The organism is Streptomyces sp. M41(2017) (assembly GCF_002078175.1).
In the GTDB taxonomy this organism is placed as follows: domain Bacteria; phylum Actinomycetota; class Actinomycetes; order Streptomycetales; family Streptomycetaceae; genus Streptomyces.
Window position 1 is genome coordinate 1,658,785 of record NZ_MWFK01000001.1, and the last position, 229,519, is coordinate 1,888,303.

201 protein-coding genes, 1 tRNA gene, 3 rRNA genes, 3 pseudogenes and 1 riboswitch (1 of these 209 cut by a window edge) are annotated in these 229,519 nt (G+C 71.6%); of the genes and pseudogenes, 103 read left to right on the plus strand and 105 right to left on the minus strand.

The genetic code is table 11. The features are described from left to right. Positions 1–19: 19 nt before the first annotated feature. Both B0675_RS07210 and B0675_RS07215 read right to left on the minus strand, forming a co-directional pair. Complete coding sequence (locus B0675_RS07210; protein WP_081217909.1) at positions 20–640, minus strand: haloacid dehalogenase-like hydrolase; 621 nt, start codon at positions 638–640, stop codon at positions 20–22. 80 nt (positions 641–720) lie between these two features. After that, positions 721–1,827 carry a hypothetical protein gene (locus B0675_RS07215; protein WP_081217910.1) on the minus strand — a complete coding sequence of 369 codons (1,107 nt, stop codon included), beginning with the start codon at positions 1,825–1,827 and terminating at the stop codon, positions 721–723. A gap of 163 nt (positions 1,828–1,990) precedes the next feature. Here B0675_RS07215 and B0675_RS07220 point away from each other — a divergent pair, with 163 nt between their 5' ends. Both B0675_RS07220 and B0675_RS07225 read left to right on the plus strand, forming a co-directional pair. Continuing rightward, a complete protein-coding gene (locus tag B0675_RS07220; protein WP_081217911.1) occupies positions 1,991–4,543 on the plus strand; it encodes a helicase C-terminal domain-containing protein in 2,553 nt (850 codons plus the stop codon). A 129-nt stretch (positions 4,544–4,672) separates the two neighbouring features. Further along, complete coding sequence (locus B0675_RS07225) at positions 4,673–6,322, plus strand: DNA repair helicase XPB (protein ID WP_081217912.1); 1,650 nt, start codon at positions 4,673–4,675, stop codon at positions 6,320–6,322. Between the two features lie 84 nt (positions 6,323–6,406). On the opposite strand, the gene B0675_RS07230 is transcribed toward B0675_RS07225, so the two are convergent. Then, on the minus strand, positions 6,407–6,601 hold the full coding sequence (locus tag B0675_RS07230; RefSeq protein WP_081217913.1) for a hypothetical protein: 195 nt from the start codon (positions 6,599–6,601) through the stop codon (positions 6,407–6,409). A 401-nt stretch (positions 6,602–7,002) separates the two neighbouring features. Between B0675_RS07230 and B0675_RS07235 the strand changes: the two genes are divergently transcribed. After that, the gene (locus tag B0675_RS07235; RefSeq protein WP_081217914.1) at positions 7,003–9,090 is read left to right on the plus strand and encodes an AAA family ATPase; all 2,088 of its coding nucleotides are present in this window, start codon (positions 7,003–7,005) and stop codon (positions 9,088–9,090) included. Between the two features lie 78 nt (positions 9,091–9,168). Here B0675_RS07235 and B0675_RS07240 read toward each other — a convergent pair whose 3' ends face one another. Together B0675_RS07240 and B0675_RS07245 are read right to left on the minus strand one after the other, a co-directional pair. After that, on the minus strand, positions 9,169–9,891 hold the full coding sequence (locus tag B0675_RS07240; RefSeq protein WP_081217915.1) for a copper homeostasis protein CutC: 723 nt from the start codon (positions 9,889–9,891) through the stop codon (positions 9,169–9,171). A 158-nt stretch (positions 9,892–10,049) separates the two neighbouring features. Next, positions 10,050–10,727, minus strand: a complete 678-nt coding sequence (locus tag B0675_RS07245) for a maleylpyruvate isomerase family mycothiol-dependent enzyme (protein ID WP_081217916.1) — start codon at positions 10,725–10,727, stop codon at positions 10,050–10,052. Positions 10,728–10,775: 48 nt separating this feature from the next. On the opposite strand from B0675_RS07245, the gene B0675_RS07250 reads away from it, so the two are divergent. The 3 genes from B0675_RS07250 to B0675_RS07260 all read left to right on the plus strand — a co-directional run bounded on the left by B0675_RS07250 (position 10,776) and on the right by B0675_RS07260 (position 13,960). Further along, positions 10,776–11,486 carry a hypothetical protein gene (locus tag B0675_RS07250; protein WP_081217917.1) on the plus strand — a complete coding sequence of 237 codons (711 nt, stop codon included), beginning with the start codon at positions 10,776–10,778 and terminating at the stop codon, positions 11,484–11,486. Positions 11,487–11,627: 141 nt separating this feature from the next. Next, positions 11,628–12,836: a Cmx/CmrA family chloramphenicol efflux MFS transporter gene (locus B0675_RS07255; protein ID WP_081221645.1), complete on the plus strand. Its 1,209-nt coding sequence runs from the start codon at positions 11,628–11,630 to the stop codon at positions 12,834–12,836. Between the two features lie 20 nt (positions 12,837–12,856). Beyond that, on the plus strand, positions 12,857–13,960 hold the full coding sequence (locus B0675_RS07260; protein WP_107482575.1) for a GNAT family N-acetyltransferase: 1,104 nt from the start codon (positions 12,857–12,859) through the stop codon (positions 13,958–13,960). A gap of 69 nt (positions 13,961–14,029) precedes the next feature. On the opposite strand, the gene B0675_RS07265 is transcribed toward B0675_RS07260, so the two are convergent. Further along, positions 14,030–14,296 (minus strand): DUF4031 domain-containing protein, encoded by a 267-nt coding sequence (locus B0675_RS07265; protein ID WP_081217919.1) that lies wholly within the window; start codon positions 14,294–14,296, stop codon positions 14,030–14,032. Continuing rightward, complete coding sequence (locus B0675_RS07270) at positions 14,293–14,688, minus strand: hypothetical protein (RefSeq protein WP_081221646.1); 396 nt, start codon at positions 14,686–14,688, stop codon at positions 14,293–14,295. Before B0675_RS07270 ends, B0675_RS07265 begins: the two co-directional genes overlap by 4 nt. A gap of 57 nt (positions 14,689–14,745) precedes the next feature. Here B0675_RS07270 and B0675_RS07275 point away from each other — a divergent pair, with 57 nt between their 5' ends. The 4 genes from B0675_RS07275 to B0675_RS07290 all read left to right on the plus strand — a co-directional run bounded on the left by B0675_RS07275 (position 14,746) and on the right by B0675_RS07290 (position 18,799). Further along, the gene (locus tag B0675_RS07275) at positions 14,746–15,666 is read left to right on the plus strand and encodes a MurR/RpiR family transcriptional regulator (protein WP_081217920.1); all 921 of its coding nucleotides are present in this window, start codon (positions 14,746–14,748) and stop codon (positions 15,664–15,666) included. A 158-nt stretch (positions 15,667–15,824) separates the two neighbouring features. Next, on the plus strand, positions 15,825–16,760 hold the full coding sequence (gene murQ / locus B0675_RS07280) for an N-acetylmuramic acid 6-phosphate etherase (RefSeq protein ID WP_081217921.1): 936 nt from the start codon (positions 15,825–15,827) through the stop codon (positions 16,758–16,760). Positions 16,761–16,776: 16 nt separating this feature from the next. Then, entirely contained in the window at positions 16,777–18,177 is a 1,401-nt protein-coding gene (locus B0675_RS07285) for a PTS transporter subunit EIIC (protein ID WP_081217922.1), read from the plus strand. 34 nt (positions 18,178–18,211) lie between these two features. Continuing rightward, entirely contained in the window at positions 18,212–18,799 is a 588-nt protein-coding gene (locus B0675_RS07290; RefSeq protein WP_081217923.1) for a hypothetical protein, read from the plus strand. Between the two features lie 53 nt (positions 18,800–18,852). Here B0675_RS07290 and B0675_RS07295 read toward each other — a convergent pair whose 3' ends face one another. Together B0675_RS07295 and B0675_RS07300 are read right to left on the minus strand one after the other, a co-directional pair. Beyond that, the gene (locus B0675_RS07295) at positions 18,853–19,053 is read right to left on the minus strand and encodes a hypothetical protein (RefSeq protein ID WP_081217924.1); all 201 of its coding nucleotides are present in this window, start codon (positions 19,051–19,053) and stop codon (positions 18,853–18,855) included. Beyond that, a complete protein-coding gene (locus B0675_RS07300) occupies positions 19,050–19,289 on the minus strand; it encodes a hypothetical protein (protein WP_179165261.1) in 240 nt (79 codons plus the stop codon). The genes B0675_RS07295 and B0675_RS07300 overlap by 4 nt, the downstream gene beginning before the upstream one ends. A 115-nt stretch (positions 19,290–19,404) precedes the next feature. Between B0675_RS07300 and B0675_RS07305 the strand changes: the two genes are divergently transcribed. Then, the gene (locus B0675_RS07305) at positions 19,405–20,244 is read left to right on the plus strand and encodes a helix-turn-helix transcriptional regulator (protein ID WP_081217925.1); all 840 of its coding nucleotides are present in this window, start codon (positions 19,405–19,407) and stop codon (positions 20,242–20,244) included. After that, the gene (locus B0675_RS07310) at positions 20,228–20,434 is read left to right on the plus strand and encodes a DUF397 domain-containing protein (protein WP_081217926.1); all 207 of its coding nucleotides are present in this window, start codon (positions 20,228–20,230) and stop codon (positions 20,432–20,434) included. Before B0675_RS07305 ends, B0675_RS07310 begins: the two co-directional genes overlap by 17 nt. Before the next feature lie 68 nt (positions 20,435–20,502). Here B0675_RS07310 and B0675_RS07315 read toward each other — a convergent pair whose 3' ends face one another. Continuing rightward, positions 20,503–21,621: an NADH:flavin oxidoreductase gene (locus tag B0675_RS07315; RefSeq protein WP_081217927.1), complete on the minus strand. Its 1,119-nt coding sequence runs from the start codon at positions 21,619–21,621 to the stop codon at positions 20,503–20,505. Positions 21,622–21,919: 298 nt separating this feature from the next. On the opposite strand from B0675_RS07315, the gene B0675_RS07320 reads away from it, so the two are divergent. Beyond that, positions 21,920–24,418 carry a phospholipase D-like domain-containing protein gene (locus B0675_RS07320; RefSeq protein WP_081217928.1) on the plus strand — a complete coding sequence of 833 codons (2,499 nt, stop codon included), beginning with the start codon at positions 21,920–21,922 and terminating at the stop codon, positions 24,416–24,418. Between the two features lie 123 nt (positions 24,419–24,541). On the opposite strand, the gene groL is transcribed toward B0675_RS07320, so the two are convergent. From groL to thrC, 4 genes are all read right to left on the minus strand, one after another. Continuing rightward, a complete protein-coding gene (groL, locus tag B0675_RS07325; RefSeq protein WP_081217929.1) occupies positions 24,542–26,167 on the minus strand; it encodes a chaperonin GroEL in 1,626 nt (541 codons plus the stop codon). Between the two features lie 431 nt (positions 26,168–26,598). Next, a complete protein-coding gene (locus tag B0675_RS07330) occupies positions 26,599–26,802 on the minus strand; it encodes a cold-shock protein (RefSeq protein ID WP_005315736.1) in 204 nt (67 codons plus the stop codon). 443 nt (positions 26,803–27,245) lie between these two features. After that, complete coding sequence (locus B0675_RS07335) at positions 27,246–27,521, minus strand: MoaD/ThiS family protein (protein WP_081217930.1); 276 nt, start codon at positions 27,519–27,521, stop codon at positions 27,246–27,248. Continuing rightward, the gene (thrC, locus tag B0675_RS07340; protein ID WP_081217931.1) at positions 27,518–28,816 is read right to left on the minus strand and encodes a threonine synthase; all 1,299 of its coding nucleotides are present in this window, start codon (positions 28,814–28,816) and stop codon (positions 27,518–27,520) included. Before thrC ends, B0675_RS07335 begins: the two co-directional genes overlap by 4 nt. Positions 28,817–28,833: 17 nt before the next feature. Further along, a riboswitch (SAM riboswitch) is annotated at positions 28,834–28,991 on the minus strand. Between the two features lie 205 nt (positions 28,992–29,196). Between thrC and B0675_RS07345 the strand changes: the two genes are divergently transcribed. Together B0675_RS07345 and B0675_RS07350 are read left to right on the plus strand one after the other, a co-directional pair. Next, positions 29,197–30,141 carry a glucosyl-3-phosphoglycerate synthase gene (locus tag B0675_RS07345; RefSeq protein WP_081217932.1) on the plus strand — a complete coding sequence of 315 codons (945 nt, stop codon included), beginning with the start codon at positions 29,197–29,199 and terminating at the stop codon, positions 30,139–30,141. Positions 30,142–30,217: 76 nt separating this feature from the next. Continuing rightward, positions 30,218–31,669 carry a trehalose-6-phosphate synthase gene (locus B0675_RS07350; RefSeq protein ID WP_081217933.1) on the plus strand — a complete coding sequence of 484 codons (1,452 nt, stop codon included), beginning with the start codon at positions 30,218–30,220 and terminating at the stop codon, positions 31,667–31,669. 82 nt (positions 31,670–31,751) lie between these two features. On the opposite strand, the gene otsB is transcribed toward B0675_RS07350, so the two are convergent. The 3 genes from otsB to B0675_RS07365 form a co-directional block, all read right to left on the minus strand. Beyond that, complete coding sequence (gene otsB / locus B0675_RS07355) at positions 31,752–32,606, minus strand: trehalose-phosphatase (protein ID WP_081217934.1); 855 nt, start codon at positions 32,604–32,606, stop codon at positions 31,752–31,754. Positions 32,607–32,697: 91 nt separating this feature from the next. Beyond that, positions 32,698–32,925 (minus strand): DUF3263 domain-containing protein, encoded by a 228-nt coding sequence (locus B0675_RS07360; RefSeq protein WP_081217935.1) that lies wholly within the window; start codon positions 32,923–32,925, stop codon positions 32,698–32,700. A 91-nt stretch (positions 32,926–33,016) separates the two neighbouring features. Next, on the minus strand, positions 33,017–34,267 hold the full coding sequence (locus tag B0675_RS07365; protein ID WP_081217936.1) for an extracellular solute-binding protein: 1,251 nt from the start codon (positions 34,265–34,267) through the stop codon (positions 33,017–33,019). Between the two features lie 165 nt (positions 34,268–34,432). Here B0675_RS07365 and B0675_RS07370 point away from each other — a divergent pair, with 165 nt between their 5' ends. The 3 genes from B0675_RS07370 (at position 34,433) to B0675_RS07380 (ending at position 37,655) form a co-directional block, all read left to right on the plus strand. Continuing rightward, entirely contained in the window at positions 34,433–35,428 is a 996-nt protein-coding gene (locus tag B0675_RS07370) for an ROK family protein (protein WP_081217937.1), read from the plus strand. 7 nt (positions 35,429–35,435) lie between these two features. Further along, positions 35,436–36,581, plus strand: coding sequence for an N-acetylglucosamine-6-phosphate deacetylase (gene nagA, locus B0675_RS07375; RefSeq protein ID WP_081217938.1), 1,146 nt, complete (start codon positions 35,436–35,438; stop codon positions 36,579–36,581). A gap of 144 nt (positions 36,582–36,725) precedes the next feature. After that, positions 36,726–37,655: a 1-phosphofructokinase family hexose kinase gene (locus B0675_RS07380; protein ID WP_081217939.1), complete on the plus strand. Its 930-nt coding sequence runs from the start codon at positions 36,726–36,728 to the stop codon at positions 37,653–37,655. 63 nt (positions 37,656–37,718) lie between these two features. On the opposite strand, the gene B0675_RS07385 is transcribed toward B0675_RS07380, so the two are convergent. Both B0675_RS07385 and cdgB read right to left on the minus strand, forming a co-directional pair. Then, positions 37,719–38,702, minus strand: coding sequence for a carbohydrate-binding protein (locus tag B0675_RS07385; RefSeq protein ID WP_081217940.1), 984 nt, complete (start codon positions 38,700–38,702; stop codon positions 37,719–37,721). A 116-nt stretch (positions 38,703–38,818) separates the two neighbouring features. Beyond that, the gene (gene cdgB / locus B0675_RS07390; protein WP_081217941.1) at positions 38,819–40,516 is read right to left on the minus strand and encodes a diguanylate cyclase CdgB; all 1,698 of its coding nucleotides are present in this window, start codon (positions 40,514–40,516) and stop codon (positions 38,819–38,821) included. A gap of 550 nt (positions 40,517–41,066) precedes the next feature. On the opposite strand from cdgB, the gene B0675_RS07395 reads away from it, so the two are divergent. Beyond that, positions 41,067–41,549 carry a flavin reductase family protein gene (locus B0675_RS07395; RefSeq protein WP_164372129.1) on the plus strand — a complete coding sequence of 161 codons (483 nt, stop codon included), beginning with the start codon at positions 41,067–41,069 and terminating at the stop codon, positions 41,547–41,549. Between the two features lie 70 nt (positions 41,550–41,619). Here the strand turns inward: B0675_RS07395 and arfB are convergent, their stop codons facing one another. Then, on the minus strand, positions 41,620–42,048 hold the full coding sequence (arfB, locus tag B0675_RS07400; RefSeq protein ID WP_081217943.1) for an alternative ribosome rescue aminoacyl-tRNA hydrolase ArfB: 429 nt from the start codon (positions 42,046–42,048) through the stop codon (positions 41,620–41,622). Between the two features lie 192 nt (positions 42,049–42,240). Between arfB and B0675_RS07405 the strand changes: the two genes are divergently transcribed. Then, positions 42,241–42,816 (plus strand): TerD family protein, encoded by a 576-nt coding sequence (locus B0675_RS07405; protein ID WP_081217944.1) that lies wholly within the window; start codon positions 42,241–42,243, stop codon positions 42,814–42,816. 64 nt (positions 42,817–42,880) lie between these two features. Here B0675_RS07405 and B0675_RS07410 read toward each other — a convergent pair whose 3' ends face one another. Then, positions 42,881–44,284, minus strand: a complete 1,404-nt coding sequence (locus tag B0675_RS07410) for a M1 family metallopeptidase (RefSeq protein WP_241539909.1) — start codon at positions 44,282–44,284, stop codon at positions 42,881–42,883. Between the two features lie 584 nt (positions 44,285–44,868). Between B0675_RS07410 and B0675_RS07415 the strand changes: the two genes are divergently transcribed. Beyond that, positions 44,869–45,369, plus strand: coding sequence for a hypothetical protein (locus B0675_RS07415; protein WP_081217946.1), 501 nt, complete (start codon positions 44,869–44,871; stop codon positions 45,367–45,369). On the opposite strand, the gene B0675_RS07420 is transcribed toward B0675_RS07415, so the two are convergent. Then, the gene (locus tag B0675_RS07420) at positions 45,366–46,067 is read right to left on the minus strand and encodes a pentapeptide repeat-containing protein (RefSeq protein ID WP_107482576.1); all 702 of its coding nucleotides are present in this window, start codon (positions 46,065–46,067) and stop codon (positions 45,366–45,368) included. The two genes, B0675_RS07415 and B0675_RS07420, sit on opposite strands and share 4 nt — an antisense overlap. 149 nt (positions 46,068–46,216) lie before the next feature. On the opposite strand from B0675_RS07420, the gene B0675_RS07425 reads away from it, so the two are divergent. The 3 genes from B0675_RS07425 (at position 46,217) to B0675_RS07435 (ending at position 50,103) form a co-directional block, all read left to right on the plus strand. Further along, the gene (locus B0675_RS07425; RefSeq protein WP_081217948.1) at positions 46,217–47,383 is read left to right on the plus strand and encodes an NAD(P)-binding protein; all 1,167 of its coding nucleotides are present in this window, start codon (positions 46,217–46,219) and stop codon (positions 47,381–47,383) included. A gap of 156 nt (positions 47,384–47,539) precedes the next feature. Next, on the plus strand, positions 47,540–48,523 hold the full coding sequence (locus tag B0675_RS07430) for a zinc-binding dehydrogenase (RefSeq protein WP_081217949.1): 984 nt from the start codon (positions 47,540–47,542) through the stop codon (positions 48,521–48,523). 80 nt (positions 48,524–48,603) lie between these two features. Continuing rightward, positions 48,604–50,103 (plus strand): MFS transporter, encoded by a 1,500-nt coding sequence (locus tag B0675_RS07435; protein ID WP_081217950.1) that lies wholly within the window; start codon positions 48,604–48,606, stop codon positions 50,101–50,103. A gap of 28 nt (positions 50,104–50,131) precedes the next feature. On the opposite strand, the gene B0675_RS07440 is transcribed toward B0675_RS07435, so the two are convergent. Together B0675_RS07440 and B0675_RS07445 are read right to left on the minus strand one after the other, a co-directional pair. Then, positions 50,132–51,538, minus strand: a complete 1,407-nt coding sequence (locus tag B0675_RS07440; protein ID WP_179165262.1) for an FAD-dependent oxidoreductase — start codon at positions 51,536–51,538, stop codon at positions 50,132–50,134. A 10-nt stretch (positions 51,539–51,548) separates the two neighbouring features. Next, on the minus strand, positions 51,549–52,202 hold the full coding sequence (locus B0675_RS07445; RefSeq protein WP_107482577.1) for a rhomboid-like protein: 654 nt from the start codon (positions 52,200–52,202) through the stop codon (positions 51,549–51,551). 255 nt (positions 52,203–52,457) lie between these two features. Here B0675_RS07445 and B0675_RS07450 point away from each other — a divergent pair, with 255 nt between their 5' ends. Beyond that, a complete protein-coding gene (locus B0675_RS07450; RefSeq protein ID WP_241539718.1) occupies positions 52,458–55,352 on the plus strand; it encodes a BTAD domain-containing putative transcriptional regulator in 2,895 nt (964 codons plus the stop codon). A 153-nt stretch (positions 55,353–55,505) separates the two neighbouring features. On the opposite strand, the pseudogene B0675_RS07455 reads toward B0675_RS07450, so the two are convergent. The 3 genes and pseudogenes from B0675_RS07455 to B0675_RS07465 all read right to left on the minus strand — a co-directional run. Further along, a pseudogene (locus B0675_RS07455) lies at positions 55,506–56,045 on the minus strand (sigma-70 family RNA polymerase sigma factor); the annotation flags it as partial. Between the two features lie 183 nt (positions 56,046–56,228). Next, the gene (locus B0675_RS07460; protein WP_081217957.1) at positions 56,229–57,335 is read right to left on the minus strand and encodes a hypothetical protein; all 1,107 of its coding nucleotides are present in this window, start codon (positions 57,333–57,335) and stop codon (positions 56,229–56,231) included. Between the two features lie 11 nt (positions 57,336–57,346). Further along, the gene (locus B0675_RS07465) at positions 57,347–58,165 is read right to left on the minus strand and encodes a transglycosylase SLT domain-containing protein (protein ID WP_081217960.1); all 819 of its coding nucleotides are present in this window, start codon (positions 58,163–58,165) and stop codon (positions 57,347–57,349) included. 593 nt (positions 58,166–58,758) lie between these two features. On the opposite strand from B0675_RS07465, the gene B0675_RS42420 reads away from it, so the two are divergent. The 8 genes from B0675_RS42420 to B0675_RS07505 all read left to right on the plus strand — a co-directional run bounded on the left by B0675_RS42420 (position 58,759) and on the right by B0675_RS07505 (position 67,565). Further along, a complete protein-coding gene (locus B0675_RS42420) occupies positions 58,759–59,625 on the plus strand; it encodes a hypothetical protein (RefSeq protein WP_277624565.1) in 867 nt (288 codons plus the stop codon). Beyond that, positions 59,622–59,903, plus strand: coding sequence for a hypothetical protein (locus B0675_RS07475; RefSeq protein ID WP_081217966.1), 282 nt, complete (start codon positions 59,622–59,624; stop codon positions 59,901–59,903). Before B0675_RS42420 ends, B0675_RS07475 begins: the two co-directional genes overlap by 4 nt. Positions 59,904–59,979: 76 nt before the next feature. Then, entirely contained in the window at positions 59,980–60,267 is a 288-nt protein-coding gene (locus tag B0675_RS07480; RefSeq protein ID WP_081217968.1) for a hypothetical protein, read from the plus strand. Positions 60,268–60,280: 13 nt separating this feature from the next. Beyond that, complete coding sequence (locus tag B0675_RS07485; RefSeq protein WP_081217971.1) at positions 60,281–61,036, plus strand: hypothetical protein; 756 nt, start codon at positions 60,281–60,283, stop codon at positions 61,034–61,036. 1 nt (position 61,037) lies between these two features. Next, complete coding sequence (locus tag B0675_RS07490) at positions 61,038–62,276, plus strand: hypothetical protein (RefSeq protein WP_081217974.1); 1,239 nt, start codon at positions 61,038–61,040, stop codon at positions 62,274–62,276. A gap of 179 nt (positions 62,277–62,455) precedes the next feature. Further along, positions 62,456–63,949, plus strand: coding sequence for an SCO6880 family protein (locus tag B0675_RS07495; RefSeq protein WP_081217976.1), 1,494 nt, complete (start codon positions 62,456–62,458; stop codon positions 63,947–63,949). 341 nt (positions 63,950–64,290) lie between these two features. Continuing rightward, the gene (locus B0675_RS07500; RefSeq protein ID WP_241539910.1) at positions 64,291–65,766 is read left to right on the plus strand and encodes an ATP/GTP-binding protein; all 1,476 of its coding nucleotides are present in this window, start codon (positions 64,291–64,293) and stop codon (positions 65,764–65,766) included. Further along, positions 65,763–67,565 carry a type IV secretory system conjugative DNA transfer family protein gene (locus B0675_RS07505; protein WP_241539720.1) on the plus strand — a complete coding sequence of 601 codons (1,803 nt, stop codon included), beginning with the start codon at positions 65,763–65,765 and terminating at the stop codon, positions 67,563–67,565. Before B0675_RS07500 ends, B0675_RS07505 begins: the two co-directional genes overlap by 4 nt. On the opposite strand, the gene B0675_RS07510 is transcribed toward B0675_RS07505, so the two are convergent. Together B0675_RS07510 and B0675_RS07515 are read right to left on the minus strand one after the other, a co-directional pair. Then, entirely contained in the window at positions 67,483–68,715 is a 1,233-nt protein-coding gene (locus tag B0675_RS07510; protein ID WP_241539721.1) for a DUF418 domain-containing protein, read from the minus strand. The genes B0675_RS07505 and B0675_RS07510 overlap by 83 nt on opposite strands. Further along, complete coding sequence (locus tag B0675_RS07515) at positions 68,712–69,122, minus strand: hypothetical protein (protein ID WP_241539722.1); 411 nt, start codon at positions 69,120–69,122, stop codon at positions 68,712–68,714. The genes B0675_RS07510 and B0675_RS07515 overlap by 4 nt, the downstream gene beginning before the upstream one ends. 140 nt (positions 69,123–69,262) lie before the next feature. Between B0675_RS07515 and B0675_RS07520 the strand changes: the two genes are divergently transcribed. From B0675_RS07520 to B0675_RS07545, 6 genes are all read left to right on the plus strand, one after another. Then, positions 69,263–70,315 (plus strand): C40 family peptidase, encoded by a 1,053-nt coding sequence (locus tag B0675_RS07520; protein ID WP_081217987.1) that lies wholly within the window; start codon positions 69,263–69,265, stop codon positions 70,313–70,315. A 181-nt stretch (positions 70,316–70,496) separates the two neighbouring features. Further along, entirely contained in the window at positions 70,497–70,892 is a 396-nt protein-coding gene (locus B0675_RS07525) for a DUF4913 domain-containing protein (RefSeq protein WP_241539911.1), read from the plus strand. A gap of 197 nt (positions 70,893–71,089) precedes the next feature. Next, positions 71,090–71,950: a hypothetical protein gene (locus tag B0675_RS07530; protein ID WP_143661055.1), complete on the plus strand. Its 861-nt coding sequence runs from the start codon at positions 71,090–71,092 to the stop codon at positions 71,948–71,950. Positions 71,951–72,113: 163 nt separating this feature from the next. Continuing rightward, the gene (locus B0675_RS07535) at positions 72,114–72,326 is read left to right on the plus strand and encodes a hypothetical protein (RefSeq protein WP_081217994.1); all 213 of its coding nucleotides are present in this window, start codon (positions 72,114–72,116) and stop codon (positions 72,324–72,326) included. 87 nt (positions 72,327–72,413) lie between these two features. Further along, positions 72,414–73,757 carry a hypothetical protein gene (locus B0675_RS07540; RefSeq protein ID WP_081217997.1) on the plus strand — a complete coding sequence of 448 codons (1,344 nt, stop codon included), beginning with the start codon at positions 72,414–72,416 and terminating at the stop codon, positions 73,755–73,757. Between the two features lie 103 nt (positions 73,758–73,860). Next, positions 73,861–75,435, plus strand: coding sequence for a glycosyl hydrolase (locus B0675_RS07545; protein ID WP_081217999.1), 1,575 nt, complete (start codon positions 73,861–73,863; stop codon positions 75,433–75,435). A gap of 108 nt (positions 75,436–75,543) precedes the next feature. On the opposite strand, the gene B0675_RS07550 is transcribed toward B0675_RS07545, so the two are convergent. Beyond that, positions 75,544–78,480 carry a BTAD domain-containing putative transcriptional regulator gene (locus tag B0675_RS07550; protein ID WP_081218002.1) on the minus strand — a complete coding sequence of 979 codons (2,937 nt, stop codon included), beginning with the start codon at positions 78,478–78,480 and terminating at the stop codon, positions 75,544–75,546. 269 nt (positions 78,481–78,749) lie between these two features. Here B0675_RS07550 and B0675_RS07555 point away from each other — a divergent pair, with 269 nt between their 5' ends. Then, on the plus strand, positions 78,750–80,582 hold the full coding sequence (locus B0675_RS07555; RefSeq protein WP_081218005.1) for a hypothetical protein: 1,833 nt from the start codon (positions 78,750–78,752) through the stop codon (positions 80,580–80,582). Between the two features lie 287 nt (positions 80,583–80,869). On the opposite strand, the gene B0675_RS07560 is transcribed toward B0675_RS07555, so the two are convergent. Beyond that, a tRNA-Thr gene (locus tag B0675_RS07560) sits at positions 80,870–80,943 on the minus strand. Between the two features lie 242 nt (positions 80,944–81,185). Here B0675_RS07560 and ugpC point away from each other — a divergent pair. The 3 genes from ugpC (at position 81,186) to B0675_RS07575 (ending at position 83,914) form a co-directional block, all read left to right on the plus strand. After that, positions 81,186–82,322: a sn-glycerol-3-phosphate ABC transporter ATP-binding protein UgpC gene (gene ugpC / locus B0675_RS07565; RefSeq protein ID WP_081218008.1), complete on the plus strand. Its 1,137-nt coding sequence runs from the start codon at positions 81,186–81,188 to the stop codon at positions 82,320–82,322. Positions 82,323–82,555: 233 nt separating this feature from the next. After that, positions 82,556–83,005 (plus strand): hypothetical protein, encoded by a 450-nt coding sequence (locus B0675_RS07570; RefSeq protein ID WP_081218011.1) that lies wholly within the window; start codon positions 82,556–82,558, stop codon positions 83,003–83,005. 177 nt (positions 83,006–83,182) lie between these two features. Then, positions 83,183–83,914, plus strand: coding sequence for a nucleotidyltransferase family protein (locus tag B0675_RS07575; protein ID WP_081218014.1), 732 nt, complete (start codon positions 83,183–83,185; stop codon positions 83,912–83,914). A gap of 302 nt (positions 83,915–84,216) precedes the next feature. On the opposite strand, the gene B0675_RS07580 is transcribed toward B0675_RS07575, so the two are convergent. The 6 genes from B0675_RS07580 to B0675_RS07605 form a co-directional block, all read right to left on the minus strand. Beyond that, a complete protein-coding gene (locus B0675_RS07580) occupies positions 84,217–85,863 on the minus strand; it encodes a DoxX family protein (RefSeq protein WP_081218017.1) in 1,647 nt (548 codons plus the stop codon). A gap of 117 nt (positions 85,864–85,980) precedes the next feature. Then, positions 85,981–86,925: a 23S rRNA (guanosine(2251)-2'-O)-methyltransferase RlmB gene (gene rlmB, locus B0675_RS07585; protein ID WP_081218019.1), complete on the minus strand. Its 945-nt coding sequence runs from the start codon at positions 86,923–86,925 to the stop codon at positions 85,981–85,983. A 118-nt stretch (positions 86,926–87,043) separates the two neighbouring features. Continuing rightward, positions 87,044–88,444 (minus strand): cysteine--tRNA ligase, encoded by a 1,401-nt coding sequence (cysS, locus tag B0675_RS07590; RefSeq protein ID WP_081218020.1) that lies wholly within the window; start codon positions 88,442–88,444, stop codon positions 87,044–87,046. Between the two features lie 321 nt (positions 88,445–88,765). Next, positions 88,766–89,290, minus strand: a complete 525-nt coding sequence (ispF, locus tag B0675_RS07595) for a 2-C-methyl-D-erythritol 2,4-cyclodiphosphate synthase (RefSeq protein WP_081218021.1) — start codon at positions 89,288–89,290, stop codon at positions 88,766–88,768. Next, positions 89,280–90,032 carry a 2-C-methyl-D-erythritol 4-phosphate cytidylyltransferase gene (gene ispD, locus B0675_RS07600; RefSeq protein WP_081218022.1) on the minus strand — a complete coding sequence of 251 codons (753 nt, stop codon included), beginning with the start codon at positions 90,030–90,032 and terminating at the stop codon, positions 89,280–89,282. Before ispD ends, ispF begins: the two co-directional genes overlap by 11 nt. 376 nt (positions 90,033–90,408) lie before the next feature. Then, positions 90,409–90,891, minus strand: coding sequence for a CarD family transcriptional regulator (locus B0675_RS07605; protein WP_003953493.1), 483 nt, complete (start codon positions 90,889–90,891; stop codon positions 90,409–90,411). A 724-nt stretch (positions 90,892–91,615) separates the two neighbouring features. Between B0675_RS07605 and B0675_RS07615 the strand changes: the two genes are divergently transcribed. Continuing rightward, positions 91,616–92,287, plus strand: coding sequence for a DUF461 domain-containing protein (locus B0675_RS07615; protein ID WP_081218024.1), 672 nt, complete (start codon positions 91,616–91,618; stop codon positions 92,285–92,287). Positions 92,288–92,409: 122 nt separating this feature from the next. Here the strand turns inward: B0675_RS07615 and B0675_RS07620 are convergent, their stop codons facing one another. After that, the gene (locus B0675_RS07620) at positions 92,410–93,090 is read right to left on the minus strand and encodes a response regulator transcription factor (protein ID WP_009340348.1); all 681 of its coding nucleotides are present in this window, start codon (positions 93,088–93,090) and stop codon (positions 92,410–92,412) included. Further along, entirely contained in the window at positions 93,087–94,364 is a 1,278-nt protein-coding gene (locus tag B0675_RS07625) for an ATP-binding protein (RefSeq protein ID WP_081218027.1), read from the minus strand. Before B0675_RS07625 ends, B0675_RS07620 begins: the two co-directional genes overlap by 4 nt. A 246-nt stretch (positions 94,365–94,610) precedes the next feature. On the opposite strand from B0675_RS07625, the gene phoU reads away from it, so the two are divergent. Together phoU and B0675_RS41315 are read left to right on the plus strand one after the other, a co-directional pair. Next, the gene (gene phoU, locus B0675_RS07630; protein WP_081218029.1) at positions 94,611–95,312 is read left to right on the plus strand and encodes a phosphate signaling complex protein PhoU; all 702 of its coding nucleotides are present in this window, start codon (positions 94,611–94,613) and stop codon (positions 95,310–95,312) included. Between the two features lie 151 nt (positions 95,313–95,463). Continuing rightward, complete coding sequence (locus B0675_RS41315) at positions 95,464–95,616, plus strand: hypothetical protein (RefSeq protein ID WP_179165263.1); 153 nt, start codon at positions 95,464–95,466, stop codon at positions 95,614–95,616. A 142-nt stretch (positions 95,617–95,758) separates the two neighbouring features. Here the strand turns inward: B0675_RS41315 and B0675_RS07635 are convergent, their stop codons facing one another. From B0675_RS07635 to B0675_RS07645, 3 genes are all read right to left on the minus strand, one after another. Then, positions 95,759–96,526, minus strand: coding sequence for a hypothetical protein (locus B0675_RS07635; RefSeq protein WP_081218032.1), 768 nt, complete (start codon positions 96,524–96,526; stop codon positions 95,759–95,761). A gap of 169 nt (positions 96,527–96,695) precedes the next feature. Beyond that, on the minus strand, positions 96,696–97,163 hold the full coding sequence (locus B0675_RS07640) for a VOC family protein (RefSeq protein WP_081218035.1): 468 nt from the start codon (positions 97,161–97,163) through the stop codon (positions 96,696–96,698). 111 nt (positions 97,164–97,274) lie between these two features. Then, entirely contained in the window at positions 97,275–97,682 is a 408-nt protein-coding gene (locus tag B0675_RS07645; protein WP_241539912.1) for an ATP-binding protein, read from the minus strand. 242 nt (positions 97,683–97,924) lie between these two features. Here B0675_RS07645 and B0675_RS07650 point away from each other — a divergent pair, with 242 nt between their 5' ends. The 11 genes and pseudogenes from B0675_RS07650 (at position 97,925) to B0675_RS07700 (ending at position 109,139) form a co-directional block, all read left to right on the plus strand. Continuing rightward, entirely contained in the window at positions 97,925–98,839 is a 915-nt protein-coding gene (locus B0675_RS07650; RefSeq protein ID WP_081221651.1) for a helix-turn-helix transcriptional regulator, read from the plus strand. Continuing rightward, entirely contained in the window at positions 98,802–98,933 is a 132-nt protein-coding gene (locus B0675_RS41320) for a DUF397 domain-containing protein (protein WP_241539723.1), read from the plus strand. Before B0675_RS07650 ends, B0675_RS41320 begins: the two co-directional genes overlap by 38 nt. A gap of 270 nt (positions 98,934–99,203) precedes the next feature. After that, positions 99,204–100,124 (plus strand): hypothetical protein, encoded by a 921-nt coding sequence (locus tag B0675_RS07660; protein ID WP_179165264.1) that lies wholly within the window; start codon positions 99,204–99,206, stop codon positions 100,122–100,124. Positions 100,125–100,534: 410 nt separating this feature from the next. Then, a complete protein-coding gene (locus tag B0675_RS07665) occupies positions 100,535–101,953 on the plus strand; it encodes an FG-GAP-like repeat-containing protein (protein ID WP_081221653.1) in 1,419 nt (472 codons plus the stop codon). A gap of 371 nt (positions 101,954–102,324) precedes the next feature. Next, entirely contained in the window at positions 102,325–102,597 is a 273-nt protein-coding gene (locus tag B0675_RS07670) for a hypothetical protein (RefSeq protein WP_241539724.1), read from the plus strand. Positions 102,598–102,821: 224 nt separating this feature from the next. Continuing rightward, positions 102,822–104,783 (plus strand): hypothetical protein, encoded by a 1,962-nt coding sequence (locus B0675_RS07675; RefSeq protein ID WP_081218041.1) that lies wholly within the window; start codon positions 102,822–102,824, stop codon positions 104,781–104,783. A 115-nt stretch (positions 104,784–104,898) separates the two neighbouring features. Continuing rightward, positions 104,899–105,435 carry a chloramphenicol phosphotransferase CPT gene (gene cpt / locus B0675_RS07680; RefSeq protein ID WP_081218043.1) on the plus strand — a complete coding sequence of 179 codons (537 nt, stop codon included), beginning with the start codon at positions 104,899–104,901 and terminating at the stop codon, positions 105,433–105,435. A 338-nt stretch (positions 105,436–105,773) separates the two neighbouring features. Further along, a complete protein-coding gene (locus B0675_RS07685) occupies positions 105,774–106,412 on the plus strand; it encodes a hypothetical protein (RefSeq protein ID WP_143661056.1) in 639 nt (212 codons plus the stop codon). An 863-nt stretch (positions 106,413–107,275) separates the two neighbouring features. After that, the gene (locus tag B0675_RS07690) at positions 107,276–107,746 is read left to right on the plus strand and encodes a hypothetical protein (protein WP_081218048.1); all 471 of its coding nucleotides are present in this window, start codon (positions 107,276–107,278) and stop codon (positions 107,744–107,746) included. Between the two features lie 517 nt (positions 107,747–108,263). After that, positions 108,264–108,588: pseudogene (locus B0675_RS07695) on the plus strand (tyrosine-type recombinase/integrase); the annotation flags it as partial. Between the two features lie 56 nt (positions 108,589–108,644). Beyond that, the gene (locus tag B0675_RS07700; RefSeq protein ID WP_081218051.1) at positions 108,645–109,139 is read left to right on the plus strand and encodes a DUF5959 family protein; all 495 of its coding nucleotides are present in this window, start codon (positions 108,645–108,647) and stop codon (positions 109,137–109,139) included. 100 nt (positions 109,140–109,239) lie between these two features. Here B0675_RS07700 and B0675_RS07705 read toward each other — a convergent pair whose 3' ends face one another. Beyond that, positions 109,240–110,001 (minus strand): phosphoglyceromutase, encoded by a 762-nt coding sequence (locus B0675_RS07705; RefSeq protein WP_081218054.1) that lies wholly within the window; start codon positions 109,999–110,001, stop codon positions 109,240–109,242. Between the two features lie 198 nt (positions 110,002–110,199). On the opposite strand from B0675_RS07705, the gene B0675_RS07710 reads away from it, so the two are divergent. Continuing rightward, complete coding sequence (locus B0675_RS07710; RefSeq protein ID WP_081218055.1) at positions 110,200–111,633, plus strand: MFS transporter; 1,434 nt, start codon at positions 110,200–110,202, stop codon at positions 111,631–111,633. Between the two features lie 61 nt (positions 111,634–111,694). Here the strand turns inward: B0675_RS07710 and B0675_RS07715 are convergent, their stop codons facing one another. Next, complete coding sequence (locus B0675_RS07715) at positions 111,695–112,246, minus strand: DUF2000 domain-containing protein (protein WP_241539725.1); 552 nt, start codon at positions 112,244–112,246, stop codon at positions 111,695–111,697. Positions 112,247–112,295: 49 nt separating this feature from the next. Here B0675_RS07715 and B0675_RS07720 point away from each other — a divergent pair, with 49 nt between their 5' ends. Next, positions 112,296–113,087: an AraC family transcriptional regulator gene (locus B0675_RS07720; protein WP_081218056.1), complete on the plus strand. Its 792-nt coding sequence runs from the start codon at positions 112,296–112,298 to the stop codon at positions 113,085–113,087. A 37-nt stretch (positions 113,088–113,124) separates the two neighbouring features. Here B0675_RS07720 and B0675_RS07725 read toward each other — a convergent pair whose 3' ends face one another. The 3 genes from B0675_RS07725 to mshA all read right to left on the minus strand — a co-directional run bounded on the left by B0675_RS07725 (position 113,125) and on the right by mshA (position 116,964). Beyond that, complete coding sequence (locus tag B0675_RS07725; RefSeq protein WP_081218057.1) at positions 113,125–114,822, minus strand: glycosyl hydrolase family 28-related protein; 1,698 nt, start codon at positions 114,820–114,822, stop codon at positions 113,125–113,127. A 199-nt stretch (positions 114,823–115,021) separates the two neighbouring features. Then, positions 115,022–115,513 carry a YbjN domain-containing protein gene (locus B0675_RS07730; RefSeq protein ID WP_081218058.1) on the minus strand — a complete coding sequence of 164 codons (492 nt, stop codon included), beginning with the start codon at positions 115,511–115,513 and terminating at the stop codon, positions 115,022–115,024. 113 nt (positions 115,514–115,626) lie between these two features. Beyond that, positions 115,627–116,964, minus strand: coding sequence for a D-inositol-3-phosphate glycosyltransferase (gene mshA, locus B0675_RS07735; protein WP_081218059.1), 1,338 nt, complete (start codon positions 116,962–116,964; stop codon positions 115,627–115,629). Between the two features lie 345 nt (positions 116,965–117,309). Here mshA and B0675_RS07740 point away from each other — a divergent pair, with 345 nt between their 5' ends. The 3 genes from B0675_RS07740 (at position 117,310) to B0675_RS07750 (ending at position 121,307) form a co-directional block, all read left to right on the plus strand. Continuing rightward, complete coding sequence (locus B0675_RS07740; protein ID WP_179165387.1) at positions 117,310–118,095, plus strand: class I SAM-dependent methyltransferase; 786 nt, start codon at positions 117,310–117,312, stop codon at positions 118,093–118,095. A gap of 207 nt (positions 118,096–118,302) precedes the next feature. Beyond that, a complete protein-coding gene (locus B0675_RS07745; RefSeq protein WP_081218060.1) occupies positions 118,303–119,412 on the plus strand; it encodes an NlpC/P60 family protein in 1,110 nt (369 codons plus the stop codon). A gap of 563 nt (positions 119,413–119,975) precedes the next feature. After that, positions 119,976–121,307, plus strand: coding sequence for a response regulator (locus tag B0675_RS07750; RefSeq protein ID WP_081218063.1), 1,332 nt, complete (start codon positions 119,976–119,978; stop codon positions 121,305–121,307). Positions 121,308–121,456: 149 nt separating this feature from the next. On the opposite strand, the gene B0675_RS07755 is transcribed toward B0675_RS07750, so the two are convergent. From B0675_RS07755 to B0675_RS07790, 8 genes are all read right to left on the minus strand, one after another. Beyond that, positions 121,457–121,795 (minus strand): DUF2516 family protein, encoded by a 339-nt coding sequence (locus B0675_RS07755; protein ID WP_081218065.1) that lies wholly within the window; start codon positions 121,793–121,795, stop codon positions 121,457–121,459. A gap of 115 nt (positions 121,796–121,910) precedes the next feature. Then, positions 121,911–122,501, minus strand: a complete 591-nt coding sequence (locus B0675_RS07760) for a hypothetical protein (RefSeq protein WP_081218068.1) — start codon at positions 122,499–122,501, stop codon at positions 121,911–121,913. Between the two features lie 61 nt (positions 122,502–122,562). Beyond that, positions 122,563–123,093 carry a helix-turn-helix transcriptional regulator gene (locus tag B0675_RS07765; RefSeq protein WP_081218070.1) on the minus strand — a complete coding sequence of 177 codons (531 nt, stop codon included), beginning with the start codon at positions 123,091–123,093 and terminating at the stop codon, positions 122,563–122,565. A 115-nt stretch (positions 123,094–123,208) separates the two neighbouring features. Then, the gene (locus B0675_RS07770; RefSeq protein ID WP_081218071.1) at positions 123,209–123,517 is read right to left on the minus strand and encodes a winged helix-turn-helix transcriptional regulator; all 309 of its coding nucleotides are present in this window, start codon (positions 123,515–123,517) and stop codon (positions 123,209–123,211) included. A 47-nt stretch (positions 123,518–123,564) separates the two neighbouring features. Continuing rightward, a complete protein-coding gene (locus B0675_RS07775; protein ID WP_081221657.1) occupies positions 123,565–124,503 on the minus strand; it encodes an RNA polymerase sigma-70 factor in 939 nt (312 codons plus the stop codon). A gap of 5 nt (positions 124,504–124,508) precedes the next feature. After that, entirely contained in the window at positions 124,509–125,447 is a 939-nt protein-coding gene (locus tag B0675_RS07780; RefSeq protein ID WP_206602730.1) for an NAD(P)-dependent oxidoreductase, read from the minus strand. A gap of 268 nt (positions 125,448–125,715) precedes the next feature. After that, entirely contained in the window at positions 125,716–126,264 is a 549-nt protein-coding gene (locus B0675_RS07785; protein WP_081218074.1) for a GNAT family protein, read from the minus strand. Between the two features lie 107 nt (positions 126,265–126,371). Then, positions 126,372–127,142, minus strand: a complete 771-nt coding sequence (locus tag B0675_RS07790) for an NAD(P)H-binding protein (RefSeq protein WP_241539913.1) — start codon at positions 127,140–127,142, stop codon at positions 126,372–126,374. A gap of 179 nt (positions 127,143–127,321) precedes the next feature. Here B0675_RS07790 and B0675_RS07795 point away from each other — a divergent pair, with 179 nt between their 5' ends. The 3 genes and pseudogenes from B0675_RS07795 (at position 127,322) to B0675_RS07805 (ending at position 130,216) form a co-directional block, all read left to right on the plus strand. Beyond that, positions 127,322–128,209 carry a sigma-70 family RNA polymerase sigma factor gene (locus B0675_RS07795; protein WP_081218080.1) on the plus strand — a complete coding sequence of 296 codons (888 nt, stop codon included), beginning with the start codon at positions 127,322–127,324 and terminating at the stop codon, positions 128,207–128,209. A gap of 485 nt (positions 128,210–128,694) precedes the next feature. Next, positions 128,695–129,548: pseudogene (locus tag B0675_RS07800) on the plus strand (nitroreductase/quinone reductase family protein). After that, positions 129,545–130,216 (plus strand): SDR family NAD(P)-dependent oxidoreductase, encoded by a 672-nt coding sequence (locus tag B0675_RS07805; RefSeq protein ID WP_081218082.1) that lies wholly within the window; start codon positions 129,545–129,547, stop codon positions 130,214–130,216. Before B0675_RS07800 ends, B0675_RS07805 begins: the two are co-directional and overlap by 4 nt. A 130-nt stretch (positions 130,217–130,346) precedes the next feature. Here the strand turns inward: B0675_RS07805 and B0675_RS07810 are convergent, their stop codons facing one another. Next, positions 130,347–132,443 (minus strand): AAA family ATPase, encoded by a 2,097-nt coding sequence (locus B0675_RS07810; RefSeq protein WP_081218085.1) that lies wholly within the window; start codon positions 132,441–132,443, stop codon positions 130,347–130,349. 77 nt (positions 132,444–132,520) lie between these two features. Beyond that, positions 132,521–133,150: a TetR/AcrR family transcriptional regulator gene (locus B0675_RS07815; protein WP_081221659.1), complete on the minus strand. Its 630-nt coding sequence runs from the start codon at positions 133,148–133,150 to the stop codon at positions 132,521–132,523. 143 nt (positions 133,151–133,293) lie between these two features. On the opposite strand from B0675_RS07815, the gene B0675_RS07820 reads away from it, so the two are divergent. Then, the gene (locus B0675_RS07820) at positions 133,294–134,277 is read left to right on the plus strand and encodes a zinc-binding dehydrogenase (RefSeq protein WP_081218088.1); all 984 of its coding nucleotides are present in this window, start codon (positions 133,294–133,296) and stop codon (positions 134,275–134,277) included. Between the two features lie 43 nt (positions 134,278–134,320). Here the strand turns inward: B0675_RS07820 and B0675_RS07825 are convergent, their stop codons facing one another. Together B0675_RS07825 and B0675_RS07830 are read right to left on the minus strand one after the other, a co-directional pair. Further along, complete coding sequence (locus B0675_RS07825; RefSeq protein WP_081221660.1) at positions 134,321–136,453, minus strand: aminoglycoside phosphotransferase family protein; 2,133 nt, start codon at positions 136,451–136,453, stop codon at positions 134,321–134,323. A 234-nt stretch (positions 136,454–136,687) separates the two neighbouring features. Further along, on the minus strand, positions 136,688–137,569 hold the full coding sequence (locus B0675_RS07830) for a GntR family transcriptional regulator (protein WP_241539726.1): 882 nt from the start codon (positions 137,567–137,569) through the stop codon (positions 136,688–136,690). A 170-nt stretch (positions 137,570–137,739) separates the two neighbouring features. Between B0675_RS07830 and B0675_RS07835 the strand changes: the two genes are divergently transcribed. Then, positions 137,740–137,928 (plus strand): hypothetical protein, encoded by a 189-nt coding sequence (locus B0675_RS07835; protein ID WP_081221662.1) that lies wholly within the window; start codon positions 137,740–137,742, stop codon positions 137,926–137,928. Here B0675_RS07835 and B0675_RS07840 read toward each other — a convergent pair. Both B0675_RS07840 and B0675_RS07845 read right to left on the minus strand, forming a co-directional pair. Further along, positions 137,919–138,656, minus strand: a complete 738-nt coding sequence (locus tag B0675_RS07840; protein ID WP_241539727.1) for an HAD-IA family hydrolase — start codon at positions 138,654–138,656, stop codon at positions 137,919–137,921. The genes B0675_RS07835 and B0675_RS07840 overlap by 10 nt on opposite strands. Further along, a complete protein-coding gene (locus B0675_RS07845) occupies positions 138,656–139,537 on the minus strand; it encodes a winged helix-turn-helix domain-containing protein (protein WP_081221663.1) in 882 nt (293 codons plus the stop codon). Before B0675_RS07845 ends, B0675_RS07840 begins: the two co-directional genes overlap by 1 nt. A gap of 176 nt (positions 139,538–139,713) precedes the next feature. Between B0675_RS07845 and B0675_RS07850 the strand changes: the two genes are divergently transcribed. After that, positions 139,714–139,902, plus strand: coding sequence for a hypothetical protein (locus tag B0675_RS07850; RefSeq protein WP_081218093.1), 189 nt, complete (start codon positions 139,714–139,716; stop codon positions 139,900–139,902). A gap of 27 nt (positions 139,903–139,929) precedes the next feature. Here B0675_RS07850 and B0675_RS07855 read toward each other — a convergent pair whose 3' ends face one another. Next, positions 139,930–140,838 (minus strand): GntR family transcriptional regulator, encoded by a 909-nt coding sequence (locus B0675_RS07855; RefSeq protein ID WP_081218096.1) that lies wholly within the window; start codon positions 140,836–140,838, stop codon positions 139,930–139,932. Positions 140,839–141,051: 213 nt separating this feature from the next. On the opposite strand from B0675_RS07855, the gene B0675_RS07860 reads away from it, so the two are divergent. Then, the gene (locus B0675_RS07860) at positions 141,052–141,237 is read left to right on the plus strand and encodes a hypothetical protein (RefSeq protein ID WP_081218099.1); all 186 of its coding nucleotides are present in this window, start codon (positions 141,052–141,054) and stop codon (positions 141,235–141,237) included. Between the two features lie 223 nt (positions 141,238–141,460). On the opposite strand, the gene B0675_RS07865 is transcribed toward B0675_RS07860, so the two are convergent. From B0675_RS07865 to B0675_RS07875, 3 genes are all read right to left on the minus strand, one after another. Then, positions 141,461–142,735, minus strand: a complete 1,275-nt coding sequence (locus B0675_RS07865) for a GNAT family N-acetyltransferase (protein ID WP_081218102.1) — start codon at positions 142,733–142,735, stop codon at positions 141,461–141,463. A gap of 347 nt (positions 142,736–143,082) precedes the next feature. After that, a complete protein-coding gene (locus B0675_RS07870) occupies positions 143,083–144,063 on the minus strand; it encodes an asparaginase (protein ID WP_081221664.1) in 981 nt (326 codons plus the stop codon). A gap of 218 nt (positions 144,064–144,281) precedes the next feature. Next, positions 144,282–144,938 (minus strand): hypothetical protein, encoded by a 657-nt coding sequence (locus B0675_RS07875; RefSeq protein ID WP_081218105.1) that lies wholly within the window; start codon positions 144,936–144,938, stop codon positions 144,282–144,284. Positions 144,939–145,133: 195 nt separating this feature from the next. On the opposite strand from B0675_RS07875, the gene dtd reads away from it, so the two are divergent. Next, the gene (gene dtd, locus B0675_RS07880; RefSeq protein ID WP_081218107.1) at positions 145,134–145,559 is read left to right on the plus strand and encodes a D-aminoacyl-tRNA deacylase; all 426 of its coding nucleotides are present in this window, start codon (positions 145,134–145,136) and stop codon (positions 145,557–145,559) included. Positions 145,560–145,688: 129 nt separating this feature from the next. Here dtd and B0675_RS07885 read toward each other — a convergent pair whose 3' ends face one another. From B0675_RS07885 to B0675_RS07910, 6 genes are all read right to left on the minus strand, one after another. Beyond that, on the minus strand, positions 145,689–146,654 hold the full coding sequence (locus B0675_RS07885; protein WP_081221665.1) for a folate-binding protein YgfZ: 966 nt from the start codon (positions 146,652–146,654) through the stop codon (positions 145,689–145,691). A 90-nt stretch (positions 146,655–146,744) separates the two neighbouring features. Next, entirely contained in the window at positions 146,745–147,170 is a 426-nt protein-coding gene (locus B0675_RS07890) for a Fur family transcriptional regulator (protein WP_081218109.1), read from the minus strand. 77 nt (positions 147,171–147,247) lie between these two features. Beyond that, positions 147,248–147,823 (minus strand): FABP family protein, encoded by a 576-nt coding sequence (locus tag B0675_RS07895; protein ID WP_081218111.1) that lies wholly within the window; start codon positions 147,821–147,823, stop codon positions 147,248–147,250. A gap of 262 nt (positions 147,824–148,085) precedes the next feature. Next, positions 148,086–149,087, minus strand: coding sequence for a hypothetical protein (locus B0675_RS07900; protein WP_241539728.1), 1,002 nt, complete (start codon positions 149,085–149,087; stop codon positions 148,086–148,088). Further along, positions 149,084–150,088 carry a hypothetical protein gene (locus B0675_RS07905; protein ID WP_241539729.1) on the minus strand — a complete coding sequence of 335 codons (1,005 nt, stop codon included), beginning with the start codon at positions 150,086–150,088 and terminating at the stop codon, positions 149,084–149,086. Before B0675_RS07905 ends, B0675_RS07900 begins: the two co-directional genes overlap by 4 nt. Then, on the minus strand, positions 150,085–150,870 hold the full coding sequence (locus tag B0675_RS07910; RefSeq protein ID WP_241539730.1) for a hypothetical protein: 786 nt from the start codon (positions 150,868–150,870) through the stop codon (positions 150,085–150,087). Before B0675_RS07910 ends, B0675_RS07905 begins: the two co-directional genes overlap by 4 nt. Positions 150,871–151,027: 157 nt before the next feature. Here B0675_RS07910 and B0675_RS07915 point away from each other — a divergent pair, with 157 nt between their 5' ends. Then, entirely contained in the window at positions 151,028–151,390 is a 363-nt protein-coding gene (locus B0675_RS07915) for a DsrE family protein (RefSeq protein ID WP_081218116.1), read from the plus strand. Between the two features lie 73 nt (positions 151,391–151,463). Here B0675_RS07915 and B0675_RS07920 read toward each other — a convergent pair whose 3' ends face one another. The 8 genes from B0675_RS07920 to B0675_RS07960 form a co-directional block, all read right to left on the minus strand. Continuing rightward, entirely contained in the window at positions 151,464–151,853 is a 390-nt protein-coding gene (locus B0675_RS07920; protein WP_081218119.1) for a VOC family protein, read from the minus strand. A gap of 100 nt (positions 151,854–151,953) precedes the next feature. Next, positions 151,954–152,205 (minus strand): DUF3099 domain-containing protein, encoded by a 252-nt coding sequence (locus B0675_RS07925; RefSeq protein ID WP_081218122.1) that lies wholly within the window; start codon positions 152,203–152,205, stop codon positions 151,954–151,956. 171 nt (positions 152,206–152,376) lie between these two features. Then, the gene (locus tag B0675_RS07930; RefSeq protein ID WP_081218125.1) at positions 152,377–152,664 is read right to left on the minus strand and encodes a DUF1416 domain-containing protein; all 288 of its coding nucleotides are present in this window, start codon (positions 152,662–152,664) and stop codon (positions 152,377–152,379) included. Positions 152,665–152,694: 30 nt separating this feature from the next. Continuing rightward, positions 152,695–153,540, minus strand: a complete 846-nt coding sequence (locus B0675_RS07935) for a sulfurtransferase (protein ID WP_081218126.1) — start codon at positions 153,538–153,540, stop codon at positions 152,695–152,697. A 493-nt stretch (positions 153,541–154,033) separates the two neighbouring features. Further along, on the minus strand, positions 154,034–154,768 hold the full coding sequence (locus B0675_RS07945; protein ID WP_081218127.1) for a DUF2993 domain-containing protein: 735 nt from the start codon (positions 154,766–154,768) through the stop codon (positions 154,034–154,036). Positions 154,769–154,937: 169 nt separating this feature from the next. Continuing rightward, the gene (locus tag B0675_RS07950; RefSeq protein ID WP_081221667.1) at positions 154,938–156,206 is read right to left on the minus strand and encodes a hypothetical protein; all 1,269 of its coding nucleotides are present in this window, start codon (positions 156,204–156,206) and stop codon (positions 154,938–154,940) included. 8 nt (positions 156,207–156,214) lie between these two features. Further along, a complete protein-coding gene (locus tag B0675_RS07955) occupies positions 156,215–156,469 on the minus strand; it encodes a MoaD/ThiS family protein (protein ID WP_081218128.1) in 255 nt (84 codons plus the stop codon). 62 nt (positions 156,470–156,531) lie between these two features. Continuing rightward, on the minus strand, positions 156,532–157,419 hold the full coding sequence (locus tag B0675_RS07960) for an alpha/beta fold hydrolase (RefSeq protein ID WP_081218129.1): 888 nt from the start codon (positions 157,417–157,419) through the stop codon (positions 156,532–156,534). A gap of 251 nt (positions 157,420–157,670) precedes the next feature. Between B0675_RS07960 and B0675_RS07965 the strand changes: the two genes are divergently transcribed. Next, complete coding sequence (locus B0675_RS07965) at positions 157,671–158,489, plus strand: response regulator transcription factor (RefSeq protein ID WP_081218130.1); 819 nt, start codon at positions 157,671–157,673, stop codon at positions 158,487–158,489. A 23-nt stretch (positions 158,490–158,512) separates the two neighbouring features. Further along, positions 158,513–159,535, plus strand: coding sequence for a LacI family DNA-binding transcriptional regulator (locus tag B0675_RS07970; RefSeq protein ID WP_081218131.1), 1,023 nt, complete (start codon positions 158,513–158,515; stop codon positions 159,533–159,535). A gap of 79 nt (positions 159,536–159,614) precedes the next feature. On the opposite strand, the gene B0675_RS07975 is transcribed toward B0675_RS07970, so the two are convergent. After that, positions 159,615–161,375, minus strand: coding sequence for a trypsin-like serine protease (locus tag B0675_RS07975; protein ID WP_081218132.1), 1,761 nt, complete (start codon positions 161,373–161,375; stop codon positions 159,615–159,617). Positions 161,376–161,868: 493 nt separating this feature from the next. On the opposite strand from B0675_RS07975, the gene B0675_RS07980 reads away from it, so the two are divergent. From B0675_RS07980 to B0675_RS07995, 4 genes are all read left to right on the plus strand, one after another. Then, positions 161,869–163,095: a trypsin-like peptidase domain-containing protein gene (locus tag B0675_RS07980; RefSeq protein WP_107482581.1), complete on the plus strand. Its 1,227-nt coding sequence runs from the start codon at positions 161,869–161,871 to the stop codon at positions 163,093–163,095. Between the two features lie 13 nt (positions 163,096–163,108). Continuing rightward, positions 163,109–163,288 (plus strand): hypothetical protein, encoded by a 180-nt coding sequence (locus B0675_RS07985; RefSeq protein WP_081218133.1) that lies wholly within the window; start codon positions 163,109–163,111, stop codon positions 163,286–163,288. An 80-nt stretch (positions 163,289–163,368) separates the two neighbouring features. Further along, positions 163,369–164,100, plus strand: coding sequence for a response regulator transcription factor (locus B0675_RS07990; RefSeq protein ID WP_081218134.1), 732 nt, complete (start codon positions 163,369–163,371; stop codon positions 164,098–164,100). Continuing rightward, a complete protein-coding gene (locus B0675_RS07995; RefSeq protein ID WP_081218135.1) occupies positions 164,097–165,572 on the plus strand; it encodes a HAMP domain-containing sensor histidine kinase in 1,476 nt (491 codons plus the stop codon). The genes B0675_RS07990 and B0675_RS07995 overlap by 4 nt, the downstream gene beginning before the upstream one ends. A 13-nt stretch (positions 165,573–165,585) precedes the next feature. On the opposite strand, the gene B0675_RS08000 is transcribed toward B0675_RS07995, so the two are convergent. Beyond that, a complete protein-coding gene (locus B0675_RS08000) occupies positions 165,586–166,797 on the minus strand; it encodes a DUF2993 domain-containing protein (RefSeq protein WP_081218136.1) in 1,212 nt (403 codons plus the stop codon). An 89-nt stretch (positions 166,798–166,886) separates the two neighbouring features. Then, positions 166,887–168,686 (minus strand): bifunctional metallophosphatase/5'-nucleotidase, encoded by a 1,800-nt coding sequence (locus B0675_RS08005; RefSeq protein ID WP_081218137.1) that lies wholly within the window; start codon positions 168,684–168,686, stop codon positions 166,887–166,889. A 492-nt stretch (positions 168,687–169,178) separates the two neighbouring features. On the opposite strand from B0675_RS08005, the gene mshD reads away from it, so the two are divergent. Next, positions 169,179–170,105, plus strand: coding sequence for a mycothiol synthase (mshD, locus tag B0675_RS08010; RefSeq protein WP_081218138.1), 927 nt, complete (start codon positions 169,179–169,181; stop codon positions 170,103–170,105). A gap of 244 nt (positions 170,106–170,349) precedes the next feature. Here mshD and B0675_RS08015 read toward each other — a convergent pair whose 3' ends face one another. The 5 genes from B0675_RS08015 to B0675_RS08035 form a co-directional block, all read right to left on the minus strand. Further along, a complete protein-coding gene (locus B0675_RS08015) occupies positions 170,350–171,117 on the minus strand; it encodes an ABC transporter (RefSeq protein ID WP_347108306.1) in 768 nt (255 codons plus the stop codon). After that, positions 171,105–172,676: an ABC transporter permease gene (locus B0675_RS08020; RefSeq protein WP_081218140.1), complete on the minus strand. Its 1,572-nt coding sequence runs from the start codon at positions 172,674–172,676 to the stop codon at positions 171,105–171,107. Before B0675_RS08020 ends, B0675_RS08015 begins: the two co-directional genes overlap by 13 nt. Then, positions 172,673–173,533, minus strand: a complete 861-nt coding sequence (locus B0675_RS08025) for an ABC transporter ATP-binding protein (RefSeq protein WP_081218141.1) — start codon at positions 173,531–173,533, stop codon at positions 172,673–172,675. The genes B0675_RS08020 and B0675_RS08025 overlap by 4 nt, the downstream gene beginning before the upstream one ends. Next, complete coding sequence (locus tag B0675_RS08030; RefSeq protein ID WP_081221669.1) at positions 173,530–174,411, minus strand: hypothetical protein; 882 nt, start codon at positions 174,409–174,411, stop codon at positions 173,530–173,532. The genes B0675_RS08025 and B0675_RS08030 overlap by 4 nt, the downstream gene beginning before the upstream one ends. A gap of 86 nt (positions 174,412–174,497) precedes the next feature. Further along, the gene (locus tag B0675_RS08035; protein ID WP_081218142.1) at positions 174,498–175,040 is read right to left on the minus strand and encodes an RNA polymerase sigma factor; all 543 of its coding nucleotides are present in this window, start codon (positions 175,038–175,040) and stop codon (positions 174,498–174,500) included. A 188-nt stretch (positions 175,041–175,228) separates the two neighbouring features. On the opposite strand from B0675_RS08035, the gene B0675_RS08040 reads away from it, so the two are divergent. The 11 genes from B0675_RS08040 (at position 175,229) to pstB (ending at position 187,071) form a co-directional block, all read left to right on the plus strand. After that, positions 175,229–175,615, plus strand: coding sequence for a GntR family transcriptional regulator (locus tag B0675_RS08040; protein WP_081218143.1), 387 nt, complete (start codon positions 175,229–175,231; stop codon positions 175,613–175,615). Continuing rightward, the gene (locus tag B0675_RS08045; protein WP_081218144.1) at positions 175,612–176,535 is read left to right on the plus strand and encodes an ABC transporter ATP-binding protein; all 924 of its coding nucleotides are present in this window, start codon (positions 175,612–175,614) and stop codon (positions 176,533–176,535) included. The genes B0675_RS08040 and B0675_RS08045 overlap by 4 nt, the downstream gene beginning before the upstream one ends. Then, on the plus strand, positions 176,532–177,485 hold the full coding sequence (locus B0675_RS08050; RefSeq protein ID WP_081218145.1) for a hypothetical protein: 954 nt from the start codon (positions 176,532–176,534) through the stop codon (positions 177,483–177,485). The genes B0675_RS08045 and B0675_RS08050 overlap by 4 nt, the downstream gene beginning before the upstream one ends. Next, on the plus strand, positions 177,482–178,504 hold the full coding sequence (locus tag B0675_RS08055) for a hypothetical protein (protein WP_241539731.1): 1,023 nt from the start codon (positions 177,482–177,484) through the stop codon (positions 178,502–178,504). Before B0675_RS08050 ends, B0675_RS08055 begins: the two co-directional genes overlap by 4 nt. Positions 178,505–178,819: 315 nt before the next feature. Then, positions 178,820–181,051: an RNA degradosome polyphosphate kinase gene (locus tag B0675_RS08060; protein WP_081218146.1), complete on the plus strand. Its 2,232-nt coding sequence runs from the start codon at positions 178,820–178,822 to the stop codon at positions 181,049–181,051. Then, positions 181,032–182,102, plus strand: a complete 1,071-nt coding sequence (locus B0675_RS08065; RefSeq protein ID WP_081218147.1) for a CHAD domain-containing protein — start codon at positions 181,032–181,034, stop codon at positions 182,100–182,102. Before B0675_RS08060 ends, B0675_RS08065 begins: the two co-directional genes overlap by 20 nt. A 10-nt stretch (positions 182,103–182,112) precedes the next feature. Next, on the plus strand, positions 182,113–182,526 hold the full coding sequence (locus tag B0675_RS08070) for an NUDIX hydrolase (RefSeq protein WP_081218148.1): 414 nt from the start codon (positions 182,113–182,115) through the stop codon (positions 182,524–182,526). A gap of 420 nt (positions 182,527–182,946) precedes the next feature. Continuing rightward, positions 182,947–184,077 carry a phosphate ABC transporter substrate-binding protein PstS gene (gene pstS / locus B0675_RS08075; protein WP_241539732.1) on the plus strand — a complete coding sequence of 377 codons (1,131 nt, stop codon included), beginning with the start codon at positions 182,947–182,949 and terminating at the stop codon, positions 184,075–184,077. 100 nt (positions 184,078–184,177) lie between these two features. Beyond that, positions 184,178–185,185, plus strand: coding sequence for a phosphate ABC transporter permease subunit PstC (pstC, locus tag B0675_RS08080; protein WP_081218150.1), 1,008 nt, complete (start codon positions 184,178–184,180; stop codon positions 185,183–185,185). Then, positions 185,182–186,246, plus strand: coding sequence for a phosphate ABC transporter permease PstA (gene pstA / locus B0675_RS08085; protein ID WP_081218151.1), 1,065 nt, complete (start codon positions 185,182–185,184; stop codon positions 186,244–186,246). Before pstC ends, pstA begins: the two co-directional genes overlap by 4 nt. Positions 186,247–186,294: 48 nt before the next feature. Continuing rightward, a complete protein-coding gene (gene pstB, locus B0675_RS08090; protein WP_081218152.1) occupies positions 186,295–187,071 on the plus strand; it encodes a phosphate ABC transporter ATP-binding protein PstB in 777 nt (258 codons plus the stop codon). Positions 187,072–187,575: 504 nt separating this feature from the next. On the opposite strand, the gene B0675_RS08100 is transcribed toward pstB, so the two are convergent. Together B0675_RS08100 and B0675_RS08105 are read right to left on the minus strand one after the other, a co-directional pair. Continuing rightward, positions 187,576–188,574, minus strand: coding sequence for an inorganic phosphate transporter (locus B0675_RS08100; RefSeq protein WP_081218154.1), 999 nt, complete (start codon positions 188,572–188,574; stop codon positions 187,576–187,578). Positions 188,575–188,581: 7 nt separating this feature from the next. Then, the gene (locus tag B0675_RS08105) at positions 188,582–189,202 is read right to left on the minus strand and encodes a DUF47 family protein (protein ID WP_081218155.1); all 621 of its coding nucleotides are present in this window, start codon (positions 189,200–189,202) and stop codon (positions 188,582–188,584) included. A gap of 305 nt (positions 189,203–189,507) precedes the next feature. Between B0675_RS08105 and B0675_RS08110 the strand changes: the two genes are divergently transcribed. Further along, positions 189,508–189,864, plus strand: coding sequence for a metal-sensitive transcriptional regulator (locus B0675_RS08110; protein ID WP_081218156.1), 357 nt, complete (start codon positions 189,508–189,510; stop codon positions 189,862–189,864). A gap of 283 nt (positions 189,865–190,147) precedes the next feature. Here the strand turns inward: B0675_RS08110 and B0675_RS08115 are convergent, their stop codons facing one another. Both B0675_RS08115 and B0675_RS08120 read right to left on the minus strand, forming a co-directional pair. After that, positions 190,148–190,333, minus strand: coding sequence for a hypothetical protein (locus tag B0675_RS08115; RefSeq protein WP_081218157.1), 186 nt, complete (start codon positions 190,331–190,333; stop codon positions 190,148–190,150). Between the two features lie 133 nt (positions 190,334–190,466). After that, positions 190,467–191,297, minus strand: a complete 831-nt coding sequence (locus B0675_RS08120) for a hypothetical protein (protein ID WP_081218158.1) — start codon at positions 191,295–191,297, stop codon at positions 190,467–190,469. 119 nt (positions 191,298–191,416) lie between these two features. Here B0675_RS08120 and B0675_RS41325 point away from each other — a divergent pair, with 119 nt between their 5' ends. Further along, complete coding sequence (locus B0675_RS41325) at positions 191,417–191,587, plus strand: hypothetical protein (protein WP_179165265.1); 171 nt, start codon at positions 191,417–191,419, stop codon at positions 191,585–191,587. A gap of 277 nt (positions 191,588–191,864) precedes the next feature. Then, on the plus strand, positions 191,865–193,439 hold the full coding sequence (locus tag B0675_RS08125) for an FAD-binding oxidoreductase (protein ID WP_081218159.1): 1,575 nt from the start codon (positions 191,865–191,867) through the stop codon (positions 193,437–193,439). A gap of 70 nt (positions 193,440–193,509) precedes the next feature. On the opposite strand, the gene B0675_RS08130 is transcribed toward B0675_RS08125, so the two are convergent. From B0675_RS08130 to B0675_RS08140, 3 genes are all read right to left on the minus strand, one after another. Then, entirely contained in the window at positions 193,510–194,211 is a 702-nt protein-coding gene (locus B0675_RS08130; RefSeq protein WP_081218160.1) for a phosphatase PAP2 family protein, read from the minus strand. A gap of 196 nt (positions 194,212–194,407) precedes the next feature. Then, positions 194,408–195,415 (minus strand): bifunctional lytic transglycosylase/C40 family peptidase, encoded by a 1,008-nt coding sequence (locus B0675_RS08135; RefSeq protein WP_241539733.1) that lies wholly within the window; start codon positions 195,413–195,415, stop codon positions 194,408–194,410. A 104-nt stretch (positions 195,416–195,519) separates the two neighbouring features. Continuing rightward, a complete protein-coding gene (locus B0675_RS08140; protein ID WP_081218161.1) occupies positions 195,520–196,311 on the minus strand; it encodes a trypsin-like peptidase domain-containing protein in 792 nt (263 codons plus the stop codon). Between the two features lie 294 nt (positions 196,312–196,605). On the opposite strand from B0675_RS08140, the gene B0675_RS08145 reads away from it, so the two are divergent. From B0675_RS08145 to B0675_RS08175, 7 genes are all read left to right on the plus strand, one after another. Then, on the plus strand, positions 196,606–196,866 hold the full coding sequence (locus B0675_RS08145; protein WP_081218162.1) for a DUF397 domain-containing protein: 261 nt from the start codon (positions 196,606–196,608) through the stop codon (positions 196,864–196,866). A gap of 419 nt (positions 196,867–197,285) precedes the next feature. Further along, positions 197,286–197,594: a hypothetical protein gene (locus B0675_RS08150; protein ID WP_037622434.1), complete on the plus strand. Its 309-nt coding sequence runs from the start codon at positions 197,286–197,288 to the stop codon at positions 197,592–197,594. A 209-nt stretch (positions 197,595–197,803) separates the two neighbouring features. Next, positions 197,804–198,655 carry a hypothetical protein gene (locus B0675_RS08155; RefSeq protein ID WP_081218163.1) on the plus strand — a complete coding sequence of 284 codons (852 nt, stop codon included), beginning with the start codon at positions 197,804–197,806 and terminating at the stop codon, positions 198,653–198,655. Then, positions 198,645–199,967: a hypothetical protein gene (locus B0675_RS08160; protein ID WP_081218164.1), complete on the plus strand. Its 1,323-nt coding sequence runs from the start codon at positions 198,645–198,647 to the stop codon at positions 199,965–199,967. Before B0675_RS08155 ends, B0675_RS08160 begins: the two co-directional genes overlap by 11 nt. Further along, a complete protein-coding gene (locus tag B0675_RS08165; protein ID WP_081218165.1) occupies positions 199,964–201,523 on the plus strand; it encodes an SCO6880 family protein in 1,560 nt (519 codons plus the stop codon). The genes B0675_RS08160 and B0675_RS08165 overlap by 4 nt, the downstream gene beginning before the upstream one ends. Before the next feature lie 14 nt (positions 201,524–201,537). Then, entirely contained in the window at positions 201,538–202,965 is a 1,428-nt protein-coding gene (locus tag B0675_RS08170; RefSeq protein ID WP_081218166.1) for an ATP-binding protein, read from the plus strand. An 11-nt stretch (positions 202,966–202,976) separates the two neighbouring features. Next, positions 202,977–204,680, plus strand: a complete 1,704-nt coding sequence (locus tag B0675_RS08175; RefSeq protein WP_081218167.1) for a type IV secretory system conjugative DNA transfer family protein — start codon at positions 202,977–202,979, stop codon at positions 204,678–204,680. A 79-nt stretch (positions 204,681–204,759) separates the two neighbouring features. Here the strand turns inward: B0675_RS08175 and B0675_RS08180 are convergent, their stop codons facing one another. After that, entirely contained in the window at positions 204,760–207,318 is a 2,559-nt protein-coding gene (locus B0675_RS08180; RefSeq protein ID WP_241539734.1) for an NACHT domain-containing protein, read from the minus strand. Positions 207,319–207,447: 129 nt separating this feature from the next. Next, entirely contained in the window at positions 207,448–208,002 is a 555-nt protein-coding gene (locus B0675_RS08185; RefSeq protein WP_081221672.1) for a GNAT family N-acetyltransferase, read from the minus strand. Between the two features lie 151 nt (positions 208,003–208,153). Here B0675_RS08185 and B0675_RS08190 point away from each other — a divergent pair, with 151 nt between their 5' ends. Then, positions 208,154–208,915: a CDP-alcohol phosphatidyltransferase family protein gene (locus tag B0675_RS08190; RefSeq protein WP_081218169.1), complete on the plus strand. Its 762-nt coding sequence runs from the start codon at positions 208,154–208,156 to the stop codon at positions 208,913–208,915. Positions 208,916–209,068: 153 nt separating this feature from the next. Here the strand turns inward: B0675_RS08190 and rrf are convergent. The 4 genes from rrf to B0675_RS08215 all read right to left on the minus strand — a co-directional run bounded on the left by rrf (position 209,069) and on the right by B0675_RS08215 (position 215,435). Continuing rightward, a 5S ribosomal RNA gene (gene rrf, locus B0675_RS08195) occupies positions 209,069–209,185 on the minus strand. 86 nt (positions 209,186–209,271) lie between these two features. Continuing rightward, positions 209,272–212,395: ribosomal RNA gene (locus B0675_RS08200) — 23S ribosomal RNA — on the minus strand. A gap of 315 nt (positions 212,396–212,710) precedes the next feature. Continuing rightward, positions 212,711–214,236, minus strand: a 16S ribosomal RNA gene (locus B0675_RS08205). The 16S, 23S and 5S rRNA genes sit together here, the layout of an rRNA operon. 650 nt (positions 214,237–214,886) lie before the next feature. Next, positions 214,887–215,435 carry a MarR family transcriptional regulator gene (locus B0675_RS08215; RefSeq protein ID WP_081218170.1) on the minus strand — a complete coding sequence of 183 codons (549 nt, stop codon included), beginning with the start codon at positions 215,433–215,435 and terminating at the stop codon, positions 214,887–214,889. A gap of 183 nt (positions 215,436–215,618) precedes the next feature. On the opposite strand from B0675_RS08215, the gene B0675_RS08220 reads away from it, so the two are divergent. Then, complete coding sequence (locus B0675_RS08220) at positions 215,619–216,893, plus strand: MFS transporter (RefSeq protein WP_081218171.1); 1,275 nt, start codon at positions 215,619–215,621, stop codon at positions 216,891–216,893. Between the two features lie 88 nt (positions 216,894–216,981). On the opposite strand, the gene B0675_RS08225 is transcribed toward B0675_RS08220, so the two are convergent. From B0675_RS08225 to B0675_RS08235, 3 genes are all read right to left on the minus strand, one after another. Next, entirely contained in the window at positions 216,982–217,797 is an 816-nt protein-coding gene (locus B0675_RS08225) for a methyltransferase domain-containing protein (protein WP_081218172.1), read from the minus strand. Between the two features lie 151 nt (positions 217,798–217,948). Then, a complete protein-coding gene (locus tag B0675_RS08230) occupies positions 217,949–219,604 on the minus strand; it encodes a SpoIIE family protein phosphatase (protein WP_081218173.1) in 1,656 nt (551 codons plus the stop codon). A 130-nt stretch (positions 219,605–219,734) separates the two neighbouring features. Next, the gene (locus B0675_RS08235; RefSeq protein ID WP_081218174.1) at positions 219,735–221,099 is read right to left on the minus strand and encodes an NAD(P)/FAD-dependent oxidoreductase; all 1,365 of its coding nucleotides are present in this window, start codon (positions 221,097–221,099) and stop codon (positions 219,735–219,737) included. A 372-nt stretch (positions 221,100–221,471) separates the two neighbouring features. On the opposite strand from B0675_RS08235, the gene B0675_RS08240 reads away from it, so the two are divergent. Continuing rightward, positions 221,472–222,245: a TetR/AcrR family transcriptional regulator gene (locus tag B0675_RS08240; RefSeq protein ID WP_081218175.1), complete on the plus strand. Its 774-nt coding sequence runs from the start codon at positions 221,472–221,474 to the stop codon at positions 222,243–222,245. Between the two features lie 316 nt (positions 222,246–222,561). Continuing rightward, positions 222,562–224,712 (plus strand): sigma-70 family RNA polymerase sigma factor, encoded by a 2,151-nt coding sequence (locus tag B0675_RS08245; protein ID WP_081218176.1) that lies wholly within the window; start codon positions 222,562–222,564, stop codon positions 224,710–224,712. 159 nt (positions 224,713–224,871) lie between these two features. Here the strand turns inward: B0675_RS08245 and B0675_RS08250 are convergent, their stop codons facing one another. Next, a complete protein-coding gene (locus tag B0675_RS08250; RefSeq protein WP_081218177.1) occupies positions 224,872–228,363 on the minus strand; it encodes a BTAD domain-containing putative transcriptional regulator in 3,492 nt (1,163 codons plus the stop codon). A gap of 419 nt (positions 228,364–228,782) precedes the next feature. Continuing rightward, positions 228,783–229,519, minus strand: the 3' portion of a protein-coding gene (locus B0675_RS08255; protein WP_081218178.1) for an asparagine synthase-related protein. Its footprint extends 1,369 nt past the window's final position; 737 of the gene's 2,106 nt are visible here — the last part of the coding sequence; its start codon lies off the right edge, out of view; it ends in the stop codon at positions 228,783–228,785.

Genomic DNA, 229,519 nt, shown 5'->3' on the forward strand with positions numbered 1-229,519 from the left:
GGGCTCCGCCCGGCTCCTGCTAGCGGTGGTTCTTCAGCCAGGCCGGGAACTCGGTGAGGTCGGCGAGGACGACGTCGGCGCCGGCGGCACGCAGTTCGTCCGCGTCGCACGGGCCGGTCGCCACGCCCACCGCGTACGCCTGCGCCGTGTGCGCGCCGCGTACGTCGCCGGTGTGGTCGCCGACGTACACGCTCGCGCCGTGCTCGCGCAGGGCCACCGCCTTCTGCTCGGCCCACAGGTTGCCGACCAGTTCGTCGGCCGCGATGCCGAGGTGGTCCAGGTGCAGCCGGGCGTTGGGCTCCCACTTCGCGGTGACGACGACCGTGCGCCCGCCCGCCGCCCTGACCGCCTCGACGGCCTCGCGGGCGCCGGGCATCGCGAGCGTCCCGGTGATGGCGTGCGCCGGGTACATCTCGCGGTAGAGGTCGGCGATCGTCGCGACGTCCGCGGCCGGGAACCAGTTGGCCAGTTCGTCCTCCAGCGGCGGACCGAGCCGGGTCACCACGAGATCGGCGTCGATGTACGTCCCCGTCCGGGCCGCGATCGCGGTGTAGCAGGCGTGGATCCCGGGGCGGGAGTCGATCAGGGTCATGTCGAGGTCGAACCCGACGGTCAGCGCTGGGGCAGTCATATGCGCCATTGTGCCCAGGCCGTCACGGGCCGGTCGGGGCGCCCCCGGCCGGGGCGGCGGCCGGAGGACGCGGGGGCGGGCCGTCGGGCTCAACGGCGGCGCCGGGAGCGCCAGACCAGGTACAGGGCGGAGGCCACCGCCGCGGCGCGGACGACCCAGGGCCACGTCTCGGCCATCGCGTCGCTCATGTGACCGTCCGCGACGGGGTCGCCCCAGCGGCCGTTCTGCCGGCCCCAGAGCCAGACGAGGCCGCCCGTGACCGCGAGGCCGGGCAGCACGAGGACCGCCCACTTCGACTCGGCGGGGGTCAGCCGGCGTGATCCGTAGGCGATCAGCCAGCCGAGGCCGAGCGCGAACCAGTTGCCGAGCGCGGCGCCGGCGACCAGGAGGGCGGCGGCGAGCAGCAGGAGCGGGTTGGCGGAGGCGGCGAGGAGCGAACGGCGGCGGACGACGACGGGGGCGACGACCGTCGCGTCCGCGGCGCCGGGTGCCGGCCTCTTCCCCCGGTTCTTCCTCGCGAACCGGGTCCAGCGCCCGCCCCCGCCCTTGCCCGTGCCCTTGTCCGTCGGGTCGGTCCGCGCGGCCTTCTGCGCCGCCTCGGCCGCCTCCTGCGCCGTGCGGTCCTGCTGTACGGGCGGCGGCCTGAGCAGCTCGGGGATCTCCACGCCGCCGGTGAACCCGGGCACGCTGTCGCCGAGTCCGAAAGGGCTGCCGGTGACCCGCCACCAGTCGGGCCGGGTCGCGCTGTCACCGAGTTCGTACGCGCCGGCCAGATGGGGCGGTGAGGGGACGTCGGCCCCGCTGTCCACGGCGGGCGGGGGCTCGGCGGGGCGCGGGCGCGGGACGACGCGGCGCAGTCCCTTGGGCCGGTCCTGCGCGGTGCCGGAGCCCCGGCCCGGTACGGCGGTCCGGGTGTCGGTGGCCGCTTCGGGAGTGGTGGCCGAGGGGGTGCCGGAGCCCGGTGCGCGGCCCGCTCCGGCCGCGGAGACGACGGCGTCGGGGGTGCCGAGCCGTTCGAGGAGGCGGCGGACGGCGGCGGGGCTGTCCGCGGTCTCCTCGGCCCTGCTGCGGTCGATCGCGCCGCGCAGTTCCGTGACCAGGCGCATCCGGGTCGCCGACGGCAACTGCCGCTGCTGGGCCAGGTCTCCGACCCGGCTCAGGTAGTCGAAGACCAGCTGGTCGCTCTCGATCCCCACGAAGTCCCCTCCGGGGCGGGTGCGTTGGATTCCCCGTGGTGACGAAGGTACCGGTTTTTCCCCACCGGGGCGGCGGCCGTCCCGTCCGGGGAACGCGGCCGCCGGGTGCGCGTCCAGCCCTGCGGCGGCCCTCGGGGACATGTCACCCGCTACCGTTGACAGGATGAGCCCCGAGACGACCGCCCCGCGGTCCCTGGCGGAAGCACTCCGGGCGCGGGACGACGCCTCGCTGACCGCTTTGCTGCGTTCCCGTCCCGACCTGATCACGCCCGTCCCCACGGATCTCACCCAGCTCGCCACCCGGGCGGGCACCCGGGCGTCGGTGGTGCGCGCCCTGGAGCGGCTCGACCGGTTCGCGCTCCAGACGGCCGAGGCCCTGGCCGTGGCACCGGAACCGGCCGCGTACGGCGAGCTGCTCGGGCTGCTGGCGGGGGACGACGCGGACCCCGCGGTGACGGCCGCCTTCCCGCACGCCCTCGGGACGCTCCGCGAGCAGGCCCTGGTCTGGGGGCCCGACGACCGGCTGCGGCTGGTACGGACGGCCCGCGAGCTGCTCGCGCCGTCACCGCAGCACCCCTCCCCCACCGGGCTCGGGCCGACGGTCGCCGAGGCCACCACGGGCATGTCGCCGGGACGTATCCAGGAGATCGTGACGGCGGCGGGGCTCGCGACCACGCACGACTCGGTGTCGGCGGTGGCGTCGCTCGGCGGCCTGTTCGCCGACCGGCGCCGGATGTCCGCCCTGCTCGACGAGGCGCCCGTCGAAGCGGTGGAGGTGCTGTCGCGGCTGGTGTGGGGGCCGCCGTACGGGCAGGTGACGGCGGAACCGGCGGCGCATCTGCGGTGGCTGATCGCCCGGGGGCTGCTGCTGCCGACGGCGCCCGGCACGGTCGTCCTGCCCCGTGAGGTGGCCCTGCATCTGCGGGCGGGCCGAGCACACCGGGTGACGGAACCGGTGGCGCCCGCGGTCGAGGCCGCGACGACGCACCGTCCACAGGTTGTGGACGCCGCCGCGGCCGGCCAGGCCTACACGACGCTGGCGACGGTCGAGGAACTCCTGAAGGACTGGCACGAGGGCGGTCCCCCCGTGCTGCGCGCGGGCGGGCTGAGCGTGCGGGACCTGAAGCGGACGGCGGTGGCGCTCGACGTCTCCGAGCCCGTCGCCGCGTTCTGGGTGGAACTCGCCCACGCGGCGGGCCTGGTGGCGTCCGACGGCGAGGCCGACGAGCGGTACGCGGCGACCCCGGCCTACGACGAGTGGCTGGAGCTGCCCGCCGCCGAGCGCTGGGCGCGGCTCGCCTCGGCGTGGCTGGCGGCGACCCGTACGGCGGGGCTGGTCGGCGGCCGGGACGCGAAGGACCGGACCCTGTCCGCGCTCGGCCCGAACCTCGACCGTTCGGCGGCGCCCGAGGTCCGCCACCGTGTCCTCGCGCTCCTCGGCACCCTGCCCGAGGGCTCCTCGCCCGCCCCGGACTCCCTCCTCGCCCGGCTGTACTGGGAGCGCCCGCCGCGCGGTGCCCGGACCCCCACCGACGATCTGAGGACCCGGCTGGCCCGGTGGACGCTGTCCGAGGCGGAACTGCTCGGGGTGACCGGCCGGGGCGCGCTGTCCGCGCAGGGGCGGGCGCTGCTGGGCCTGCCGCCGTCGGCCGCCGTACCGGAGGCGGAGGCGTCGGGTCCCGGCGCCAAGCTGCCCGCGCACAGGCGGCACCACCCGGCGGACGGTGCCGCGGCCGGTGCCGTGCCCCGCTCCCCCGCCGAGCAGGCCGCGGCGGCGGAGCGCGCGGCCCGGCTGGTCGCGCCGCTGCTGCCCGAGCCGCTCGACCACGTGCTGCTCCAGGCGGACCTGACGGCGGTCGCGCCCGGCCCGCTGCAGCGTCCGCTGGCCGACACCCTCGGGGTGCTCGCGGACGTCGAGTCCAAGGGCGGCGCGACCGTGTACCGCTTCACCCCCGGCTCCGTACGCCGGGCCCTGGACGCCGGGCGTTCCGCCTCCGACCTGCACGCCTTCCTCGCCGCCCACTCCCGTACGCCGGTCCCGCAGCCGCTCGCCTACCTGATCGACGACGTGGCGCGCCGGCACGGGCACCTGCGGATCGGGGCCGCGTCGGCGTACGTGCGCTGCGACGACGACGCCATGCTCAGCGAGATCCTCGCCGACAAGCGGTCGCAGGGGTTCCGGCTGCGCCGGCTCGCGCCGACCGTGCTGGCCGCGCAGGCGGATCCGGCGGCTCTCCTGGAGGGTCTGCGGTCGATGGGCTTCGCGCCGGCCGCGGAGTCGGCCGAGGGCGACGTCCTGATCACCCGGGCGCACGCCCACCGCACGCCGCCGCGCACCGCCCCCGAGCCCGTGCCGGACGGGCCGCCGGTGCCCGACGCGACGCTCCTGGGCGCGGCGGTCCGTGCCATCCGGGCCGGGGACCTCGCCTCGACGGCCCCGCGCAAGGACGACCCGGCCGGCGACGGCCCGGCCACCGGGGAGCTGCCCCGCACCAGCTCCGCCGAGACCCTCGCCACCATGCAGGCCGCCGTCCTCACCGGCGAGGCCCTCTGGATCGGCTACGTCAACGCCGAGGGCTCCGCCAGCCAGCGCGTCATCGCCCCCATCCGCGTCGAGGGCGGTTTCGTCACCGCGTACGACCACACGGCCGACGAGGTCCGCACGTACCCGCTGCACCGGGTCACGGGGGTGGCGGAACTCGACGACCAGCCGTGAGGGCGCCGGTCGTGGCCCGGGCCGGTACCGGGGCGGGCCGACGACCAGCCGTGATCACCCGCCGGTAAGGCACACTGGACGTTTGGCCGAGCATCCGCGCCGGGTGCCGCCACGCAGAAAGGGACGGGTGTGAACGGACCCCTCATCGTCCAGTCCGACAAGACGCTCCTGCTCGAAGTCGATCACGAGCTGGCCGACGCCTGCCGCCGTGTGATCGCCCCCTTCGCCGAGCTGGAGCGGGCTCCCGAGCACATCCACACCTACCGCGTCACCCCCCTCGGCCTGTGGAACGCGCGGGCCGCCGGGCACGACGCGGAGCAGGTCGTGGACGCGCTCGTCGAGTTCAGCCGGTATCCGGTCCCGCACGCCCTGCTCGTGGACATCGCCGAGACGATGGACCGCTACGGCCGGCTCACCCTCAGCAAGCACCCCGCGCACGGTCTCGTCCTGACCACCACCGACCGGCCCGTGCTCGAAGAGGTGCTGCGCTCCAAGCGCGTCGCCCCGCTCGTCGGCAGGCGGATCGACGCCGACACGGTCGCCGTGCACCCCTCCGAGCGCGGGCAGATCAAGCAGACGCTGCTGAAGCTCGGATGGCCGGCCGAGGACCTCGCGGGGTACGTCGACGGCGAGGCCCACGCCATCGACCTCGCGGAGGACGGCTGGGCGCTGCGGCCCTACCAGAAGCAGGCCGTGGAGAACTTCTGGCACGGCGGCTCCGGTGTCGTCGTCCTGCCCTGCGGCGCGGGCAAGACGCTGGTCGGGGCGGGTGCCATGGCGCAGGCCAAGGCCACCACGCTGATCCTCGTCACGAACACCGTCTCCGCCCGGCAGTGGAAGCACGAGCTGGTGAAGCGGACGTCGCTGACCGAGGAGGAGATCGGCGAGTACAGCGGTACGCGCAAGGAGATCCGTCCGGTCACCATCGCCACCTACCAGGTGCTGACGACCCGGCGGAAGGGCGTCTACCCGCACCTCGAACTCTTCGACTCCCGCGACTGGGGGCTCATCGTCTACGACGAGGTGCACCTGCTGCCCGCCCCGGTCTTCAAGTTCACCGCCGACCTCCAGGCCCGGCGCCGGCTGGGACTGACCGCGACCCTCGTCCGGGAGGACGGCCGCGAGTCGGACGTGTTCTCCCTCATCGGCCCCAAGCGGTTCGACGCCCCGTGGAAGGAGATCGAGGCGCAGGGCTACATCGCGCCCGCCGACTGCGTCGAGGTGCGGGTGAACCTCACGGACGCGGAGCGCATCGCGTACGCGACGGCCGAGACGGAGGAGAAGTACCGCTTCTGCGCCACCACGGCGACCAAGCGGAAGGTGACGGAGGCACTGGTCCGGAAGTTCGCGGGCCAGCAGATCCTGGTGATCGGCCAGTACATCGACCAGCTCGACGAGCTGGGTGAGCACCTGGACGCGCCCGTCATCAAGGGCGAGACCAGCAATGCGCAGCGGGAGAAGCTGTTCGACGCGTTCCGTCAGGGCGAGATCAGCGTGCTCGTGGTGTCCAAGGTCGCGAACTTCTCCATCGACCTGCCGGAGGCCACGGTCGCCATCCAGGTCTCGGGCACCTTCGGGTCCCGCCAGGAGGAGGCGCAGCGCCTCGGCCGGGTCCTGCGGCCGAAGGCCGACGGCCACCAGGCCCACTTCTACTCCGTGGTCGCCCGGGACACCATCGACCAGGACTTCGCGGCGCACCGCCAGCGCTTCCTGGCGGAGCAGGGGTACGCGTACCGGATCATGGACGCCGACGATCTGCTGACCGACAGCGGAAGCTGACGGCGGCCCGCCGGTCGGCGCCCGCGACCGGCGGTCACGGGGTCGGGCACGGCCGGGCGGGAGGCGGCGGGGTCAGCGGCAGGGTCAGCGGCGGCGGACGCCGGCTTCCTCGCCGTACTCGCCGAGCAGGACGACGTCGAACGCGGCACCCGCGAAGACCTTCACGGCCCGCAGGGCGTCGCCGAAGCGGTGGCGGTGGTGGGCGGAGGTGACGGCCGTCGCCCCGCGGGCGGCGGCGCCGGGACGGGCAGGGCCTGGGGTGAAAGTGGCTGCACTCATATCTCCATGGTGCGATCCCCGGCCCCGAACGGCGTCGGTCTTCCGACCGAACCTGGGCGCCCCCCGGGTCCACCCCCGGTGCCGCCCGCCGTACACCTCACGACGGACACCGACCCCTAGGGGCGGTGGTCCCCGACCCTGACGAGGGGCGGGCCGCCCGCCGTCCGTCGTCGCGGCGGGAGACCGGGAGCCGGAAAACCCGTTGGCACGGGCATCCGTCCCTCGTCTAGAATCTCCGCTCTTGCCCGCCTCCCTTCGCGGAGTGCCGCCGTCCGGCCGGAAACCGGACGGCATCCGGAATCGCGCACGGATTCCGCAGAGATCCAGGCCCGAACCGCCCGGATCGTCTGGTCCGAGTCAGCCGCATCACTCCCGCAGCAGGTCCCCGGAGGCAATTCCCCGTGTCCACCCTGTCCGACGGTCCGTCCGGCGCACCGTCCGAAGCCGGCGATCCCCTCTCCCGCGAACGTTCCCACCTCGGCCTGTCCCGTTCCGCGCTCCGCGCGATGCGCGAGGACGCGGAGAACCTCGACATCCGCGACGTCACCGCGAACTGGGTGAACGCCGAGGTCCTGCACCGGCAGATCGGCGAGCGCATCAAGGCCCTCGCCGACCTCAGCCACACCCCGCTCTTCTTCGGGCGCCTCGACTACCTGCACGCGCCGGGCGCCGACCGGGCCGAGGGCGCGGAGGGCGAACGGTTCTACATCGGGCGCCGGCACGTGCACGACGCCGAGGGCGACCCGATGGTCATCGACTGGCGCGCGCCGGTCTCGCAGCCGTTCTACCGGGCCTCCAAGAAGGACCCGATGGACGTCGGGCTGCGCCGCCGCTTCGGCTACACCGGCGGCGACCTCACCGCCTACGAGGACGAGCACCTCTCCGACCCGGCCGAGGCGGCGGCCACCAGCAAGCTGCTCCAGCAGGAGATCGAGCGCCCGCGCGTCGGCCCGATGCGCGACATCGTGGCGACCATCCAGCCCGAGCAGGACGAGATCGTACGGTCCGGGCTGTCCGGCTCGGTCTGTGTGCAGGGCGGTCCCGGCACCGGGAAGACCGCCGTCGGCCTGCACCGGGTCGCGTACCTGCTGTACGCGCACCGGGACCGGCTGGCCCGCACCGGCACGCTGGTGATCGGCCCGAACAAGTCCTTCCTGCACTACATCGAGCAGGTGCTGCCCGCGCTCGGCGAGCTGGAGGTGCGGCAGGCGACCGTCGACGACCTCGTGGCCCATGTCGAGGTGCGCGGCAGCGACGACGCGCCGGCCGCGGTGATCAAGGGCGACGCGCGGATGGCGGAGGTGCTGCGCCGGGCCGTCCGCTCGCACGTGACGCTGCCGACCGAGCCGGTGATGGTCGTCCGGGGCTCCCGGCGCTGGCGGGTCGCGGCATACGAACTGGAGGAGATCGTCCGGGAGTTGCTCGCCCGGGACATCCGGTACGGGGCCGCGCACGAGGCCCTTCCGCAGCGCATCGCGCACGCCGTGCTGGTCCAGATGGAGCGCTCCGGGGAGGCGCCGGACGACCGGGTGCAGGACGCCGTCGCCCGGAACAGCGCGGTGAAGGCGGCGGTCAAGGCGATCTGGCCGCAGGTCGACCCGGCCAAGCTGGTGCTGCGGCTGCTGAGCGACGCGGACTTCCTCGCCGCGCACGCGGAGGGACTGCTCGACGAGGCCGAGCAGAAGGAGATCCTCTGGGCGAAGCCGGTGCGCAGCGTGAAGTCCGCGAAGTGGTCGGCGGCCGACGCGGTGCTGATCGACGAGGCCACCGACCTGGTGCGGCGCACGCACTCGCTCGGCCATGTGGTGCTCGACGAGGCGCAGGACCTCTCCCCGATGCAGTACCGGGCGGTGGGCCGGCGCTGCACGACGGGCTCGGCGACCGTGCTCGGCGACCTGGCGCAGGGGACCACTCCCTGGGCGACCCGCAGCTGGGCGGAGGCGCTCGGGCATCTGGGCAAGGGGGACGCCGTGGTGGAGGAGCTGACGGCGGGTTTCCGTGTCCCCACGGACGTCATCACGTACGCGTCCCGGCTGCTGCCGCACATCGCGCCCGGCCTCGCGCCGGTCGCCTCCGTGCGGGAGAACCCCGGTTTCTTCGAGGTCCGGGCGGCCACCGGGGACGGTGAAGTGATGGACGCGGTCGAGGAGTTGCTGCGCCGCGAGGGCTCCACGGGGCTGATCGCCGCGGACGCCCGGATCCCGGTGCTAGCGCAGGCGCTGACAGCGGCCGGGCGGACGTATCTCGGTCCCGGCGAGGAGACCACGGCCGAGACCCGGCTGACCCTCGTGCCCGCCTCGCTCGCCAAGGGTCTGGAGTACGACTACGTGGTGCTCGACGAGCCGCGGGCCGTCGTCGACGGCGAACCCGACGAACGCACCGGCCTGCGCCGCCTGTACGTCTCCCTCACCCGAGCGGTCTCGGGCCTGATCGTGACGCACGCGACCCCGCTGCCGGCAGAACTGGAATCCAGCCCCTCCGGCGTCTGAGGAACGGGGCGCGGGGCGGAACCCCGAGTACGGCAAGGGCAGGGGCGGAGGGGGCGACGAACTCCCCCCGCCCCGGGGCTACGCGTGCAGCGCGGCCCGCGCGTCGACGGCGGCCCGCCACTCCCGGACGGCGACGGCGGAGACGGGCCCGGTCCAGCCCAACGGCCGCGCGGCGCCGCCGATGTGGAACGCGTCGACCCCGGCGGCGAGCAACTGGGGAACATGGTCGAGACGGAGCCCGCCCCCGACCATGATCCGCTGCTCGTAGCCCGGTTCACCGCATCGTGCCGCCTCGGCGACGAGAACGGAGAGCCCGTCGTCGACCCCGGTCGCGGAGCCGGCGGTCAGATACCCGTCGAGGCCCGGAAGGCCGGCCAGCCGCTTGCGCAGGGCGTCCCGGTCGCCCGCCCGGTCGATCGCGCGGTGGAACGTCCAACGGCAGCCGTCGAGTTCGGCGACGATCCGCTCGACGGCGTCCAGGTCGGGACCCCCGCGCTGGTCCAGGAAGCCGAGCACGAACTCGTCGGCGCCCGCCGCCCGCAGCTCGCCCGCGGCCCGCACCAGTGCCTCGACGCCCCGCTCGCCCCCCGAGGCGAAGCCGTCCGACAGGCGCAGCATCACGCGCAGCGAGATGTCGACGGAGGCACGGATCCCGGCGAAGGTCTCCACCGGGGGCGTCAGCCCGTCGGCGGCCATGTCCGTGACCAGCTCCAGCCGGTCGGCTCCGCCGTCCTGAGCGGCGACCGCGTCCTCCACGCCGAGGGCGATCACCTCCAGGAGTGCGCTCTTCCGCTCGCTCATCGGACCTCTTCCTTGGGCGGCTACAGGTCTAGTCCAATCCCAAGAGTACGCGCGCGGGCGCGGGGGCGCGAGAAGCCCTGCCCGGGCCGAGGGTTTTCCCCCTCCGCCCGGCCCGTGCCCGCCCACGCACCGCCCGCCGCCCGTCACTCACCCGCCGCTCACCCGAACAGGTTCAGCTCCGTCTCCTCGGCCCCGACCAGCTCGTACGCGTCCGCCCGTGGAACCGGACGGCCCGCGTACAGCCGTACGAGCGTCGCGGCGTCGCCGATGTAGCGGGCCGGGGGCCGGTCGCCGGGGACACCGCCCAGGCGCAGCGGGTCGTCGAGTTGGTCGAGGTCGGCGTGCAGCGGCAGCCGGTCCCGGTCCCGGCTGACCCGGGCGAGGAGGGCGAGGGCGTGCGGAAGTCCCGCGCCCTCGTAGGCGCCCGGTTCACCGAGAGCCTCCCGTACGTCCCCGGCGTGCACCCACTCTCCGAGCGCGACCGCGTCGAGGGTGCCGTCGGACCGGGCGATCGCCGCGCCCGCCTCGGTCATCCCGCGCTCCAGCTCGTCGAGGATCCGGCCGGTCGGCCAGTCGCCGCGCTCGGCGATGTCACGGTCGTTGGCCTCCGGGCTGAACACCCCCCGTTCGAAACGGCTCTCGACGACCCGGGTCAGCGCGGCCGAGCAGTGCGCCAGCACGTCCCGCACCGTCCAGGCCGGGCACCCCGCGGTCGGCAGCGCGAAGTCCCCTTCGGGCCTGGCCCGCAGCAGCGGGATCAGCGCGTCGCGCTCGGTGCGCAGGAGCAGGCCGGGCAGGTCCGGGTCCCGTACGTCGTGTGCGTCTCCAGGAATCATGGGTCCACCGTAGGAAGGGACGGGGCGCGGGGCGAGGAGAATGGCGGGATGACGGCAGAGAGCAACCGCGGAGCGGGACACGAGAGCCACCGGCATCCGGCCCGTGCGGACCTTTCGCGGCGCTGGGCGGAGACCGTGCGCGCCGCCCGCGACGGCGCGGATGGTCCGGGGCCTTCCCCGGAGCCCTACGCGGAGAACCTCCTGGACCGGTGGGCCGAGCCGCAGCGCAGGTACCACACCACGGACCACCTCCTCGCGGTCCTCGACCGCGTCGACGTGCTGGAGGCGCACGGGGAGCGGCCGGCGGACCCGGCCGCGGTGCGCCTCGCGGCGTGGTTCCACGACGCCGTGTACCTGCCGGACCGCTCCGAGAACGAGGAGCGGTCGGCGCGGCTGGCCGAGCGGGCCCTGGCCGAGCTGGGCGTCGGCGCCGAGCGCACCGCCGAGGTGGTCCGGCTGGTCCGGCTGACCGTCTCGCACGACCCCGCCGACGGTGACGGCGACGGCGCCGTACTGTGCGACGCCGACCTGGCGATCCTGGCCTCGCCGCCGGCCGCGTACGCCGCCTACGCCGCGGCCGTCCGCGAGGAGTACGGCTTCGTCCCCGACGACGCCTTCCGGGCGGGCCGGGCGGCCGTACTGCGTCAACTCCTCCATCTGCCCCGGCTGTTCAGGACGTCGTACGGCGAGCGGATGTGGGCCGGGCCCGCCCGGCAAAATCTCACGGACGAGCTGGCGACGCTGACGAAGGCGCCCTGACGACCGTTCCGCCATCCGGACCGTGCGGGAAACGGGTTCGACGGCGGGCACCGGAGGCCGTACGAAGGAGGCATGCCTCCGAGCCGCGGTTCCCTGAAGCCGGACATACCAGCCACCGGTCCCGCCGGTGCCCGCCCCCGTATGCCGCTGTCCGTCTACATCCTCGCCCTGTCCGTCTTCGCCCTCGGCACCAGCGAGTTCATGCTCTCCGGGCTGCTGCCGCCCGTCGCGGAGGACCTGGGCGTGACCATCCCGCAGGCCGGTCTGCTGATCTCGGCGTTCGCGATCGGCATGGTCGTCGGGGCGCCGCTGCTCGCCGTCGCGACCCTGCGGCTGCCGCGGCGGGCCACCCTGGTCGCGCTGATCGCGGTCTTCGGGCTCGGGCAGGTCGCCGGTGCCCTCGCGCCCACGTACGCCGTGCTGTTCGCCTCCCGGGTGGTCAGCGCGCTGGCCTGCGCCGGTTTCTGGGCGGTCGGAGCGGCCGTCGCCGTCGCGATGGTGCCGGCGACCTCACGGGCCCGGGCGCTCGCCGTGATGATCGGCGGCCTGTCGGTCGCGAACGTCCTCGGCGTGCCCGCCGGGGCGTTCCTCGGCGAGGGGCTGGGCTGGCGGGCCGCGTTCTGGGCCGTCGGCGCCGCGTCCGCGATCGCGCTCGCCGGCATCGTGACCCTGGTGCCGGCCCTTCCTCGCCCGGCTGAACGGCCGCGCCTGGCACGGGAGATGAGCATCTATCGCGACGGGCAGGTCTGGCTGTCCATCGGCACGATCGCGCTCGCCGCGGCCGGTGTCTTCTGCGCGTTCAGCTACCTCGCCCCGCTGCTCACCGATGTCGCCGGCCTCGACGACGGCTGGGTGCCGACCGTGCTGGCGCTGTTCGGGGTGGGCGCGCTCCTCGGGACGGCGGTCGGCGGGCGGTTCGCCGACGCCCACCTGTTCCGGGTGCTGATCCTCGGGATGGCGGCCGACACGGTCGTGCTCGTCGCGTTCGCCCTCCTCGGGCGGTACGCCGTCGCGGCGGTCCTGCTCTCCTTCCTCCTCGGCGTCGCCTGCTTCTGCACCGCCCCGGCGCTGAACGCGCGGATGTTCAACGTGGCCGCCGCCGCTCCGACCCTGGCCGCGGCCACCACCACCGCCGCCTTCAACCTGGGCAACACCGCCGGGCCCTGGCTCGGCGGGGCGGTCATCGACGCGGGTCTCGGCTACGGGGCGACCGCCTGGGCGGGGGCGGCCCTGACCACGGCGGCCATCGCCCTGGCCGTCGTCTCGCTGCGCCTGCACCGCCGGACACCGGGATCACGGATCGTCGGAACCGGGGGCGCGACGGCCGATCCCGTGTGTTCCGAAGCGTGATCCGTCCTATCCTCGGCGGCATGGGAGACACGGGTGGGGACCAGGTGGAGGCAGCCGTCCGGGACTGTGCCGCGCTGCTGCGGCCGGCGGCCGGACTGGACTGGGAGGTCGCGGCGGGAGGTCTGGAGTGGAGCTGCCGGCGGACCGCCGAGCACATCGCGAGTGATCTCGTGGCGTACGCGGGCCAGTTGGCGGGCCGGGCCACGACGGCGTACGTGCCGTTCGAGATCACGCTGGACGACGGCACCGACAACGCGGGGGCCGTCGACGTGATCGAGGCGACCGGCGGGCTGCTCGCCGCCGCCGTGCGCACGACCCCGCGCGAGGTGCGGGCCTTCCACCCGTTCCCGTTCCGCAGCGCGAACCGCGAGGGCTTCGCCGCGATGGGCGTCGCGGAGATCCTGCTGCACACCCACGACATCGCCGAGGGCCTCGGGCTCGCGTACCGGCCGCCGGCCGAGCTGTGCGCCTGGGTCCTGCCCCGGATCTTCCCGCACGTCCGGCCCGAACCCGGTGCTCCCTGGAACACGCTCCTGTGGGCGACCGGACGGGCCGACCTGCCCGGCCGCGCCCCGGTCGCCGAGTGGCGCTGGCGCAACAACCTGGTCATCGACGCCGAGCGGCTCACGCTCCAGGGCGTCACCCCGGCGGCAGCCGCCGACCTCCGCGCGGGCCGCACCGGCGGCTTCGCGTGGATCGAGGGCGGCCCGTTCGAGGGCACGCGGGACGCCGCGGGCATGGTCGTGAAGGCGTACGAGGCGGGGACGCACCGGCCCGAGTGGGGCATGTTCGTGCTCGTGCGGCGCGAGGACGGGCTGGCGGTCGGGGGGATCGGCTTCCACGGCGTGCCCGACGAGGAGGGGCGCGCCGAGGTGGGCTACGACCTCGCGGAGACCGCGCGCGGCCGGGGTTACGCGACCGAGGCGCTGTGCGCCCTCGCGGAGCACGCCCTGGCCCGCGACGACGTGAAGCTCCTGTTCGCGGCCATCGAGCAGGACAACGCCCCCTCCCAGCGGGTGATCGCACGGGCCGGATTCACCCGGGTGAGCGAGGACGAGGAACGGGCGGCGTACGAACTGCACGACCTGGAGGCGTCGTTGCGGCTGTACGTCCGCGAGAGCTGACCGGGCCGCTCCCTTCCCGGCGGTGGGACGCGGCGGGCGGCACTCCCGGCCGGAGCGGGCCGGGACCGGTCAGCCGGCCGGGTGCTTGCGCCGCCGCAGCCCCGCCCCGTGCAGCAGCCGCACCACCTCGCGGCTGCTGACCTCGACGGCGCCCGCGTCCACGGCGGCGGCGTAGCGGTGCGAGGGGATGTCGTAGTGGTCGCGCTCGAAGGCGCGGCGGGGTGCGCCCAGCGTCGCGGCGAAGGCGTGGAGTTCGTCGTAGGAGACGTCGCTGATCAGGTGGGACCACACCCGGCCGTGGCCCGGCCAGGTGGGCGGGTCGATGTAGACGGTCACGCGGGCGGGGCCGTGCCGGTCGCCGAACCGAGCGATCCCACCGGGGAGACCTTCACGCCTGCCTGATGGCACACCCAGTGCGGGTCGGGTCCCAGCTCTGGCTCGACCTCCAGGGCGTGCGGGTCGCCGCTGCCGCAGACCGGGCAGAGCGGCCAGCGCCCGTGCCGCTCCAGGAGCGCGTCCTGCACGTCTTGGGCGACGAGCCCGGCGACGAATCCGGCGCCCTCCGGCCACTGCTCGACCCACCAGCGGCGCTGTACGACCGAGTCCTCGACGAGGGAGACGACGTCCGCCTGGGCGACCTGGCCCGCGATCAGGTCGGCGAGCACCCGGGCACGGGCGGCGTGGAGCGCCTGTTCCAGAGGGCTGAGGGGGCTGTCGCTGGGGTCCATGCCCCCCATTGTGCGCACCCTTGACCGTATGCCCCAAAGGAAAATATCTTTCATCATGTGACCCAGAACGTGAAGGAAATTTTCGCGGGCGAGGCTCCGCCCGCCCCTGCCGCCCTCGCGGCCAAGGTGCGGACCCTCGCCCCCTCGATGACGCGCTCCATGCAGCGGGTCGCCGAGGCCGTCGCCGGTGATCCGGCCGGCTGTGCGGCCCTCACGGTCACCGGGCTCGCCGAACTCACCGGCACCAGCGAGGCGACGGTCGTGCGCACGGCCCGCCTGCTCGGCTATCCGGGGTACCGGGACCTGCGCCTCGCGCTCGCCGGGCTCGCCGCCCAGCAGCAGTCGGGCCGGGCCCCGGCCGTCACCGCCGACATCGCGGTCGACGACCCCATCGCCGACGTCGTCGCGAAGCTCGCCTACGACGAGCAGCAGACCCTCGCCGACACCGCCGCCTCGCTGGACACGGTGCAGCTCGGCGCGGCCGTCGCCGCCATCGCGGCCGCCCGCCGCGTCGACATCTACGGCGTCGGCGCCTCCGGCCTGGTCGCGCAGGACCTCTTCCAGAAGCTCATGCGGATCGGGCTGATAGCCAACGCGCACAGCGACCCGCACCTCGCGGTGACCAACGCGGTGCAGCTGCGCGCGAAGGACGTGGCGATCGCCATCACCCACTCCGGCTCGACCGGCGACGTCATCGAACCGCTCCGGGTCGCCTTCGAGCACGGGGCGACGACGATCGCGATCACCGGGCGTCCCGGCGGACCGGTCACGCAGTACGCCGACCACATCCTCACCACCTCCACCGCCCGCGAGAGCGAGCTGCGGCCGGCGGCCATGTCGTCGCGCACCAGCCAGCTCCTCGTGGTGGACTGCCTGTTCGTGGGGGTCGCCCAGCGCACCTACGAGACGGCGGCACCCGCGCTGTCCGCCTCCTACGAGGCCCTGGCGCACCGCCATACTCCGCGCGGCGGCCGATAGCCGCCTCGCGGGACACAAAACCGGGGGACTTGATTCAGCAGGGAGACTGCGGTCCGTGGGCGGCCTGACGCCACCCGCGTGACGGTGCCGTACGTCGTCCCGGCCGCGCCCCTCTCCGGGCGCGGTACGACACCTCACCGGAAAGAGCCGCTCCCGTCATGACCTCCCTGCCCAACTACGGCGATCTTCGAGCAGAGTTGGAGACGCTGACCACCGAGGCGTTCCGCCCCGAACTGTCCGGGATCGACCGGCTGCCCACGCTGGAGATCGCCCGGCTGATGAACGGGGAGGACGCGACGGTGCCGACCGCCGTCGCCGCGCAGCTCCCCCTCATCGCCGCCGCGATCGACGGCATCGCGGAGCGCATGGCCCGCGGCGGGCGCCTGGTCTACGCCGGCGCCGGTACCGCGGGCCGCCTCGGTGTGCTCGACGCCTCCGAGTGCCCGCCCACCTTCAACACCGATCCCACCCGGGTCGTCGGCCTGATCGCGGGCGGCCCCGCCGCCCTGTCCACCTCGATCGAGGGCGCCGAGGACTCCAAGGAGCTGGCCGCCGCCGACCTCGACGCGCTCGCGCTGACCGCCGACGACACGGTGGTCGGCGTCTCCGCCTCCGGCCGCACCCCCTACGCGGTGGGCGCGGTCGAGCACGCCCGCTCGCACGGGGCGCTGACGGTCGGCCTGTCGTGCAACGCGCACAGCCCGCTCGCGGCCGCCGCCGACCACGGCATCGAGGTCGTGGTGGGCCCCGAACTGCTCACCGGTTCCACCCGGCTGAAGTCCGGCACCGCCCAGAAGCTCGTGCTGAACATGCTGTCGACGATCACGATGATCCGGCTCGGCAAGACGTACGGGAATCTGATGGTCGACGTGCGGGCCTCGAACGAGAAGCTGCGGGCCCGCTCCCGGCGGATCGTCGCGCTCGCGACCGGTGCCTCGGACGAGGAGATCGAGCAGGCGCTCGCCGCCACCGACGGCGAGGTGAAGAACGCGATCCTGACGATCCTCGGCGCGGTGGACGGGCCGACCGCCGCCCGCCTTCTGGAGGAGAGCCAGGGCCATCTGCGTGCCGCGCTGGCGAAGGCGTCCGGCTGACGAGCACGCTCGGGGAGTGCGTACACCGGACTCCACCACAGCCGCGGCGATCCTCCCCCTGGTGGGCGGCCCCGCGAACGTCCTCACCGTCGCCCACTGCATGACCCGGCTCCGGCTGGGTCTGCGGGACCGGGACCTCGTCGACGAGGACGCCCTGCGGGCGCTGCCCGCCGTCCTCGGCGTCGTCGCGGACGACGACAGCTACCAGATCGTGCTGGGCCCCGGCACGGTCGCCCGGGTGACCCCGGAGTTCGAGGCACTGCTGACCCCCACGGCCGAGCGTCTCGCGCTGCGCGGCGCCGAACTGAAGGCCGAACGGACCCGGCGCAACGCGACGCCCCTCAAGCTGCTGCTGCGCCGGGTCGCGGACATCTTCGTGCCGCTGATCCCGGCGCTGATCGGCTGCGGGGTGATCGCGGGCCTGAACGGCCTGCTCGTCAACCTCGGTGTGCTGACCGGCGTCACGCCCGCCCTCGCCGCGATCGCCGGCGGCTTCATGGCGCTGATCGCCGTCTTCGTGGGCTACAACACCGCCAAGGAGTTCGGCGGGACCCCGATCCTGGGCGGCGCGGTGGCGGCGGTCGTCGTCTACGCGGGCGTCGCCAAAGTGACCGTGTTCGGCATGACCCTCGCCCCCGGCCAGGGAGGCGTCCTCGGGGCACTGGCCGCCGCGCTCCTCGGCACGTACGTCGAGAAGTGGTGCCGCCGCTGGGTCCCGACCGCCCTGGACGTCCTCGTCACCCCGACCCTGACCGTGCTGCTGACCGGCCTGGTGACGCTGTACGCCCTGATGTACGCGGCCGGTGAACTGTCCTCCGCCATCGGGACCGCCGCGAACTGGCTGCTCACCACCACGGGCGCGTTCGCCGGCCTCGTCCTCGGCGCCCTGTTCCTGCCGCTGGTGATGCTCGGCCTGCACCAGGCCCTCATCCCCATCCACACCACGCTCATCGAGCAGCAGGGGTACACCGTCCTGCTGCCCGTCCTCGCCATGGCGGGCGCGGGCCAGGTCGGCGCCGCCCTCGCCGTGTACGTCCGGCTGCGCCACGACACCTCGCTGCGCACGACGATCCGCTCCGCGCTGCCCGCCGGTCTCCTCGGCGTCGGCGAACCCCTCATCTACGGCGTCTCGCTCCCCCTCGGCCGCCCCTTCCTCACCGCCTGCGCCGGCGGCGCGGCGGGCGGCGCCTTCATCGGCTTCTTCTCGATGCTGGGCGACCGGGTCGGCTCGACCGCCATCGGCCCCTCCGGCTGGGCCCTGTTCCCGCTGCTGTCCGGCAACCGCGGGCTCGGCCCGACCGCGGCGATCTACGCGGGCGGCCTGCTGACCGGGTACGCCGTCGGTTTCGCGGCCACCTACTTCTTCGGCCTGGACCGCCGGACACACGTCCCGGGCCCTGAACCGGCCGCCGCGTAGCCGTCCTGTCGGCGGCGCGTGCGACGCTGGGACCATGAACCACGCACAGCTGACCGCCCTCGGGCGCGCCCTGCGGGTGCTCGGCGAGCACGGCGACGCCCTGAACGCCGACACCCCCGACGCCAAGCTGCACGAGGTCAAGGCGGACCTGAAGCGGGCCCTGGACCTGCTGGAGGAGACGGTGACGACGGCGGCGCCGACCACCCGCTGCTCGGAGCATCCGAACGGGCCGGTGGACGAGAGCGCCCCCGACCGCTGCCTGCTCTGCGAGACCCGCCGCCGCGCCGCCCGCCGCACCGAGGTCAACGACGCGTACACACACGGCCGGACGCCCGCCCCGGACGAGATGCCCGAGCGTGCCATGTCCCGGTACGGAGTGCGGGGCGACCGCCCGCAGCCCCAGCAGCGCTGGCTCCCCGAGGTGTGGACCGGCCAGGAGTGGCACCTGTGCGGCACCCCGCGCCGCGACCGGCACGAGGCCGAGCGCTATCTCGCCGCCGAGCGCCGCACCCCCCGGCCCGGGATGGCCTACCGCCTCGTCCACGAGTTCACCGACTACGAGGTGCTCCGCATCTGGGGCACCCCGGTGAAGGTCGACATCGAACCCATGGGCAATCTGTAGCGTCCGGCGCCGGCCCGGGGGTCCCCTCACCGGTGACCGCCCGGGCCGGTCCCTCACGGCAGCCGCGTCTCCGCGTTGAGCCGCCGCACCCGGGCGCGCAGGACGTCCCCGGGCGACGCCTCCCCGAGGCACTCCGGCGGACAGTCCCACGCGCGTCCGCCACCCGGCGGCCGCAGCTGGACCAGCCCGCCCTCGCGCCCCATCACCTGCCCGAGCCGGCCGTCCCGCTCGTCGACGGCGTACTCCTCGCTCACGCGCCGCCGCCCTCGCCCGCACCGCCGCCGCACGCGCGCAGGACCGCGGTCAGCCTCTGCGCGGTGCCGACGTTGCAGCGGCCGAGCGCGACCAGGGCGAACGGCTCGTCGCTCGCCCCGGTCACCGGATCGACCCGCAGCGACGGCAGCACCACGCCGACGCCGGTCAGCGCCGCCTTCAGCTCCGCCACGATCTCCTCCGTCGGCCGTACCCGTGTACCCGGAGTCATCTCCATCGGACCGTTCCCTCCACGCTGAGTGTTCGCTTTCACCACCCAGCGTGGCCATCACCCCTCTAACCTGGCCAGAGTCTGCGTCTCAACAACCCCACCTGTGTGACAGGGAGTTGCCATGCCCGGACCGAAGGACCTCGACCCCTCCTCCTCACCCCGCGCGATGATCGGCGCGGAGTTGCGGTACGCCCGCGAGAACGCGGGGCTCTCCCAGGCGGAGCTGGGCGAACCCCTCTTCGTGAGCGGCTCGTTCATCGGCCAGCTGGAGGCCGGAACCCGCAGGCTGCATCTCGAATACGCGGTCCAGATAGACGAGATCCTCGCCACGAAGGGCTTCTTCGAACGCAACTGCCGGGCGCTGGCCCGGTCCAAGTACCCGGACCACTTCGCGGAGGCGGCGGAGGCGGAGGCGGTCGCTTCGGCGATCAGGGAGTTCGCGCCGACGCTGATTCCCGGCTTGTTGCAAACCAGGGCATATGCGCAGGCGATGTTCCGCCGCGGGCGACCGACGGCAAAGGAAGAGGTGATCGAAGAGTTGGTCGCCGCTCGACTGGAGCGCGCACACCTCCTCGACGATCCAACAAGCCCGTTGTTGTGGACGGTCCTTGACGAGGCTGTACTTCGCCGGACGGTGGGAGCGGGGCCGATCATGGCTGAGGCCCTGCGTCACATTGCCACGCTCGCCAGGGAGCACCGGGTCATCGTGCAAGTGCTGCCGTTCACGGCTGGAGCGCACATGGCCATGGAGGGCTCCCTCAAGCTGATGACCTTCGACGCGGCACCGCCCCTCGCCTACCTCCAGGGACTGGGCACAGGCCGGCTGGAGGACGACTCGGCCACGGTGGCTCACCACGATCTGACCTTCCACCTGCTCGCGGCCGACGCCCTCTCGCCGCAGGAATCGCTGGCCCTGATCGACTCGGTGGCGGAGGATTACGCGCATGAGGAACAGCCCTGAATACGACCTGAGCCACGCCACTTGGCAGAAGTCCACGTACAGCGGAGCGAGCGGCGGGGACTGCCTGGAGGTCGCCGAAGGTCACCCCACCCTCGTCCCCGTGCGGGATTCCAAGAACCTCGGCCCCGTGATCGCCTTCGGCGCCTCCGCGTGGGTCGTGTTCGTCGGGCACGTCGGCGCCGACGGCTGACGGGAGCGGGACCACGACAAAGGGCGGCGCCCGCGTACAGCGGGCGCCGCCCTCCGGGCAGACTCGGACTAGCTGAGAGTGCGCAGCGCAGCGGCGTCGTACGGCTTCAGCTCGTCGAAGCGGCCGGCCAGGACCTTGGCGGCCCACTCCGGGTCCTGGAGCAGCGCGCGCCCGATGGCGACGAGATCGAACTCGTCGCGCTCCAGGCGGTCGAGGAGGTCGTCGATGCCGCGCACCGACGAACCCTCGCCCTGGAAGGCCTTGAGGAACTCGCCGTCCAGGCCGACGGAGCCGACGCTGATGGCGGGCTTGCCGGTGATCTTCTTCGTCCAGCCGGCGAGGTTGAGGTCCGAGCCGTCGAACTCGGGCACCCAGTAGCGGCGGGTGGAGGCGTGGAAGGCGTCCACTCCGGCCGCGGCGAGCGGGGCGAGGATCGCCTCCAGCTCCTCCGGGGTCTCCGCGAGGCGGGCGTCGTACGCCTGCTGCTTCCACTGCGAGTAGCGGAAGAGGACGGGGAACTCGGGCGAGACGGCGGCGCGGACGGCGGCGACGATCTCGGCGGAGAACTTGGTGCGCGCGACCGGGTCGCCGCCGTAGGCGTCGGTGCGGCGGTTGGTGCCGGCCCAGAAGAACTGGTCGAGCAGGTAGCCGTGGGCGCCGTGCAGCTCGACTCCGTCGAAGCCGATGCGCTCGGCCTCGGCGGCGGCCTTGGCGAACGCCTCGATGACGTCGTCGAGGTCCTGCTGGGTCATGGCCTTGCCGGTGACCTCGGCACCCTCGGAGGTGATGCCGGAGGGACCGACGGCGGGTGCGTCGGCGAAGGGCGGCTCACCGGCCTTGCGGACCATGCCGATGTGCCAGAGCTGCGGGACGATCGTGCCGCCGGCCGCGTGCACGGCGTCGGCGACGTTCTTCCAGCCGGCGAGCTGGTCCTCGCCGTGGAAGCGCGGCACGCTGTCGCTCTGGCCTGCCGAGTCGTGGCCGACGTAGGTGCCCTCGGTGACGATGAGGCCGACCCCCGCCGCGGCACGCCGCGCGTAGTAGCCGACGACGTCCTCCCCCGGTACGCCGCCCGGCGAGAACATCCGGGTCATCGGGGCCATCGCGATCCGGTTCGGGACGGTCAGACCGTTCAGGGACACGGGGCGGGCAAGGATGTCGGCGGCGCGGGACGCGGCGTCTGTCATGTGGGGGCTCCTCGGAGAGCTCGTCGGTGGCACGTCGGGCGTTCTGCGGGGCGGAGGATCCCACGCGGTATGTGCGCGTGCATCGACTGCCCGTCAGCGTCAACCACGACATCCGGCACCACATTCCGGCGGCCCCGCACGGGCCCGTGTGATCCGGGCCACGCCCGCACCGTCGCGGGGCCGCCCGGCCACGGGCGGGGGCGGGAGGATCACGTGCCTCCGACGGCGGGCGAAGAGGGGCCCACACCTGTCCATAGGATGTGATCGATTCGAACAGGCCCCGAACAAAAGGAAACTGATGGGCAGACACATACGACGGGCGGCCGCGCTCGTCGCGCCGCTGGCTCTCGGCGCGACCCTGTTGGTTCCGGCCGGCGCCCAGGCGGAGACCGTGGTCTCCGGGAACTACACGTCGGTCTTCAACTATCCCAAGCCCACGACCTACGACTCCTCGATCAACGTCTCGGTCGGCGACCTGATCGACCTCGCGGCCCCCGGTTCGACCCTGTACATGGGCATGTACTGGTTCAACAGCGCGGACCTGCGGGCGAAGCTCACCGCCGCCCAGAGCCGCGGCGTCACGCTGCGCATCATCTCGGAGTCGGCCAACCGGCCCAGCAGCGACCTGGACAGCCTCACGCTCGCCGGCGGCTCCACCCTCACCTGGTGCTCCCGCGGGTGTCTGGGCAACGGCTCGGGCGACGCGAACGCGATCGACCATGACAAGTACCTCGTGCTCGACTCGCTGACCGACGGACGCAAGAACGTCGTCTGGCAGGCCTCGCAGAACCTCGCGGGCGGCCAGGACGGCGAGATCAACAACGCGGTCGTCGTGTCCGGCAACGCGACCCTGGCCTCCCGCTACCGCGCGCACTTCAACGACCAGGTCAAGCACGCCGGCGACAGCCTGCACACGACGTACGACTACACCACCGGCGACCCCGCCTCCCCGGTCGAGGCGTACTTCTCGCCGCGCAACACCGCCTCGGACGCCGCCCACTACGGCAACGCCGACATCCTGGCCTCGTTCATCGACCAGGTCGACTGCTCGATGGACGGGAGGATCCGGATCTCCGCCGCCGAACTCGACCAGCGGACCACCCGCCCTGCCGTCTACGACGCCCTGGCGACGAAGCGGTCCGAGGGATGCAGCGTCGACGCGAACGCCCGCGACCTCAGTGACGGCGGCGGCAACAAGGGCATCGACGACCTGACCGCCCTCGACATCGCGGCCTACGGCAACCGCCCCGGGGGCTGCCGCTACAAGACCTCGGCGGGCGCCTCCTGCAACCACGGCACCACCCACTCCAAGTACCTGTTGACGGAGTGGAAGAAGAGCGACGGAACCCAGGTCCAACATGTGTACACGGGCTCCCACAACTGGACCGCGGGCTCGCTGAAGACGAACGACGAGACGATTCTGCGCATCGACGACGCGGGCACCTACCAGGCGTACGTCGCCAACTTCAACAAGGTGCGTGCGAGCGCGGTCGACCTCGACGCCGCGAAGTACGGCTCGACGTCCCAGCACTACTCCCGGGTCAACGTGGGTACGAACGGCGACCAGCACTACAGCGCCGTCGCCTCCGGCGGCACCTCGTCCGTCTACACCGCAGTGGCCTACGAGCAGGGCGACCGGCACGACGCCTCGGACAGCGAGCTGGGCACCGACGTGTACCTGCGCCTGTACAAGGACGGGGTGCCGCTGTGGGACGAGAAGCTGCTGAGCAACGGCAACACCGGCACCGGCACGACCTGGTCGCACCAGAAGCCCGACGTGGGCGTGGACGACCAGGGCAACGCGATCGTCGTGTGGGCCAAGGACGACGACGGCAACAAGTACGCCGACATCGCGGTCCGCAAGGTGACCCCGGGCGGCACCGTCAGCACGCTGCCGCGCCCGCACGCCTCCGGTGACGGCGACCAACTGCGGCCGACGGTCGCGGTGGCCGGCGACGGCTCGTACAGCGTCGCCTGGGAGAGCACGGCCGACGGCTCGACCCTCAACCAGGTCTACGCGAGCAGCTGGTCCCCGACCGGCGCGCTGCGCTACCAGGACGTGCAGGTCAGCACCATCAACTCCGGTGTCGCCGGCTCGAACCGCCGGCCCGACGCAGCGATCGACGACGCCGGGAACACCGTGATCGCCTGGGAGGAGGACGCGGACGGCAACGGCGGCCTCAACATCGGTGTCGCCAAGCTGAACACCTCCGGCGGCTTCTCCGTGGCCCGCAAGGTGGGCAACTCCCTCGCCGACGGGCAGCAGACCAAGCCCGCGGTGGCCTCCACCGGTGACGGCCGGTTCGTCGTCGCCTGGACCGACGAGTACACCACCGGCACCGGCACGCTGGTGCGGCCGCAGCGGATCAACCAGCGCTTCTTCTCGGCGACCGGCACTCCCGCGGCGGCGGACCGGCGGACCGTCGAGGACGGCACCGACACCGGCCCCTACGTCGACGGCAAGCGGCCGGTCTCCGACCAGGCGGACGCCGATGTAGCGGTCGCCGACGACGGCACCTTCGTCGTCGCGTGGAAGGAGGCCTTCGACGTGATCGTCGGCAACCCGGCCACCCGGTACGCGGGCCAGGACGACGTGTGGGCCCGCGGCTTCAACGCGGACGGCACGACGACCGGCAGGTTCCCGGCCACCCGCATGAACGTGGTGACCGGCGGCGGGCAGGGCGGCCCGGCCGTGGCCACAGCCTCGAACGGCCGGCTCGCGCTGACGTACTCGGACGACTACGACGCCAACGGCTTCAACGAGATGCGGCTGCGCGACGCGTTCTCCAACTCCTGATCACCCTTCTCCCGCCGCCGTGACGGCTGCGGCGGGAGAGCGGGAACGCCCGAGGGCGGCACCCCCCTTCAGGGGTGCCGCCCTCGGTGTCGTACTGCGACGAACCGCTGATCCGCGAGGGGATCAGAAGTCCATGTCACCGCCCGGCATGCCGCCGCCGGCCGGGGCAGCGCCCGCCTTCTCCGGCTTGTCGGCGATGACGGCCTCGGTGGTGAGGAAGAGCGCGGCGATGGAGGCGGCGTTCTGCAGGGCAGAGCGCGTGACCTTCGCCGGGTCGATGATGCCTTCGGCGATCATGTCGACGTACTCACCGGTCGCGGCGTTCAGGCCGTGGCCGACGGGGAGGTTGCGCACCTTCTCGACGATGACGCCACCCTCGAGACCACCGTTGACGGCGATCTGCTTGAGCGGGGCCTCCAGCGCGAGCTTCACGGCGTTGGCGCCGGTCGCCTCGTCACCGGTGAGCTCGAGCTTCTCGAAGACCGAGGAAGCCTGGAGCAGAGCCACGCCACCACCGGCGACGATGCCCTCCTCGACGGCCGCCTTCGCGTTGCGAACGGCGTCCTCGATGCGGTGCTTGCGCTCCTTGAGCTCGACCTCGGTGGCGGCACCGGCCTTGATGACGGCCACGCCGCCGGCCAGCTTCGCCAGACGCTCCTGGAGCTTCTCGCGGTCGTAGTCCGAGTCCGAGTTCTCGATCTCGGCACGGATCTGGTTGACCCGGCCGGCGACCTGGTCGGCAGAGCCGGAGCCGTCGACGATCGTGGTCTCGTCCTTGGTGATGACGACCTTGCGGGCACGGCCCAGCAGGTCCAGACCCGCGTTCTCCAGCTTGAGGCCGACCTCCTCGGAGATGACCTCGCCGCCGGTGAGGATGGCGATGTCGCCGAGCATGGCCTTGCGGCGGTCACCGAAGCCCGGAGCCTTGACGGCGACGGACTTGAAGGTGCCACGGATCTTGTTGACGACCAGGGTCGACAGGGCCTCGCCCTCGACGTCCTCGGCGATGATCAGCAGCGGCTTGCCGCCCTGCATGACCTTCTCGAGGAGCGGGAGCAGGTCCTTGACGTTCGCGATCTTGGAGTTCGCGATCAGGATGTACGGGTCGTCGAGGACGGCCTCCATACGCTCCATGTCGGTGGCGAAGTACGCCGAGATGTAGCCCTTGTCGAAGCGCATACCCTCGGTGAGCTCCAGCTCCAGACCGAAGGTCTGGGACTCCTCGACGGTGATGACGCCTTCCTTGCCGACCTTGTCCATCGCCTCGGCGATGAGCTCGCCGATCTGGGTGTCGGCGGCGGAGATGGAGGCCGTGGAAGCGATCTGCTCCTTGGTCTCGACATCCTTGGCCTGCTCGAGCAGGGCACCGGAGACGGCCTCGACGGCCTTCTCGATACCGCGCTTGAGAGCCATCGGGTTGGCGCCGGCGGCGACATTGCGCAGGCCCTCGCGGACGAGCGCCTGGGCCAGGACGGTCGCGGTGGTCGTACCGTCACCGGCGACGTCGTCCGTCTTCTTGGCGACTTCCTTGACCAGCTCGGCGCCGATCTTCTCGTACGGGTCCTCGAGCTCGATCTCCTTGGCGATGGAAACACCATCGTTGGTGATCGTGGGCGCGCCCCACTTCTTCTCGAGGACGACGTTACGGCCCTTGGGGCCGAGGGTGACCTTGACGGCGTCGGCGAGCTGGTTCATCCCGCGCTCGAGACCGCGCCGTGCCTCCTCGTCGAACGCGATGATCTTGGCCATGTGAAGTGGTCCTCCCGGACGGGGTGGATTGCTCCGGATCGCGCCGGCGCCCGCGACGGACGGCCTGCATGCCCTGTGGTTCCTTGCCCCACCGGCCTGCGGACCTCGCTGGCCCGATCCAAGTTCTGTCACTCTCACTGGGAGAGTGCTAACGCCAATGATTAGCACTCGACCCCGTCGAGTGCAAGGTGCGCTCGCGAAGCGAGCTCGTTGAGGGGGGGCGGTCGGGCGCCGGGCGGGCGCAAGCGCCTCCCACAGAACCGGCCCCCGCACGAAGCCTCCGACAGGCGCGCGCCCGCGCGCGCGAAGGGGAGCAGAGGGAAGCAGAGGGAAGCAGAGGGAAGCAGAGGGAAGACGCACGAGGGGCTCGCATCCCTGGTGGGATACGAGCCCCTCGTGCGTGAGATGCGTCGGTGGTCGTTCGCGCCCGATCAGACGGCGAGTTTGACCATGTCCGCCTGCGGACCCTTCTGGCCCTGCGAGATCTCGAACTCCACTCGCTGACCCTCTTCAAGGGTGCGGTAGCCGTCCATCTGAATCGCGCTGTAGTGCACGAAGACGTCCGCACCACCGTCGACCGCGATGAAGCCGTACCCCTTCTCCGCGTTGAACCACTTGACGGTGCCCTGAGCCATGCCTAACTCCCCTATTACTGGCCCTTGCACAGATCCGCACTTCGCGGATCCGGGTCAGACCTCCACCCCCCAACGGGTTGGGGGTGTGCGCCGGAACGCGTCGACCGCGGCTGAATGTATCTGTCCAACTGCCGTCTGCAACAGGTCAATCGGACGAGAATTCTGGGCACGACCGATCGCCGGTATGGGGAGAATTCGCGGAGATCCAGGGCAAGTCGGGCCCCGTAAATGCCATAAACGGCTCAAAAAGGCCGGGCACTTTGGCTACTTCTTGTCGGCTGCCGGGAGAGAACTCATATGCGTCCGGCATGAAACCAACATCCAGAACGGGGCGACTTCCCCAACCCTACCCCGGTCAACCCTATGGAATTGCCCCCTCCGCTTCTCTCACGGAGGGGGCAATTCGATGAACTCTTCGTGTTCGGTATTACCGAGGGTAACGATCAGCCTCCGGCGACGGCCGGAATGATCGAGACGCCCACGCCGTCCGGGGTCGCCGTCTCCAGGCCCTGCTCGAAGCGCACGTCGTCGTCGTTCACGTACACGTTGACGAAGCGGCGCAGCTTGCCCTGGTCGTCCAGGACGCGCGCGCTGATGCCCGTGTGGTTCTTCTCCAGGTCGGCGATGACCTCGGCGAGGGTCGTGCCCTCGGCCGTCACCTCGGCGGCGCCCCCCGTGTAGGTGCGCAGGATGGTGGGGATGCGGACGTTGACGCTCATGATGCGAGGCCAGCCTCTCGGAAGGAGTCGAGGTTCGGGCGGATGGTCGCGGTCAGCCCGGTGTCCGAGGCCACCGCGTCCAGAGTCTTCAGGCCGTCGCCGGTGTTGAGGACGACGGTGGTCAGGGACGGGTCGAGCAGACCGCTCTCGATCAGCTTGCGGGTGACGCCGACGGTCACCCCGCCCGCGGTCTCCGCGAAGATGCCCTCGGTGCGCGCCAGCAGCTTGATCGCGTCGACGATCTGCGCGTCGTTCACGTCCTCCACGGCACCGCCGGTGCGCCGCGCGATGTCGAGCACGTAGGGCCCGTCGGCGGGGTTGCCGATGGCGAGCGACTTGGCGATGGTGTCCGGCTTCTGCGGCCGGACCACGTCGTGGCCGGCCTTGTAGGCGACGGAGACCGGCGAGCAGCCCTCGGCCTGGGCGCCGAAGATCTTGTAGGGCCTGTCCTCGACGAGCCCGAGCTTGATCAGCTCCTGGAGGCCCTTGTCGATCTTCGTGAGCTGGGAGCCGGAGGCGATCGGCACGACGAGCTGGTCCGGCAGCTTCCAGCCGAGCTGCTCGCAGATCTCGTACGCCAGCGTCTTGGAGCCCTCGGCGTAGTACGGGCGGAGGTTGACGTTGACGAAGCCCCAGCCCTCGCCGGCCGGGTCGCCGATCAGCTCGGAGCAGAAGCGGTTCACGTCGTCGTAGTTGCCCTGGATGCCGACCAGCTCGCCGCCGTAGACCGCGGCCATGACGACCTTGCCCTGCTCCAGGTCGTGCGGGATGAACACGCAGGAGCGGAAGCCGGCGCGGGCCGCGGCGGCGCCCACCGCGCCGGCGAGGTTGCCGGTGGAGGAGCAGGAGAGGGTGGTGAAGCCGAAGACGCGGGCCGCTTCGATGGCCTGGGCGACGACGCGGTCCTTGAAGGAGTGCGTCGGGTTGCCGGAGTCGTCCTTGACGAACAGCTTGCCGGTCTCGACGCCGAGCTCGCGGGCCAGGTTGTCGGCCTGCACGAGCTTGGTCCAGCCCGGGTTGATGTTCGGCTTGTCCGCCACGTCCGCGGGGACGGGCAGCAGCGGCGCGTAGCGCCAGATGTTCGCGGGTCCCGCTTCGATGCGCTTGCGGAGTTCTTCGGTTTCGTAGGCCGAGAAGTCGTACGCGATCTCCAGCGGGCCGAAACACTCCTCGCAGGCGAAGACCGGACCGAGGGGGACGCGGTGTCCGCACTCGCGGCAGGAAAGCGCCGCGGCCGGGCCGAGATCGACCGCTTCTGCGGAGTTCGTGGTGCTTGCAACTGTCTGCGCAGCCATGGAGGCGAGGCCCTTTCTCCTCATCTTCCTCACGACGCACTTCGCCGTGAGACGGATTTGGCACCTTCCCTAGCCGGGAGCCTCGCGACGCGATCGCCTGGCGATCGGTACGAGACCGGCTGGAGGGTTGCCGGGGCTTCAACGGGCCGTATCCCTCTGCCCCTCTGGATGAGCGGTATTCGATTGTTGAACTGTTGAGCATATTGCGCGCCGATGATCCAGGACATGCGATGGTCATCAGCGTTGTTCAAGACTGTAACCGAAGGCCAGGACAGTTGAAGCAGTCGTCCGAACCGCGAGACGACGGCAAGCGATCAGCCGCTGGCCGCAGCGGGCACGCTGATGAGAGCGTGTGATCAGACAGTGAGGAGCCGCAGACCGTGCTGAATGAAGTCGACCGCTGGCTGAGCACACGCTCCTGGTCCCTGACCGACCGCCCGCTCCACAAGATCATGGCCGCGAAACGCACCTCCGGGTCGACGGTCAGCGTGGTGCTGCCCGCGCTCAACGAGGAGGAGACCGTCGGTGAGATCGTCTCGATCATCCGCCACGACCTGATGCAGCAGGTGCCCCTCGTCGACGAGATCGTCGTCGTCGACTCGGGCTCCACGGACCGCACGTCCGCGGTCGCCGCCGCCGCGGGCGCGAGAGTCGTGCACCGCGACGACATCCTGCCCAGCGTGCCGGCCGTGCCCGGCAAGGGCGAGGTGCTGTGGCGGTCGCTGCTCGTGACGAGCGGCGACATCGTCTGTTTCATCGACGCGGACCTCAAGGAGTTCTCGTCCGACTTCGTCCTCGGGATCGTGGGCCCCCTGCTCACGGACCCGGGCGTCGATCTCGTCAAGGCGATGTACGACCGTCCGCTGGGCGGTGCCGCCGGGCAGGGCGGCCGGGTCACCGAGCTGATGGCCCGCCCCCTGCTGAACATGCACTGGCCGCAGCTCGCGGGCTTCGTGCAGCCGCTCGGCGGGGAGTACGCGGCCCGGCGCTCGCTGCTCGAACAGCTGCCGTTCCCCGTCGGGTACGGCGTGGAGCTGGGCATGCTCGTCGACGCGCTGCACCTGGTGGGCCTGGACGCCCTCGCCCAGGTCGACGTGGGGGTGCGCAAGCACCGCCACCAGGACGGCCAGGCCCTGGGCCGCATGGCCGCCGCGATCTACCGCACCGCCCAGTTGCGGCTGGCCCGCGGCCACCTGATCCGCCCCGCGATCACCCAGTTCGAGCGCACCCGGGACGGTTTCGAGCCGCGCACGTACTCGGTGGACACGGAGGAAAGGCCCCCTATGTCCGACATCGCCGAGTACCAGCAGCGCAAAGCGGCCTGAGCGGACCCGTCGGCCGGGATCGCATACGGCCGACGGGAACGTTTGAGCGTTTCCGGACGGGGCTAGGTTTCGAGGCATGGCTTCCACGCACGGTGCCCACGGCATCCTCGTCGCGTCCAACCGCGGCCCGATCACCTACCAGACCCAGGACGACGGCTCGCTGCAGGCCAAGCGCGGCGGCGGGGGGCTCGTCTCCGGGCTGTCGGCGATCGGGCCGGACGCGGACGCCCTGTGGGTGTGCGCGGCCCTCGGCGACGGCGACCGGGAGGCCGTGCGCCGCGGGGTCGGCGAGGACGGCGTGCGGATGCTGGACATCGACGCCGAGGTGCACGCCGACGCGTACAACGGCATCGCCAACTCCGTGCTGTGGTTCGTCCACCACATGCTGTACCAGACCCCGCTGGAGCCGGTCTTCGACGCGGAGTTCCGGCGCCAGTGGGACGCGTACCGCGCCTACAACCGGGCCTTCGCCGAGGCGCTGGCCGAGGAGGCCGCCGAGGGCGCCTCGGTGCTGGTCCAGGACTACCACCTGTGTCTGGTGCCGGGACTGCTCCGCGCGCTCCGGCCCGATCTGCGCATCGGCCACTTCTCCCACACGCCGTGGGCGCCCGTGGACTACTTCCGGATGCTGCCCGACGACATCCGCGCGGAGCTGCTGGACGGCATGCTCGGCGCGGACCGGCTGGCGTTCCTGACCTGGCGCTGGGCGACGGCCTTCCTGGACTGCGCGGCGGAGATCGACCCGGAGCGCTACCGCGTGACGCCCGCCTCGGAGGCGTCGCGGTCGGTCGAGCACCTCGACGGCGCCGCACCCGCCCGGACCCTCGTCGGCGTGCACGGGCTCGGCGCGGACGCCGAGTTCCTGCGCGCCCGCTCGCACGAGGCCGACGTCGAGGAGCGGATCGTCGCGCTGCGCGAGGAGATCGGCGAGGGGCGCCGGACGATCGTGCGCGTCGACCGGACCGAGCTGTCGAAGAACATCGTGCGCGGGATGCTGGCCTACCGGCAGCTCCTCGACGACCGCCCGGAGTGGCGCGAGCGCGTCGTCCACGTGGCGTTCGCGTACCCCTCGCGGCAGGACCTCGCGATCTACCGGGACTACACGGCCGAGGTGCAGCGCGTCGCCGACGAGATCAACTCCACGTACGGGACGCCCGGTTGGACCCCGGTCGTGCTGCACGTCAAGGACGACTTCGCGCGCTCGCTCGCCGCGTACCGGCTGGCGGACGTCGCCCTCGTCAACCCCATCCGGGACGGCATGAACCTGGTCGCCAAGGAGGTCCCGGTCGTCTCCGACGAGGGCTGTGTCCTGGTCCTGTCGCGGGAGGCGGGGGCGTACGAGGAGCTGGGCGAGGACGCCGTCTCCGTGAACCCGTACGACATCGTCGGCACCGCGCGGGCGCTGCACGAGGCGCTGGCCATGCAGCCGGGCGAACGCGCCGAGCGGACCAAGCGGCTGGCCGCCGCGGCCACCGCGCTGCCGCCGGCCCAGTGGTTCCTGGACCAGTTGCACGCGCTGGAGGCCTGACCCGGCGGCCGGGCGTCCCCGTCCCGACAAGGCCGTTGCCGCAGCCGGGTCGTCGTGACCCGGCGGGCAACGGCCTTCGTTCTCAGGCCAGTCGCCCGGCGAGCGCGGCGAGCAGTCGGACGACTCCGGCCGGCCCGTCGACCACCAGGTCGGCGCGCTCGGCGAGTTCACCGACCTCGGGGGTGCCGCTGCACACCAGGAGCCCGGGGACGCCGTCGGAGCGGAGCTTGTCCACGGCGGCGAACGCGGGCAGATCGCCCAGGTCGTCACCGGCGTACAGGACGGCCTCGGCACCGGTCTCGCGGATGTAGTCGAGGAGGGCGACCCCCTTGTCCATGCCCGGCGGGCGCAGCTCCAGGACCATCCGGCCGGGTTCGACGATCAGTCCGTGCCGGGTGGCGAGGTCGGCGAGCGGTTCGCGGAGCGCCTCGAACGCGGCCTGCGGGTCCTCGGCGCGGCGCGTGTGCACGGCGAGCGCGCGGCCCTTCTCCTCGATCCAGGTGCCCTGCCAGGCGCCGATCTTGTCCAGGAAGCCCGGCAGTTCGGCGCGGACGGCGGCGACGCCGGGGTGCGGGGCGGGGGCGGTGACGTCGCCGCTGACGGCGTCCCAGCGTTCGGCGCCGTAGTGGCCGAGGACGACGAGGTGCTCCAGTCCCGGGACGCCCGCGAAGCCGCCGTGCCGGACGGCGACACCGGGCGGACGACCGGTGATCACGGCGACGGAGGCGACCTTCGGGGCCAGCGCCGCGAGGGCGGGGACCGCGTCCGGGTGCGCGCGGGCCCGGTCGGGGTCGGCGACGATGGGGGCGAGGGTCCCGTCGAAGTCGAGTGCGACGACCGTCCGGGTGGGGCGGGAGAGGATCGCTTCCAGACCGTCGCGCCCGGCGGAGGTCACCGGGGCCGGCAAGGGGTCCTTGGATTCGGGGTGGCTGCCCATGGGGCGACCCTATCCGGGTACGGGCGGGCGCACCCCCGGCCCGTGGCCGCGCGGGGGACGGTGCGGCCGGAACGCGCCGGGGTCCGGCCGGTCAGCGCTCCGAGCGGCGGGCCTCCCGCACCCGGCGCAGCCGGTTCACCGTCACCGGGTCGTGCGCGAGGGCCCTCGGGTCGTCCAGCAGGGCGTTGAGCAGCTGGTAGTAGCGGACCGGGGCCAGACCCAGCTGTTCCCGTATCGCGCGCTCCTTGGCGCCGGGGCCCGCGAAGCCACGGCGCTCCAGGGCGAGGACGCGCTGTTCCCGCGCCGGCAGCTCTTCCATGGACAGCACGGTAACCCCCGCCGCCGACAGCGGCCCGTGCCCCTGGTCCTGCCCCTCGCCCCCGTCCCCGTCCCTCGTCCCGCCCGGAGGCCTAGCCGGCCCTGCTGTCCGCCATGGTCGCGCTGGTCTGGAGCGAGCCGAGCACCTCGGCCGGGTCGCCGCCCGGGCTGACGGCCTTGGCGATGCCGCTCTTCACGTCGGCGCTGACCCCGGCCCAGGAGGTCTTGCCGACCGGGTAGAGCTGGGAGGAGGGCAGCTGGGCGAGGAAGGGCTCCAGGTCCTTGTCGTTCTTGTCCACGGCCATGGCCTCGGACGCGGACGCGGTGACGGGCAGCAGGTCGTACTTGTGGGAGAAGGCCAGGACGTTCTTGTCCTGGTAGACGAAGTCGAGGAAGTCGCCGATCTGCTCGGCGTTGCCGTTCTTCTTGAAGGCCATCATCCAGTCGGCGACGCCCATGGTCGCCTTCGCCCTGCCGTCGATGCCGGGCATCGGCACCATGCCGAACTTCACGCCCTTGCTCGCGGCCTGCTTCATCAGGGTGGGGTGTCCGACGAGCATGCCGACGTCACCGCGGGTGAACGCCGAGAAGGCGGCCGCACGGTTCAGCTTGGCAGGTGCGACGGGTCCGGTGAGGCCCTTGGCGACCAGTTCGTTCTTGATCCAGGAGAACGTGTGGACGTTCTGCACGGAATCTATGGAGTACGTGCCGACGTCGTCCGTGTAGCCGGTGCCGCCGCCACTCAGCAGCCACTGCATCGTCTCCGCCTGGGCCTCCTCGGGACCGAGCGGCAGCGCGTAGGGGAACTTCACGCCCTTCGCCTTGAGCGCCCGCGCGTCGGCCGCGAGCTCGCTCCAGGTCGTGGGCGGGGTGATGCCGGCCTCGGAGAACAGCGTCTTGTTGAAGAAGAGGAGCCGCGTGGACGAGGCGAACGGCAGCCCGTACTGCGTCTGGTCGATCTGCCCGGCATCGGCGAGCTGGGAGACGAAGTTGGCCTGCACGGGTATGGAGACCAGGTCGTCGGCCCGGTAGAGCTGGCCTTTCGCCGCGTAGTCGGCGTACGCGCCGATCTGCGCCATGTCGGGCGCGTGGCCCGCAGCGACCATCTCCTTGACCTTGCGGTCGACGTCGGTCCAGGGGTAGACGCTGACCTCGACCTTGGTCCCCGGGTGCGCGGACTCGTAGGCCTTCGCGAGACCGTCCCAGTACGTGCGCGAGGTGTTGGCCTTCGCGTCGCCGTAGTCCGCGGCCACGAGTCTGAGCGTCACGTCCGAGGATTCCTCCGAGCCGCCGCACCCCGCGAGGGTCGCCGCCATGCCCAGGACCGAGACCGCCGCCGTCATTCCCGTCATACGCCGCTGCACCGCTTGCTCTCCCCAACCCCTGAGCCGTATCGGCTGCTTCATTTGCTTGTGCGTCCGTTGCATCCGTCTCGGAATGCGGATCCAAGGTCTACACCACGTGAGTGGACTAGACCTCTCCTGGGGTAAGGGGCGACACTGTCCCCCGTGAGACATGTCATCGCCCTCGATGTGGGCGGCACCGGGATGAAGGCGGCCCTCGTCGGGGTCGACCCCGAACCCGCCGCCGGCCGCCCCGACGCGCCGCCGCCGCAGGCCCCCGAGCACCCCGTGCTGCTGCACCAGGCCCGCCGGGCCACCGGCCGCGAGCGCGGGCCCGAGGCCGTCGTCGACGACATCCTCGACTTCGCCGCCGAGCTGCGCGCCCACGGCGAGAAGCACTTCGGCCAGAGCGCCCTGGCGGCCGGCGTCGCCGTGCCCGGCATCGTCGACGCCGAGAACGGCATCGCCGTCTACGCCGCCAACCTCGGCTGGCGCGACGTCCCGCTGCGCCGGCTGCTCGGCGAGCGCCTCGGCGGCGTCCCCGTGGCCCTCGGGCACGACGTGCGCACCGGCGGTCTCGCGGAGGGCCGGATCGGCGCCGGGCAGGGGGCGGACCGCTTCCTGTTCGTGCCGCTGGGCACCGGCATAGCGGGGGCCATCGGCATCAACGGCAGCGTCGAGGAGGGCGCGCACGGCTTCGCCGGGGAGATCGGCCACATCGTCGTACGGCCCGGCGGGACCGCGTGCCCCTGCGGGCAGTACGGCTGTCTGGAACGGTTCGCCTCGGCGGCGGCCGTCAGCCAGGCCTGGGCCGAGGTGTCCGGCGACCCGGACGCGGACGCGGCGGACTGCGCCAAGGCCGTCGAGTCGGGCGACCCGCGGGCGCGGGCCGTGTGGCAGGACGCCGTCGACGCGCTCGCCGACGGGCTGGTCACCGCGCTCACCCTCCTGGACCCGCGCACGCTGATCATCGGTGGCGGGCTCGCGGAGGCCGGGGAAACCTTGTTCACACCGCTGCGGGCCGCGGTCGAGCGCCGCGTCACCTTCCAGAAACTGCCGTCCATCGTCCCCGCCGCCCTCGGGGACACGGCCGGCTGCCTCGGTGCCGGGCTCCTCGCCCGGGACCTCCTGAACACCACGTCAACGACTCCCCGGAGGTAACCACCTGATGGCTCCTAGCAAGGTTCTCGCCGGTGCCCGGGTGGTCCTGCCCACCGGGACCGTGCCCGAAGGCCGCGTCATCGTCGACGGTGCGCGCATCGGCGGGAGCGCTCCCGCGGACGCCGACGTCCTCGACCTGTCCGGCCACTGGCTGGTCCCCGGCTTCGTCGACATCCACAACCACGGCGGTGGCGGCGCGTCCTTCACCTCGGGCACGGTCGAGGACGTCCTGAAGGGCATCCACACCCACCGCCTGCACGGCACCACCACCGTCGTCGCCTCCACCGTCACCGGAGACATGGACGGCCTCGCCCAGCGCGCCGGACTGCTCTCCGAGCTGGCCGAGCAGGGCGACCTCGCGGGCATCCACTTCGAGGGGCCGTTCATCTCGCCGTGCCGCAAGGGCGCGCACTCCGAGGAACTGCTGCGCGACCCGGACCCCGCCGACGTCCGCAAGCTGATCGACGCGGCCCGCGGCCACGCCAGGATGGTCACCCTCGCCACCGAACTGCCGGGCGGCCTCGACTCCGTACGGCTGCTCGCCGAGCACGGCGTGATCGCGGCGATCGGCCACACCGACGCGACGTACGAGCAGACGCAGGCGGCCATCGACGCGGGCGCGACCGTGGCGACCCACCTGTTCAACGCGATGCCGCCGCTCGGGCACCGCGCGCCGGGCCCGATCGCCGCCCTCCTGGAGGACGAGCGGGTCACCGTCGAGCTGATCAACGACGGCACGCACCTGCACCCCGCCTCGCTGGAGCTGGCGTTCCACCACGCGGGCGCCGGACGGGTCGCGTTGATCACCGACGCGATGGACGCGGCCGGCTTCGGCGACGGGCGCTACATGCTCGGCCCGCTGGAGGTCGAGGTCGCGGACGGCGTCGCCCGCCTGGTGGAGGGCGGTTCGATCGCGGGCTCCACGCTCACCCTCGACCGCGCCTTCCAGCGCGCGGTCACCGTCGACCGGCTGCCGGTGGACGACGTCGTGGAGGCCATCTCGGCCAACCCGGCCCGCCTGCTGGGCCTGTACGACCGCAAGGGGTCCCTGGAGCCCGGCAAGGACGCGGACCTCGTGGTGCTCGACGCGGACTTCGCGCTCAAGGGCGTGATGCGCGGCGGCGAGTGGGTGGTCGATCCCCAACTGGGGTGATTCGCCCCTTTGTTGTGGCACGGCGGTCGGCCCGGGGACTGGGCCGACCGCCGTTGTCTTTGGCATGATCGTGTCTCCGGAACCACCGGCGGGCGCCCAGCCGGCGCGCCCACGTCACACCGCTCTCGGGGGAGGTCGTCGCAGGTGATCCTCACGGTCACGCTGAACACCGCTCTCGACATCACCTACCGGGTGCGGTCCCTGCGCCCGCACGCCTCGCACCGGGTGAACGAGGTGACCGAACGCCCGGGCGGCAAGGGCCTGAACGTCGGCCGCGTGCTCGCCGCGCTCGGCCACGAGGTGACGGTCACGGGCTTCACGGGCGGCGCGACCGGCCGCACGGTGCGCGAACGGCTCGCCGGCACCCCGCGTGTCGAGGACGCGCTCGTCCCGGTCGCCGGAGCGACGCGCCGCACCATAGCCGTGGTCGACACGACGACCGGCGACACGACTCAACTCAACGAACCGGGACCGGAGATCACCCCCGCCGAGTGGGCGGCCCTCCAGGAGACGTACGAGCGACTGCTGCGCTCGGCCTCCGCGGTGGCCCTGTGCGGCAGCCTGCCGCCCGGGGTCCCGGTCGGCGCCTACGCCCAACTCGTCCGCACCGCACGCGCCCTGGCCGTCCCGGTGCTCCTCGACACGAGCGGCGAGCCGCTGCGCCGGGGCGTCGCGGCCCGCCCCGACATCGTCAAGCCGAACGCCGACGAGCTGGCCGAACTCACCGGCTCCCACGAGCCGTTGCAGGCCGCTCGCAACGCCCGCAGGCGCGGCGCGTACGCGGTGGTGGCCTCCCTCGGCCCGGAGGGCCTGCTGGCGCACACCCCGGACGGCCACTGGCGGGCCAGGCCGCCGGTTCGCGCCCACGGGAACCCGACGGGCGCGGGCGACTCTGCGGTCGCGGGCCTGCTGTCGGGTCTGGTCGAGAAGTTGCCCTGGCCGGACCGGCTGGCCCGCGCGGTCGCCCTGTCGGCGGCGACGGTCGCGGCCCCCACGGCGGGCGAGTTCGACCGCCCGCTGTACGAGAGCCTGCTGGACAGGGTCACGGTCACGACGGAGGCCGCGGCGGCGTAGCCGCGCGGCCTCTCCTGCGGCCCCGGGGGCCGGTGATCGCAGCCCGGACGCCCGGGCCGGAACCTACTTCTTCACCTTGCCCTGCTTCAGCGAGAGCTGGTCGAGCAGCACGTTGCAGCTGTCGCCGTCCCCGCAGGAGACGGTGATCGTGTTGGTGCCCTTGTTGAGGCTCGGGTAGGCGTAGGTCGTCGTCCAGCCCTTGGCGAAGTCACCGGCGGCGGCCGTGGCGTAGTTCTTCATGCTCAGCTTGGTGCCGAACGGCTTGCCGTTCACGGTGAGCGTCATCGACTGGTCGGCGCCGGGCACGCTGTAGCGCGCGAAGAGGGTGTAGACGCCGTCGCTGGGGACGCCGTCGACCGTCCAGGTCACCGAGGCACCCGGGCTGTTCAGGCCGGACACGTAGACCCCGCCGTCGGACTGGGCGCCCTTGACGTCGGAGGCCGTGCTCACGCCGGTGCCGAGGTTCAGCGCCTTGGCGTCGATCTCCTTCGGATTCATGGCGTCGTCGCCCGGCGCCTTGGACGCCGACTGGCTCGGAGAGGCGCTCTGCGAGGCCGTGGGGGTGGGGTCCGCCGCCGCGTCGTTCTTGTCGTCGTCCCCGCCGCCGAGCATGGCGACGCCGATGCCGATCACGACGGCGGCGACCACGGCGATCGCGCCGATGAGGAGGCCCTTGGTGTTCGGGCCGCCGGCGCGCCCGCCGCCGTCACCGTGACCGGGCATGGGCGAGCGCGTCGTGACGGGTCCGCCCGGAACGGTCTCGGGGGCCGCGTAGTGCGCGTTCGGCTGGTTGTAGCCCTGCTGCTGCGGCACCTGGCCGTACGGGGCGGTCGGGGCGGTCGGCTGGCCGTAGGGGCCCTGGGCGGTCTGCTGCTGGCCGTACTGGCGCTCGCCGACGGCCCGCACCCGGTTGACCGAACCGGGGTAGCCGTAGCCACCACCTCCTCCGGACGGCGGGGTGGCTCCGTTGGCCTGACCGTCGGCGTACAGGTAGCCGAACGGGTCGTCGTCCTCGGGCGTGCTCGCGCCGTTGTTGCCGGGCGTCATCCCTTGGTCTCCTCAGCGGGTGCGGTTCAGATGCGGTACGTGAATGAATGGCGAGCCTACCCGCTCCCGCTGGGCCAAACGGGGGGCCTTCACCACACCGACTCACTGACCTGCGGCTATCCCGCGCGCCTGTGTTGTTTCGGACGTGATCGTTTCTCGACGTACATCCGCTCGTCAGCGGATTTCAACACTTCGTCCGCCGTCATGCCGCAGTGTGCCCACCCGATGCCGAAGCTGGCGCCGACCCGCACGGCCCGTCCGTCGACCCTGATGGGCGGGATGATCGCGTTCCGCAGCCGGACCGCGAGGTCCTGGGCGTCCGCCCGGCCGAGACCGTCGGCGAGGACCACGAACTCGTCGCCGCCGAGCCGGGCCACCGTGTCGCCGTCGCGGACGCCGTGGGTCAGCCGGCGGGCGACCTCGATGAGCACCTCGTCCCCCGCGTTGTGCCCGAACCGGTCGTTGATCGACTTGAAGCCGTCGAGGTCGCAGAAGAGCACCGCGAGGCCCTTGGTGCCGTCGTCCGTCTCCCCCTCGGGGGCGATGGTGTGCACGTGGTGGTCGAAGGCGTCGAAGGCCTCGGAGGCGGACCGGAAGTCGAAACCGTGCCCGTTCCCGTCGAAGGCGGGGTGGCCGTCGTGGGCGGCGCCCGGCAGCTCCGCGAAGTCCCCGTGCCCGTAGGCCGCGTCCAGCGAGGCGACCGCGCCGGGCGGCAGGGACTGCGGGCGGGCGCAGAGACGGGAGCTGAGCCGGGAGCGCAGTTCGGCGGAGTTGGGCAGACCCGTCAGCGCGTCGTGCGAGGCGCGGTGCGCGAGCTGGAGCTCCCGGCGCTTGCGCTCCTCTATGTCCTCGACGTGGGTGAGCAGGAAGCGCGGGCCGTCGGCGGCGTCCGCGACGACGGAGTTGCGCAGGTGGACCCAGACATAGGTGCCGTCGCGGCGCCCGAGCCGCAGTTCGGCCCGGCCGCCCTCGGCGGAGGTGCGCAGCAGGGTGCCGATGTCCTCGGGGTGTACGAGGTCGGAGAAGGAGTAGCGGCGCATCGCGGAGGCGGGCCGCCCGAGCAGCCGGCACAGGGCGTCGTTGGTGCGCAGGATGCGCCCGTGCTGGTCACCGCCCATCTCGGCGATCGCCATGCCGGAGGGCGCGTACTCGAAGGCCTGCCGGAAGGACTCCTCGCTGGCGCGCAGGGCCTGCTGCTCGCGCTCCAGGCGGACCAGGGCGCGCTGCATGTTGGCGCGCAGCCGTGCGTTGCTGATCGCGATGGCGGCCTGGAAGGCGTACATCTGGAGGGCCTCGCGGCCCCAGGCGCCGGGCCGCCGGCCGTTGCGCGGCCGGTCCACGGACAGGACGCCGATCAGCTCGCCGTGGCCGCCGGAGACGCTCGGGGTGTACATCGGCGCGAAGAGGCGGTCGGAGGGGTGCCACTCGTCCTCGAAGCGCGGCGCGGGACCGTCCGTGTACCACTGGGGCACGTCGTCCTCGTCCAGGACCCAGCCCTCGGTGTGCGGTATGAACCGCAGGTCGCCCCAGCCCTCGCCCATGGTGAGCCGGCGCTCCCAGGAGGTGCGGGAGCCGACGCGGCCGGTGATGAGGGCCTCGGCCGCGGAGTTTCCCGCCAGGGCGGCGACGACGAGGTCGCCGTCGGGGCGTACGAGGTTGACGCAGGCCAGCTCGTAGCCGAGCCCGGTGACCACGCCGTCGGCGACGGTCTGCAGCGTGTCGGCCAGGCTGCGGGCGGTGTTCATGTCCGCCATCACCTGGTGCAGCTGCCGCAGGGTCGCAAGACGGACGTAGGGCTCCGACTCGGTCTCCATTCGCCCTCCCCTCGAGACCTCGCAGCAACTCCAGGGTTCTCTCCGCGTACCCAGGTGCTCTTCGGTGCTCTGCTGACTACGGCCTTGGCGACCGGGCGGTGCTCGCCGTGAGGACCCTCACGGCGTACTGCTTGGTAGCTTCCTGCATGGCGTCTCCGCCACTGAATCACAGCGCGCACCCCACTCGGTACACAGGGTCAACAAAATATGGCTCCTGTGACTCAAGTCACAGCGGAAGATGAGCAATTGAGTGGAGTTTCTGCATTTCAGCGCCCGTTTATCGACCGCATTGTCGGTCTGGTGTGCAGACCCTGTGCTCGCTTGTGCCCGCTGGATGAACAGGCCTGAGCGTACGGCCTCCAGGCCCCGTTTTCCCTCGCACGTCCCCTCCCCTCCGCCCCCGGACCTAGGTCCCGGTTCGGGCCGAGGTCCGATGTGCGGTCCCAGGTGCGGAGACTAGCGTTTCGGCGTGCTCACGACTCCCCCTGCCGCTCCGCCCACCTCGCCCGTGCATGCTGAGGGGGTGAGCAACGACGAGTTCCGCGCCGCCATGTCCCGGCTGGCCGCGGGTGTGGTCCTGGTGACCGCGTACGAGCCCGCGCTGGCCGCCGACGGGCCGCGCGGCGAGGACGTCGGCATGACCGCGACGGCCTTCATGTCCGTGTCCCTGGACCCGCCGCTCGTCATGGTCAGCCTGCGCGAGGGCTCCCGGATGGACGATCTGCTCGACGAACAGCCTCTGTGGGGGGTGTCCGTGCTCTCGGAGAGCCAGCGTCACATCGCGGGCCGCTTCGCGATGAAGGGCCGCATCAGCGACCGGCTCCTGTTCGAGGACATCCCGTACGTGCGCGGCGAGGCGTCCGGTGCTCTGCTGGTGGGCGGCTCGCTGGCCACGCTGGAGTGCCGCACCGAGCAGCGGGTGACCGCGGGCGACCACGTCCTCGTCATCGGCCGCGTCCTGACCGCCCGGGTGCCGAGCGAGGACGGCGGCCCGCTGACCTACTTCAAGGGCCGCTACCGGCACCTGGGCTGACGGACCCGGCGGCCCCGCGCGGCCCCGGCTCTATCCCCAGTCGTCCTCAGTCGTCCTCAGTCGTCCTCAGTCATCCCCAGTCGCGTCCGGTGCGGCCGCGCTTGGTGTCGGAGCGCTGCTTCTTCTCGCGCAGCCGCCGTTCGTTGATGCCCCGCGGGATGCGGGTGGCGCGGCGCGGCTTGGGCGGCGGGGCGGTCGCCTCGGCGAGCAGCGAGGCGAGGCGCACGGCGGCCGTCTCGCGGTTGCGCCACTGGGAACGGTGCTCGGAGGACCGGACGCTGACGACCCCGTCCACGAGGCGCCCCTCCAGCCTGGCGAGCGCGCGGTCCTTCCACACGGGCGGCAGTGCCTCGGTGTTCGCGAGGTCGAAGCGCAGCTCGACCTGCGAGTCGCTGGTGTTGACGTGCTGCCCGCCCGGACCGCCGGAGCGCGAGAAACGCCACATCAGCTCGGCCTCGGGCAGGGAGACGGAGCCGCGGATGACATAGGGACCGGACATGGGTCCATGGTCCCGTGCCCGGCCGGTCCGCGTCACCCCGTTTTCAGCGGCCGTTCGAGTGCCCCGGGACACTTTGGCAAAGAAAGTAAAGACAGGCGGAACCTATGGGACCCCCCTTGGCGTTCATAGAGGTGACGGTAGCTTCGTCCTCAGTACGAAGCCCGTACGCAACGAGGGAAGGGACTCCCAACAATGGCTGTAAGCCTGTCCAAGGGTGGCAACGTCTCGCTCACCAAGGAGGCTCCGGGCCTGACCGCCGTCACCGTGGGCCTCGGCTGGGATGTCCGCACCACCACGGGCACCGACTTCGACCTCGACGCCTCGGCCATCGCGGTCAACCCCGAGGGCAAGGTCTACTCGGAGGCCCACTTCATCTTCTTCAACAACAAGCAGACCCCGGACCAGACCATCGTCCACACCGGTGACAACCGGACGGGCGAGGGCGCGGGCGACGACGAGGCGATCAACGTCAACCTGGCGGGCCTGCCCGCCGACGTCGAGAAGATCGTCTTCCCGGTCTCGATCTACGACGCGGAGACCCGCTCGCAGAACTTCGGCCAGGTCCGCAACGCGTACATCCGCATCGTGAACCAGGCCGGCGGTGCCGAGATCGCCCGCTACGACCTCTCCGAGGACGCGGCGACCGAGACCGCCATGGTCTTCGGCGAGCTCTACCGCAACGGCGCGGAGTGGAAGTTCCGCGCCGTCGGCCAGGGCTACGCCTCGGGCCTCGTCGGCATCGCGCAGGACTTCGGCGTCAACGTCTGATCCCGACGCACGACGTGAGGAGCCCCCGGCCGCCGGCCGGGGGCTCCTCGCGTGTCCGCCGCGCTCACGGGTGGTCCGGCCGGCCCTCTCCGTGCAGCCAGTGGTCCCAGATCCCGCTGAAGTCCTTGTCCGGCGCCGACTTCTCGACGTAGGCGGTGAAGTCGGCGGTGTCGGCGTTCCGGTGGCGGTACGTGGCGGCCCAGCCCTGGACGATGTCGTAGAAGGCGTCGTCGCCGACCAGTCGGCGGATCTTGTGCAGGACCATCGCGCCCCGGTAGTAGACGGGCGGGTCGGAGATGTGCGCGGCGTCCGGCGGGTCGGCGGGCGGGAAGGCCCAGATCTGGCTGTTGTCGGCCGGTTCGTAGTAGTCGCCCTTGTAGAGCGCGTGGAAGATCTCGTCGGCGCTCTCGCCGTCGTGGTCCTCCTGCCACAGCCACTCGGCGTAGGTGGCGAATCCCTCGTTGAGCCACATGTCGCGCCAGGACTTCGGAGTGACCGAGTCGCCGAACCACTGGTGGGCCAGTTCGTGGACGAGGGTCGCGGTGTCGGGGGCGCCGGGGAAGACGGGGCGGTTCTGGGTCTCCAGGGCGTAGCCGGCGTCGTCGGCGCGGTCCACGATCGCGCCGGTGGACGAGAAGGGGTACGGACCGAAGTTGTACGCCTCCCAGTCGATGATCCCGGGGATGCCCGCGAGCACCTTTCTGCTCGCCTTGGCCTGGGTGGGGTCGACCGCCACGTAGACGGGCAGCCCCTTCTTCGTCGTCGAGCGGGTGATGTCGTAGTGGCCGATCGCGAGGGTGGCGACATAGCTCGCCATCGGTTCGGCCGTGTGCCAGGCGTAGGTGGTACGGCCCCCGCTGGTCGTCTCACTCCTCAACTCCCCGTTGGATACGGCCTGGAGGCCCTCGGGGACGCTCACGCGTACGTCGTAGGACGCCTTGTCGGAGGGGTGGTGGTCGCCGGGGAACCAGGCCATCGAACCCGTCGGCTCGCCGAGGCCGAGGGCGCCGTCGGCGGTGCGCAGCCAGCCTTCCTCGGAGCCGTCCGGATCGGTGATCGTCCGGGGGCTGCCGGAGTAGCGGACGGTCGCGTGGAAGGTGCGCCCCTTGTCGAGGTCGTCGGCGGGGCGGACGGTCAGTTCCTGCCCGGCGCGGCTCCAACGGGCCTTCCGCCCCTCGACGGTGACGTCGGAGACGTTCATGCCCAGCAGGTCGAGGTGGAAGGCGCTGAGGTTCTGGAGGCTCCGCGCGGTGATGTCGGCCGTCCCCGAGAGGCGCTTGCCGCGGGGGTCGTAGGACAGGGTCAGGCCGTAGTGCGTGACGTCGTAGCCGCCGTTGCCCGACTTCGGGAAGTACGGGTCGTGGACACCGGCCGCGCCGGGCTTGCCGTGCACGCCTTCTCCGCCGCAGGCGGTGAGGCCGAGGACGAGGGTGAGGCAGAGGGAGCGGGCCAGGGTGAGGGGGGTGATGCCGAGGGGTCGGGGCACGTTCGTGATCCTAGGGGGCCGGGGGGTCGGGGGCCGCGCGGCGACCGACGTCCCCGGGGCTGCGCCCCCACCCCTGCGCACCGTCGTCGATTCGCCCGGCCGCCGGTGGGGGCTTGTCGCGCAGTTCCCCGCGCCCCTTTACAACCCCCCGCGTTCCCGGGGCTGCGCCCCCACCCCTGCGCACCGTCGTCGAATCGCCCGCCCGCCGGTGGGGGCCCGGCGCGCAGTTCCCCGCGCCCCTTTACAACCCCCCGCGTTCCCGGGGCTGCGCCCCCGCCCCTGCGCACCGTCGTCGATTCACCCGCCCGCCGGTGGGGGCCCGGCGCGCAGTTCCCCGCGCCCCTTTACAACCCCCCGCGTTCCCGGGGCTGCGCCCCCACCCCTGCGCACTGTCGTCGATTCGCCCGGCCGCCGGTGGGGGCCCGGTGCGCCGTTCCCCGCGCCCCTGGACAGCCCCCCGCGTTCCCGGGGCTGCGCCCCCGCCGGTGGGGGCCGGGGGCGCCGTTCCCCGTGGCCCTGAAACATCGCCGGCGTTCGGGGGCTGGGGGGCGTGGCACCATCTCTACGTGCTCGACATTGGTTATGCCCTGTCCAACCGTTTCCCCGATCCGCCGCAGACCGACTACCGCCGCGCGGACGTCCGTGCGCTGCGGCACGACCTCTTCTGCGGGGACGTCTACCTCGCCGACACCAAGGCGGACCGCGAGGTGTCCACGGCGTGGGGATGGGTGCCGGTGCTCGACTTCGCCTGGGCGTTGTGCGACATCGTCGAGCAGCTCGACCGTGACCCGCTCGGCAGCCGGGCCTCCCGGCCCCAGCAGGCGGAGCTGGACTTCACCGAGTCGACCGACCGCATGCTCTTCGAGCGCCGCTTCGGGTGGGTGGACATCGAGGCCGACTGGATGCGGCGCGAGGAGGAGCCGCTGACCTTCTCGTTCACCGCGCTGCGCCGCGAGGCCCGTGACTTCCTGCACGACCTGCTGGCCGATCTGACCGACCTGCACGACGACCTCGCCGAGAACCCGGCGATCTGGACCCTCCAGGCCCGCTTCCCCCGCGTCTCCTAGGGACCTTCCACCCGGACGCCCAGTGCGGCGGCCAGTACCGGTGCCAGGTCGAGCAGCTGGGCCGTGCCGATGACCGCGCCCGCCAGCCGGTCCACGCCCCGTGCGATGTCCAGCTCCGCCGCGGACCGCAGATCCACGTCCGTCAGCGTCGCCCCGGTGAGGTCCGCGCCCTTCAGGACGCAGTCCACGAACTCCACCCGCTCCAGGCGCGCGCCCCCGAAGTCCGGCTCGACCAGGACGCAGCCCTCGAAGACGACGTCCTTCAGCCGCGCCGTGCGCAGGTTCAGATAGTCGATCTTCCCGCCGCGCACCACCACCCGCTCCAGCACGGAGCCGTGCAGCTGCACGCCCCCGAGGCGGGCGTCGACCACCTCGACGTCCCGCAGCATCGCCTCGGCGAGGTCGGTGCCTACACCCCTTATCCCCGTCAGGACCGAGTCCAGCACGCGCGCGTGGTGCAGCCGTGTCTCGTCCAGCGCGCACCCCGTCAGCGCGCAGTCCATGAAGCGGGCTCCCCCGCCGTCCTGCCCGGCGAAGTCCGTGTCCTTGAACTCCAGCCCGTCATAGTCGCCGTCCGGCTCCAACTCCCCGCCCTCGAACGGCTCCAGCGCGGGCAGCCGCAGCTCGGGCCGCCTGGCCGCCTTGACTCCCCCGCCGGACGCCTTCGCACCGGACCCGCCCGCAACTCTCCTCGCCATGCCCCCATCCTGCCCTCCCCCACTGACAAAAGCCCTGGCCTGCGCGAACCCGGCCCATGTCACATTCCGGGGCCCCCGATCGGTCCTCTTCACAGGAAGGCCCGCTGTCAGAGCCCTCTCGGACCCCGAGCACGAGGAGACCTCCAGCCATGGACCGCATCACCGTCATCGGCGGCGGCTTCGCCGGACTGACCGCCGCGATCACCGCCGCAGAGGCCGGCGCGAGCGTCACCGTCCACGAAGCGCACCACACCCTCGGCGGGCGGGCCGGGACCGCCGAGGGCCCCTACCGGACCAACGAGGGCCCGCACGCCCTGTACAGCGCGGGACCGCACTGGACGTGGCTGAAGCAGCGGGACCTGATCGGACCGCTCGCGCCGGTACCGGCCCGCGAGGCCGCCCGGCTGCGGCTGCACCACAAGGGCGCGCTGCGCCGCACCCCGCCCTTCGCGATGCTCAAGCTGCTCCGGCGCTCCTGCCAACAGGCCCCCGAGGACGTGGACTTCATGGCCTGGGCGACCGGGCAGGCCGGAGCGGAGGGTGCGCGGGCCGCCGCCAACTACGCGGCCGTCGCCCTCTTCCACCACGACCCCGGATCGCTGTCCGCCGCGTTCGTGCAGGAGCGGCTGCGCCGGGCCATGCGACTGCCCCCGGAGGCGAACTGCCCGCGGGGCGGCTGGGCCAACATCATCGACCGGATGGCGGGCCGGGCCTGGAACCTCGGCGTGCGGATGGAGACGCTGGCCCGGGTGGACCGGCTGCCCGTGGGCAGGGGACCGGTCGTCGTCGCGACCTCGCTCGCCTCGGCCCGGCGTCTGCTCGGGGACGCCTCGCTGACCTGGCCGAGCGGCCGTACCGCGCTGATCGACCTGGCGCTGACGAGCCGGCGCGGTGACGCGTTCGCCGTCTCCGACCTGGACGCGCCGGGCTGGATCGAACGGTTCACGGCGCGGGACCGCACGCTCGCCCCGGCCGGCGAGCAGCTCCTCCAGGGGCAGATCCCGATCGCTCCGGAGGAGTCGGGGGCCGACGGGGTGGCGCGCGCCGAGCACCTGCTCGACCTCGCCTTCGAGGGCTGGCGCGAACGGGTCACCTGGCGGCGCGAGTCGGTGGCGAGCGGGCGTACGGGCGCGGTCGATCCGCCCGGCACGAGCTGGCGGGACCGGCCCTCCATCGACCGCGGGGACGGCGTCTATCTCGTCGGCGACCAGGTGGCCGCTCCCGGTGTGCTCTCCGAGGTGTCCTTCAACAGCGCGCTGGAGGCGGTGGCGCTGGCCCTGCGCATCCGCGAGCGCCTTGACCTCAAGCGAGCTTGAGGTCGGAGAGTGGTGAACCCGACGACAGACGGCTCCCGCCTTCCGGGTTGCCGGCCTCCGGGCTTCCGGGCTGCCGAGCCCCCGTCGACGGCACGGCACGGCACGAACGCGCCGTGCCCGCCCTCGTCCGCCCTGCGACCTTCTTGAGGAGTTCCGATGCACGCCATCCGACTGCACACCTTCGGGCCCGCCGATCACCTTGTCCACGAGCGCGTCGACGACCCCGTGCCGGGGCCGGGGCAGGTGCGGATCGCCGTGGCCGCCGCCGGGGTCCACCTCCTGGACGCGGCCCTGCGCGAGGGCATGCGGGGCGGTCCGGCACCCGGTCCGACCGTCCTGCCGACGATCCCCGGACGGGAGGTGGCCGGGACCGTGGAGTCCCTCGGCGAGGGCGTCGCGGCGCTCTGGCTCGGCCGCCGGGTCGTCGCCCACCTCGGCTTCGCGCCCGGCGGCTACGCCGAACTGGCCGTCACCGACGTCGACCGCGTCCACGACATCCCGGAGAACCTGGACTTCGCACAGGCCGTCGCCATGATCGGAACCGGCCGCACCGCGATGGGGATCGTGCAGTTCGCCGAGCCGGGGCCCGCCGACGTGGTCGTGGTGCCCGCGGCGGCCGGCGGCATCGGCACCCTGCTCGTGCAGTACGCGCACCACCGGGGCGCGACCGTGATCGGTCTCGCGGGCGGCCCCGCGAAGGTGGCCCGGGTCCGCGAAAACGGCGCGGACCACGCCGTCGACTACACCGAGCCGAGCTGGTCGGAGAAGGTCCGCGCACAGCTCGGCGGCCGGCCGGCGACGGTCGTGTTCGACGGCGTCGGCGGCGGGGTCGCCCGGGAGGCCGTCGCGCTGCTCGGACCGGGTGGCCGGCACGTGGTCTTCGGGTGGTCGGGCGAGGGCATCCGGGACGGCTCCCCCTACCTGGTCGAGGGGGTGTCCGAGCAGGTGCTCGGGCCCGTGATGCTGCGGCGGGCGGGCGGCCCCGATCCCGTACGGACCCTGGAGCTTCGGGCTCTCGCGCAGGCCGCGTCCGGGCGGCTCAGCCCGGCCGTGACCCGCTTCCCGCTGGCGGAGGCGGCGGCCGCGCACCGTGCCCTGGAAAGCAGGGCGACGATCGGGAAGGTGGTGCTGGAGCCGTGACGACGAGCCCGGGAAAGGCGTCCCACGAGGCCCTCCCGTCCGGAGATGCGACCCGTACCGATCCATGGTCTTCTGAGCGGGTGAGTGCCACCCGGACAGGCGAACCCAGTGTCCCCGCAGGGCAGGACACCCACCGTTGGTGGGCGTTGGTGATCATCGCTCTCGCGCAGCTGATGGTCGTGCTGGACGCGACGATCGTGAACATCGCGCTTCCCTCGGCGCAGAGCGCCCTGCACATGTCCGACGGCAACCGGCAGTGGGTCATCACGGCCTACACGCTGGCGTTCGGCGGCCTGTTGCTGCTCGGCGGACGGGTCGCGGACCTCGTCGGACGCAAACGGACCTTCATCATCGGCCTGATCGGCTTCGCCGGTGCCTCGGCGCTCGGCGGCGCGGCGACGACGTCCGCCATGCTCTTCGGTGCCCGCGCGCTCCAGGGCGCGTTCGCGGCGCTGCTGGCGCCCTCCGCCCTCTCGCTGCTGACGACGACGTTCACCGACCCGAAGGAGCGCGGCAAGGCCTTCGGCATCTACGGTGCGCTGGCCGGCTCGGGCTCGGCGATCGGCTTCATCGCGGGCGGCCTGCTGACGGAGTACCTGAACTGGCGCTGGTGCCTCTACGTCAACATCCCCATCGCGATCATCGCGGTGTTCGGCGCCTTCGGGCTGCTGCACGACCGGCCCGGCCACAAGAACGTCCGGCTGGACGTGCCCGGTGCGATCCTCGGCTGCGGCGGACTGGTCGCGATCGTCTACGGGTTCAGCGAGGCGGAGCCGCGCGGCTGGTCGGACCCGGTGGTGCTGACCCTGCTCATCGGCGGTGTCGCGATGCTGGCCGCGTTCGTGTGGTGGCAGAAGAGGGCCCCGAGCCCGCTGTTGCCGCTGCACATCATCAAGGACCGCAACCGCGCGGGCTGCTTCCTGACGATGGGCCTGGCGGTCATCGGCATGTTCGGCGTGTTCCTCTTCATGACCTACTACCTCCAGGTCATCCTCGGGTACTCGCCGGTGAAGACCGGTCTCGCGTTCCTCCCGCTGACCGTCGCCATCATCATCGGCTCGACGCAGATCTCGGCGCGGCTGCTGCCGCATCTGGCGCCGCGGATGCTGATGGTGCCGGGCATGATCCTCGCGGCGGGCGGCATGCTGTTCTTCACCCAGCTCACCGTGGAGTCCGACTACACCGGAGAAGTGCTGCCGGGCCTGCTCCTGCTGGGTCTCGGGATGGGCCTGACCTTCATGCCGGTCTTCGCCACGGCCACCGCCGGGGTCGCCCCGCAGGACTCGGGCGTGACCTCCGCGACGGTCAACACCTCGCAGCAGGTCGGCGGTTCCATCGGTACGGCCCTGCTGAACACGATCGCCACCACCAGCACCACGGCCTACGTCGCCGCCCATCTCCGCAACCCCGCCCAGAAGGACCTGATCGTGCGCGAGGGCGTCGTGCACGGCTACACGGTGGCCATCTGGTGGGCCGTCGGCATCATGCTGGCGGCGGGCCTGATCGCGGGCCTCATGGTGACGGCCAAGCCGCCGAAGCACACCACCGCGGACTCACCGGTCCCGGAGCCCGTGGTCTGACCGCCGGCGGGGTCGGCGCGGCCGGGTCTCAGTGCCGGCCGGCCACCCGGTCCGCCAGTTGCGCGAGCCGGGACGACTCCGCGCTGTGGGTGGTCAGTTCGCGCCGGTCGGCGGTGCGGTAGGTGGCGTACATGCCGTGCACGCCGATCCAGCGGAACGGTTCCGGTTCCCACTTGCGGACCGCGTGGTTGACCCAGGGCAGGCCGGTCAGCTCGGTGGCACCCGCCTGGCCGGAGTCCTGCTGCACGAGGTCGCGCAGGGTGCGGGCGGCCAGGTTGGTGGTGGCGACGCCGGAGCCGACGTATCCGCCGGCCCAGCCGAGGCCCGTCGAGCGGTCCAGGGTGACCGTCGCGCACCAGTCGCGCGGGACACCGAGGACGCCGGACCAGGCATGGGCCACGCGCACGCCGGTCAGCGGCGGGAAGAGCCGCACGAGGATCTCGTACAGGGCGTCGATGGTGGCCTGCTGCGTGCGGCCGTCGTTGTCGGTGCGCGAGCCGAAGCGGTACGGGACGCCGCGTCCGCCGAGCGCGATACGGCCGTCGGCGGTGCGCTGGGCGTACATGTAGGCGTGCGCCATGTCGCCGAGGGTCTCCCGGCCCTCCCAGCCGATGGCCGCCCACTGCTCGTCGCTCAGCGGCTCCGTCGCGATCATCGAGGAGTTCATCGGCAGCCAGGTGCGCTTCTGGCCCTTGAGGTTCGCGGTGAATCCCTCGGTGCACCGCAGGATGTAGGGGGCGCGGACGGTGCCGTAGGGCGTGACCGCGTGCTTGGGGCGGATCTCCGTCACGGGGGTCTGCTCGTGGATGGTCACGCCGAGGGCCTCGGCCGCGGCGGCGAGGCCCTTGACCAGTTTGACCGGGTGGAGCCGGGCGCCGTGCGGTGTCCAGGTCGAGCCGACCGCGTCGGCGACCCGGATCCGCTCGGCCGTCTCCTTCGCGCCGTACAGCTCACGGTCCTTCTCGCCGTACGACAGCTCGTGCGCGTGGAAGGCCTTGAGCCGGGCCAACTGGGCCGGTGTGTAGGCCACTTCGAGGACACCGCCCTGGTGGACGTCCGCCTCGACGCCCTCCTCGGCGGCCACCCGGACGACCTCGTCCACGGTGTCGTTCATGGCCTGCTGGAGACGGGTGGCCGCCTCCTTGCCGTGCAGCTTCGCGTACCGGTCACGGCCCGCGATGCCGTTGTAGAGCCAGCCGCCGTTGCGCCCGGAGGCGCCGTAGCCGCAGAACTTCTGCTCCAGGACGGTCACCCGCAGGAAGGGCGCGGCCTTCTTCAGGTAGTACGCGGTCCACAGTCCGGTGTAGCCGCCGCCGACCACGACGACGTCGGCGGTCGCGTCGCCGGGCAGCGGTTCCCGGGGGGCGGGGAAGCCGTCGTCCGCGTACCAGAAGGAGATGCCGCCGTTCACGGCGCTGCCTGCCGAGCTGCTCATGAGCGGGACGTTAACCCCTGAACGCGCTCACTGTCTCCTTCGGATTCCATGCTTTTCCCCGCCCTCTGACCAGCGGATAACAGGCGAGACCGATGAGTACGGAGGTGAAATGCCCGAGATCGGTGAAGGTGCGCCCGGTGGCGAACGGGATCCCGTAGACGGCCAGGACGATCACCAGGTACGCGTACCGCCAGGGTGCCGCGATCCGGTAGGTGAGCACGCCGACGACGCCCGCGAGGGCGTAGCTCACCCCGATGTCGAGGGTGTCGGCCTCGGAGTGCGGCGCCACGCCGTGCCGGATCGCCCAGAGCAGCGCACCCTCGCTGATCAGCGTGGACAGTACGTGCGCGGCGGCGTTCACGGCGAGCCAGCGCGCGGTGCCGAGCCAGCGTTCGGCGGGTGCCTGGAAGACGGTGTAGAGCACGGCGTACGGCAGCCAGCGTCCGCCGTCGATCCACATCGCGCTGGCGATCAGCACGCGCACCGGGTTGCTCGACAGCTCGTGCAGGTTCGTCGAGCGCTGCCGCAGGAAGTCCGCTTCGAAATCCGGAGACATGTGATGCATCGCGACGGTGGTGATGAACAGGATCGCCAGCCAGATGTACGTGCCGGGGGCGACGCGCACATATGTCCACACCCTGTGGACAACTCGCTCACCGCGCATGGTCAGCTTCAGCCATGCCAGTAGTGTCCCTTATGTGACCGGCGTTCCGGCGTCATCGGGAACCAGCCGCTCCGGATCGCGCGACCCCGGCGTCGCGCCCCGTATACGCCTCGAACACACGAATCTCACGTTCGTAAGAGTGTTCGTAACAGTGGCTCGCTACTCTCCGGTGGTGTGAGTGTTACGGGTGGTGCGGAAGATCTGCGTTTTTCCTTACTGGGCCCGCTGCGGGCCTGGCGGGGCGGGACGGAGCTGGTGCTCGGTCCGCCGCAGCAGCGGGCGGTGCTGGCGGTGCTGCTGCTGCGCGGTGGACGCGCGGCCGGCGTCGGTGAACTCGTCGACGGCGTCTGGGGCCGCACCCCGCCGTCGGGCGCCGTCCCGATGCTGCGCACCTACGCGTCCCGGCTGCGCAAGGTGCTGGAGCCCGCCCGGCCGGCGGGCGCTCCACCCCGGCTCGTGGTGTCCGTCGGCGACGGATACGCCCTGCGCACCGAGGGGATCACCAGCGACCTCGGCGTGTTCGAGGAGAGCCTCGCGCAGGCCGAACGGCGCCGCGCCGCGGGCGACAGCCGTGCGGCGGCCCGGCTGCTCGGCGGCGCGCTCGCCGCGTGGCAGGGCCCGGCGCTGGGCGGTGTCCCCGGCCCCTTCGCCCGTGCCGAACGGACACGGCTGGCCGAACGGCGGCTGGGCACCCAGGAGTACCGGCTGCGGGTGGAACTCGAACTCGGCCGCCACGAGGCGGTGTTGCCGGAGCTGAAGGCGCTGCGGGACGCGCAGCCGCTGCGCGAGGCGGTGTGCGAACTGCTGCTGGTCGCCCTGTACCGGTGCGGTCGGCGGGCCGAGGCCCTGGAGATCTACGCACGCACCCGCCGCACCCTGGTGGACGAACTCGGCATCGAACCCGGCCCGTCCCTGCGCGCCGCCCACGCACGGCTGCTCACCGGCGAGCCGGACCTGTCGCCGCCGCCCGTGCCGGCCCCGGCCCCCGTCACCTCCGTCACCGCGGCCTCCGCGACCTCCGCCGACGTGGCAGACGCGGACGCGGGACCCGCGGACGACCGCGAAGGGGCCGAGCCCGTACGGGCCAGGGGAGCCGTCCATCCGTCCCAACTCCCGGCCGATCTCGCACTGTTCACCGGACGGGAGGCCGAACTCGGGCTCGTGGAGGCGCTGCTGCCCCCCGCCGACCACCCCGACAAGGCCGTGATCGGCCTCATCAACGGCATGGCGGGGGCCGGCAAGACCACGCTGGCCGTCCACTGGGCGCACCGGGCCGCCCACCGCTTCCCCGACGGAAGCCTCTACGTCAACCTGCGCGGATACACCCAGGGCGGCTCCGTGATGCACCCCTCCGAGGCGCTGGAGACCTTCCTCGTGGCGCTCGGCGTGGCCCCGCAGGCCGTCCCCGAAGGGCTCGACGCGCAGGCCGCCCTGTACCGCAGCGTCCTCGCCCGCCGCCGCGTGCTGATCGTGCTCGACAACGCCCGCGACACCGAGCAGATACGGCCGCTGCTGCCCGGCACCCCGGGCTGCCTGGTCATCGTCACCAGCCGCAGCCGGCTGACCGGCCTGGTGGCGGGACACGGCGCCCATCCGCTGACCCTCGGTCCGCTCACCGGTGACGAGGCACGCGCCATGCTGGCCCGCCGCCTCGGCCCCTCCCGGGTGGCGGCGGAACCGCGGGCCGCCGACGCCATCGTCGAGCTGTGCGCCCGGCTGCCGCTGGCCCTCGCCATCGTGGCCGCGCGGGCCGCCCACCACCCCGGGTTCCGGCTCGCGGACATCGCCGCGGAACTCCGCGAGAACCACGGCAGCCTGGACGCCTTCACCGGCGGCGACGCCCGCACGGACGTACGCGCCGTCTTCTCCTGGTCGTACCACGCGCTGTCGCAGCCGGCGGCGGAGCTCTTCCGCCGGCTCTCCCTGCACCCGGGGCCCGACATCGGCACCGCCGCGGCCGCGGCCCTGGCCGCCGAGCCGGCCCGCACGGTCCGCGCCCGGCTGGGCGAGCTCACCGGGGCCAGCCTGCTCGGCGAACACGCGCCCGGCCGCTACGCCTTCCACGACCTGCTGCGCGCCTACGCGGGGGAACTGGCCGACGCCGAGGACGGCGCGGAGCGGCGCGCGGCGGCGCTGCTGCGCCTGCACGACCACTATCTGCACACCACCCACAACGCCTCCGCGACCATCGGTCCGCTGCGCGAGACCCTCCCCCTGCCGTCCAGCACAACGGACAGCGGGCCCTTGCGGTTCACCGGCCGCAAGCAGGCCATGAACTGGCTGCGCGCCGAGCGGCACGTGCTGCGCGCGGTCGTCGAGCAGGCCGCCGCGCACGGCCACGAGGACCACGCCTGGCGCACCGCGGTGGGCCTCGACCTCTACTTCGACCGGCTCGGCTTCTGGCACGACCTGATGGAGATCAACAGTGCCGCGCTGCGCGCCGCCCGTGCCGTCGGCGACCGGACCGGCGAGGCGCACGCACTGCGGGGACTGGGCTTCTTCCACACACGGTTCGCGCACTCCGCGGAGGCCCGCCGCGACCTCGGCCGCGCGCTGGAGCTGTTCCGGGCGGAGGGCGACGCGTTCGGCGAGGCCCGCACCCGGCGCTGCCTCGCCTACCAGGCCAACGGCGAGGGCCGGTTCGCCGTCTCGCTCGACCATTACGCGCACGCCCGCGAGCTGTACCGGAGGAAGGGCAGCACGAGCAGTGAGGCGATCGTCCTGAACGAGGTCGGCTGGACGTACATCCTGCTCGGCGAGCACGACAAGGCGCTGGAACACTGCGAGAAGGCCGTCGCCCTGCATCAGGAGATCGGCGACCCGGTCGGCGAGGCCGCCGCGCAGGACAGTGTCGGATACGCGCATCACCAGCTGGGCCAGTACGGCGCGGCGGTCGAACGCTTCGAGCGGGCGGTGACGCTCTACCGGGAGATCGGCGACCACTACCTGGAGGCCGACACCCTGCGGCACGCGGGGGACGCGCACCTCGCCGCGGGCGACCGGGACACGGCGGTCGCCGCGTTCCGGAGGGCGCTCGCCCTCCTGGAGGAGACCGGCCACCCGGAGGCACCGGACCTGCGGGAGACCCTGCGCGGTCTGGACGACTCGGGCCGGAATGACGGGGGCACGAGCGGGAGCGGAGGCGCGTGATCAGGCGGCGGCGCGCTCCGGTCGTCCGGACGGCGCCTGCCGGTCCTGTTCCTGGCGGTCCTGTGTCCGCCGGTCCTCGGCCGCCGGGTCCTGTGCCTGCCGGGTGCTCCGCCGTTCCGTCCGCGCCGGCTCCCGGTCCGCGTCCTCCACGACGACGCCGTGGTCGCGCAGGGCCAGCCGCAGACTGCGCAGGGCGTAGTACACCCGGGACTTGACCGTGCCCTGGGGGATGCCGAGGGCGTCCGCGGCCTCCTGGGTGGTGCGGTCCGCGAAGAACGTCGCCCGGATGACGTCACGGTGGGCTGGCGTGAGCTTCTCCAGCGCCTCCTGCACCACGATCGACGACAGCATCTGCTCGATGTCGTCGACCTCGGCGCCCAGTTCGCTCAGCCAGGTGGCACCGCCGATCTCCAACGGCCGCGCCATCCGCGTCCGGTGCCCGTCGATGACGAGGTTGCGCGCCACCCGGAACATCCAGGGGCGCACCGCCATCCCCTCGTCGTCGACCAGGTTCCGCTTGTTCCAGCAGCGCAGCAGTGTCTCCTGGATGACGTCCTCGGTACGGTGCGTGTCCCCGCCGAGCATGCGCAGCACGTACGTGTAGAGCGCCGGACCGTGTTCCAGATACAGGTCGCGCAGCGCCCGCTCCTCGGCGGAGACCGCGCTCGCCGATCCGATGACCGTCACGTTCATGGTGTGCTCCTGTTCCTTGGGAATGGCCGGCCCCGTGGGGGGTACGAGGAGCCGGGTCCTTCCGGGGAACGGAGTGTTCCGAGGGGTGTTCCACGTTCGTTTGACGTCGGTTGTACGGATCGATGGACGAGCTGGTCGGGACGGGTGTGACCAGAGGTACGGATGAGGTTTGCGCTCCGTGACTCAGACGTAGGCCGCCAGTGCCTCCACCTGCTTGCGGACCTGGCCGACGAGCGCCGCGTATCCCGGGGGCAGCAGACCGTTGCGTTCCAACGTGGCCCACATGTGCAGCAGTTCACGGCCGTGCGCGACCACCGCCCGGTCGTCGTCGAGCTGCTGCCACGCGGCCGCCGCCCGCGCCACCTCCGCCGGGGCCCGGCCGTCCCGGGCGCGGCACCGGATCCGGGCCACCGCGAGGGCCAGCACGATGGCCTCCCGGTGGTCGCCACGCAGGTGGGCGAGGTAGGCCTCGACGGCCCGCGCCTCCACGGCGTGCGGATGCTCGGCGCCCAGCGACTCGGTGAGGCCCTCGCGCAGCTCGGTCGCGTCGTCGAAGGCCTCGTCGAGCATGCCCGCGGCGGCGAGCCCGTTGATCCGGCCGATCCGCTCGGTGAGCCAGTCCGGGAAGTCGGTGCGTACGGCGGGCGCGGTCACGGCCGCCGGGTCCGGCACCTCCGCCCGCGCGGCGGCGGTGGCCCGTGCCCGGGCCACCGCGGTCGCGACGGCGGAGGCGGTGGCCGCGGCGGACGGCGGCACGACGACGGCCGCGGGGGCGGATGCCCGCTCGGGGACGGCGGCCGGAAGCGGCGCGGGCGCCACCAGGTCGACGGGGGCGGCGACCGGCGCGGGCGCCGGGGATGCGAACACGGCCGGGGCGGCGACCGGCGCGGGCGTCGGGGCCGGAATCGCGGGGGCGGACTCCGCCGGCGCCGGTGCCGGGGTCTGTGCCACGGGCGCGGGCTCGGCCCGGGCGGGTGCCTGGGCCGGAACCGCCGTCGCGGGCGGGGTGTCGTGCCGGGAGGGGCCGGGGTCGGCGGCCGGGGGCGGTGCGGGGGCCTCGTCCGGGTCGAGGACGAGGCTGGAGCCGTCCGGGAGGACCCGGAGGACGAACCGGGCCGCGTCCGGACCGTCGAACACCGTCGCCTCGACGGCGCCGCCGCGCTCCTCCGCGTGGGCCTGCAGCCGGTCGAGCACCGCCTCGTGCACGGACTGGCCCGGCGCGGGGACCAGGGTGTGTCCGTCGATCTCGGCGATCCCCTCACCGGAGATGTACACGTCGAAGTGGGCCATCGCTGTCCTCCTCATGCGGCGGGGCCGGTCGTGGTGGCGTCCGGGTCGGGGGTGACGCCGGGGGTGGCGCCCGAGGGCGGCGCGCCGATGCCCTGGTACTTCGCGAACTGGGCGCGGATCGCGAGGACATAACCCTGGGCCTCGTTGGTCTGCGGAACGCCCTTGGCCGCCTTGACCGCGTCCATCCCGACGTCGTACGCGGCGAGCGCGAGGTCGAGCGAGGTGTTGCTCGTCCCGTCCTCGCCGGTCTCCTGGATCACGCCGTCGTCGATCAACTGCTGGCCCTGTTTGGCCAGCTCGCACAGGTAGCGGCCCTGCGCCATGATCGAGTCCTCCGCGTCCAGGGCGGAGGTCTTGCCGTTGTCGTCGTCGTCCTTGCCGTACTGCTTGAAGATCTCGGGCGGCAGCTGGGAGATGCCCTCCTCGCCGTTCGGGCCGACGAGGGTCTTGTTGAAGCCGGACTCCTTCTCGATCTGCGAGGCGATGACGATCGGGCCGATCGCGCCGCACAGTTCACCGGCGTTCTGGATGGGGTCCACCAGGTCCTCGGGCACCGTCGAGGTGTCCAGCTGTCCCTTGCCGTCGCCCTGGAAGATGCTCAGGGTCTGGTCCGCGGTGTCCTCGCTGGGGGGATCGCCGCCACCGCCGTGGAACAGCAGGTAGAGCGCGATGAGCGGGGCGAGCAGGACGCCGAACCCGCCCAGGATCACGACGACGACCAGCGTGCCGGCCAGGGCGAGCGGCGACAGCAGGCAGCCGCAACCGGTGCCCGCGATGATGCCGTTCCGGACGGCGGTCGACGCACCGCCTTCTCCGCCTTCTCCACTCATGGCGCCCGCCTTCTTCCCCACACCTTGAACCGCTGCGGCCACATGACCCGTTGTGCTGTCCGACGGGCTCGACAGATCCAAACGGCGCCCGGAGCAAAGAAGTTCAAACCAGTGGAAACCAGATGAGCCAAAGCAGCGGATTCACGAGCGAAGAGGGGGGCGGGGCACACATGGGCACTCCTTCGGCACTGCCGTCGGGCCCGGGGTCATGGGTACGGGGACCGAAGAACCCACAGCCGACGCCTCCGGAAGCGCGGCCCGCTCCCGAGGCCGACGGGACCGCCGCGGAGCCCGCCGGCTCCCCGGCTGCCCCGCAGGCACCGGCCGGAAACCCGGCCGCCCCGGTCCTCCCGGCACACCCGACATCCCCGGCCCCGCAGCAGATACCCGGCGCCGGGCAGCAGGCGGCTCCGGCCGGTCCGCACGGGGCACCTCGGGTTCCCGCGGCGCAGGCCCCTGTCGGGCCCGCCGCCCCGCAGGCCCAGGCGGCTCCGGTGCAGGCTCCCCCGGCGCAGGCGACTCCGGTCCAGGCGCCCCCCGTCCAGGCGGCGCCCGTTCACGCGCAGCCCGTCCAGGCGCCCCCCGTTCACCACGTGGCACCGCAGGCACAGCCGGCGCCCGTACAGCAGGCTCCTGTGCAGGCGGCCCCCGCCCCGGCGGCTCCGGTCCGGCCCGGCGGACCGCAGGCCCCGGCAACCCCGGTCGCATCAGCTCCTGTTCAGCACGGGCATCCTCACCAGAGCGCGCCTCAGGCCACGTTCCAGCAGGCCGCCGACGCGCAGTACGTCGCCCCCGCCCCGCAGCCGGCACCCGCGCCACAGGCCGTGGCGCAGGCCCGGTCCGCCGCCCCCGTGGCCCCGCAGCCGACCGCCCCCGCCGCACCCGCACCCCGGAAGGCCGCCGCGCGCCCCAAGGCCGCGGCCGCCCCGGCGCGGGCGGCCGGCGGGCGGCGGCCTGCTCCGGCCGCCGACGCCGAGCCCGGCTGGGGCCGGCCCAAGAAGCCCCGGCCCGCCCGCGGGAAATCGCGCGACGACGTCGGCTGGGTGAAGGCCCACGGCGGATCCGGCGCGACCTCGATGGTCGAGGCCTTCGGCGGCGTCGACGTGGGAGCCCGCTGGCCCGACCCGGCCCGCGGCGAACCGCGCCGGGTCGTGCTCGTCGGCCGCACCAGCGCGCGCGGGCTCCAGTCCGTCTCCCAGGCACTCGGCGCGCTGAAGGACGGCAACGCCCCGCAGGGTCTCGAACTGCTCGGCGTGGTCCTCGTCGCCGACGCCCCCGGACGGCTGCCGCTCAGCCTGCTCCGCCGTATCCGCGTGCTCCGCTCGGTCGCCCGCGTGCACCGCGTGCCGTGGATCCCGGCCTGGCGCACCGGCGGCCGGCCGAGGTCCGTCCCCAGGCAACTCGCCACGCTCTCCAAGCTGGTGGGCGGCGAGCTCTACGGCGAGGGAGCCGTGTCATGACCCCACCCCTCCTCGACGCGCGGTTCCTCGCCGCGTACACCCCGCCCGTGGGTGCCGACACGATCCTCGGCCTGCTCGCCTGGTGCGCCTCGGCGTGCGGGGTCGGGGGACTGATCATCGTCGGCATCCAGATGGCGCTCCAGCTGCGCCGCGGCGACCCCGGCGAGGGCGGCGAGCACTTCCGCGGCGTCTTCTTCGTCACCCTCAGCTGCCTGGTCGCGACCTGCGCCGGGCCGCTCGTCGCGGCCCTCGGCAGCCTCCAGCTCCTCGGTCCCTGACCGCACCACCCCCGCGCAACACCAGTCACCCAGTCGCCCACCGCTCGTGCCGGGCGCCGATTCCTCGGAGATCCCCATGTCCTCTCTGCTCTACGAAGCCTCCAACATCCTCGCCGCCGGTGTCCCCCAGCCGGCCCGCAACGCCCCCGGTGAGCTGACCAGCAAGGTCAACACGGTCCTCGGCATAGCCGCCTGGGCCGGCACCGCCGCCGGTGTCGCCGGAGTGCTCATCACCGGCGCGATGATGGCCGTCTCGGTGAAGCGCGGCGAGAGCTCGGAGCACATGAGCCGGCTCGGCATGGTCCTCGGCGGCTGTGTCCTCGTCGCCACCGCGGGCCCGCTGATCAGCTTCGTCTTCGCGTAAGCGGGCGCCGGTCGTGAAGTTCACACGCAGGGAGCGCCGGCTCGCGGAGACCGGGCCGTACTACAAGCAGCGCAGCTGGCAGCTGTCGGCGGGGTTCATCGGCATCGTGGTCGTGGTGGGCGGCATCGTCAGCCTGTTGTCCGGCCCGGGCGCGAAGGCGGACGGTACGAACACCGCGGCCTCCGAAGGGCCCCTGTCCCAGGTCTCCGCCACGAAGGACGGCCGGCCCAAGGGCTGCAGCACCGACGACAGCGCCGGTTCCGCACTGCCCAAGGCCGCGCCCAAGGACGTGACCTGGCGCACCCTCGGGGTCGCGCGGGTGCCGATCTCCGCCTCGGCGGGCCCCACCCTGATTCAGGGGCCGCTGTGGTGGTGCTACGCGCACACGCCCGCCGGGGCCGCGCTGGCCGCGCACATCATCCCGTCGCAGATGAGCGGATCGCACTGGCGCACCGTCACCGAACAGCAGGTGGTGGCCGGGCAGGGACGCGAGATGTTCGAGTTCCAGCGGGCCACCGTCGCGAACACGGACGGGCAGGGCGACGGCACGGCCGTCGCCTCGTACGTCGGCTTCTCGGTGACCGCCTACACGGAGTCGGCGGCGACGGTGCGGCTGCTCCTGAAGAGCGCCCAGGGATATGCGGCGACCACCATCTCCCTGCGCTGGAGCGGCGGCGACTGGAAGGTGCGGCCCGACGACAACGGGTCCCTGCACTCCCCGGTGTCCTCGGTCCAGACCACCAACGGCTTCACCCTCTGGGGGGTCTGACGTGAACTGCACGTCCGGAAATCCGGTCATCGACCTGGTGAAGGGTTTCTTCAGCTTTCTCGGCGACCCCATCGGCACGATCGTCGACCTGATCGCGAAGACCATTCTCGCGGGCGCGGTCGCCGTGTTCGCGGCGCTGACCACCAACGTCCCGACGCTGGAACAGACCGACACGTCGAAGGGCATCAGCGCCGACACGCAGTGGATCGTCGTCTACCTGGCCGTCGGCTCGCTGCTCTTCGCCGCCTGCCGCATGGCCATCGAACGCAAGGGGGACGCGGGCCGCACGGCGCTCAAGGGCATCATGCGGGTGGTGCTCGTCTCGGGCGCCGCCACCACCGTCGTGGTGGCCGCCGCGTCCGTGGGCGACAGCTACTCCAACTACCTGTTCAACAACGCCGTACGCGATTCGCTGAACAACGTCGGGGCCTGTTCGGACGGCAGCGGCATCCAGTCGTTCCTGCTGCTGGTCCTCGCGTTCCTGCTGCTGATCTCCGGGATCATCCACACGATCCTGATGTACATCCGGCTCGGCGTCATGATGCTGCTGCTGGGCACCCTTCCGCTGGCCGCCGCGGCCTCGATGACGGACTGGGGCGCCGGCTGGTGGCGCAAGCACGTCGGCTGGATGATCGCCTGGCTGCTCTACAAACCGGCGGTCGCCCTCGTCCTCAACGCGGGCATGGCGATGATCAATTCGGGCCAGAACAGCGGCTCGGGCGACGCGGCCACCATCAACACCCGTATCGCCGGTATCGGCGTGATGCTGCTCTCCGCCATCGCGCTGCCCGCCCTGCTGAAGCTGATCGTGCCCGCCACCGCCGCCATGGGCACCGGCAACCCGATGTCCAGCATGGGTCAGGCGGGTTCCAACCTGGCCAGTGGCGCGGTGCAGCTCGGCGGCCGGGGCGGCAGCTCCGGCGGCGGCGCGCAGGTGGGCCCGAGCGGTGCGTCCGGCACGGGCGGCGCGAACGGGTCCGGCGGTTCGTCCGGCTCGGGCGGTTCCTCCGGTGCGGGCGGCGAGGCCGGCGCGACCGGATCGGGCGGCGCGAACGGCGCGGCGGCCGCGGGCCGGGCCGGCGGTGCCTCGGGTGCCGGAGCCGCGGGCAGCGGTGCCGCGGCGGCGGCGGGACCCGCGGGGGTCGCGGTGCTCGCGGCGGTGGCCGCGGCACAGGTGGCCGGCTCGGCGGTCTCCGGCGCCGTGGAAGGCGCCGACGGCGAGCTGGGCAACAACAAGTGACGCACGGGGAGCCGACGGCGGCCGGACCACGCCTCTGACGCGTCCGCCCCGCGTCTCCCCCACGACCGGCCGCCGGGCTCCCTTCCCCCCTGGGAGTCCGGCGGTCTCCTCCTCGCCACCCGCCCGACCGCCCCACCGCCTGCCGTACTCCCCATCACTTCACGAAGGGAACCGGACTCATGTCCACGGAAGCCGCCACCCATCCGACCTACGGAAACTGGCGCAGGCCACGGCGACCGGGGCTCGGACCGCTCGGACTCGTCGGCACCTTCGGGGTGTTCGGCGGTCTCATCGTCACCCTGCTCGCGTCGCTGATCTCGCTGTACGCGGCGCTGGTCGTGCTCGTCCCGATCGTCGTCTTCCTGGTGCCGCTGTCCATCCGCACCCAGGACGGCCGCAACGTCTACCAGCTGATCACGCTGCGCGTGGGCTGGTGGCGCCGCAAGGCGAAGGGCGCGCACCTGTACGTCTCCGGTCCGCTGTCCGCCCGTCCCGGCGGCCGGTTCCGCCCGCCGGGCCTGCTCAACAAGGTCACCGCGACCGAGGGCAGGGACGCCTACGACCGCCCCTTCGGTGTCCTGCACCACCCGGTCCGCAACCTGTACACGATCGTCCTCGGCTGCGACCCCGACGGCGGTTCGCTCATCGACCCGGACCAGGTCGACGTCTGGGTCGCGCTGTGGGGCGAGTGGCTGGCCCGGCTGTCCCACGAACCCGGCCTGCGCGGCGCCTCCGTGATCGTGGAGACCGCCCCCGACCCGGGCACCCGCCTCGCCCACGAGGTGCTCCCGCGCATCCACCCCGACGCCCCGCCGGCCGCCCGTGCCGTGATGGAGGAGGTCGTGGAGCGGTACCCGAGCGCGTCCTCGGAGATGCACACGTACATCACCCTGACCTACGGCGTCCCGCCGGGTCAGCGGCGCAAGAAGGACGACGTGATCACCGATCTCGCCATCCGCATCCCGGGTCTGCTCAGCGGACTCGTCGCGGCCGGCGGCGGTGCCGCGTACCCGCTGTCCGCGGAGCGGATCGCCGAGGTCGTCCGGGTCGCGTACGACCCCGCGGTCGCCGCCGACGTCCTCAACGCCCGTGCCCAGCAGGGCGGCACGGGCCTGGAGTGGGACGACGCGGGTCCGGCCGCCGCCGTCGAGACCGTGAACAGCTACCAGCACGACTCCGGCGTCTCCCGGACCTGGCTGCTGACCCTCGCGCCGCGCGGCACGATCCGCTCCTCGGTGCTGCGCGGCATGCTGGAGGCCGCCCCCGGCACCCGGCGCAAGCGGGTCGCCCTGGTCTACCGCCCCATCGACCCGGCCACCTCGGCCCGCATCGTGGAGGCGGACCGCCGCAGCGCCCAGTTCATGGCGACGTCCGGCAAGGGCATGGTCCAGGCCCGCGCGGCCTCCGAGGTGCGGGCGGCGGAGCAGACCGCGGCCGAGGAGGCGTCGGGCGCCGGGCTCGTGGAGTTCTCGCTGATGCTGACGGTCACCGTGGACACCATGGAGGAGCTGGCGGACGCGAGCGTGACCGTACGCAACCTGACCGCGGCGTCCCGCGTGCTGATGCGGCCCGCGGACCGGATGCAGGCGGCGGCGTTCAGCTGCACCCTGCCCGCCGGCATCCTCCCCTGGGAGCAGACCCTCATCCCGCACGAGCTGCAGGAGGCGCTGTGAGCCGCCGCCGCGAGGAGAAGCTGGCCGAGCGGGCCGACCGGCTCGCCGAGGAGCAGGCGTTCAGAGCCGCGGCCCCGGGCGGGCCCGGCGTGGAGAAGCCCGGACGGAAGAGGAAGGCCAAGGCGGTCGAGGACGTCGGGGCGCACCTCGCTCCCGACGCCGTCCCCACCGGCGCTCCGGCCCCCGACGGGAACGGCCGGGCGGCCGGAGCGGGGAAGTCCGGCAGGGCCGCGAAGTCCGGGAAGGAGAAGGCTCCCGGGAGGACCAAGGAGCTGTTCGTCCCGCACCGCGGCTGGTACGGCGTGGGCGGCGGCCGGGTCGGCTACATGGACCCGCCCACCATGTGGCGCGCGACGACCGTGCAGGCCTGCGGCATGTGGCCCTTCGCCGCCGGTTCCGGCTCACCGATGACCGGAGTGCCGCTCGGACAGCACCTGTTCACCGGCGCCACCGTGTGCGGCGACCCGCTGAACTGGTTCACCCGGGCCCGCTACATCTCCAACCCCTCCCTGTTCATGCTCGGCATGCCGGGTCTGGGCAAGTCCACGCTGGTCAACCGGATGCTGATCGGGCTCGCCGCCACCGGTGTCGTCCCGCTGGTCCTCGGCGACCTCAAGCCGGACTACGCCGACACCGTGCGCGCCCTCGGCGGCCAGGTCATCTCCATCGGCCGCGGCCGGGGCGGCATCAACGTCCTGGACCCGGGGGCGATGGGCGCGGCCGCCGCGAGGATCGGCGGCGAGGCCGGCGAGGTGCTGAAGGCCGAGGCGCACGGCCGTGTCCTGAACATGGTCGCCGCGCTCGTCACCATCGTCCGCGGCCGGCCGATGGACGACCACGAGCAGTCCGTGCTCTCCGCCGTCCTGCACCACCTGCGCGAACGCACCCCGGAGGGCCGCACCGTGCTGCTGCCCGACGTGCTGCGGGTCCTCACCGAGGGTCCGCCCCGGGTCCGTGCCGTCACGCTCGACCGGGGCGACGACGCCCGCTACCGGGACGCCGTCGACCCGCTGCACCGCTCGCTGCTCGGCATCCTCGACGGCCCGCTCGGCGACACCTTCGCCTCCGAGACGTCCACCCGGATCGACCCGAACGCGCCCGCCGTGTGCATCGACATCTCCGGCATCGGCGAGGCCGACACCCAGCTGACCGCCGCCGCGATGCTCGCCGCCTGGTCCGACGGGCTCGGCACGGTCGCCGCCTCGCACGCCCTCGCGGACGCCGGACTGGCGCCCAGGCGCTGGTTCTTCACCGTCCTCGACGAACTGTGGCGCCCGCTGCGCGCGGCCTCCGGCATCGTCGACCGCATCGACGCGCTGACCCGCCTCAACCGCTCGCTCGGCCTCGGCGACGCGAAGATCACGCACACCCTCAAGGACGCCGAGGCCCTCGGCACCGACGCGGACCGCGCCAAGGCGCGCGGCTTCGTCGAACGGGCCGGGATGGTCGTGTGCGCGGGGCTGCCGCGGACCGAGATGGAGGACCTGGGCAAGGTCGTCGGCCTGTCCCGGCGCGAGATCGAACTCGTGTCGTCCTGGTCGTCGCCGCCCGGCTGGGGCGTGAACGGCGACAACGAGGAGCCGCCCGGCCGCGGCCGCTTCCTCATCAAGGTCGGCGGACGGCCCGGCATCCCCATCAAGGTCGCCATCACCGACGCGGAGCGCCACCTGCACAACACCAACACCCGCTGGACGCCGAACGAGGACGCCGTCGAGCAGGCGGCGGCACGTGCCGCGCAGCAGGTCGCCCGGGCCGCCCAGGAGGGCGTGCTGCCCGGCGGGCCCGGCACCGAGACGGCGGGGAGGTGGACCGCGTGAGCGCTCCCCGCGGCGGAGGCGGCGGCGACCTGCACGACCTGCTTCCGTGGGCGATCGTCGCGGTCGCCGGCACCGGCCTGGTGATGTTCACCGTCGCCTGGTCCGGCGGGACCCTCGGCGCCGGCCTGTCCGGCAACGGCTGGGACGCCCCGCCGTTCGCGCTGTCCACCATCGCCCACCTGGTCTCCGACGGGCCCGGTGCCCTGTGGCCGGCCGCGCCGCCCGCCGCCGTCTACGCGGGCATGCTGGGCCTGCTGGTCCTCATCGCGGTCCCCCTCGCCCTGGTCGTCCGGCTCCTCATGGACCGGTCGGCACGCCCCAAGGGTCTGGCCGGGCGGCGTGAGCTCGCCGCCATGTGCCCCAAGGGCATCGAGTCCCGCGCGCGCGAGCTGCGCCCCGGGCTCAAGGGCCGCGACCAGGTGCACCCGGACGAGACGGGCAACCTCCTCGGCGACCTGGAGCCCAAGGGCCCCGAACTGCGCAGCAGTTACGAGGACGTCGAGCTGGACCTCATGGCGCCCCGCGCCGGCAAGTCCACCGGGATCGCGGTGCCCCGGGTGCTGCGCGCCCAGGGCGCGGTGCTGCTCACCTCCAACAAGGCCGACGTGTACGCCGTGACCCGTGCCGAGCGCGCGAAGGCGGGCACGGTCTGGACGTTCGACCCGCAGGGCATCGCGCACACCCCGCGCGCCCTGTGGTGGAACATCCTCGGCGAGTGCCACACCATCGAGGGCGCCCGCCGGATGGCCGGGCACTTCGTCGCCTCCGTCAACGACGACACGGCGAAGAAGGACTTCTGGATCTCGGCCGCCCAGAACACCCTGACCGCGCTGTTCCTCGCCGCCGCGCGCGGCCGGGCCCCGCTGACCGAGCTCCTCGCCTGGCTCGCCGACCCCGCCGACCGCACCCCGATCGACCTGCTGCGCGAGGTCGGACTCGTCGCGATGGCCGAGCAGTTGCAGGGAACGGTGCGGGGTGCGGTGGAGACCCGGGACGGCATCTACGAGACGGCGCGGCAGACCGTGTCCTGCCTCCTCGACCCGGAGATCCTCGCCTGGGTCACCCCGGACCCCGACCTCCCGGAGTTCCGGCCCGACCGGCACGTCCTCGGCCACGACACGCTCTACCTGCTGTCGAAGGACGGCGGCGGCTCGGCCGCCGGCGTCATCGCGGGGCTCGCGGACGCGACGATGCGGGCGGGCGTCGTGGCCGCCGAGCGCATGGGGGGCCGCCTCGACCCGCCCCTGACCGCCGTCCTCGACGAGGCGGCGAACGTGTGCCGCATCTCCGATCTGCCCGACCTGTACTCGCACTTCGGCTCCCGGGGCATCAACGTCGTGACGCTGCTGCAGAGTTACCGGCAGGGCGCCCGCGTGTGGGGGGAGGTCGGCATGGACGCCCTGTGGAGCGCGGCGACCATCAAACTCCTCGGCGCCGGCCTCGACGACGCCGACTTCGTCCAGAAGATCTCCACCCTGGTCGGCCAGCACGACGTCAAGACACCGAGCATCTCGCGGAGCAAGGACGGCACGTCACGGTCGTACTCCTACCGCCAGGAGGCCGTCCTGCCGCCGGACCGGATCCGCGCCCTGCCGAAGGGCACGGCGCTGCTCCTCGCCACCGGGGTCAGGCCGGCGCTGATCCGGCTCCGTCCCTGGTACAAGGAGCCCGGCGCCGGTGCCATCTCCGCCGCGGCGAAGGCGGAGACGGCGGCGATCACTGAACGCGCGGCGAGCCGTCTGCTGCCCGGCGTGACCCTGCACAAGCCGGAGCCCGGCCGGGACGCCGCGCCAGCGTGACCGTCCTGAGCACCAGCTCGGCGGGCCCGTACCGGTACCGGCCCATCAGCCGGTACCCGTAGGCGAGTTGGAGGCCGTAGAGCAGCACGCAGCCCGCGAGGACGGCGGCGGTGCCGACGCGGTCGTACAGGCCGAGGCCGTAGCCGGTGAACACGCAGGCGAGGACGAGCGACTGGGTGAGGTAGTGGCTGAGCGCCATGCGCCCGGCGGCGGCGAGCACGTCCGCCGCCGGGCTTACGGCGTCGGCCAGCAGCAGCACCCCGCACGCGTACGACGCCGTGAGGGCGGGCGCGGTCAGCAGGGACACCGCGTGCCCGACCAGGAACCAGCGGCTGTCGAGCGGGCCGTCCGCGCAGACGGCGGTGACCGCGCCGCCCGCCAGGCCGACGGGCAGCCACCGGAGAGCGGTCCGCCGCAGCCACGCCCGGTCCCGGCCACGTCGCTCCACGAGTCCGGTCTTGGCCGCCGCGAGACCCGCGAGGAACGCGGCCAGCATGTCGGGCGTGTACATCAGGTTGGCGCCGAGCGCCGACGGCAGCTCCCGCAGATGGGCCCCGATCACCGACCCGAACCCGCCGCGGTAGGCGGCCACGGTGTCCGCGACCCGCGGCGCGTACTGGGCGGCCGTGACCGGTCCGGTCAGCGCGACGGTCAGCAGCCCGTAGGCGAGGAGCAGCACGGCCAGGCCCGCCACGAGACAGACCGCGACCCGTACGGCGGCCCGGGGGGTGAGGTCGCGCAGCCCGTACAGGACGAGGCCGAGAGCGGCGTACGTCATCAGGATGTCGCCGGGGTAGAGCAGCACGGCGTGCGCGAGTCCGAGCCCGAACAGCCCTGCTGTGCGGCGCAGATGACGTGGCGCGGAGCCGGTGTCCGAGGGGCCGGCCGCGCGGCGGTCGAGGACGAAGCTGTAGCCGAGGAGGAAGGAGAAGAGCTGGTAGGCGGTGGTGGTCGCGGTCACGCCCCAGGCGGCCGCCCGGTCCAGGGCCGAGGCGCCGGGCCCGCCGCCGAACGCCGTGTACGGGTCCGCCATCAGCTGGGCGTTGACGAGCAGGATGCCGAACAGGGCGAACCCGCGGAGCACATCGACCTCGACGACCCGGCCGCCTCGCGCTCCGGCACCGGCCGCCCCGGCCGCGTCCCCGCTCACGACGAGACCATGACCCCGGTGCCGAAGGCCAGGGTCGAGGACAGGAACCAGCCGAACGAGGGCGCCAGCAGGTAGCGCAGCGTCCACAGCCGGGCCGTGCCGGGCCGGTTCTGCGCGTAGACCACGGGCACGCTGCCGCCGACCGGCGGCAGCCCGCACAACGGCCCGCGCCACCCCGGGTCGAAGACGAGGCCGCGCCCCAGGTGGTCGGAGAACACCACGAGCCCGCCCGGCCTCCGGTCGGCGACCTTGCGGGGCGTGACCTGGCCCATCACCCGCAGACCGCGCAGCCACAGCCGTAGCGCTCCCAGCACCGACCGCGCCGCCAGCGCCAGGAATCCGAGGCCGAACCCCGTGCACAGCGCCAGCGGCACCAACTCCGCGACCATTCCGCTCCCTTCGCCCACCACCGCCTCCGAGGCACAACGTCCGGTGGTGTCCGACCGGTTCACACCGTCGCGTTGAACCACCGCCCGCCGTGGCCCCGTTGTGGGGACGACCCCCGGCTCTCTCCCATACGGCGGCTACGAAAGGAGCTTCGGCCCAGATGAGACGGACCCCGCGCGCACCCGGCCACCGGACGGCCGCGACCCTGGCTCTGGCCCTCGCGCTGACGGCGACGGCGACGGCCCAGCAGCCGGCCCGGGCCGAGCCCGCGCCTGTGCCCGGCACCCTCACCGAGGTGCGCGCCGAACTCGAACGGTTCTACCACGACGCGGAGGTGGCCACCGACAAGTACAACGCCGCCGACGAGAAGGTGACCGAGCAGGAGAAACGCGTCCACACGCTCCAGGGCCAGATCGAGACGGCCGAGACGAAGCTGGGCCGGCTCACCCGGCTGGCGGGCGCGGCGGCCCGCGCCCAGTACCGGGGCGACAGCCTCCCCGCCGAAATGCAGTTCGCCCTCGCGGAGAATCCCGAACACGCCCTGGACAACGCGTCGTTGGCGCGGCAGGCGCAACAGGCGACGCAGGGGGTGCTGACCGCGCTGACCGCCACCCGCAAGGACCTGGGAACCCGGACCGACAAGGCCACCGCCACCCTGAAGAGCCTGCGGGCGAACCGCCGCGCCAAGGACAGCGAGCGCCGGTCGGTCGAGAAGCACATCGACGACGCGAAGAAGATCGAGTCGACGCTGGAGAAGAAGGAGATCGAGCGGCTCGCCGCGCTGGACAAGAAGGACGCGGACGAAGCCCAGGCGAAGTGGGTGGGGACGGGCGTCCTCGACAAGGTCGGCACCGACGCGACCCCCGCCGGCCGGAAGGCCATCGCGTTCGCCACCCGCCAGCTCGGCAAGCCCTACGTGTGGGGCGCCGAGGGCCCCGACTCCTTCGACTGCTCCGGCCTCACCTCGCAGGCCTGGCTCGCGGCCGGCCACGTCATCCCCCGCACCTCGGAGGAACAGTGGCGCCGCCTGAAGCACGTCCCCGTCGAGGACATGCGCCCCGGCGACCTCATCATCTACTTCGCCGACGCCAGCCACGTCGCCCTCTACATAGGCGACGGCAAGATCATCCAAGCCCCTCGCCCCGGCCGCTGGGTGTACGTCTCCCCGGCGGCGTCGATGGAGATCCTCGGAGTGGTCCGGCCGGACGCGTGAACCCGGCGGGGGCGGTGCCCGTTGTGCTGCACGACCGGATGCCGAACCGCTCCGGGCCACATCCGAGCCGCCGAGAGCCACCAGGAGGGCCATGTCGACCTTGCCAACGGAGAAGCACGCTGAGCCGGAGGCGCCCGCCGCCGAGGAGAAAGCGGCGTCGGCACCGCTGTTCATCCTCTACATGGAGGGCCCCGCCTACGCGAGCACCCTGCGCCAGCTCACCCTGTGGGTCCACCACGTGCTGTTGCCGGTCTACGGCCGGGAGGTCACGTCCGGGTCCCCCTGGTGCCCGACCTGGTGGGAGCACCCCGAGGCGGTCGCCCAGCTCCACGGCCTGTGGCTCGCCTGGGGCGACCTGACCGGCCCGGGCTCCACGATGACCGGACCGGCCAGTTGGCACCGTGACTACCTGTCCTCGGTCATGGACACCCTGCGCGATCCGCAGGGTCCCTTCGCCGGCTGCAAGCCCGGGATGCACCGCCCGAAGGAGACACCCACGGTGGCCGCCATGGACCCGTTCGCCCCGCCGCCGGGATCCGCGCCTCCGCCGCCGGGCCCTCCGCCGGCCCTGGCCTGACCGGGGGCGCGCGGTCCGGCGGCGCGTGTCCCGCGCCAGGGCCCACCGAGGCGGCACTTGGCACGGAACGCGGTGAACCGGGTTCGTCGGCCCGCACGTTGTGGTGGTCGAGCTGAGCACGCGCCCGCCGCCGATGCCCACCCGGACGTCGCCGCGGGCCCGGTGCCGAGCAACTGTCCACCCCAGGAAGGGTGAAAATGCCAGATTCAACCCATTCGAGCGACAGCGAACACTCCAACGCGAGCTCCTACCACTCCGTGAGGGTCCGGAGCAGCGGGGCCGTCGAGCCGTCGAGGAGCGCGGTCCCGGACAACGCCCCGGAGCTCTTCGCGGGCGCGACCGGTATGTACGACCAGGGCGCGAGGACGTTCTACGCGGTCGACACACAGCAGCAGGCTGCGGCCCGGTGGAGCAGCAGCAACAAGGCGTGGGAGTGGATGAAGTCGAACAAGGCGAAGCTCGCCAAGGCCCTGGTCGACGTGGCTCCCACTCTCATCCAGGGCACTTCGACGTTCATCCCCGGCAGGGCCGGCACGATCGTCAACGGCGTGGGCATCGCCGCTCAGGGCGCGGTGGCCGGCCAGGAGCTCTACGGCCAGTTCCAGCAGTACCGCGCGGGCGGTGTCGTCGACGGCGTCCAGGTGGGCGCGAGCATCGGCCGGCTGGTGTCCACGGGACTCAACACGTACGGCGCCGTCGGCGACCAGGAGTCCTCGACCACCAAGATGATCGGCGGCGCGGGATCGTGGGTGGCGGGCGCGGCGACCGCGACCGACCTCACGCACCACGCCCACACGAACCAGGGTGACCTGAAGCCGGGCGACGCCGAGAACCAGATGTACGGGCTGCACAACAACCCCCAGCTCGGCAGCCAGCCGGGGCAGTTCCCGCCGGGTTACAGCGCTCCCGTGCAGCCGTCGTCGGTCTCCTCGCTCAGCCCGACGGTGAGCAGTTCGGCCTCCCGGAGGACGAACACGGGTGAGCGGTCCACGCCCGTGGTCCAGCCGAAGGACAAGGGCAAGAAGGTCGTCCGCAAGAAGGGAGGCGGGACCGGCTGAGCCGTCCCCGCCCCGTCGTACCGCACGGCCGCTCCTTCCGAGGCGCGGCCGTGCGCCGTCGTTCCGGTTCTGAACCGCCTGGCGGGTCGGCCCCGTTGTGTCTCTCGGACCCGAACCGGCGCCAGGGCGTGGGTCCCGCCCGACAGACGGGGGAGGTCCGCCCATGTCCACCGCGCACCTACGACGTTTCGCGCCGCAAGGCGTGCTCGAGCGCCGCCGGTCCGCGGCCGCCGAGAACGGGGGCTACGACCGCGCGGTCACGCCCCGTCCGGTCGGCGGCGCCCGCTGGTGCCCTGTGGTGCCACTGCCGCCGGGGCTGCTGCCCCTCCCCGCCGGATTCGAGTTGGCGGTCGCGCCGATCACGGCCGCCTCCTGACACGCCGGCCGCCGGGATCTGAACCGTTCGTCCCGGAGGCCCGTTGTGGCCCCCCGACAGCACCTCCGACCTGATTGAGGGGCAACCGTGGCGAACGACAGCGCGGCTTCCTCGGCCAGGAAGCGGCTGACCCGGAAGTCACCGGCCAAGCAGCCGGACCCGCCCGAGATGGCGCTGGCGCGCAGCCTGCTCACCACGGAATACGCCGTGCGCGGCCTGCGTCCCGGAAACGGGACGCGCTCGGGGAGAGGCGAGAGCGCCTGGGACCGGCTCGCGGACGACCTCGCCCGCTTCATCGACCGTCTCCGGGGCCGCTCACCGTCCGGCGGCTCGGCCATGGGGGCCGGCGGCGGCTCGCAGGAACCGGTGGGAGCCGGGCAGTCCGAGCCGTACCCGGCACAGGCGATGCGGGCGGCGGCACCGCAGACCCCCTCCGACCGGTCGATGCTCTCGTCGAGGGCCGCGTTCGAAGGGACGATCGCCCAGCTTCCGCCGGCCGCCCGGGAAGCCTTCGAGGACGCGGTCCTGCATCTGGTCAGAACCGAGAAGAAGTGGAAGAAGGCGTACGACAAGTCGCCCGCCGACATGCCGAGTGTCGCGATGTACGCCAACAACGCGTACCTGCGGGAGCTGCGGCGCAACGCTCCCCCGAGCACCGAGCCGGCGGCGCGCGAGCGGAGCACCTCGCAGGCCGTCCCCCCTCCGACGGTCACGGCCGAGGAGGCCATGGCCAACGCCCGGGACGCCATCATGGCCCGCGACCAGGCGCAGTTCGCGCAGCTCCGCGCCCGCTGGGAACGCCCAGCCGCCGCAGGGGAGAACTCCGTCACCCCGTCGCCCCGGAACAGCTTCGGCTCCCCCCTCGCCGACGACATGACCGACGGCCACGGCTTCCGGGAGGCCGAGCGCATCGACCTGGCGGAACGGACCAACAGCACCACCGTGATCCCGCGGGCGGGCGACACGTTCGGCGCCCACGACTTCCTCGCCGCCGAAAGCGCCTACCAGTCGAGCCTGTTGGGAGACGACGCCTACAGCACGGTGTCGGGACTGGAGCCACCGGCGCCGCCGGTGCAGCCCACGTCGGCCCCCGTACCCCCACACCTCCAGAACGAGTCGGCCCCGCGCTCCCCGCTGCCGGCCGCCGCCGACCTGGTCTCGCCCTTCCCGGCCCACGCGACCCCAGTGTCCCCGTTCTCGGGCGAGGCGGCCCCCGTGTCGCCCCTGGCGAGCCCGGCGACCCCGGTCTCCACGCCGTCGAGTCCCACCACCGCCCACTCCCTGCTCAGCAGCGAAGGGCAGCAGGTGCTACGCGACACACGCCACGCCTTCCCCACGGCGTCGGGCTCCCGGGGCGCCGACTCGTCGACGCGGGCGGCCACTCCGGTACCCGTCAGGAAGGCGTCGAACGCCTCGACGGCCCGGCGGTGACATCCCCCGCCGGATGAACCATCCACCCCTGCCCATCCGTCGTGCCTGCGGCGACGCCACCCGATCGCCGTACCAGCGCATCCCCCACGGAGAGGCACGCCCTATGCGCAGACGCACCCCCTTACTCCTCGCCCTGCTCCTCGTCGTCGTCGGTGTGACCGGCACCGCCTTCGCGGTGCAGTCCCACCGTTCCGGCGACCGGAGCATCCAGGGCACACCGGCCGCCGACGTCGCCGAGCACACCGTCACCCTGCAGAACAGGACGAGCAGCCGCATCTGGGTCGGCAGCACGGTCAACGCCGACGGCTCGACCGCACTCACCGGCCTGCCGGTGCTCGACCCCGGCCAGTCCGCCACGGTCACCGTCCCCGAGCGCGCGGGCGCCGGGCACTGGCGCGGCACCTTCTTCGCGCGCCAGGGCTGCGGCGGCGAGGACGGCAGTACGTTCCACTGTGCCGTCGGCGACTGCGGACCGCACGCCGACCGCTGCTCGACCGGTGAACAGCCCACGGGGCTGGCCGAGTTCAACTTCGACCCGGCCGACTCACTCGCCCCCTGGTACGACGTGAGCTACGTCAACGCCGTCGCCGCACCGGTCACCATCACCCCGAACGACGTGGCACCCCCCGCGAGCGGCGAGTGCGCGGTGGCGGGCTGCGCGGAGGACCTGCTGTCCGCGTGCCCGGCCGACAACCTCGTCAAGGACCAGGGCACGGGCGCGCCGCTGGTGTGCGTCAACCCGAACCGGGACGCGAAGACCGGCTACAGCGACATGGTCAACCAGAAGTGCCCGACCGCGTACGCCTGGTCGAAGCAGGACGCCGAGCCGGGCAACAAGGTCATGTACCAGTGCACCAAGTGCACCGGCCTGACCGTCGCGTTCGGCACCGGCAGCGCGGCCCCGGCCGAGCCCGCCGCCACGCAGCCGGCCCCGGAGAACAAGACCCCGGCCGCCGGACGCAAGGGCGTCAGCCTCAACCCCGTCGACGGCGCCTCCCAGGCGCTCGCCGACTCCGGCGCCTCCTGGTACTTCAACTGGGCCTCCTCGACCGGCGCGGTGACCAGGCCGAACGGCGTCGACTACGTCCCGATGATCTGGGGTCCCGGCTCGGTCACCGACACCGAACTCGGCCAGGCCGCCAAGGAGGGCAAGGAACTCCTCGGCTTCAACGAGCCGGACTCGCCGACCCAGGCGAACATGACGCCCGAGCAGGCGCTCGACCAGTGGCCCCGGCTGGAGGCGACCGGTCTGCGGCTCGGCGCTCCCGCGGTCGCCACCGGCGCCGACGTGGCGGGCGGCTGGCTGGACCGGTTCATGCAGGGGGCCGCCCAGCGGGGGCTGCGCGTCGACTTCATCCCGGTGCACTGGTACGGCGCCGACTTCGGACCCGACGCCGCCAATCAGCTCCGCGGCTACCTCCAGGCGGTGCACGACCGCTATCACAAGCCGGTCTGGCTGACGGAGTACGGCCTGATCGACTTCTCCAAGGGCACGCCCCGCTACCCGAGCCAGCAGGAGCAGACGGACTTCATCCGCTCCTCGACGAAGATGCTGGACGGCCTGGACTTCATGGAGCGGTACGCGTGGTTCACGCTCTCCACGGTGACCAGCCCGACGGGCCTGTACGACGGGGCGACCGCCAACGCGAGCGGCCGGGTCTACCACGACGCGGGCTGACCTGCCCCGGCGGTTGAACCGTCCGCCCCCGCGCCCCGTTGTGCGGGGGGAACCCGGTCGCGGCCCTCCCCCGGGCCGCGGCCGGCCCCTCGTCGAAGGAGACACATGTCAGGCGGTTCGTCCCGGCTCGGCCCTCGGGGCACGGGCGTCGGACGGCCCGTCCTCGAGGCGGCCGAGCCGTGCGCGGACCTTCTCGGCGTCCGGATGGTCGAACTCCACGAAGATCGCCAGGGCCTGGCGCCAGCTGTCGCGCGCCGCCTCCGGCTCCTGGGCGTCCAGGTGGACGTCCCCGAGGTTGCCGAGCGTGTGGCCCTCGCCCCACCGGTTGCCGATGTCCCGGTGGGTCTTGAGGGCCTGGAGGTGGTACTCGACGGCGGCGTCGTGGCGCCGGAGACGGCGGTGGACGGTGCCGAGGATGTCGAGGGTCACGCCCTCGACCCAGCGGTTGCCGCCCGCGCGCAGGACCGTCAGCGCCTGGTCCAGGCAGGCGACGGCCTCGTCGAAGCGGCCGAGTTTCTGGTAGGCGTCGCCCAGGTTGCTGAGGGCGATGCCCTCGCCCCAGGCACCGCCGATGACCCGTTCGATGGCCAGGCCGCGCCGGGTGTACTCGATGGCCTTGTCGAGCTGCCCCGACTGGAGGTAGGCGTCGCCGAGGTTGGCGACCGCCGAGGCGCGGCCGTCGTGGTCGCCGAGGTCGCGGTAGGCGGTCATCGCCTGGTGCAGGTGGTCGATCGTCTCGTCGAGCCGCCCCGAACTGCGCAGCGCGGCGGCCACGTCCGCGAGTCCCTGCGCCACGCCGTCGCGGTCGTGGGCGCCGCGCGCGGCGGCCAGGCCGGCCTTCGCGGTGTCGAGCCAGTCGTGGATGTGGCTGCGCAGGTAGAAGAAGCCCCACAGCACGGCGGGCAGCCGCCACGCGATCCCGGGGTGCCCGGACGCGGCGGCCTGGTGGACGGCGCTGACAAGGTTGCCGCGCTCCTTCTCGCACCAGCGCACCGCCTCGTCCTGCGTGCCGAAGTCCAGCGGCCGGCACAGCGGTGGCAGCGGGTCGAGCGGGATGCGGCGCCGGTGCGGGGTGATGTGCGGATAGGCGGCCTCGGCGGTGTGCAGGTACCAGGAGAGCAGCCGTTCCACCGCCAGGTCCCGCTCCTCGGGCGTCTCCTCGGCGCGGACCCGCTCGGCGGCGTACACCCGCAGCAGGTCGTGCAGGGTGTAGCGGCCGGGGAAGTGCTCGGTGAGCAGATGAGCCCGGGTCAGTTCGACGAGCAGCCCGCGGGCCTCCCGGGACGGCAGGCCGGTGAGCGCCGCGGCGGCGGGCGCGGAGATGTCGGGCCCGGAGTGCAGGCTCAGCAGATGGAAGAGGCGCGCGGCCGGCGCCGACAGCACCTTGTACGACCAGGAGAAGACCGCCCGTACGTCGGTGGTGATGTCGTCGCCGCCGGCGAAGGCGTCGAGACTGCCGTGGGTCTCCCGCAGTTCGTCGACGATCGCGCTGAGCGGGAAGCCGGGGTACGCGGCGGCGTGCGCGGCGACGATGGACAGGGCGAGCGGCAGCCGGGCGCACCGGGTGATGATCTCGTCCGTCGCCTGCGGTTCCGCCGCGAGCCGTTCGGTGCCGAGGCGGCGCGCCAGCAGGTCGTGCGCCTCGGCGGGCGACAGCTGGTCCAGCGTCAGCGGGTGCGCGCCCTCACCGGCGACCAGTCCGGTGAGCTGGTTGCGGCTGGTCACGATGACCAGGCAGCCCGGAGAGCCGGGCAGCAGCGGCCGGACCTGTTCGGTGTCCCGTGCGTTGTCGAGCAGGACGAGCACCCGCCGCCGGGCGAGGAGGCTGCGGTACAACGCCGCCTGGGCGTCGAGGCCTGCGGGGATCCGCATCGGGGGGACACCGAGCGCGTCGAGGAACGTACGGATGGCCTCCTCCGGCGTCACGACGACACCGGTCGGGTCGAAGCCGCGCAGATTGACGTAGAGCTGCCCGTCGGAGAAACGGTCGGCGATCTCGTGGGCCCAGTGCACGGCGAGGGTCGTCTTGCCGATGCCGGCCATGCCGCCGATCGCGCTGATGACCACCGAGGCCGGGGTGCTGCCGCCCTCGGGCAACAGGGCGCGGGCGCGCTCCAGTTCGGCGGAGCGTCCGGCGAACGTCGGCAGGTCGGCGGGGAGTTGTGCCGGTCGCGCCGGGTGCGCGACGACCGTCGGCACCGGTTCGGCCGGCACCTCGGGCGGCTCCGCCTCCCCGGTCTGCTCGGGCGTCGCGGGCGGCCCGGCGCCGAGGGACACGTCGGCGGCGAGGATGCGGTCGTGCAGGTCCTGCAGTGCGGCGCCGGGTTCGATACCCAGCTCGGCCACCAGTGTGGCCCGCGTCCTGCGATAGGCGGCGAGTGCCTCGGCCTGCCGGCCGGACCGGTACAGCGCCAGCATGAGCAGCCGGCACAGCTGCTCGCGCAGCGGGAACCTGCCGGTCAGCGCGAGGAGTTCGGCGATCACCTCGCCGTCCCGCCCCAGCTCGACGTCCACGTCGAGCCGGGTCTCCAGAGCGGCGAGCCGCTCTTCGTTCAGCCGGGACGCCTCGGACTCGGCGAGCGGGCCGGGGACTCCGGCCAGCGCCGCGCCCTGCCAGCCCGCGAGGGCCGCGCGCAGCAGATCGGCCGCGGCGGCCGGTTCGCCGGCGGCGCGGAGCCGACGGGCCTCGACGGTCCGTCGCTCGAACACGTCGAGGTCCAGGGCGCCTTCGGGGAACCGGAGAAGGTAGCCGTCGCCGACCGACACGACCACCCGGGGTGCGTCGGCACTGTCCCGTTCCGGTTCCAGCGCCTTGCGCAGCCGGGACACATAGGTCCGCAGGACGGACACGGCAGCCGCCGGCGGCTGTTCGCCCCAGACCGCGTCGAGGAGTTCACCGAGCATGACGGGGCGTCCACGGCGCAGCAGGAGGGCCGCCAGCACCGCCCGCTGCTGCGGGGAACCGACGTCCACCTCCTGTTCGCCGTGCCATGCCCGGACCGGCCCCAGCACGGCGAAACGCACGGATTCCTCGTAGGCCTTCACTCTTCGGACTGTACTGAACACCTGTTTCACACAAGGGGCCTTGACGGTTCCGGACCGCTGCCGGCGCCGGGGCGCGCTGCCCTCGCGGTCCGCCCGCCCCCGCCCTCGGGGGCAGCGGGCGGCGGACGGGAACGCACGGACGCACAGGGTCCGTTCCGTACCCCCGTGGGATTGAACCGTTTCCGGCCGGCACCCGTTGCGCTACGCGGGGACCGACGCGACGGACCCTGCCGGAGCCGTGCGGCGGGGAACGTCAGGAAGGAAACGCGATGAGCCGGGGCGAAGAGACCGACGAGCCGAACACGGGAGGCGACCCTGCCGTGCCCGGGAAGCCGATGGATCTCGGCATGCCGGGCACGGCGGGCGAGGCGTCCGAGCCGGCACCCCGCTTCGCGGTGGTCATCTCGGGCGACGGCTCGGCCGCCATCGACGGCGAGTCCGTGCCCGCGGCGGCGGGAACGACGGTCGACGCCGCGATCCTCGACGTCCTGCACGGGTACGCCCGCGACCTGAACACGACCGTGACCGCCACCATCTCCGACCCGTCGGCGGGGTACGTGGCGTTCGTCGAGGTGGCGCCCGACGGTTCGAGCAGCCTGCTGGACCAGCAGGAGCAGCAGGAACCGCAGCAGGAACCGACCCCGCCGCCGGCTCTCGTACCGCTGCCGGTACCGGCAGCCGAGCACACGGGGCCGCCGCCGGCCGAGGCCGAACCCGCCGACGGGACCGAGGACTTCGCCGGGGAGCGGGCGGCCGGAGGGGACGACCGCGACGCCCACACCGAGGGCGCCGACGACGACTACGACTACGACTACGACTACGACTACGACTACGACTACGACTACGACGAGCCGTACGACGGTGACGCCGCGGTTTACGAGGACGACGACGAAGAAGATCACGACCCCGAAGTCGCCGTAGTGGCCGAGGCCGACGATGCCGACGATGCCGATGATGCCGATGACGATGACGACGGTTACGACGTCGAGGCGTACGCGCTGGAGCAGCAGGGGCTGCGGGAGGCGGCCCCGCTGCCTCCCCCGCCACCGGCCCCCAACGCGCCGTCGTCCGCGTACGCGTCGTCCTCCTCGTACGCGGACGACGATGACGACGACGAAGACGACGAGGTCGCGGACTTCGGGGCCGACTCGGGCCGGGAGGAGGGGTTCCCGGTCGCCGGGGCCGCCGCCGCACGACCCGCGCCGCAGCTCGTCCGCAGGCCGGGGTCGCGCCAGTCGGACGACGAGTACCGGGGTCCGGGCCTGCTGCACCGGCCGATGGTTGTCGGGCCGGTGGGCCTCGTCGTGGCCGCCCTCGTGATCGTTCCGCTGGTGATCCTGGGCAGCGGTGGCTCGGACGACGGCGGGCACCGCAAGGAGGCCGCCCGGTCGAGCGAGGAGACGAGCAAGAGCCCGCAGGCCGGGAGGCCGGGGCCGATATCGACCTCGTCGCCGAGCCTCCCGCCGCCGCCCAGCGTCTCGGCGTCCCCGTCTCCGAAGCCGAAGAAGTCGAAGGACGCGAAGAAGGAGACGAAGAAGCCGGGAGGCGGCGGAGGGGTCGTCGTCACCATCACGGCGAGGCCGCCGCAGGCCACGGTGACGGCGAAGCCCGCGCAGGACACGGCGGCGAGCGCGGTGAAGCGCCTCGCCAGGAACGACCCGTCGGGTCGGCACATCTGCTACCGCGCCTACGTCTCCGGACAGGGCTGGCAGAAGCCGGTGTGCGACGGGACGATGGCCGGCACGACGAACCAGAACCGCCCGATCAAGGCCCTCAACATCGCGGTGTCGGGCAGCGGGGGATCCTCCGCCAACGCCTTCGTCCACAACTCCGCCTCCAAGGACGGGCGGGGCAAGTGGATGCCGCAGTGGACGCCGGTCAGGGCGGACGGCGCGAACAACTACATCGGCAGCACGAAGAAGGGCGCGCCGAACATGTCCGGTTTCGCCATCAATGTCGGCACCGGACGCGTCTGCCAGCTGGCCAAGGTCCACTCGTTCGACTGGGGCGGCCAGGGCTGCGCGGACGCCCGGCCCGGCTACATCTTCGGCGGCGCCCTGGAGAACGACCGCTACCTCGAAGCGGTCAAGTTCACGGTCTGACGGTCCCGCGGCGGCGAACGTCACGGAGCCGAGGGTTGTGGGGCCGAGGGGCGAAACACTGTGCCCCGACGGCCCCCTCCGGCTGCCCTGCCGACTGCCCCTTCGGACACCAGAAGCGTCCCGAGAACGCGGGGTACCGCCGTGCCGACCGGCTCCAGGGGACACGGCCGTCCGCCCCGAGGGAATCACCACCTCGCGCGAGCCCCGGCCCTCTGGCCGCCCCATCTACCCACCCCACGCAAAAGCCCAGCTCGGACACCATCCGAGCTGGGCTTGACCTCACAAAGAGCCCCCTGTCGGATTCGAACCGACGACCTACGCATTACAAGTGCGTTGCTCTGGCCATCTGAGCTAAGGAGGCCTGCACGCGCGCGTGCGCTGTGTACGTGCCCGTGCAGTGTACCCACGTCACCAGGGGCCCCTGTCGAAAATTTCCGCGAACTTCACCGGTCCCGGAGTACTGACAGAACACGTGAACGGCAGGTAGCGTCCTGAACCAGTTCACCCATGTGGACTACACCACTACGGACCCGTTCGTAGTGGATCACCACCTTTACAACGGATCGTCCGGCACGTTCCTGCCGGTGAAGGGGGCCCCTCACCATGGCCACTGTCTCGTTCAACAAGGCGACCCGCATCTACCCGGGTGGCGACAAGCCCGCCGTCGACCAGCTCGAGCTCGACGTCGCGGACGGCGAGTTCCTCGTCCTCGTCGGTCCCTCCGGCTGCGGAAAGTCCACCTCCCTGCGCATGCTCGCGGGTCTCGAGGACGTCAACGGCGGTTCGATCCACATCGGTGACCGTGACGTCACGCACCTGCCGCCCAAGGACCGGGACATCGCCATGGTGTTCCAGAACTACGCGCTGTACCCGCACATGACCGTCGCCGACAACATGGGCTTCGCGCTCAAGATCGCCGGCGTGAACAAGGCCGAGATCCGCCAGAAGGTCGAGGACGCGGCGAAGATCCTCGACCTCACCGAGTACCTCGGCCGCAAGCCGAAGGCTCTCTCCGGCGGTCAGCGCCAGCGTGTCGCGATGGGCCGCGCGATCGTGCGTGAGCCGCAGGTCTTCCTCATGGACGAGCCGCTGTCGAACCTCGACGCCAAGCTCCGTGTCTCCACCCGTACGCAGATCGCCTCGCTGCAGCGCCGCCTCGGCATCACCACGGTGTACGTCACCCACGACCAGGTCGAGGCCATGACCATGGGCGACCGCGTGGCCGTGCTCAAGGACGGTCTGCTCCAGCAGGTCGACTCGCCGCGCAACATGTACGACCGCCCGGCCAACCTCTTCGTCGCCGGCTTCATCGGCTCGCCGGCCATGAACCTGGTCGAGGTCCCGATCACCGACGGTGGCGTGAAGTTCGGCAACAGCGTCGTCCCGGTCAGCCGCGAGGCCCTCTCGGCCGCCGCCGACAAGGGCGACCGCACGGTCACCGTCGGCGTCCGCCCGGAGCACTTCGACGTCGTCGAGCACAACGGCGAGGCCGCCAAGTCGCTCTCCAAGGACACCGAGGACGCCCCGGCCGGCCTCGCCGTCTCGGTGAACGTCGTCGAGGAGCTCGGCGCCGACGGTTACGTCTACGGCTCCGCCAAGGTCGACGGCGAGCTCAAGGACCTCGTGGTCCGCGTCAGCGGCCGCGCCGTCCCGGACAAGGGCGCCACGCTGCACGTCGTGCCGCGTCCGGGCGAGATCCACGTCTTCTCCACCTCGACGGGCGAGCGCCTGTCCGACTGACGTCCGCGTCGTCCGGGCCGAACGCACACCCCGTAGAGGGTGAATTCACCCAAGTTGACGAAGAAGGCCCCGCAGCCTGCTGCGGGGCCTTCTTCGTTGTCGACAAATACCCCGGCAGACCGGGCATTTCGATAACTGTGCGTCAACCCACTACCTCGAAAACGTCGATTGCCCATCCCCCGAACCGGTGACTAAATGTCGCCAAATCATCACCCCGCGCTACCCTCACTCGCGTGAAGCACTCCACCTCTAACCAATCGACCCGGCGTGGCCGTGGCCCCGCCCGCCGGATCGGCCGCACCCTCGCCCTCGTTCTGCCTGTCGTCCTGGTGCTCTCCGGGACTCTCGCGGTCACCCGAGTCAACTGGTCGGGGAATCCCTCGAACTCGGTGCTCACCGCGTCCTCCGAAGACGTCTCCTCGCGAGCCGTCTCCCGCGCCCCGCAGGACGTCCTGCGCGACAAACTTCTCCTGGAGCTCCAGGAGAAGAACCCGGGCGTCGCCCTCACCCACCTCCAGCAGGCGGTGAACGGGCGTCCGTCGCTCGCGAAGCACTGCGTGTCCATCGCCCGCGCCCTGGGCCGCGCCGCGGTCCGTGCCTACGGACCCACGCGCGCCCAGTCGTTCGCGCGGCCCGTCTGCGACACGGCGTTCGCCTCGGGGGTGGCGAACACCCATTTCTGAGGTCCCCCGTCCCCGCTCCGGGGACGGCATCGCCCCTCGGAGGCCACCGAGCGCTCTCCGAGGGGCACAGCACCGCCGGTCTCCCCCTTTCCCGTCGTCCCCAGCGGGCCGCGGCCCCCGCGCCCCCTGCGACCGGGCTCCCGAAAGCCCTCGGACACCGCCACGTACAGTTCGGTCATGACCGATCCGAACGCCGAGGCGCGCCCCGTTCAAGCCGTCGTCCTGGCCGGCGGCCAGGGCTCCCGGCTGCGGCCCTACACCGACGACCGGCCGAAGCCCATGGTCGAGATCCCCGGCACCGGGACACCGATCATCGGGCACCAGCTGACCTGGCTCGCCGAGGAGGGCGTCACCGACGTCGTCATCTCCTGCGGCCACCTCGCCGGGGTCCTGCAGACGTGGCTGGACTCGGCCGATCTCCCGGTCACGGTGACGACGGTCGTCGAGCCGGAACCCCTCGGCCGCGGCGGCGGCCTCCGGTACGCGGCGGCCAGCCTCCCGCACCCGGACCGCCCCTGGTACGCGACGAACGGTGACATCTGGACCCGTTTCTCGCTGCGCGACATGGCCGACTTCCACGCGGAGCGCGACGCGGTCGCCACCCTCGCGCTGGCCCGCCCCCGTATCCCCTGGGGCGCCGTGCAGACGGACGGCTTCGGACACGTCACGGACTTCATCGAGGCGCCGCCCTCCACGTTCGAGATCAACGCGGGCGTGTACGTCTTCTCCCCCGAGTTCACCGGACTGCTCCCCGAGCGCGGCGACCACGAGCGGACCACCTTCCCGCGGCTGGCCCGCGAGAACCGGCTGGCGGGCTTCCCGATCCCGCAGGGGGCCTACTGGCGGGCCATCGACACCGCCAAGGACCTCACCGAGGCGGCGAAGGAGCTTGCGGCCCTGGGCCGTTGAGATACGGGGGCCCGAGCCGTCGGGATACGGGGCCCGAGCCGTCGAGCCGGACGGGCACAACCGCAGAACCGCAGGACCGCCCGAGGCCGCCCGGCCCCGCCGCCGAGGACCCGTCGGGGGCCCTCGGGAACCGCCGCGGCCGCGGAGAGCCCCCGGGAAGCGCACCGTGCCACCCGGGAAGCGGCCCAGGAAGCCGCTCGGCGCCCCGTAGCCGGTCCGACACGGTCCGTACGCGTCAGGGCCCCGCACGATCCCGTGCGGGGCCCTGACGCCGTTCTCCGCGATCCGCGCGGTCGGGTGGGTCAGCCCAGCAGGCCTCCGACCAGACCCGGCTGCCCCGTGGACGAGTTGCCGCCACCGCCGGGAGCGGTGCCGCCGCCCGTGGAGCCCGTACCGCCGGTCGACGTGCCGCCGCTGCTGGTCGGGCCCGCGGTGGTGCTCGGGGCCTGGTCGGCGGGCGAGGACTGCTGCGGCGGCGCCTGGCCGCTGCTGCCCTGCGTCTGGCTCGGCTGCTGCCCGCCGGCGGCGGAACCGGTGTCCCGGGTCGCGCCGGGCGTCGTGGCCGCCTGCGAGGGCGTCGACGAACTGCGCTGCGTGGGCGCCTCGGAGGCCGAAGGCGTGGCCTTCTGGTGCCGCTTGCCGGGCGTCTCCGGGAGCGGGGAGCCGGGCAGTTCGTTCCGCGGGGCCTCACCGGGACCGGGGACGACGACGCGGTCGGAGTCGCGGACGGCGCCACCGAGCAGCGATCCCACGAGCAGGGTGAGACCGATGACGATGGCGGTGGCGAGCGCGCCGCGGCGCAGCACGCGCCCGCGCAGGTCCCAGATGTCGGCGCGTGGTCCGAGCGTGCGCCACGCCTCGCCGGCGAGCCGGCCGTCGACGGAGTAGACCGGGGCGCCCGCGATGATCAGCGGGGACCAGGCGGCGAGGTAGATGATGTCGGGCGCGTCGTACGCGGGAACCGTCTTCCAGCTGACCGTGACGATGAGCGCGGCCGACAGCATCGCGCCGACCACGGCGGCCACCCGCTGCCACAGTCCGAGGACCGTGAGCACGCCGACGATGACCTGGAAGAAGGCGATGACGAGGCCGGAGCCGACGGGGTGCTGGAGGGCGAACTGCCGCAGCGGCTCGGCGACTTCCCACGGGTGCAGCGTGTTCAGCCACTTCATCATGGAGCCGCGCTTGCCGCCGTCGAAGTAAACGGGGTCGCAGAGCTTGCCCATGCCGGCGTAGATGGAGATGAAGCCGAGGAAGACGCGCAGCGGGAGCAGCACGACGCCGAGGTTCATCCGGCGGCCGGGGTGGTAGGCGTGTCGGGCCGGGTCGGACTCGCCGCGTTTGACGGGAGGGGCGGTGCCCGGGCCGTCGAGGTCGTCGTCCTCGAAGTCGGTGTCCGTGAAGGCCGGTTCGTCGTAGGCGCTGCCGACGGTGCGCATCTGCGGAAGCAGCCGCTGCTCGTCGCCGACGGGGCTGCGCTGGCTGCCGACGAGGGGCGTCTCGACGGTGTCGACGGTCAGATCGCCCGCGTAGCCGGGCTGTTCGCCGATGCGCGGGATGACCTGCGTCGCACCGGCGTCGGCGGTCGGCACGCTGCCGCCGCCGTGACCGACGCCCGCGCTCCGGACCGCCTGGAGCAGCCGGTGGGCGCCGGTGTCGTCGGGCGCGGACTTCCCGCTCCAGACGACGGGGGCGCGGCGGCGGCCACCGCCGGCCGGGCCGGCCCCGCCCGCTCTGCCCGGCGTACCGACGTCGGGGCTCAAGTGCCGCGCGACGCGCGCGGATTGCCCCCGCGACGCAGCTCCTAGCTGGACGCGGAAGCTCGCATGATTGACGATGACCTGCGCCGGATCGCTCGGCACCTTCACCATGCTCAGCGCGGGAACGTCGTCGAATCCAGACGAGCGGTCCCCCGTGGGTGTGCGGGGTGTTCTGGTGTCCACACTCATCTAACCGAGTGACGTGTGTTTAGGACACTGCTTTGACCGCGTCGATCTGTCCGGACCGCGTCAAGGTCGTCCCGAACATCCCGATTACCCCACGGGGGTGACCACTGGGACGTTTGTTCAGGCGCGTCGTCGGGAGGCCTCGTAGAGCACAACTCCCGCCGCGACACCCGCGTTCAGCGACTCGCCGCCACCGGGCATCGGGATCCGCACGCGGAAGTCGCAGGTCTCGCCCACCAGTCGGGACAGTCCCTTGCCCTCGCTGCCGACGACGATGACGACGGGGCCGCCGAGGGCCTCCAGGTCACCGACCTCGACCTCGCCGTCCGCGGCGAGACCGACGACCACGAGCCCGGCCTTCTTGTACGACTCCAGGGCACGCGTCAGGTTGGCGGCGCGGGCGACGGGCGTACGGGCGGCGGCACCGGCCGACGTCTTCCAGGCACCGGCGGTCATGCCGGCCGCGCGCCGCTCGGGCACGACGACGCCGTGGCCGCCGAAGGCGGAGGCCGAGCGGACGACGGCGCCCAGGTTGCGCGGGTCGGTCACTCCGTCGAGGGCGACGATCAGCGGGTCCTGGCCCTGGTCGTACGCGGCGGCGGCGAGGTCCTCGGGGTGCGCGTACTCGTACGGCGGGACCTGGAGGACGAGACCCTGGTGGTTGAGTCCGTTGGTCATGCGGTCCAGCTCGGGACGCGGGGCCTCCATCAGGTGGATGCCGCCGCGCTCGGCGACGAGCTGGAGCGCCTCACGGACGCGCTCGTCGTTGTCGATGAACTGCTGCACGTACAGCGTCATCGCGGGGACGCCCTCGCGCAGCGCCTCGACGACGGAGTTGCGCCCGACGACCATCTCGGACGTGCCCTTGCCGCCACGGCCCTTGGGGTGGGCGGGGCGGCGGACGATCTGCTTCGCCTTGGCGTTGGCGACGCGGTTCTTCTTGTGTCCCTTGCGCGCTTCGGCGGGCGGGGTCGGACCCTTGCCTTCGAGGCCCCGGCGTCGCTGGCCGCCACTGCCGACCTGCGCGCCCTTCTTGCCGGACATGCGGCGGTTGTTAGCGGCCATGACCTACCTGTCTGTGTGAGGCGTGCGTACGTACGTATATGAAGTGTGCCGCCCGGAGGCCCGGGCGGCACAATCGATCAAGGTCGAGGGTGATCGGCGGGGCCGGCGGAGCGGGTGCTCAGCGCGGTCCGAGCGTCCACCGGGGCCCCTGCGGGCTGTCCTCGATGACCAGGCCGGACTGGTTCAGCTGGTCGCGGATGGCGTCCGCGGTGGCCCAGTCCTTGCGGGTGCGGGCGGCCTCGCGCTGGTCGAGGACCATCCGGACGAGGGTGTCGACGGCGCCGTGCAGGTCGTCGCCGCGGTCGCCCTCGCCGGCCCAGTGCGGGTCGAGCGGGTCGAGGCCGAGGACGCCGAGCATGGCGCGCACCTCGGCGAGGCGGGCGACGGCGGCCTCCTTGTCGTCGGCGGCCAGCGCGGAGTTCCCCTGGCGGACCGTCGTGTGCACGACGGCGAGCGCCTGCGGGACGCCGAGGTCGTCGTCCATGGCCTCGGCGAAGGCCGGCGGCACCTCGGCGGACGGCTCGACGACGCCCCCCGCCTTCTCGACGACCCGCTGCACGAAGCCCTCGATGCGCGCGAACGCCGACTCGGCCTCGCGCAGGGCCTCTTCGCTGTACTCGATCATCGAGCGGTAGTGCGGGGTGCCGAGGTAGTAGCGCAGCACGATGGGGCGCCACGCCTTGACCATCTCGGAGACGAGGACCGAGTTCCCGAGGGACTTCGACATCTTCTCGCCGCTCATGGTGACCCAGGCGTTGTGCACCCAGTACTTCGCGAACTCGTCGCCGAAGCCCTTGGCCTGCGCGATCTCGTTCTCGTGGTGGGGGAAGATCAGGTCGATCCCGCCGCCGTGGATGTCGAAGGCGCTGCCGAGGTACTTGTGGGCCATGGCCGAGCACTCCAGGTGCCAGCCCGGACGGCCCCGTCCCCAGGGCGTCTCCCAGCTCGGCTCGCCCGGCTTGACGGCCTTCCACATGGCGAAGTCACGCGGGTCGCGCTTGCCGGTCTCGCCCTCGCCCGACGGCTGGAGCAGGTTGTCGAGCTCCTGGTTGGAGAGCTGGAGGTAGCCCGGGAACGACCGGACGTCGAAGTAGACGTTCCCGTCGGAGGCGTACGCGTGACCGCGCTCGATGAGTCCGCGCATCATCTCGATCATCTCGGGGATGTGCCCGGTCGCCCGCGGTTCGTAGGTGGGCGGCAGGCAGCCGAGCGCGGCGTAGCCGTCGTTGAACGCGCGCTCGTTCTCGTAGCCGATGGACCACCAGGGGCGGCCCTGGTCCGCCGACTTGGTGATGATCTTGTCGTCGATGTCCGTGACGTTCCGGATGAACGTGACGTCGTAGCCGCGGTACTCGAACCAGCGGCGCATGATGTCGAAGTTCAGGCCGGAGCGGATGTGCCCGATGTGCGGTGCGGCCTGCACGGTGGCACCGCAGAGGTAGATCGAGACGCAACCCGGCACGAGCGGGGTGAAGTCACGGATCTGCCGGGCGCTGGTGTCGTACAGGCGAATGGTCACCACTCCAGGGTAGTGGGCCCCGGGTAGTGCCCCGCGACCCTTCCCCCGCAAGGGCAACGGATTCGTCACATACGGCGGGCCGCCCGTCCCGTCGGGCTCCGGAGAGGGTGCCTTCGGGGCGGGCGGGGACGGATCGCGGCCCGTCAGGACGGGGAGAGGGGCGGACGGATCGTACCGAAAGGGCAGGAAGCCACCGGAAAGGGTGAACAGTCCCTTCTCGGGGAGGCTGATCGGTTCTGGGCGTCCGGACGGTTCGGTCCGCCCGGACGTTCAGTGCGTCCGGACGTTCAGTGCGTCCGGACGTTCAGTGCGCCGGGACGTTCAGTGCGCCCGGACGACCAGAGCGGTGGCGACCGCCATCAGTCCCTCGTCCCGGCCGGGGAAGCCGAGCCCGTCCGTCGTGGCGCCGGACACCGACACCGGGGCGCCCACCGCGTCCGAGAGGATCTTCTGCGCCTCGTCCCGGCGCTTGCCGATCTTCGGGCGGGGTCCGACGACCTGGACCGCGACGTTGCCGACGGTGAAGCCGGCCTCGCGGACGATCCGGGCCGCCTCCGTCAGCAGGACGACGCCCGACGCCCCCGACCACTCGGGCCGCCCGGTGCCGAAGTGGGCACCGAGGTCACCGAGGCCCGCGGCGGAGAACAGGGCGTTGCAGGCGGCGTGCGCCACGACGTCCGCGTCCGAGTGCCCGGCGAGCCCCGGCCCCTCGCCCTCCCACTTCAGACCGGCGCACCACAGTTCCCGGCCCTCCTCGAAGGCGTGGATGTCGGTACCGATCCCGACGAGCGGGAGCACGGGTGCCGGAGCCTGCGGTGCGGCCCGGCCGGTCGTCTCAGAACCCATCGTTCAGCCTCCGTCGCGCCAGGACCGCCTCCGCGAGGACCAGGTCCAGCGGGCGGGTCACCTTGAACGCCTCCTCGTGGCCGGGCACGACCACGACCTGCAGGCCCAGCCGCTCGACCATGCTCGCGTCGTCCGTCACGTCGTCGCCGACGGTCTCGTGGGCGCGTACGAGCGTGGCGCGGTCGAAGCCCTGGGGCGTCTGGACGGCCCGCAGCCGCGCCCGGACGGGTGTGGCCACGACCGGCTCGGGCTCCCCGGCGACGGCGGCCGGCTCGACCTCCTTGACGGTGTCGGCGAGCGGCAGCGCCGGCACGACGGCGGGGGCGCCGTCCCGTACGGCCTCGATGACGGCGTCCACGGTGTCGACGGGCACGAGCGGACGGGCCGCGTCGTGCACGAGGACGATGTCGATGCCGGGCGGCAGCGCGTCGAGCCCGTACTTCACGGACTCCTGGCGGCTCTCACCGCCGGGGACGACGAGGAAGTCGGTGCGGTCCGGCAGCGCGTGCACGTCCAGCAGCGACTTCACCTCGGCCGCACCGTCCGGCGGGGCCACGACGACGACCAGGGAGACCGCGCGGGACGCGGCCATCGCGCGGGCCGCGTGGATGAGCATGGGCGTTCCGTTGAGCGCGCGCAGTGCCTTCGGGGCGCCCGGACCGAGGCGTACGCCTCGTCCGGCGGCCGGAATCACGGCTGCGGTACGGGACCCCGACGGCGCGGGAAGCGAAACGTCAGACATCGGTTCCTGTCAGGTTTGTGTGCTCGACCGGTATGGGTATGGCCTGGTGAGTACCCCCTGCTCGGTGAGCGGGGGGAGTGCCGGGCGTGACGCCCTGACCGGGGACCCTTCCGTGACATCCGGTCGAGTCGGCCGCCGGGCACATCGAGTATCGGACATGCCGGTACGGCGGGGGACAGTCGTTGCCGGGTGAACATCCGGTGGATCCGGGTGAACCGCGTCAAGCGCGCACGTCGAGCGGGGTGCGTACGGGTACGAACATGCCGCAGCGCCCGGCGACAGCATGTGCGTCATCGGGCACCGCGGCATTCATTGCGCAGCTGCGCGGGCTGTTACGTACGTCAGGACGGCCTATGTCCTGGCGACTGAGCCGGCGTCAGGACGCGAGGACCTCGTCCAGCAGGGCCTCGGCCTTGTCCTCGTTGGTGTTCTCCGCGAGGGCCAGCTCGCTCACCAGAATCTGGCGCGCCTTGGCGAGCATGCGCTTCTCACCGGCGGAGAGTCCGCGCTCGCGCTCACGACGCCACAGGTCACGCACGACTTCCGCGACCTTGATGACATCGCCGGAGGCGAGCTTCTCCAGATTTGCCTTGTAACGACGGGACCAGTTCGTGGGCTCCTCGGCGTACGGCGCGCGCAGCACCTCGAAGACCCGGTCCAGCCCGTCCTGACCGACCACATCACGCACGCCGACGAACTCCGCATTGTCCGCTGGCACACGTACCGTCAGATCGCCCTGGGCGACCTTCAGCACCAAGTAGGTCTTGTCCACGCCTTTGATCTGGCGAGTTTCGATAGCCTCGATCAGCGCGGCCCCGTGATGGGGATAGACCACGGTGTCGCCAACCTTGAACGTCATGTGACAGGTACCCCTTCCGTGGCTATCCAGGATAACACGGAAACGGCGTCTTCTGAATGGCGTTTTCGCAGGTCAGGGCACATCTCGGGGCTTGACAACCGCAACAGGAACGTGCTGCGGGAGGCGAGCGGAAGAGGGTATTCGCAGGTGGGAGCGGCTGTCCACGCGGGGTGAAACGCGTACGTTACACACGCCCGGAAGCCCTGACCAGGGTCCGAACATCCCGATTTGTCCGCCGCCAGGAGCGCGACTTCCGCTACTCCGTTCGATGAGCGCGGCAGGGCGCGGAACGATTCCGGAATTGATCAAGACCATCGGTGATCACGTGCGTGATGACGCGATGATCGACTCGCGATGACCTGGTGTTCCGGCACCGTGATCGATTTTCCGGGCGGCCGGGCATTCATTCCCCGAAATGCGCAAGGCCGGCCTCGCGGAACTTATGTGAATGGCGGACGAGGGCGCGATCAAAGTAGCCGACGACCCGCCCGGGCGGGTCGGGAAGAACGGGGCGCACACACGGCGCACCGGAGCCCCGCGGGCGCGTGTCGGGCGCGGCGGCCGGGCCCCGGCACCCTTCCGTCGAGCAAAGTCCGGCTCTTGGGGAGGGTCGGGTGCGGTCGCGTGGGAACGGATCGGTAACCTAAGGCCGCTGACAGACCCTTAGGGCGGCTTTGCACAGGAGTCGCCCTGCTTCGCCCACGTTCAAGGAGTTGCCGCCGCCGTGAGCAGCAGCCTTCGACGCGGCGCCTCCGCCGCCGCCGTCATCGCGTTCTCGATCGCCTCGCTCGCCGCGTGCGGTGCGGGCAGCGATGCCCAGACGTTGGAGGTCAAGCCGGACAACGCGGCCACCTCCGTGGGCAACATCAAGATCCAGAACGCGCTCGTCATCACCCAGCCCGACGTCAAGGCAACCGGGCCGGCGGTGATCTCCGCGACGCTGTTCAACAGTGGCACCACCGCGCAGACGCTGGACTCGATCGCCGTCGACGGCGGGGGCAGCGCGCAGATCACGCCCGCCACCGGCAAGGGCAAGCTGACCGTCCCGGCCGGCGGCTCCGTCGTCCTCGGCGGCAAGGGCAACGCCTCCGCGGCGCTGTCCAACCCGGGCCAGGCCGTCCTGAACGGCAGCGCCCAGAAGGTCACGTTCGGCTTCAGCGAGACCGGTGACGTGAGCCTGCGCGCCTTCGTCGTCCCGGCCGAGAGCTACTTCACCAAGTGGGGTCCGAGCGACATGCCGTCCGCGCCCGGCGCGTCGGCGGGCACCTCCGTCTCGCCGTCCGGTTCGGCCACGGGCTCCCCGTCCGCGTCCACGTCGGGCAAGCCGTCGGGCGGCGCGTCGTCGTCCGCCACGGGTACGGCCACGGCCACCTCCTCGGCGTCCGCGGGACAGTGACCCGGCACCGGGCGTCCGCAAGCGCTCCGGGCGGCCCGCGGGCACGCGGCTGACACGCACGAAGGGCGGGACCCTCCCGGGGGTCCCGCCCTTCGTCGTGCTCAGGGGAGCGTGGGGCCGGTCTACGGCTCGAACTTGTAGCCGAGACCGCGCACCGTCACCAGGTACCGGGGCGCGCCCGGGTCCGGCTCGATCTTCGCGCGCAGGCGCTTGACGTGGACGTCGAGGGTCTTGGTGTCACCGACGTAGTCGGCGCCCCAGACCCGGTCGATGAGCTGCATACGGGTCAGCACCCGGCCCGCGTTGCGCAGCAGCATCTCCAGGAGGTCGAACTCCTTCAGCGGCAGGTCGACCTTGGAGCCGGAGACGGTGACCACGTGACGGTCGACGTCCATGCGGACGGGGCCGGCCTCCAGGGCGGCCGGGGTGACCTCCTCGGGCTCCCCGCGGCGGCGCAGGACGGCCCGGATACGGGCGACCAGCTCCCGGGAGGAGAAGGGCTTGGTGACGTAGTCGTCGGCTCCTATTTCGAGGCCCACGACCTTGTCGATCTCGCTGTCCTTGGCGGTCACCATGATCACCGGGACGTTGGAGCGGCCGCGCAGCTGGCGGCACACCTCGGTACCGGGCAGCCCCGGCAGCATCAGGTCGAGGAGGACGAGGTCGGCGCCGTTGCGCTCGAACTCGTCGAGTCCGTCGGGCCCGGTGGTCGCGATGGCGACCTCGAAGCCCTCCTTGCGGAGCATGTACGACAGGGCGTCGGAGAAGGACTCCTCGTCCTCGACGACGAGCACACGGGTCACGGAAGGACCTCCGGGGCAGGAAGCGGTTCGTACGGGGATGTGACGGTGGTCGTCCCGTCGGGCTGCTCGGTCTCGTCCTCTTCGTCGAGGCCGGGCATGTGGTGATCGGTCACGCGGTCGCGGGCCGCACCCGCCTCCGGCAGCCGCAGGGTGAACGTGGAGCCCTGACCCTCGGAGCTCCACACCGTGACCTCCCCGCCGTGCGAGGCGGCCACGTGCTTGACGATGGCCAGCCCGAGCCCCGTACCACCGGTGGCACGGGAGCGGGCCGGGTCGACTCGGTAGAAGCGCTCGAAGACGCGCTCCTTGTCCTTCTCCGAGATGCCGATGCCCTGGTCGGTCACGGCGATCTCGATGTGTTCCCCGCCGGGCGCCGTCACCCGGCGGACGGCTATGCCGACGCGGGTGCGGGCGGGCGAGTAGTTGACGGCGTTCTCGACGAGGTTGCCGAGGGCGGCGGCCAGCTGGCCCCGGTTCCCCCACAGACTGAGGTCGGCGGTCCCGCCGGCCGCCATGGTGATCTGCTTGGTGCCCGCCTGGTGACGGCAGCGGTCGATCGCCTCGGCGACGAGTTCGTCGACCCGGACCGGTTCGGCGTCCTCCAGGGGATCGTCGTTCTGCACCCGCGACAGGTCGATGAGCTCCTGGACGAGGTTGGTGAGGCGCGTGGCCTCTATCTGCATGCGTCCGGCGAAGCGCTCCACGGCCTCCGGGTCGTCCGAGGCGTCCATGACGGCCTCGGAGAGCAGGGAGAGGGCGCCGACCGGGGTCTTCAGCTCGTGGCTGACGTTCGCGACGAAGTCACGCCGTACCGCTTCGATGCGGCGGGCCTCCGTCAGGTCCTCCACGAGGAGGAGCACCAGGCGTGACCCGAGAGGGGCCACACGCGCGGAGACGGCGAGGGCCTCTCCCCTCCCCGTCCCCCTTCGGGGCAGGTCCAGCTCCACCTGGCGTATCTCCCCGTCACGCCGGGTGTCACGCGCCATCTGGAGCATCGGTTCGACGGCGAGTTTGCCGCCCCGCACCAGTCCGAGGGCGTACGCCGCCGAGCTGGCCTTGACCACGGCGTCCGCTTCGTCGAGGACCACTGCCGATGACCTGAGCACGGAGAGCACGGTGTCGACACCCGGCGGAAGCACCGGGTCCGTGTGCAGAGAAGTGCGGGTCGGGCGTTTCTGGTCGCGCTCGCTCCAGCGGAACGCCAGCATGGCGATGACACCGGTCAGTACTCCGGCGATCGCTGCCGCTGCGGCGACCGCCGCGTTCACGTCCATGCACCCAGGTTAGGCATGCCGTCGCTCCTGGCCACAGCCATCCGAGTGCGACCTCGAACACTCGTCGCCCAGAGTTCACCCAGGAGCCAGTGTTGGTTCATTTGGGGTGCCGGAAACGGACGCGTACGAGCCGGATCGTGGGAGCGTGGGGTTCACGGGTCCCGTCCGCCGTCCTCCAGGTGGCCGGAACAGGCCGGTCCCGGACCCCGGACCCCCCGGAAGCTGACGTAAGAGAGGGACAACCACATGCGTGACGCGTATCACGAGGAACTTGACTCGATCGGCGACGGCCTGGTCGAGATGGCCCGGCTCGTCGGGTCGGCGATCGGGCGCGCCACGACTGCCATCCTCGACTCCGACCTGAAGCTGGCCGAGACCGTCATCGCGGCCGACCAGAAGGTCGACGATCTCCAGCACGAGCTGGAGGCCCGCGCGATAGCCCTGCTGGCCCGCCAGCAGCCGGTCGCCACCGACCTGCGCATCGTCGTCACCTCGCTGCGGATGTCGGCCGACCTGGAGCGTTCCGGTGACCTGGCCCAGCACGTGGCCAAGCTGGCGCGACTGCGGTTCCCGGACAAGGCGATCCCGCACGACCTGCACGCCACGATCCTGGAGATGGGCCAGCTCGCCCAGCGCCTGATGGCGAAGGCCGCCGAGGTCATCATCACCAAGGACGTCGACCTGGCCATGCAGCTGGAGCAGGACGACGACGAGATGGACCTCCTGCACCGCACGCTGTTCCAGCACCTGCTGGACGACAAGTGGAAGCACGGCATCGAGACGGCTGTCGACGTCACGCTGCTCGGCCGCTACTACGAGCGCTTCGCCGACCACGCGGTCTCCGTCGCCAAGCGGGTCGTCTACCTGGTCACCGGCGAGCACGCGGACGAGCTGCAGCCGGACATCCAGCCCGACATCCAGCCGGCCGCGGGGGTGGAGGGGGTCTGAGCCCCCGGGCGGGGCGTGGCATTCGCGCCCGGGGCGCGCGAGAAGCCCCAGTGCGCTGTTGATGCGCCGGGCCGAGTGGGCATGAGATGGGCGAACAGGAGCTGTGCGGAGCGGTCCGCCTCGCACGCCTCCGTGCCTGAAGGAGGGTCCCATGGCCGAATCCCCCAGCACGCCCGATCCCACGCAGGACCGCGACACCCGGCAGCCCGCAGAGGTCAGGAGTCTTCCGCTGGTCGGCGCCTGCGGCTGCGGTTCCGGCTGCGGCTGCGGCTGCCAGTCGGGCAATCCGTGCCAGTGCGGCTGATCGTGTCCGTACGAAGCGAAGGGCCCCGTCGTCGTGACGGGGCCCTTCGCGTTCGTACCGGCGGGCGCGGCCGAGGACGCGTCGGCTCCCTGGCGCGTCGGCTCCCTGCTGGAGCGGCGACTCCCTACTTCAGGGCGACTCCCTACTTGAGGGCGACGCCGTCCCCGTAGGCGGTCGCCCCGCTCGTGGTGCCGGTGCCGGCGAAGCTCCAGCGCCAGGTGCCGGCGGACTGCGCGGTGACCGTGGCCTTCAGCTTCCCGCTGCTGTCGCTCTTGACGGTCTTGACCGTGCTGTAGGAGGACGACCCGGACTTCTTGAACTGGAGCGCCACGGACTGGCCGGTGTATCCGGCGTACACGTTGGTGTCCCAGTTGGCCCGGGTCAGCTTCCCGGTGACGGTGAGGGTGTGCCCCTTGGCGACGGGCTCGGGCGAGGCCTGGGTGTTCGCCAGCTCGGCGAACCGCTTGACCTTCACCGGCGCGCTGGTCTCCAGGTCGTAGAAGTCTCCGTCCTTGGCCGCGGCCTCCGCGGTGAAGTGCCAGGTCCCCGCCGAACCGTTCTTGAGGTCGTAGTAGTCGGTGCGGTTCGCGTCGAGGGCGTACTTGTAGCTGCACTTCAGGCTCGTCGACGCGGGCCGGGTGCAGGAGACGGAGTCGGGGTGGACGATCCGGCTGTCGGGACTGACCAGCTTCGCGCCGTAGATGTCCTTGATCCCGGACCCGTCCCTGGCGGTGGCCGTGACGGTCACCGCCTGGGCCTTGCTCACGCCCACGTTGACGGTCGTCCTGCTGAAGGACAGGGAGCTGAACACGGTGTCGCCCTTCTTGGTGTCCGCGTGCGCCATGGGCGCCACGAACGACAGCAGGGCGAGGGTGCCGGCGGTGGCGGCCGCGGCGGTACGTATACGCATGGTTCTCCAGGAACTCGGCCGGATCGTGGTCCGGGTAGGGGAGAGACACCTGGGGAGCCCGGTTGGTTGTACGGGAGAGGGTGGCGACCTGCGCGTACGCCGGTACGGCGGCTCCTGAGGGCGCTCGACCGAGGACGCTCGGCGGAGCGCTCGGCGGAGGGCCCTCGGCTCAGACGACGGGCTCCCCGACGCCGATGAGGTTGCCCTCGCTGTCGCGGAACCAGGCTCCGCGTTCGCCCCGGGCCCCCTTGCTCGGGTAGTTCCCCTCGACCTCGGCGATCCCGCCCCGCGTCCGCAACGCCGGCAGGTCGACCTCCTCGAACACCACCCCGCGCCGCCGCAGCTCCGCGACGACCGCCTCGATGTCGTCGACGCCCAACGCCATCTGCGTGAAGGTCCCCGGCGAGGAGCCGGTCGACGCGAACAACACGAACTCGCCGTCCCCGCAGCGGTACAGCAGCCCGCCGGGCCGCTCGTCCACGGGGTCGAGCCCGAGCACCTCGGAGTAGAAGCGCCGGGCCCGCTCCAGATCCTGAGCGGGCAACCGCGTCGCCACGCCCCGCGCACGGGCCCCCAGATCGTCCCCGCCGCCGGTCCCGCTCCTGTCGTCCCCGCTGTGCGCGCTGTCTGCGTCCATGGCTCCACTGTGCCGCGCACCGCGCCGGCTCGCGCGGAGGCGGTACGGGTACGGCGAAGGCGGTACGGGCACGTACGGGGGCAGGGGTACGGGCGGAAGTACTGATCCCGGTCAGGACGCCGGCCCCGTCGGCACCTCGGCCCAGACGGTCTTGCCCACGGGCTGTCGAGGAGCCCAGCCCCAGCGCACGGCCAGGACGTCCACCAGGAGCAGACCCCGCCCGGACTCCCCGTCGGGACAGGTCGGGGGCAGGGTGGCCGGCGGCCGTTTCGCGGCGGCCGCGTCGCAGACCTCGATCCGGACGAGTCCGGCCCCTTCGTCGAGGCCGAGCCGGATGCGGCAGCCGTGCCCCGGGACATGGCCGTGCCGCACGGCGTTCGCGGTGAGTTCCCCGACGACGAGGGCGACGGCGCCGGAGGCGTCCGACTCCGGCGGATACCCCCCGTCCTCCATCCACCGCACGGCGAGACGCCGGGCGAACCGGGCGCCTCGCGGTGAGGAGGCGAACGGCGCGGTCAGTACGGTCGGTGCGGTCGGTGCCCCGGTATCCGCCGTGTCCGCTGCCGTCGGAGGTTCGTCGTCCGAGGTGGTCGTTCCTGTCAGCACGGTGTGTCCGTCCTTGCCGTCGTCACCGAGTCGTCACGTTCCGTACTCAAGAATCGGCGGGCACCCCTACGCTCGGTAGGTGACGGAGCCTTACCTTTCGGTTCGTAAGGAACGGAAGTGACGCCTTGGCCAACGGAATCGACCCCAGTACGTCGATGGCGGCGCTCTTCGGCTCGCGGGTGCGCCGCCTGCGTACGGAAGCGGGGCTGACCCAGGCGGAACTGGGTCGCAGGACCCATGTGGTGAGCACCCGGATCACCCAGATCGAGCGGGCCTCCGGCGCGAAGCCCACGCTGGAGCTGGCGCGGGCCCTCGACGAGGCGCTCGACGCGGACCAGTTACTCGTCGAGTTGTGGCCGTACGTGTATCGGGAGGCGTTTCCGGACTGGTCCAGGAAGTTCATCGAACTGTCCGGGCGAGCGGTCTCCATCAGCCAGTACGCGGCCCACGTGGTCCCGGGCCTCTTGCAGACCGAGGCATACGCACGGGCGGTCCTGAGCCTCGACGTACTCCTCAGCGGTGAGGCGCAGTTGGAGGAGCGCGTGGCCGCCCGGCTGGGCAGACAGGAACGTCTCCGATCGCCGGACCGGCCCAGCCTGTGGATCGTCCTGGACGAGGCCGTGCTCCGCCGCCCGATCGGCGGACCGCAGGTGATGCGTGAACAGCTGGCCCAACTGCTCGAAATCGCCGGCACATCCCACTTCGGTTTGCAGGTCCTGCCGTTCGACCAGGGCGGGCACGAGGCGATGGGCGGATCGCTCACCATCCTGACGCTTCCCGACGGGACATCGGCGGCCTACACGGAGGGAGCGGACTACGGCCAACTCACCGAGGAAAGGGCCCACGTCAGCCGCTACACGGTGATTTACGATCGGCTGCGGGCGGCGGCTCTGCCTCCGCTCATGTCGCTCGACATGATCCGGTCCGCGATGGAGGGCACCTACCGTGGCGCGAATATCCCGTCCCGAACGGAACGACGCAGGGTGGCGCAGGAGCAGCTACAGCAATCAGGCGGGCGGCGACTGCGTGGAGGTGCAGGACGGAGTCCCCGGCATCGTCCCCGTGCGTGACAGCAAGGCGCCACACGGACCCACGCTCGCCTTCGACACCGGCGTATGGGCGCTGTTCATAGGCGAGTTGAAGGCCGGTGACCACCACCTCTGAGCGAACCGGGCCCCGGTCGCCCTCCGCCTTTCGGCTCCGCCGGATCCTTGTCCGCGAGGGACCGGCGGCCCGCTGACCTCCCCAAGAACCGGGAGAAAGAACTACCCGCCCCCCACCCTCCCGCGCATGTCACCCGTCCGAGTGACGCGCTTGCGACGGAGGGATACGGACCGTTACGTTCGCCGCGACAACCGCAAACGCATACGGCCCCCGGCCGGGACGGCAATCCCGAACGAGGGCCTGACCAATCAGGAAGAGCAGAACTTCCCGATGGCTGAATCCCAGTCTAACGCGCGCCTGCGCGCCGACGCCGGAGCTCCGACCTCCGGCGTGATCCACGTACGCACCCGCCTCACCGCCGACTTCACCGTGATCGCGAACGCCCTCGCACAGCGGCGCGGCAGCGCGGTCACGATCGGTGTCGCGGTCTACATCCTCTCCCTGCCGGACGGCTCCCCCGTGAGCATCGCCGCACTGTGCGAGCACTTCACGGAGGGCGAGATCCTGATCTCACGGGCCCTCAGGGAGCTGGAGAACGCCGGGTACTTGGAGCGTCGCCGTGAGCGGATCTCCACCGGGCAGATCCGCACCCGGACGTACTTCTACACGGTCCCCGGCGGCGAACCGGAACCGGACGACACGCCCCAACCACCGCGCCCGCGGCGTCCCTTGAAGGAGCGGACGCCGTCGATAGGGGTGGCGCGAGCGACCGTACGGACGACGGCGAAGCCTCAGCCCGGGCGGCCGGACGGCACAGCGGACCCTGACGGGGCCGGTGAGCCGGTACAGCGGGACCGGGCCTCTCTCGCCGATGCCGACCCCGGGGCCGTCGCCGTGCTCGCCGCCCTTCGCGGGGCCGACCCGCGCCTGATCCTCTCGGAGTCCGAGGCATGCCGCCTGGCTCCGGCGGTGACGGAGTGGCTAGCGGCGGGCGTGGAGCCGTACAGGATCACGGAGTTGCTGACCACGGGGCTCCCGGACCACTTCCTGGGCCGCCCGTCGGGACTCCTGGCGTTCCGCCTGCGCGAGACACCCTTGCCGGTTCCTCGCGGGGCACCGGAACGCCCGTCGGAGAGCTGGTCGGTTCACCCCTTCCAGACCTGCGACGGCTGCGAACGCGCCTTCCGTGCACCGACAGCGGGCCACTGCCGGGACTGCCGGGCGACAGGCCGTCTGAGCGCGGCGAGTTGAGTCGCACGGGCCGACGGTCCCGGTCCGACGTCAGTCCTCGGAGACGGAGCAGTCCTTGACGGCGACGCCGACGAAATCACAGGTAGCCGCCCCCCTTTCGTCCTCGGCGGGGTGCTGCCGCAGGAAGGAGGCGGTGGCACGCGTCCCGGCGTCGAAGCAGGCGGGGTTCCGCGGGGATGCTGTCCGCCCAGGTGAGACGGCTGAACACCGCTCGGGCCGGACTGTCGACGGCCCGTGGACCGGGTGGGTTCACACGTTCTCTACCCGTACATGGGCAACCGTTCATGTGCCCCGAGGGTCTGGAGTGGTGACGCCCGTACGGCGTACAGCGCACGGACCGTACACGGACCGGCGGGCTCGTAGGCAGACGGCACAGGACGAAGCGGGACGACACGGGAGTGGTGAACGGCATGGGACGGCGACGGATCCTCGCGGCGTGTGCGACGGCGCTGGCGGTGACGGGCGGGGCCTTGAGCATGGTGCCCGCGCACGCGGCACCCAGCAGCGGATCGGCCGCCGCCCGCGCCGGTGACCTCGACGGCGACGGTTTCGGCGACCTCGCCGTCGGCTCGCCCAGCGGCACGATCGCGGGCCACGCGAAGGCCGGCTACGTCTCGGTGATGTACGGCACCGCGCAGGGCGTACGCACCACGCGGAAGAAGGGCATAACCCAGCAGACGGCGGGCATCCCCGGCACACCCGAGGCGAGCGACCGGTTCGGCTCCGCGGTGGCCGTCGGCGACGTGGACGGCGACGGGTACGCGGACCTGGTCATCGGCGCGGGCGGCGAGGCGATCGGCACGGTGAAGGGCGCCGGTTCGGTCACCGTCGTCTTCGGCGCCAAGGGCGGGCTGGGCAACAAGGCCATCGCCTTCAACGCACCGACCCCGACGGCCCGTCAGGGCTTCGGCGACAGGATCACGGTCGGCGACTTCGACCACGACGGCCGGGACGACATCGCGGTCGTGGCGGGAACGAAGGTGCAGGTCGTGAAGGGCGCGGCCAAGCTGCGCGACACGGCGAAGCCCGCCATGAAGGCGTACACCCCGCCGGGCGGCGGCGTCGCGACCGGGCAGATCGCGGCGGCGGACGTGAACGGCGACGGGTACACCGACCTCGCCACCGTCGCCTCCTTCGACGACCCGGCGGACGAGGGCACGCTCGGCGTCCTCGCCGGATCGGCGACGGGGCTCACCACGAAGACGCTGGGCAGGACGGGGCTGCCCTTCGAGGGGTACAGCATCGTCGCGGGCGACGTCACCGGCGACGGCAAGGACGACATCGTCATCGACACCAGCTTCGAGGACGGCCCGGACGACTACCTGCTCCGGCTGTACCCGGGCACCACGGCGGGCCTCGGCGCGGGCGTGGCCTACGGAGGGACGGCGCGGCCCGGCAGCGTGACCGGCCTCGCGGACTTCGACGGCGACGGCCACGCCGACCTGGTCACCTCGGACACCGGCGCGCCCGACCCGGACGGCTTCAACAACGCGGGCGCGGTGACGGTCGTGAAGGGCACCGGCTCGGGCCTGGACGCGGCGCACCAGCAGACGATCACCCTGGACACACCGGGTGTCGCGGGCGCGAGCGAGGGCAACGACCTGTTCGGCCGGGCGGTGGCGGCGGGCGACTACGACGCGGACGGCAAGGCCGACCTGACGGTGGGCGTCCCGGGCAAGTACCTGGGCACCGGCGCGGTCAGCGTCCTCCCGGGCTCCCCCACGGGCCCGACCGGCACGAACTCCATCCTGGTCAACCCGGAGTACCTGGACCACCCGACGCTCAAGGCGGGCTTCGGCTCGGCCCTGGGCGCGGCTACCCGTCCCTGACCCGAGGCCACACTCAGACCCCGGCGGGTCAGGCATCCGCCGGGGTCGGTCACGCACTCACAGCGTCGAGACTGCGATCGCCGGCCAGGCGATCCATCACGAGGGGATCGACCATGGGCACCGGCTGTACGCCGAACTGCCGTCGTGCTCAGCGCAGTTCGCGTCCTCCCGTGAAGGGCGGGACCCGCCGGTCTCTCTGCCGCGCGCTGCTGACGGTCCTCTGCCTGACAGGCTGCACATCCCACGGTTCCGTACCCGCCGGCCACCCCTCAGCCTCCGCCCCTCGGCGGAACGTCGACCCACACTCCGAGAAGCAGCTGACCGCGCAGGCCCAAGCGGCTCTCGACGGCGTCACGAAGGCGGACGGATCGATGGTCGAGTCAGGCGCCGAGCGGGTGTCCGACGGCGTGCACACTCAGCCCGACCTGGTGAATGGCACCCCGTACAGACTGACTGTGGTGTGCGCCGGCCACGGTGCCGCCGAGATCGCGTTCACTCCGCATGACGCAGGCTCCACCAAGTCGGTCCCCTGCGACGGCTCGGTGGTCTTCGAGCGGCTCACGGGCAAGGGTTCAGTGCGCCTGGACGTTCAGGGGAAGCCGAGCGCGACCGGCATGATCGTCTGGCGCATCAACAGGGTCTGACCGCAGGTCGACTTCGGCTCCGCTCCGGACAGGGAAAGCAAGCGTATACACGCGATCTCCCCACTTCCCGAAAACCCCCTCCTCAACTGTCACAGACATGCCATACGCTGCTCCCAGCAGCCGCGCCCCGCACATCACCGCAGTTCCGTGGTCATGTCCGGGTGCTGCGCGGCGCACTCGTCTCCCCGGTCTCGTACCGGGTTCCACGTGGGGGTAACAGCACTGTGCGTACGCGCAGCATCTCGATCGCGACGGCTGTCGCGGTCCTCTTCGGTTCGGCCGCTCTGAGTCTCGGTACCGCGGCCACCGCCTCGGCCGCTCCGGCCGCCCGGGTCACCACGCCCGGCGGCCTGGCCGTGGACGGCGTCGTGAAGCGGGTGTTCGTCGGCGACAGCGCCAACGGCACCGTCGTGGCCGCCGACTACTCCGGTGCGGTCCTCGGCTCGATCAAGGGCGTCACGGGCGTCAGCGACCTCGCGGTCTCGGACGACGGGGCGACCGTCTACGCGGCCGCGCCCGAGATCCACGAGATCTGGGCCATCGACGCGAGCACGCTCGGCGTCAAGGCCCGCTACACCGTTCCCACCACCACCGGCCCCCGCCATGTCGCGTTCAGCGGCGGGAAGGTCTGGTTCTCCTACGGCGACCAGTGGGACGGCAACATCGGCTCCGTCGACCCGACGGTCGACCCCGCGAGCGGCACCGACCCGGTGACCATGGAGCAGATACCGACCGAGGGCACCTCCGTCGGCATCTGGGGCCAGGCCCTGCTGGACACCGACCCGACCCAGCCGGGCATCCTCGCCGTCGGCGAGACCGGACTGTCCACGGCCTCGATGGCCGTGCTCGACGTCTCCAGCGGCAAGCCCGCCCTGGTCGCCTGGCACAACGGCGACTACTCGCTGAACAACGGCATCGGCGACATCGACCTGGTACCCGGCGGCAAGCAGGTGCTGGTCAACGGCAAGGACCGCGACGCCTACGCGGACGGCGCGTTCAAGGCCGCCGGCTCCTACCCCAACGGCCAGTTCGCGGACGTCGCCTCCAACGGCTTCCTCGCCCAGGTCAACGGCTCCAAGATCCTCACGTACCAGCCCAACGCGACCCTGCCGCTGCACACCTACGACCAGGGCACGGCCCAGACCGCCGACCTCGCCTGGGCGCCGGACGACTCCCGGGTCTTCGCGCTCGTCAGCGCGGACGGCGGCTACGGCCTCAAGGTGCTCACCGGCCCGGCGCTGAACAGCCCGACCCTGACGGTCAACGCCCCGTCGAGTGCGACCCGCGCCAAGAAACTCACGGTCACCGGCAAGCTCACGGCGACGGTCCCGCTGCCGTCCGGCGCGAAGCTCCAGGTCACCCGGACCGACCTGGACTCCCCGAGCGGCAAGGCGCTGCCCACCGTCACCGTGAAGTCGGACGGCACGTACTCCTTCTCCGACACCCCGCCCGCCGGCGGCACGGTCACCTACAAGGTGGCGTACGCGGGCGACGCCGGGCACTCCGCCGTCAGCGCGAGCGACAAGGTCGACGTCTCCCGCGCCTCGGCCTCGCTGAGCCTGAACAACAACGGCAAGGTGTACTCGTACGGCACCGACGTGACGTTCACGGCGCACCTCGGTACGACGTACAAGAACCGCACGGTCGAGATCTGGGCCAACCCCTACGGCGGCGACAAGCCCAACAAGCTGGTCAGGACCGGGACGGTCAGCTCCGGTGGCAACATCTCCGCGAAGATCGACATGACCCGCGACACCGAGGTCACCGCGATCTTCAAGGGCGACGCCCGCTACAAGTCGAAGACCGTCAAGGTCACGGGCTACGCCAAGGTGAAGAACTCCACCGCGGTGACGAAGCAGTACAAGACGGCCAAGATCGGCTCGCACTCGTACTACTGGTTCCACAAGAACACCGACCCGGTGCTCACCACGACGATGACGTACTACCCGGGCCGCAAGCAGCGCATGGACATGCAGGTCTACTACGCCGGTTCGTGGTACACCACCGACGGCAGCCCGCAGTACTTCAAGCTCGGCTCGAACGGCAAGTCCGGCGTGCGCCTGGAGGCCCCCGGCACCTCCGGCATCAAGGTGCGCATGCGCTCCTCGTACATCAACAACTCCTCGGGCGACAACGTCAACTCGACGACGTACGGCTCGTGGAAGTACCTGTACTTCTCCAACTAGCCCCGCCGAAGGCGTCGGAGAACGACGCCCGACCCTGAGCACCCCCTGAGCACCGGCCCCTCTCTCCCGGAAAACCCCGTGGAGAGAGGGGCCGTTCGGTGTCTACGGTGACGGGGTGACGACTGCGGTGATCGTTCTCAACGGTGGTTCCAGCTCGGGCAAGTCCGGGATCGCCCGGTGTCTGCAGGCGGTCCTGCCGGATCCGTGGCTGGCGCTCGGGACCGACACCCTCGTCGACGCGATGCCGGCGGCCATGCGGGCCTCGGACACGGGGATCGAGTTCGCCCCGGACGGCGAGGTGACCGTCGGGCCGGAGTTCCGGACGCTGGAAGCCGCGTGGATCGAGGGGATCGCCGGGATGGCCCGCGCGGGGGCCAGGATCATCGTCGACGAGGTCTTCCTCGGCGGCCCGGCCTCACAACAGCGATGGCGCGACGCCCTGCACGACCTGCCGGTGCTCTGGGTCGGCGTCCACTGCGACGCCACAATCGCCGCAGGCCGCGAACTCGCCCGAGGCGACCGACCCCCCGGCATGGCCGCATCCCAGGCGAACACGGTCCACCGGGGCGTGACCTACGACCTGGAGATCGACACCTCACACACCGAGTCGATCGAGTGCGCACGGATGATCGCGGCATGCGTGGTCGGGTGACCGACTCCGCCCGAACGGCGTCGAGCGAGACGAAGACCAGGACACTCGACCGACAGCAACACCACCCAGCCACGACAAAAGCCCCCCACCCGCGGAGAACCGCGGGCAGGGGGCTTCTTCAGTTCTGCTTACTTCTTCTTGCCCTGGGTCTTGCCGGAGATCTTGGCGACCTGCTGCTTCCCAGCTCAGGGACGGTGGGCTCGTGCGCCCGGTTGTCGTCGTTGGTCATCATTGGCCACTGTCGAGCAACCTCGGACGGCCCAGCGACGGCCCAGCCCCGGCCTGCTCGACCGACACCGGGATCGGCGAGGAGCATGCCGATCTCTACGATGCAGGCCATGGGGACTACCGACTCAGCACCACTCATACGCGCCTGTTGGCTCTCATGGCTCGCCGTTGAGTCGGCCGATCAGGCGGAAGTGGTCAAGGCTCTCGGCTTGGCGGACATACGGGAGACCACCTGGACCGACGGCGTGGAACTCGTCGACGAGGTGGCGCACGACGAGAAGGAACCGTTCTCCACCGTCATCGTCACGCCACCCATCCAGGGGTGGATTCTGGCCATCGGACCGTACTTCGGGCTGCCTTACTCACAACAAACTGCTCATGTCACCGACCTGTGCCGGCACTTGAGCACCCACTTCGGCAAAGCCCAACTCTTCTTCCACAGTGAGCAGAACGACGGGGAAGCATGGCTGATCGCCGAAGGTGGACGGATCCTCCGGCGTTGGATTAGTGAGCAGCCTGAGCTCGCCCTGGGCGAACCGTTCGGTGTCGAGCGGCGGCTCCTCGACGCCTACGGCATCAAGGGCAAGCCCGAGGATCTTGACCTCAGCAGTGACCTGGCCGGCGACTGGGCAGCGACCTGGGGGGATTGCTGGGCCACGACAGTTGCAGAGGAGTGCAGCATCAACCCCACCACAACCACTGCGGTTACGGGCAGTCTGCTGGTCGCAGCCGCTCCGTCCTTCGAGTAGCCACACCGTATGCCTCGAAGAGGATGCCGCTGAGCACCGCTTTAGGAGCGAGGTGGGGTGATTGCTGGGGTGAGCTGCGGAGACGTGCACTGGGGTAAGTGCGCGCTCGTGCACCGTTGTTGTCGCCGAGTCCCCGTGAGTCCCCGCCCGTTCTGGCACGAGACTGGCACGGACGGGCATGCGATCCCCGGGCCGGGAGCTGATCGAGCCTCAGCAGAACTCTCCGCCCACTCCTAGCTTTCGTCGGGCTCGCGTGCCCAGGCATAGGGCATTCGGTCAGTTTTATCTGTTACCCACGGATCGGGGTACCTGGCGTGACACACGGTGCATCGCGCGACGAACGTTCCGATGTCGGGGTTTGTCATGATGCTGTAGTGCGACGATGGAACCGCACGGATCACATAGCCATTGGCTGTGGTCTCCAGGGCTGGCCAGAGGGGTGAGCACTGGCAGGGCACGTTCTTCGCGAACGTCTCGTCACCGACTACGTGGTGGGTGCTCTTGAGTGTTTCGAAGAGGCGTCTTAGTCCATTCACGGCGCCCTCACATCCTGTGATTGATTGACACGCCGATCACGCATCTTGCCTTGGAGCGGACACCCTATAGCGCGGTCGACGGAGCCTTAATGGCCGAGTCAAGGCGTCGACCGACCGGTGTGCCCCTCGATGCGAACTACAGGCAGGGCGGTCACCGAGGTCTGCGCGGCTAGTCACCGGTGTGGGCACGGTCACTGACGACCGGCTGCGGTCGCGGCGGTTGCTGTACTTCGCTGCTGTATGACGCGGATGCGACGGGGATCACCACGGACGCCGACTCTCCTCTACTACCCCCCATAGCCGCTGACGGAGCTATAGGGTCGCCGAGTGGACTGGCTTGCCCCCGTGAGTGCGGTGATCGGCGGAGGGATCGCCGTTGCTTCTGGCTGGACCGTGGAACGAAGCCGCTGGAAGCGCGAAGATGCACGGCAGGAGAGAGACCGACGGACGGCGCTCTACGCCGACTACCTCGCCGCCGTTCTCTCGGCTCGCGAGCAGATATGGCATGCGAGCCGATGGCGCGAGCTACCGAGGGCAGAACGCATCGCGCTGGCGCGGAACTCTCTCCGGGACTCCCAGGTCTACCCCATGCGGGATCGAATCCTATTGGTGGGTTCCCCACGGTTAGGCGAGCTGTCCTACGAGATCGTAAGGCGCTTGACCGCGTATAGAGACGCCGTGATCGAGGAATTGGATGACAGCAACGCGGAGTTGCACGCTGCTTGGGACTCCATCAACGAGGCACGAGACGCACTCACCGTCGCTATGAGAACCGATCTGGATTCTTTGCGGATCTGATGTTCCTCGCCGCACGGATCTGAGCTCTCCGTACCCACCACTCAACCCCCCTGTGCCGCGTCTGCTCGGCTCTGCCTGGGTCAACGGTGGACGGGATGGGAGCTCCCCAACGCAACCACCGACGTGCCCGCGGCCGGGAGCGGCGCCCCCTCCCCCGGTGCCGGCCGATCCCCCGCCGGAGGCATCGTCTGTGGCCATGGGCCGCGTCGTCGGGTGATCGACTCATGGCCTCCGGGCCTATCCACAGTGGGCGGGCGTCGGCGAGAGCGGGGCGGAGCGGGCCGAAGGCAGGAGCGGCAGCCCCAGCGGGAGCCGGGTGCTTGAACCAGTAGAGAAAGTTGTAACTCAGTAGGTCTGCTGGGGCTTGAAGTCGTATGCGCAGGCTGGGAGTTCGATGCGCTGTCGGTGAGCGAGCGGGACGAAGGAGAATGGGCGGATCGTCCAGGTGATGCGGGTGCCAGAGTGGGTCACTGAGACTGTGCACGGCTGCATGCGCGAGAGGGCTTGGCGGGTCTGGCCGCGCGGGGGTCATGTCTGGCGTACCTCGCTCTCAATGAGGAGGCGTGGAAGCGGGCGCTGGCCAACGCAGGGGTGATCCCGCCCCCGAGCGTGGACAGCCGCACGCCGAGTCCCGCGAGAACGGCATGCACGCGCTCCGGCACTTCTACGCGTCGGTGCTCCTGGCCGCAGGGGAGAACATCAAGGCGCTGGCCGAGTACCTGGGCCACTCAGATCCAGACTTGACCCTGCGCGTCTACGCGCACCTGATGCCGTTCAGCCGGGAGCGGACCAGCAGAGCCGTGTCAGACGTCTGCTCGAAGCGTCTCCACCCCGAACCGTGAGATCCGCGGACGGTCCGGCAGGATGCTCCGACCTGGTCACTTCGGGGAGGAAATCCATGGACTCGACGGATGCCGTCATCAATCTGATCCACCTGGCCGACATGCCTGGCACCAGCGGGCACAGTGTCTCTGTGCGCGTCCTGGGTCGTTTTCAGCCCGGGATTCTGACCGGACACGACTTTCTCGAGTGCGAGATCGTCATCGAGGCGGAACCCGTCAACGGTAACTTCTCGGTGACCCTTCTCCCCGAGGACCTGGAGGACTGGGAGGACGTCTTGACGACCCTGGAGTCCGGCCGGTTCGCCATGTGGCTCACGTCCGGGCGGACACCTTCCGTGAAGTTCAAGCCTGACGAGAGCGGCGGGCTCTGGGTGTCGGTGCACGACGGACCGTCGTCGGCAGTAACTGTCACCGTCCCGTTGTTCGCACCACCACCAAAGTGGGTCACCGAGCAGCGCGATCTGCTCGCCCAGGCTCGCGAGGTCTACCCCCGCGAGGTCGTCGAGACATCACCCGGCGCCTACGAGTGGCGGCGTGCACGCAACGCCTGAGGGTCCGACCAAGCACCTGAGGGCCCACGGACGGCCCAGCCCCACCAAGAAGCCCCCGCCCTGCCAAGAAAGAGCAGGTCGGGGGCTCGCTGGTGTCGCGTTACTTCTTCTTGCCCTGGTTCTTGACCGCCTCGATCGCTGCCGCTGCCGCGTCCGGGTCGAGGTAGGTGCCGCCCGGCTTGAGGGGCTTGAAGTCCGCGTCCAGCTCGTAGGAGAGCGGGATGCCCGTCGGGATGTTCAGGCCCGCGATGTCGGCGTCGGAGATGCCGTCGAGGTGCTTGACCAGGGCGCGGAGGCTGTTGCCGTGGGCCGCGACCAGGACCGTGCGGCCGGTCAGCAGGTCGGGGACGATGCCGTCGAACCAGTACGGCAGCATGCGGACGACGACGTCCTTCAGGCACTCCGTCTGCGGGCGCAGCTCGGGCGGGAGCGTCGCGTAGCGCGGGTCGTCGAACTGCGAGTACTCGGCGTCGCGGTCGAGCGGCGGCGGCGGGGTGTCGTACGAGCGGCGCCAGAGCATGAACTGCTCCTCGCCGAACTCGGCGAGCGTCTGCGCCTTGTCCTTGCCCTGGAGGGCGCCGTAGTGACGCTCGTTCAGGCGCCAGCTGCGGTGGACCGGGATCCAGAGGCGGTCCGCGGACTCCAGCGCGAGCTGCGCGGTGCGGATCGCGCGCTTCTGGAGCGAGGTGTGGACCACGTCGGGCAGCAGGCCGGCGTCCTTGAGCAGCTCACCGCCGCGTACTGCCTCCTTCTCGCCCTTCTCGTTGAGGTTGACGTCCACCCAACCGGTGAACAGGTTCTTCGCGTTCCATTCGCTCTCGCCGTGGCGGAGGAGGATCAGCTTGTACGGTGCGTCGGCCATGCCTCCGAGCGTAATCGAACCCCCCGACCGCTCGCGCGCTCGGTCGCCAGTCGGACACCCGCGCCCCCGCTTCGCCGTGCCGAGCCCTCCCCGCCGCCCGTCAGTTGACGGCATCTGTTAATCGAGTGGCTCTCCGGGGCCGGGCCCTCGTAAGTTGTGCTCACCGCCAGAGCCGCTTACGTCCGTGGGGGATTTTCCATGCCTGTCGCCGTCGTCAGACGTGCCGTCCGGGAGACCGTGTCCGGGCTCCCCCGCGAGTTCTGGTGGCTGTGGACCAGCACGCTCATCAACCGGCTCGGCGCCTTCGTCGCCACGTTCATGGCCCTGTACCTGACCCTCGACCGGGGCTACTCCGCCTCGTACGCCGGTCTCGTCGCGTCGCTGCACGGCCTCGGCGGGGTCGTCTCCTCGCTCGTCGCCGGTGTCATGACCGACCGGTTCGGGCGTCGCCCCACGCTGCTCGTCGCCCAGGTGTCGACGGCCGGCTCGGTCGCGCTGCTCGGCTTCATGCAGGACCCGGTGGCCATCGCCGGTGTCGCCTTCCTGGTGGGCATGGCCAGCAACGCCTCCCGGCCCGCCGTGCAGGCGATGATGGCCGACATCGTCCGGCCCGAGGACCGCGTCCGCGCCTTCTCCCTGAACTACTGGGCCATCAACCTCGGCTTCGCCGTCTCCTCGATCGGCGCCGGCTTCATCGCCGAGTTCAGCTACCTCGCGGGCTTCCTCATCGAGGCCGGCATGACCCTGGTCTGCGCGTTCGTCGTCTTCGCGAAGCTCCCCGAGTCGAAGCCGGTGCAGGTCGCCAAGGAGACGGCGCCCGCCGTCGGGCTCGGGACGGTGCTGCGCGACGGACGGTTCATGAGCGTCGTCGGCCTGTCGTTCCTCGTCGCGCTCGTGTTCCAGCAGGGCTCGGTCGGGCTGCCGGTCGCGATGGGCGAGGCCGGTTTCACCCCGGCGGACTACGGCACGGCGATGGCGGTCAACGGCGTGATGATCGTCGTGCTCCAGATCCCGGTGACCCGTTTTATCGAGCACCGGGACCCCCGGCGGCTGCTCGTCGTCTCCTCGATCCTCGCCGGGTACGGGTTCGGGCTGACCGCCTTCGCCGGGTCGGTGGGCGTCTTCACCCTGACCGTCTGCGTGTGGACCCTCGCCGAGATCGTCAACGCCCCGACGCAGACCGGGCTCGTCGTCCGCCTCTCCCCCGTCCACGGCCGCGGCCGCTACCAGGGCATGTACACCCTGTCCTGGGCGCTCGCCTCGCTCGTCGCCCCGGTGATGTCCGGCCTCGTCATCGACCGTTTCGGCGCCGCCTACCTCTGGGGCCTGTGCGCGGTGGTCGGCACGGTGGCCGGCCTCGGCTACGCGCTGCTCATGCGCCGGCTCCCCACGGAGGAATCGGTGCGGGAGTCCGTGCGCGAGCCCGTACGGGAGCCGGTGCGCGCATCGGTGGCGTCTCCCGTGGGGGAACCGGCGCGCGCGTCCCGTACGCCCTCCCTCGTGGACGAGACGGTCGTCGAGGTCACTCCCGCCACCGTGGGCGTCGGCTCCGCGATGGAGGCCGCCCCGGCGCCACTGCCGGGCGGCCCGGTACCGCTACCGGCGACCCGGGCAGGGGACGCCTCGGCCTGAGTCCGCCTCGGCCCGAGCACCGGACCCCGGCCGCACGCGGAGACTCCCGGCGCGGGGCGCCTCACGGATGCATCCGCGCCCCCTTCACCACCTTGTCCACCGCGTTCCGCGGCCCGTGCACCGCGAGGCCCACCAGGTCCAGGTCGCCGGTCGGCACGGCCCGGACAGCCCCGCGGTTGTCCCGGTCGTTGCCCGTGGCGAACAGGTCGGACGTGAAGATCGCCCTGGGCAGGGCCCGGGAGAGCGCGCGGCCGTGGGCGGCGGTCAGCGTCTCCTTGGACGCCTCGAAGACCATGACGGGCTGGCGGAACATCGGCAGGTAGGCGACCGCGTCGGCGTCCTCGTAGGGCTCGCCGACCACCTCGGGGACGGCCGTACCCAGGCCGCTGACGAGGAAGGCGGTCACGTTGAGCCGCTGCCAGGGCTCCAGGTCGTCGCGCAGGACGACGACGATCTTGGTGTCGAAACGGACGGGCGCGTCGCCGGAGACGCTCGCGGTGTCCACGGTGCCGCTGTTCTCCGTGTTCGCCGTGTTCTCAGTGTTCGCGGTGTCGGTGATCCCGGTGTCGCCGTTCGCGGTGTTCGCGGTGTTCGTGCTGCTCAGGCTGCTCATGCACTGAGACTGCCGACCGGGGTCCGCCGCGGTCTTGTACGTTCTTTGCATGGCCCCGCAACGGGAGATCTCCGCGTGGCGCCCGGGTGTCCCGGGTGTCGTCGAGGTCTTCCACGCCCACTACACCGAGTACGCGTACCCGATGCACGTGCACGAGGCCTGGACCCTGCTGATCGTCGACGACGGCGCCGTCCGGTACGACCTGGACCGGCACGAGCACGGCACCCCGCACGACACGGTCTCGCTGCTCCCCCCGCACATCCCGCACAACGGCGCGCCGGCCACCGCGGACGGTTTCCGCAAGCGGGTCCTCTACCTCGACAGCTCACGCCTGGGCGACGACCTCATCGGACCCGCCGTGGACGGACCCGACCTGGTGGACCCGGTGCTGCGGCGCCGCGTCGGTCAGCTGCACACCGCGCTCGCGCATCCCGGGGACGAGCTGGAGGCCGACAGCAGGCTGACGCTGATCGCGGAGCGGCTGCACGGCCGGCTGCGTCCGGCGGCGGCGGTCGGCCTCGCGCGCCCCGACCGGCCGCTCGCGTACCGGCTGCGCGAACTCCTCGACGCGCGCCTCGTCGAGGGGGTCGCCCTGGACGAGGCGGCGCGGCTCGTGCACGCCCATCCCGCCCATCTCGTACGGGCGTTCAGCGGCGCGTTCGGCATCGCCCCGCACCAGTACCTGATGTCCCGCCGGGTGGACCGCGCCCGTCGGCTGCTGCTCGACGGGCGCCCGCCGGGCGAGGTGGCCGCGGCGACCGGTTTCTACGACCAGTCCCATCTCACCCGTCATTTCCGGCGGTTGGTGGGGGTGACGCCGGGGCGGTACGCGCGGTCGTGAACCCGCCGCGGACCGCCCGAGGCGCCGGACTCCCTCTCTAGAGGCCGCGTTGGGCCTCGTACAGGTTGCCCGGGCGCACGGCGTCGGTCGTTCCGTACAGCTCCAGGCGGGCGTGCAGGTCGCCGGTGAAGTCGGGGACGTCGATCTGGTCGAACTCGGTGACCTCGTTGACGCCGACGGTGGCGCTGTAGGGGGCGAGCCCGTCGATCCTCATCAGGCCGGCGCGGCCGTTGGTGACCCGGATGTTCCAGTGGGTGAAGCGGGCGCCGAAGAGCGGTCCTGCGGAGGCGTCGCCACCGTGCCGGCCGTCGTTGTCCACGGTGATGTCGGTGCGGACGTTGGCGAACGGCAGTCCGCGGTGCGAGTCGAAGGTGCCCATCCGCATGTCACCGCGCGACCAGACGTTGTAGGACGACAGGCCCTCGACGTTGATGCCGTGCAGTTGGGTCCCGGCGGGCGCCGGGACGGTGCGCTCCTCGATGGTGAAGTCCTCGATCAGGTTGTCGTGCGAGCCCTCGCGGCAGAAGTACGGGTGGTGGGAGCCGCGGCCCGCGACCCGGGTGCGGCGCAGGGTGCAGGCGGAGGCGGCGACGAGGCCGAAGCCGTTGTCGACGTGGCGCACGGTGACGTCGTCGACCCAGCAGTCGTAGGCGCACTGGAGGACGACGCCGTTGTACCCCTTGTCGAGGAGGTGCGGGGACTGCGGTGTCTCGACGGCCTCCAGGGTCAGGCCCTCCACGCCGGAGCCGGTCAGTTCCTCGACGTGGGTGGTCAGCCGGGGGTCCCACTCGGGGCGGACGTCGAGCGGCAGGGGCCGTTCGAGCGTCACCCTGCGGCCCCTGACGCGGGCCACGCGGACGGGCCACTCGTAGGGGACGTACGACGTCAGTTTCGTCTTGTCGTCCCAGGAGTACGCCTCCGGGCCGGGGCCGCCGCCGGACATGTGCTCCAGGAGGGTGTGGTCCGCGTCGTCGGCGAGGCGGAGCAGGACGAGGGCGCCGGGACGCAGCCCGGAGGCGTCCGCGACGGTCACCGTCCAGGAGCCCTGGCGTGCGGGCTCGACGGTGGTGAGGGTCTGCCAGGCGTCGCGCGTGTTGCCGGTCCATCCCTCGAAGGGCCACGCCTTCGCCCTGATGGCGTCGACGAGGGAGTCCAGGCGGGCGGTGGGGGCCAGCCAGATGAGGCCACCGGCCCAGGACCAGGAGGACTTGTCGCCTCCGTAGCGGGATCCGTAGGCGCCGATCAGCTCGGTGAGGTTCTTGGTCGCGTAGAGCGTGGTCCGGCCGCTGCCGGCGCCCCGGAGGACCACGTTCGAGTGACCGATGCGGATCAGGTCGTCGATGCGGTAGGTCCCGGGCGGGATGGTGACCGTGCCACCGCCGGCCCTTCCGGCGGCGGCGATGGCACGGTTGATCGCGGGGGCGCAGTCGGTCGTCCCGTCGGCGGCGAAGGCCCCGTGGTGGCGGACGTCGGTCACGGCACGGTGCCGGGGCAGGCGTGCCGCCCCGCCGCCGAGGCCGGCCCTGCCGACGTAGGGGATCTGCGGGTGGGTGAACGGGGAGCGGGTGAACTCGCGCCAGATCGCCGGTACTTCGCCGTGCCGCGCCGGGCTGCTCGGCGGGCTCCCGGCCGTCGCCGCCACCTGCCCGGCCGCTGCCGCCGGGCCCGCCGCCACGCCGGTCACGGCGACGGCCGCCACGGCCGTGGCGCTGCCGAGCAGGGTCCGTCTGGTCATCCCCGCGCGCCCGCTGTTCCGGTGCCTGTCGCTCATGCCCGTCCGCCCTTCCATGGTGCTCGTCCGACCCGACATGATTTTCATGGATGTGAACGACGTTCAGATCTGCGTCGGCGGCGAGCATGCCACGAGGACCCCGCGCACCGGAAGAGGTCGCGCATGGGTCAGAGGGATGGGTCCAATGGAGAGGCGGGGAGCGTCAGTTGGCGGGACGCTCGGTCAGGTGGGTGAACGCGTCCAGGTTGCGGGTCGACTCGCCGCGGGACACCCGCCAGTCGTACTCCTTGCGGATCGCGGAGGCGAAACCGAGCTCCAGGAGGGTGTTGAAGGAGCCGTCGGCCGCTTCGAGGACCGAGCCCAGCAGCCGGTCCACCTCTTCGGGGGTGACGGCGGCCAGCGGCAGCTTGCCGACCAGATAGACGTCCCCGAGGGGGTCGACCGCGTAGGAGACGCCGTAGAGCTTGAGGTTGCGCTCCAGGAGCCAGCGGTGGACCGCCGCGTGGTTCTCGTCGGGGTGGCGGACCACGAAGGCGTTCAGCGACAGCGAGTGCTTGCCGACGATCAGTGAGACCGTCGTGGACAGCTTGCGGGTACCGGGCAGTTTCACCACGTACGAGCCCGCCGCCGGACTCTCCCACTCCAGCTCGGCCTCGGTGAGGACCTGCTCGATGATCGACGCTGCGTCAGCCATGCAGCGAGCGTACGTGACCGCTCCGGACGAGGCTCACCCCCTCCGGGCGCGGGACCCACCGCCTCCGGGCGCGCGACCGCACCCGCTCACCGGCAGGCCGTGCGCGGACCGCCTCAGGCGTGGTGCGCCCGCACCCGGCGCCGGTGTTCCTGGGTCGCCGCCGCGTAGACGTCCGCCGTCGCGGCGGCCGCGGTGTCCCAGCCGAAGCGCTCCGCGTGCCGGGCCGCCGCGGCGCCCATCCGGTCCGGGAGGGTCGCGTCGTCCGCGAAGTCGCCCAGCACGCGCGCGTAGTCGGCGGGATGGTGGCCGGGGACCAGGAAGCCCGTCTCCTCGTGGCGGACGGCCACCGGCAGACCGCCGACCTCGGCGGCGAGCACCGGCGTGCCGGCCGCCTGCGCCTCGATGGCGACAAGCCCGAAGGACTCGCTGTAGGAGGGCATCACCAGGACGGAAGCGGCCCGGAACCAGTCGGCGAGCTGGTCCTGGTCGACGGGCGGCCGGAACCGCACGACGTCGGCGATGCCCAGCCGCGCGGCGAGCTTCTGGAGCCCCTCCGGCTTGGCGAGCCCGCTGCCGCTCGGTCCGCCGACCACCGGGACGACGATCCTGCGCCGCAGCTCGGGCCGCTCGTCGAGCAGTACGGCGACCGCGCGCAGCAGCACGTCGGGGGCCTTCAAGGGCTGTATGCGGCCCGCGAACAGGGGGATCAGGGCGTCCTGCGGCAGGCCGAGGCGGGCCCGGGCGGCGGCCCGGCCGTCGGCGGGCCGGAAGCGGTCGAGGTTGACGCCGGGGTGCACGACGGCGACGTTGCCGGCCGCGGCCTCGTAGTGGCGCACGAGTTCGTCGGCCTCCTCCGCGGTGTTCGCGATGAGGCGGTCGGCGGCGCGCACGATCTGGGTCTCGCCGATGACGCGAGCGGCGGGCTCGGGGGTGTCGCCCTCGGCGAGCGAGGCGTTCTTGACCTTGGCCATGGTGTGCATGGCGTGGACGAGGGGGGCGCCCCAGCGTTCTGCGGCCAGCCAGCCGACGTGGCCGGAGAGCCAGTAGTGGGAGTGCACGAGGTCGTAGTAACCGGGCCGGTGACCGGCCCACGCCTGCATGACGCCGTGCGTGAAGGCACACAGCTGGGCGGGGAGATCTTCCTTGGCGAGGCCTTCGTAGGGGCCCGCGTCGACGTGCCGGACGAGGACGCCGGGGGCCAGCTCGACGCAGGGCGGGAGCGCGGCCGTGGTGGCGCGCGTGAAGATCTCGACCTCGATGTTGATCGCGGCCAGCCGCTGGGCCAGCTCCACGATGTAGACGTTCATGCCGCCCGCGTCGCCCGTGCCGGGCTGGTGCAGCGGCGAGGTGTGCACGGAGAGCATCGCTACGCGTCGGGGCCTGCGGTGCAGCCTGAGCCGCGAGGGCGCCGCCGCCGAGCGACGCCCGAGCCTGCTGACGTACTGGCTCACGTGGCGTTTCCTCCTCGCTGCGGGCATGCCGGTCGGAGGACACAGGGCGCCCTCCAGGAGGGGGAACGCCGGAGGCCTCCGCTCCATTTCCGCTTTGCCGAATCATTACCGCTGATCGCTCAACCGTTCGATCCGAGAGTGCGTCTGCCCCGCTGCCCGCGCGGTACTCCGCACGGCGCGAGCCCGCGGGCCCGTCATGGTTGTCCACAGGGCTGTGGGGGGCCGCCGGAGGTTGTCCACAGGCCGGAACGGCCCTCGTCGGAGCCGCCTACTCTCGTACGCATGGCAACCCGCGCAACGCCCCATCACCTCGCTCGGCTTCGTTCGAGCGCGGCGACCCCTGTCGTGGGCACGGTGACGCGCGGGACGACGAACCCCAACCGACTGCGGCGCATGGACCGCTGGATCGCCGCGACGCACGGCGCCGAGCTCCGCAGGTCCCCGGACCCCGTCGCGGTCGACCTGGGCTACGGGGCGGCTCCGTGGACCGCGGTCGAGCTGCTGACCCGGCTGCGCACCGCCGCCCCCCGCACCCGGGTGTTCGGCGTGGAGATCGAGCCGGCCCGCGTCGCCGCCGCCCTGCCGTACGAGCGCGAGGGCCTCACCTTCCGGCACGGCGGCTTCGAGGTCCCGGTGCCGGGCCGTCCGTTGCTGATCCGCGCGGCGAACGTGCTCCGCCAGTACGACGAGGAGCAGGTCGCCGAGGTCTGGCGGCGGCTGTGCGGGCGGCTCGCACCGGCCGGACAGGGTTCGCGGGGCGGACTGCTCGTCGAGGGCACCTGTGACGAGATCGGCCGCCGGCACGTCTGGGTCGCCCTCGGCCCGGAGGGCCCGCGCACGGTCACGTTCGCCACCCGGCTCGGCTCCCTCGACCGTCCGTCCGACCTGGCCGAGCGGCTGCCCAAGGCCCTCATCCACCGCAATGTCCCGGGCGAGCCCGTGCACGCCTTCCTGCGCGACTTCGACCACGCCTGGGCGGCCGCCGCACCGTACGCGTCGTACGGCGCCCGGCAGCGCTGGATACGCGCGGTCCGCGACCTGTCGGCCGACTGGCCGCTCGCGGACGGGATCGCGCGCCGGCGCCAGGGCGAAGTGACGGTCCGCTGGGAGGCGTTGGCGCCGCGGTTCTGACGCACGGCGGAACCACTCCGTCCGCGAACGGGCGGGAACGATCTCGATGAGTCGCACGTCACACAGGCCGGGGGACGAGATCGTCATGCCGGGCGGGGCTGGTGGGAAGGGAGTTCTTGCCCGGCTCTGTCGCATTGCGCGCCGCCATGGCACGATCCCCGAGGCGTCCGGAAGTTACTGACGGTAAATCAGGTAGGGGGCGGAGCAATGGGATCCGGCAAGCGGAGCCTGACCACGGCGACACTGTTCCTGGCCTGCGCGTGTGCCTGCGCGGTCCTGGCGGCACCAGGAGTGGCGTACGCGAGCCCGGCACCGAAACCGACGACCACCGGCACCCCGACCGCCCCACCGGCTCCGACGGCGACACCGAAGCCGGTGAGCACCAAGGAACTCGAGGCGGTCCGCCTCAAGCTCGACAAGCTCTACCACGACGCCGCCGTCGCCACCGACGCGTACAACGCGGCGGAGGAGAAGACCGAGAAGCAGTCGGCCGAGATCGTCGACCTGGCCCGGGAGATCGTCAAGGGCCAGGCGAAGCTGGACGAGTTGAAGGACCGCGCGGGCGCCGCGGCCCGCGCGCAGTACCGCGGCGGCAGCCTGCCCCCCGAGGCCCGGCTGTGGCTGAGCGACAACCCGCAAGGCTTCCTCGACGGCGCGGGCCGCGTGCGGGCGGGCGAGCACGCGACCAAGGGCCTGCTGGACGAGATGGCGCGCACCCAGCAGGACCTGAAGCAGTACGAGAAGGACGCCTCGGCGCAGTGGAAGAAGCTGGAGGCCAACCGCGAGGCCAGGGCCGAAGCCAAGAAGAAGATCACCAAGCGGATCGCCGCCGCCGAGCAGTTGGAGTCCCAGCTGGAGAAGAAGGAGAAGGAGCGGCTGGCGAAGCTGGAGGAACAGGCCGCGTACCAGGCGCAGTCGGTCTGGCTCGGCTCCGGCGTCCTCGCGGAGATCAAGAGCAAGGCGTCCGCGGAGGGCAGGAAGGCCGTGAAGTACGCGACGGACCAGATCGGCAAGCCGTACGTGTGGGGCGCCGAGGGGCCGGGCTCGTTCGACTGCTCGGGCCTCACCTCGCAGGCCTGGGCCAGCGCAGGCCACCCCATCCCCCGCACCTCGCAGGAGCAGTGGAAGCAGCTCAAGCACGTCGCGGTCCAGGACATGCGCCCCGGCGACCTCGTCATCTACTTCGACGACGCCAGCCACGTCGGGATGTACATAGGCGACGGCGCCATCGTGCACGCCCCCCGGCCCGGCCGGAACGTGACGATCACCGGGGCCGGTTCGATGCAGATCCTGGGCGTCGTACGACCGGACGCGTAGGGCGGCACCGCGGCCTCGGGTGCCCGGCGGGGCGGTCCTCGCGTGACGCCGCGCGAAACGGCGCGTGCGACACGGCTGGACACGCCTCGCACGACGCGGCCTCGGGGCTTCGGCGGCTGGGCGGCTGGGCGGCTGGGCGGCTGGGCGGCTGGGCGGCTGGGCGGCTGGGCGCAGTGTGCGTGACGCAGGGCACGTGAGCTGCCGCACCCGAGGTCCGTGCGCGAGGTCCGTGCGCGATGCGCGCACCCGGTGCCGACGCGGGACCTCTGCACACGGTCCGTCACGCGCGCCCGTCGGCGCGCCCGTCGCCAGTGACCCACCGCACGTGACCCACCGCACCGTTGCGCCCGCCCCCTGTCCCCGAGGACGTGACCTTCGTCATCCCTGGCGGGAGCGCGTCCTGTCCAAATGCGGTACGGGATGCGGCATATGACGCTGGCCCTTTGCCCCGCGCCGTGCCGTGCGCCATTCCGTTGCGGCACCGACGGGCGCTATGGTCCCCGTCGGTGGGTCGAGGTCCTTCGCCCCACCACGCCCTCGGGGGGAGGGAAGGAACCCAGACGATGCCCGTACCCGTACCGCGGCAGAGAGCGATCCCGGCCGTGGAAAGTGGTCAGGCTCAAGCCGTGTTCTCACCCGGCGGCCCATCCGGAGACACAACCGGCGGCCTCGCCGGGACAGCACCGGCGCCCCGTGCCGCCACGACCCCGGTCGACAGCACCACCAATCTCACCCTCCTGGTCATCGAGGACGACCCGGCGGGTGCCCTCGGCGTACCCGAAATGCTCGACGCGGCCGGCAGGCCGATCCGGATCCGCACCGCCCGCAACCTCACCGAGGCCGAGCGGCTGCTCACCCATGACGTCCACTGCATCCTGCTCGACCTGGCGCTGCCCGCCCCGGGACGCACGACGGACGTCGCGGACGAGCTGGCGACCCTCAAGCACGTCCTGGAGCTCGCGCCCCGGCACGCCGTCCTCGCGCTCACCGCGTCCGGCGACACCGAGACCGGCGCGGAGGCCGTCCGGGTCGGCGCGCAGGACTACCTCTTCCGTGACGAGCTGGACAGCCGACTGCTGAGCCGCGCGATCCGGTACGCGGTGGAGCGGAAACGTTCCGACAAGGCGGAGCGACGACTCACCGAGTCACGGCTGCGCGCCCAGGAGAACGCCCGGCTGGAGCGCGGCCTGCTGCCGACTCCGCTGCTGGAGGGCTCCTCGCTGCGGTTCGCCGCCCGCTACCGCCCGGGCCGTTCCCGCGCCCTGCTCGGCGGCGACTTCTACGACACGGTGCGCACGGCCGACGGCACGGTGCACGCCATGATCGGCGACGTCTGCGGGCACGGGCCCGACGAGGCGGCGCTCGGCGTGGAACTGCGCATCGCCTGGCGCGCGCTGACCTTCGCGGGGCTGTGCGGTGACGAACTGCTCTCGACGCTCCAGCAGGTCCTGGAGCACGAGCGGGAGAGCGACGAGATCTTCGCGACGCTGTGCACGGTGGACATCGCGCCGGACGGCCGCCGTGCCGGGCTCTGCCTGGCCGGTCACCCGTCGCCGCTGATCGCCCGCCCGGGCCGCCCCGCGGAGCTGCTGCCGTACGAGAACAACGGCCCCGCCCTCGGCCTGCTGCCCAACGCCCGCTGGCCGCGCATGCAGGTGGAACTGGGTGCCGCGTGGAGCCTGATGCTCTACACCGACGGTCTGATCGAGGGCCACACCGGCGTCGGCAACGAACGCCTGGGCCAGGACGGCATGGTGGACATGGTCCGCCGCCAGCTCGCCCAGGGCCTGGAGGGCGAGGAGCTGCTGCGCGCCGCGGTGAGCGAGGTTCGCGAGCTCAACGGCGGGGAGCTGGCGGACGACGTGGCCGTCCTGCTGCTCGACCGGAAGCCGTAGCCCGAGCAGTAGCCGTAGCCCCAGTCGTAGCCGGGACGCGTCGCGCGGCGGCACGGGGAATGCAGCCACATGGCCCACTGCCCTGCCGCCGGTGTCCGGCGGCAGGGCAGTGGGCCATGTGCAGTGGCAGTGAGCAGTGAGCAGTGCCTCTAGCGTCCGCCGTTGTAGGGGCCGTACGGGCCGTCGCTGCTGCTTCCGCCGCGGCGGCCGCGGCCTCCTCCGGAGACCTGGCGCAGCGCGGGACGGACGTCGACGAAGAAGACGATCGTGGCGATCAGGCCCGCGATCTGCAGGAACAGCATGGGAACCAGCAGGTTCACGGCGACCGTGACGCCGAGGATGATCAGCCAGAACATCTTGTTCTGCTTCTCCGCGGCGCGGTAGGCGTCGTCGCGGGCGACCGCGGCCATCACCAGCGCCACCACAGCGAGCACCAGCATGGCCGTGAAGATCAGCCACATGAGGCCGCCGAATGCCGTCATCAGCACAATGCCCACCGCCCGGGTCTAGTCGTCGTGTGGCAAACCGTACCCGGAGAACGGGTCGGTGAGTCCGAGAGTGCCCGGCCCGTCCGAGGACGTGCCGGGCACGGACACCACTCGCCTACTTGGCGGGCGGGGTGGTCTTCTTGGCGGCCGGCTTGCGGGCCGCGGGGGCCTTCTTCGCCGGAGCCTTCTTGGCGGGCGTGGCGTCGGCCACGACCACCGGCTTGGGCTGGGTCTTGATCTCGCCCGGCTCGGCGTTCGGCTCCACCGCGATCGCGAAGTCCTCGATCTCCTCGGCGGCCTCACCGCGCCAGGTGCGCACGGTCAGCTCGCCGTGCTCGGCGACCTTCTCGTACGTCTCCCGGGCCTTGACGGCGTACTCGGCGGCGACGCCGACTCCGCGCAGGGCGAAGTCCTGGGCGGACTCACCGAGCTTCTTCAGGTCGGTGTCGAGGGAGTTGATGAACTCCGTCACCTTCGTCTGCAGGTTCTCCTGCGCCTCCTTGGCGCGGGCGGAGGCCTTCTCCTGCACGGTGTTCGGGTCGATGCTCTTCACCGTGTCGATGCGCGCCGGCGCCTCGGTGCGGATCTGCTCCACCAGGCCGGGGACCTTCTTCGCCTGCTGCACGGCGAGGTCGGCGGTGCCGGCCAGGAAGTAGAGCGGGGTGGGGTCGGTGGCGGCCTTGCGGATGTCGTCGGTGATGGCCATGACGGTGGTCCTCCCGTGAATCGCTGTCAGCTGAGGGTTTTCGTGGTCCGCACGCAGGTGGTCAACTGGCGTTCTGCTGCGGACCGGCATCGTTGCCGTCGGCCGTGCGGGGGCCGCGGACGGCGGTGTCCGGTGCAGGCTGGGCGCCCGGTATGTCCTGAGCCGCGGGCACGCCGGTGCCGGGGTCCTCGTCGGTCCCGGGCACCTCGGTGTCGTGAGCGGTCTCGTCCGCCGTCGTGATCTCGAATCCGTTCTCCTTGCGGAAGGACTCGTAGATCTGGAGCAGCACCTGCTTCTGCCGCTCGTTCAGCGTGGGATCGGCGAGGATGACGGCACGCGTCTCCACCTCGTCCCGGTCCCGTTCGGCGTCGAGGATCCCGGCCCGCACGTACAGCGTCTCGGCGGAGATCCGCAGGGCTTTCGCGACCTGCTGGAGCACCTCCGCGCTCGGCTTGCGCAGCCCGCGCTCGATCTGGCTCAGATACGGATTGGACACCCCGGCGGCGTCGGCGAGCTGCCGCAGGGACAACTGCGCGGTGCGCCGCTGTTCCCGCAGATACTCACCAAGATTGCCGACGTTGAGCGATGCCATGGCTCCACCATGCCGCATCTCCGCTAACTTTTGCAAGCAGCCGCTTGCAAAAGTGTGTCTCGGTGCGAGGAGCCGACGGGTCCGGCGGGTGCCCCGCGGGTCGTCGTCGAAACACTCAGCCGTCGAAGCCTCGGCGGGCCGTCCCGATGTCGGCTATGTAGCGGTGGGTCCAGTCGCACATCGCGTCGACCGTCGCCCGGAGCGCGCGGCCCGATTCCGTGAGGGTGTATTCGACCCGGGGCGGCACGGCAGGGTGCACGCGACGCTCGACCAGGCCGTTGCGCTCCAGCAGGCGCAGGTTCTGGGTGAGCATCTTGTGGCTGACGCCCGCCACCTCGTCGCGGAGAACGGTGAACCGGAGCGTCCGCTCGCCCAGGGCCTCGATGATCAGCAACGCCCACTTGGGGCCTGCGGCGGACGAGATGCCTGAGGGGACTGAGCGGCCACCGGGCGGTCACGGCGCCGACCCGCTCACCCCCGCGGTTCCCGCGGTGGCCACTCCCCCGCCTCCCCCGCCTCCGCGGCGAGGGCCCAGGCGTCCGCGACCGGGCCCATGTGGGTGAGCTTGTCGGGGTTCATGACCGAGCGGATCGTCACGATGCGTCCGTCGAGGGTCTCTAGCGACCAGATGCCGACGACCCTGCCGTCCCGGTCGCGCAGGACCGCGCCCGGCAGGCCGTTCACCTCGTGCTGCCGCAGCGTGACCCCGACCCGGTCGAACCCCGGGGCGAACGCGGCGAGCAGCCGGGCCACGTTGTCGGCGCCACTGACGCCGCCCACCAGTTGTGGCGCCTTGCCGCCTCCGTCGCCGACCAACCGCGCGTCGCCGGCGAGCAGTTCCCGCAGCCCGTCGACGTCGCCCTCCCGGAACGCGTCGAAGAAGCGCCCGGCGAGTTCCTCACGTGCTCTGCGGTCGACCTCGAAGCGGGGCCGGCCCGCGTCCATGTGGTGACGCGCCCGTACCGCGAGCTGACGGCAGGCCGCGTCCGAGCGCCCCACGGCGGTGGCGATGTCCCCGAAACCGAACCCGAACACCTCGCGCAGCACGAACACGGCGCGCTCCAGGGGGCTCAGCCGCTCCAGCAGGAGCAGCGCCGCCATCGACAGCGAGTCGGCGAGTTCCGCCGACCGCTCCGGATCCTCGTACGGGTCGTCCAGGAGCGGTTCCGGGAACCAGGGGCCGACGTACTCCTCACGCTTGACCCGGGCCGAGCGCAGGACGTCGATCGAGATCCGGGTGACCACGGCGGCGAGGTAGGCCCGGGCCGACCGGGGCCGGGTCGTGGAGGCCGCCCAGCGCAGCCAGGTCTCCTGGACCGCGTCCTCCGCCTCGGTCACGCTGCCGAGGATCCGGTAGGCGATCGCGAAGAGCAGCGGCCGCAGTTCCTCGAACTCCTCGGTCCGCGTCACCCGCGTCACGTCAGCGCTTCCTCGAACCCGGTCCGCCACGAGGGATGGCCGGGCTGCCAGCCGAGCTCGCGTCTGGCCTTGGCGTTGGAGAAGCCGCGGCCCTCGGTCATCATCACCACGGCCTGGTCCCCCGCGAGCACGCGCGCCAGCCACACGGGGATCCGCATCGGCCGTTTCGCCCCGGCGCACGCGGCCAGGTGCGGCAACCACGCGGAGGCCGGGGCCGGTTCGTCGTCGACGACGTTGAACACACCCGTCACCCGCTGCTCCACGGCGAGGACGGTGGCGCTCGCCGCGTCGTCGAGGTGTACCCATGAACTGTGTCCGGTCCCCCGTCCGACCAGGGGGAACTGCCGCCTGCGCACCAGCTCGACCTGGTCGTCGGTGGCGCCGGGACCGTAGAACGCGCCGTAGCGCAGGACCGCGCCGCCTGCCTTGAGGACGACGTCCTCGACGTGCCGCATCGCGAGCATGCCGCCGTGGGCCGCCGTCCCCTCCATGAGGTCCAGCGGATCGTCCTCCGTCTTCACCCAGCCGCCCTCGCGGATGCCGTTCCAGCTCGCGTAGCCCTGGGCGACGACATGGGAGACACCGGCCGCCTCGGCCGCGGCCAGCAGATGGTCCGTCCCCTCGGTGCGCAGTCGGTTGGTGGTGGCGAACCACCGGTCCGGATGCTTGATGTCGGGCTTGCCCGCGTGGGCCAGGGAGATCGCGGTCATCTGGTGGACGATCGTGTCGGGCCGGGCGCCCGCCACCGCCTCCCCCACGGACACCGCGTCCAGCCCGTCCATCACGACGCCGTCCGCACCGAGCCGCTGCAGCAGACCCAGTTTGGCTGCGCTCGTCGTCGTAGCCGTCACCCGGTGGCCGCGCGCCACGAGCTGCGGCACCAGCCGCTGCCCCAGCACCCCGGTCCCGCCCGCCACGAACACCCGCATGACCATCACCTTCCTGATTTCCACGACCGGCTCTCGTCAGTGGGACGAAACAGCCCCCGGCATCTGTGACATGCCGGGGGCGGAGCCGGGGCGGGGCGGCGCGGGGCGGCGCGTGGATACCCGTGGGAAGCCGTGCAATGTGCAGCGCGCAACGCGCACCGTGCAATACGCACCGTGCAATGTGCGGCGCTCCGCACACCGGTACCGCGGTCGGCGCGAGGCCACCGACGGTGGGCGCGGGGTGTGGCCGTACGGGCTCGGCCGTACGGGTTCGTCAGCGGCCGGCGGCCCACTCCTCGCGCAGGAGGCCGAACTCGACGCTGTCGTACCAGGCGTCCCCCACCCGGACGCTCGACCGGCGGCGCCCCTCCTCGACGAAGCCGACCCGGCGGAAGGCGCGCATGGCGCGTTCGTTGCCGCTCCAGGTGTCCAGCTCGACGCGGTGCAGGCGGCAGGCCCCGAAGAGGTGGCCGACCAGAAGGCTCAGCGCCTCGGTGCCGTAGCCGCCGCCCCAGCGGTCGCGTTCCCCGATCGTGATGCCCACCGTCGCCCGCCCGGCGAACGGGTCCAGGTCGCGGTAGTCCGCCATGCCGATCGCCCGGCCGTCCGCCAGGTCCTCCACGGTGAACGTCAGCTCGCTGCTCGGGTTGTCGCGCAGCCGCGCCTCGTGGAAGGCGGCCATGGCCTCCCTGCTGACGGGTCCGAAGTAGGGGTTGTCGCCGGTGGCCCAGTGCACGACCTCCGGGTCGTTGCGCCACCGGAAGTGAGCGTCGAGGTCCTCGGCGCTCAGCGCCCGCAGTCGTACCAGTCTGCCTTCGATCATGCGGCGATCCTAAGGAGCTGTGCGGCACTGTCCAGCGGGTTTCCCGGCCCGGGCGGCGGTCCCCGGCCGACGCCGGGCGCCCGGGGCGCCCCCGCAGGCCCGCACCGTCAGCCCACCTGCTCGGCCAGGAAGTCCTCCCAGGTCCGCCTCCCGGTGTCGGCGCCGGTGAGCGAGAGGTTGTCGCCCGCGCGGTAGGCGCGTCCCGCGCTGCCCGGGATACGGACCGGCAGCAGCGGGCGGCGGCGCCTGCCACGGGCCAGGGCGTAGCCGTCGGCGAGTTCGGCGAGCGCGTAGACCTTCGGTCCCGCTAGGTCGGCGACCAGACCGGACGGGCTGCCGAGGGTGAGCTCCGTGATGCGGGCCGCCACGTCGCGGGCGTCCACCGGCTGGAGCCGCAGCCCGCCCGGCGCCGGGAACACCGGCAGTCGGGCCATCCCGGCGACCATCTTCAGGGTCAGTTCGTTGAACTGGGCAGCGCGCAGCGTCGTCCACGGCAGCCCCGACCCGGCGACCGCGCGCTCGGCCTCCCGCTTGGTCCGTAGCCAGGCGAGCGGGACACGGTCGGCGCCGATGACGGAGATGTAGACGAAGTGCCGTACGTCCGCGGCCTGCGCGGCGCGCAGCAGATTGCGGGTCGCGAGGTCGTCGCCCTTGGGGCCGCCCGCGAGGTGCAGGACGGTGCCGGCACCGTCCACCGCGGCCTCGATCTCCTCGTCCCCCGCCTTGAGGAGGTCGACGGCCACCCGCGCGACGCCGTCGTCGGTGTCGCGGGCGTGCCGGCTCAGCACGCGCACCGGGTGCCCGGCCTCGCGCAGCAGGGGGACGACCAGGCTCCCGAGGGTGCCGGTGCCGCCGGTGACGAGGATCGTCGACGGGATGGTGGGGGGCTTGTCGGAGTCGAGGGCGGCGGCGGGGGTGGGCAGATCGGTCGGGTTCGCCGGGTCGGTCGTCATGGCTGCTCCCAGGGTGTGGGGGCCGGGGTCCGAAAACCCGGGCCCCGTCGGCGGGTTCCGGTGTTCTACTGCCCTGACACCCGGGACGAAGGGAATGTGACACGGTGAGCGAGATCGCGTGGTCGGCCGAGCTTTTCGAGGAACAGCGGCCGCGTCTGCGGGCCGTCGCCCATCGGATGCTGGGCTCTCTGAGCGAGGCGGACGACGCCGTCCAGGAAGCCTGGCTGCGGGCCTCCCGCGCCGACACCGACGCCGTCGACAACCTCGCCGGCTGGCTGACGACGATCGTGGCGCGGGTGTGTCTCAACATGCTGCGCGCGCGGGAGCGGCGCCACGAGGAGCCCTTCGACGTACGGGTCGCGGACCGGCCCGTCACCCCCGGGAGCGGTGCCGACCCCGAGGAGGAGGCGGTGCTGGCCGACTCGGTCGGCGTGGCGCTGCTGGTCGTCCTCGACACCCTCACCCCGCCGGAACGGCTCGCGTTCGTGCTGCACGACCTGTTCTCCGTGCCGTTCGACGGGATCGCCCCGCTGCTCGACCGTTCCCCGGCCGCCGTACGCCAGCTCGCGAGCCGGGCACGCCGCCGGGTGAAGGGCGCCTCACCGCTGCCGGAGGCCGAACTGGCCCGGCGGCGCCGTGTCGTCGAGGCGTTCCTGGCCGCCACGCGCGGCGGAGACTTCGAGGCGCTGGTCGCCCTGCTGCATCCCGATGTCGTCCTGCACGCCGACCGCTGCGTCGTCCCGACGCCCGAACCGGTCCTCGTCAGCGGGGCGGCCACGGTCGCGAAGGGCGCGATGGCCGCCACCGGCCGGGCCCGCTTCACCGGCCCTGCCCTCCTCGACGGCACGGTCGGACTCGTCATGGCCCCCTTCGGCCGGCTCGGTCTGGTCCTCGGCTTCGGCTTCGCGCAGGACGGGCTCATCGCCGAGATCAGGGTGGTCGCCGAACCGGACGACCTGCGCCGCATCGAGATCGCCGCCCTCGACACCTGAATTCCCCGTACGTACACCGCGTCACCACTCTCCCCTTTTCCGGCGGATCGAACACCATCGCCGGAAAAGGGGACCGGAAACGGGTATTGCCTTTCCGCGTGCGGAGGCAATACGGTTGCGTCCATGACTGCCGGGTCGGCCTTGCGCCGTAAGCGAGTTGGGTGCCCGGCCTCCGAGTGAGGCCGGCGCGGGCCAGAGGCCCGCCTCCCGCATGTCCCCTTTCCCCAGTGGCTTCCGCCGCGCCCCCGCGTGAGACACGCGCCGCGCCGAGCCGCTGATCTCGTACGACGCCGTGCCCCGCAGGGCTGCCCGCCTCCATAGGCGGTGCCGCACCTGTGCGGAAGCGTGTACGTGCGCCCCCCTGGGCCCCTCGCGCGAAGGCGCGGTCCCGCAGGCGGGCTCTTCTCACCGTCATCACCGCGGACGGCCGGAAAACATTCCGTGCGCGGTAATCCACCCTGCCCGAAAACAAAAGAAAGCCGAGAATGCCCAACCCATTCAACCAACAGGTCATCGATGAATTCCGGGCCCGGGACGGACACGTCGGCGGTCCTTTCGAGGGGGCGCGGCTGATTCTGCTGACGACCCTCGGGGCACGGACCGGTACCCCGCACACGACCCCCCTCGGCTACTACCCCGACGGCGGCGAGCGGCTGCTCGTCATCGGGTCGGCCGGGGCGCGCCGCGCGACCCGGACTGGTTCCGCAACCTCCTCGCGAACCCGCGGGTGACCGTCGAGGACGGGGTCTTCACCTACGAGGCCGAGGCCACCGTGCTCGGACGCGACGAGCGGGACCGGGTCTTCGCCCGTGCTGTCCAGGCCGATCCGGGATGGGCGGACTACCAGGCGAAGACGGACCGGGTCATCCCCGTCGTCGCCCTGCGCGCGCTCCCCAAGGACGGGCCGCCCGACCTCGGCGGCCGCTCCCTGGGCTCGTACCTGAAGGCCGTCCACGACGCCTTCCGGCGTGAACTCGCCCTGATCCGGCGGGAGGTGGCGGAGCAGGGCACGGCGACCCTGGGCGCCCAGCTCCGCGTCAACTGCCTGACCCTCTGCCAGGGCCTGCACAACCACCACACCGGGGAGGATCTCGGCGTCTTCCCCCTCCTCGAAAGCCGCGAACCGGGGACCGCGCCCCTCCTGGAGCGGCTGCGCCGTGAGCACGCGCGGATCGCCGAGCTGCTGGAGGAGCTGCGCGGCGCCGTCGCTCCCGGGGAGACGGACCCGGCACGCGTACGCTCCGAGGTGGACCGCCTCACCGGCGAACTCGAAGCCCATCTGACCTATGAGGAAGAGCAGTTGATCCCACTCCTGGACGGCGCCGGAGCGCCCTCGTGATCGCGCTCGTCACCGGGGCGAACCGCGGAATCGGCCGCGAGGTCGCCCGCCGGCTGGCCGCCGAGGGACACACCGTGTACCTGACGGCCCGGTCCGCCAAGGGCGCCGCCGAGGCGGCCGCGGCCATCGGCGGGCGGGACGTCCGGCCGCTCCGCCTCGACGTCACCTCCGACGACGACGTCACGGCGGCGGCCCGGGACATCGGCGCCCTCGACGTGCTGATCAACAACGCGGCGATCACGTACGACACCTGGCAGCGTGCGGTGAGCGCCGACCTGGATGTCGTGCGCGAGGCGGCGGAGACCAATCTGTACGGGCCCTGGCGGCTGACCCGGGCGCTGCTCCCGCAGCTGCGCGCGAGCGCCCATCCGCGCGTGGTGAACGTCTCCAGCGAGGCGGCGTCCCTCACCAGCATGGGCGGCGGGACCCCCGCCTACTCGGCGTCGAAGGTGGCGCTGAACGCCCTGACGAGGATGTTCGCGGCCGAACTGCGTTCCGACGGGATCCTGGTGAACGCGGTCTGCCCGGGCTGGGTCGCCACCGACATGGGTGGTGCGGGCGGCCGTCCTGTCGCGGAGGGCGCGGCGAGCGTCCTCTGGGCGGCCACCCTCCCCGACGACGGCCCCACCGGCGGTTTCTTCCGCGACGGACGGCCGCTGCCCTGGTGAGACGACCGGGGGACACCGGCGGACACCACCGGGACGGGCCTCATCACCGTCATCAGCGTCATCGGTGCCTTCAGTGCTTTCGGCGTCTTCGGCGTCTTCGGCGTCTTCGGTGCCTGCGGCGCCTGCGGTGTCACCAGGGCAGCGGGCGGGCGTGCACCACGTCGAGCCGCGAGACCGCCCGGGTCAGCACGACGTAGAGCCGGTGCAGTCCGCGTTCCTCCGCCTCGGCGATCGCGGCCGGTTCCACGGCCACGACGTGGTCGTACTCCAGTCCCTTGGTGAGACTCGCGGGCACCACCGCGATCCGGGCGCCGGGTTCGTCGGGACCGGCCGCATCGATCCCCGCCGCCCCGAGCGCCACGCGGACACCCTCGATGTCCGGATCGGCGGCGATCACGCCGATGGAGCCCTCGTGTGCGAGCGCGCCGCGTACCGCCTCGACGGCACCGGCCAGCGGGTCGCCGACCGGCAGGATCCTCAACTCCCCGTCCCGGCGCAGGGATCGGGCGGGCGGCACGCCCACACCGAGTTGTTCCAGCACCTGGTTGGCGAGCCGGACGACGGCCTCGGGGACCCGGAAGCCGACCGTCAGCGGCACGACGACGGCGTCCGGTTTACCGAGGTGGCCGAGGAGTTCGCCCCACTCGCGCGCCGCCCAGGGAGTCGTGCCCTGCGCGAGGTCGCCGAGCACGGTCAGCGATCCGAAGGAGGCCCGCCGGGCGATCGCCCGGCACTCCATCGGTGACAGGTCCTGCGCCTCGTCGACGACCAAGTGGCCGTACCCCTCGGGGTGTTCGACGAGCCCGGCGATCTCGTCGAGGAGGACCAGATCGGCGGCGGACCAGCGCGCGGACTTCCACGAGCGCGGCGGCTTCGCCCACAGCAGCGCCTTGCGCTCCTCGGCGTCGAGCACTCCGTCGGCGGCCCGCTCCAGCGCGTCCGCGTCGGTGAGCAGCCGGGCGAGGAGTTCCTCGGGGCGCACCCGGGGCCACACCGTGTCGACGTACGCGCTGACGGGCCGGGCGCGCGAGATCCGCTGCGCCCAGGCGCTCGACTGCGGACCGGCGCGCAGTTCGGCCTGGGCCCGCACATGGTGCACGACCCGGGTGCGCACCCGCTCCCGCCCGACGGCGTACGGCGGCTCCTCCGCACGGACGCCGTCCACGATGCGCCGCAGCACCCCGACCGGGACCCGCCAGCGGTACGTGCCGTCCGGGACGGCGAGGGAGTCGGCCGGTACGCCGACGTGGCCGTACAGCGCGCGGCGCAGCACCTCGGCCATCCGGGCGTCGTGCTTGACGACCGCGGTGCGCGGCGCGTCCTCGCCGGTGACGGGGCGGTCCGCGATCTCCTCCCCGATCGTCGACTGCCGCACACCGGTCTCACCGAGGGCGGGCAGCACCTCCGCGATGTACGACAGGAACGTCCGGTTCGGGCCGAGGATCAGCAGTCCGCCGCGCCGGATGCGCTGGGGGTGCGTGTAGAGGAGGTACGCGGCCCGGTGCAGGCCGACGGCCGTCTTGCCGGTGCCCGGGGCGCCCTGCACGCAGACCGAGGACGCGAGATCACCCCGGACCAGCTCGTCCTGTTCGGGTTGGATGGTGGCGGCGATGTCCCGCATGGGGCCGACGCGGGGCCGCTCGATCTCCCCGGCGAGGATGCGGCTGACGCCGGGCCCGCCCGCGTCGGCGCCGTCCCCTCGGTCACCCGGCCGGCCCGCGCCGATCGGCTCGTCCTCCAGGCCGGTGAGGTCGGCGGAGTCGCCGCGGCTGCCCGGGGCCCAGCCGAAGCGGCGCCGGACGGCCACGCCCTGCGGGTCGCGGGTGCCCGCCTGGTAGAAGGCCCGCGAGACGGGGGCGCGCCAGTCGACGACGAGGGGCGGGGTGGCGGGTCGTTCACTGATCCGCAGCCGCCCGATGTGGTAGCTCTGCCCGGCGTGGTCGCCGGCCGCGCCGGGCGCGTCCTCGAAGTCCAGCCGGCCGAAGAACAGCGGGCCCTGGGGCAGTTCCCGCAACGCCTTCGCCTGGCTGCGCAGTACGTACCCGAGCACCTCGGCGTCGGCGCCCGAGGCGGAGACGTCCTCACCGGTGACGACCTGTTCCTCGGCGCCGTCGATCATCGCGGCGAGGGCGGCGCGGCAGGTCTCGTGGAAGGCGCGCTCACGGTCGAGGGAGCGGGCGAGCGGAGCGTCGGGGGCTTGCCCGGGGACGGAGTCGGGTGGCGTCATTCCATCCAGCGTAGCCGAATAACGTGACTCAGTAACATTTTTTACCGAGGCAGGCCCGATGGGGTGGGCCGCTCCCGTCAGGCGAGTTCCGGAAGGGCCGCCGCCAGCCGTCCGAAACTCCGCTCGGCGGCGGTCACGGCATCCGGGCGGACCGCGTCCACCGGCTCACCGTCGGCGATCCGCCGCCAGTTCTCCAGGGCGAGGATCCGGCGTACGGCGCTGATCTGCCCGGCGGCGAGCCGCGCTTCGAGCCCGTCGCCCAGGGGCTCGGCGAGCACCGCGGCGAGCGAGGCCTCGGACCGCTCCAGGTATCCGCCGAGACGGGCCACCAGTGCGGGTGTCCCGTAGAGCAGCCGGTGGAACGCGAGGACGGCGGGGTGCGCGCTGAGTCCGGTGACGGGGTCCTCGCGCCGCAGTCCGTCCAGGAAGTGCGCGCGCAGGGCGTCGATCGCGGAGCGCCCGTCCGCGCGGCCCTCCTCGACCACGCGCGCCGCCTCCGTCTCGTGGTCGGCGAAGCGGTGCAGGACGAGGTCCTCCTTGGTGGGGAAGTACCGGAACAGCGTCGGCTTGGAGATCTCGGCGGCTGCCGCGACCTCGGCGACGGACACGGCGTCGAACCCCTTCTCCAGGAAGAGGCCGATCGCGGTCTCGGAGACCTCCTGGTACATGCGCTGCTTCTTGCGTTCACGCAGTCCGGTGTCGCTCATGGCCCCGAGCGTACGCATCGCCGGAGGCCCGCACGCACCCCGCGATCCGGGCGCTTGACCTCAACCGGGCTTGAGGTCGAACACTGATCGCGAGGGGCCACCCCCTCGCCGACGTCCGCGATCACGCCGAGGAGCGACGACTGATGCGAGCTGTACAGGTGAAGGAGTTCGGCGGTCCCGAGGTGCTCGTCACGGTGGAGGCCGCCGATCCGGTGCCGGGGACCGGTGAGGTCCTGATCGAGGTGGCGTACTCCGACACGATCTTCGTGGAGACCCAGATCCGGGCCGGCTGGGGCGGCGAGTTCTTCGACGTGACGCCTCCGTACATCCCGGGCGGCGGGGTCTCGGGGGTGGTCGGCGCCCTCGGGCCCGAGGTCCCCGAGGAGTGGCTCGGCCGCCGGGTGACGGCACTCGTGGAGGGGAGCTACGCCGAACGGGCGGTCGCGCCGGTCACCGCCCTGACCCTCGTGCCGGACGCGCTGGATCTTCCGTCCGCCGCCGCCCTCGTCCACGACGGCGTCACCGCGGCCGGCCTGATCGAACTGACCGGCCTCGGTGCCACGGACCGTGTCCTGATCCTCGGCGCCTCCGGAGGCATGGGCACCCTGCTCGTCCAACTGGCGCACGCCCGCGGGGCACGGGTGGTCGGGGCGGCCCGGGGAGCCGAGAAGCTTTCCCTGGTACGGGAGTTGGGCGCGGACGCGGTCGTCGACGTGACGCTCCCGGGCTGGACGGACACCGCGCGCGCCGCTCTCGGCGGAGGCGCTGGGGGCCGGCCTGAGGCAGCCGACCTGATCCTCGACGGGGTGGGCGGTGAACTCGGCCTGGCCGCCTTCGCGTTGACGGCGGACGGTGGCCGCTTCTCCGCGCACGGGGCACCGACCGGCGGCTTCTCCCCCATCGACCCGGCCGAGGCCCGCCGCCGCGCCGTCACCCTCTTCGGCATCACCGACGTCCAGTTCACCCCCGCCGACCTGCACCGCCACACCACGACGGCGCTGACGGAAGCAGCGGCGGGCCGCCTGCGCCCGGTGATCGGCGAGGTGTTCCCCCTGGACCGAGCAGCCGAGGCCCACGCGGCGGTGGAGGGGCGGGCGGTGCTGGGGAAGGTGGTGCTGAGGGTGTGAGCCCGACCGGGCGTCGGACCCGTCGGCGCCGACCGACGAAGGCTCACGTCCCAGGCTTGGGTCCGGCCCGTCGCGCGCCGCCGCGGTCGCCGTGCGGCAGCGCGCGGGCGAGATAGGGGTTCGCGGTCGAGCGGACCGGAAGTCCGAGCGAGGCGGTGGCCGCCTCCAGGGTCATCGCGTACGAGTCGACCGCCCTGAGCACGTTCGGGGCGTCGAGACCGGCCCCCGTGACCAGGCGGTCCAGGTCGACGTACGCCGAACGGACGATTTCGATCCACCGGTAGACCAGCCAGTCCTGCGCCCAGTCCTTGGTGTGCGTCCCGGGCAGCGCGCGCTCCCAGCGGCGGAACATGCGGGCGCGGATCTCGGGACGGGTCGGCGTGAGGTGAAGGTGCCTGACCAGGTCGTACAGCGGATCGCCCACCATCGCCATCTCCCAGTCGATGATGGTCAGCGCGAGGGAGTCGTCCCGGCGGACGAGGTTCCACGGGTTCAGGTCGCCGTGCAGCAGACTCGGTTCACGCGAGGTCACCCCGTGGCGGGAGAGGATCTCGCGCAGCCGTCGCGGGCCGGGCAGTCCGAGCACCCGGGCCAGTTGCTGGGACTCCTTGGGCAGCGCCTCGACGAGCAGCACGAGCTGGTTGCTCAGCCACTCGTAGAAACCGCCGTCGCCCGACCAGTCCGGGGCGGTCGGGTCCAGGGCGCCGTAGGCGACCCGGGTCAGCGCACAGAGCTGATCGACGAGACCGTCCGCCTCGTGGGGCAGCAGGCCGTTCACCGGGTGGTCGGGGGGACTGACACCGTCTTTCGGGCCTTCGTAGGTGTGGATGGCGAAGGCGTCCTTGGTGTGGCTCTCGCCCAGGACGAGCACCCTCGGCGCCGTCACGGCGGCACCCGACTCCTCGATGCCCCTGAGGACCGCGTGCTCGCTCAGATAGCCGCGTTCCCGGCGAGAGACCGATTCCGCCTTGCGTCGCACGACGACCGGAAATCCGACTCCCGGTACCCGCACGACCGTGTTGAGGTGGGCGGTTCCCTTGAACACGAGGTTGGCGGGAGCCGCGCCCTCGGCGATCAGGGCCTGCCGCACGGCCGAGCGGGGAAAGTCCGGCGGCGCGGTGAGCCGGTCGTCCGCCTTCCAGGAAAGGGCGGTGACCACGCGCCGGTCGCGCCGGGCGGCCTGCCAGCGGACGAGGACCCGCTCGATCTCGGCCTCGTCCGGGACGTGGCGCAGCCTGAGCGGTTCGGCCGCCGCCGTGAGGGCGGCGCTCACGGACGCCGTCGCCTCGTCCAGGCTCTTCTGGTCGTTCGCGTTCTCCAGGGACTTGGCGGCCCGCATCACATCGGGGTAGACCGACTGGGCCCGCTCGAACGACACGTAGTGGCCCAGATCGCGGGCGAGGCCGCTCGCCGCCGCGGGCCGGGTGTCCTGGATGGACCGTGCCCACGCGTCGATCACCTCTGTCCACTGGAACTCCGGATACCGCATCCGGACCAGGTGCGTGGCCAGATCGTGCAGCGGGTCGCCGTACGTCGCCAGCTCCCAGTCCACGCAGATCAGGGGCGGTTCCCCGCCGAAGGTGACGATCACGTTGTCGCGGTGCAGATCCGCGTGGAGGAGGCTGTACGGGCGGCGCGCCATCGTCGGGACCCGCTCGGACAGGCGGATCAGGGCGTCCTCGGGAATCCCCAGGGCGGCGAACAGCCCGCCGAAGTCCGCCCAATTGGGCTGACGAATTTGACGGTCGGCGCATCGGGCAAGCGTCTGCAGGAAGGCCTGACTGTCCTTGTCGTTGGACGGCCAGTCGCCGGGAAGGGGCGGCAGCGCCTCCCTGCGGACCAGGGACATCTGCGCGAGCAACTCGGTCAGTGCCCTGACCAGGAGGCCGTCGACCGGCTTGCCGTTGGGACAGACGGTGGAGAGGGGAACGCCTTCCACATAGCTGTGCACGGCCGAGCCGCGACGACGGGCGAGGCACTCCGGTACGTGCCGCAGGACACCCCGGACGGAGGCGAGGATCTCCGACTCGTGCCGCCATGTCCTGATGACCACCGGCAGTGCCTCGGGCCTGCGGATCCGCACCGTGGCCCGCGTACCCGGCTCCCGTTCCACGCGACGTGCCATCGCCTCCGTCAGGGGCAGCACGTAGTTGCGGTTGTGATGACCACCGCTCATCACTCCGAAGCGTCTCGCCTGTTCCACGAACTCGTCGTAGGCGTCATCGGCGGCACATCGTTCCCAGAAGGCGCGCCTGGGAACGGGAGATGCTCCCACGAGCCACTCCTGTTGATGAGGTTGCGGCAAACCCTAGCGTCACCGATGGCCTCTGGCGTGCTGGGACGGTCTCATTGGTGTAAACGCCTGCCGCGGCGGCAGGATGCGGACGGTATCGCCGCCACCGGAACTCCGTCAGACCGCGAGCAGGTTCCACACGGATTCGAACCATGCCTGGCTGTTGGTGACGAAAGCCGATCCGGTGGAGCCCGCTTCCTCGTCCTTCACGTAGTGCATGAGGCTGGCGCCGAGGCCCAGCACATCGACGGCGAGGGTCTCGCTGCCGTCGTCCAGCTCGATGAGGCGTTCGACCGGCGTATAGAGGGCCTGCAGCGCGTCGGTCCCGTTCAGCAGATACAGCTTGAACGTCGGGGTCAGCTCCACGTGGCGGATCTCCAGCTCGACGCTGGGCACCAGCTCCTCGACTTCGAGAGCCCTCAGCACGCGTCGAACAGATGCCGAGTGCCGACGTGTCAGACCGTGCAGACGGTCCCTCAGCCTGGGGTCGGCCGGATCGCCCTTGGTGCGCGGGTAAGGAACAGCCAGTTCCTCGGACGGGAGGAGCATACGTACGGTGATGCGCTGCGGGGCGATGTCCCCCGCGCGGATGCGTTCCTCCTGGACCCGGATATGGGTGTCGAGGGACTCGGACGTCAGCGTGTAGACGTCGAGGGTGACCTCCGGCTGCTCGAAGGCCTGACCGATGATCGGCCCCAGAGTCGCCGCCCAGCCCGGCTTCGCGCCGCCGGGAACGCGGGAGGGAGCGCGCCGTGGTTCCACCACCCGGGAGACCCGGGACCCGCTGCCCTGGCGCGACATGATCCATCCGTCGTTCGCCAGCTCGCGCAACGCCCTTTGCACCGTGTCGCGGGAGACCTGGAACTCGCTCGCCAGCTCACGCTGCGTCGGCAGACCGGATCCCAGCGGATAGGTTCCGTCACCGATCCTTTCGAGCAGCACGCCGGCGACCCGCATGAACTCCGTGCCGCCGCCGTCGCCGATCCGCTGTCCGCTCACTCCCCGACCGTACCTCCACCACCCGACAAGCAAACCGATTCCAGTCAAGTCACCGGTCCAACCAGCCTTTCGGTTAAGGGATCAGGCAGGCAGGGCAGACAACCCATGAGTCAACCAGTCCAATTGGACGGATAGTTGAACACTTCGGCGGAGTGGACGGGGTGGGGGACATGGTCGTTTTCCAACTGATGGGCGCTGCGGTCGAATTCGGGACGGGATACCTGGTGCAGACGCGGCTCGGGGTGGTCGGGCTGGTTCTGCTCACCTTGGCCCTGGTGGGAGTCCGGGCCCGCGAGCCGCGGCTGGCGGGCTGGGCGGCGCTGTTGTTCCTGCTGCTCTGCCTGCAGGTTCAGAGCTGACCACGCAGAATCCGCAGTACGGTCTCCAGCGAGGACACCACGTCCTCGGCTCCCGCGTCACGCAGCTCCTTCTCCTTGCGTTCGTTGCGCGCGTAGCCGAGGAAGGGGACTCCGGCGCGCTGTGCCGCCTGAAGGTCGGAGGGGGCGTCGCCGATCATGAGCGCCGCGGAGGGTGCGGCGCCCAGGGCGCTCAGGGCCCGGTTGAGGCAGTGCGGGTCCGGCTTGAGGTGGTGCAGGTCCTGGGTGCGGCCGTAGATGTTGGGGGTGAAGCACTCGGTCAGGCCGCGGTCCGCCAGGTAGTGCGAGGCGGTCTGCGGGGAGTTGTTCGTGGTGATCGCGAGGCGCGCGCCCACCGCGCTCCAGGTGCGGATCACCGGGTCGGCGTAGGCGGTCGGCCAGGCGGACACCACCGCCTTCAGCTCCTGCTGGGTGAACCGCGCCTCCAGCTCGGCCACCAGATCGCTGTGCGGACGCCGCCGGTTGACCGCGTGCAGGACCACCATCGGATCGGGGTGCACCCGCTCCTCCGCGGTCAGCAGCCCGCGCATGCCCTGCCGTTCGAGCCACTCGACCAGATCCTGGGCCACCCGCTCCGCCGAATGGCCCGCGAACAGCCGGCAGACGGGCCCGTCGAAGTCGAAGAGCACGAAGCGGGCGCGGGTGATCGCGTCCCTGAGTTTCGCCGTCCGTGTCGCCGTCGCTTCGGCCTGCGCCGTTTCAGAAGTCACTAGGAGAGTTTCAGGTCCGTGGTGATGGTTTCCCAGAGGGCGTCGAACCACTTCTGCGATTCCTCCACGAACGCCGCGTCCCGCCGGCCGGCCTGCTTCTCGAACGAGAAGAGGAGGGACCTGGCGCCGATGGTGTCGTACATCTCCAGGATCTCGCTCTCCACGGTCTCCTCACGCCGGGCGATCATGTAGTACGCGATCAGCGCCTCGGACTCGTTGAGCAGGTACAGCTTCACCGGCGGGGTGAACGGCAGCGCGCGGAAGGTCACGCGGACGTCGATGCCGTGGGAGGAGCGCAGGGACTGGAGGTTGTGCCGCAGCACCTGCCCCTGGGCGTTGCGCTGGCCCAGCCACCGCTTGTGGACGGCGTCGTCGTCCTCGCCCTGTCCGGGGACGGGTACCGGGAACGCCAGCGTGATGTCCCGGGAGGGCAGCAGGATGCGGACGTCGATGGACTGGGGGTGGAGCCTTCCGTCGTGGATCTGCCGGACGGGCTCACTGAGCGCCATCATCAGGGTCTCGGCGGTGAGGCAGGCCACGTCGACGCGTACGTGGGGCACCGAGAACGCCTCGATGAGCCGGGGGGCGAGCCCTACCATCGTCGGCTGCGGCCCGTCCCGGGTGGGAGCGACGTCGGCGATCCGCGGGGGGCTGCCCTTGCTGACGTTGCTGAGGAGGCCGTCCGTCTGGAGCAGGCCGAGGGCCTGGCGGACGGTGCCGCGTTCCACACCGAACTCGTCGGCCAGCTCGGCCTGGGTGGGCAGGCGGTCACCCGCCTTGAGCTCACCGGTCCGTATGCGCTCCCGGAGGGTGTCGGCGATCTGCTGCGGCGAGAGCCTTCTGCTGTCGTTCACGGCCACGTTCTCCTGAGTCACGACCAGACGCTTCAACTGCCCTCCATCTACGGGCAGTTGTTGGAAAGTTGTTTATGACTAGTAGCCAAGTGGGGACAACTTAACCATAGTTGGCAACCAACCTGGCCAAGTTGGCGGAAGTTTTGCCTCCCCATCGTGGCCGGTCCCCCTGCCGGCCCTCCTTCCACCGCAGGAGGAACCACATGCCCGTCATCGCCCTCCTCTCCGCCGTCTTCGTCGTCGGCTTCGAGCAGCTGGTCCAGTGGCAGTACGGTCCGTCCGGCATCGTCGGACTGCTGCTGCTCGCCATCGGGATCAAGGCCAAGAGCCCCACGTGCAGCTCCATCGGGGCGGTCGTGCTCGCCCTGATGGTCTCGGGCCCGGCTCTGTGAGCTGCGCGGTACCGCATCCGGGAGGCCTCAGCCCGAGAGCACCAGCTCGGAACTGATGGTCTCCCACAGCGCGTTGAACCACAGGTGGGACTGCTCCACGAACGTCGTGTCCCGCAGCCCCGCGCCCTGGGCGAAGGGGAAGAGCGTGGAGCGGGTGCCCTGGACGTCGTACAGCTGCAACTGCTCATGGTCGATCTCCTCCTCCCGCCGGGCGAGCGTGTAGTACGCGAAGAGCGCCTCGACGCCGTTGAGCAGGTACAGCTTCACCGGCGGGGTGAACGGCAGCGCCCGGAAGGTGACGCGGACATCGACGCCGTGCGAGGAACGCAGGGCCAACAGGTTGTGCCGCAGCACCTGCCCCTGCGCGTTGCGGTTGGCGAGCCAGTTGCGCTGGAGCCGGCTGTCGGTGCGGGCGTCGACGGGCGCCGGGAAGGCCAGGTCGATGTCACTGCTCGGAAGCAGCACCCGGACGTCCACCCTGGCCGGTTTCATGCGTCCGGCGTGAATCTGACGCAGCGGCTCCCCCATCGCCAGGGTCAGCGAGATCGACGTGAGACACAGCGCGTCGATCTCCACGTGCGGGGCGCGGAACGCGGCCGTCACCCGTGCGCCGAGTGCCACCGTGGTCGGCTGCGGCACGGCTTCCGGGCCGGTCAGAACCCTCTCGGGAGGCTCCGCGACGGTCGCCGGGCTCCCCTTGGACACGTCGACGAGCAGGTGCTCCGACTGGAGGATGCGCAGCGCCTGGCGCACCGCGCCGCGCTCGACCCCGAACTCGTCGGCCAGCCTGGCCTGGGTGGGCATGCGCTCGCCGGCCCGCAGCTGACCGGACCTGATCCGGCTGCGCAGCTCGTCGGCCACCTCGCGGTGTGACCTGGGTGGCCGTGGTGACCTCTTCCGCCCGTTGACGGCGGCATGTTCCGGCTCCACGACCAAACACTACAACTTCCCGCCATCTTTGGGCAGTTGCCGGATAGGTGGTTATGAGTCGTCCCAACATGGAGATAACTAGGAGTGAGTTGGTCGCCAACTTGCACAACATGGTCAAGCTTCCAGGGGGTTGGCCGCCTGAGCATCGCCTGCGGATCGGGTGACGGGGCGGACGGTCCTCAACGGGGTTCGCCTCCCCGTCCCGAAGGAGGGACCGTCATGCCGCTCATCGCCCTCGCCGTCGCCGCCCTCGCCATCGGATTCGAGCAGCTCATCCAGTGGAAATACGGGCCGATGGGCATCATCGCGTTCGTCGCACTGTCCGTCGGCCTCAAGGCCAAGAACACCATGATCAGCGGCATCGGGGCGGTGATCCTCGTGATGCTGCTCGCCCAGTCCGGCTGACCGGACGCGCGTCGTCCGCCAGCCCGGCCGACCGGTCTCCCCTCCGGAGGGGAGCCGGGAGCCCGGTCGGTCCGCACCACCGCACCACCGGAAAACAACCACAACTGAATCGCTACGGATCAAGAGACAGGGATCGGCGACCCGTGATCAGAGATCAGAGATCACGGGAAGCGACAGCCCGGCACCCGCGTGGAAGGAGAACCGACGGACCGACAGCGGTAGTTCAGAAGATGTCCGGGCACCACGGTCGCCTGGACGTCCGCAGCAGGGCGTCGGCGACGGAGGCGGCGCCCTCTTGCCGTTCCCGGACCCGGCCGAGTGCCACGAGCCGCTCCGCGGAGTCGTCACCGAGCCAGAGAGTGGCCAGGTCGGCGACCGGCACGGTGAGTTGGGCGTCATCGGTGGTCGGGGCGCAGGTCGCGGTCCCCTCCGCGGCGACGTGCAGCCGGTAGCGGCCACCCGTCGGCCCGCTCTCGTCCGTCACCTCCAGGACGAGCGTCCCGGCGGCTCCGTACGTCCGGGCCTCCAGGGCCCGTACGACGTCCAGGATGCGCACCCACAGCCAGTCCGACTGCGTGGTGATGCGCGCGGCTCGCGGGTCCGGCAGGAAGTGGGGCACCAGGTCGTCCGGGGCGCGCCTACCCGTCTTGACCCGGGCGATCCAGTCGATCGAGCAGAGGTACCGCCACAGGGCGCGCTCCGCCGCCGGCGTCACCGCGAGCAGCCAGTTCACCGTCGCGGTGTTCTGCGGCTGGTTGGAGTCGTCCCAGTGGTCGTCGGACTCGTAGGAGACCAGGCCCTCGATCTCGCCGGACGCCGAGCGGTACGCGGCGTAGAAGGGTTCCTTCCAGGGGTCGCCGCCGAGTCGCAGGACACCGGTGTTGATCTGCCACCAGCGGTCGTCACGGTTGATGGCGCCGGGCCGGTCGCGGCGGAAGCGTTCGTGCAGTCCGGGTCCGTCGCGGCGCACGTCGTCGGCGTCCACGAGGTCGACGCGGCCGCCGTCGGCGGGGCCCGCCCAGCGGGGGTCGAGGCCCGTGCGCGCGACGTCGATGGTCCACTCGGCGGTGGTCGTGACGGGGCCGAAGCCGTAGCGGCCGTAGATCGGGTACTCGGCGGCGATGAGCGTCGCGACGACGTCGCCGCGTTCCCTGGCCGCGGCGAGGTCGGCCTCCATCATGCGGGTGAGGAGGCCGCGGCGGCGGTGCGTGGGCGAGACCGTGACGCTGGAGATCGCGTCCGCGGGGACGGTCGCGCCGCCCACCACGGTCAGCTCCTGGGGGAACGACCGGAACGTCGCCACACAGCGGTCCCCGTCGTACGCGCCCAGGGTGCGCGGCAGGACCAGTCCCGCGCCGCGCGCCTCGGTCTCCTCCTTGGACACCGCCGGCGGGCGCAGGAACCCCGTGTTCAGCGCGCGCAGCCAGTCCGGGATGTCGGGGGGTGCGAGGGGGCGGACCGTGAGGGGGGTGGGGGCGGGGGTGTCGTGCGGGGTCATGGGCCCACGCTAGGTGTCCGTCGGCGGGGTGTCGCGGGGATTTCCGTGGCCCCGGGTCCGCCGCCCGGCCCCGGGCCCCGGTCGCCGGACCGGCGCGCGCCCGGTGAGGGCTTGTCGCGCCGTTCCCCGCGCCCCTGAACACCACCCGGCGCCACCGGGGCTCCGCTCCCGGTCGACGGACCGGCGCGCGCCCGGTGGGGGCTTGTCGCGCCGTTCCCCGCGCCCCTGAACACCACCCGGCGCCACCGGGGCTCCGCCCCCGACCCCGCTCCCGGTCCTCTGACCCGCGCGCGCCCGGTGAGGGCTTGTCGCGCTGTTCCCCGCGCCCCTGATGGGCCGCATGTCCGTCAGAACGTGGCCCTGATCTCGCCCACCTCCCTGCCTCCGCCCAGCAGAGGGGCCTTGCCTATCTGCTGGAGGATCGGGGATCGCACGTTCAGGAGGGTCAGGGCTCGGGCGAGGACCGGGCCCAGGGCTCGGGTGGCGCCGTCGTCGATCTTGAAGGCGAGGGCGCGGCCGTCCGGAAGGGCGACCGCCTGGACCGCTTCGGCGCCCATCTTGGACAGCGCACCCGGGATCTCCCGCATCAGCCAGGTGTCGGGCCGCCGGGTGCCCGCGACGTACTCGGGATGGGCCCGCATGGCGTCGGCGACGCGGCGCTCCGCGGAACCGGGGGCGGCGAGGACGAAGTGGCGGAAGGCGCGGGCCAGACCGGTGAGACCGATGGCCATCAGAGGCGCCCCGCAGCCGTCCGTACCGACCGCCGCGACCGGCTCCCCCGCGGCCTCCTCCACCACCGTGTGGATCAGCTGCTGGAGCGGGTGCCCGGGGTCGAGGTACGACTCGGTGGGCCAGCCGCGCAGGACGCAGACCGCGAGCATCGCCGTGTGCTTGCCCGAGCAGTTCATGGTGACCCGGTCGCGCACGGCACCGGAGGCGAGGTAGGTCTCCGCCTCGACGGCGTCGAGCGGCAGGTCGGGCGGGCACTGGAGCTGGTCGGCAGTGAGCCCGTGCTCGACGAGCATCTTCCGCACCAGGTCGCGGTGGAAGATCTCCCCGGAGTGGCTGGCGGCGGCGAGGGCGAGGCGTTCCCCCGACAGGTCGAGGCCGGCACGCAGGACGCCCGCCGCCTGCATGGGCTTGTTCGAGGAGCGCGGGAAGACGGGCGCCGTCACGTCACCGAGCGCCAGCTCGACGGACCCGTCGGCGGCCAGCAGGACCAGGCTGCCGCGATGGTGTCCCTCGACGAACCCGGACCGTACGACCTCGGCGAGCACCGGCAAAGGAGCGGCGGGGATCCCGGCCCGGGCGGCGGACAGGGCGGACATGCCGTCGGGGGCGGAGGGATCCGCGGATATGCCGTCCGGGGCGGAGGAACCCTCGGGCGTGCGGGAGGTGGCGGGCATCGGCGGTGACCTTCCGGGACGGGACCCGCCCGGAAGGCGTCACCCGGGTCGTACCCGGACCGCGCCCTCCACCGCGGAGCGGGGCCGCCTCTCCAGGGTCGGGCGTGCCCCTCGGCCCCGGGATCGCCGGGGCCGCCGCGTCACATGAGCAGGTCGTCTACTTGTGCTTCGCCTTCACGGTACCTGCGGGCGATCTCCGCGCTGCAGTCGTCCGCGGTGCGCTGGAGCTGCTGGCGCTGCCGGGAGACCTGCTGCTCGTAGCGGACGAGACGGCCGAGACCCGCGCCCAGCTCTTCGTCCGTCCGGGCGTCCAGGTCCGACAGCTCCACCTCGGCGAGCATGTCGGCGGCGAGCGCCCGGTACTCCTCGCTGTGCGGCGTACCGACGGTCACATGGCGGGCCGAGGAGCGGTGGCGGGCCGGCGCGTCCGTGAGGATCTCCGAGAGCCGCTCGACGACGGACGGCTCCCTGGCGGGCAGGAACGGCCGGTGTCCCGGGGCCGCGGCGGGCATCCTCCGCTGTCCCCTGCGGGCGATCTCCGCGCGCAGGATGTCGATCCGCCCCTGGAGGAGCCGCCGTACGTAGCTGAGGTCGGCCTCGTCCCGCTGGGCCTCCCGGCGCAGGGTCCGCAGCTCGGGCAGCCGGAGCACGCCGAGACCGGGCCGGCCGGCGTCGGCGGGCAGCGGGCCGCTGTCGGTGCGCTGCACCGGCGGCCGGGACGCCGCCCGAGCCGTCCGTGCGCTCGTGCGGGTCAATGACACGGCTCCGGGCTGCCGCCCTGTACTCGGTGTGCTCATGTGCCTCTACCGTCCCCTCGACCGGCGCGGTCCACCCACCGGGTGCACCGCAACACCCCGCATGGTGCCACCCCCGGTGGTCGCTATGTGACCGAGTGCCCCCGATCGGCCCCAGATGGGGGGTTAGTAACCTCCGGAAATCACGCGAAGGGCCCGCAGCGCGTCACGCCGGCGGCGCACGGCATCATGGTCGGCATGCGTGCGGTGGTGCAGAGGGTGGACGGCGCGAGCGTCGTCGTGGACGGCGAGACGGTCGGCGAGATCGACGGCGAGGGGCTGTGCGTCCTGGTCGGGGTCACGCACGAGGACACCAAGGAGAAGGCGGCCCAACTCGCCCGGAAACTCTGGTCCGTCCGGATGCTGAGCGAGGAGCGGTCCTGCTCCGACATCGACGCGCCCCTGCTGGTCATCAGCCAGTTCACGCTGTACGGCGACGCCCGCAAGGGCCGCCGCCCCACCTGGAACGCCGCCGCCCCCGGCGATGTCGCCGAGCCGCTCGTCGACGAGGTCGTGGCCCAGCTCCGCGCCCTGGGCGCCACCGTGGCCACGGGCCGCTTCGGAGCGCAGATGCGGGTCTCGCTCACGAACGACGGCCCGTTCACCGTCCTCCTGGAGATGTGAGCCCGGCCCCTCCCGCTGGAAGGACCCCGCCGACCTCACCGGCCGCACAGACCTCACAGACCATGAGGTCCTGCGGGGGCCATGGCGTCCTGCGGGCCCACGCACGACCCTCCTACGGCTCGGCCACGCCTACGGCTCGACCACGACCTCCTGCGCCGCCGCCGTCGAGTCCGCCGTCAGCGGGGCGTCGAGCGGCACGTTGCGCTTCACGAGGGCGAGGGCGATCGGGCCCAGCTCGTGGTGGCGTACGGCGGTCGTGATGAAGCCGATCTTGCGGCCGTCGGGACCGTCCGCGGAGAGACGCAGCTCGGTGCCGTGCGCGGGCAGGTGGACCTCGCTGCCGTCGAGGTGCAGGAAGACCAGGCGGCGCGGGGGCTTGCCCAGGTTCTGGACGCGGGCGACGGTCTCCTGGCCGCGGTAGCAGCCCTTCTGGAGGTGCACGGCGCTGCCGATCCAGCCCAGCTCGTGCGGGATGGTGCGGTGGTCGGTCTCGAAGCCGAGGCGCGGCCGGTGCTGTTCGACGCGCAGCGCCTCGTGGGCGAGGAGTCCGGCGGCCGGGCCGGCCTTCTGCGCGTAGGACTCCAGGTCCGCGCGCGGCAGGAAGAGATCACGGCCGTACGGCGTCTCGCGGACGACGACGCCCTCGGGGACCTCGGCGATCGAACCGGCCGGGAGGTACACCACGGCGATGTCGGCCGTGCGGTCGGTGACGTCCACGCGGTAGAAGAACTTCATGGACTCCAGGTAAGCGATTAGCGCTTCCTGGGTGTCCGGTTCCGTGTGCATCCACACCGTCGTGCCGTCGTCGACGAGGTAGAGCGCGTGCTCGATGTGGCCGTTGGCGGAGAGGATCAGCGCCTCCGTGGCCTCGCCCACCGGGAGGTCGGTGACGTGCTGGGTGAGCAGCAGGTGCAGCCAGGTGAGCCGGTCGTCGCCGGTGACGGTGACGACACCGCGGTGCGAGAGGTCCACGAAGCCGAGGCCGTCGGCGAGGGCGCGCTGCTCGCGGAACAGGTCGCCGTAGTGCGCCGCGACGCCTTCGTCCACGCCTTCGGCGGGAACGGCGCCGGGCAGGGACAGGAGGGAGCTCTTCATGGACATACACACTACGACCGTGGGGTCGTCATTTTTATTTCTGCGGCCCGGCCGACCGACCACCCCGGGGGAGGAAGGACCGCTTCCCGGTCACTTCTGCCGGGCGGCGCAGTCCTTGCAGCGGCCGAAGATCGCGAAGTGCTTCATGTCCGTCTCGAAGCCGAAGCTGTCCCGGAGCTTCGCGGTGAACTCGGCGGCGACGGACACGTCGGCCTCGATGACGTTCGTGCAGTCCCGGCAGACGAGGTGGATGTGATGGTGCCGGTCGGCCAGGTGGTACGTCGGCGCGCCGTGCCCGAGGTGGGCGTGGCTGACCAGCCCGAGCTCCTCCAGGAGCTCCAGGGTCCGGTAGACGGTGGAGATGTTGACCCCCGACGCCGTCTTCCTCACTTCCACGAGGATGTCGTCGGGGGTCGCGTGCTCCAGGGTGTCCACTGCTTCGAGGACAAGCTGACGCTGCGGCGTCAGCCGGTAGCCGCGCTGCCTGAGGTCGCTCTTCCAGTCGGTGCTCACCACACTGGAAGTCTAGGACCATTCGCCGCCGAACCGACCTGACGAACGGCGGCGGCTGCCGGGGGCGGGCGGGCAGGGGCCTACTTGAAGAAGGCGATGCCGTCGTCCGGCATGTCGTCGGGCAGGTCCTTGGCCCAGCGCTCGACGTCCTCCGGGGTGACGGTCTTCTTCAGGTGACCGGACATGTAGGGGCGCAGCTCGACCTCGGGGGTCTGCTTCTCGCCGACCCACATGAGGTCGCTGTTCACATAGCCGTAGAGGCGCTTGCCACCGCTGTACGGGCCGGACGCGGCGGTGCGGGCCACGGCGTCGGTGACCAGGTCGATCTGCGGCTTCTTGTCGGCGATCTCGCCGTACCAGATCTCGACGACGCCGTCGTCACGCGTCATCACGACCTCGACCTTGCGGTCGGCGTCGACGCGCCAGAAGCCGGTCTCGGTCTCCAGCGGACGGACCTTGTTGCCCTCCGCGTCGAGCACCCAGCTGTGCGAGCGGTACTCCAGGAAGTCCCGGCCGTCGTGGCTGAAGCTGACCTCCTGCCCGAAGTTGCACTTCTCGGAGCCGGGGAAGTCGTGCACGCCGACTCCGGCCCAGTCGCCGAGGAGGAAGACAAGGGGGACCAGGTCCTTGTGGAGGTCCGACGGGATCTCGATCATGAGCTGAACAGTTCCTTGATGGGGGTCAGCGCTGGCCCTGGTACAGCTTCTTCACGGTCAGTCCGGCGAAGGCGAGCACGCCGACGCAGACCAGGACCAGAAGGGTTTCGAAGAAGATCTCCACGGGTGCTCCTCGGTGAGCGGAACGGGGTCCCCCGCCCGGCGCTGCCGCGACCGGGGACGTACACAAGGCCGGGCCCCAGCTTACGCGGCTGGGGCCCGGCGCTCTCTTTCAGGTACACCCTCCCGGGGCCACGCGGCCTCAGTCGAGCAGCTGGCTCTGCAGGACCACCGTCTGCTGGAACGGCACCGCCGCCGCCGTTCCCTTGTGGGACTGCACGACCAGGGCGATCGTGTCGCCGGCCGACAGATAGGCCTCACGGACCTGCTCGGAGCCGTACGGCTTGCTCTCCGTGTACGCGAAGCGGGTGATGTCGTCGATCTCGGACGCGGCGGGGAAGTGCTCGTCCCGCTCGGTCGTGGCGGCACCGGTGAGCGCGTACTGTGCCCCGCCGTAGTTCGCGAGCTTGGTGGAGGCGAGCTCCTCGGCGACGGCCGCGGTGTCGAACTGGAGCAGGTAGATCCGCGTACGGGTGCCGTCCGGGGTGGTCCAGCCGCGCGCCGCGATGTGCCGCACCGCGTAGTCGGTCAGCATCTGGCCGACCGTCTCGCGGTCCACCTTCTCGGCGTACTGGGACAGGAAGGTCTTGGACGAGAGCCACCCGTCGTCGCCGCGCAGAGAGGCGTCCGCCTTGGCGCCCTTGGGTGCGGGGAGCAGGAGCGCCCGCAGGTCGGCGGAGTGCACGCCGGACTTCTCCGCCCCGGCGAAGGGGCCCGGGCTGCCGGACGGCAGCGGCGGCTTCGTGATCGCCGGGTAGTCCCAGCGTCCGTCGGCCTCCGTCGCCAGACCGGGTACGTCGGTCCGCTCCATGCGCGTGATGCCGTACGCCGCGGACGCTCCGACCGCGGCGAAGACCACCGTGGCGGCGGTCCAGCGCAGCACGGCACGCAGCACCCGGCGGTCCTTCCTGACCTTGACCGGGGGTTCCTGCGGCTCGCCCACCAGGGGCGGTGCGGCGGGCGGGGGCGGCACCACGAACCCCGGCGCGGCCGGCTCCGTCGTGGCCTGCGGCAGGGGTTCCGACCGGGGCTGCGGCACGAAGGCCGACGTGGCGTCCTCGGCCGGCCTCGTGGCGTCCCCGGCCGGCCTCGTGGCGTCCTCGGCCGGCCTCGTGTCGTCGACCGGTGTCGTCTGCTCGGTCATACGGCCTCTCCCGGCTCCTGGATGCGGTCGAGCTGCGCGCGGAGCAGCTTCGCGACCCCCTTGGTGTTCATCGGCTTGGCCGCGTACGCGACGGCGTCGACCAGCACGTCCCCCTGGTAGGCGGAGCAGATCATCATGTCGAGCTTCTCCTCCTTGTCCTTGGGCGGCAGGAAGCACTTGGCGTTCTTGTGGCCTTCGATCTTCGGTCCGGAGCGGAAGATCTCCAGGGCGTCGAGGAGTCCGTTCTGGAACGTCGACATGTTCCGTACGGCCCGCTTGTCCTCGATCTGGGCGAGCTGGATGCTGACGGTGAAGGTGCCGTCGTCGGTCAGCGTGGAGCCGCTGTAGAGGTAGCTCCGCATCGCCATGCCCTTGGTGTGCTGCTTGTCGATCTGCTTCTCGATCTGCCGGCGCTGGGAGCGGGGCAGATCACGGATCGCCTCCTTGCGCAGAGCGGCGGCCTCGCCTCCGCTGAGTGCGGTGTCGGAGCCGAACCGGGCCATGTCGGGACCCCGGACGTAGCTCTCGTCGTACGGCAGGAGCATCCCGGCGAGCGGGGTCGCCGCCTTCGCCTCCCCCGTGTCCGCCTTCGCGGCCTTCGGGAATTTCCAGGACGGCGCGCCCGCGTCACGGTCGGCGTCCCGGACGGTCACCACGGTGTAGGCGCTGCCCGCGACGACGGCACCGACGAGCAGAACGGCCCCCGCGATCGCGGCGACACGGCCGCGGCGAACGCGCTTCTTGCCGGGCGCGCCTTCCGCGGGGGTCGCCTCTGCGGAGGTCGCCTCTGCGGGGGTGCCGTCCGCCGGGGTCGCCGGCTCGGGAGCGGCTTCCGGTCCGGCTGCTGCCGGGACCGGAGGCTGGGCGGCCGGAGATCCGGACGCCGGAGATTCGGACGCCGCGGGTTCGGACGCCGGAGGTTCGGTCGGGACGGCCGGCTCCGGTGCGGCCGGGGCCGGCTCGGACTCGAGGCCCTCCGGGGTGGTGGGTCGCTCACTCACAGCCGCTCCAACTGCCGCTTGGCCAGGTCCATGATCTTCGACTTCGGGATCGGCTTGGAGTCGTAGATCCAGATCTCCATGGCGATGTCACCGCGTGATGCCGAGGCCTGCGCCTTGTAGAGCGGCAGGTAGCCGGGCTTCGTCTCCGGCTTGAAGAGGTAGACCATGCCGTCGTTGGCCCCGGGAACGGGCCAGCTGCGGGTGTCCTCGACGTCCCACCAGCTCACCCGGTCCGCGGCACCGAGGCTCTCCTCCTGGCGGTACTGCACCAGACGGATCTGGGTGTTGTAGGTGCTGCCCACGGTCCAGCTGACGCCGGCGCCCCGGCGGAACTCCGACTTGATCAGGTCGCCGAACTCCCGGTCGGAGTGGTCCAGCGAGCTCGCGTAACCGGCCAGGTCCAGCCAGCCGTCCTGCTCCGGCGCCCAGTCGGGCGTCTTCGTGCCCTTCGGCCGCGACAGCAGCAGCTTGCGCAGGTCGCCGTCCGTCTTGACGCGGTGGTCATGGGCGGCGGACAGCGGCTCGGGGCCGTCGCCCTTGGCCTGGGCCACGACCGGCTGCGACAGCGGCGCCAGCTTCGTGGGCTCACGGTCGGCCTGGATGACGAATCCGGTGCACGTACCGGCGACGAGGCCGAGCACGGCGGCCGTGGCGATCAGCAGGGCCGTACGCCCCCGCCGCCGCCGTGGACGCGGCTCGGCCGGGACGTCCTCCGCGGCGGCCGGCACGGGCTCCGCCGACTGCTGCGGGCCCGGGTCGACAACCGGCGCATCCTCAGGCACGTGCGGTCTTTCCGGTGTTTCGGGTCCTTCGGGTACTTCCAAGACGTCCCCCCACAGAACGTGAAGCGTGGATTCCGTATCCGCGCGCACAGGAGACCCATGGCCCATGCATGGGGTTGCACGAAGGATGATCACGATTCGGCATACGATGACGGCCATGGCGAACAAGCTCGTGATCAAGGTGACGGCGGGGGCCGACGCCCCGGAACGCTGCTCACAGGCCTTCACCGTCGCGGCCGTGGCCGTGGCCAGTGGCGTGGAGGTGTCCCTCTGGCTGACCGGCGAGTCCGCGTGGTTCGCGCTGCCGGGCCGGGCCGCCGAGTTCGACCTGCCGCACGCCGCTCCGCTGCCCGACCTGATCGACTCGATCCTGGCGGCCGGACGCATCACCCTGTGCACCCAGTGCGCCGCCCGCCGCGACATCGGCGAGAAGGACGTCCTGGAGGGCGTACGGATCGCGGGGGCGCAGGTGTTCGTGCAGGAGGCGATGGCGGACGGGACGCAGGCGCTCGTCTACTGACGGACCGCGACCGGTAGCGGGTGACCCGAGGCCGGCCTGGAGGAACCGGGTCCCCGCGCCGGGCCCGGGCCGGTCACAGACGCGGCTTGCGGCGGACGTCCACCCACAGGCAGAAGGGGTGGCCCGCCGGGTCGAGCAGCACCCGTACGTCCTCCTGCGGCTGGAGGTCGGCGAGCCGGGCGCCCAGTTCCTCGGCGCGCTCGGTCTCCTCGGCCAGGTCGTCGACCTCGATGTCGAGGTGCAGCATCATGCGCTGGTCGCCGGGGCCCGCGGGCCACACCGGCGGCGTGTAGAGCGGCTCGGTCTCGAAGGCGAGCGCCGTCCCCTCGAAGGGCGGCCCGATGAGCACCCAGTTCGGCTCCTCGGCGCGCACCGTGTAGCCGAGCAGCCGCTGGTAGAACTCGGCGAGCTTGTGGGCGTCGGGTGCGTCCAGCACCACCGTGGACAACCTCGTACGCGACATGTGAGCCTTCCGCGCCGTTCCGGCCGGCGCCTGGGGACCGCTGCCGCTGTCCCGACAGGGCCGCCGGCCGCCGACTACTGCTGCCGTCCTGCTGCTGTCGTCATTTCTTGCCGTCCAGCTCGTCCCACCACTCGTCGGACTTCCGGTCGCCGGACGGGTCGTCCCACCATCGGTCCTCGGGGCCGCGCCGGTTGGCCGCCATCGCGGCGACCGGCGGGATGACCATGGCCACCACGCACATCGCGACGGCCGCCGGGACCGACCACAGCCGTACGACGCCCCAGGCGAGGACGAAGAGGGTGATGCACGTCCCCATCATGGCGAAGTACACGTGACGCCTGCGTGCGTACATACCTCCAGCCTAGGCCCGGACAACCCGTCCGGCGCAGTGCCCGCGGGACCGGGCGGCACACGGGCGGGCATGCCGAAGGGCCGCACCCCGATCCGGTAAGCGTCCAACCCCCGGGGGTGCGGCCCTTCGGCCGTTCGGTCCGGCCGCCGTCGGGGACGGCGGCCGGCTTGCTCAGACGGCGATCGCGATCTCGGCGAGGCCGCCGGTCTGCGCGACGACCGTGCGGTCGGCGGTGCCACCGGGGACCAGCGCCCGGACGGTCCAGGTGCCCTCGGCCGCGTAGAAGCGGAACTGGCCCGTGGCGGAGGTCGGGACCTCCGCGGTGAACTCGCCGGTCGAGTCCAGGAGACGGACGTAGCCCGTCACCGGCTCGCCGTCGCGGGTCACCTGGCCCTGGATCGTCGTCTCACCGGGCTTGATCGTCGAGGCGTCGGGGCCGCCGGCCTTCGCTCCACACATATGTCAGTTCCGTCCTTCAGGCCTTGAGGGTTACTTGTTGGCGCCGAGCTCGATCGGCACGCCGACGAGGGAGCCGTACTCGGTCCAGGAGCCGTCGTAGTTCTTGACGTTCTGGACACCGAGGAGCTCGTGCAGCACGAACCAGGTGAGCGCGGAACGCTCACCGATGCGGCAGTACGCGATGGTGTCCTTGGCGAGGTCGACCTGCTCGTCGGCGTAGAGCTCCTTGAGCTCGTCGTCCGACTTGAAGGTGCCGTCGTCGTTGGCGTTCTTCGACCACGGGATGTTGCGGGCGCTCGGGACGTGGCCCGGACGCTGGGACTGCTCCTGCGGCAGGTGCGCCGGCGCGAGCAGCTTGCCGCTGAACTCGTCGGGCGAGCGGACGTCGACCAGGTTCTGCGCACCGATCGCGGCGACGACGTCGTCACGGAAGGCGCGGATCGAGGTGTCCTGCGGCTTGGCCTTGTAGGCGGTCGCGGCGCGCTCGGGGACGTGCGAGCCGTCGACCAGGTCGCGGGAGTCGAGCTCCCACTTCTTGCGGCCGCCGTCGAGGAGCTTCACGTTCTCGTGGCCGTAGAGCTTGAAGTACCAGTAGGCGTACGACGCGAACCAGTTGTTGTTGCCGCCGTAGAGCACGACGAGCGTGTCGTTGCCGATGCCCTTCGACGAGAGGAGCTTCTCGAAGCCCTCCTGGTCGATGAAGTCACGGCGGACCGGGTCCTGGAGGTCCTTGGTCCAGTCGATCCGGATGGCGTTCTTGATGTGGTTCTTCTCGTACGCCGAGGTGTCCTCGTCGACCTCGACGACGGCGACGTTCGGGTCGTCCAGGTGGTCCTGGACCCAGTCGGCGTCTACCAGGACGTCCGTGCGGCTCATGCTCGTTCTCCTCCGGGGCAGTTACGGCGGGGTGATGCGATGGAGAGGGGTGCGCGTGGGTGCCGGCCGATCGGGCCGCACGGCGCAAGGGTGGCCCTGACGAGAGAGGTCCAAGGGCCCGGCGCGCGGAAGTCGACGCTTCCGCTCAGAAGGTGCGACAGAGCATGGCGGCGACGCGGCACAGGTCTACTGCCCGCCGCTTCGTGAGATCCGCCTGTCGCTTCATGCGTCCGATCGTAGGGACGGACAGGCGGGCATGTCACCGGCGTGTCGCATGCTGAGACGCGATCGTCCGTACTGTGATACGAACATGCCGTCGGGGCGCTCGCCGCACGGGTCGTGGCCTTCGGGGCGCTCTTCCTGCCGAGAACGCATCTGCGGTGCGGACAGGACCGTCTCGCCTTTCGGACAGGGCCCCTCCGGACAGCACGTATCCCGGCGGGAACCGGGCCCCGACGACCAGGAACGCCCGGCTCGCCCCGCCGTCTCCGACCTACCCGACGAGGCTGACGTCCGAACCCTTCACCGTGATGTCGACGCCGTCCGGGGCCGCCTCGACCTTGTCGAGCTTGATGCCGCCGGGCAGCTTCTGGATCTTCTGTTCGAAGTCGGTGACCGACCGGATCGGGCCCTCGACGAGCTGGATGCCACCGATCTTGGGCAGGGAGTCGGCGTGCACCTTCACGGTGTCCCCGGAGACGGTGACGGAGCTGAGCACCGAGACCGGGGGCAGGTCGCGGCCGAGGAGCTTCGAGGAGAGGGTCACCTTGATCTTGCCCTCGCCACCGTCGGAGAGGCCCGTGATCCGGGCGGTGAGGCCGGGCGCGACGTCCCCCGGCTCCGACCCCGCGGCCTTCAGCAGCTCGTCGTAGGCGATCGTCGCGGTGCCGGTGGCCCGGGCGGCGGTGGCGGAGCTGAAGTCGCCGGAGAAGGCCACGCCGTGCATCTCGGCGCGCAGGTCGTCGATCCGGACGGTGCCGGCGGAGGTGCCCGTCGACGCCTCGTAGTCCTTGATGCCGATCTTCACGTCGTCCAGCTCACCGCCGACGACCTGGGTGAGGAACGGGAAGCCCTCGATGGACACGTCGGGGGTGTTCGCGAGGCCCTCCGTGCTCTTGATGCGATCGGCCGCCTGGTCCTCCGCGAAGTTGACCGCGACCCGGTCGGCGATCACGAACAGCCCGCCGAGGACGATGACCAGGATCAGGAATATTCGCAGTGCGCGCATGCTCGGTGTTCCCCACGTCGGACGGCCCCGTCTGGTCGGCCTGGTTGCCGCCGAACGCGAGCCTAACCATGAAGGGCCCCCGGTCCGGGGGCCCTTCATGGTGGTTGTCGATCAGCTGTGACGATTCGGAACGGCAGGTCGACCGGATCGAGGCGGTGCGAACCGGCCGTCAGCCGAGCGCGCGGCCCAGCAGGTAGACGGCGGGGGCGGCGGCGGCCAGCGGCAGCGCCACACCCGCGGTGAAGTGCACGAACCGGGACGGGTAGTCGTAACTGGCCGCCCGGTGCCCGATCAGGGCGCACACCCCGGCGCCGAGGCCCAGGAAGGCACCCTGGCTGCCGAGATCCGTCATCCCGCCGACCGCGATACCGGCGCCGGCCGCGGCCAGCAGCGCGACCACCACGGAGGCCGGGGTGGGCAGCGGCAGCGCACGGGCCAGGATCGCCACGGCGACCGCCGCGCAGCCGACGGTGACGGCGTCCGGCTCCGCCGCGAGGTGCCCGGTCGCGATGATCGCCAGCGCCGCGGAGGCCACGGTCGCCATCAGCCCGTACATGCGGGTGTCGGGGTCGGCGTGGCTGCGCAGCTGGAGCACGAGGGTCAGGAGCACCCAGACGCCGAGGGTGCCGAGGATCGCTGCGGGCGCGTTCTCCCGGCCCGCGGCGAGCAGGGCGACGTCGGCGGTCAGCGCGCCGGCGAAGGCCAGCGCGATGCCCTGCCGGGCCGGCCACATCCCGTTCAGCCGGAACCAGCCCGCCGCGGTGACGCCCTGGAGCAGCACCAGGGGGACGACGAGCGCGTACGCGCCGATGGCCGCCGCTCCGGAGAGCAGCAGCGCGAGGACCGCCGTCAGCGCGGCCGGCTGCATGCCGGGCTCGATGATCGGGGACCGGCCCTCGGCGCGGGCGCGCTGGGCGTCGGTGATCCGGGCGTTGCCGGTGACGGTCGCGGGGCCGTAGTCCGAGGTGGCGTCGGCCGCGACCTCGGCGGGCGTCGCGTCGGCGAGCGGGATCCCGTCGGGGCGGAGCCGGACACCCACCGGCTCGGCGGCCGGCTCCTGGGCGGGGGCCTCGGAGGCCGGGTTCCACGGCTGCGCCGGTGCCTCGGACGGCAGGGGGTCGCGTACGGGGCCGCCGTAGCCCTGGGGGCCCTGCTGCGGCTCCCCGTACGCGGGGTAGGCCTGCGGAGGCAGATAGGCGGTGTCCGCGGCGGGGACGGACGAGTGCGTCTGCGTCTCCCAGGTCCGGCCCTCCCACTGCTGGGTGTGCTGCTGCCAGTCGGGCTGCCCCTGACCCTGTTGCTGCGCCTGCTGGCCCTGTCCCTGCTGCTGCCCCTGGTGCGGGGCCTGCGGGTCCTCGGACTCCTGCTGAGGCTGCCGGTAGGGGTCGTACTCCTCGTACGTGCCTTCGTACCGGCCCTCGAACGGCTGGTTGCTCATCGTCTCGCTCACCCTCCTGCGAACGGCGGGAGCACCTCGACCGTGCCGCCCTCGGCCAGCCGTACCGTCTCATGCCCTCGGGTGCCCACGGGGTCACCGTCGATGAGGAACGAGCAGCGTCGCAGGACGCGGACGAGCTCGCCGGGGTGTCGTTCGCGGGCCGCGTCGAGTGCCTCGGCGAGCGTGCCCGCCTCGTACGGCTCCTCGGCGACGCCTGCCGCGGCCTTGGCGGCGGCCCAGTAACGCACCGTGCCCTTTGCCATCTCGTTCCTCAATCAGCGGTTCGGTCTCTGTGCGTCCACACGTTCGCGTGAACCCCGCCAGGCTAGCCCGCGTGTGCGACGCCCCAGTCCGCGATGCGGCCCAGCAGGTCGTCCGGGGCCGCGTTCTCCGCGTGGCCCATGCCGTGCTCCAGCCACAGTTCGGCGTGGCCGTCGGATGCCTCGGCCAGCATCTTCGGGTGGTCGACGGGGAAGTAGCCGTCCCGGTCGCCGTGCACGATCAGCAGCGGGGTCGGCGCGATGTACGGGACGCACTCGACGGGGGACGCGGGTACCGGGTCCCATTCACGGTGGTGGATCCGGGTGCGCAGACCCAGCCGGCCCACGATCCGGCCCTCCGGACGGGTCACCAGCCAGTGCAGCCGCCGCATCGGGGCCGTGCCCCGGTAGTACCAGCGGGCGGGCGAGCTGACCGACACCACCGCGTCCGTGCGCGCCTCCGCGCGCCCCTCGGACTCCGGACCGGCCGCCTCGGCGAGCCCCGGCCCCGGACCCGAACCCGTCTTCCCGTACAGCGCCGCGTGCCGCAGCACCACGGAGCCGCCCATCGAGAAGCCGACCGTCACGATCCGGGTGTGCCCCACCTCGCGCGCCCAGGCGACCGCCGCCGCCAGGTCGTGGACCTCACGGTCGCCGACCGTGGAGCGGCCCCCGGAGGCGCCGTGACCGCGGAAGGAGAACGTGACGACGGCCGCGCCGCGACCCAGCACGCCGGCCGCGCGGCGCACGTGCGGACGGTCCAGGTCGCCCGTGAACCCGTGCGCCAGGATGAACGCGAGGTCACCACCGGGCCGCTCTCCGGGGTCGTAGGCCGCGTCGATCGTCACGCCGTCGACCGTGCGCAGAGACCTCCGTACGGAGGTACGCGGCGTTGTCTCACGGTGTGGACTATTGAAAGATCGCGTCACTTGACCTGCCGGACCTGAGCTCATGTGGGCTATTCTGCTGGGCATGAGGACTCGGGCAGAGTAGCCCCCGGGTCCTTTTGTGCTTCCAGGACCGTTGTATACGAAGCGGGAAACCGCAGGTGTACGGGGCCAGGGAGGCCCTGCGGATCCCAGGGCGCGGGAGCCGCAGGCAAGAGCAGTGCCGCAAACGTCCTCGCAGGGACCGAGGAGGAACCAGACGTTATGGGCGAGCGAACCGAGCACGACCGCAGGACGACCCAGGTGGGTGAGGCGCGATGAGTTCACTCTTGCTCCTGACCAACGCCCTTCAGCCGTCGACGGAGGTGCTTCCCGCTCTCGGCCTGCTGCTGCACAACGTGCGCGTGGCGCCGGCCGAAGGCCCGGCCCTCGTCGACACCCCCGGTGCCGACGTCATCCTCATCGACGGACGACGTGATCTCCCGCAGGTCCGCAGCCTGTGCCAGCTGCTGCGCTCCACGGGACCCGGCTGTCCACTCATCCTCGTCGTCACCGAGGGCGGCCTCGCGGCCGTCACGGCCGACTGGGGCATCGACGACGTTCTCCTCGACACGGCCGGTCCGGCCGAGGTCGAGGCCCGCCTGCGGCTCGCGATGGGCCGCCAGCAGATCGTCAACGACGACTCCCCCATGGAGATCCGCAACGGCGACCTCTCCGTGGACGAGGCGACGTACAGCGCCAAGCTCAAGGGCCGGGTCCTCGACCTGACCTTCAAGGAGTTCGAGCTCCTCAAGTACCTCGCACAGCACCCGGGCCGCGTCTTCACCCGCGCCCAGTTGCTCCAGGAGGTCTGGGGCTACGACTACTTCGGCGGCACGCGGACGGTCGACGTGCACGTACGACGACTGCGCGCGAAGCTCGGGCCCGAACACGAGTCGCTGATCGGAACCGTCCGCAACGTCGGCTACCGCTTCGTCACTCCGGAGAAGGTGGACCGCGCGGCGGACACCGCGAAGGCCAAGGCGGCCCAGCCAAAGCCGGACGATGCGGACGAGACGGCGCACCTGGACGCCGCCGCTCCGGCGGAGGCCTCCGAGCAGCAGCAGGAAGCAGCCGTACGCCCTGCCCAGAGGTAGGTCCATCCGCGTAGACTCCGCGCGTGGCCAAGGTGACTCGGGATGATGTGGCACGACTGGCGGGTACGTCGACCGCCGTTGTCAGTTATGTCATCAACAACGGACCCCGGCCGGTCGCCCCGGCCACGCGCGAGCGCGTCCAAGCGGCGATCAAGGAGCTGGGGTACCGGCCCGACCGGGTCGCCCAGGCCATGGCGTCGCGGCGGACGGAACTCATAGGGCTGATCGTCCCGGACGCGCGCCAGCCCTTCTTCGGGGAGATGGCGCACGCGGTCGAACAGGCCGCGGCCGAGCGCGGGAAGATGGTGCTCGTCGGCAACTCCGACTACATCGCCGAGCGCGAGGTCCACTATCTGCGGGCCTTCCTCGGCATGCGGGTCTCCGGGCTGATCCTCGTCAGCCACGCGCTGAACGACCACGCGGCCGCCGAGATCGACGCCTGGGACGCCCGGGTGGTGCTGCTGCACGAGCGCCCCGAGGCGATCGACGACGTCGCCGTCGTCACGGACGACATAGGGGGCGCCCAGCTCGCCACCCGGCACCTCCTGGAGCACGGGTACGCGTACGTGGCCTGTCTCGGCGGCACGGCCGAGACACCGGCGGTCGGCGACCCCGTCTCCGACCACGTCGAGGGCTGGCGGCGCGCCATGCAGGAGGCCGGGCTCCCCACCGAGGGCCGTCTCTTCGAGGCCCCGTACAACCGCTACGACGCCTACCAGGTGGGCCTGGAGCTGCTCGCGGGGCCGCACCGGCCGCCGGCCATCTTCTGCTCCACGGACGACCAGGCGATCGGTGTGCTGCGCGCCGCGCGCGAGCTGCGCATCGACGTGCCGGGGCAGCTCGCGGTCGCCGGCTTCGACGACGTCAAGGAGGCGGGGCTGACCGACCCGCCGCTGACCACGATCGCCTCGGACCGCTCGGCGATGGCCCGCGCGGCCGTCGACCTCGTGCTCGACGACGGCCTGCGGGTGGCCGGCTCCCGCCGCGAGCGGCTGAAGCTGTTCCCCTCACGGCTGGTGGTGCGCCAGTCCTGCGGCTGCGAGTAGGCCGTACGGCACACGGATTGCGGAGATCCCCGCGCCCCTGAGGGGACGCGGGGATCTCTTTTGTCGGTCCGCGGTGGAGCTAGAACAGCAGGTTGTACTGGTTGAAGCCGGTACCGAGGCTCTTGCGCGAGCCGAAGAGGTCGCTGGAGGCCTTGTTGGTGCCGGGGTAGAGCCAGAGCGTGCCGCCCGAGTCCCGCGCCATGACGTCGGCGATGCCGTCACCGGTCACGTCGCCGTTGGCCACGTACGAGGTGAAGTTCCAGCCCGTACGCGCCTGGATCCGCGTCGACCACGGGGTGTGTTCGACCTGCGTGCCCCGGTAGAGGTACAGGACGCCCGAGGTGTTGCGGACCAGCAGGTCGGCGCGGCCGTCACCGGTCAGGTCGCCGTGCCCGAAGATCTTGACGCCCTTCCAGGCCTTGTCGACGACCTTGACGCGGCCGTAGAACTCGCCGTTGCCCTTGCCCGGGTACAGGTAGACCGAGCCGTCGGCATCCACCGCGACCAGGTCGGGACGCGCGTCACCGGTCATGTCGCCGGGGACGGCGTAGGACGCGTAGCCGCCCCACACCGAGGTGATCTGCATCCACTCGAACTGCTCCGAGCTGTGGTTGAAGGAGCTGCGGTACAGCTTGCCGTCGGTCTTGTCGCGCTCGATCAGGTCCTGGAAGAAGTCCCGGTCCAGATCGGCCTGCATGACCCAGCTCGCGTACTGCCAGTCCTTGCCCTGGTAGGCGCGGGTGGCCAGCGAGGTGCCCTTGCTGTCCTGCTCGAACAGGCCGCCCGAGGGCGTCCGCTCCAGCAGGTCGGCACGACCGTCGAAGGTCAGGTCCGTGTCGTCGATACGGGGCTGGGCCGCCCAGGCGTACGAGGACACCTTGGTGAACACCGGGTAGGCGCCCTGCGCGGTGCAGCCCGAGACGCCCCAGGAGACGATGCCGACGACCTTGCCGCCGACGACCACCGGGCCGCCGGAGTCGCCGTTGCAGGGGCTCTTGGTGCCTTCGTCGGTGCCCTTCGCCGGGGTGCCGGCGCAGAACATCGATCCCTCGACGAAGTCGTCCTCACCGAGGACGGTCTTCATCGCGGTGTTGCAGGTGGAGTCGGCGACCATCGGCAGGGTCACCTTGCGCAGGTTCGCCGACAGGTCCGCGTCCTCGGCACCCGAGGTCAGACCCCAGCCGTAGACGGTGGCGGAGGTGCCGGCCTTGTAGGAGGTGCTGTCGCCGGCGGCCGTCAGCTTCAGCCACTGCTGCTCCAGCGGACGGTCCAGGGTGAGGACCGCCACGTCGTTCTGGAGGGTCGCGTCATTGAAGTGCGGGTGGTTCCACTGGCGGTAGACGCCCGCGACGGTCCCGTTGGTGTCGTCCAGCAGGCCGGTCGCTCCGGCGACCACCGCGCCGTTCTCCGCCCAGTCGAGACCGGCGACACAGTGCGCCGCCGTCAGGACCTTGTTGGGGGCGACGAGGGTGCCACCGCAGAAGTAACCCTCGCCGGCCGCGCTGTCGTAGTAGGACAGCTGGACCATCCACGGCGCCGAGGAGATCGAGGTCTCGGTGCCGCCGATGATGAACGGCGTCTTCTTGGGCTTCGCCGCGGGCGTCGCCTGGGTCTTGGCGGCCTCGACGACGCGGTGCCGCAGTTCCTTGTCGGAAGCGGTCGGGGCGGGCGCGGCGCCGGTCTGGGCGGCGACGCTCGCATCGGGCAGTCCGGCCGGGTGGTCGGCCGCACTGGCGGGCTGCGCCGCGAGGGCGCCGGCGCAGGTCAGCGCCAGCGCGAGAGCGGCCGTCGGCAACGCCGTGGCGGGGCGTCTCCAGCGGTCGCGCAGGGCACGTATCACTCAGGGCTCCTGGTGTGGGTGCGTGTGTCCGTCCGTGTCAGAGGCCTGAGAAGGGCGTACGACGCACCGGCCCGACCGTCGACGGCAACCGCTTGCATGGCGTGCGTCGACAACGGGCGTAACCGCGGAGCCCCCCTCCGGCGCGGAGATCGTAGGCCTCTCCCGCCCCCGAAATCACGGCTCTCACAGGGGTCAGACAACTGTTCGCCCCTGCCGTTCCGCAGGATCACCGGGACGCAACCCGCTGTTTGCCCGGGGAGCGCGTGAGGGGCTCGCCGGACGTCCGGCGAGCGCTCACCGGGAGAACCCGGCAGGTCCCGCCACGCCGACAGCGGCTCCGCTCCGGCACTGGGGTCGGCGGTGGGTCCGGCAGCGGGCTCGACCGCGGGGCCGGGCACGCCGGGGACGCCTTTATATCGGGCATACGAGGTTCTGTCGGGCTTCTCAGGGGCCCCTCAGGGAGCTCTCATGATCCGGGGACAGTCTTTTTGACATGACCGAGAGCTTCCGCCGCAGCGGCGAGTACCCCCAGGGCGACGACCACGGGTCCGCGTACCCCCAGCAGCAGTCGCACCCCTCCTCCTCCCCCGTGAACCCCGAGTGGCCGCCCCCGCCGGCGTACCACCCGGCCCCGCCGCTCCACGTCGAGCCGGGCACCACCGTGCGGCCGGGCTCCGGTCACGGCAACGGCGGTGACGGCGGCTACGGCGCCGGGCCGTACGCCGGTCAGCCCGACGGTTCCGACGCCACCGGCTCCACCGCGGCCTTCGCGGCGCCGCCCGCCCCGCCGCAGGGTCCGGCTCCCACGAGGCAGCGGCGCGCCAAGGGCCCGTTCGCCCTGCTCGCCGCTGTCGCGATCGTCGCCGCGGCGATCGGCGGCGGCACCGCCTACGGCATCCAGGAGCTGACGGGCAACGACACGGTCGCCTCCAGCAGCACCAGCAGCACCAGCGTCGTACCCACCAGCCAGAAGGGCACGGTCTCCGGCGTCGCCAAGGCGGTCAGCCCGAGCATCGTCGAGATCAGCGCGACCTCGAACGCGGGCTCCTCCACCGGCTCGGGCGTGATCATCACGACCGGCGGCGAGATCATCACCAACAACCACGTCGTCTCGGGCGCCTCCGCGATCAAGGTGCGGCTGAACAACGGCAAGTCGTACACCGCGAGCGTCGTCGGCACCGACAGCAAGAAGGACCTCGCGCTGATCAAGCTGGAGAACGCGCCGTCCGGCCTGAAGACGGCGACGCTCGGCGACTCGGCCGGCGTCCAGGTCGGCGACCAGGTCGTCGCGATCGGCTCCCCCGAGGGCCTGACCGGCACCGTCACCAGCGGCATCGTCTCCGCGCTCGACCGCGACGTGACCGTCTCCACCGACGAGAGCCAGGGCCAGCAGCAACAGCAGGGCGGCGGCAGCGGCAGCGGCAGCGAGCAGTGGCCCTTCGAGTTCGGCGGGCGCCAGTTCAACGGCGACACCGGTTCCTCCACCACCACGTACAAGGCCCTGCAGACGGACGCCTCACTCAACCCCGGCAACTCCGGCGGCGCCCTGATCGACATGAACGGCAACATCGTCGGCATCAACTCCGCGATGTACTCGGCCGCTTCGGACTCCTCCTCGTCCTCGTCGAGCGCGGGCAGCGTCGGCCTCGGCTTCGCCATCCCGGTCAACACCGTCAAGTCCGACCTGGCCTCGCTGCGGGCCGGCGGCTCCGACAGCTGACCCGGAGGTCGCCATGAAGATCCAGCACGTCGCGCACACCGTGACCGGCGACGACCCGTCCGGCCTCGGCCTGGCCCTCACGGTCGCCCGCGCACTGCACGCGCCGGTCCGGCGGGCCCCGGAGCTGGCCCCGGCCGCCTCCCGGCCCGCCGCGCGCCGGGCCCCGGCCCGCCGCCGTACCGTACGAAGCTGATCCATTCCGGGACAGCCCGCGACGTGCGACGCTGAAAGCACCCGGCCACGACCCCCATCCCACCCGAGGAACCCACATCCATGAGCTCCGCCGAAGGCGACCGTGACACCCAGCGCATCCTGATCGTCGACGACGAGCCGGCCGTGCGCGACGCGCTCCGCCGCAGCCTCGCCTTCGAGGGGTACGACACCGAGGTCGCGGTCGACGGCGCGGACGCACTGGAGAAGGCGACGGCCTACCAGCCCGACCTCGTGGTCCTCGACATCCAGATGCCCCGCATGGACGGCCTCACGGCGGCCCGCCGGATGCGCGGCGCGGGCACGACCACACCCATCCTCATGCTGACGGCGCGTGACACGGTCGGTGACCGGGTGACGGGACTCGACGCCGGGGCGGACGACTACCTGGTCAAGCCCTTCGAGCTGGACGAACTCTTCGCCCGGATCCGCGCGTTGCTGCGGCGCAGCTCGTACGCGGCGTCCGCGGGCGCCGTTCCCGAGGACGACGCGCTGACCTTCGGTGACCTGCGCATGGACCTGTCCACGCGCGAGGTCACCCGGGCCGGGCGCCCGGTGGAACTCACCCGCACCGAGTTCACGCTCCTGGAGATGTTCCTCGCCCACCCGCGTCAGGTCCTCACCCGCGAGCAGATCCTGAAGGCCGTCTGGGGCTTCGACTTCGAACCGTCGTCGAACTCCCTCGACGTCTACGTGATGTACCTCCGCCGCAAGACGGAGGCCGGCGGCGAGCCGCGCCTCGTCCACACGGTGCGGGGCGTGGGGTACGTGCTGCGGTCGGGCGGCGCGGAGTGAAACGACTGTTCCGCCGGTTCAGGTCGCTGCCCCTGCGTTCCCGGCTCGCGCTCCTGGTAGCGGCAGCGGTGGCGTTCGCGGTGGCGGCGGTGTCGGTGACGTGCTGGTTCATCGTCCAGGGCAAGCTGTACGACGAACTGAACAATGAGTTGCAGTCCTCGGCCAACCGTCCTCAGGGCGGAAAGCTGGTGAGCACCATCAGCAACTGCAACGGCTCCGAGGTCGACCCGTCCGGACAGTCGCCGACCGACGCGGGCGGATTCCGGGCGCAGTTCGAGTCCTACCTCCAGGTGGTCACGGCGGACGGTGAGTCCTGCGTCGCCTCCGTGTCACCGGGCAAGATCGAGGTCGCCGGCAGCGACACGGACTTCGCCAAGAACCCCGTGGCCGGTCACGGCACCTTCCGGGACGGTACCGACACCAAGGGCAATCCGGTCCGGGTCCTGACCGTCCCCTTGATGATCTCCAATCCGGACGGCACCACGACGATCATCAAGGACGCGGCGACCATGTACGCCGTCCCTCTCAAAGGCACCAATGCCACCTTGAACGAGTTGGCCCTGGTCCTTCTCCTCGTCGGCGGCATCGGAGTTCTCGGCGCCGGTGCCGCCGGGCTCTGGGTGGCTCGGGCCGGGCTTCGCCCGGTCGACAAGCTCACCGAGACCGTCGAGCACGTCGCCCGGACGGAAGACCTCACCGTCCGGATCCCGGTCGAGGGAAACGACGAGATCGCGCGGCTCTCGGAGTCGTTCAACTCGATGACCGCCTCCCTCGCCAGCTCACGCGAGTTGCAGCAGCAGCTCATCGCCGATGCCGGGCACGAGCTGCGGACGCCGTTGACCTCGTTGCGGACGAACATCGAACTCCTCACCCGGAGCGAGGAGACGGGCCGGCCGATCCCCCCGGCGGACCGCAAGGCGCTGCTCGCCTCCGTGACCGCGCAGATGACCGAACTGGCGGCGCTCATCGGCGACCTCCAGACGCTGTCCCGGTCGGACGAGGCGCATGCGGGCGACCGCGTGGAGGTCGTGGCGCTCCAGGACACCGTGGAGGCGGCCCTGCGCAGGGCGCGGCTGCGCGGCCCGGAGCTGACGATCACGGCGGACCTGGAACCCTGGTTCGTCCGGGCGGAGCCCTCCGCCCTGGAGCGCGCGATCGTCAACATCCTCGACAACGCGGTGAAGTTCAGCCCGCCGGGCGGCACGGTCGACGTACGGCTGCACGCCGGTGAGCTGAGCGTGCGCGACCACGGCCCCGGCATCCCCACCGACGAACTCCCGCACGTCTTCGACCGTTTCTGGCGCTCGCCGGACGCGCGGGCCCTGCCGGGATCGGGCCTCGGCCTGTCCATCGTGGCCCGCACGGTCCAGCAGGCCGGCGGCGAGGTGTCGCTGCGCCCGGCGGAGGACGGCGGCACGATCGCCACCGTACGGCTGCCCGGCGCCCCGGCCGCTCCGCCCGAACTTCCCTGACCCGCGGGCCGGGTCAGTGCCCGACCCGCAGATCCGTGCCCGCCACCTGGACCCGGATACCGTCGCGCTCGACGCGCACGTCCCGCAGGTTCACCGCTCCGTCCGCCGGGTGCGGCAGCTGGAAGCCCAGCGAGAGCTGGTCGGCGAGAACGGGACGGGTGAGACGGGTGAGGCCCTGGAGCAGGGAGGGGTCGAAGCCGAGGCGCTTGAGGAGCTCCGGGTGGGCGGCCGCCACGTCGAACAGGTTCAGCCGCATCGCCTGATGGACGAAGGCGGGTGCCCCCGTCAGGGACGCCAGCTTGGTGTCGTCGCGGAGTGCCTCGCGGACCGCGGAGTCCGGCACCCCGAGCCGGTGGACGATCGACGGGACGGCGAGCAGCGCCCGCGCCTTGCCGACCTCCTTGCCGAGCCGGGCGGCCGTGTCCCGGGTGAGGTGCAGGCCCTCCGAGGCCCGCGCGCCGGGGCGGTAGGTCGCGAGGTCGCCGATGTCCAGACGCATGCCGCCGATGTGGGTGGAGATGCCGCGCGCGCCGTCCCGCTGGATGCGCGCGTCGGCCCGCAGCTGCAGATCGTGCCCGGCGACGGGCAGTGTGCCGCGCGCCCGCACCTGGTCACGGCCGTGCCCGGTGAACGTGACCTGCGAGGCGCCCAGTTCACGGTTCAGGTCGTCGAAGGACAGCAGGACCTCGCCGTGCATCTGGGGGATGCGGGCGCCGCGCACGGAGGTGGGGCCGTCGCCGTCGAGCCGGACGTTCGTCGCCGTCGCCGACACCTTCGCCAGGGACACCCGGTCGGCGGCCACGTCGGGCACGGTCACCTTCACGGAGTCCAGCCGCTGGTCGGCGAGCTGGGTGAGGAAGGGGAAGCCGCCGATCTCGACCTCGGGGGCCGCGGTCAGATGCAGCTGGTCCTTGAGCTTGTCGGCCGCCCGGTGCTCGGCGTACAGGACGGCCCAGCGGTCGCCGAGGGCGAGGAAGGCCGCGAGGGCCAGGACCGTGGCGGACGCCTTGACGGCGAACGGGAGACCGGCGAAGCGCCTGCGGCGGCGTCGGCTGCCGCGCCGGTGGTTGGGCGGGGACCAGCCGTCGTCCGGTTCCTCCGGGAGGTCGTCCCGGGGAAGGTCCTCGTGGAGGAAGTCCTCCAGAGGCCCGGTGCCGTCGAGGGCACCCAGTTCTTCGTAGGGGTTCGGAAAGGAATGCGTGGCTATGCGGTGGGGGGTACGCATCGTCTCATCCGACCATGCGTACCGCCCCTGACCGCAACTGCTACCGCCCGTATGCGATCAACTTCACGATCGGCGGCGGTCCCGCGGGACTACTTGACGATCGTGATCCGGTCCGCGGCCGGGACCGGGTACGGCGCCGTGGCGGAGGAGCCGGCCGTCAGGTACGTCTCCAGCGCCGCGAGGTCGTCGTTGCCGACCCGGACGTTCGTGCCCTTGCCGAGTTCCGCGAAGCCGTCGCCGCCGCCCGCGAGGAAGGAGTTCATCGCGACGCGGTAGGTGGCGGCCGGGTCGATGGCCGCGCCGTTCAGCTTGACCGAGTCGGTGACGACGCGGGCCGCGCCGGTCTTCGTCAGGTCGAGGGTGTAGGTGAGGCCCTTGGAGATCTGGAGGATCTTCGGGGAGGCCTCGTTGGCGCCGCTGACCTGCTGCTGGAGCGCGGTGACCACCTGGGCGCCGGTGAGGTCGACCAGGTTGACCGTGTTGGCGAACGGCTGGACCGTGTACGCCTCGCCGAAGGTCACGACGCCGTCGCCCTCGCTGCCGCTCGCCGCGTAGGTGAGCCCGGCACGGATGCCGCCCGGGTTCATCACGGCGAGGTCGGCCTCGGCGTCGACGGACTTGCCGTACGCGAGCTGCGCGTCGGCGATCAGGTCGCCGAGCGGGGACTCGGTGCCGGCGTTGCCGATGTCACCGGCGATGTAGCCGATGGGGCGCGAGGCGATCGGCGCGGAGAGCGCGTTCCACTTGGCGATCAGCGACGTCAGGTCGGCCGCCTTGGCGACGTCACGGGTGACCACGTGGTTCGCGGACTTGACTGCCGTGCGCGCGATGTCGCCGGTCCGGCGGTCGTACGTCAGCGTGGTGTCCGTGTAGAGCCGGCCGAAGGAGGAGGCCGAGGTGACCATGCGGGGGTTGCCCGCCGGGTCGGGGATGGTGCACGCGTAGGCCTGGTGGGTGTGGCCGGTGACCAGGGCGTCGACGGCCGGCGTGACGTTCTTGGCGATGTCGACGATCGGCCCGGAGATGCCGTCGCCCGCGCCGGGGCTGTCGCAGTCGTAGTTGTACGACTGCGAGGCGGGCGCCCCGCCCTCGTGGATCAGCGCGACGATGGACTTCACGCCCTGCCGCTGGAGTTCCTTGGCGTACTTGTTGATCGTCTCGACCTCGTCGCCGAACTTCAGGCCCTTGACGCCCTCGGCGGAGACGATGTTGGGTGTGCCCTCCAGCGTGACGCCGATGAAGCCGACCTTGACGCCGTTCTTCTTCCAGACCCAGTAGGGCTTGAGGATCGGCTTCTTGGTCTTCTCGTCGGTGACGTTCGCCGCGAGGTAGGGGAAGTCGGCGCCCTTGAACTTCGCCTTCTTGTCGTAGCAGCCGTCCGTCGGGTGGCAGCCGCCCTTCTGCAGGCGGGCCAGCTCCTTGGCGCCCTCGTCGAACTCGTGGTTGCCGACGCTCGTCACGTCCAGGTCGAGCTTGTTCAGCGCGTCGATCGTCGGCTCGTCGTGGAAGAGCCCGGAGATCAGGGGAGAGGCGCCGACCATGTCACCTGCGGCGGCCGTGATCGAGTACTTGTTTCCCTTGCGGGCGTCGCGCAGGTGCGTGGCCAGGTACTCGACGCCACCCGCGTCGATGGTCTTCGTCGTGCCGTCGGGCTGCAGCTCCGTGACACGGCCGGAGGAGCCGGTCGGCGGCTCCAGGTTGCCGTGCAGGTCGTTGAAGGAGAGCAGCTGGACGTCCTGGTAGCGGCCGCTGCCGTGGTGGTGCAGCGGGGTCGCGTCGTCCTGGTGCGCGCTGGCGGGCATCGCCGCGGCCAGCGCGCCCACGGTGGCGAGACCCGCGGCGGCCGCGAGGAGTCGATGAGTTCGTCTGTGCCGGAAGGTGGGCGGCATGGTTCCCCCCTGGAGAACGGTGAGAGGCGAAAGCGGTGGATCGTGACCTGACGTGACGCGGCGTGCGAGGGCCGAGCGGGTGGTGCGGGCCGGGCAGTGACGCGCCCGCGGTGGAACGGGTGGTGCCGGTCGAGCACGTGACACCGGTCGAGCAGGTGGAGCCGGTGGAACAAGTGGAGCGGTGGAGCAGTGGAACACGTGGTGCCGGTCGAGCGGGTGGTGCGAGCGCGGGCCGGCTGGACTGCGCGGTCGCTGTGACGGCCGTGGCATTTGCACGCACTTTAGAATCAACGCGCGTAGCGCAACAGGGGGTTCGGGGTTACGGACTGGTTGCCATCGGTTCACCGGAGGCTGACGCCCCGCTCCGCGAGGCCCCCGGCCCACCCTGCCGCGGCCACCGCGCACCCCGCGGGGGACCTCTGCCCCGCCACGATCCACATCGACGCCGCTCAACCGCTTGTCCCCCAATCACCGCGCCGTACCCTCGTATCCATGACCAGCGACGACACCTCACCCCTCGCCAGCTCGCGCTCCATCGCGACCTACTCCGAGCTGTCCCCGGACCAGGCCGAGGACGTGCTCCGGCTGCTCTCGGAGGCCGCCCTGGAGGACGGGCAGCAGGCGGTGTCCGAACAGGGGCGGCTACAGCTGAAGGGCGGGGCCCGCGAGGGCGTCCGGCACCTTCTGCTGACCCTCGGCGACGAACTGGTCGGCTACGGCCAGCTGGAGGACACCGACCCGGTCGAGGCCCCGGCCGCCGAACTGGTCGTCCGCCCTGCGCACCGGGGACACGGTCACGGACGCGCGCTCGGCACGGCCATGCTCAACGAGTCCGGCAAGCGCCTGCGGGTGTGGGCGCACGGCGGCCACTCAGCCGCCCGGCACCTCGCCCAGGTCCTCGGCCTCACGCTCTTCCGTGAACTGCGCCAGATGCGCCGCCCGTTGGAGGGCCTCGATCTGGCCGACCCGAAGCTGCCGGAAGGCGTGAGCGTCCGCGCCTTCGTGCCGGGACAGGACGACACCGCCTGGCTCGCCGTGAACGCCGCCGCCTTCGCGCACCACCCCGAGCAGGGCTCCCTCACACAGCGCGACCTGGACGACCGGATCGGCGAGACGTGGTTCGACCCGGCCGGCTTCTTCCTCGCCTTCCGCGGCGACGAACTCGTCGGCTTCCACTGGACGAAGGTGCACGCCGAGGAGGGCCTCGGTGAGGTGTACGTCCTCGGTGTGCGCCCGGGCGTCCAGGGTGGCGGCCTCGGCAAGGCCCTGACCACGATCGGGCTCCGCCATCTCGCCGCCCAGGGCCTCCCCACCGCGATGCTCTACGTGGACGCCGACAACAAGCCGGCCGTCGCCGTCTACGAACGCCTCGGCTTCGTCACCCACGAGACCGACCTGATGTACCGAACGGAGTCCTGACCCCGGTCCGCGACGGAGCCCTGCGGTCCGGGAGGGGACATCGGCCCTGGCCCGGGAGGGGATACAAGCGCCGGTCCAGGACGGGATTCAGGCCCTGGTCCGGTAGGGAGCAGCGGTCCGGATCCGGTGGGAATCGGCGGTCCGAGTCCGCGACGGAGTAACGATCCGCCTGCGAGCGACCCCGACTCCCGTCCCAGCCTGCGCCCCGACTCCGGCGTCGGCGCCGGGCCCCGGGCGGTCGACGTCAGCGGCGGCCGGGGACGGTCGCTCTCCGCCGCCGCAGGGGCTCGGCGAGGCTCGCCGCCCCCACCAATACCGCCACGGCCAGGACGCCCGCCCATCTCCGGTGCGCGTCGTCCCAGTGGGGGTCGTTCGTCGCGACGAAGAGTTTCCATCGCTCGGGGAGCAGCAGGGCCGCCGCGAAGAAGGTGCCCACGAGTCCCGCGGACACCGCGAGGCCCGGTCCGGTCGCCTCCGAGAGCCGTACGGCCACGGTCGCGGCGGCCAGCGCGAGGGCTGCGAGGGCCGCCGCCTCCAGGGTGACGGCCCCCAGGGGCGGCCGGCCCGCCTCGGGTACGAGGAACAGGGCCGCCGTCCACCAGGCCGCCGTCAGCGGAGCGACGAGTCCCAGTCGCACCCCGATCCGTACCGGCCGCCGCGTCGGCACCGCGGCCGTGGTGTGCCGGGCCGGGTCGTCCAGCAGGAAGGCCAGTCCCAGGGCGTAGGCGAGTGCGGCGGCCCGCAACAGGTTGAGGCAGAGCCAGCGGTCGACCTCGCCGGAGAGCATCCGCGGTGTGCAGACCAGCAGCAGCCCGAGACAAGCGCCAGCGGCCAGCGCCGTGCGGGGCAGGGTGGGCCACACCGGCCGGGCGAGGACGGCGGCGACCTCGTGAGCCCGGGGGCGCCCAGCTCCTCCCGCGGGCCGTCCGGCAGTCTCTCCGAACCGCTCATCAGCGGCTGCGGAGCCGCGGGAACCTCCCGTCGGCCGGCCCGCCACGTCTACCTCACGCACGATCCGCTCCCCGAGTCCGCCGGCGTCCCCTTGCCCCCGACCGGTACGCCGAGCAGCTCGGCCACCCGCGTCGTCGGCGTCTTCGGTGAGGCCAGCTCCGTCCAGTGGGCCTTGACCTTGGCGGCCACGCTGTAGTGCGGCTTGGCCAGCAACTCCCGTACCACGGTGGTCTGCTGGGCGGTCATGTAGAGACTGCCGGTGGGAGCGAGCACGTAGGCGGAGCCCTTCGTGCTGTCGTCGAGCCGCACGTCGCGCAGGGACTGCATCGGGTCCGGCTGTGTGCTCAGCGCCAGCCACATGGTGGTCACCATGCGGGCGTCGCACGCCTCACCGGCGCTCTTCTCGTCCCCCGCGACCAGCACCGAGGCGACGCCGACGGCGAACTCGGGGGTGCGGTTCCCGCCCCAGCGCGTGCCGACCGTCACGATGCCCGGCGTGCCCGACGGGGTGACCAGGGCGTCACTCTGCAGGCCGTACCGGGCGTCGATGCGCTGGCGCACCGTCAGCCGCTCCCCTCCGGCCGATCCGCCCGCGCGGGACTGGATGCGGTCCACGATGTCGGCCCAGTCGGCGGTGCGGCCGGCCCACTCGGGAAACGCGCAGTACGTCGACCGCCCGTGTTCGATGCAGACCTGCACCTTCTGCGGGGTGACGGAGGCCTTCACGCGGGCCGCGGTCAGCGCGGCGGAGTCGCCCGGGGACTGTCCGGCCACTCCGAGACCGGTCGCGGCGGCGGCGACCACCGCGACGGCCGCGAGCAGTCGGGTCCGGCCACCGCTCAGCCGGACCGCGAGGCAGAGCAACAGGCCGGTGAGGCCGATGAGATAGAGGGCGTGCCAGGCGGCCGGGCGGCCCAGCAGGTCGGACGGGAAGGGGTCCGCGCCGGCGTCGGAGACGACCGGGCCGAGCCAGGTCACCCAGTGCGCGCCCTGGGTGGACGCGGAGACCAGGATGGTGACGGCGTAGGCGCCGATCACGAAGGGCGGTGCGACGAACCCGACCGGGATCAGCCGCGCCAGCAGGACGCCGAGGACACCGGCCAGCAGGACCACCAGGGGGCCCACGGCCAGCTCGGCGGGTGAACCGTGCCCGACGGCGCCCGGCTTCAGTGCCGCCCAGGTGAACTCGAAGCCGACGACCAGGGCGGTGATCGCGACGAACGGGAGCACGGACAGCGCGTGGGCCAGCGTCCGCCGCCACGGCTCCATGACCAGCACGTCGAAGTGCCGGTCGGTGGACTGGCGGCGCGAGCGCAGCACCGCGCGGTTCACCCCGACGAACAGGGCGATGGCGAGGAGCAGCGGGGCGGACTGGGTGGACCGGTCGACGTCCTGGAGGACGGGGAACTCGTCCATGCCCTCACGGCCGGAGAACAGGGTCCACGCGGTGTAGGCGACGTACACGGCGAGGAAGAGCAGGACCGGGATCTGGAGGAGCAGTTCGCGTGCCTCGAAGCGCGCGAGGGCGACGACGGCGGTCCCGCTGGACCGCGGGCTCGGCGTGGCCCGCTCCCCGTCGGTGGCAGGGGTCGGGGGGAGCGTGTGCGTACCGGCGCTCATGCCGCCACCTCCGCGGGCTCACCGTCGAGCGTGAGCAGATAGCCGTCTTCCAGGGTCGGTTCGAGGAGGTCGGCGCCTTCGGGAGGGTCGCCGACGTTGCGGAAGGTTCCTGCGCCGGTGCGCCATCCGGCTCTGGCGGCCGGGTCACGCTCGGCGCTGCTCCAGACATGGCCGGCGGCGCGGGCGGTCAGCTCGGCCGGGGTGCCCTCGAAACGGATGCGGCCGCCCGCCATGACGATCACGCGGTGGCAGAGCATCGCGACGTCTTCGGTCTGGTGGGTGGAGAGCAGGACGGTACGTCCTTCTCCCGCCTGGGCGATCAGCTCACGGAAGCGCATCCGCTGTTCGGGGTCGAGCCCGACGGTCGGCTCGTCGAGGACGAGGAACCCGGGGTCGCCGACGAGTGCGGCTGCGAGCGCCACCCGCTGGCGCATCCCGCCGGACAGGCGCTTGATGCGCTTGCCGCGCACGTCGGACAGGTCGACGGCCTCCAGGACGCGCCGCACCTCGCGGTGCCGGGCGGTGCGGTCGGTCAGCTCCTTGAGGATCGCCACGTAGTCGACGAACTCGAAGGCGGAGAAGTCCTGGTGGAATCCGGGCGTCTGCGGGAGGTAGCCGAGGGCCCGGCGGACGTCCAGGCGTCCCGCGGTGGTGCCCGGGTCGTGTCCGAGGACCGTGAAGGCTCCCCGGTCTGCCGGTACGGCGGTGGCGAGCACCCGCAACAGGGTGGTCTTGCCCGCGCCGTTGGGGCCGAGGAGGCCGGTGACGCCGTCACCGAGGCGCAGCGAGACGTCGTCGAGCGCGCGCGTCCCTCCGAAGCGGAGGCTCAGGCCGGAGGCGGAGACGGTGGGGATCATGCGGTGTTCCTGTCGGTGAGGTCGGTGAACGGGAGGCGCGAGGTGTCGAACCGGTCCCGCGCGAGGTAGAGGAGTGCGGCGGCAAGAGCCGCGACCGCTCCGGCGACGCCCTGTCCGGCCGCCGTGAACGGGGCGAGGGTGCTGCCCGACGCCGTGGTCGCCCGGGCCACGGCCAGCACGGTGACCCAGCCGCCCGCGACCAGGGAGGGCGCGAGGACGGGGCCGAGCCGGGAGGCCAGGGCGAGGCCGCTCGCGGTGAGGGCGAGGGCGGGCAGCAGCCAGGCCAGGGCCCGCAGGCCGTAGGACGGGAGGGCGAGGGTCGCCACGCCGTTCAGTCCGAGGCCGACCGTGAGGACCGCGACCGTACGGATCATCAGGAGGCGGAAGCCGTGGAGCGGGGAGACGACCGCCATCTCGTAGGCAGGGTCGAGCCTCGGGCCGTAGGAGACGGCGACCCCGGCGAGGGGGAGCAGGGGGGCGAGGGCGAGGAAGAGGGTGGGGGTGGCGCCGACCCGTGCCGCGTTGGCCGCGGCGACCGTCATGGCGAGGACGGCGACGACCGCGCCGAGCCAGGACCGGCGCAGGACGGGGGCGGCGGCCAGCAGCCGCGCGGTGTGATCGGCGACGCCGAACCGGACGAGCAGCGCCTCGACCGGGCCGGGCCGGGGGGCGTCGAGCTCGGCGTCGAGCCGCTCCCAGCCGGCGTCCAGGGCCACCGGGTCGCTGCACGCGGCCAGTTCGGCTCGGCACCGGTCGCACGCGGCGAGGTGGGTGTCGGTCGACCACAGGCGGGGCGGCTCCAACGCGCCCTGCTCATAGGCCCGGAGATCCTCCTCGGGCACGTGCCAGGCCGTGCGCCCGGCGCTGCCGCCCGTCACGCTCTCCTCCCTGCCCGTACGGCTGCCGTCGGCCACGCCGCCGTCACCCTTCCTGTCGCTGTCACCACTTCCGCGACGGTCGTCGCTCATGCCAGGGCCTCCCGCAACTGCTTGCGCGCACGCAGTGCCCGCGTCTTGACCGTGCCCGGCGGGATGCCGAGCAGGACGGCCGCTTCCCGGGTGCTGAGCCCGTCGATCACCGTGGCCTGGAGCACCGCCCGGAGTTCGGGCGAGAGTCCGGTCAGCGCGCCCGCCAGGTCGCCGTGTTCGACGCCGGCCAGCACACGCTCCTCCGCCGAGACCTCGTCGCGGTGCCGGAGCCGGGCCAGCGCGCCGCGCAGCCTGCCGCGCGCGCCGTCCCCCCGCAGGGAGTCGACGAGCCGCCGCGAGCCGATGCGCCACAGCCAGCCGGCCGGGTCTCCCTCCTCGCGGTAGCGGGCGGAGCCGTGCCAGACCGCGAGGAAGGTCTCCTGGACGACGTCGTCGACGATCCCGGGGTCGGCGCACCGGCCGCGCAACCGCGCGCTCAGCCACGGCGCATACCGCCGGTACAGCTCCTCGAAGGCGCGACGCTCCCTGTCCGCCGCGATGGCCCGCAGCAGCTCTCCGTCGCTTCTCGTTTCCCTCACACCCCCTCATCGGACGAGCCCCGCCGATCGGTTCACGCTCCGGCGGGTTTTTTCTGAACGGCCTTCCGTGCCTGGTGGGAGCCATGATCCCGGCGTCGTGGGCCCCGGGCGGGCGGGGCCGACTTGACGACTGCCACCCCCTTGCACCACCCTTTCACTACTCAATTAGTGAAAGGGTGGTTGTCCGAGTGGTCGCGTACCGCATCGACCGACGCAGCGGCGTCGCCACCTACGTCCAGATCGTCCAGCAGACGAAGCAGGCGCTGCGCCTCGGGCTCCTCGAACCCGGCGACAAGCTCCCCACGGCCCGCGAAGTCGTCGAAGCCACCGCCATCAACCCGAACACCGTCCTGAAGGCCTACCGCGAGCTGGAACGCGAAGGCCTGGTCGAGGCCCGGCGCGGCCTCGGCACCTTCGTCCGCAGAACGCTCGGCGCCGCCCCGGCCGACTCGCCCCTCGGCGAGGAACTCGACGCCTGGGCGCGCGACGCCCGCGCGGCGGGCCTGGACCGCGAGGACGTGGCCGCGCTGTTCACCTCCGTACTGGACGCACACTTCCCGAAGGGGGACCAGTGAGTTCCACCCGCACCACCCACCCCGGCGTCGCCGTCGAGGCGCACGGCCTCACCGTGCGCTATGGCCGGCGCTCCGCCGCGGCCCTGGACGACTGCTCCTTCCGCCTTCCGGCCGGCCGGGTCAGCGCCCTCGTCGGCCCCAACGGCGCGGGCAAGTCGACGCTGCTGGCGGCGGCGGCCGGACTGGTGCGCCCCGCCGCCGGCACCCTCACCGTGCTCGGCGCCGGCCCCGCCGAGGCACGCGAACGCGTCGCCTACCTCTCCCAGAACAAGCCGCTGCACACCCAGCTCACCATCGCCGAGACCCTGCGCCTGGGCGCCGAACTCAACCCGGCCCTCTGGGACTCCTCGTGCGCGGCCGCGATCGTGGAGCAGGGCTCACTCGACCCGGGGACCAAGGTCAGGCGCCTGTCCGGGGGCCAGCGGACCCGAGTGGCCCTCGCCCTCGCGCTGGGCAAGCGGCCCGACCTGATGCTGCTCGACGAGCCGATGGCCGACCTGGACCCGCTGGCCCGCCACGAACTGCTGGGCACCCTGATGGCGGACGCCGCCGAGCGCGGCACCACCGTGCTGATGTCCTCGCACATCGTCTCCGAACTCGCCGACGCCTGCGATCACCTGCTGCTCCTGGGCGGCGGACGCATCCGGCTCGGGGGCGGCCTGGACGACCTGCTCCTCGCCCACACCCTGGTGACCGGCCGCGGCACCCCCGCCGACCTCGCCCCGCACCTCGTCGTCGAATCCCGCGCGGCCGGCCGCGGTCTCACCGCCCTGATACGCAAGGACGGCCCCGTGGACGACCACTGGCAGGCCGAACAGCCCTCACTGGAGGAACTGCTCCTCGCCCACCTGCGCTCCCCCGCGACCCCCGCCCTGCTCACCCCCGGGACGACCGCGACCCCCGTGGCGGTGACCCGATGAGCGCCACCTCCCTGACGTCCCCCGTGCGCCGCGCGCTGCCCCGGCCACGAGGGCTGCTCTGGACGCTCCTGCGTCTGCACCGCACCGCCCTGTGGATCTGGACCGCCTTCGTGGTGCTCACCGCGGGCCTCCTGCTGTGGCTGTACGGGCCGGGAGCCGCCCACACCCAGCACCTGCTCGACACCTTCGGCTACGCGGGGGTGCAGGACGACGCCTGGACCGCCGGCACCATCGGCTCCCCCCTCTCCACCGCCTACAACGACCTCTTCTACGACCCGGCCTCCCTGCTGAACGCCTCCTCGTTCGCGGTCGCCGTCTTCGCGGGGACCTCGCTGATCGCGCGCGAACTGGAGAACGGCACCGCGCGGCTCGCCTGGACCCAGTCCGTCAGCCCGGCCCGCTGGCTCGCCGCCAAACTCGCCGTGCCCGCGCTGTTCGTCACGGTCGGCACCGGCCTGCTCGTCGCGCTCTACCGGATGCTGTGGTCCGCCCACAGCAACCTGCTGCTGGCCGGCTACGGCCCCCAGCGCCTGTACTTCTCCATCGGTCCGGCCACCGTCGCCGCCCCCCTGCTCGGTCTGGCCGTCGGCGTCCTCGCCGGGCTCACCCTGCGCCGCACGCTCCCCGCCCTCGCCGCCGCGGGTGCGGTCCAGTACGCCGTCATCGCCGTGCGTTCCAACTTCTGGCCGTTCCAGCGCAGTTATCAGCAGCCCGAGCTGTCCGTCCGCAGCCGGGCCATCACGTCCACCGGCGCGGAGATCCACGACCCGGGCTGCTACGCGAGCCGCGCGTGCCTCGCCAAGCACGACGTCGTCGGCTTCACCCGGCAGTACCTCCCCTCCCCCGACTACTGGCCCCGCCAGCTCCTGGAGACCGGCGTGCTGCTGGCCGCCACCGCGATCCTGGTCGCCGCGGCCTTCGCCGTCCTGAGGAGGACGTCCACCTCATGAGCGCCCCGACCCTGCGCCCCCCGGCGCCCGCCGTGCCGTCCCGGCCCGCCCCCGCCCCGCTCCGCCCCTCCGGCCTGACCTGGACCGTGCTGCGCCTGCACCGCGCCGCGCTGCTCGCGTGGGTCGCCGCCCTGCTCGTCGCCGGCGCGGTCCTGACCTGGATGTACGTCATCGCCCCGGACGCCGGCGTGGCCGGCGGTCCGTGCGCCACACCACCCGTCGACGGCCTGCCCGACTGCGCGACCGTCGACGCGATGACCACGGACGACCTCTACGACGCCGGCCTCGACCTGATCGCCACCGCCCTCTCGTACCTGATGGTCCCCGTCGCCGCCTGGGCGGGCGCCGCTTTGATCGGACGCGAACTGGAGGACGGCACCGCCCAGCTGGCCTGGACCCAGTCCGTCACCCCGGTGCGCTGGCTCGCCACCAAACTCGCCGTCCCGGCGGTCCTGCTCACCGCGGGCACCGCGGCGGTCGTCCTGCTCCACGTGGGGGTCCGCCGCGACGGGAACGGGAACCTGCTCGGCCCCTGGTACGACTCGGACATCTATCTCTCCATCGGCCCGACCGCCGCCGCGTACGGCCTCGCCGGACTGGCTCTCGGCGCCCTCGCCGGTCTGGTCCTGCGCAAGGCCCTGCCCGCCGCCGGAGCCGCCTTCGCCGTGACGCTCGCCCTCTCCCACCTGATGCAGGCGCTGCGGCCGAGCCTCTGGCCCACGACGACGATCACCGGGCGGACGGCCCTCGACCTCCCGCCCGATGTCCTGGTCCTCGAACACGGCGTCGTCACGAGCGACGGGCGGCGCATCGGGAACGACCTCGCCTGCGTCGGCTCCGAGACACAGGCCCAGCTCCGGGCCTGCATGAAGAACAGCCGGCTGAGCGACTTCTGGGCGACCGTCCACCCGGAGTCCCACTTCTGGCCCCTGCAGTTGGTGGAGAGCGGGGTGCTGCTCGCCGTGGCGGGGGCCGCGGCGGCCGCCGCGTTCACCCTGCTGCGCCGTCGCACGGCGTGACCGGTGGGGTCCCGGGCGGGCCCGCCGCCCGCCCGAGGGGCCCCAGCCCGCTTTCCGGACCCGCGGACGTCCGGGAGCCTCCCCCCGATAGCCCGCACGTCATGTCCTCGTAACCATCGATTCAGGTGACCTTGCGACCCTCGGGGAATGCAGCCCGCCGCGCCCGAGCCTTCTCCTCCACCGGAGAACGAGCCCTCGACGACCACGCGCAGTGAGCGTACGCCAGCCAAGCGGAACGGAAATTTCCGCATCGCGGCGCTGGCGCCCGCCCTCTCCGACGCGCCGGTCTCGCCCTCGGCGCGGAAGAATGGGTCCATGAACCAGCCAAGCGCCCAGGCACCCGTGCAGCACCCGCAGCCGTCCGTCGGATCCATCGCCGCGCACCGGCCGCACACCGTCGCGGCCAACGTCTCCGACCTGGAGCCCGACCTCGACGCCGATCTCGACGAGTACGAGGACACGGTGCAGGACGGGATCACCCTGCCGCAGGGCCGGTTCCTGGACCGTGAGCGCAGCTGGCTGGCGTTCAACGAACGCGTGCTCGAACTCGCGGAGGATCCGAACACCCCGCTGCTGGAGCGCGCCAACTTCCTGGCGATCTTCGCCAGCAACCTGGACGAGTTCTTCATGGTCCGGGTGGCCGGCCTGAAGCGCCGCATCGCCACCGGCGTCGCGACCAAGTCCGCGTCGGGTCTCCAGCCCCGCGAGGTCCTGGAGATGATCTGGGCGCGCTCCCGCGAGCTCATGGCCCGGCACGCCGCCTGCTACCAGGAGGACGTCGCTCCCGCGCTCGCGGAGGAGGGCATCCACCTGGTCCGCTGGAGCGAGCTGACCGAGAAGGAACAGGCCCGGCTCTTCACGCTCTTCCGGCATCAGATCTTCCCGGTCCTGACCCCGCTGGCCGTCGACCCCGCGCACCCCTTCCCGTACATCTCCGGCCTGTCGCTGAACCTGGCCGTCATCGTGCGCAACCCGGTCAGCGGCCACCGCCACTTCGCGCGCGTCAAGGTCCCGCCGCTGCTCTCCCGCTTCCTCGAGGCCTCCCCGAACCGCTACGTCCCCATCGAGGACGTGATCGCGGCGCACCTGGAAGAGCTGTTCCCGGGCATGGAGGTCCTGGAGCACCACACGTTCCGGCTCACCCGGAACGAGGACCTGGAGGTCGAGGAGGACGACGCCGAGAACCTGCTCCAGGCGCTGGAGAAGGAACTCATGCGGCGCCGCTTCGGGCCGCCGGTGCGCCTGGAGGTGGAGGAGTCCATCGACCGGTACGTCCTCGACCTGCTCGTACGGGAGCTGAAGATCTCCGAGGCCGAGGTGTACCCACTGCCCGGCCCCCTGGACCTCACGGGCCTCTTCGGCATCGGCTCGCTCGACCGGCCCGAGCTGAAGTACCCCAAGTTCATCGCGGGCACCCACCGCGATCTCGCGGAGGTCGAGTCGGCGTCCCCGCCGGACATCTTCGCCGCGCTGCGCGAGCGCGACGTCCTGCTGCACCACCCCTACGACTCCTTCTCCACCTCCGTGCAGGCGTTCCTGGAGCAGGCCGCGGCCGACCCCGACGTCCTCGCCATCAAGCAGACGCTGTACCGGACCTCCGGCGACTCGCCGATCGTCGACGCGCTGATAGACGCCGCCGAGTCCGGCAAGCAGGTCCTCGTCCTGGTCGAGATCAAGGCCCGCTTCGACGAGCAGGCCAACATCAAGTGGGCGAGGAAGCTGGAGGAGTCCGGCTGCCACGTCGTGTACGGCCTGGTCGGTCTGAAGACGCACTGCAAGCTGTCGCTCGTGGTCCGGCAGGAGGGCGACACCCTGCGCCGCTACTCCCACGTCGGCACCGGCAACTACCACCCGAAGACGGCCCGGCTCTACGAGGACCTCGGACTGCTCACCGCAGACCCCCAGGTCGGCGCGGACCTCTCCGACCTCTTCAACCGGCTCTCCGGCTACTCCCGCCGCGAGACCTACCGCCGGCTGCTGGTCGCCCCCAAGTCGCTGCGTGACGGCCTGATCGCGCGGATCAACAAGGAGGTCCAGCACCACAACGCCGGACGTCCCGCGTTCGTCCGCATCAAGGTCAACTCGATGGTGGACGAGGCCCTCATCGACTCGCTGTACCGCGCCTCCCAGGCTGGTGTGCCGGTCGACGTGTGGGTGCGCGGGATCTGCGCCGTCCGGCCCGGCGTCGCGGGCCTGTCCGAGAACATACGGGTGCGTTCCGTCCTCGGCCGCTTCCTCGAACACTCCCGGGTCTTCTCCTTCGGCAACGGCGGCGAACCCGAGGTGTGGATCGGAAGCGCCGACATGATGCACCGCAACCTCGACCGGCGGATCGAAGCGCTGGTCAGGGTCACCGATCCGGCACACCGCGCAGCCCTCGGCAGGCTGCTGGAGACCGGCATGTCCGACACCACCGCCTCCTGGCACCTCGGCCCCGACGGCGAGTGGACCCGACACGCGACCGACGCGGATGGCCAGCCCCTGCGGAACGTCCAGGAGATGCTCATAGACGCCCGGAGGCGCCGGCGTGGCACAGCAGCACCTTGATCCCCCCACCAGTCCGTCGGCCGGGACGGCCCCCACGGTCCCGGCCCCTCCCGTCCAGGAAGGTGCCCCCATCGGTGACGCCCTGGCGGGCTACCTCCGGGCCCAGGCCACGGAGTTCCTGCGCTCGCTGCGCCAGCACCGGGAGACCGGCAACGCGGCGAACGGCGCCGGGGAGCCGGGTGACGCGGCGCGCTCGCTGCGCCGCTCCGCCCGTCGTATCAGCGGCAGCCTGCACACCTTCCGGCCGCTCCTCGACGCGGACTGGTCGGAGGCGATGCGCCCCGAGCTGGCCTGGCTGTCGGGCACCCTGGCCCGCGAGCACGCGTACGCGGCGCGCCTGGAGCGCCTGCTCGGCGCGCTGAACAGGCTCTCGGGAACCGCCGCGCTGCCCGCGCAGGCGGGACCGGGCCCGGCCGCCGCCCCCAAAGGGAGCCTGACCGTCGGCGCCGCCAAGGCCGGCGCTCTCCTCGACCGGCAGCTGACCCTCGCGCGGACCCGCGCCCACTCGGCGGCCCTCCAGGCGCTCGGCTCCTCCCGTTTCCACGCGGTCGCCGACAGCGTCGCCGTCCTCGCCAGCGAGGTCCCGCTGACCCCGGCCGCGGACATCACCGACCTGCGTCCACTGGCCGGAGCGGCACAGGACCGGCTGGCCGACGCCGTGACCGCGCTGCCGCTCGTCACCGCGGGCCACCCCTACAACGCGGAGGCCCTCGTGCACGGCCTCTCCGCGGGCACCGCCCCCCAGCCCCAGGACGCGCCCTGGCACCAGGTCCGGCTGCTGCTGCGGTTGCACCGCTACGCGCGCGAGGTGCTGCACGGCGGGGAGTTCCCCGTTGACGGACGGCTGCTCGGCGCGGGGCAGGCGCTCAACCGGCATCGCGACGCGGCGGAGGCCGCGGCGGCCGCGGCGTCGGCGGCACGCACCCCGCGGATCGCGCCGGCGACGGCATACGCGCTGGGAGTGCTCCACGCCGACCAGCGGCACGAGGTGGAGGCGGCCCGGTTCGCCTTCCAGCAGGCATGGCAGAAGGAAGCCGTACGCACCCCGTGAGGGAGGCCCCATGGCCGACGACACCATTCAGGCCGCGGGCTGTGTCCTGTGGCGCCGCTCCCCGGTCGGCTCCGGGCTGGAGATCTGCCTCGTGCACCGGCCCAAGTACGACGACTGGTCGCATCCCAAGGGCAAGCTGAAGCGCGGCGAGGACTCCCTGACCGGGGCGCTGCGCGAGGTCGGCGAGGAGACGGGCTACGGGGCCGCCCCGGGCGCCGTCCTCCCCACGCTCCGCTATCTCGTGGGCGACCGCCCCAAGGAGGTCCGCTACTGGGCGGCCGAGGCGGCCGACGGTCATTTCACGCCGAACGACGAGGTCGACCGCGTCCTGTGGCTCTCCCCCGTCGCGGCCCGTCACCGTCTCACCCAGCCGCGCGACCGGGATCTGGTGGACGCCCTGCTCGACGCGCTTCACCTGACCTGAGGCCGCCCCGTGCCGGCGCACACCGTCCGTACCGGCGCGAACCCGGAGTCCGCCTCGCTCCGAACAGGGGACGCGAGCCGGTACACGCGGGAAAGGCGCGTCGAATGAGGGATGGCGGAGGCGTGCGTACGCTGAAACAGCAGCCGCCCCTGTTGGTTACTCAGCGTTTCCCCGTAGGCCCCCTGGGCCGGAATCCGGCCGTGTCCTCGACGTAAGCCTTCCGTGACCTCACCGCACCGCCCTCAGGGGTTCACCCCCCGTTCACTTATGGCCATCGGCGCCTTCACCTGATCTGCCTAATTTCGGCCTTACACGGTGCGAAGGAAGTCCCCGGACGTTCTCGCCGCATCGCCACGGACCGTATTACTCAGACTTCGCACGCCGCCACCAGACGGCGGCTCCTGGAAGGAACTCCCGAAAGTGAAGCTTCAGCGCATGAACCGGCGGGCCCTCACCCTCGGTGCTCTCGCCGTCTCCGGCGCCCTGGCCCTCACGGCGTGCGGCTCTGACGACACGGGCAAGAACGACGCGGGCGGCAGCTCGGCGCCGACCGCGGCCGCGGGCTCCATCAAGTGCGACGACGCCAAGGGCCAGCTGCAGGCGTCCGGCTCCTCCGCGCAGAAGAACGCGATCGACGCCTGGGTCAAGGCCTACACGGCCGCCTGCAAGGGCGTTCAGATCAACTACAACCCGACGGGTTCGGGCGCCGGTGTCACGGCGTTCACCCAGGGCCAGACCGCGTTCGCCGGTTCGGACTCGGCGCTCAAGCCGGAAGAGGCCACGGCGGCCAAGAAGTCCTGTGACGGCAACAACGCGGTCGACCTGCCCATGGTCGGTGGCCCCATCGCCATCGGTTACAACCTCCCGGGTGTCGACAACCTCGTGCTGGACGCCTCGACGATCTCCAAGATCTTCGACGGCAAGATCAAGACGTGGGACGACGAGGCGATCGCCAAGCTCAACCCCGACGCCAAGCTCCCCAGCACCAAGATCCAGGCGTTCCACCGTTCGGACGAGTCCGGCACCACGGACAACTTCACCAAGTACCTCAAGGCCGTCTCCCCGTCGGACTGGAAGTACTCGGGCGGCAAGGCCTGGCAGGCGCAGGGCGGCCAGTCCGCTCAGGGTTCCTCCGGTCTCGCCCAGCAGGTGAAGCAGACCGCCGGCGCGATCTCGTACTTCGAGCTCTCCTACGCCGCCGACGGCATCAGCACCGTCGACCTGAAGACGGAGGCCGCCACCCCGGTCAAGGCCACCGTCGAGAACGCCACCAAGGCCATCTCCTCCGCCAAGGTCGCCGGCGTCGGCAACGACCTGGCCCTGGAGCTGAACTACAAGCCGACCGAGGAGGGCGCCTACCCGCTCACCCTGGTCACCTACGAGATCGTCTGCGAGAAGGGCAACAAGGCCGACACCCTGGCCGCCACGAAGTCCTTCCTCACCTACATCGCGAGCGAGGACGGCCAGAAGCAGCTCACCGCCGCCCAGTACGCGCCGATCCCCGACGAGATCATCACCAAGGTCCGCTCGACCGTCGCGAACCTGAGCTGACCCGAGTGTGCGGCCCGCCTCACCGAGGCGGGCCGCACCGTCCGGTGCACCGCCGCCTGGAGCCGCCACTCGACTCGGCTCCGCAGACCGGAGACTCCTGATGGACATATCGACACAGAACACCGAAGCACCTCCTCCCACCCCACCGCCTTCGACGATCGAGCAGAAGCGCGCGGCCCGTGGCGCCACCCGCCCCGGCGACCGTGTCTTCCTCGGTCTGTCCCGCGGGTCCGGCATCCTCCTCCTGGTGATCATGGCCGCCATCGCGGTCTTCCTCACCTACCGTGCCGCGATCGCGATCAGCAAGGACCACGCGAACTTCCTCACGACGTTCGAGTGGAACACCAACATCGAGCCGCCGGTCTTCGGCATCGCGGTGCTGGCCTTCGGCACGGTGGTCTCCGCGATCATCGCCATGGCCCTCGCGGTCCCGGTCGCCGTCGGCATCGCGCTGTTCATCACGCACTACGCGCCACGCAGGCTCGGCGGACCCATCGCGTACGTGATCGACCTGCTCGCCGCCGTCCCGTCCATCGTCTACGGCCTCTGGGGCGCCCTCGTCCTGGTGCCGCACATGGGCGGCCTGTTCGGCTGGCTCGACCACTACTTCGGCTGGACCGGCATCTTCGAGTGGCAGGGCGGAGCGCCCCGCTCGATGCTCACCGTCGGTGTCCTGCTCGCCATCATGATCCTTCCGATCATCACCAACGTCAGCCGTGAGGTCTTCCGGCAGGCGCCGATGATGATCCAGGAGGCGGCGCTCGCCCTCGGCGCCACCCGCTGGGAGGTCATCCGCATGTCGGTGCTGCCCTTCGGCCGCTCCGGCGTCATCTCCGCCTCGATGCTCGGCCTCGGCCGCGCGCTCGGCGAGACGATGGCCGTCGCCACCGTCCTCTCCCCGACCTTCGACATCAACGCCAGCCTGCTCGACCCGGGCGGCGGCACGTTCGCCCAGAACATCGCGAGCAAGTTCAGCGAGGCCACCCCGTTCGGCCAGGACGCCCTGATCGCCTCCGGTCTGGTCCTGTTCGTCATCACCCTGGTGGTCAACGGCGCGGCGCGCGTGATCATCAACCGCCGCAAGGAGTACTCGGGGGCCAACGCATGAGCAACGCACCCGTCACCGCACGCCACGCGAGCTCGCTGCGCGGCGGAAGGCTTCCCAAGTGGTCCCCCTGGGCCATCGCCGTCGGCGCCGTGGTCGTCGCCGTCGGGATCGGCCTCGGCGCCGGCCTCGACAGCAGGGTCCAGTGGGGCCTGATCGCCGCGATCCTCTTCGTCCTCGGCACGTACGGCATCGCCGCCCGCGTCGAGGGCCGCCGTCAGGCCAAGGACCGCGTCGCCACCAGCCTGGTCTGGGTCTGCTTCATCGTCGCCGTCATCCCGCTGGCCTCCCTGATCTGGGAGACGGTCAAGCGCGGCGTGAAGGTCTTCGACGTCTACTTCCTGACGCACTCCATGGGTGTGGTCGCCGACACCGAGACCGGTGGCGGCATCTACCACGCGATCGTCGGCACCCTGGAGCAGGTCGCCATCGCGAGCCTGATCGCGGTGCCGGTGGGCGTGCTGACCGCGATCTACCTCGTCGAGTACGGACGCGGCAAGCTCGCCAAGGCCGTCACCTTCTTCGTCGACGTCATGACGGGCGTCCCGTCGATCGTCGCCGGTCTGTTCATCCTCAGCTTCTGGATCCTGATCCTGGACATGGGCTACTCCGGCTTCGCCGGTTCGCTGGCCCTCGCGATCCTGATGATGCCCGTGGTGGTCCGTTCCACCGAGGAGATGCTGAAGCTCGTCCCGAACGAGCTGCGCGAGGCCTCCCTCGCCCTCGGCATCCCGAAGTGGCGCACCATCATCAAGGTGGTCCTGCCGACCTCCATCGGCGGAATCACGACGGGTGTCATGCTCGCCGTCGCGCGCATCACCGGTGAGACGGCCCCCGTACTGCTCCTGGTGTGGGGTACGAACTTCATCAACACCGACCCGTTCTCGGGCCCGCAGGCCTCGCTGCCGCTGTACATCTACCAGCAGTACGCGAACAGCGCCGGCTCCGGCGCCGCCTACGACCGGGCCTGGGCGGCGGCACTCGCCCTCATCGCCTTCGTCATGATCCTCAACATGGGGGCGCGCGCCATCGCGCGGTGGAAAGCCCCCAAGGCGGGCCGCTGACGCGGCCATCAGCGACCCGAATCCTTTCGAAAGAAGCAGTGAACTGACATGGCCAAGCGAATCGACGTAAGCGGTCTGACCGCCTACTACAGCGCCCACAAGGCGATCGAAGACATCTCCATGACGGTCGAGCCCCGCTCGGTGACCGCCTTCATCGGCCCCTCCGGCTGCGGCAAGTCGACCTTCCTGCGCACCCTGAACCGCATGCACGAGGTCACCCCCGGTGGCCGCGTCGAGGGCAAGGTGCTGCTGGACGACGAGGACCTGTACGGCAACGCGATCGACCCGGTCGCCGTGCGCCGCACCATCGGCATGGTGTTCCAGCGCCCCAACCCCTTCCCCACGATGTCGATCTTCGACAACGTGGCGGCGGGCCTGAAGCTCAACGGCTCCTACAAGAAGTCCGAGCTGAGCGACATCGTCGAGAAGTCCCTCAAGGGCGCGAACCTCTGGAACGAGGTCAAGGACCGGCTGAACAAGCCCGGCTCCGGCCTCTCCGGCGGTCAGCAGCAGCGCCTGTGCATCGCGCGGGCCATCGCCGTGGAGCCGCAGGTCCTCCTCATGGACGAGCCCTGCTCGGCCCTGGACCCGATCTCCACCCTCGCCATCGAGGACCTGATCGGTGAGCTGAAGGAGCGCTTCACGATCGTCATCGTGACGCACAACATGCAGCAGGCCGCCCGCGTCTCCGACCGCACGGCGTTCTTCAACCTGTCCGCGGTCGGCCAGCCCGGCCGCCTCATCGAGATAGACGACACGGAGCGGATCTTCTCCAACCCGTCCGTCCAGGCCACGGAGGACTACATCTCCGGTCGCTTCGGCTAGACCGGACCTCCTCCTCGAACCCCTCGCGGTGCTGCATGGCGGTGCCACCGCGAGGACGAAAAGGGCCCGCCCCTGGCTCCCGGGGGCGGGCCCACTCGTTTACGCATCGGCGCGCCCCGCAGGACCATGCCGGCCCGCCCGTCACTTGAGGACAGCCCGTCCAGACCGGAAACGGGTCCCGGAACGCGGCCCCCTATCAGCCCGCCCGTCACTTGAGGACAAGCCCGTGTCCAGACCGGAAACGGGTCCGGAACGCAGCCCTTTTCAGCCCGTCCGGCGTTTGAGGACGAGGCCGTCCAGACCGGAAACGGGTCCGGAACGCAGCCCCCTTCCAGCCCGCCCGGCGTTTGAGGACGAGGCCGTCCAGGCCGAAGGGGGGTCCGGGGGCGCAGCCCTCGGGGACGGGAAGGGAAGGGGCGGAGGGGGCGAAACCAAAGGGCCCGGCCCCGGAGGAAACCCCCGACGACCGGACCCTGGAAGAGAAGAGCGGGACTCCGCGCCCCGCTAGAGAACCGCGACGTTCACGATCCAGAAGCTCAGCGCGGCCACGAGCGCCGCCGCCGGCATGGTGATGAACCAGCCGAGGACGATGTTCTTGGCGACACCCCACCGCACGGCCTTCACCCGCTTCGTAGCCCCCACACCCATGATCGCGGACGTGATCACATGCGTCGTGGAGATCGGCGCCTTGAAGATGTACGCCGTGGCGAACATGATCGACGCACCGGTCGTCTCCGCGGCGAACCCCTGCGGCGGATCGAGCTCGATGATCTTCCGCCCGAGCGTCCGCATGATGCGCCAGCCACCGGCGTACGTCCCCAGCGACAGCATCATCGCGCAGACGAGCTTCACCCAGACCGGGATCGGGTCGCCGGGACCCTGCACATCGGCGATGACCAGCGCCATCACGACGATGCCCATCGTCTTCTGGGCGTCCTGAAGACCGTGTCCGAGTGCCATGCCGGCCGCCGAGACGGTCTGCGCGATACGGAAGCCGCGCTTGGCCTTGTGCGGGTTGGCGCGCCGGAACAGCCACATGATCGCGGCCATCACCAGATAGCCGGCGAGCAGACCGACCACCGGCGAGAGGAACATCGGAATGATGATCTTGTCGAGCACGCCGTTCCAGTAGACCGTCGTGCCGCCGGCCAGCGCCGCGCCGACCATGCCGCCGAACAGGGCGTGCGAGGACGACGAGGGCAGGCCGAAGTACCAGGTGATCAGGTTCCAGGTGATCGCGCCGACGAGAGCGGCGAAGAGGATGCCCATCCCCTTCGAGCCCTCCGGCGTCTGGATCAGCCCCTCACTGACGGTCTTGGCGACCCCGCTGCCGAGGAAGGCACCGGCGAGGTTCATCACCGCGGCCATGGCGAGCGCGGCCCGCGGCGTCAGGGCACGCGTGGACACGGACGTGGCGATGGCGTTCGCCGAGTCGTGAAAACCGTTCGTGTACGTGAATCCGAGCGCGACCCCGATGGTCACGATCAAAGCAAAGGTGTCCATGAACGGGTCAGGACTCCTTGACGGCGATGGTCTCCACCGTGTTCGCCACGTGCTCGAACGCGTCGGCCGCTTCCTCCAGCACGTCCACGATCTGCTTGAGCTTCAGCACCTCGATGGCGTCGTACTTGCCGTTGAAGAGGTGGGCCAGCAGCTTGCGGTGGATCTGGTCGGCCTGGTTCTCCAGACGGTTGACCTCGATCCAGTACTCGGTGAGGTTGTCCATGGTCCGCAGGTTCGGCATGGCCTCCGCGGTCAGCTCCGCGGCCCGCGCCAGCACCTCGATCTGCTGCTCGACACCCTTGGGCAGCTCCTCGACCTGGTACAGGACGACCAGGTCGACGGCCTCCTCCATGAAGTCCATGATGTCGTCGAGGCAGGACGCCAGGTTGTAGATGTCCTCGCGGTCGAACGGCGTGATGAACGAGGAGTTCAGCTGGTGGAAGATCGCGTGTGTCGCATCGTCACCGGCGTGTTCGGCGGCCCGCATACGCTCTGCGATCTCGGCCCGGGCGGAGGTGTCCGCGCCGAGCAGTTCCATCAGGAGTTTCGAGCCCGTGACGATGTTGTCCGCGGATGCGGAGAACATGTCGTAGAAGCTCGTCTCCCTGGGGGTCAGACGAAAGCGCACGTTGGGGTCCTCGGGGTGCTTCGGTTCGGTCAGGCTGATGCTAGGCGCATCATCCGGCCACGGCTAATGGGCCGTCCCCCAGTGTCGCCCATCGGGCAGAGTGATCAGCACAGGGTCCGGTACCGGCTTCTGGCAAGGGCCCTATACCCGGCAAAGTTCGATACCATATACCCACCAGGGGTATACGTACAGGGCTTAACAGACGAGATTCGGCCAGGCTTTCCGGCCGGATCACGACCGGCATCCGGGACAGTCCCCGGGCAGGCCCCTGACAAAACCGCCGAGCGGACCAACAGGAGGACGCGATGACGAGCACCGAGGCCGGCGCGACCGCGCCCTCCGGCGAAGGACACGAGGTCGTGACCGATCACGACCGCGGCATCCACGGCTACCACCAGCAGAAAGACGAGCACCTGAAGCGGCTGCGCCGGATCGAGGGGCAGATCCGCGGGCTCCAGCGGATGGTCGACGAGGACGTCTACTGCATCGACATACTCACCCAGGTCTCCGCCTCCACGAAGGCCCTGCAGTCCTTCGCCCTCCAGCTCCTGGAGGAACACCTGCGGCACTGCGTCGCGGACGCGGCCCTCAAGGGCGGCGACGAGATCGACGCGAAGGTCGAGGAAGCGACGAAGGCGATCGGCCGCCTGCTCCGCACCTGAGAGATGTGACGCACGCGACGCGGGGGATGTATGTGACATCCCCGACCTATGTGACGTTCCGGACCCGGACCGGGACGCAGAGTCGACGCGACACCAGGGCCCCGCGTCCGGAACACGTGCGACAGGACGGGACGCCGAGCGCCCGAACCGGAACTCCGCACGCGGGTTTCGAGTGCCTGGACCGGACCTCCGGAGGACGGGACGCGAGCGCCCGAACCGGAACTCCGCACGATCGGACGGAACAGGACGCCTGCTCCGCGGCGCCCGCCCTCAGAACCGGGCGCTAGTCCCCCGTGCCGCGCGGACGGGCGCGTTCTTCGGCCACTTTCAGCACCTCGTCGATGCTCTCCAGGCTGAGCCGGTCCTCATCGGCGGCCGAGGCCGCGATGATCAGGTCACCGCACAACTCGATCTCGGCGAGGGCCACGTGGTCCTGAACTGCCGTACCGCCGACCGGAGCCACGTGCATCACCTCTTCCTGCCGTCACCGACTTCCTAGAGTAGGGAGCGGCCTACACACCGCGCATGGCACGGAAGGGCCATTTCCGGCCCTCCGGTGAAGCTACGGCTCCGGATGCTCTTGCCCATTCCGCCGGAACCCACTACTCCGCGATCTTCCCGGCGTAGATGTCCGTGGAATGCGGCAGCCGTACGTCCGCGGCGGCACCGAAGTCGTAGAGCAGGGTCGTCGAGGCGACGTCGACGGTGCCCTTCTTCTGGTCGTTGACGAAACTGAACCGGTGCCGGACCTTGCGCAGCCGCCCCTGGTCGTCGAGGTAGGCGTCGAACGGCACGGCGGTGGTGGCGAACCCTTTCGCCGCCGCGTTCAGCGCGGGACGCTGCCCGGTGGACGCACCCCGCGCGGCCACCAGCAGATCGGCGGTCCCGCGGTAGTGCCGCACCGAGGTACCGGCCACCTCGGTCCGGCCCACGTACGTGGCCGTCCGCGCGCCGCGCAGCAGTTCGGCCGCGGCGTACGGGTCGGTGGCACCGCCGGTGACCAGGTTCCCGTCCGAGAGACCGGCGGTGTCCACCCGGACCCACTTGTCGGCGGGCACACCGGCGCCCCGGTTCTTCATGAACAGCGCACCCGGGGCGAGCAGCTCGGTGATCGGCCGGTGCTCGTCGGCCCCGGCGGGGTCCTCGGGCAGCAGCACCTTCAGCCGACCGGTCTGCTTCCGGAAGTCGTAGACGCCCTGTCCGCGAATGGTGACCCGGGTGCCGCCGGTCGCCATCTCCATGGACGTGGTGGCCTTGGCACTGCCCGCGCCTTCCAGCGCGCCGGCCGCCTGGCGCAGCGTCCCCACGGTGTCGGCGCCGGTGCCGACGTCCTCGGCGGCGGCCCCGCCGCCCGAGCACCCGGTTCCGCAGACCACGAGTCCCGCCATGACGAGCGCCATCGCGGTCGCCCGTCCCTCCTGCTGCGCCACCATCGTCCGCCGACCCCCAGCCGGTCCGTCCCGGGCCTCCCTGTCCTCCCGCTTAACGACGGGTGGGGGCGGTCGTCACGCGGGCAGGAGTCCGTTCACTTGCCTTGGGTAACGTTGTCGGTGTGGAGCAGCAGGACATCACCGACCCGGTATCAGAGCACCGAGCGACCACCGTCGAGCAAGGTCCCTTCTGTCTGGCCCGCTGCACCTGCGGCTGGCGGGGCCCGGCCCGCCGCGCGAGAAGCCAGGCCCGCGCCGACGGCGCGGCCCACGCGACGGGCGACACCCCCTGAGGACGTGACTCCCCCTGAGGAACGCGACGCCCCCTGAGGGGCGCTCGTCCTCCCTTCCCCCGTCTCCCTCTCCCCCACCGGCCTCCTGTTCCTCCCCCCCCTTCCTCTCCCTCCCCTCCCTTTCCGCCTTTCGCTCCCCCTTCGTGACCACCCCGCCGTTCCCCTCACGGTGCGCGCGTGCTGGGATGCGGGAGCTGTAGCGGTTTCGCGACGTTCGGACGTGGAACCTGCGGGCCCGGGGGCCCGTCTCGTTCCACGGAACCCAGGGGAGGCGCACATGCAACGGCGTACGTTCATCGGCGGCACCACAGCCGTCCTCGCGGCGGCGGCGACGTCCGCGTGCAACGGCACGGACAGCGGCGGCGCTTCAGGTGCCTCCGGCACGGCGGGGAACACCGCGGCGGACGCCTCCGGCATACGCTCGGCGACCGCGAGCACGCGCGCGGCCGCCAACTGGACAGCCCTCTCCCATTCCCTGGACGGCGCCCTCGTGCGCCCCGGCGACCGCAGCTGGTCGGCCGCGCACCAGCTGTACAACACGCGCTTCGACGGCCTGAAGCCCGCCGCCGTCGCCTACGTCGCGCACGCCGGCGACATACGCACGACGATGGACTACGCCCGCGCCCACGGGGTCAAGGTGTCGATACGCAACGGCGGTCACTCGTACGCCGGTTGGTCCTCCGGAGACGGCCGCCTGATCATCGACGTCTCCAAGCTGAACAAGATCCGCGCCTCGGCGAACGAGGCCGTCGTGGGGGCCGGCTCGAAGCTGATCGACGTCTACCGGACGCTGGCGGCGAAGGGCGTCACGATCCCCGCGGGCTCCTGCCCCACCGTGGGCGTCTCCGGTCTGACGCTGGGCGGCGGCCACGGCGTGGTGTCACGGGCGTACGGACTGACCTGCGACAGCCTCACGCAGGCGACGCTGATCACCGCCGACGGCAAGCAGCTGACCGCCGACTCCTCCGCGAACAAGGACCTGTTCTGGGCGCTGCGCGGCGCGGGCAACGGCAACTTCGGCGTCGTGACGGAACTACGGTTCAAGACCCACCCGGCGCCGCAGGGCGTCTCCGCGTACATGACCTGGCCGTGGGCGAAGGCCGCCGCCGTGGTGAAGGCCTGGCAGGAATGGGGCCCGGACCAGCCGGACGAGATCTGGTCGTCGTGCCATCTCGCGAGCGCCTCCGGCGGCAGCCCGACCGTCTCGGTCGCCGCCTTCTCCCTCGGCACCTACGGCGAGCTCCAGAACGCCGTGGACAAGCTGGCCGACCGCATCGGCTCCCCCGCGCGCAGCGTCTCCCTCAAGCGGCGTTCGTACGAGGAGTCGATGGAGGTGTACGCGGGCTGTTCGTCGTTCTCGGCGGACGCCCAGTGCCGTCTGCCGGGCTCGACGCCGGGCCGCGACACCCAGGGCGCCCTCGGACGCGAGACGTACGCGGCTCGTTCGGACTTCTTCGACCGGTCGATCTCCGCGGCCGGCGTCCAGACGCTGCTGAGCCAGATCTCCGCGGTCCGCGGCGGGGCGGGGAGCATCGCGCTCACGGCGCTCGGCGGCGCGGTCAACCGGGTGTCGCCCACGGCGACGGCGTTCGTGCACCGCCGCTCCCGGATGCTGGCGCAGTACATCGTGTCGTGGCAGGCGGGCACGTCCGGCACCACCGCCCAGTCCTGGCTGACCGGCGCGCACCACGCGATGGCCCGGCACGCCTCGGGCGCGGCCTACCAGAACTACACGGACGCGACCCTGACGGACTGGCGCAAGGCCTACTACGGGGACGCGGCGACCCGCCTCAAGACGCTGAAGCACCGTTACGACCCGGACCGCTTCTTCTCGTTCCCGCAGGCGCTGTAGCCCGCCGCCACGACGGGCGCCCGGGCCGCGGGCGTCCGCCCGTCACCGCCGCGGGCACCCGATCGCACGGTCAGGCCGCGAGGTCGCGCTCCTCGGAGTGCTCGGTGCGCGCCCCGGGGATGAGCGTCTCCTGCCCGGCGGGAACGCCGTTCCGCGCGCGGATCAGCCGTCCCGCGCGCGGGGACCGCTCCACGGCCTTCATGACCGGGGTCAGCAGGGCCATGGCGAGCGGCGACAGCAACAGGGCCACCGCGGTGCCGAGGGCGAAGCCGCCGATGACGTCCGTCGGGTAGTGCACTCCCATGTAGACGCGGCAGAAGCCTTCGAGCAGGGCGAGCCCTATGCCGGCGAGGCCGAACCTGCGGTTCGCGACGAACAGTCCGACGCCCATCGCCATGGTGAGCGTCGCGTGGTCGCTGACGAAGGAGAAGTCGGTCTTGCCGCCGATGAGGACGTCGAGGCCCTGGTGGTCGACGAAGGGGCGCGGCCGCTCCACGAAACCCCGTATCGGAACGTTCACGAGGACGGCGATGCCGGCTGCGAGCGGGGCCCAGACGAGGGCGGCCACGGAGGACGCGGCGTCGGTGCCGCCCCGCCGTCGGACGGTCCACCAGCACCCGACGACCAGGAGGACCATCGCGAGCAGGAGACCCCACTCACCGACGAACTCCATGCCGCGGTCGAACCAGTGCGGCGCGTCCTTGGCCAGGCCATTGATGTCGTACAGCAGGTCGACGTCGGGGTTCGAACCGGATTCGGCGAGTCCAGCCATGGTGCTGCGGCCCCTTCGTCGTCTTTCCCACGGTCGCGCCTTTTCGCGCGCCGCTCGATCCACCCCCGTGGTCGTAGAACAGGTTCTCTACGTGGAATAGGAACGCACAGTTCCCTGCGGTGGGTTCCGCACTCCACGGAACGATCACGCAGACGTTATCGAAGAGAGACACATCGCCGCAGCTCAGGGGGTGGGTTCAGATCGAAGTGGGCAATGCTTTCGCGCCATCTTCCGTCACTCGGGTGGCCCCGAAGTAGTCGGGGGTGTCGATGGGGTCGAAGCGGATGACGGCACCCGTGCGGGGCGCGTCGATCATGTATCCGCCGCCCACGTAGATCCCCACATGCCGGATGGCGCGGGAGTTGGTGAGGTCGTCGGAGAAGAACACCAGGTCGCCCGGCAGGAGTTCGGACCGCTTGGGGTGCGCTCCCGCGTTGTACTGGTCGTTGGCGACCCGCGGCAGGGTGATCCCGGCGCTCTCGTAGGAGGCCTGGGTGAGACCCGAGCAGTCGAAGCGTCCGCCCTGGTCAGCGGTGCCGGTGCCACCCCACAGGTAGGGCGTGCCGAGCTTCTTCTGCGCGTAGGTGATGGCGGTCGCGGCCTGCTTCGAGGGATCCACGCGAGTCACCGGAGCGGCGAAGCTCTTCGACAGGGTGGTGATCGTCTTCACGTAGTTCTGGGTCTCTTTGTACGGCGGTACGCCCTTGTACTTGATGACCGCGTACGCGCCCGCGTTGTAGGCGGCGAGCATGTTCTCGGTGACGTTTCCGGGCGCGTTCTTCACGTACGAGGCGAGCTGGCAGTCGTACGAGGCGGCCGACGGAATCGCGTCATTCGGGTCCCAGACGTCGCGGTCGCCGTCGCCGTCACCGTCCACTCCGTGCGTGGCCCAGGTCCCCGGGATGAATTGCGCTATCCCTTCGGCCTTCGCGGGACTCTTCGCGTTCGGATTGAATCCGCTCTCCTGATACAGCTGGGCGGCCAGCAGCGCGGGATTGATCGCTCCGCAGAGATTGCCCCATTTCTGCACGAGGGGCTGGTACGCGGCGGGCACGGCGCCCTTGGCGAGTCCGACGGCGCCGCCGCCGATGCCGTTGGCGAGGTTCCCGGCGACCATGTAGACGCCGACGACGAGCAGCATCACGAAGCTGATCCCCGCGCCGATGGCAACGGTCGCCACGATCCACGCCTTACGCACCGTCAACCGCCCCTCACCGCACAGGAGTCCGCCGACGTCAGTGTAGAGGCGGGCTCCGCGCGCGGGGGAGATCGCGCACAGGCGGGAGGCGAGGTTCCGCCGGACAGTCCCTAACCGGCCAGTCCGGCCTCGCGGTAGAGGTCGGCTGCCTCGGTACGGAACACGGCGCTGTACGAGATGTCGTCGGTCTTCCCGCCCTGCTCGTGGCCGCCGATCACGCCGACGACGGCGCCGTCCCCGTTCACCCAGGGGCTGCCGCTGGTCCCGCCGGCGAAGTCGGGGCACGCGACGCGCTGCTGCGTGCGGCTCTGCGCGGTGGGCTTGTCGGTGCAGGTGATGGCGGTGTCGGCGGAGCTGGGGTATCCGGTGACGGTGACCGCGGTGGCTCCGGTGGCGCGGTGCGCGGCGAAGGCGTTGGCGCCGCCGACGGCGTCCTCGGCCTTCTTGCCGTCCCGCTCGCCGAGGACGGCGAACGCGATGTCACTGTCCTCTCTGTCCTCGGCGCGCCCGTTCTTCCACCCGTCGGGCAGGAACACGCGCCGGACGTCCCAGAACCCGTACGGCGCGGTGCCGTCCCGGTAGCCGGGCGCGAAGGACATCGCCCGGCCCCCGTCCAGACAGTGGGCCGCGGTGATGAGGAGGTCGCGTCCCGGGCTGTGCACGAAGGAGGCGGTGCAGAAGTGCCCGCCGCCGCCCTTGCTCGCCGCGTCCCCGTGGAACAGGGCGCCGACGCGGGCCGTGCGGGCGTTCACGGCGGCCTGGACGGTCACGCCGAACGGCCCCGGCCCGTCGTCGGCCACCGCCACCGACGAGGACGTCACGGCCAGCAGCACGACCGCCGCGCCGAGCAGCGCGGGCCGCCGCCTGGCTCCGGGGAAAGGGGTGACGCGGGTGCGCTTCATCGCCTCTCACCTTGCCCCGAGCGGGTGAGCGAAACCTTGGACGAGTCCGAGTATCGCCCGAGACCTCCGGCGCCGCCCGTCCAGACCCCGAGGGCCCTGCCGCACCGGGCCCGGCGGGGCGGCCGACCGGGTGACAGCCCGCTTCCGGACAGCCCCGGGCGAGCTGCGGTCCACGCGCCACGGGGGCCCCGGGCCGGGGATACGGTGGCCGCGGAAGTCTCCCATCACGGACCCGGGGTCCGGACGCGGCGAGGCAGAGGCCTGCTTCCACCTGGCCGGAGAGGAACACCACCCTTGACCGACATCCCCCCGGGCCTCGACTGGGTGCGGGCCGCGCCGGACGGCGTGACCGGACCCGGCCCCTGGATCGAGCTCGCCTTCGGCGCGGACGGCCTGGTCCACCTGCGGGAGACCGGCGACCCGGAGAACGTCGTCACCACCACCCGCAGGAAATGGGACGCGTTCGTCCTGGGTGTCCGGGCGGGCGAGTTCGACCACTTCGTGACGGGGGCCCACGACGAGCGGCCCCCGGCTCCCACCGACGACCGGCCCTGAGCCGAGGCACTCGGTCCGCCCTCGCAGAAGCCCCACGCGCGTACCCCCGCGACCGCACGGGGGGATAGCCTGGAGGCGACGGACCGTCATGAGCGGTACGGGGGCGCGGTGTCGGCCGGCAGCGGTCGGCGCGAGCACCGTAGAAGGGGACAACGACGGAACCACACGACAGGTTTCGCTCCCACTTCATTGCCCGGCGTGACCGGCCGTGATACACAGAGTGACCATACGACTCTACGTATACCGCCGTACGCCTCCCGAAAGGGTCCCCGCGCACGCCGGTGACAAGGGATTCGTGCGAAATCCGCCAACCAATGACGTCAAGTCGACATACGAAGGCGTCTTTGTCGGCGAGAATGGGCCCGACCTCTGCGCAGTGGCAGGGGGTGCAGAACTACCCACTAGGGGCGGTGACTTACATGCTTTTCGCAGCCGACAAGGGCGACATCAACACGATCATCGGCGGGATCGCCCCGGACTGGGGCCCCTTCGGCAGCCTGGGCAACGAAGCCAAGGTGATGGTCGAGGTGGTGATGGCGGTCGCCATCCTGCTGTGCCTCGGCATCGCGATCTGGGGAGCGGCCAAGCAGCGCATCGGCGCGACCGCCCTCCGCGACACCTTCAGCGCCGAACAGGGCAAGGGCCTCATCATCGCCGGGCTCACGGGAGTCTTCATCATCGGTTCCCTCGGCACGCTCTTCACCATCGTGTACGGCATGGCCGTGTAGCCCGGCCGGACCGCGCCGCAGCCGGCGCACCGTCAGTCCCCGGCCGGGCGTGCCCGGACACCCCGTCCTCCGACCCACCCGTCCGTCGTGCCCACCGGCTGAGGTTGCGTTTCCCTGATGTCGAGTCACCACACCGCGCCCGCGCGGGAACCAGCACGGCTACCGTCGTACTACGTGGTTCAGCGAGAGGTTGAGGGGGCGTACGCGGCATGAGTCTCGGAGACGAACCCGGGTACGGCGACGCCTCGCGCGGCGAGGACGGAGGGTACGGCGGCTCCGGCCAGACCCGCACCCGCCTCCCCGACCGCCCGGGCGACGTCTACGGCGGCGCGCGCCGGGGCCGTGGATCCTCCTCCCGGGGACTGATCACGGTCGTCGGCGTCGTCGTCCTCCTCATCGCCGCGATCGCCTTCGCGAACCGCGGCGACGACTCGCCCTCGTCGGGCGACACGGGCGGCGACAAGGCGAAGACGTCCCCGACGGCCGCCTCGGGCGACCACCCCGTGGACACCAGATCCGCAGGCATCCCCTCGGGCTTCCCCCACACGGGGGAGGGCGCGCAGAGCGCGGCGGCGAACTACGCGGTGGCGTTGGGGTCGGCCGACATGTTCAACAAGGCCGGCCGCGACCAGATCCTGGCGACCGTGATCACGCCGTCCAAGGTGGCCGACTTCGAGGCGACGCTCGACAAGGCGTACACCCCGCAGTTCAACAAGAACGTGGGCCTGAACGAGGACGGTTCCGCCCCGCAGGGCTACACGTTCGTCTCGCGCACGACCGCAATCGGCACCAAGACCACCGAGTCGTCTGCCGACGCGGCGACCGTCGAGGTCTGGTGCAGTGGTCTGCTCGGCCTCGCCGGCCAGAACTCGACCAACCCGGTGACCAGCAGTTGGTTCACCATCACCATGACGTTGGACTGGAGCGGCGACGACTGGAAGATCGTCACGCACTCCCAGAAGGACGGCCCCGCCCCCGTTCCGGGCGACGACCGGGCCTCCAGCGCCGATGACATCGCGAAGGCTGTCGAGGAGTACGGAGGGTTCACGTATGCCCGCTAACCATCGCGTACTCAAGCTGACCGCCGCGCTGGGCGCGGTGCAGGCGACAGCCGTGCTGCTCGCCACGAGAGCGGTCGCTGCCCCCAAGCCGTCCCCCTCGCCGAGCGGCGACGCCTGCGGCCTCATTCACGGCCCCGCCAAGAACTACTGCGAAGGCGACAACAGCGGCGGGGGCAAGACCGGGCTGACCGGTGACGGGCTAGGGTCGACCCTCGACCCGCTGTCCTCCCTGGCGAAGGGCTGCGCCGACGCCGCCTCCTGGACCGTCGACAAACTCTCCTCCGCCGTGAACGACACCGCCAACGTCGACTTCACGAACCCCAAGTTCCTCCAGCAGTACGCCGTCGTCTTCGCGGCGTCCACGATCCTGACCCTGCTGCTGTGGCTGCTGGCCGTGGCGAAGCGGGCCGTCCGGGGTGTCCCCCTCGGCACGGCCCTGTCCGAGGCGATCGGGTTCCTCTGGCTGACCGTGCTGGCCTCGGCGTTCACCCCGCTGATCCTCTACACGGTCGTCTCGGCGACGGACGGCGTGACGGAGGTCCTCGCTAAGACCACCGGGAACCAGACGGACGCGTTCTTCGGGACGTTCTCCGGCGCCCTCGGCAAGGGCGAGAACATCGGCGGCGGCCCGATCATGCTGATCGTCGTCTCGCTGGTCTCGATCCTGGCCGCCGGCGTCCTCTGGCTGGAGCTGGTGATCCGGGCAGCCCTGCTCTACGTGGGCGCCCTGCTGGGCACCGTCGTCTACGCGGGCCTCGTCGACAAGAACCTGTGGGGCCACGTCCGCCGCTGGGCGGGCATCATGATCGCGGTGATCCTGGTGAAGCCGGTCATCGTGATCGTGCTCGGCCTCGCCGGCGCCCTCAGCTCCGACAGCGGCCCCGACGCCTTCTCCGCGGTCGTCTCCGGCCTCGCCATCATCCTGCTCGCCATCTTCGCCAGCGCGATGATCTACCGCTTCGTACCGGGCTTCGGCGACGAACTCGCCGGCTCCCGCAACAACCGCATCATGCAGGGCGCCGAAGGCAAGGCAGCCGCCGTCATCAGCTCCCCGGCGACCATGGTCGCGCAGGGCATCAAGACGCACAGCGCCCGCGCGGACAACAACGGCGGCGGAGGCGGGAGCAGCCAGCCCCGCCCCGCCAACCCCGCGTCCGGTGGTGTGGCCGCGCACAGCAGTCGTACGCCGAACGGAGGCGGCGGATCTGTCCCCTCCGCCGCACCCCCACCGCGTAGCAGCCCGGTCAACACCCCGCACGCGAGCAACACCCGCAACAGCAGTACCAACAGCACGGGAGGTGAAGGGCGTTGACGACCGAGTCCCACGTGTCCCACGTGGTCACGCCCCGCCGTACATATCTGATCGGCCGCGCCCGGCCGAACGCGATCGTCGGCCGCAACCGCGAGTCCGGCGAGATCGCGCTCATCATCGCGGGCGCGTTCCTCGGCATGATGTGCGGCCTGATCGTCCCGGTCCTGTCCCTGCGGATCGTGCTGCTCATGGGCTTCCCGCTGCTCGCGCTGGCCGCGGTGTACGTCCCGTACAAGCGCCGCACGTTCTACAAGTGGTTCGAGATCAATCGCAGCTACAAGCGGAGCCTGCGCAAGGGCACCGCGTACCGCAGCCAGGTGATGGAGGCCGGAGTCCGCATCGACGGCAAGGAGGTCGAGATCGGCCCGCCCCCTGGCATCGGCCGGATCTCCTGGCTCGCCGCCCCCTTCGGCCCCGACGAGATCGCCGTGCTGCTGCACGCCGACCGGCGCACCGTCACGGCCGCCATCGAGATCGAGGGACCCGGCGTCGGCCTGCGCGACAGCGAGGACCAGGAGGCCCTCGTCGACCGCTTCGGCACGCTGCTCAAGCACGTGGCGAACGGCGACGGCTTCGTCACCCGCCTCCAGATGCTCGCCCGCACCCTCCCCGCCGACCCGGACGCCCACGCCAAGGACGTCTCCGTCCGCGGTGACGAGCGCGCCCCGGGCTGGCTCCAGCAGTCTTACGACCAGCTCCAGTCGATGGTGTCCACCAGCAGCGAGCAGCACCGCGCCTACCTCGTCGCGTGCATGCACTACTCGCGCGAACTGGCCTCCGAGGCGCAGGCCATGGCCCGCGCCGCCCGGCCGCAGGGCGGACGCAAGCTCGACCGGGACGCCGGACTCGCCGTCGTCATGGCGCGCGAGCTGACCGACATCTGCTCCCGGCTCCAGGAAGCCGACATCCGCGTACGACAGCCGCTCGGTCAGGGGCGGCTCGCCTCCCTCGTGCACTCGATGTACGACCCGGACCACCCGATCGACCACATCCAGGCCATGACCAAGCGCAACGCCTGGCCGGCCGAGCTGGACGCCATGGAGCCCACGTACCTCCAGGCGAAGACCCGCGAGTCGTCCACCCGCGCGCCCTGGTGCCACTCCACGGCCTGGGTGAAGGAGTGGCCGATGACCCCCGTGGGCGTCAACTTCCTCGCCCCGCTGCTCGTCCACACCCCGGACGTCATCCGCACGGTCTCCGTGACGATGGACCTCGAACCGACCGAGATCGCCATCGAACGCATGCTGACCGAGAAGACGAACGACGACGCCGAGACCAGCCGCGCCGCCAAGATGAACCGCACCGTCGACCCCCGCGACATCGCCTCGCACAATCGCCTCGACCAGCGCGGCGAGGACCTCGCGAGCGGCGCCGCGGGCGTCAACCTCGTCGGCTACATCACGGTGTCCTCGCGCAACCCCGAGGCGCTCGCGCGCGACAAGCGCACCATCCGCGCCTCGGCCGGCAAGTCGTACCTGAAGCTGGAGTGGTGCGACCGCGAGCACCACCGCGCCTTCGTCAACACACTGCCGTTCGCCACCGGAATCCGCAGGTAGGGGCTGATGCACTGATGCGGGATCCGCTGTCCATCGCTACCGACGCCTTCACGTCCTTCCTCTTCGGAAAGGTCGAGACGACCCGGCTCCCCGTCCGCACCTCCACGGGACAGGCCCAGGCCGTCTACCTCCCCACCGCCGCACCCGGCCTCGGTGACTCGGGCGTCATCATCGGCCGCGAGGTGTACTCCGGGAAGGGCTACATCTACGACCCGTTCCAGCTGTACGGGCAGCAGCTCCCCGCCCCGCACTGGCTGGTCCTCGGTGAGTCCGGCAACGGCAAGTCGGCCCTGGAGAAGACCTACGTCCTGCGCCAGCTGCGCTTCCGTGACCGCCAGGTCGTCGTCCTCGACGCCCAGGGCGAGGACGGCGTCGGCGAGTGGAACCTCATCGCGGAGGAGCTGGGGATAACCCCCATCCGGCTCGACCCGACGGCCGCCCTCGACATGGGCATCCGGCTCAACCCGCTCGACCCCGCGATCACGACGACCGGGCAGCTCGCCCTGCTGCGCACCATCGTCGAGGTCGCCATGGGCCACGGCCTCGACGAACGCTCCGGCTTCGCCCTGAAGGTCGCGCACGCCTACGTCAACGAGACGGTCGTCGAGCGCCAGCCCGTCCTCACCGACATCGTGGAGATGCTGCGCCACCCCGAACCGGAGTCGGCCGAGGCGATGAACGTCGCCATAGACGACGTACGGGCCTGGGGTCTGGACGTCGCCCTCGTCCTCGACCGGCTCGTGGACGGTGACCTGCGGGGCATGTTCGACGGTCCGACGACGGTCGGCATCGACCTGGACGCTCCGCTGATCGTCTTCGACCTGTCGCACATCGACCGGAACTCCATCGCCATGCCGATCCTGATGGCGATCGTCGGCGTGTGGCTGGAGCACACCTGGATCCGGCCCGACCGCAAGAAGCGCATCTTCCTGGTGGAGGAGGCGTGGCACATCATCAACAGCCCCTTCGTGGCACAGCTCTTCCAGCGGCTGCTGAAGTTCGGCCGGCGCCTCGGCCTGTCCTTCGTGGCGGTCGTCCACCACCTCTCCGACGTCGTCGACGGAGCGGCGGCGAAGGAGGCCGCGGCGATCCTGAAGATGGCGTCGACCAGAACGATCTACGCCCAGAAGGCCGACGAGGCACGGGCGACGGGCCGGGTCCTCGGCCTGCCACGGTGGGCGGTCGAGATCATCCCGACGCTCACTCCGGGCATCGCGGTCTGGGACGTCAACGGCAACGTCCAGGTGGTCAAGCACCTCATCACCGAGACGGAGCGCCCCCTGGTCTTCACCGACCGGGCCATGACCGAGTCCTCGGCCGACCTCCTCCTCTCCGACGACGCGATGCGCGCCGCCGAACTGGAGGCGGAGGAACGGGCGGCGGCCTTCATGGAGCAGCACCTCAGCGACATCGACGACTCCTCCGAGTCCACGGTGGCGTGAGGCGGCCTGCGATGAGACCGGACGACCGGAACGGCCCCCGGCGCGAGGGGGAGGGCGGTATCCCCGATGGCCTGCTGATCGGGGTGCTCGGCTTCCTCCTCGGCATGACCCTGATGGTGTGGACGGCGACGGGCCTCGCGGGCCTGTTCGCCCGCGGTGCCTGGCCGGACGCGGTCACTTTTCCGCGGACGCCCCTGGCCATGCGGCATCTGATCGGCGCGCCGCACGACCTGCCGGGCGCCTGGCCCGACACCCCGGCCGCCCAGCTGTCCGGCTACGGACTCTTCTGGGGCCTGTTCATCGGCCAGTTGATGGTCCTGCTGGTCCTCACCGTGTTCGTGATGGGGACGGTGGCCCGGTGGCGTGCGGGCCGGGCCCGACGACGTGCCGAAGCGGTGGCGTCCGCCGGTGCGATCGGCCCGGTGGTGCCGTCGGCCAGGGCCGAGCAGCAGGCGTGGGCGGAGCAGCAGCCCCCGGCTACCGCGCAGTATCCCGGCCCCGCACAGCCGACATCCGCGACGCAGCCGCCGGTGACGGCTCCCACGGCCTCCCTGGCCGCCGAGGACGCCCGGACGGCGGATCTGTCCGGGCGACGAACGGGCACCGCCCAGACGGGCGTACAGACAGGCGCACAGGGGGCCGGGCGGACGCCTGCCCCCTCGGGCGCGGACGCGGGCGCGGGAGCCGCCACGGCGGCCACGATGTGGGCGGGCGGCCGGGAGGTGGCGCCCACCGACGGCACGGCACCCCTCACCACGACACCGGCCCAGCCGAAGCAGGCCTGGGAGAACACCCACGCGGTGGTCCTAGGCGCGGCCGAGGCCCGCCGCCCCACCGCCACCCAGGCCGTGCGCGACGCCGAGGGTCCCGCGCTCGTCGTCACCTCCGACCCGCGGATCTGGTCGGAGACCAAGGACGCCCGCGCCAAGCTGGGCCCCGTCCTCCTCTACGACCCCACCCACCTGTGCGACACCCCGGCGCGCCTGCACTGGTCCCCCGCGGCAGGCTGCCAGGACAGGGAGACGGCCGCCGCCCGCGCGAGCGCGCTCCTCGCCGCCGTACGCCCCACCGCCAAGGTCGACCAGACGATGGCCGACGTCGCCGAAACGCTCCTGCGCAGCTATCTGCACGCCGCGGCCGTCGAGGGCAAGCCCTTCCGGCACGTGCACCGGTGGGCCCAGGGCACCCAGGTCCAGGACGCCGTACGGGCCCTGCGGACGAACCCCAAGGCCGCGTCCGGCGCCGCCGGCGAACTGGAGGCCGCACTCACCTCGCACCCCGAACGCCGGGACATCGCGCAGGAGTTGACGGCACGAGCGCTGTCCTCGCTCGGCACGGTCAACATCCGGGAATCCTGCACCCCGAACCGAACTGACAGCCTCACCCTGGATTCCTTCGTGGACGAAGGGGGCACGCTCTATGTGGTCGGTGAACCGATCGAGGACCCCAAGGCGAACCCCGGCGCCATGCCGCTCCTGACGGCCCTCACCTCAAGCGTGGTCGAGCGTGGCCGGCGCATGGCCGAACGGTCATCCTCCGGTCGGCTCGACCCACCACTCACCCTCGTCCTGGACGACGTGGCGGCCGTGGCCCCGCTCCCCCAGCTCCCCGACCTCCTCACCACGGGCCCGGCCCGCGGCCTCCCGACCCTGGCCCTCCTCCGCTCGCGTGAACAACTCCGCTCGCGGTGGCCGTCGTACGAGCTGCCGGACTGATCGACCGAGGGCCACTCCGCGCCCCGTCCGTCGCCCGTCAGCCGTCAGCCGTCACCCGTCACCCGTCACCCGTCACCCGTCACCCGTCGAGCGTCAGCCGCACCGCCCGGATCCGGCCGCCGGCGCCGCGCACGGGATCGGTGTCCACGTCGACGGAGACCTCCCCCAGCGCGGCCCGTACGCCGGCCACCATGCCCTCGGGAAGCGTCAGTTCACGGACGCGGTGCTCGGCGAGGTAGGAGGCCAGAGCGGCCACGGACACACCGGCCCTCACGTCCATGCTCGCCGGCACCCGCCCGAGCCGCCGGAGGTGGCCGAGCTGCTCGTCGGTGCGGACGGTGTGGATGAGGCCCTCCGGATCCAGCCGCCCGATGACCTCGTCGGCGTACCGCGCGCTGTCGAAGCGGGACCAGGCCCACATGAGCTGGGCACGGACCCGGACGAAGGGGTGCCGGGTGAAGCGGGCGAGGAAGGCGACCGCCGCGTCCGAGGCGATGTGCGAGGCCGCGATGACCGTGCGGTACGCGGCCATGTCGTCGTCGAGTTCCCCGGGACCGGGCAACAGGTGCAGGATCAACGGCCCGACGTCGGCCAGCGCCCGCGCCTCCTCCTCGTTCCCGGGAGGCACGAGAGCCGCGGTCGCCCGCTCCACGGCCTCCCGCACGGACGGATCGAGCGACGTGGCGTGCTCCAGGCAGGCCGCCGCGAGCAGGTGGATCCGCGCCCGTACCCGCTGGTCCGGGGCATGTTCCCCCCGCGCCAACAGCTCCTGGAAGATCGCCTCGCGCTCCCGGGGGCGGGCGAGCGCGACGGCCATACGGATCACGTCCTCCCACTGGTCGTCGTCCGCGTGCTCGACCAGCAGCCCGAAGTCGCCCTCCTCGACGGCGGCCCGCGCACCGAGGAAGTCCTGGAAGGTCCGGTGGACGAAGTCCACGGTGCCGGGCGCGGGTTCGCGCACCAGACCGCTGCGCTGGACGAAGTGGTCGAGGACGGCCGGCGCCCCGCCCAGCACCCCGACCTCGGGGATCGCCGGCAGCACCCGGGCCACGATGGCCTCCGCCCGTGAACGGTCCATCTCCGTTCGGCCGTTCTTGACGAGCCAGTAGGCGAGGAGTTGCAGCACCGCCAGCTGCGGCTCCTCGCGGAGCGCGGGAAGCGCCATGTCCCGCTCCCGGTCGCGGCGGCCGAGCAGCATCGACAGAGCGGCCTCGTACAGGTCCTTGCGCCCGTGGGGCAGGGAGCCGCGCCGGTCATGATGGAGGGCACAGATCAGGCCGCACATCAGCGGGTTGGTGGCGAGCCGCCCGAGGTCCGCCTGCGTCCGCACGGCCGTACGGAGCTGTGCCGTGTACCGGTCCAGCTCGTCCCCGTCGTCCGAACCCGTGCGGGCCGCCGCGTGCCACCGCCCGATGAACGCCGCGACGTCCGCCGGCCCCATGGCGGAGAGCGTCACCTCGCGGAACCCGTCCTCGACCAGCCAGTCGTGACCCACGGCGGAGGGCCTGGACGTGACCAGCCAGCGGTTCTCCCCGTCGTACGTCTCCATCAGGTCCCGCAGCCATCCGCGGGTCCGTTCCCGCTCGGGCTCGGGGACCTCGTCGATCCCGTCGACGAGGATCAGAGCGCGTCCGGCGAGGAGCACCCGGTCCTCCCATCCGTCCGGCTGCGCGCCGGCCAACGGGCAGCCGGTCGCGGCGAGCAGGTCGCGGGGGCCGGGCAGCCGCAGGCCGTGGCGCGTGAGGGTGCGGAGCGGGAGAACGAAGGGCACCCGGTCGTCGAGGTGGCTCAGCCGCCCGGTCGACCCGCCACGAGCGGCGGTGACGGCCAGCCACTGCACGAGCGTGCTCTTCCCGGAACCGGCCTCACCGCGCAGCAGCACCCGACGGTCGGAGTCGAGGACCTGGTCGGCGGGTCCGGTCCCGTCGGCGAGTGCCCGCTGATAGGCCTGCCCGGTCTCCCCCCTGAGCTCCGGACTCGGCACCCGACGGGTCGTCTCCAGGTTCAGGTACGCCACATCCAGCGGCCACCGTGTGGGCGAGCTGCTCAGGTCGATCCCGTGGATGGTGAGCTTCCCGTGCTTCTTGCGCAGATGCTCCAGATACCGCTGCTCGAACGCGGCGTCCTCACCGCCCGGAAGGGGGCTGCGCCGGACCAACTCGTCCACCTTGGCGATGAGTTCGTCTAGGCCCCGGGCCTGCTCCACCAGAGCGTGCGCGACGAACGTCGACCGCTGCGTGAAGAACTGCAGGATGTGCAGACAGGCGGTGTCGACCAGCCGCTCGTAGAAGTACGTCGCCGCGGAACTCAGACGGCGCTCGGGACGGTCACCGGCCCGCCGCAGCTCCCGCGCGAACTCCTGGTGCCCCAGCCGTACGGCGTCGAGGTCGGTGAGGGTGAGATCACCGAGTGCGTGGAGCGTGGCGCCGAGCGCGTCGACGACGGCCTGTTCCTCGTCGTCCGCGATGGCCCGTTCGCCGCTCCGCAGCCCTTGCCGGACCAGCTTCGCCGCGAGATCACGGACGTCCGCCTCGGTGAGAGAGCGCTTCTCCCCGGTGAAGGAGACGTACCCGGAGATGCGGATCGGACGGTCGACGAGCCCGGCGCCGGGTCCTTCGGTGACGAACAGCCTCTTCACGAGGGGACCCACGGCGGCCGAGGCCAACCTCGTTCCGACAGCGGCGAGTTCCACGTGTGCTCCCCCGGGACGGCTGCGATCCTCCCCGGGGATCCTAGGCCGCCGCACCGGATGCCGGAGGGCGCTCCGTCACTCGCTCCGGGTGATCACGAACTCCAGCTCCAGCTCCCCGGTGTCCCCGGGCATCGGCACGGTGTTCCCGGTGCGACGGAAACCGGCCTTCCGGTAGAACGCCTCCGCCCGGCTGTTCTTCTCGTGGACGAAGAGCCGTACACGCTCCAGTCCGATCCCCCAGGACCACACGAGAGCGGCGTCGAAGAGCGCCCGGGTGACCCCGGCCGCGCTCCCCCGGTGCTCGGGCCGTACGAAGACCCCCACCAGATGCCCCTGGCTCTGCTCGGTGACCTGCCCGAACGGGTCGACCGACCCGGCCTCCTCGACCAGCACGGTCACGGACCCGTCCCACGCTCCGTCCTCGCCGACCGCGACGAACTGCTGCCGCTGTTCGACGCCCACGGCGGCGCCGGCCGCCCGCTCCTTCCAGAAGCCGTCGGCCTTGGCGGCCGCGTCCTCGTAGGTCTCCAGGAACGCGAGATGAGCGACGGGGTCCCGGAGCGCTGCGAGCCTGAGCTCCTTCACCTGACGCCACTCGTCGGGCCATATGGAACGGATCACGTGGGTCATGAGGGCCACGGTAGTACGGCGCCGCACCATCGCTCACCCGGATATCCACCCTGCCGAACGCGCCCTGCCCACCCCCCGTCATGCTCTTCCCTTGTACGACAGCTCCAGCCAACAACCGCTACAGCACCGGCTCGTCAGGGAGAAACACCGCATGGCCAAGGTCCAACTCGAGGAACTCCGCACCGTCATTCATCCCGAGGGCAAGCTGGACAGCAGGGCCGAACACTGGGCCGGCCGCCTCTACATGAGGTCCCTGTCCCTCCGGGTGACCCTCCGGCTCGTCGACGCCCGCATCTCGCCGAACCAGATCACCGTGATCATGGTGGCCGCGGGTGTCCTCTCCGGAGTCGCCCTCATCCTGCCGGGCCTCGGCGGCGCGGTCCTCTCCGTCCTGTTCATGCAGCTGTACCTGCTGCTCGACTGCGTGGACGGTGAAGTGGCCCGCTGGCGGCGCCAGTTCAGCCCGCTCGGCGTCTACCTGGACCGCCTCGGCGCCTACCTCGCCGACGCCGCCGTCATGGTCGGCATGGGCATCCGGGCCGCCCAGCTCGGTCTGGACCCCTACCTGGTCGCGGGGCTCGCGGCGGCCATCGGCGTCCTGCTGCTGAAGTCGTCCTCGGACCTCGTGCACGTGGCACGCTCCGACAGTGGCATGCAGAAGGCGACCGATCAGTCCGTCGTCCCGCGCTCCAGCGGTCTCGCCAACGTCCGCAGGCTCGCCTCGGCCGTCGGCCTCCACCGCCTGGTCAACGGCATCGAGTGCACTCTTCTGCTGCTCGTCACCGCGGTCGTCGACCTGGCTCTCGGCGACCTGACCGCCACCCGCGTCGCCACGATCGCCGTGACGGCGATCGTCTGGCTCCTGGTGCCGGCCCACATCGTCTCGATCGTCGCGTCGTCCCGCCTGAAGTAGCGGAAAGCAGAAAGGGGGGCGGTCTCCATACGGAGACCGCCCCCCTTTCCTTCTTCTTTCCCAATTCTCCAACGCCCGGCCGTACGGAAAAGGCCGTGGAACGCAGAAAACCCCCGTACCGGTATCCCCGGCACGGGGGTTTTCTCAACAATAGTTCGGCGGCGTCCTACTCTCCCACAGGGTCCCCCCTGCAGTACCATCGGCGCTGTGAGGCTTAGCTTCCGGGTTCGGAATGTAACCGGGCGTTTCCCTCACGCTATGACCACCGAAACACTATGAAACTGTCAACCGGAGCCGTGGCATAGCTACGACGGTTGTTCGTGGTTTCAGAACCAACACAGTGGACGCGAGCAACTGAGGACAAGCCCTCGGCCTATTAGTACCAGTCACCTCCAGCGGTTACCCGCCTTCCAGATCTGGCCTATCAACCCAGTCGTCTACTGGGAGCCTTAACCCCTCAAGGGGGTGGGAATACTCATCTCGAAGCAGGCTTCCCGCTTAGATGCTTTCAGCGGTTATCCCTCCCGAACGTAGCCAACCAGCCATGCCCTTGGCAGGACAACTGGCACACCAGAGGTTCGTCCGTCCCGGTCCTCTCGTACTAGGGACAGCCCTTCTCAATATTCCTACGCGCACAGCGGATAGGGACCGAACTGTCTCACGACGTTCTAAACCCAGCTCGCGTACCGCTTTAATGGGCGAACAGCCCAACCCTTGGGACCGACTCCAGCCCCAGGATGCGACGAGCCGACATCGAGGTGCCAAACCATCCCGTCGATATGGACTCTTGGGGAAGATCAGCCTGTTATCCCCGGGGTACCTTTTATCCGTTGAGCGACGGCGCTTCCACAAGCCACCGCCGGATCACTAGTCCCGACTTTCGTCCCTGCTCGACCCGTCGGTCTCACAGTCAAGCTCCCTTGTGCACTTACACTCAACACCTGATTACCAACCAGGCTGAGGGAACCTTTGGGCGCCTCCGTTACTCTTTAGGAGGCAACCGCCCCAGTTAAACTACCCATCAGACACTGTCCCTGATCCGGATCACGGACCCAGGTTAGACATCCAGCACGACCAGACTGGTATTTCAACGACGACTCCACCATGGCTGGCGCCATGACTTCAAAGTCTCCCAGCTATCCTACACAAGCCGAACCGAACACCAATATCAAACTGTAGTAAAGGTCCCGGGGTCTTTCCGTCCTGCTGCGCGAAACGAGCATCTTTACTCGTAGTGCAATTTCACCGGGCCTATGGTTGAGACAGTCGAGAAGTCGTTACGCCATTCGTGCAGGTCGGAACTTACCCGACAAGGAATTTCGCTACCTTAGGATGGTTATAGTTACCACCGCCGTTTACTGGCGCTTAAGTTCTCAGCTTCGCCACCCCGAAGAGTGACTAACCGGTCCCCTTAACGTTCCAGCACCGGGCAGGCGTCAGTCCGTATACATCGCCTTACGGCTTCGCACGGACCTGTGTTTTTAGTAAACAGTCGCTTCTCGCTGGTCTCTGCGGCCACCCCCAGCTCACCGAGTAAATCGGATCACCAGTGATGGCCCCCCTTCTCCCGAAGTTACGGGGGCATTTTGCCGAGTTCCTTAACCATAGTTCACCCGAACGCCTCGGTATTCTCTACCTGACCACCTGAGTCGGTTTAGGGTACGGGCCGCCATGAAACTCGCTAGAGGCTTTTCTCGACAGCATAGGATCATCCACTTCACCACAATCGGCTCGGCATCAGGTCTCAGCCTTAATGTGTGACGGATTTACCTATCACACGGCCTACACCCTTACCCCGGGACAACCACCGCCCGGGATGGACTACCTTCCTGCGTCACCCCATCACTCACCTACTACCACCTTGGGCCGGCGGCTCCACCACTCCCCTCAACTCCGAAGAGATCAGGGCGGCTTCACGGCCTTAGCATTAATGGGCTCGATGTTTGACGCTTCACAGCGGGTACCGGAATATCAACCGGTTATCCATCGACTACGCCTGTCGGCCTCGCCTTAGGTCCCGACTTACCCTGGGCAGATCAGCTTGACCCAGGAACCCTTAGTCAATCGGCGCACACGTTTCTCACGTGTGTATCGCTACTCATGCCTGCATTCTCACTCGTGAACCGTCCACCACTGCCTTCCGGCGCGGCTTCACCCGGCACACGACGCTCCCCTACCCATCACAGCAGGCGTTGGCCCTATTGCTGCAATGACACGACTTCGGCGGTACGCTTGAGCCCCGCTACATTGTCGGCGCGGAATCACTAGACCAGTGAGCTATTACGCACTCTTTCAAGGGTGGCTGCTTCTAAGCCAACCTCCTGGTTGTCTGTGCGACTCCACATCCTTTCCCACTTAGCGTACGCTTAGGGGCCTTAGTCGATGCTCTGGGCTGTTTCCCTCTCGACCATGGAGCTTATCCCCCACAGTCTCACTGCCGCGCTCTCACTTACCGGCATTCGGAGTTTGGCTAAGGTCAGTAACCCGGTAGGGCCCATCGCCTATCCAGTGCTCTACCTCCGGCAAGAAACACACGACGCTGCACCTAAATGCATTTCGGGGAGAACCAGCTATCACGGAGTTTGATTGGCCTTTCACCCCTAACCACAGGTCATCCCCCAGGTTTTCAACCCTGGTGGGTTCGGTCCTCCACGACCTCTTACAGCCGCTTCAACCTGCCCATGGCTAGATCACTCCGCTTCGGGTCTTGAGCGCGCTACTGAATCGCCCTATTCGGACTCGCTTTCGCTACGGCTTCCCCACACGGGTTAACCTCGCAACGCACCGCAAACTCGCAGGCTCATTCTTCAAAAGGCACGCAGTCACGACGCACCGAGTAAACTCGATGCGCGACGCTCCCACGGCTTGTAGGCACACGGTTTCAGGTACTATTTCACTCCGCTCCCGCGGTACTTTTCACCATTCCCTCACGGTACTATCCGCTATCGGTCACCAGGGAATATTTAGGCTTAGCGGGTGGTCCCGCCAGATTCACACGGGATTTCTCGGGCCCCGTGCTACTTGGGTGTCTCTCAAACGAGCCGTTGATGTTTCGACTACGGGGGTCTTACCCTCTACGCCGGACCTTTCGCATGTCCTTCGCCTACATCAACGGTTTCTGACTCGCCTCACAGCCGGCAGACTGTGAAAGAGAGATCCCACAACCCCCTGCATGCAACCCCTGCCGGGTCTCACACATACAAGGTTTGGCCTCATCCGGTTTCGCTCGCCACTACTCCCGGAATCACGGTTGTTTTCTCTTCCTGCGGGTACTGAGATGTTTCACTTCCCCGCGTTCCCTCCACACTGCCTATGTGTTCAGCAGTGGGTGACAGCCCATGACGACTGCCGGGTTTCCCCATTCGGAAACCCCCGGATCAAAGCCTGGTTGACGGCTCCCCGGGGACTATCGTGGCCTCCCACGTCCTTCATCGGTTCCTGGTGCCAAGGCATCCACCGTGCGCCCTTAAAAACTTGGCCACAGATGCTCGCGTCCACTGTGCAGTTCTCAAACAACGACCAACCACCCATCACCCCCGGTTACCACCGGAGTTCACTGGGGCCGGCACTGAAGGCAGCCAACCATCGGCCGTACCTTCAGACACCCAACAGCGTGCCCGACACCCTCACCACTCGTGATCAGCTTTCCACGCTCCGAAGAACAGTACTTGCAGCCCGAGATGACTTGAGTGCCGAATAATCAACGTTCCACCCATGAGCAACCAGCATCGAACATTCGCCGATGTACTGGCCTCTGACCTCACCCCGAAGGACTCGGTAAGAAGTGCTCCTTAGAAAGGAGGTGATCCAGCCGCACCTTCCGGTACGGCTACCTTGTTACGACTTCGTCCCAATCGCCAGTCCCACCTTCGACAGCTCCCTCCCACAAGGGGTTGGGCCACCGGCTTCGGGTGTTACCGACTTTCGTGACGTGACGGGCGGTGTGTACAAGGCCCGGGAACGTATTCACCGCAGCAATGCTGATCTGCGATTACTAGCAACTCCGACTTCATGGGGTCGAGTTGCAGACCCCAATCCGAACTGAGACAGGCTTTTTGAGATTCGCTCCGCCTCACGGCTTCGCAGCTCTTTGTACCTGCCATTGTAGCACGTGTGCAGCCCAAGACATAAGGGGCATGATGACTTGACGTCGTCCCCACCTTCCTCCGAGTTGACCCCGGCAGTCTCCTGTGAGTCCCCATCACCCCGAAGGGCATGCTGGCAACACAGAACAAGGGTTGCGCTCGTTGCGGGACTTAACCCAACATCTCACGACACGAGCTGACGACAGCCATGCACCACCTGTACACCGACCACAAGGGGGGCACTATCTCTAATGCTTTCCGGTGTATGTCAAGCCTTGGTAAGGTTCTTCGCGTTGCGTCGAATTAAGCCACATGCTCCGCTGCTTGTGCGGGCCCCCGTCAATTCCTTTGAGTTTTAGCCTTGCGGCCGTACTCCCCAGGCGGGGAACTTAATGCGTTAGCTGCGGCACCGACGACGTGGAATGTCGCCAACACCTAGTTCCCACCGTTTACGGCGTGGACTACCAGGGTATCTAATCCTGTTCGCTCCCCACGCTTTCGCTCCTCAGCGTCAGTAATGGCCCAGAGATCCGCCTTCGCCACCGGTGTTCCTCCTGATATCTGCGCATTTCACCGCTACACCAGGAATTCCGATCTCCCCTACCACACTCTAGCCTGCCCGTATCGACTGCAGACCCGGGGTTAAGCCCCGGGCTTTCACAACCGACGTGACAAGCCGCCTACGAGCTCTTTACGCCCAATAATTCCGGACAACGCTTGCGCCCTACGTATTACCGCGGCTGCTGGCACGTAGTTAGCCGGCGCTTCTTCTGCAGGTACCGTCACTTTCGCTTCTTCCCTGCTGAAAGAGGTTTACAACCCGAAGGCCGTCATCCCTCACGCGGCGTCGCTGCATCAGGCTTTCGCCCATTGTGCAATATTCCCCACTGCTGCCTCCCGTAGGAGTCTGGGCCGTGTCTCAGTCCCAGTGTGGCCGGTCGCCCTCTCAGGCCGGCTACCCGTCGTCGCCTTGGTGAGCCACTACCTCACCAACAAGCTGATAGGCCGCGGGCTCATCCTTCACCGCCGGAGCTTTTAACCCCCACCCATGCAGGCAGGAGTGTTATCCGGTATTAGACCCCGTTTCCAGGGCTTGTCCCAGAGTGAAGGGCAGATTGCCCACGTGTTACTCACCCGTTCGCCACTAATCCACCCCGAAGGGCTTCATCGTTCGACTTGCATGTGTTAAGCACGCCGCCAGCGTTCGTCCTGAGCCAGGATCAAACTCTCCGTGAATGTTTTCCCGTAATCGGGACGACACCACGAGAGCGGAACAACCGGTCGGAATAGGACCGGTCGTTCACAGCGTCCTCGCTGTGCGCCTACCCCGAGGGGCAGGACTTTTTCAAAGGAACCTCGTCCCGGCCGATCGGCCGGAGACGGGGTATCAACATATCTGGCGTTGATTTTTGGCACGCTGTTGAGTTCTCAAGGAACGGACGCTTCCTTTGTACTCACCCTCTCGGGCTTTCCTCCGGGCGCTTCCCTTCGGTCTTGCGTTTCCGACTCTATCAGACCGTTTCCGTATCCGATTTCCTCGGCGCTTTCCAGGTTCTCGCTTTCGCGTTTCCCTTTCCGGCGAGTCCGACTCTATCAGATCCTTTCGGGCCTGACCCCCAGTCAGCGGGGCTTGTCCTCGCGGCTGTTGGGCCGTTCCGACGTCCCAAACTTTAGCGGATCCTCCCGGCAGTTCCTAATCGGGCTGCCAGGCCCACATCGAATTCAATTCGGGCATGCCGAATTCAATCCCGGTGGGAGATCGTACTGAAGGTTTGGGTGCCGCATCCGCGGCGGATGTGCTGTCGCAGAACCGTTCCGGCCCCGTGGCAACTCGAAGAACCTTACGGATCCGGGGAGGCAGTGTCAACCCTCCTCTGTCAAGATCTTTAATCCAGGTCGCTGAGCCGGCCGCCGGCGTCCGGCTGGGCGTCCTCCACCCTGCGCAGGAGACGGGTCAGCACCTCTCCCAGGACACCGCGCTCCTTGGTGGAGAGGTCCTGGAGCAGGTCCTCCTCGAAGACCGTGGCCATCCGCATCGCCTCCAGCCACTTCTCCCGGCCCTCGTCCGTCAGCTCGACGATGACGCGGACGCGGTTCGACTCGTCCCGCTCCCGGGTGACCAGGCCCTCGCCGACCATGCGGTCGATGCGGTGGGTCATGGCGGCGGGGGTCAGACCGAGCCGCTTGGCCAGCTCGCTCGGGCCCAGGCGGTACGGGGCGCCGGCGAGCACGAGGGCCTTGAGGACCTCCCACTCGGCGTTGCTGATGCCGAGTGCGGCCGTCTGGCGCCCGTAGGCGACGTTCATCCGCCGGTTCAGGCGGGACAGCGCCGAGACGATCTCCTCGACCTGGGGGTCCAGGTCCTGGAACTCGCGCTGATACGCGGCGATCTGTTCTTCGAGTGTCGGCTCGCTGACGCCGGGGGTGTCGCCCATGGCCCGAGTATGGCACGGCACCGCTTGGCGTCGAAGTCCTTCGAGGTGTACAGTTCAACATCGAACTTTAGCTTCGAAGTCTTCAGGCCTGCATCCATGCGGGGGAACGCGTCTCCTGGACCTCCCGTACGGACGTGGGCCGCGACGGCTTCTCGATCAAGGCAGGTGAAAGTGACCAGGGCGATGGGCGCAGCGATGCGCCGGATCCACGTGGGCAACGCACTCAGCGCGTTCGGGCTCGGCTTTACCGTCCCCTTCCTCTACGTCTATGTGGCGCAGGTGCGGGGACTCGGCTCCATGACGGCGGGCATCGTGCTCGCCGTCTTCGCCGTGGCCGCTCTCGTCGTGCTGCCGTTCGCCGGGCGGGCGATCGTCCGGCGCGGCCCGCTGCCGGTCCTTCTCGTCGCCCTGGTGACGGCTGCTCTCGGGGCGCTGAGCCTCGGGCTTGCGAGCAGCGCGACGACCGTACTGCTGTCGGCTGCGGCGCTCGGTGCCGGTCAGGCCGTGATGCAGCCGGCGCTGGCGACGATGATCGTGGACTGCTCGACGGCGGACACGCGGTCACGGGCGTTCGCGATGCAGTTCTTCCTGCAGAACCTCGGTCTTGGGGTCGGCGGTCTGATCGGCGGCCACATCGTCGACACCAGCCGTGCGAGTTCGTTCACGCTGCTGTTCGCGATCGAGGCGGCGATGTTCCTGCTGCTGGCGGCGATCGTGGCGACGGTGCGGATGCCGCACGCGCCGCGGATCGGCGAGGGTGCGCCGCAGGGCAAGGGCGGCAGCTGGAAGCAGTTGCTCGGCAACCGGGCCATGGTGCAGCTGTCCGTGCTGGGCTTCGTGCTGTTCTTCGCCTGCTACGGCCAGTTCGAGTCGGGGCTCTCGGCCTACGGTGTCGAGGCGGCCGGGATCTCCACGTCCGCGCTCGGTACGGCGATGGCGGCGAACACGGCGATGATCGTGGTCGCGCAGTTCGCGGTGCTGAAGTTCGTGGAGCGTCGTCAGCGGTCCCGTGTGATCGCCACGGTCGGACTGATCTGGGCGGTCGCCTGGCTGGCGGCCGGTTACGCGGGGCTCGGGCACGGCAGCCAGACGATGGCCACGGCCGCCTTCGTCTCGACGTACGCGCTCTTCGGGCTCGGTGAGGCGATGCTGTCGCCGACCGTCGCGCCGCTGGTCGCCGATCTGGCGCCGACGGGCATGGCCGGTCAGTACAACTCGGCGTTCGCCCTGGTGAAGCAGCTCGCGCTGGCGGTGGGTCCGGCGGTGGGCGGTCCGATGGGGGCGTCGCTGCACGGTCCGTACGTCGCGGTGTTCCTGCTGTTCTCGCTCGGCATCACGGTGCTCGCCGTGCGGCTCGGGCGGCAGCTCACGCCGGTGCAGAACCAGCCGTGGCTCGCGCGGAGCCGGGTGGTCGCGCAGGGCGGGGCTCCGGCCGAGCCGGTGCCCGCGAGCGCCTGACCGCCGGGCTGCGGGACGGGCGCGGACCACGACGGCCGCCATCACGAAGGGACGTGATGGCGGCCGTTTCGTGTGTGCCGGAGGGGTGTCAGCGGATGCCCGTCAGCAGGTTGGCGGTGAAGGGGAGGGTGGCGGTGCCGTCGGGGGCGGTGTGCCCGGCGAGTTTGGTGTGGACCGCCCGCCCCGCGCGCAGGAGCGCGTCCTCGCCCGCCGTGTCGACGATCGCCTGCCCCCAGGATGTGGACGAGAGCTGGCCGGGGGCGTACGCGTCGAGGGGCGGGAAGGGGATGCCGAAGGTGATCCGGTGGACGGCGACGTCGTGGAAGCCGGCGCCTCGCAGGGCGGCGGAGAGCCGTTCGGAGGTGCCGGAGAACGCGCCCTCGTAGTCCTCCGCGAGTTCCTTGCCGCCGTGTTCCTCGACCGCTTCGTACTGGGCGGTGAAGTAGGGGCTGAATTCTCGGGCGGCCCACGCGGTGGCGGCGAGACGGCCGCCGGGGCGCGTCACGCGGGCCGCCTCCGCGAAGGCCGCGTCCAGGTCGGGAAAGAACTGGACGCCCTGCTGGCATACGACCGCGTCGAAGGCCGCGTCCTCGTAGGGGAGCCGTTCGGCGGGGGCGACGGTGAACTCGATGTCCGGATACATGCGGGGCGCGTGCTCCGCGGCCACGCGGAGCATGCCCGTGTTGATGTCCGCCCCCGAGACCCGGCCGGCGGGGCCCACCCGGGCGGCCGCCGCGCGGGCCGCGAAGCCGGTACCGCAGGCCAGGTCGAGCACCGTGGCTCCGGGGTAGAGGTCGACCGCGTCCAGGATCGCTTCCACGAAGGGCGCCATGAACGGTGCCGCGTACCGCTCGTAGCGCTCGGGGGCGCTTCCTTTGAGCTGAAAGCCCGATTCATCTGCCATGGGGAGCTCTTAGCACCGGGTGCCGCGCTCGGCCAGGGGACGCACGGATGTTTCCCGGTGGGCCGCCCGTGGGTGTCAGGGAGGACGCAGGGTGCCGGTCCGACCGGCGGTATCGGTTTCCAGCGGGTGGTCCCGGTTCCGGGCGCGCGCTTCAGCTGCCGGCGCGGGGGAGGGCGAACTCGCACCAGACCGCCTTGCCGCCGCCCGGTGTGCGACGGGAGCCCCAGTTGGAGGCGATCGTGGCGACGATGGCGATGCCGCGGCCCGCCTCGTCGGCGGGTTCGGCGCGGCGGCGGCGCGGCAGGTGGTCGTCGCCGTCGGTCACCTCGATGATCAGGCGGCGGTCGGTACGGCGCAGCCGCAGGCGCATGGGCGGGGTGCCGTGCTGGAGTGAGTTGGCGACGAGTTCGCTGGCGGCCAGCACACCGAGGTCGTGCAGCTCGGCCGGGAAGCGCCAGCTGGTGAGCACGCCGGAGGCGAAGGCACGCGCGCGTGGGGTGGCTTCGACTCCGCCGAGCAGTTCCAGGGCCGCGTTGCGGAAGAGTTCGCCGTCGGGGCCGGTGCGGGACGGGTGCTGGAGGACGAGGACGGCGACGTCGTCGTCGTGCTCGGCGGTGACGCCGGCCGCGCGGACCAGTCGGTCGCAGACCACCTGGGGAGTTCCGGTGGCGCCGACCAGGGCGCGTTCCAGGGACGCGATGCCCTCGTCGAGGTCTTCGTCCCGGCGCTCGACCAGGCCGTCCGTATAGAGGACCGCCGTGGAGCCGGGGCCGAGGGGGACCGAGCCGGAGGCGTGCAGCCAGCCGCCGGTGCCGAGCGGCGGCCCGGTCGGTTCGTCGCCGCGGTGTGTGGTGCCGTCCTCGTTGCGGACCAGGATGGGCAGGTGCCCTGCGGAGGCGTAGACCAGCCGGCCCTCGCTCGGGTCGTGGATCGCGTACACGCACGTGGCGATCTGGTTCGCGTCGATCTCGGTGGCGAGGCCGTCGAGGAGCTGGAGGACCTCGTGGGGCGGCAGGTCGAGGCGGGCGTAGGCGCGGACCGCCGTGCGGAGCTGGCCCATGACCGCGGCGGCGCGGACCCCGCGGCCCATGACGTCGCCGATGACGAGCGCGGTACGGCCGCCTCCGAGGGTGATGACGTCGTACCAGTCCCCGCCGACCGCGGCCTCGGTGCCGCCGGGCAGGTAGGTGGCGGCGATGCGCAGGTCGTCGGGCTCCTCCAGCTCCTGCGGGAGCAGGGAGCGCTGGAGGGTGACGGCGGTCTCGCGCTGCTGCCGCTCGCTGGCGCGGAGCCGCTCGGCGGCCTCGGCGTGGTCGGTGACGTCGGTCGCGAAGATCAGGACACCGCCGCCGTGTCCGTCCGCGGAGCCTTCGACGGGGGTGCAGGTGAACGTGTACGACCGGCCGGTCGACACCTTGCGGGACTTGACCGTCCGGGGCTTGGCGCTGCGCAGGACCTGGTCGAGGAGGGGGAGCAGGCCCAGCTCGTCCAGTTCGGGCAGTGCCTCGCGGGCGGGCGCGGCGACGGGCCGGGCGCCGAAGGCCGCGGTGTACGCGTCGTTGACGTAGGCGACACGGTGGTCGGGGCCGTGCACGAGGGCGACGAGCGCGGGGACGCGGTCGAGGACCTCGCGCACGGGGAGTTCGTCGACGGCGAGTCCGGGTGGTGCCTCGTCGGTGAGCTGCTCGGCCCGGGCCGCGGGCACGGCGCCTTCCCCGCGCCGGTCCGGGACGGCCGTGTGCTCGGTCCGCGCTGCGGCGCGGCGCTGCGTTCCGGGGAGCCGGGCGCTCCAGCGCGTGAAGTTCACAGTGGGGAAAGCCTCGTGTTAGAAGGGCGAGCAGTGCACCCGCCCAAAGTCGTGGACCAGTCTGGCAGTCTGACCGACCGGGCCGACATCTGTCAGACGCCGCCCCAGCCGGTGGAGTTCCTGCGTCCGGTCAGGACGACCCCTTCGGGTCGGTCGGAGGCTTTCCACCGGCCGCGAGTTCGAACTCCGCACGGGGGTGTTCGAGTGAGCCGAGGGACACGATCTCCCGCTTGAAGAGGCCCGCAAGGGTCCATTCGGCGAGCACGCGGGCCTTGCGGTTGAAGGTGGGCACCCTGCTCAGGTGGTAGACGCGGTGCATGAACCAGGCAGGATAGCCCTTCAGCTTGCGTCCGTAGACGTGTGCGACACCCTTGTGCAGGCCGAGGGAGGCCACCGAGCCGACGTACTTGTGGGAGTACGTCTCCAGGGGTTCGCCGCGCAGGGTGTGCGCGAGGTTGTCGCCGAGGACCTTCGCCTGGCGCACGGCGTGCTGGGCGTTGGGCGCTGTCTCCTTGCCGGGTTCCGCGGTCACGTCGGGGACGGCCGCTGCGTCTCCCGCCGCCCACGCGTGCGGGGCGCCGTCGACGGTCAGCTGAGGGGTACACAGCAGCCGGCCGCGCTCGTTCAGCGGGAGGTCGGTCGCGGCGAGGATCGGGTGCGGTTTCACGCCGGCGGTCCAGACGACGGTGCGGGTCGGGAAGCGCGAGCCGTCGTCGAGGACGGCGACCCGGTCGGCACAGCTGTCGAGGCGGGTCTCCATGCGTACGTCGATGTTGCGGCGGCGCAGCTCGGTGACGGTGTACTTGCCCATCTCCTCGCCGACCTCGGGGAGGATGCGGTTCGAGGCCTCCACGAGGATCCACTTCATGTCCTCGGGCTGGATGTTGTGGTAGTACCGCGCGGTGTAGCGGGCCATGTCCTCCAGCTCGCCGAGCGCTTCGACGCCCGCGTATCCGCCGCCCACGAAGACGAAGGTCAGGGCGGCGTCGCGGATCGCGGGGTCGCGGGTGGAGGAGGCGATGTCCATCTGCTCGATGACGTGGTTGCGCAGCCCGATGGCCTCTTCGACGGTCTTGAAGCCGATGGCGTACTCGGCGAGTCCGGGGATCGGGAGCGTGCGGGAGATCGAGCCGGGCGCGAGCACGAGTTCGTCGTACGAGATCTGTTCCTCGCCGGCGCCCTCCTCCGCGGTGGCGAGGGTGGTGAGCGTCGCGGTGCGTTTGGCGTGGTCGATCGAGCGGGCCTCGCCGATGACGATCCGGCACTGGTCGAGGACCCGGCGCAGCGGAACGACCACGTGGCGCGGGGAGATGGAACCCGCGGCGGCCTCCGGAAGGAACGGCTGATAGGTCATATATGGGTCGGGGGAGACGATGACGATCTCGGCGTCGCCCCGTTTCAGTTCGGCCTTCAACTTTCGCTGGAGACGCAGAGCGGTGTACATCCCGACGTAGCCGCCGCCGACAATGAGAATGCGCGCACGTTCCTTCACCATCCCATGACGCACCCCTGTCCGGAGTTTGTCCACAGCCCCAGCAATTTGTGTGACCGGTCGCGGACAACGTACGGAGTTGGCCGATTTGCCGGAGTCCGCAGGAGAAGGCCAGGTCACGGTGGGCTAGGGGGGTACTCGGAGGGGGCGCAACCGGGACGTACCCGGCCCGTACTCCGATCGGGGGGCGCTCCGTGCGGAACCTGCCCCTTCTGAATTGACCCTCACTCAACTATGTTCGTGTGTCGACGGGGTGTAGGGGGATGCGCTCGGTGGGTCCGCACGAGGGCCCGCGCACAAGCTTGTTCCGCACGCTCCGGCTATCAATGGCGGGGAGAGTCTCCGGGGGGAGACGTCATTACCGGGGGAACGCTTATGCACATTCAGGACTCTCATTGGTCGACGGCTTCTGCCATCGCACCCGGTGGCGCGGTCGGCGCGGCGGGCGGGAACGGCCGCGGTCCGGTGGACGGATCGCGCACGACACCGCTGCGTGTGGACGCACAGCGCAACCTTGAACACGTACTGCGCGCGGCACGCGAGGTCTTCGGCGAGCTGGGCTACGGCGCGCCGATGGAGGACGTCGCGCGTCGCGCCCGGGTCGGCGTCGGCACGGTGTACCGGCGCTTCCCGAGCAAGGACGTCCTGGTGCGCCGGATAGCCGAGGAGGAGACCTCCCGGCTGACCGACCAGGCACGCACCGCGCTCGGCCAGGAGGACGAGCCGTGGTCAGCGCTCTCGCGCTTCCTGCGGACGTCGGTGGCCTCGGGCGCCGGACGGCTGCTGCCCCCGCAGGTGCTGCGGGTCGGCGTGCCGGAGGACGAGGCGGAGCCGGACGGGGCGCGGGTGCCGCAGCAGCGGTCCCAGCTCACGCCCGAGCTGCGGCTCGTCGAGCAGCGGCCCGCTCCCGAGGACGAGGTGATCGCGGCGGTGGACGACGCCGGCGCGGCCACGCTGCTCGAGGTGGTCGGCCGGCTGGTCGACCGGGCGCGCGCCGCGGGTGAGTTGCGTGCCGACGTCACCGTGGCGGACGTGCTGCTCGTCATCGCGACGGCGGCGCCCTCGCTGCCGGACCCGGCCCAGCAGGCCGCGGCCTCGGCCCGGCTGCTGGACATCCTGCTGGAGGGACTCCGTTCGCGTCCGGCGTGATCCGCGCCGGGACCACCCCGGCGCGCCCACGCCGTCCGCACGGACGGACGCCCGCACGCTCGCTCCGCCGGTACGCGCAGGGACTCCCTGCGCGTACCGGGAGCTTCCACCCTCATCCGGCCATCTCGGTGCCGGACGTCAACTCCCGTCAGCAACGTGGCCGTTGACCATTCCCCGAACGGGTGACGGTTAGTACTGCCGAGCGGCACATCCCCTCGGACGAGTGGTTGGTCCGTACGAACAGGCCCCGCTTCAGGAGCATGTGGCACTCTGTCCCGGTATTCGGGTCCGAGTGTGCAGGCGGGGGCTTTCCGCGATGAGCGTTGACGGGCGGGACGAGTCCCTCGGTGACGGTGGCGCCGACGGCGACACGGAGTCCGACGGCGCACCCCCGCACCAGGTGCCGAGTCAGGGTGGCCCGCGCGGCGGCGGCGCCGCCCACATCCCTCCGCCCGGCCCGCCGTCCGACGACGCGCCCGATCCAGGAACCGGCACCCCGGGGACCGGCACCGCACCTGCCTCCACGACCGGTCCCGGCCCGGCACCCGTCCCCGGACCCGCGTCAGCCCCTGGAACAACACCCGTCCCCGGACCGGCTTCCGGCGGCGGCCCGGCGTCCGGGACCAGACCCTCCGGAGCGGGCGCGCCGGACCCGAGCGTTCCTCCGCAGCGCGACCGGTTCGACCGGCGTGATCCCGGTGTGCTGCCACCCCCGGTGGAACTGCCGCCCCCCGACGCCGGTCTGATCGAGCGGATGCGCGCGGGCGACGACACCGCCTACGAGGAGCTGTACCGCCGGCACTCCGACGCCGTCCGCCGGTACGCCCGCACCTGCTGCCGCGACGCGCACACCGCCGACGACCTGACGGCCGAGGTGTTCGCCCGCATGCTCCAGGCCGTACGCGGCGGCAGCGGTCCCGAGCACGCCGTCCGCGCCTATCTCCTCACCACCGTGCGCCGGGTCGCCGCGAACTGGACGAAGTCCGCCAAGCGAGAGCAACTCGTGGACGACTTCGCGGTGTTCGCCGCCCAGTCCGCCCGCGGCTCCGAGGTCTCCGACGACGACACCCTCGACCTCGGTGCCGACGTCCGGGCCATGCACGAGGCCGAGCAGTCGATGGCCATGCAGGCCTTCCGCTCGCTGCCGGAGCGCTGGCAGGCCGTGCTGTGGCACACGGAGGTCGAGGACGAATCGCCCAGCGAGGTCGCCACGCTCTTCGGCCTCGACGCCAACGGCACCCGCGTCCTCGCCAGTCGCGCCCGCGAGGGGCTGAAGCAGGCGTACCTCCAGGCCCACGTCAGCACCACGCTGACGATGGACGAGGAGTGCGCTCGCTACGCCGACCGGCTCGGCGCCTACGCCCGCGGCGGTCTGCGCACCCGTGCGGAACGGGGCCTGCGCAAGCACTTGGAGGAGTGCGCCAAGTGCCGCCTCGCTGCGGGCCAGATCAAGGAGGTCGCCAGCGGTATCCCCGCGGTCGTCCCGGTCGCGGTCATCGGCTGGTTCGGTGCCGCCGGGTACGCGAAGGTCATGGCGCTGATCGCCGGTGGCGTGGGTACGGGTGCCGCCGGAGCGGCGGGCGCGGCCGCCGCGGCGAGCGGCGGCTCGGGAGGAGCGGGCGCCGGCGGAGGCGCGGCGGCCTCCGAGGGCATCGGCGCCCCGATCAAGGCGGGCATCGCCGCGGGAGTCGTCGCGGTCGCCGCCGCGGCGGTGGCACTCGCCCTCGTCGGCAACGACAGCGCGGCCAAGCGGCCCGAGGCCCGGCCGGCCGCCTCGCCCGCCGTCGAGGCGCCGGTGCCCCCTCCCGAGCCGCCCGAGAAGGCTCCCGCACCCGCGCCACCGGTCCTGAAGGCGCCCGCGCCCGCACCGACCCCGCCCCCCTCGCCCCGGCCGAAGCCCACACCGAAGCCGAAGCCGTCGCCCACTCCGCCGCCTGCACCGAAGCCCACGCCCACCCCTGCCCGCACTCCGCCGAAGCCCACACCGACACCCCCTCCGCCACCGGCTCCGGCGCCGCCACCACCGCCCGCTCCGGTCGTCTACCAGTGGAGCGAGCTGGACTACGGCGTCGCGGGCGACCACACGAAGCCCGAGATGCGGCTGGGCCAGAGCAGTTGGGTGTGGCAGCGCAGCGGGGTGTCGATCGCGAACACCGACTACGCACACGGGGTCACCGTCCACGGCAGGTCCTCCGTCACCATCGACCTCAACCGCAGCTGCACGGCGTACGACGCGATGGTCGGCGTCGACGACCTGACACTGGGCCTGGGCAGGATGCGCTTCGCCGTCTACGCCGACGGCTCCCCTGTCTGGCGGTCGCCCGTGATCGAGGGCGGCGACCGGGCGGTGCCCGTCCATGTGGACCTCACCGGTCACCGGACGATCCGGCTCGTCGTCGAACCCCGGAGTCCGTTCGCGTCGGCGGCGCTGGGCGACTGGGCGGAGTCGAAGTTCCTCTGCCAATGACGCCTCCGCACCCGGGCGGGCGACGGACCGGGGCCCCACCGCTCCAGGCCTCGGCCGCCTGAACAAGCCGCACACATGCGGTACTTGGACCGGCCAGGTCGTTCGCCGCACCGCGTCCGTTCGCCGCGCGCCAAGCTCGTTCCCCGCGCGCCGCGTCCGCTAGTCCTCGGGATACTCCCCGAGCGCCTCGGCGAGGTCGCTCTGCGCCTCCGCCATGGTGTAACCGGAGCCCTCGGCGCGCTCGGACTCGTACCGCTCGGGGCCGAGGGAGGCCCGTGCCGCTGCTTCGGTGCGATCGGCCTCCGCGCGCTCACGGGCGGCCCGCGGAAGTCCCCCGCGCCAGGTGGTGCCGGCGGCCATCAGCCGGGTCGCGGCCGGGTGGGCGTCCAGCCGGCCGAGGAAGGCCGCCGCGGCTTCGACGAGACCGGCGACCACCACGTCGGCGCACCGCTCGTCCACCGCCTCCCGCACGGCACCGCGCAGCTTCCGAAGGCCGTGCACGGGGCCGGACTCGGCTGCCGTGATCATCGCGTCGGACCAGTTCAGCGCCGCCATGAACTGCGGGGGCGGGGTGCCACGGGAACTGTCGTCCCGCGCCTCCCTCCACAGCTCGCGGGCCAGCTCGGTCCGCCCCTCGTCGAGGGCGATCTGGGCGCGCAGCGTGTTGACGAACGCCCGGGAATCGATGACGCCGTACCGGTCGGCGGCGCCGCTCGCCTCGTCGAGCAGGGACAGTGCCCTGGGCTGGTCCCCTGAGCGGTAGGCGACCTCGCCGAGCCGGGCCAGCAGGAACGGCGTCTCCGCGTACGCCCCCACCTCGAAGGCGAGCCGCAACGCCTCCGCGTACTCCCCGCGCGCCGCGTCGAAGCGGCCGCGCGCCATCGCGGCCTCACCGGCGGCGCTGCACACCTGGGCGCGCATCCAGCGGTCACCGACCCGTCGGCTGAGCACACGCAGCTCCGCCAGGTCGTCGTCCACGCCGGCCATCCCGCCCGGGGCGTCGACGACCACATGCGTACGGAACATCAGCGCGACACCGATCTCCCACTCACCGCCGTACTCACGGCAGTTGGCGACGGTCGCGTCCAACGCGGCCCGCATGTCCTCCGTGGTGCCGAGGAAGAACGCCGCCAGCGGCCAGATGATCCCCGGCATGCGCGCGGCGTCCGGGCCTCCCTTCTCGAAGACGGCCCGCACCCGCGCCACGTACTCCCGTGTCCGCCCGTCCCCCCACTCGTCCAGCGGGACGGCGTCCACCTTCATGAACAGATGGAACATGCGCAGACGCATCCGCATGCGGTGCAGCGGGTGTCGCTCGTCGCCCTCGGGGTCGTCGAGGAAGGAGGCGATCGGATCCACGCTCGCCAGCTCGGACAGGATCGCGTCGCAGGGGTTCTCGTGCGCGTGGCCCCCGGCCGTGGTGTCCAGCCATGCGCCGAGCTTCAGGACGAGGTCCATCCACTCCATTCCCTCGGTCCGGAAGTTGCGCAGCCACCAGAACCAGCCGATGGCGAGGACCAGGGCCCCGGCCTCCTCCTCGTCCTCCGCGACGAGTGAGCGGTGGAGCGCCGCCCGGATGTTGTCGAGCTCGGTCTCCAGGCGCCGCACCCAGGGGAGTTGGTCCCCCGAGCGCAGCCGCGGCTCGGCCTCCTCCACGAGGGACCGCACCCAGCCGCGATGACGCCGCTCGGCGGCGGCACGCAGCTCGGGTACCTCGGCGGCACGCTCACCGGCGTACTCGTGGATGGTCTCCAGCAGGCGGTACCGCATGCCGACCCCGGGTACGCCCGGGGCACTGTCACCGCCCCGGCCGCCCGGCACGGACGGACCGCCGTCTCCCCCGTCGAGCCCCGCGCGTCCACCCGCCCCACTGTCCTGACCGCCGTCACCGCCCCCACCGCCGTCACGGTCCTGCGTGTCGTAATGCGTGGCGACGACGAGGGACTTGTCGACGAGCGCGCCGACGAGGTCGGCGGCGGAGCCGGTGAACACGGCTTCCGCGGCCGCCATGTCCCAGCCGCCGGCGAACACCGAGGCCTCGCGCAGCACGGTCCGCTCCCGCTCGTCGAGCAGGTCCCAGGACCAGTCGACAACGGCACGCAGGGTCTGCTGGCGGGGCAGCACCGTGCGGCTTCCGGAGGTGAGCAGGCGGAAGCGGTCGTCGAGCCGGTCGGCGATCTGGCGGGGGGTGAGCAGCCGCAGCCGCGCCGCGGCCAGCTCGATGGCCAGGGGCAGGCCGTCGAGTCGTCGGCAGATCTCGTCCACGGCCACCAGGTCGGGATGCGCGGTCGCGGCGTCGGGGCGGACGACCGCGGCCCGCTCCAGGAAGAGGCGGCGCGCGGAGTCGGGCAGCAGGGGCTCGACGGGACGCACCAACTCGCCGGGGACTCCCAGGGGTTCACGACTGGTGGCGAGGATCGTGAGCCCGGGGCAGCGGGTCAGGAGGGTCTCGGCGAGGTCGGCCGCCGCTCCGATGACGTGCTCGCAGTTGTCAAGGACCAGGAGTTGGCTGCGCGGGGCGCAGTACTCGACGAGCAGGGCGACCGGGTCGGCCTGCGCCGTCGTCATCTCGTTGGTGATCAGCGCGGTTTCGCGCAGACCGAGGGCGCTGACGACCGCGCCCGGGACCGCCTCGGGCCGGTCGAGCGGTGCCAGCCCGACCAGCCACGCCTGCGAAAGCCCGGCGGCGGCTTCCTCGGCGAGGCGGGTCTTCCCCGAACCGCCCGGTCCGGTCAGCGTGACCAGGCGGGCCCTCTGCACATCCGAACGGATCGCCCCGACCTCGGGTTCCCGCCCCACGAACGAGTTCAGCCGGGGACGGATGTTGCCGGTACGCCGTTCCCGGGACGGATCCGCGAGGCCGAGCCCCGCGACGGCCCCGACCGCCGAGGCACCGCCCGACCCGAGCCGCACGTCCTGCCGTCCCGGCGCATCTCCCTGGTCCAGCAACGCCGCGTGCAGGGAGCGGAGTTCCGGCCCGGGGTCCGTGCCGAGGCCCTCCGCCAGGGCGCGGCGCACCTCCTCGTACGCGGCCAGGGCGTCCGCCCCGCGGCCCGCCTCGTGCAGGGCCCGGATGAGCAGCACGTGCAGGGCCTCGTCGTACGGGTGGTCCGCCGTCAGTCCCTTCAGCTCCGGTACGACCTCCGCGGCGCGGCCCAGCCGCAGGTCCGCCTCGACGCGACTGCGGGTCGCCTCCAGGCGCAGGGCCTCCGGCCGGGTCGCCGCCGTACGGCCGGGGAGGTCGGCGAGGGCGGGACCGCGCCACAGGGCGAGGGCTTCGCGCAGCCGGGTCGCGGCGGTGGAGGCGTCATCCTGGTCGAGCGCGGTCCTGCCCTCCGCCACGAGTCGCTCGAACACGTGCAGGTCCACGTCGTCGCGGGTGGCGCGCAGGCGGTAGCCGCCCGGCTCCGAGGTGACCGCGTCCTTCCCGACGGCTCTGCGGAGGCGGCCGACGAGTGCCTGGAGCGCCGCGGGGGCGTCCTGCGGCGGGTCGTCGCCCCACACCTCGTCGATCAGGGTGTCCGGGCTCGTCGTGCGGGCGGGGTGGCGGGCGAGGGCGGTGAGCAGCGCGCGGACCCGGGGGCCGCCGACGGTGACCAGGGCCCCCCGGTCGTCCTCCACCTGGGTGACCCCCAGAATCCTGTACCGCACGCCCCCATTCTCACCGTCCCCCCGCCCCCAGGTCACGGCTTCCCCCCGGCGAGCCCGCCAGTGCCCTGCCGCCCTCGGCCGAAGCCGGGGCCTCTTTCGCCCCCTCCGCCCCTACCCGACCCGTACCTGGGGCTCAGCCCCAGACCCCGCTCCTCAAACGCCGGAGGGGCTGAATTCCCCGCCCGCACCCGGCACACGACGAAAGGGACGCGCCCCGGCCACGCACGGCCCGCACCCGGCATCGGACGTGAGGGGCCGTGCCGGTACATCACATGCCCGTCGCGTACGCCCGGATCGAGCAGCTCCCGGCTCTCGACCCACGTCTGATTCAACGGCGACGGGCGGATGTACCGGCACGGCCCCGACCCACCCACCGCACCGCACCGCACCCGGAAACGGAAGAGCAACCGCAACCCCGGTCAACGCCGCTGCACGACCGCCCCGGCCCCCGCCCCCAACGCCCGCCCCTGCGGCACGATCCCCGCCGGAACGGCGCGCTGGCGCGCCGGCGTCCCCGTCCAGCAGGTGCCGCGCCGCGCCAGCAGCCGCCGCAGCCACAGTTCGAGCGCCACCAGATCGGCCAGCCCGTCGAGCGGCAGCGGCGATCCCTCCGCGGCGGCGCGCAGCGCCTTGCGGACGACCCGGGCCTCCACCAGGCCCGCCTGCGCGAGCAGCGGGGTGTCGAAGAGGTCGATCAGGGAGTCGGCGGCGACCCGCAGCCCCGTGCGCGCCGCCGCCGCGGCGGAGGCGTGGGACGGCGCACCCCACCCGGGGGGAAGATCCGCCACCCCGGCCCCCTCCAGCACCCTGCGCAGGATGGCCGCCCGCGCCCCGGGCTGCACCCGCAGCGCCTCCGGCAGGTCACGGCAGGCACGGACGACCTGGTTGTCGAGGAACGGCGTGTGCAGCCGCTGGAAACGGATCTCGGCGGCCTGCTCCAGAACCCGTACGTCCGCCGCGTGACGGGCGAGTGCGGCCCGCGCGCGGAAGTCGCCCGGCCGCTGTCCGGGACCGACGTTCAGACGTCCTCCGCCGCCCTGGAGGCGAACCGATACTTCGGCCAGGGCCTCACCGGTCAGCCATCGTGCGGCGGGCCCGGGTCTGGCCCAGCTCAGCGCGGCGAGCGAGGCCCCCACCGCACCACCGGGCTCGTCGA

What these genes read in the sequence shown, in the direction of transcription:
- B0675_RS07210 (WP_081217909.1), bottom strand. Translation starts at nt 640, where the DNA reads ATGGCGCATATGACTGCCCCAGCGCTGACCGTCGGGTTCGACCTCGAC.
- B0675_RS07220 (WP_081217911.1), top strand. Translation starts at nt 1,991, where the DNA reads ATGAGCCCCGAGACGACCGCCCCGCGGTCCCTGGCGGAAGCACTCCGG.
- B0675_RS07230 (WP_081217913.1), bottom strand. Translation starts at nt 6,601, where the DNA reads ATGAGTGCAGCCACTTTCACCCCAGGCCCTGCCCGTCCCGGCGCCGCC.
- B0675_RS07240 (WP_081217915.1), bottom strand. Translation starts at nt 9,891, where the DNA reads ATGAGCGAGCGGAAGAGCGCACTCCTGGAGGTGATCGCCCTCGGCGTG.
- B0675_RS07245 (WP_081217916.1), bottom strand. Translation starts at nt 10,727, where the DNA reads ATGATTCCTGGAGACGCACACGACGTACGGGACCCGGACCTGCCCGGC.
- B0675_RS07250 (WP_081217917.1), top strand. Translation starts at nt 10,776, where the DNA reads ATGACGGCAGAGAGCAACCGCGGAGCGGGACACGAGAGCCACCGGCAT.
- B0675_RS07255 (WP_081221645.1), top strand. Translation starts at nt 11,628, where the DNA reads ATGCCGCTGTCCGTCTACATCCTCGCCCTGTCCGTCTTCGCCCTCGGC.
- B0675_RS07260 (WP_107482575.1), top strand. Translation starts at nt 12,857, where the DNA reads ATGGGAGACACGGGTGGGGACCAGGTGGAGGCAGCCGTCCGGGACTGT.
- B0675_RS07270 (WP_081221646.1), bottom strand. Translation starts at nt 14,688, where the DNA reads ATGGACCCCAGCGACAGCCCCCTCAGCCCTCTGGAACAGGCGCTCCAC.
- murQ (WP_081217921.1), top strand. Translation starts at nt 15,825, where the DNA reads ATGACCTCCCTGCCCAACTACGGCGATCTTCGAGCAGAGTTGGAGACG.
- B0675_RS07290 (WP_081217923.1), top strand. Translation starts at nt 18,212, where the DNA reads ATGAACCACGCACAGCTGACCGCCCTCGGGCGCGCCCTGCGGGTGCTC.
- B0675_RS07300 (WP_179165261.1), bottom strand. Translation starts at nt 19,289, where the DNA reads ATGGAGATGACTCCGGGTACACGGGTACGGCCGACGGAGGAGATCGTG.
- B0675_RS07305 (WP_081217925.1), top strand. Translation starts at nt 19,405, where the DNA reads ATGCCCGGACCGAAGGACCTCGACCCCTCCTCCTCACCCCGCGCGATG.
- B0675_RS07310 (WP_081217926.1), top strand. Translation starts at nt 20,228, where the DNA reads ATGAGGAACAGCCCTGAATACGACCTGAGCCACGCCACTTGGCAGAAG.
- B0675_RS07315 (WP_081217927.1), bottom strand. Translation starts at nt 21,621, where the DNA reads ATGACAGACGCCGCGTCCCGCGCCGCCGACATCCTTGCCCGCCCCGTG.
- B0675_RS07320 (WP_081217928.1), top strand. Translation starts at nt 21,920, where the DNA reads ATGGGCAGACACATACGACGGGCGGCCGCGCTCGTCGCGCCGCTGGCT.
- groL (WP_081217929.1), bottom strand. Translation starts at nt 26,167, where the DNA reads ATGGCCAAGATCATCGCGTTCGACGAGGAGGCACGGCGCGGTCTCGAG.
- B0675_RS07330 (WP_005315736.1), bottom strand. Translation starts at nt 26,802, where the DNA reads ATGGCTCAGGGCACCGTCAAGTGGTTCAACGCGGAGAAGGGGTACGGC.
- B0675_RS07335 (WP_081217930.1), bottom strand. Translation starts at nt 27,521, where the DNA reads ATGAGCGTCAACGTCCGCATCCCCACCATCCTGCGCACCTACACGGGG.
- thrC (WP_081217931.1), bottom strand. Translation starts at nt 28,816, where the DNA reads ATGGCTGCGCAGACAGTTGCAAGCACCACGAACTCCGCAGAAGCGGTC.
- B0675_RS07350 (WP_081217933.1), top strand. Translation starts at nt 30,218, where the DNA reads ATGGCTTCCACGCACGGTGCCCACGGCATCCTCGTCGCGTCCAACCGC.
- otsB (WP_081217934.1), bottom strand. Translation starts at nt 32,606, where the DNA reads ATGGGCAGCCACCCCGAATCCAAGGACCCCTTGCCGGCCCCGGTGACC.
- B0675_RS07360 (WP_081217935.1), bottom strand. Translation starts at nt 32,925, where the DNA reads ATGGAAGAGCTGCCGGCGCGGGAACAGCGCGTCCTCGCCCTGGAGCGC.
- B0675_RS07365 (WP_081217936.1), bottom strand. Translation starts at nt 34,267, where the DNA reads ATGACGGCGGCGGTCTCGGTCCTGGGCATGGCGGCGACCCTCGCGGGG.
- nagA (WP_081217938.1), top strand. Translation starts at nt 35,436, where the DNA reads ATGGCTCCTAGCAAGGTTCTCGCCGGTGCCCGGGTGGTCCTGCCCACC.
- B0675_RS07385 (WP_081217940.1), bottom strand. Translation starts at nt 38,702, where the DNA reads ATGACGCCCGGCAACAACGGCGCGAGCACGCCCGAGGACGACGACCCG.
- cdgB (WP_081217941.1), bottom strand. Translation starts at nt 40,516, where the DNA reads ATGGAGACCGAGTCGGAGCCCTACGTCCGTCTTGCGACCCTGCGGCAG.
- B0675_RS07395 (WP_164372129.1), top strand. Translation starts at nt 41,067, where the DNA reads ATGTCCCGGCTGGCCGCGGGTGTGGTCCTGGTGACCGCGTACGAGCCC.
- arfB (WP_081217943.1), bottom strand. Translation starts at nt 42,048, where the DNA reads ATGTCCGGTCCCTATGTCATCCGCGGCTCCGTCTCCCTGCCCGAGGCC.
- B0675_RS07405 (WP_081217944.1), top strand. Translation starts at nt 42,241, where the DNA reads ATGGCTGTAAGCCTGTCCAAGGGTGGCAACGTCTCGCTCACCAAGGAG.
- B0675_RS07420 (WP_107482576.1), bottom strand. Translation starts at nt 46,067, where the DNA reads ATGGCGAGGAGAGTTGCGGGCGGGTCCGGTGCGAAGGCGTCCGGCGGG.
- B0675_RS07425 (WP_081217948.1), top strand. Translation starts at nt 46,217, where the DNA reads ATGGACCGCATCACCGTCATCGGCGGCGGCTTCGCCGGACTGACCGCC.
- B0675_RS07430 (WP_081217949.1), top strand. Translation starts at nt 47,540, where the DNA reads ATGCACGCCATCCGACTGCACACCTTCGGGCCCGCCGATCACCTTGTC.
- B0675_RS07440 (WP_179165262.1), bottom strand. Translation starts at nt 51,538, where the DNA reads ATGAGCAGCTCGGCAGGCAGCGCCGTGAACGGCGGCATCTCCTTCTGG.
- B0675_RS07445 (WP_107482577.1), bottom strand. Translation starts at nt 52,202, where the DNA reads ATGCGCGGTGAGCGAGTTGTCCACAGGGTGTGGACATATGTGCGCGTC.
- B0675_RS07460 (WP_081217957.1), bottom strand. Translation starts at nt 57,335, where the DNA reads ATGGCCCACTTCGACGTGTACATCTCCGGTGAGGGGATCGCCGAGATC.
- B0675_RS07465 (WP_081217960.1), bottom strand. Translation starts at nt 58,165, where the DNA reads ATGAGTGGAGAAGGCGGAGAAGGCGGTGCGTCGACCGCCGTCCGGAAC.
- B0675_RS07475 (WP_081217966.1), top strand. Translation starts at nt 59,622, where the DNA reads ATGACCCCACCCCTCCTCGACGCGCGGTTCCTCGCCGCGTACACCCCG.
- B0675_RS07480 (WP_081217968.1), top strand. Translation starts at nt 59,980, where the DNA reads ATGTCCTCTCTGCTCTACGAAGCCTCCAACATCCTCGCCGCCGGTGTC.
- B0675_RS07495 (WP_081217976.1), top strand. Translation starts at nt 62,456, where the DNA reads ATGTCCACGGAAGCCGCCACCCATCCGACCTACGGAAACTGGCGCAGG.
- B0675_RS07500 (WP_241539910.1), top strand. Translation starts at nt 64,291, where the DNA reads ATGTGGCGCGCGACGACCGTGCAGGCCTGCGGCATGTGGCCCTTCGCC.
- B0675_RS07520 (WP_081217987.1), top strand. Translation starts at nt 69,263, where the DNA reads ATGAGACGGACCCCGCGCGCACCCGGCCACCGGACGGCCGCGACCCTG.
- B0675_RS07525 (WP_241539911.1), top strand. Translation starts at nt 70,497, where the DNA reads ATGGAGGGCCCCGCCTACGCGAGCACCCTGCGCCAGCTCACCCTGTGG.
- B0675_RS07530 (WP_143661055.1), top strand. Translation starts at nt 71,090, where the DNA reads ATGCCAGATTCAACCCATTCGAGCGACAGCGAACACTCCAACGCGAGC.
- B0675_RS07535 (WP_081217994.1), top strand. Translation starts at nt 72,114, where the DNA reads ATGTCCACCGCGCACCTACGACGTTTCGCGCCGCAAGGCGTGCTCGAG.
- B0675_RS07545 (WP_081217999.1), top strand. Translation starts at nt 73,861, where the DNA reads ATGCGCAGACGCACCCCCTTACTCCTCGCCCTGCTCCTCGTCGTCGTC.
- B0675_RS07555 (WP_081218005.1), top strand. Translation starts at nt 78,750, where the DNA reads ATGAGCCGGGGCGAAGAGACCGACGAGCCGAACACGGGAGGCGACCCT.
- ugpC (WP_081218008.1), top strand. Translation starts at nt 81,186, where the DNA reads ATGGCCACTGTCTCGTTCAACAAGGCGACCCGCATCTACCCGGGTGGC.
- B0675_RS07575 (WP_081218014.1), top strand. Translation starts at nt 83,183, where the DNA reads ATGACCGATCCGAACGCCGAGGCGCGCCCCGTTCAAGCCGTCGTCCTG.
- B0675_RS07580 (WP_081218017.1), bottom strand. Translation starts at nt 85,863, where the DNA reads ATGAGTGTGGACACCAGAACACCCCGCACACCCACGGGGGACCGCTCG.
- rlmB (WP_081218019.1), bottom strand. Translation starts at nt 86,925, where the DNA reads ATGGCCGCTAACAACCGCCGCATGTCCGGCAAGAAGGGCGCGCAGGTC.
- ispF (WP_081218021.1), bottom strand. Translation starts at nt 89,290, where the DNA reads ATGGGTTCTGAGACGACCGGCCGGGCCGCACCGCAGGCTCCGGCACCC.
- ispD (WP_081218022.1), bottom strand. Translation starts at nt 90,032, where the DNA reads ATGTCTGACGTTTCGCTTCCCGCGCCGTCGGGGTCCCGTACCGCAGCC.
- B0675_RS07605 (WP_003953493.1), bottom strand. Translation starts at nt 90,891, where the DNA reads ATGACGTTCAAGGTTGGCGACACCGTGGTCTATCCCCATCACGGGGCC.
- B0675_RS07625 (WP_081218027.1), bottom strand. Translation starts at nt 94,364, where the DNA reads ATGGACGTGAACGCGGCGGTCGCCGCAGCGGCAGCGATCGCCGGAGTA.
- phoU (WP_081218029.1), top strand. Translation starts at nt 94,611, where the DNA reads ATGCGTGACGCGTATCACGAGGAACTTGACTCGATCGGCGACGGCCTG.
- B0675_RS41315 (WP_179165263.1), top strand. Translation starts at nt 95,464, where the DNA reads ATGGCCGAATCCCCCAGCACGCCCGATCCCACGCAGGACCGCGACACC.
- B0675_RS07635 (WP_081218032.1), bottom strand. Translation starts at nt 96,526, where the DNA reads ATGCGTATACGTACCGCCGCGGCCGCCACCGCCGGCACCCTCGCCCTG.
- B0675_RS07640 (WP_081218035.1), bottom strand. Translation starts at nt 97,163, where the DNA reads ATGGACGCAGACAGCGCGCACAGCGGGGACGACAGGAGCGGGACCGGC.
- B0675_RS07650 (WP_081221651.1), top strand. Translation starts at nt 97,925, where the DNA reads ATGGCGGCGCTCTTCGGCTCGCGGGTGCGCCGCCTGCGTACGGAAGCG.
- B0675_RS07660 (WP_179165264.1), top strand. Translation starts at nt 99,204, where the DNA reads ATGGCTGAATCCCAGTCTAACGCGCGCCTGCGCGCCGACGCCGGAGCT.
- B0675_RS07665 (WP_081221653.1), top strand. Translation starts at nt 100,535, where the DNA reads ATGGGACGGCGACGGATCCTCGCGGCGTGTGCGACGGCGCTGGCGGTG.
- B0675_RS07670 (WP_241539724.1), top strand. Translation starts at nt 102,325, where the DNA reads ATGGTCGAGTCAGGCGCCGAGCGGGTGTCCGACGGCGTGCACACTCAG.
- B0675_RS07685 (WP_143661056.1), top strand. Translation starts at nt 105,774, where the DNA reads ATGGGGACTACCGACTCAGCACCACTCATACGCGCCTGTTGGCTCTCA.
- B0675_RS07700 (WP_081218051.1), top strand. Translation starts at nt 108,645, where the DNA reads ATGGACTCGACGGATGCCGTCATCAATCTGATCCACCTGGCCGACATG.
- B0675_RS07705 (WP_081218054.1), bottom strand. Translation starts at nt 110,001, where the DNA reads ATGGCCGACGCACCGTACAAGCTGATCCTCCTCCGCCACGGCGAGAGC.
- B0675_RS07710 (WP_081218055.1), top strand. Translation starts at nt 110,200, where the DNA reads ATGCCTGTCGCCGTCGTCAGACGTGCCGTCCGGGAGACCGTGTCCGGG.
- B0675_RS07715 (WP_241539725.1), bottom strand. Translation starts at nt 112,246, where the DNA reads ATGAGCAGCCTGAGCAGCACGAACACCGCGAACACCGCGAACGGCGAC.
- B0675_RS07720 (WP_081218056.1), top strand. Translation starts at nt 112,296, where the DNA reads ATGGCCCCGCAACGGGAGATCTCCGCGTGGCGCCCGGGTGTCCCGGGT.
- B0675_RS07725 (WP_081218057.1), bottom strand. Translation starts at nt 114,822, where the DNA reads ATGACCAGACGGACCCTGCTCGGCAGCGCCACGGCCGTGGCGGCCGTC.
- B0675_RS07730 (WP_081218058.1), bottom strand. Translation starts at nt 115,513, where the DNA reads ATGGCTGACGCAGCGTCGATCATCGAGCAGGTCCTCACCGAGGCCGAG.
- B0675_RS07745 (WP_081218060.1), top strand. Translation starts at nt 118,303, where the DNA reads ATGGGATCCGGCAAGCGGAGCCTGACCACGGCGACACTGTTCCTGGCC.
- B0675_RS07750 (WP_081218063.1), top strand. Translation starts at nt 119,976, where the DNA reads ATGCCCGTACCCGTACCGCGGCAGAGAGCGATCCCGGCCGTGGAAAGT.
- B0675_RS07760 (WP_081218068.1), bottom strand. Translation starts at nt 122,501, where the DNA reads ATGGCCATCACCGACGACATCCGCAAGGCCGCCACCGACCCCACCCCG.
- B0675_RS07765 (WP_081218070.1), bottom strand. Translation starts at nt 123,093, where the DNA reads ATGGCATCGCTCAACGTCGGCAATCTTGGTGAGTATCTGCGGGAACAG.
- B0675_RS07780 (WP_206602730.1), bottom strand. Translation starts at nt 125,447, where the DNA reads ATGGTCATGCGGGTGTTCGTGGCGGGCGGGACCGGGGTGCTGGGGCAG.
- B0675_RS07785 (WP_081218074.1), bottom strand. Translation starts at nt 126,264, where the DNA reads ATGATCGAAGGCAGACTGGTACGACTGCGGGCGCTGAGCGCCGAGGAC.
- B0675_RS07810 (WP_081218085.1), bottom strand. Translation starts at nt 132,443, where the DNA reads ATGACGCCACCCGACTCCGTCCCCGGGCAAGCCCCCGACGCTCCGCTC.
- B0675_RS07815 (WP_081221659.1), bottom strand. Translation starts at nt 133,150, where the DNA reads ATGAGCGACACCGGACTGCGTGAACGCAAGAAGCAGCGCATGTACCAG.
- B0675_RS07820 (WP_081218088.1), top strand. Translation starts at nt 133,294, where the DNA reads ATGCGAGCTGTACAGGTGAAGGAGTTCGGCGGTCCCGAGGTGCTCGTC.
- B0675_RS07825 (WP_081221660.1), bottom strand. Translation starts at nt 136,453, where the DNA reads ATGAGCGGTGGTCATCACAACCGCAACTACGTGCTGCCCCTGACGGAG.
- B0675_RS07835 (WP_081221662.1), top strand. Translation starts at nt 137,740, where the DNA reads ATGGTCGTTTTCCAACTGATGGGCGCTGCGGTCGAATTCGGGACGGGA.
- B0675_RS07850 (WP_081218093.1), top strand. Translation starts at nt 139,714, where the DNA reads ATGCCCGTCATCGCCCTCCTCTCCGCCGTCTTCGTCGTCGGCTTCGAG.
- B0675_RS07860 (WP_081218099.1), top strand. Translation starts at nt 141,052, where the DNA reads ATGCCGCTCATCGCCCTCGCCGTCGCCGCCCTCGCCATCGGATTCGAG.
- B0675_RS07865 (WP_081218102.1), bottom strand. Translation starts at nt 142,735, where the DNA reads ATGACCCCGCACGACACCCCCGCCCCCACCCCCCTCACGGTCCGCCCC.
- B0675_RS07870 (WP_081221664.1), bottom strand. Translation starts at nt 144,063, where the DNA reads ATGTCCGCCCTGTCCGCCGCCCGGGCCGGGATCCCCGCCGCTCCTTTG.
- B0675_RS07875 (WP_081218105.1), bottom strand. Translation starts at nt 144,938, where the DNA reads ATGAGCACACCGAGTACAGGGCGGCAGCCCGGAGCCGTGTCATTGACC.
- dtd (WP_081218107.1), top strand. Translation starts at nt 145,134, where the DNA reads ATGCGTGCGGTGGTGCAGAGGGTGGACGGCGCGAGCGTCGTCGTGGAC.
- B0675_RS07885 (WP_081221665.1), bottom strand. Translation starts at nt 146,654, where the DNA reads ATGAAGAGCTCCCTCCTGTCCCTGCCCGGCGCCGTTCCCGCCGAAGGC.
- B0675_RS07895 (WP_081218111.1), bottom strand. Translation starts at nt 147,823, where the DNA reads ATGATCGAGATCCCGTCGGACCTCCACAAGGACCTGGTCCCCCTTGTC.
- B0675_RS07900 (WP_241539728.1), bottom strand. Translation starts at nt 149,087, where the DNA reads ATGACCGAGCAGACGACACCGGTCGACGACACGAGGCCGGCCGAGGAC.
- B0675_RS07915 (WP_081218116.1), top strand. Translation starts at nt 151,028, where the DNA reads ATGGCGAACAAGCTCGTGATCAAGGTGACGGCGGGGGCCGACGCCCCG.
- B0675_RS07920 (WP_081218119.1), bottom strand. Translation starts at nt 151,853, where the DNA reads ATGTCGCGTACGAGGTTGTCCACGGTGGTGCTGGACGCACCCGACGCC.
- B0675_RS07925 (WP_081218122.1), bottom strand. Translation starts at nt 152,205, where the DNA reads ATGTACGCACGCAGGCGTCACGTGTACTTCGCCATGATGGGGACGTGC.
- B0675_RS07930 (WP_081218125.1), bottom strand. Translation starts at nt 152,664, where the DNA reads ATGTGTGGAGCGAAGGCCGGCGGCCCCGACGCCTCGACGATCAAGCCC.
- B0675_RS07935 (WP_081218126.1), bottom strand. Translation starts at nt 153,540, where the DNA reads ATGAGCCGCACGGACGTCCTGGTAGACGCCGACTGGGTCCAGGACCAC.
- B0675_RS07945 (WP_081218127.1), bottom strand. Translation starts at nt 154,768, where the DNA reads ATGCGCGCACTGCGAATATTCCTGATCCTGGTCATCGTCCTCGGCGGG.
- B0675_RS07950 (WP_081221667.1), bottom strand. Translation starts at nt 156,206, where the DNA reads ATGAGCAACCAGCCGTTCGAGGGCCGGTACGAAGGCACGTACGAGGAG.
- B0675_RS07955 (WP_081218128.1), bottom strand. Translation starts at nt 156,469, where the DNA reads ATGGCAAAGGGCACGGTGCGTTACTGGGCCGCCGCCAAGGCCGCGGCA.
- B0675_RS07960 (WP_081218129.1), bottom strand. Translation starts at nt 157,419, where the DNA reads ATGAGCTCAGGTCCGGCAGGTCAAGTGACGCGATCTTTCAATAGTCCA.
- B0675_RS07965 (WP_081218130.1), top strand. Translation starts at nt 157,671, where the DNA reads ATGAGTTCACTCTTGCTCCTGACCAACGCCCTTCAGCCGTCGACGGAG.
- B0675_RS07980 (WP_107482581.1), top strand. Translation starts at nt 161,869, where the DNA reads ATGACCGAGAGCTTCCGCCGCAGCGGCGAGTACCCCCAGGGCGACGAC.
- B0675_RS07985 (WP_081218133.1), top strand. Translation starts at nt 163,109, where the DNA reads ATGAAGATCCAGCACGTCGCGCACACCGTGACCGGCGACGACCCGTCC.
- B0675_RS07990 (WP_081218134.1), top strand. Translation starts at nt 163,369, where the DNA reads ATGAGCTCCGCCGAAGGCGACCGTGACACCCAGCGCATCCTGATCGTC.
- B0675_RS08000 (WP_081218136.1), bottom strand. Translation starts at nt 166,797, where the DNA reads ATGCGTACCCCCCACCGCATAGCCACGCATTCCTTTCCGAACCCCTAC.
- B0675_RS08005 (WP_081218137.1), bottom strand. Translation starts at nt 168,686, where the DNA reads ATGCCGCCCACCTTCCGGCACAGACGAACTCATCGACTCCTCGCGGCC.
- mshD (WP_081218138.1), top strand. Translation starts at nt 169,179, where the DNA reads ATGACCAGCGACGACACCTCACCCCTCGCCAGCTCGCGCTCCATCGCG.
- B0675_RS08020 (WP_081218140.1), bottom strand. Translation starts at nt 172,676, where the DNA reads ATGAGCGCCGGTACGCACACGCTCCCCCCGACCCCTGCCACCGACGGG.
- B0675_RS08025 (WP_081218141.1), bottom strand. Translation starts at nt 173,533, where the DNA reads ATGATCCCCACCGTCTCCGCCTCCGGCCTGAGCCTCCGCTTCGGAGGG.
- B0675_RS08050 (WP_081218145.1), top strand. Translation starts at nt 176,532, where the DNA reads ATGAGCGCCACCTCCCTGACGTCCCCCGTGCGCCGCGCGCTGCCCCGG.
- B0675_RS08055 (WP_241539731.1), top strand. Translation starts at nt 177,482, where the DNA reads ATGAGCGCCCCGACCCTGCGCCCCCCGGCGCCCGCCGTGCCGTCCCGG.
- B0675_RS08060 (WP_081218146.1), top strand. Translation starts at nt 178,820, where the DNA reads ATGAACCAGCCAAGCGCCCAGGCACCCGTGCAGCACCCGCAGCCGTCC.
- B0675_RS08070 (WP_081218148.1), top strand. Translation starts at nt 182,113, where the DNA reads ATGGCCGACGACACCATTCAGGCCGCGGGCTGTGTCCTGTGGCGCCGC.
- pstC (WP_081218150.1), top strand. Translation starts at nt 184,178, where the DNA reads ATGGACATATCGACACAGAACACCGAAGCACCTCCTCCCACCCCACCG.
- pstA (WP_081218151.1), top strand. Translation starts at nt 185,182, where the DNA reads ATGAGCAACGCACCCGTCACCGCACGCCACGCGAGCTCGCTGCGCGGC.
- pstB (WP_081218152.1), top strand. Translation starts at nt 186,295, where the DNA reads ATGGCCAAGCGAATCGACGTAAGCGGTCTGACCGCCTACTACAGCGCC.
- B0675_RS08100 (WP_081218154.1), bottom strand. Translation starts at nt 188,574, where the DNA reads ATGGACACCTTTGCTTTGATCGTGACCATCGGGGTCGCGCTCGGATTC.
- B0675_RS08110 (WP_081218156.1), top strand. Translation starts at nt 189,508, where the DNA reads ATGACGAGCACCGAGGCCGGCGCGACCGCGCCCTCCGGCGAAGGACAC.
- B0675_RS08115 (WP_081218157.1), bottom strand. Translation starts at nt 190,333, where the DNA reads ATGCACGTGGCTCCGGTCGGCGGTACGGCAGTTCAGGACCACGTGGCC.
- B0675_RS08120 (WP_081218158.1), bottom strand. Translation starts at nt 191,297, where the DNA reads ATGGTGGCGCAGCAGGAGGGACGGGCGACCGCGATGGCGCTCGTCATG.
- B0675_RS08125 (WP_081218159.1), top strand. Translation starts at nt 191,865, where the DNA reads ATGCAACGGCGTACGTTCATCGGCGGCACCACAGCCGTCCTCGCGGCG.
- B0675_RS08130 (WP_081218160.1), bottom strand. Translation starts at nt 194,211, where the DNA reads ATGGCTGGACTCGCCGAATCCGGTTCGAACCCCGACGTCGACCTGCTG.
- B0675_RS08140 (WP_081218161.1), bottom strand. Translation starts at nt 196,311, where the DNA reads ATGAAGCGCACCCGCGTCACCCCTTTCCCCGGAGCCAGGCGGCGGCCC.
- B0675_RS08150 (WP_037622434.1), top strand. Translation starts at nt 197,286, where the DNA reads ATGCTTTTCGCAGCCGACAAGGGCGACATCAACACGATCATCGGCGGG.
- B0675_RS08155 (WP_081218163.1), top strand. Translation starts at nt 197,804, where the DNA reads ATGAGTCTCGGAGACGAACCCGGGTACGGCGACGCCTCGCGCGGCGAG.
- B0675_RS08160 (WP_081218164.1), top strand. Translation starts at nt 198,645, where the DNA reads ATGCCCGCTAACCATCGCGTACTCAAGCTGACCGCCGCGCTGGGCGCG.
- B0675_RS08170 (WP_081218166.1), top strand. Translation starts at nt 201,538, where the DNA reads ATGCGGGATCCGCTGTCCATCGCTACCGACGCCTTCACGTCCTTCCTC.
- B0675_RS08175 (WP_081218167.1), top strand. Translation starts at nt 202,977, where the DNA reads ATGAGACCGGACGACCGGAACGGCCCCCGGCGCGAGGGGGAGGGCGGT.
- B0675_RS08185 (WP_081221672.1), bottom strand. Translation starts at nt 208,002, where the DNA reads ATGACCCACGTGATCCGTTCCATATGGCCCGACGAGTGGCGTCAGGTG.
- B0675_RS08190 (WP_081218169.1), top strand. Translation starts at nt 208,154, where the DNA reads ATGGCCAAGGTCCAACTCGAGGAACTCCGCACCGTCATTCATCCCGAG.
- B0675_RS08215 (WP_081218170.1), bottom strand. Translation starts at nt 215,435, where the DNA reads ATGGGCGACACCCCCGGCGTCAGCGAGCCGACACTCGAAGAACAGATC.
- B0675_RS08220 (WP_081218171.1), top strand. Translation starts at nt 215,619, where the DNA reads ATGGGCGCAGCGATGCGCCGGATCCACGTGGGCAACGCACTCAGCGCG.
- B0675_RS08225 (WP_081218172.1), bottom strand. Translation starts at nt 217,797, where the DNA reads ATGGCAGATGAATCGGGCTTTCAGCTCAAAGGAAGCGCCCCCGAGCGC.
- B0675_RS08235 (WP_081218174.1), bottom strand. Translation starts at nt 221,099, where the DNA reads ATGGTGAAGGAACGTGCGCGCATTCTCATTGTCGGCGGCGGCTACGTC.
- B0675_RS08240 (WP_081218175.1), top strand. Translation starts at nt 221,472, where the DNA reads ATGCACATTCAGGACTCTCATTGGTCGACGGCTTCTGCCATCGCACCC.
- B0675_RS08245 (WP_081218176.1), top strand. Translation starts at nt 222,562, where the DNA reads ATGAGCGTTGACGGGCGGGACGAGTCCCTCGGTGACGGTGGCGCCGAC.